We start from the raw sequence: 225,302 nt of genomic DNA on the forward strand, positions 1-225,302 counted from the left end.
GTAGTCGTACTCGACGACGGTCGAGATCTCGCCGCTGGTCATCGGCCCCTCGACGTTCCGACGGAAGTCCGCGCCGTGTTCGGCGATCTCCTCGTGGTACTCGATGACCGGATCCAGGTTCTCGAGGTCGCCGCCGTAGGCGCGGTTGACCGACAGCGCCGACGCCTGGCCGTTGGCCGTGTGCGGCGGGGTAAAGGCCAGGTCCTGGGCGATGTCGGGGTGTTTGAGGTCCTCCCAGGTTTCGGGCGGCTCGAGGCCGCGCTCCTCGTAGACGTCGGTCCGGTAGGTCACCGCGGTGGTCATCTGGCGCGTCGCGGTGACGTGGCCGTTGTCCGTCTTCAGGTCGTCGGGGACGACGTCCCAGTTTTCCGGTTTGTAGTCGGTCGTCAGGTCGTCGTTCATCGCCTCGAGGCCGAACGAGTAGCCGCCGTTGTACGCCGAGTGAGTCGGGTTCCCGGCGTTGGCGCGCATGTCGTCGAGCGCCTCGCCCGAGGAGCCCTGCGCGTCGTACAGCGAGACGCCGTACTCCTCCTCGAAGGCCTCCATCACGGCCCCCCAGTTCGACCAGCCGGTCTGGACGCAGTAGATCTGCAGTTCCTCGGGAAACGCCGACGAACTGACCTCCGTCTCGTACTCGCCGTGACCGACGGTGTAGGTTTCCCCGTCACCACCGCCGAAATCGCTCAGACAGCCAGCGGCCGCGAGCGTTCCCACGGTAGCCCCACTTGCAAGCACCGATCGCCGCGTTCGTCCGGATCCATCGGACATACGAGAGCCAATCCAGAAAACTACCTAATTCGTTGCTATGTTCAGGATATTGAACTATGTACGGATCCGTACCGGAACGGAACCGTCGGTATCGGGTTCGAAGAGCCGTCGATGGCAACGACGAAAAGCAGGAATCGGCGACTAGCCGGTTGGAGCGGTTCGAGGAGCAACTACGGCCAGTGGGAAAGCAATGTCGTCGGTCGACACCCGGCCTCGAGCGTACGCCCCGACGAAGCCACGGGTGATCGGTCCCCGATCAGCCGAGAAACAGGTCGATCATGTCGTTCGTCTTGCCGCCCTTGTACAGTTCCGAGTAGCCACAGTTCGTACAGGAGATGACGCGGAAGCGACGGTTCTGGATGTCGAACATCTTCGAGAGCCCGGTACCGGAGGTGGCGATGTCGTCGACTTCCGTCTCGGTGTGGCCACACTTCGGGCAGCCGCGTTCCCCGTGGCCGTCGTGCTGGTCGTGCATGCGTGATATTTCTGATAGTATAGTAACAAAAACTTTCTGGTGAGCGCCCTAACGTCGCCGTATGGTCATTGGAATCGCCCTCCTGATGGTCCTGTTCGTGCTCGCCCTCTACGCGCTGATCGACGCGGAAACCTCGAGTCCGACCGTCGTCGACCGTGAAACAGCCGAACGGGAGGCCCAGCGACGCGGCGGCCTTCGGGATCGGAAACGAGGGTCTGCTCGATCGAACGACGACTCCCGCGAGTCCGAGCACAGGAACGAGGACCTCGAGTACGGCCACTGGGACGACGACGAGGACGGCCTCGAGTACGGGTCGATCGCCGACGAGTCCGAGCGGGACGGACGGTGACGAGGCACGGCACCGACGCGTCGCCGACGAAAGACGGTGCCCGACCCCGGTCAGCCCTGCCCGACCATCCGGTCCTCGTCCTCCCACTCCTCCTGGCGGAGTTCGTACTTCTGGACCTTCCCCGTCGCCGTCGTCGGCAGGTCCTCGACGAACTCCACCTCGCGGACGGCCTTGTAACTCGCGAGGTTGTCCCGCGTGTAGTCGACGAGTTCGTCGGGCGTCACGCTCGGATGCTCCGGATCGGCGTTCCCTGGGACGACGAACGCTTTCGGCGTCTCGCCCCACTCGTCGCTCGGGGCCGGGATCACGGCCACGTCCGCGACCTCCGGGTGGTCGAACAGCGCGTCCTCGAGTTCGATCGACGAGATGTTCTCGCCGCCGGAGATGATGATGTCCTTCTTGCGGTCCTGGATCGCGATCGTGCCGTTCTCGTCGACGGTCGCGAGGTCTCCCGTGTGGTAGTAGCCCTCGACGCGGTCGGAAAAGGCCTCCTCCGTCTGTTCGGGCTTGTTCCAGTACTTCTCCATGACCTGGTTGCCCCGGACGACGACCTCGCCGATCGTCTCGTCGTCACGGGGGACGTCCTGGCCGTCCTCGTCGACGACCCGAATCTCGGTCCCCAGGTACGACAGTCCCTGGCGTTTCTTGATCGCGAAGCGGTCGTCGCTCTCGTCGTCGAAGTGCCGACGCGCGTCGGAGGTCGTGATCAGCGGCCCCGTCTCCGTCGCGCCGTAGACGTGTTTGAGGTACCAGCCGAACTCGTCCTCGACCGTCCGGATGGTGGCCTCCGGCGGTGCGCTTCCGGCGGTGGCGATGCGGACGTCGTTCTCGCCCGTCGTCTCCGGCTGGTGTTCGGTATAGTAGTCGATCAGCATGTTCAGCACCGTCGGCGCACCGCACATGTAGGAGACGTCCTCCGTCCGCACCGCCTCGAAGATGTCGCCGGCGTCGACCCCGCGCGTACAGACGTGTTTCGCGCCGATCCCCGTCACGGCGTAGATGTGCCCCCAGCCGTTGACGTGGAACATCGGCAGCGTCCAGAGGTAGACGTCGTCGTCGCGGATCTCCTGGTGGGCCGCGACCAGGTAGGCGTGGATCGTCTCCGCGCGGTGGGTCCGACAGACCCCCTTCGGATCGCCCGTCGTCCCCGAGGTGTAGTTGATCGTGACGATCTCGTCCTCGCTCATTGCGGGGCGGTCGTAGTCGGTGCCCGCCTCCTCGAGGACCTCGTCGAACGCCTCCCAGTCGCCTTCCACGGCATCCGTATCGTTCGTGATGAACGTCTCCACCGGCACCTCCTCGCGGATCGGCTCGATCTTGTCGGCGTAGTCGTAGTCCGCGTAGACGGCGTCGACCTCCGCGTCCTCGAGCATGTAGGAGAAATCGTCGGGCGTCAGCCGGTAGTTCAACGGCACGTGGACCGCGCCGGCCTGCATCGCCCCGTAGGCGGCCTCGAGGTGGTAGTGGGTGTTGGGATCCAGCACGGCGACGCGGTCGCCCTTCTCGATCCCCCGCTGCTGGAGCGCGGCCGAGAACCGGTCGGCCCGCTCGGCGAGTTCTCCGTACGTGTACCGCTCGCCCGTCGTCGCGACCACCGCTTCGTCGTCGGCGTAGTGCTTGCGCGCCCGGTCGAGGAAGTCGGTCACGAGCAGTGGGTTGTGCATACGTGGCATACCCCCACGACCGGCGGTAAGTCGGTTTCGGTGGGATCGACGGTGGATAAATGTGGGTGCGAGCGCCGCTGGCCGTCAGTCGGCGACCACGACCAGTTCCGCGTTCGGTTCGGCGTCCACGTACGGGCTGTCCGCCGGCGGTTGAATCTCGACCTCGAGCGTCCCGGTGGCCTGGTCGGGTGCGAGCGAGACGCGATCCTCGAGATCGAGCACCCCCTGGTGGTCCTCGAGATCGTACGACCCGTCGACCGGTCCGTCGGACGACGCGTCCGCGTCGCCGACCTCCACCGCCACGGACTCGTCCAGCGTCGACGTCCCTTCGGTGACGACCACCGTCGCGTCCGGGATCGGATCGCCGTCCTCGTCGCGGACCGAGACGACCACTTCCGCGTCCGCGCCGGTCGCGTCGACCGCGACGGTGGGCTCCGAGAACTCGACGTCGACTTCCATCTCGGGTTCCTCGAGTTCGGCGAGGACGTACCACTCGCCCTCGAGTTCGATCCAGTCCTCGCGTTCGTGGTCGGTGGTCGTCTCGCCGCCCCGATCGACCGTAATCCCGACCTCGAGCCCGACGATCTCCGAGACGGTCGCGTCGACCTGGTCCTCGACGGCCTCGATGTCGACGGTCGGCTCCGTACGCTCGCAGTCAGTCTCGAGCAGATCGAGGGTCGCGAGTTCGTCCTCGGTTGCCGTCCACTCCTCGAGCGCCTCCTCGCGGGTCAGATCGGTATACTCGAGGGGGTGATAGTCGACCGCCGTCTCGAACTCCCCAGCGAAGAGAGCCTCGTAGTAGTCCGTCGCGGCCGTACACGGCGACGCCTCGGCGTCTGCGCCGTCGCCCTCCTCCTCGTCCGTCGCGGCTGACTCGTTGCTCGAGGCGGCATCCGTATCGTCGGTCGAGCCGGCGGTCTCCCCCTCGGCCGGTTCCCCGTCGAGACAGCCGCCGACGGCGACGCTGGCCGAAAGGCCGAGCGTTCCGAGCAGTCGTCGTCGCGTGATATCGTAGTCCATACCCATTGTTTTAACCCAAACTCCTCGTAAACATTTCGGTGTGTTGACTCGTTTCTCCGAGACTGACGGCAGGCAGAGACGACCGGCGTGACGTGGGTGCCCTGGAATCGCCTCGAGAAGGGAGGTACGAGAGCCGGGCTACCGGTCCGGCCAGTCACCAAGCTGCAAGTACCCGTCGAGGAAAGCAGACCACGGCGACCCCTGACGGGTCGGAGACGTGGAGCGCTACCCGGAGGAACGGACGGTCGATGGGACGAACGAATCGGACGAATCGAACTGGCGACGGGGGCGACCTTGGACGAAGCAGCGACCTCGAAACCGAAAACGGCGAACGGCGAAGTCGATCAGTCGGCCTGAACGGCCTCGGCTTGCTCGTCCTCGCGGTAGTGTTCCTCGATGAGTTCCTCGTCGATGCGGTTGAGTTCCTCCTTCGGGAGCATCGAGAGTAGATCCCAGCCGACCTCGAGCGTCTCGTCGATCGAGCGGTTGGTGTCGTACCCCTGCTGGACGAACTCCTCTTCGAAGCGGTCGGCGAAGTCGAGGAACTTGTTGTCCCGCTCGGAGAGGGCTTCGCGACCGACGATGTTCACGAGGTCGCGCAGGTCCTCACCCTCGGCGTAGGCGGCGTACATCTGGTCGGAGACGTCGCCGTGGTCCGCGCGGGTGAGACCCTCGCCGATCCCGTCGTCCATCAGCCGCGACAGACTGGGTAGGACGTTGATCGGCGGCTCGATGCCCTGGCTGTTGAGGTCCCGGTCCATCACGATCTGCCCCTCGGTAATGTAGCCGGTCAGGTCCGGGATCGGATGGGTGTCGTCGTCGCCGGGCATCGTCAGGATCGGGATCTGGGTGACCGATCCTTCCGTGCCTTCGATGCGGCCCGCGCGCTCGTAGAGTTGGGCCAGGTCGGTGTACATGTAGCCGGGGTAGCCACGGCGACCCGGAACCTCCTCGCGTGCGGCACCGATCTCGCGCAGTGCCTCACAGTAGTTGGTCATGTCCGTCAGGATGACCAGGACGTGATACCCCTTCTCGAAGGCCAGGTACTCGGCCGTGGTGAGCGCGAGTCGCGGCGTGACCTGCCGTTCGACTGCGGGGTCGTCCGCGAGGTTCATGAAGACGACCGAGCGCTCGAGCGCGCCGGTGCGCTCGAAGTCGTCCATGAACTCGTTGGCCTCCTCCTGGGTGATCCCCATCGCGCCGAAGATGACGGCGAACTCGGAAGCCTCGCCCTCGCCCTCCTCTTCTTCGGGAACGGTCGCCTGACGGGCGATCTGCAGGGCGAGTTCGTTGTGGGGCAGGCCGGAGCCGGAGAAGATCGGCAGCTTCTGGCCCCGAACCAGCGTGTTCATGCCGTCGATGGCGGAGACGCCGGTCTGGATGAACTCCTCGGGGTACTCCCGGGAGTAGGGGTTGATCGCTTCGCCGACGATGTCCCGCCGTTCCTCGGGGACGATCTCGGGACCGTCGTCGATCGGGTTCCCGGAGCCGTCGAGCACCCGTCCGAGCAGGTCCTCGGTGACGGGCATCTTCATCGTCTCTCCCAGGAAGCGCACGGAGGCGTTGCGGTCGATGCCGCCCGTCCCCTCGAAGACCTGGATCGAGACGATGCCCTCGCTCGACTCCAGCACCTGTCCGCGCAGCGTCTCGCCCTGGGGCGTCTCGATCTCGACGATCTCGTCGTAGCCGACGGGTTCGTCGACCTCGGCGAACACCAGCGGACCGCTGATTTCCGTGATCGTTTGGTACTCTTTCATCGTTAGTAGAGCGCTCGCAGTTGTTCCGTGATGTCTGCTTCGAGTTCGTCGATGAACTCGTCCCACTCCTCGGTGGTGCCCATACGGTTGAGCCGTGGTGCGGCGTCGATGTCCTGGATCTCCTCGACCGGAACGCCGGCGTCGAGCGCGTCGAACGCCTCGTCGTTGAACGTCTTGATCGCCCCGAGCATGCGATAGGTCTTCTCGGGTTCGCAGTAGGTGTCGACGTCGTGCAAGGCGTTCTGCTGGAGCCAGGCCTCACGCAGGTAGCGCGCGACCTCGAGCGTCAGCTGCTGGTCCTCCGGCAGGGCGTCCTTCCCGACGAGCTGGACGATCTCCTGGAGTTCGTCCTCCTCGTCGAGGGTGTCGACGGCCCACTGGCGGATGTCCGACCAGTCGTCCGCGACGTTGTCCTCCCACCAGGGGTCGAGCTGGTCCTTGTACAGCGAGTAGGACTCGTTCCAGTTGATCGAGGGGAAGTGCCGACGCTCCGCGAGGTCGGCGTCCAGCGCCCAGAACGTCTTGACGATACGCAGCGTGTTCTGGGTGACCGGCTCGGAGAAGTCCCCGCCCGGCGGCGAGACCGCGCCGACGACCGAGATCGAGCCTTCGCCGCCGCCCAGCAGCTGGAACTTGCCGGCGCGCTCGTAGAACTCCGAGAGCGCAGCGGCCAGATACGCGGGGTACCCCTCCTCGCCGGGCATCTCCTCGAGTCGGGAGGAGATCTCGCGCATGGCCTCGGCCCACCGGGAGGTGGAGTCGGCCATCAGCGCGACGTCGTACCCCATGTCGCGGTAGTACTCCGCGATCGTGATGCCCGTGTAAATGCAGGATTCGCGGGCCGCGACGGGCATGTTCGACGTGTTGGCGATGAGGCAGGTCCGGGCCATCAGCGGGTTCCCGGTCTGGGGGTCGGGGAGTTCGGGGAAGTCGTCGATGACCTCGGTCATCTCGTTGCCGCGCTCGCCACAGCCGATGTAGACGACGATGTCGGCGTCGGACCACTTGGCGAGTTGCTGCTGGGTGACGGTCTTTCCGGAGCCGAAGGGGCCGGGAATCGCGGCCGTCCCGCCCTTCGCGAGCGGGAACAGGCCGTCCTGGACGCGCTGCCCCGTCACCAGCGGCTCGGTCGGCGTCTCCTTGTCACCGGCGGGGCGGGCCTCGCGGACCGGCCACTCCTGGTGCATCTGGATCTCCTCGCCGTTGTCGAGTTCGGCGACCGTCTCCTCGACGGTGAACTCGCCGCTCTCGATCGAGGTGACTTCGCCGCCCTCGTAGTCCGGCGGCACCATGACCTTGTGGTCGATAGTGACCGTCTCGGGGACGATCCCGACGACGTCACCGGGTTCGACCTCGTCACCCTCCTCGACTTCGGGGGTGAACTCCCAGGTCTCCTCGAGGTCGATCCCCGGCGCGTCGACCCCGCGGTCGAGAAACGCCGACCCCATCTTCTCCTCGAGTTCGTCCAGCGGGCGCTGGACGCCGTCGTAGATGGTGTCCAGCATACCCGGGCCGAGGTCGACGGAGAGGGGCTCGCCCGTGTTCTCGACGGGTTCGCCCGGGCCGACGCCCGAGGTCTCCTCGTAGACCTGAATGGTGGTCAGGTTCCCTTCGATCTCGATGACCTCGCCCATCAGCCCTTCGTCGCCGACGTAGACGACGTCGTTCATCCGGGCGTCGAGGTCCGTGGCGGTCACGACCGGACCGCTCACGCTTTCGATTACACCGTCCTCGTCGACGGTCTCGGTTTGCTCTGCCTGGCTCATAGTTTACTCTTGTTCGTCTTCGTCCATCAGGTCGATACCGATCGCGCGTTTGATCTGCTCGCGCAGGCCGCCGCCACCAGTGCCGCTCCCGATCGTGACGACGACGGGTTCGACGCTCGTCTCGACGTTCTGTCGAACGTTGCGCGACAGGTAGTCGAGGTCGTCGTCGTGCATGACGACGATACCGACGTCGTCGTCGTCCAGGACGTTGGTGACGGCGTCGTCTAAGTCTTCGTCTTTCGACTCGTCCGGAACGTTCTCGAATCGCCGGACGCCGGCGAGTCGAAAGCCGGTCGTGAACTCGGGACTGCCGACGACTGCGATTTCCTGGCTCATAGGATCACCAGCTCCTCCTCGATTTCGTTCTCCGAGAGGCCGACCTCGCGACCGCGCGCGATGGCGCGGATGTTCTCGACCTCCCGTTCCTTCGCGAGGATGTACGACAGCACGGCCGAGACCGACACCGGATAGATGCTCGAGAGCGTGTCCGCGTACTCGAGCAACGCAGCGTCTAGTGCGTGCTCGAACTGGATAAGACTGTCAGCGTCGCGCAGTCGATCGAGCGCTCCGGCGAGCCGGTCGCCGTAGCGCTTGTTCTCCGCGATGTGGTCGACGAGCTCGTCGTAATCCGTCACGAGCCGGTTCAGGTCGGACTCGTCGAACAGCACGCCGCCCTCGATGTAGTAGGTCGCGGGATCGAGATCGGCACCGCTGCGAGCGAGTCGCAGGGCGTTGCGGGCGTTCCGGAAGTCGATCTCCGCCTGCAGGAACTCGACGTACTTCGCCTCCGGCCCCTCCTGGGGGCGGCCGAGGTCGTCCAGCAGGTGCTCGTAGAACTCCCGGTCGAGGGCGTTCTCGAGCGGCACGAGCGTTCCGGTCTCCTCGAACTCCTCGAGGCCCGCCGAGAGGGGCTCGTAGTAGATCGTTCCGTCGAGGATCTCGACCGCGTCCTCGATCGAATCGACCTCGAGCAGCCGGTCGATCGTCCGATCGTCGAGTTCGCCGGCGCGGATCAGGTCGGTCCGGATCTCCTCCGCGGCCGTGTCGGTGTAGATCCCGCGAACGATCGTCTTCAGGTTCCAGACGTCGAACTTCCGGAGGTAGCGGGCGATGAGGTCGTAGAGGTCACCCTCCGCCCACTCGAGGAGATCCTGGAAGTGTTTCGCGAGATTGCGGTTCAGCGTGTACTCGATCAGATCGACTCCCGAAAAGCGTGCCCCGAGTTCGTTGATTTCGCGTTCGTACTCCGATTCTTCCATGAACCGGGCGATACCGCTTGGCCCCATGCGGACCAGCTTGCGGTAGTCCTCGTCGTCGAACAGCTTGGCTCGTCGTGACCGAACGCGAGCGTTGACGTACTCCGTGTTCGAGGCACCGAGACTCATTGTTCGAAGAGTCGGTTGCTGATCGACTGGAGGTTCTCTTCCCAGACGTCCTCGAGCACCGAGTCGAACGTGTTGTTGACTCGGACGCGAGAGCCCTCGCTCTCGACCACGACGCCGCCGAGACAGTCGTACTCGCCGGCGTAAGCGTAGCCGTCGTAGTCGGCGAGGATCGACTCGATCAGCTCCCGGTCGTCTTCACGACCGTAGACGCTGACGTCGTCGCCCTCGTCGAACTCCGTACTCGCGGCCTCGAGCAACTCGCGAGTCAGCTCCTCGCGGGTGTCACCCTCGAGGGCGGCGAGTTCTTCCTCGACGGCCTCGCGAACCTCGGCGAGGACGTCCCGGCGCGCCTCCAGGCGCTTCTGTTTCGCCTCCAGCTTCGCGCTGGAGAGACGCTGTTCGCGCAACTGCTCGATCTCGCGTTCGACCTCCCGCTCGGCCTCGGCGCGGATCTCCTCGGCGTCCTCCTCGGCCGCCGATTCGATCTCCTCGGCACGAGCCTCGGCCTCGGTACGGATTTCCTCCGCACGCGCGTGGGCCTCTTCTCTGATGTCTTCGACGACTGTGTCCAAACTCATTGGTGAAAGAAGGGGGTGTATTACGCGCCGACGATGAAGACGACGACCAGGGCCAGAATCACGAGCGTCTCGGGGAGGACGGTCATGATCAGGCCGGGTACGAACAGGTCGTCGTCCTCGGCGATCGCGCCGATCGCAGCGGCCCCGATACCGCGCTCGGCGTAGCCCGATGCGAGGGCGGCGAGACCGACCGCGAGGGCGGCCGCACCGGCGTCGGTCAGGAAGGGCGATTCTTCGACGGTTCCGTTCTGCAGTAGCGTGTTGACGAGTTCGAGTTCACTCATTGTTAGTAGGCCTCACTGTGGTTTCGATCGTATCCGAACGGTTCGTATTTCTCCCCACCGCCATCATAAAACTTGTTAAAGAATTCGACGTACTCGAGGCGCACAGCCTGTAAGCCGGCGCTTGTCACGCCAAGCGCTAGCACGACGATGTGTCCGATGACGAGAATGACGAGGCCGCCGAGCAACCCGGCGGTCCCCGTGTGCATGAGTCCGTCGAAGATTACGGTGGCACCTTCGCCGTAGTGTTCGGCGACGTAGCTCGGTTCGTGCGTTCGCAGGAAGTGGAACGCGCCGTCGGGGTCCTGGTACGCGCCGAAGAACAGCAGGTTGACCACGAACGCCATCCCGGCCTTCGCGAGCAACACTGCGCCCATTCGGGTGTACGAGAAGACGTTGACGACGACGTCGAGGAACTCCACGGCCTCGACGGGTTCGCTGACGATGAGCAGCACGAGACCGATCAAGAAGACGAGCAGCGGCACGGTGATCAGGGAGCCGCCAATCATCGGAATGACCTCCGGGATCGTGAACAGCCCCATCTCCGGGAAGCCGGCGAACCCGATCGGGAACGGGCCGTCGCTCGAGAACGTGTTGAACAGGAACTCGGGCTTCGTCCCTCGTCCGTGGACCGAGAAGATCCAGACCCAGATGCCGTTGAGCATCAGGAGCCACGGGCCGGTGTGCATGACGGCGTCTTTGACGCCGTGGCTGAGGTTCTCGTAGAAGTCCAGGATGTACCCGATGTTGAGGTGGACGATGCCGGCGAGCACGCTCACGACCATCCAGCCGAGCGCGAACTCGCCCGCAGCCGGCTCGAGACCCTTGTTCAGGGGTAGCAGCTCCACGTCCAGCAGGTCGTGGAACAGCACCTCGCCGAGGACGTGTAGTCCGAAGATCTCGCCGTAGATGATCCCGAACAGGATCGTGAAGACGCCGGCCCAGATGGCGACGCCGCCGAGGCTGGTGATGCCCTTGCTGTCGAACTGGGTGGCCATGTACGCGCCGATGGCGACGTACAGGATCCCGTAGCCGACGTCCCCGATCATGAAGCCGAAGAACGCGGGGAACGTCAGGAACAGGAAGATCGTCGGATCGAGTTCGCTGTACTTGGGACGGTTGACCGCCTGTACCAGGACTTCGAACGGCTTCGCGGCGCTCGGATTGTCCTGGATCGTCGGCGGTTCGTCGCCCATCGTGACCGCGGAGCCGCCGTCGGTGACGGCCTTCTGGGGCTCCTCGTCGGCCTCGGCGCTCGGCTCGTCTTCTTCCTCGGCCGCGGACGGGGCACCCTTCTGGATCTCCTCCGTATGAGAGTGGGCTCCGTGACGGTCGTAGTCGGCGCGCTCTAACTCCTCGATCTCGACGCTGTCACCGACCGCGTCGCGCAACGCGTTGACCAGCCGATCGTACTCCGCGGTCGGGATCCACCCCTCCGCGACGAACGCGCGGTCGGTCGTCGCGAACTGCAGCGGCGCTTCCGCCCGCTGGACCTCGACGGTCAACTCCTCCTCGAGAGCCAGCAGGAACGCACCGTGTTCGCGTTCGATCGACTCGAGTTCGGCGTCGATCTCGTCGATCTCGGACTCGAGCTCGGCCTTCCGCGACTCGAGTTCGTCGACGTACGCCGCCGGGCTCTTCTCGGTGTCGGGCACCTCGTAGCGGGTGAACTCGACGCCGACGAGCGCGTCGTCGATCGGGTTCTCGACGCCCTCGGCGGGTGCGGCGACGATCGCGATGACGTCGCCGCCCGTGAACGTGTCGAACGCACGAACGTCGTCGGACGCGGCTAACGCACCCTCGATCGCCTCGATCGGCCCGTCGCCGACGAGGACGTCGACCGTCTCGTAGCCCGACAGGAGATCGAGGTCGATCCCTAGCTCCGCGAAGGGAGCGACGCGGTCGATCCGATCGTCGATCTGCCGACGCTCGTCCTGCAGTTCGCTACGACGGTCGTCGAGGTCGTTGACGCGAGTGCGGACTTCTTCGAGCCGATCCTCCCAGTCGTCCTCGAGCCGGTCCGCCTGGGCCGTCCCCTCGGATAGTTCGAGCGTGCTCTCGAGGGCGCGGACGGTCACCAGCTTCTCGGAGGCGTCGTCGGCCCCCTCGATCGGGTTCCCGTTGTCGAACCCCTCCCAGGAGCCGTCGTAGTCCGAGAGGTGGACCAGGTTCAGCTCGTGGATCGTCTCGATGACCGTGGGCATGACGCCCTTGGAGCCGGTCACCGAGACTTTGCTCATGCGCTCAGGTCTGAGCATGGACGTCCTCCTGGAACAGTTCGACGACGTGGTCGGTCACTTCGTCGACCCGGTCCCGGGCGCGCTCGGCGAGTTCCTCGCGTTCGGCCTCGCCCTCCTCGAGGACGCGTTCACACTCCGCGTCGATTTCCTCGCGCGCCGCTTCGAGACGCTGTTCTTTGAGATCGGTGGCCTCCTGTTGCGCGTCCGTGCGGATCTCCTCGGCGCGTTCCCGTGCCTCGGCGATTCGCTCGTCGCGGTCCTGTTTGGCCTCTGCGACGATCTCGTCGGCCGCTTCCTCCGCCGACTGTATTCGTTCTAGAACCTCTGGCCTCGGCATACTCTAAGCACTCGAACGGTTGTGAAAGCGCGTATATGGTAGTTGCGAAAGTGATCCGGACGGGTCGGCGTCATCGCCCCGGTAGTGGCCGATTACGATCCCTCAGCGACGGACCGTATGCGAACGATCGGAACAGTAGACATATCTCTCTCGAGGCAACAGTTCCGCCAATGGGAATTCTCGAGAACAAGGCCCGCGCACGGCTGTTTTATAAGTACCTCTCGACGGTCTACGACCGGGTGAACCCCTTCGTCTGGACCGAGGAGATGCGCGCCGACGCCCTCGAGTTGCTCGACCTCGAGCCCGGGATGACCGTCCTCGACGTCGGCTGTGGCACCGGGTTCGCCACCGAGGGCCTGCTCGAGTACGTCGACGAGGTCTACGCCCTCGACCAGAGCGAACACCAGCTCGAGCAGGCGTACGCGAAGTTCGGCAAACGCGCTCCGCCGGTCCACTTCCACCGCGGCGACGCCGAGCGGCTCCCGTTCGCGACCGACAGCTTCGACGTCGTCTGGTCCTCCGGCTCGATCGAGTACTGGCCGAACCCGATTCTCGCGCTCCGGGAGTTTCGACGCGTCCTCAAACCGGGTGGACAGGTGCTGGTCGTCGGTCCGAACTACCCGGACAACGTGCTCGCGCAGTATCTGGCCGACTCGATAATGCTGTTTTACGACGAGTACGAGGCCGACCGGATGTTCAAACGGGCCGGCTTCGAGGACGTCAAACACGCCTTTATGGGGCCCGACTACGATCCCGACGTCGCGATCACGACGATCGGCCGCGCGCCACGATAACCGCCTAGCTGGCCGTGGTCTCGAGGGTGGCCACCGGCCGACCGTCGGAACTGAGTATCACCGTTACCGTATCGCCCGACTCGGGCACTGGATCGTTCGTTCTCGCGACCGTAAGGTGCACCCGTTCGCCGGGACGCCACTGTGGCGCAGCTTCGCCGTTGAACGCACCGCCTGGCGCGCCGTCGAAGCCGTCCGCGCCGACGAACGGGACCGGCGGTTGCGACGACAGCGCGGTCCCGTCCACCCTGATCGCCACCGACAGATCGCGCACGTCGACGGCATCGCCCGCGACGTGTTCGATCGTGATCTCCCCGGTGTCCCCGTCCGCTTCGAGTTCGAACGCCGCCGTCGGTGGTGTCGACCCGGGCGACATCGACGCTACCCCCATCGCGAGGACGCCCGCCAGACAGACGGTGATCGCGAGCAACGCCACGACGCCGATCACGGGACTGATGGCACGGTCCGGGGCGTGTTCGACGCTGCGTTCCGGGGGTCGCACACGCCACGCTGGCCGGGTGATCCGATATAAAGGTCAGCCCGAAGCCGAAACGGGGTCGTCAGCTACCGGCCGTGACGGTCGTGTTGATGCTCCCCGTGTCGGTTTCGACGGTCAGTTCGAACTCGTCGGACGGCGGGACGATCCAGAGCGTCCCGTCCTCGTCGGTCACCCCTCGTTCCGATCCATCGACGATGATCGTCGCCTCCACGGGGTCGTCCGTCTCCGCGTCGGTAACGTTCAGTTCGACCGGTCCGTTCACCGGCGTCGTACTCGTTTCGAGCACGAGGCCGTCTGCGATCATCTGGTGACGGTCCTGGATCGGCAACGTATCGATCGACAGCTCCTGTAGTTCACGGTAGACCTCTCCGGAGCCTCCGTCGAAGTACAGCCGGAGTTCGAAGTGATCGCCGGTGAACCCGACGTCGTAGATTTTCCCGGCGGCGCGGAAGTCGGTCGACCCCTCCTCGGCTCCCCACGGGTACAGTTCGCTGGCGTAGTCGTTCGCGGTCTGCCCGACCGAGCCGTCGAACTGGTCCGGTGCGTCGGGATCGCGGTTGTCGAACCGCGTCGTCTCCGAGAGATACGTCGAGCCGTCGATCGCCGAGAGGCGATAGCTCTCCTCGCTCGTCTGGATCAGGAACTCGAACGAGTCGGGCGTCTCGAACCGTTGGCTGGTCGCTGCGAGTTGTGACTGCAGCGGAGAGCGGTGAATCTCCAGCGCCCGTTTGTTCTCTCGGACTTGATCGCGACCGAGCGAGTAGCCGGGTACTTCGTCAGCACGCTCCTCGAGTCCGCTCATCACGTCGAGCAGGGCCGTCGCCTCGTGGTAGTTCCGCAACAGCGTCTGGGTCAGTTCGGTATCGGACCGGACACCGGTTGCGTGTTCGCGAACGGCCGTCCGCTCGCGTTCCCTGAGGTCGTCGATGGCCTCGATGAGGTGCTCGTGTGCCGTCTCGAGCATCGCTTCTCGTTCGTCGTCGCTCGCTCGTTCGAACTCGCTATCGACCAGGACGTACTGATCGTGGTCGACCCGGAGTTCGTCGTCGACCGACGCGAGCGTGATCCCGAGGTCGGGACCGTACTCCGAATACTCGCTTCCCGGCTCACCGGACAACGGCAATCGATTGGTCGTGTTCTCGGCGTGGACGGGCGTGTCCTGGGAGGTGGAACCGTCCTGGATGGAGGGGATCGCATCGTTCTCGACTCCGACGTCGGCCGCAACGAGCGCCGTTGCAGGCAACGAGAGGACGAGAAGCAACGCGAGGAGGGACGGCGTCGCGCTCTTCATCGTCGCTCCGTACGGCCTCCTGATATAAAAGCTGGTCGCACCAGTAGTACCGACCGCTCGAATCCCACAGTTCTGGGCCGAACGTGGCCGTCAACGGCGTTTTATTTCCGGATGGAAAGTGTTTTTTCCTCCCGGAATCCACCCGTGGGTAGGCATGCGGTTATCCACCGCCGTTACATTCGCCCTGATAGCCCTCCTCGTTGCGTCCCTCCCGGGGGTGGTGGCCGCCGCACCGTTAGCGACCCCCCTCGAGGCCGGGTCGGCGGCGACCGATCGCGCCCTCCCGACCCACGACGGCCACCAGTTCGCTCTCCAGTCCGACGCCGACGCGCCGGCGTCCCCGCTCGAGCAGACGGCGAACGACACGCTCGAGCCTGCGGATCCGAGACAGACGACCAGGCTCAACGTCACGGATACTGGCGACACCGAGTGGACGATAGAGATGCGGTTTCTCGTCACGAACGACGAGGACGAACGACGGTTTTACGAGTACGCCGAGGCGGTCGTCGCGGGCGATCGCGACATCGACCTCGACAGTCAGACGTTCGCACCGGTCGTCGAACTCGCTTCCGCGGCGACCGGTCGCGAGATGCGGATCGAACGTCCCGGCTGGGACGACCCCCATCTCGAAGCCCCCGACGAAGATGCGGAGCTGGCGGACGGAACGCGAATCGGCGTCGTCTCCTACACCTTTACCTGGACGAACTTCGCGACCGTCCAGGACGACGAAATCCACTTCGGCGACGCGTTTCAGACCCCCGAAGGCGAGGGGACGTGGTTCCAGACGCTCGAGTCCCACCACCGACTCGAGATCGACTCACCGGCGGGCTACGCACTCGCTCCGGAGACCCCCTCGCCGCTGTCGTGGGACGGCCCACACGAGTTCACCGCAGACGAGTTCCGGATCGTCTTCGTTCGCGGCGGGGGATCGACGACCTTCGGCTCCTGGTGGATCGTCGCCGGTATCACCGGGCTGATCCTCGGTGCCGGCGGCTACGTCTCCTACCGGTACATCCGCGAGGTGTACGGGTTCGGCCTCCCCATCGTGATCGGGACGGACGACGCGTCGACCACGGACGAAGCGACTGAACCGAACGATACCGGCGCGACGACGGCCCAGTCGTCTCCGGCTCCCGACCAGGAGGCCGCCGGCGACTCGGGAACCAGCGTCAGCTACGAGGAGGAAACGGAGGACGACATCGATCCGGAACTGTTGAGCGACGAAGAACGCGTGTTGCGCCTGCTCAGACGGAACGGCGGTCGGATGAAACAGGCGAACATCGTCTCCGAGACCGGCTGGTCGAACGCCAAGGTCTCACAACTGCTCTCGCAAATGGACGACGACGACGAGATCGAAAAACTCCGCATCGGCCGCGAGAACCTCATCACGCTCCCGGAAGTCGATCCGACGGAACTCGACTGACCGCCTCCGTTCGCTTCCGATCTCGAGATCGCGTCTCGGTTCCTATCGTTCCACCACCCGTCGGGCTGGGACGTCGGTTGCCACCCCAGTCAGTGCGAAGCAGGGTCGGGCGTTAAGTGGTTATCCGTGGCACCTCGAGGCATGTACGCGGTATCCGTCTCGCGTTCGTTCGTCGCCCAGCACTCGCTGACGGTGCCCGACGCCGGCCCCGACGGCACGGTCCACTCCCACCACTACACGGTCGAGGCGACGGTTCGCGGCCCCGAACTCGACGCGTACGGCTACCTCGTCGACGTCGGCGCGCTGACCGACGCGCTGGACACCGTCGTCGAGACCGTCCGCGACCGGACGCTCAACGAACTGCCCGCACTCGAGGGACAGAACCCGAGCCCCGAACGGTTCGCCCGGCTACTCGGCACGCGACTCTGCGAGGAACTGACACCCGAACCGGCGACCGAACTCGAGATCCGCTTGCAGGAGGACGACGCCGTCACCGTCGCTCACGAGCGAGCACTCTGAGTCCACTGGCGCGACGCGGAACGACAGACGGCGAGTCGCCAGCCACGAAACGACCGATCGACGAGCGGTGCCGAACCGCGCCGTCCCGACGGTTTCAGGACGCGAGTACCACCTACTTCGACAGGGCGCGCTCGACGGCCTCGGCGACGGATCTGGCCTTCGCTGCCAGTTCCTCGCTCACCAGGCCGTCTTCGACGGCGGCCTCGAGTTCGTCGGCGTCAACGACGTCGACGCTGCCGTCCGGCGTGCGGATCACGTCCACGTAGAGGTCGACGTACCGGACGGTATCGGGGAACAACTCGACGGGTGTACAGACGTTGACGTAGGTCCCCTTGCTCGAGCCGTCGGCGGCTCTGTAGGTCGTCGGATACCACCACCGGCCCTCGCGGAACTTCGTGACGGCGACGTCGCCCTCCGCCTTCGGCGTGCCGAGCGCGTCGTAGGTGCCGCCGCCGCCCATCGTGCGCTCGAGGGTGAGCGAGCCGTCGGCGTCCCAGTCGGTGACCTCGCCGTAGCCCAGCGAGAGCCGCCGGCCGTCGGGCTTGCCGTGACCGATCTCGAGGCGGTCGCCCTCGCTCGGGCCGAACTGCCGGCCGACGGCTGCGAACGGGAACTCCCCGCCCTCCGCGGGCGACTCGCAGACGGCCTCGACGAAGTCGACGGCACCGCTGGCGGCCCGGTCGGCGGCCTTGATCCGGTGGTGGCCGGCCATCGTCGTCTCGACGTCGCGACGGATCGCGTCGAGTTCGAACCGCGACTCGCGGCCGAACCAGAGCCAGTCCGTTCGTTGCGGCGCTGCAAGCACGCCGGGATCGGACGGCTCGTCCGGTTCGTCGGCGAGGGCCGCCTCGAGTGCCGCCGCACGCTCCGCTGCGCGCTCGAGGGCGGCCGTCATCGCCTCGAGGTCCGCGTCGGTCGCGGACCGGTGCCAGCGCAGTCCCCACCCCTCCGGACGGTCGGCCGACAGCAGGTCGGTCATCCCGACGAGTTCCTCCGCCGCCTCGCCGCTGGCGTCGGCGGAGACGCCGGTCCGGCCCCGCGAGAGCGTACAGAGGCCGTCGGCGACCTCGAGCGTCGGACGCACCCGCGGGCGATCGTCGTCCCACGGCGGCGTCGGCTCCTGTACCTGCACCCGGTAGCGGTTCCCCGCGTCGACGTAGCCGTCGACGTCGTCGTACTTGAGGTAGCCCCGGCGACCGTCGCCGAGGTCGACGACCGCACCGCCACCGCCGTCGGCCTCGAGCACCTCGGCGTCGAAGACGGCTCCGCGGGCGGCGTCACCGCGCCAGTGGAAGGTATCGATCGCGAGGTCGGCGAGGTCGCTCACGACCGTCTCGACCCCCTCGGGGTCGCCCGAGACCTCGAGCCCCTGCCTGTCGCGGGTCGTCCAGACGGCCACGTCGGCCGGCGTCGCCTCGAAGGCCCCGTCGAACCGCGCCCGGATCGGCTCCGAGGCCTGGACGACCTCGAGGCCGTGCTCGGTCAGCAGTTGCGTGACGGCCGTCGCGTAGATACCGCGAACGCGGACGGTCGTCATCGTCGCCCCTCCGTTCGCCGCTGTAGTTCCGCCTGCACGTTCATCACCGTAGCGTCTCGCGGTCGGGCGCGAACCGCACCCGGTCGTGGATCGTCGGTCCGAGCGTCAGTTCCACGTGATCGTCCTCGAGGATCCGGCCGTCCTCGACGTAGACGCCCCAGCTATCGAAGCGCAGCCAGCCCCGCATCTCGTCGGCGTGGGTCGTCAGGTCCAGGTAGTCGACCGTGTGTTCGGGGTAATCGGCGCTCGAGTGTGCCATGTCCATGTCGGAGTAGACCGTCTCGTGGGCGTCGAAAAACGCCTCGAGAGCCGCGGCGTCGGCCTCGACGGCCTCGACGACCGCCTCGGAGGCGGCCCGGAGGTCCTCGGTCTCGAGGCCGACCTCCCGCAGCGCCCGCTGCGTTCGCTGATCGAAGTGCATGTCCGGCCGTTCGGGTGGCCCACCTTTGAGAATTGTGAGTTTTCCCTGCCGGACTCGAGGGACGACCCGCCCTCGCGCCGGCCCCGAAGACTCGAGTACAGAATCAATATCATACTAGGAGAGCGGCCACGAACGCTTACCGGATCGGACGATGACGGGCCGGTATGCAGCGCAGGCGTGACCCGGTCGAGCGGGCCGACGACGAGTCTCGAGACCTCTACGAGGTGTCGACGTGGGAGCCGCGGACGGCGGTCGATCGGCTCTCGTACCTGATCTACGCCGCCATCAACTACGGGCTCCACGCGATCGTCCTCGCGGTCGCGCTGGGGATCACGCTGGTCATCCTCGTCCAACCGGCGGTCCTGTTGCTCGCGGAGCCGTGGCTCGGCGTCTTCTTCGCGCTGTCGGTCGTGCCGGCGGCGTTGCTCGCCGCGTTCATCTGGTATACGGACGTGACCTCGTCCGAACCGCTCGGGCTGGTCGTCGCGACGTTCGTCCTCGCGATCCTGTTCGCGACGTTCGCGGCGGTCGTCAACACTGCGATGCAGCCGTACCTCGAGGCGATTCCGCTGGTCGGCACCGTCCTCTTTTTCGTCCTGATCGTCGGCCCGATCGAGGAGTCGGTCAAACTACTGGCCGTTCGGATCTTCGCCTACCGGAGCGACACGTTCGACGCGGTGATCGACGGCGCGGTCTACGGCGCTATCGCGGGGCTGGGATTCGCCGCCTTCGAGAACGCGCTCTACATCACGAACCACGTCCTCCAGTCTCAGACCGGCCTCGTGACCGCCGCGACGGGGATCGCGACCGTTCGTGCGCTCGTCGGCCCGGGCCACGTCATCTTCTCGGCTATCGCGGGCTACTACCTCGGCCTCGCGAAGTTCAACGGCGAACACGCCGGTCCGCTCGTCGTCAAGGGGCTGTTGATCGCCGCGCTCGTCCACGCAACCTACAACTCGCTTGCCGGGTTCCTTCCCTCGCTCGTCGCGACGGTCTCGCCGGTCACGTTCGGGGTGGCACAGGTGAGCTACGTGGCCCTGTTCAACGTCGCCATCGGTGCCTTCCTCTACCGGAAACTCGACCGCTACCGTCGGACCTACCGGTCCGTTCGGGACGACGTCGCGGACACGAGCCGATCGGAACTGACCGAGTTCGAACCACCCCAGCGGTAATCGCCACCCACGACGGGGCATCGACGCAACTCGAGGACGGTCCCCGCTGGTGCAGGCATCACAAGCTTGCCACCCAGTGGCGCAGTGACGCCCATGTGTGCGACGTTCACCGAGGACGACCTCGAGAAGCGGGTCGAGACCACGACGGGGGACGAGATCGGCACGGTCGCGTCGATCGAGGGCGAGACCGCGGCGGTCGAACCCAGGGCCGGCGTCGTCGATTCGATCCGCGCGGCGCTTGGCTGGCGGTCCACGCAGGACACCGTCTCGGTCCACGAGGACGCCATCGTGGAGATCACGGCGGACGCGATCCGCCTCGAACCGGACGCGCTAGACGACGCAGCAGTCGACGATGCAGGGGTCGAGACGGAGCCGGACGCGAGCGAGTCGACGGTGCCCGGGGATCGTGAACCGGACGCTCCCGACGCGAGCCCCGACGAACTCGAGGCCGAACGGATGGACGCGCCGCGCTCTGGGTCCCCCACCGGCGTCGACGAGGCGACCAGGGACGACGAGGGCGTCGGTATCGCCGCCGACGAGATGGATCGGGGGATCGCCACGGACGACGACCAACGGGGCCTCGAAACCGACGAACCGTCGACGGGCATCGCGACCGACGAACCCGAGCGGGAGCCGGACGAATCGGCCACCGCCGACGAGTCGCCACCGGGGATGGACGATCGCTCGAACGCCGCGGAACGAGAGCCCTCGAGCGACCTCGAAACCGGCGAGCGTGAATCGGCGGACGACATCGGAGACGAGGCCGACGACCACGAGGCCGCCATGCGGGCCGACGAGCCGGCACACGAAGCGAACGCGGCCGAGCGGGATCCGGCCCTCGAAGAGAACGATACCGAGGGGACGGCGATCGATATTCGGAGTCCGGGCGGCGGTGCCGCGAGCGACGCCGACACCGCCACGACGGGGGAGACGGAGACCTCCGATCCCAAGCGATCGCCCGAGGACGTCGACGTCTCGGAGTCGGTCGACGAGCCGATGGACGTCGAGTCGTCCGACGAAGCCGGGGACGACGAGCTGACGACCGAGGACGACGCAACCGGTGCGTCGGAATCGGACGACGGCTCCCCCGATCCGGGCGAGGCGCTCGAGCCGGGAATCGACGACGAGAGCCTCGCCGAGGCCGCCGAGGCGGACGACGCTCGAGCGAGTGCGTCGACCGAGGACCCGGCGGACGAACTGGATCGAGGGATCGACGTCGAGTCGGCCGTCGAGGACCCGGCTCCGGACGCCTCGGGCGGGGTCGAGGGGACCGAGACGGAAACGATGGATCTGGCCGAGGAACTCCAGCGCGAGAGCGAACTCGAGGACGTCACCGAGTCGGACGCGGAATCGACGTCGGACGCGAGCGAAGACACGCCGGACGTGGCCGAAGAATCGGCGGACGCGACCGAAGCCCTCCCGGACGAGTCGGCGGTCGCACTCGGCACGGACGCGGCCTCGAGCGCCGCGGATCAGCGCCCGGAGACGGCGCTCGAGTCCGACGAGATGGCCGAACCGGAAACCCGGGAGCCGCCGGTGGGACCGGACGCGATGGCCGGGAGACAAACCGACGAGGAAGGGACTACGACCGACGAGCCAGGGACCGAGACCGAGGACAGCCTCGCGCGTCGAACGCCGGCGGAACGGGCGAAGTCGACGGACGCGCGGGGGTCGATGGACGAGATGCGGGGGGCGAGCGACCGCGACCGCCCCACGACGCCCGTGGCGGCCGCGGTCGCCACGCAACGGGCCGCCCTCGAGAACGCCCGGGCGACGATGGAACTCGGGCTGACTGCCCAGGGGGCGGCCGCACGGTCGCTGCTCGAGGGCTCGATGCTCGCCCAGCGGAGCGCGCTCGAGATGATGGACGCCGGCACGCGGGGAACGTTCGAAGCAATGACCCCGACGACCGGCCGCGAGCGGACGGACTCGAGTGAGCGAAACCGGATCGACGACTCGGGATCGACCGCGGGCGGGGGATCGCTCCCCGACGACCTCGAGGACGAACTCGAGAGCCATCGCGAGGAACTCAGGACGCTCCGGACGCAGTACGAGGACGGCGACGGCCCGGATCTCGAACGGCTCACCGCGGTGCTCGAGCGACAGACGACACTGCTCGAGCAGTGTCGGGAGCACCTCGAAAACCGGTAGGACGGGGTGAAAGGGCAGATTCCTGGGGTGCTACCCTCAGTCGAAGCGCGCCTCGAGCAGCCGTTCGACGTACTTCGCGAGGACGTCGACCTCGAGGTGGACCGGATCGCCCGGCGCTTTCTCCGAGAGCGTCGTCAGTTCGTACGTCGTCGGGATGATCGCGACGGTGACGGTCCTCGCGTCGGTATCGAGGTCGGCGACGGTAAGACTGATCCCGTCGAGCGTGATCGATCCCTTCTCGACGACGTAGCGGTCGTAGCCTTCGGGGAGGTCGAACTCGAAGAACCAGTCCTCGTCGACGGACTCGACGTTCCGTACCGTCGCCACGGCGTCGACGTGGCCCTGGACGACGTGGCCGTCGAACCGGCCCTCGGCGGGCATCGCCCGCTCGAGATTGACCGCGTCGCCGGGCTCGAGGTCGCCGAGGTAGGTCCGTTCGACGGTCTCGCTCGCGAGGAAGACTTCGAACCAGTCGCCGTCCTCGAATCGTTCGACCGTGAGACAGGCCCCGCTGACGCTGACGCTCTGGCCGTGCTCGAGTCCGGTCGCGACCTCGTCGGCCCCGATCCGGAGCCGGAGGCCGTCGTCGGTCCGCTCGCGGGCGACGATCTCGCCGGTCTCCTCCACGATCCCCGTGAACATACGCGAGGGTGGGCGGCGGCGAGGGAAAGCCGTTCCGACTCGGGAGCCACCTAGTCGCCGGGCGGAGTCGCCGGAACCCGGTCGACGGACTGCGTCTCCGTAACGGCCGAAAGCCGGTTGACGAGCGCACTACTGACGAGTTGCTGGACGACGTGGAAGACGGTGATGCTCGCGATGATCGCCCCGCCGCCGAACACCGTCCCGACCATCACGGAGACGCTCAGGTTCTTCATCGAACTCGAGAACAGGACGGTGACGCAGTCGTCGCTGCGGGTGCCGCGGGCGTACAGCGCGTACGCGATCCCCGCGCTGAGCCCCAGCGCCGCCACGGCGATGACGCCGACGAACGCGAGTTGCACCCCGTCGACGGCGAGGCTCGAGCCGCCGACGCCGACGTAGATGAGCGCGCCGAGGGCGAGCAGGGAGAACCGATCCTGCTGGCGGTCGGTGACGACGCCGTCCGGGACGAGAGCGGCGAGCAGTCCACCGCCAGCGACGACGACGGCGAGGTCGACGACCAGATCCGCGACGGCGACGTCGACCGCGGACCCCGCCAGCCGGGTGAGCAGCGTAGGCATCGCCAGCGGAGCCAGCAGCATCGAGACGAGGACGATCACCGTCGCCAGGACCGTGTTCCCGCCGCCCAGCCGCGTCCAGACGATCGAACTGCCGGCGGCCAGCGGCGCGGAGAGAACGATGAGCGCCCCGAGAAGAAGTTCGCCGGAGAGCACCGCCGCGGCGACCGGCGAGAGGGCGACTGGGACGAGCAGGTAGAGACAGACGATCGAGACGACGACCAGCATCGAGACGTCCCGCACGGCGAGGGTGGCGACGCTAAACCCGTAAAACGCCGTAAACAGCAGCCCGCCGACGAAGACGGGAACGAGCGGTTCCAGCGGCGCGGCCAGCGACGGCACCGCGACGCCGGCGACCGTGGCGACGACGACGATCAACAACGACGCCTGCGAGCGAAGACGGGTCCTGAAACGATCCATGTGTCGAGCGATATCGCGAAATTCGAAACGCGACACATAGGTCTTCTCAACCCGCCCTGGTCGAGTCCTGCCGATGATACGTTTCGACACGTCTGGCCGTGATCGCACCGGACGCGAGACAGGACACAGAGGTAGAGGCAGCCGTTAGCAGTGGGACGGAGAATCCGTCGGCGACCGCTTACTCCAGCAGCGCAGCGGGCTCGAGCGATCGGGACGGCGCGGAGAGCCACGCGACGCCGTCGTCCGCGACCGCGAGCAGATCGGCGATTCGGACCCAGCCGCCGTCGTCGACCTGTGCGGCCGCCTCGAGGCGGACGACGCTACCGGGACCGATCTCGGCGCTCGCCTCGCGTGGCGGATCGTGGGACTCGAGGCCGACGCCCGTCACGCTGCCCGCAGCGTCGTCGGGGTCCGGGAAGCCGAACGACCGGATCTCGGCCTCGAGGTCGGCCTCGACGGCAGTCACCGACTGCGCGTCGGCGGAGAGCATCGCCTCGCTCGAGCGGAAGGCGTGCGTGACCGCGACGTGGGCGCGTCGCTCCTGACCGCCCTCGGGGTCGACGACGAGCGTCCGTGCGAGGCCGCCGTAGTAGCCCCCGGGTTCGCGCGGCGCGACGCCGACGACGATCGGGTCGCCGGGGCGAAGCGTTCCGTCGTCGGCTCCCGGCTCGATCCGGGTGTTCCCGGCCGGGAGCGCGCCCGCGGCGACGATCGACTCGTCGATCGCGACTCGAAGCCGTTTCGGCGTCAGTTCGGCGTCGTCGACGACGAGCGAGCCGGTTCCGTCGTCCACGGTCGCCTCCGCCAGCACCGAGGCCGCGGTCCGAACGCCCTCGCCGGCCGCCGCCTGGGCGGTCTCGATCCGTTCTCGCTCGTCCGTCGTCTTCGTCGCTCGCGCCCGTTCCAGGGCGTCGCTCGAGGCCAGCGACCAGCCCGCCCCCTCGAGGTAGAGCGCCGCGTCGTGTGGCAGGCTGGCCGGCGTCAGGACCGGACCCGAGCGGTCGCGGTCGGCGAGGTCGGTCGCCAGCCGATCGGCGGGGCTGGGTACCTCCGCCGACGAACGGACGAGCCACCCCTCGTCGGGAACGTACGCGAGGGCGTATCGGGTGTGAGTGCCGGTTCCGACGCGATTCGATCCGGGTTTGGCGTCGATCGATTCCCGTAGAGCGGCCAGACAGTACTGCAGGTCGGGATCGCTGGCGGACCCGACGAGGACGAACGCCGCGGCGTCACGAGCGACGAGGTCGCTCTCGAGCGTCCTCTCGAGGTGGTCGCGAACCTCCGCGAACACGGCTCAGTGGGCCTCGGCCTCGGCTTCGACGTCCTCTCCCTCGAGGGGCTGCTGGGCCTCTTCGATCAGTTCCTCGAGCGGCGTGTCCGTCGGCTCGTCGTTGAGCAAGACGTCGATCGGCAGCGTCGGTGCGCCGTCGACCAGGTTCTCGAGCATGACGAGGCGCTCGCGGGCGCGGGACATGCCGACGTAGAAGACGCGCCGTTCGTTGTCCGTCAGGACGGGCACGGGCGAGGTGGCCTTGGTGAACTCCTCGACGCCGGGGGCGTCCTCCGGGTCGTCGACGGTGGCGACCATCTGTTCGACGACCTTCTCGGTGAGGTCCGTGCCGACGATGACGTGATCGGCCTCGCGACCCTTCGCGGAGTGGATCGTGCCGACGCGGACCCGATCGGTGTCCATTCCGGTGTACTCGCCGATCGCGAAGTACGAGCGGACGCTCTTCTTCTGGAAGTTGGTCACCTTCCGGACCATGTCGGCCGCCGAGGCCGGGCCGGGCATGAACGGCGCGTAGTCCTCGACGACCTCCGCGGGGATCATGAGTTCCTCGAGGTCGTCGATGCCGGTCTGCTCCTGGCGCTCGTCGATCTCGTCGAAGAGGTCGTCGCGTTCGTTCGTGCCGAACGCCGAGTCCTGGAGCATGTCGGCCAGCCGGCGGGCCTGCAGGCCGGTGACGTCCTCGCCCTCGTCGATGGCCTCGACGGCGCGGACGTAGTCGGTCAGGCGGTCGGTCCACATCCGCTGGTCGGTCAGCGAGGTGAAGGGCACGCCCTCGGTGATGAACTCGTCGATGAACTGGAACATCTGGTAGCGCGCCCGGAACAGCACCATGATCGTGCCGTCGTCCTCGACGAGCGCGCGCCGGACCATCCGGACGACGTCGAGCATCGAGGCGTTCCGTCGGGCCTCGACCGTCCCACCTTCCTTGCGTGGGTTGAGATCCTTGTCCTGCCGTTGTTCGATGTGGCGAATCTCCTTGTTGACCACGTTGAGCACGTTCGAGGGGAGGCGATAGGAGTTCGGCAGGATCACGTCCTCGTCGACGTCCTCCTCGAGCAGCAAGGCGGGGTCGGCACCCTGCCAGGAGTAGACGACCTGGTCGTCGTCGCCGGCGATCAGGACCTGCTCCATGTGGGGTTTCCACTCCTCGTAGACGTCGTACTGCAGCGTCGTGATGTCCTGGAACTCGTCGATCACCAGGTAGTCGACGCTGGGAAGCAGGGAGCGCTGTTTGACGCGCTCGAGCATGTCGGCGAAGCCGATCTTGCCCTGTTCGCCCTTGAAGGAGCGCCAGGCGCGGATCGCCTCGGGGACGTCGATCCGATCGTCGTCGCTGGGCCACGTCGGGGTGTACTTGTTGCCCTCCTGGGCGTTCGGGTCGATCTCGGGCGGCAGTCGGACCTCCTCCTCGTCCCACTGGAAGGGAACGTCGTACCAGTCGGCGACGTCGCGGCGGGTCCGCTGGAGCCACTGGCTCGTGGCGATGATCTTGTTGCCGATGGTCGTCGACCGCGCGGTCCGCCGACCGGCACCGGAGTACTCGTCCTCGAACTCGAGGCCGTACTCCTCGCAGAACTCCTCCTTGTCGGATTCGCCGATGACGTCGCTCCGGGAGAGATCCAGCAGGTCGTACGCCTTCGCGTGCATGGTACAGACGTTGCCCTGCAGCGCCCGGGGGCTCTCGCCGAGGCGGTCGGCCAGTCGCTCGCGAACCTCCTGGGCGGCAGCACGCGTGTACGAGACCACGAGAATGTCGCGAAACGTAACGTCGTCCTGCTCTAAGATCTCTTCGACGTGGTCGAGTAGCGCGGTCGTCTTCCCGCTACCCGGACCACCGAACAACCGGGTCACCGTCGTCTCCGTGGGAGCCATTGTACCTGTTCAGGGGCGCAATACCCATAAGTCACGTGGGTTTCTACCGAGGGGCCACGAGGCGGGTCGAATCAGGGGTTTCGCGGGGACCGGGCGGATCGCACGTCGGCACCGTCGCGGATCTTGTCCTCGCACTCGGGACAGACCCGGGGATCGTCGACGTCACGCGGGGTAAACACTCGCGCGTACGCCTCCGTCACGAACGAACCACAGTTCTGGCATTCCGGCATTGTCCTTCTCAGTGAACTGTTCTAAAACGGAACACTATAATTATGTCGTCTGTCGCGCCCGGAAAATAGTCGTCCCACATTGGCGATACCGAGTGCCGATGCTCACTGCCGGCGCTCGGAGATGCGAACGCGACGAAAAAGGGCGAATTCGAAACCGTTACCGGCGCGGACGGCTACGGCGCTGGTTCCCACCCACAGACGGTACAGGAACTCGCGGACGAGTCGTGGAGTCCCCCACACTCCGGACACTGTTTCTTGTTATACTCCTGTTCCCACCCGACTCGTTCTACCGTGTGACCGCGATCCGAGAGGAATTGGTCGAACACGTCGTCACCGGCACCGTTGGGTGAGGATGCCATATGTGTGTGAATGTACACCACAGTACAAAACCGTTTGGGTGAGCGAAAGCACTGCCTCGTTCTTGGGTGTCATTACCACGCGATGGTCGAGTAGGCCTCGAGCGGGGGGCTAACCACTACATTTACGGCCCCGTTGCGCGAATCGGCCCCCATGTACGCCATTTTGACGGACGACCGCGACCTCGCGCGGGCCGACGTCGGCGAGGTTACGCACTTCTTCGCCGAGTCCGTCGACGGGACGCGTCGCGAGCCCCTGGCCGGGACCGTCAACTCGGTCGCCTGCTGGGGGGATACGGCGGCGATACGGGAGACGCCGGACCGGGCCGCCGTCACAGCCGACGGCCGGCGGGCGACGCCCGAGACGGACGGCCACCACTGGGGGACGGTCTGTCCGACCGATCCCGACTACCGGGCGGGGCTGCTCGAGCGCCTCGAGCGGGTCGGTGCGGCCGGCGACGTTCGGTTGACGACGCTCGGGTTCCCCGGGTCGGCCTTCTGTCGTTGCGAGCGGTGCGAACGGACGTTCGCCGAAAGCGAGTACGACGATCGGAGCGCGTGGCGATCGGCCGTCGTCACCGAGTTCGTCGCCGACGCGAGCGACCGCGTCGCCGGTGACCTCCTGGCGACGCTGTACCCCGATCCCTACCCGGGCCACCTCCGCGAGCGCGCGGGGCTCGCTCCCGCCGCGCTCGCGCCACACGTCTCGGAGTTCGTCGTCCCGCTGTGTAGCCCCGGCTACGAGACGACCTACTGGGTCGAGACCCTGGCCCGGGGCTTCGCCGACGAACTCGCCGATCTCGATGCCGAGCTGACGATCCAGCTATCCGCCGGGAACGTCGACGCCGACCGCCTCGCCGGGTTGACGCGCCGGCTCGAGCCGTACGCCGAGACGATCGTCTACGGAACGCATCCCGGCGACGAGGACGTGGTTCGCGACGCGATCCGCCGCGTCCGCGAGGGCGAGGCGGTTGCGACCCCTGCGTGACGAGGGTCGCGACGGCACCTACAGAAACTCCCGAACCTCCGAGTACCACATGTCGTGGTAGTCGACGTGACCGATCCGGCGAGCGATGGCGACGGCGAGCGCGTGCCAGCACTGCTCGGTCGGGTCCTCGGGATCGAGATTGTACTCGCTGTCCTTGCAGGTACAGCCGCCGTCCTCGACGATGTACTCGTCCCGGTAGCCGACCACGATCGTGAAGTCCTTGTAGGTCTTGACCCGACCCTCGCCGACGGCCTCGATGGCCCGTACCCCGCGGTCGCCGTGAACCTGCGTGATCCGCTCGACGATCGCCGGCGTGAGTTCGCCCTCCTCCTCGAGGGCGGCCTGCCAGCGCTCGACGGGGTTCGGGTCCGACACGCCCAACCCTCTATCGCGAACCGTTAAAATCAGTTCGGGTGTCGGATTCGGCAGGTGTACGCGATTCAGCAACCGGGATGTGTAGACGATACCTCATATATGCGTATTGATCGGGATGGTCGTAGTGGATTGGTGTGGAACGAAGCGTCCTGCTATCGTGGACACGGGGAGTGGCCACGCCGCTCACGGCTCACTTCGTTCGCCGTTCGCCTTCTCGAGGAGTTCGCTTCGCTCACTCCTCGCCCTCCCCAGCCGACTCGCTCGCACGATATCGTCGGCCAGCCTCGCAGTCGCTCACGGGTCGCACTGCTCCCCGTTCGCGTTTCGAGGTGGTCCCGGAGGTCGCACTTCGCTTCGCTCGGCAGGTCGACAGCGCGCGCCACCGCAGAGAGATTGCTACGTACGAACCGGTAACTGAACGGCCTGGACTGATCGTTGGAGATGCTCCCCCCTCGAGCGGGAGACCGCACCGTTTTTCGCCGGCTACCCGCGAGTAGGGCGTATGCGCGTCACCGAGGGCACGGTCGAACTCGAGGTCCCCGGCGAGCAGACCGAGGGGGTCGAGGAGTCGGTCTTCTACAACCCGCGACAGGAACTGAACCGGGATCTGACGATCGCGACGCTGCGGGCATTTAGCGAGCGCGAGGAGCGCGCCGAGACCTACCTCGACGCGATGACCGCGAGCGGCGTCCGCGGCATCCGGGCCGCGGCGAACGGCTGGGACGTCACCTGTTGCGACCTCGAGAGCGAGGCCGTCTCTCTCGCCCGCGAGAACCTCGATCGGAACGACCTCGAGGCCCGCGTCGAACACCGAAACGTCAACGCGCTCATGCACGACGAGGCGTTCGACGTGATCGACCTCGATCCCTACGGCTCGCCGATGCCGTTCGCCGACGCCGCGTTCGCCCGGTGTCGCGACCTCGTCTGCGTGACGGCGACCGACACCGCGCCGCTGTGTGGAGCCCACTTCGACAGCGGTATCCGCTCGTACTCGGCGACGCCTCGTAACACCGACTACCACCCCGAGATGGGCGTCCGCATCCTGCTGTCGGCGCTGGCCCGCAGCGCGGCCCGCTTCGACGTCGGGGTCACGCCCCTGTTCACCCACGCGACCAGCCACTACGTCCGCACGTATCTCGAACTCGATCGAAAAGCCAGCGCGGCCGACGCCGCGGTCGACGAACTCGGCCACCTCTATCACTGCGAGGACTGTCTCTACCGGGAGAGCGACCCCGGTCTCGTGGCCGACCCACTGGAGCGGTGTCCGAACTGCGATGGGACCCGCCTGCTCACCGCGGGACCGGTCTGGCTCGGTCCCTACCGCGACCCCGAGTTCGTCGCCGCGGTCCGCGAGGAGATTCCGGACGCGTTCGGCACCGCCGACGAGGCCCGGGACCTCTGTGACGCGTTGTGCGCGGAACTCGACGAGCCCACCCACTACGACCAGCACAAACTCTGCAAGAACTGGGGGCTGCCCGCGAACGCGATGGACGAGTTCCTCGCGGACCTCCGGGAGGCGGGCCACGCGGCCTCGAGCGCCCACTACGGCGGGACGACGTTCAAGACCGACGCCAACGTGGGTGAGATCCGCGCAGCGACTGAAGCCACGCTCGAGTGACGGCGAGAGACGCGGTAGCCGGCCGAATCCGCGGCGACTCGCGGAACCCCGATCACTCGTCGTCGGCGTAGAGCCGAACGAGTCCGCACTCGGGACAGCAGACGCCCCGTAGCTTCGCGCTGTTCGTGATTCCGAGCGTTCCCAGCAGTCCCTCACGACTGCCGGTCGTGATCCGCAGTCCCATCCCCTCACTGTCGTGAACGGGTACCGATTTCATCGTGACGCCACAGTCGGGGCAGCGTCGCTGATCCATACCGACCGGTGGACGTGACAGCGAAAGAACGTACCGATTGCGGCGTCGATCGGTCGAACCCGGCGACCGCACCACCATGCCACAGCATGGCATATGCCACTGGCCCTCGTAGGGCGACGCGTGATCGACTACCGCCGCGGCGTCGCGTTCACGATGCGAGTGCTCGAGCTCGCACGGACCGAACAGCTCACGCTGCTGGCGGCCGGCGTCGCCTTCTACGGGTTCATCTCGCTCGTCCCGCTGTTGTTGCTCGGGCTGGGGATCGCCGCCTCGATCGGGGGCGAATCGCTCGCAGCCTGGCTCGTGGTAGCCGCCAGCGAAGTGCTGACGCCGGCCGCACAGGAACTGCTCGCCGATACCGTCCTCGATCCGGCCGGCCGACAGGGCGCGACCGTCGTCGGGGCTATCGGGCTACTGTGGGGCTCGAGTCGCGTCCTCCAGGCGCTGGATCGCGCGTTCTCGCTGATCTACGGGACCGCGGGCTCGAAGTCCCTGCTCGACGCCGCCTGGGACGCGACGATCGTCTTCCTGGTGATCTCGCTCGGACTCGCCATCGTGGGCAGCCTCGAGGTGGCGATCCGGTTTCTCCCCCTGATCGCGCTCGGACCGTTCGGACCGGCCTTCGTCGTCTTCGGGCTGACGGTCACGTTCCTCCCGCTGTACGTCGTCTTCCCCGACGCCGACGTCGGCGTTCGCGAGGCGCTTCCCGGCACGATCCTGGCTGCCGTCGGCTGGTTCGTGTTGAGTCGCGCGTTCTCCATCTACACCGCCCTCGCCACCGAAAACGCGGTCTACGGCGCACTCGGAGCGGTCTTTCTCGTCCTCGTCTGGCTCTACGTCGGCGCGGTCGTCCTCCTCGTGGGAGCGGTCTGTAACGCCGTCCTCGCCGGCACTGAACTGGATCGGCAGCTACAAAGTCCCGGCGCTCGACAGATCCGACCAGAAGCGATGACTGACGACGTCACGGGTGCCGACGACGGAGACGCGGACGACGGCACGGAGACGGACGCGGGCGGCGAGGCGCGCACGAGTGCGCGGACGCGGGACCGGGCCGACGACCCCGAGGCCCTGCGCGAGGAGATCGAACGCCTCCGTGACCGCGTCGACTCCTTCGAAGACTCCGTCGAGCGACGCACCGTCCGGAAAGAGTCCCTCGAGAGCGAACTCAAACGCTACGTTCGTCGCCGGATCCGTCGCGGTCACGCCCGCGGCTGGGGCCCGTACCTCGTCTTGCTGTACGGCACGGCGATGACCATCGCGGCGTTTTACTTCCTCAGCGGCGGGTGGGCGATTCTCGCGATGTTCACGATCTGGACCTCGACGCTCGGGGTGTACACGCTGATGGTGCTGTTCGGTGCCGGGATGACGTTGCTCGGTCTCCCCGGCCGGATCAGCGACTGGATCGGCGAACGACGCTCCTGAACGCCCAACCCGTCACGTCGTCGCATCGCAGTATCCCCCGCGTCGATCGGTCGTTTTTCGCCGCGGCGCTCGTCCGTCACACTGCTAGATCGCAGGAACGCTGTCGAACGTCCGAGACGAAACCGAACGGAGAGTCGAAGCGATCGGGAGCGGTCGAACAGCCAGCGCTCAGTAGGTCTCGAGGTAGCGGTCGAGTTCCCACTGAGAAACGTCGACGAGGTACTCTTCGAACTCCTGGCGCTTGGCCTCGACGAACTTGGGTGCGACGTGTTCACCCAGCGCATCGTAGACGACCTCGTCCTCCTCGAGGGCGTCGACGGCCTCGCCGAGGTTCGACGGCAGCGTGTCGATGCCGTACTCCTCGCGCTTCTGTTCGTCGAACTCGTAGATGTTCTCCCGGACCGGTTCGGGACAGTCGAGGCCGCTCTCGATGCCGTCGAGACCCGCGTGAATCATGACCGCGAGCGCGAGGTAGGGGTTACACGAGGGGTCCGGCGAGCGCAACTCGATGCGCGAGGCCGCGGGAACGCGGGCCGCGGGCTTGCGGATCAGCGCCGAGCGGTTGCGGTCGGACCAGGCGACGTAGACCGGTGCTTCGTAGCCCGGCACCAGCCGCTTGTAGCTGTTGACGGTGGGGTTGGCGACCGCCGTGATCGCCGGCGCGTGCTCGAGCACCCCTGCGAGGAACTGTTTGGCAGTCTCGCTCAGGTTGAACTCGTCCTCGTCGTCGTGGAAAGCGTTCTCGCCGTCCTCAGTGAACAGGGAGATGTGGGTGTGCATGCCCGACCCGTTGATCCGCGGGATCGGTTTCGGCATGAACGTCGCGTGGAGATCGTGCTGTGCGGCGATGGCACGGACGACCGTCCGGAACGTCGCGACGTTGTCCGCCGTCGAGAGCGCGTCGTCGTAGGTGAAGTTGATCTCGTGCTGACCTTCGGCGACCTCGTGGTGGGAGGCTTCGACGTCGAAGCCCATGTCCTCGAGGCCGTAGATGATGTCCCGGCGCACGTCCGAGGCGAGGTCCTTCGGCGCGACGTCGAAGTAGCCGCCGGCGTCGTTTGTCTTGGTCGTCGCCGACCCCTCCTCGTCCTCCTCGAAGAGGAAGAACTCGGGTTCCGGCGCGGCGTTGATCGTGTAGCCCAGTTCCTCGGCGCGCTCGAGGGCGTTCTTGAGGACCCGACGCGGATCGCCCTCGAACGGCTCGCCCGTCGAGGTGTCGTAGACGTCACAGATCAGTCGACCCGCCGCGTTGCCGTCCTTCTGCCGCCAGGGCAGGATGGCGAACGTCTCCGGATCGGGGACCAGACGCATGTCCGACTCCTGGATCCGGACGAAGCCCTCGATCGAAGAACCGTCGAAGTAGATCCCCTCGGTGAACGCCTTCTCGGCCTGTCGTGCCGGAATCGAGACGTTTTTTACTGTCCCGAGAATATCAGTAAATTGAAGGCGTAGAAAATCAACATTATTTTCGTTTATCTCGGCAATTACCTCCTCTTCAGACGCTGTGAGCTGTTCGGTTGTCATCTTTCTCGTCGTCGTTACCAAGCATCCGCCCTGCTAAAACAGTGCTGTTCCGAGCAAATCTTCTCCTCCGGACCGAAATTGTATATTCGTAAATTTCTAAAGGCTCCACTGAGAGGTTTCAGGTGATGACGTACGAAAATCTCGATGCAAAACTAGTGAATGCGCTTCTGGGTGACGGCCGTGCTAGCCTGCGGAGTCTCGCGGAAGAACTCGACGTCTCCGTTACGACCGTCTCGAACCACCTCTCGGATCTCGAGGACGAGGGCGTGATCGATGGCTACACGCCGCGTATCGACTACGACGCCGTCGGCTACGACGTGACCGCGGTCATCCAGTTACAGGTCGAGGGCAACGCCTTGCCCGACATCACGGAGACGCTGCGCGAGCACCGTCAGATGATCTCGGTCTACGAGGTCACCGGCGACTACGACGTGATCGCCATCGGCAAGTTCAAAGACACGGACGGGATGAACGACCAGATCAAGGCCCTGCTGACCGATCCGGACATCAAGGCCTCGAACACCAGCGTCGTACTGAACGCCGTCTCCGAGAACGAGCAGTTCGAGCTCGAGGTCGGCGACGACGCCTAATCGACCGCCCGTACGCTCCGTGCTGTGACCATCCGACGGGACGCAGCGACGACCCGTCGAATCGGGGATCCGGTTCGATCCGTGGGTGGGGCCTCGATCGATTCTCTTCGTCCTCACTGACCGCCGTCGGCGAGCGCGTCGAGCGCCTCGTCGACGGTGCCGGCCTGTGCGTTCCACAGCGTCGCGTACCGGCCGCCGTCGTCGAGTAACTCCTCGTGAGTCCCCCGTTCGACGACCCGTCCGTCCTCGAGGACGAGGATCTCGTCCGCGTTTTTGATCGTCGAGAGCCGGTGTGCGATCGCGAGCGTCGTCCGTCCCTCCGTCAGGCGATCGATCGACTCCTGGATCAGCGCCTCGGTCTTCGTGTCGACGGCGCTGGTCGCCTCGTCGAGCAGGAGGACGTCCGGATCCGCGAGGACGGCCCGCGCGATGGCGATCCGCTGGCGCTGTCCGCCGGAGAGTTTCACGCCGCGTTCGCCGACGCGGGTCTCGTAACCGTCGGGTAGCTCCGTGACGAACTCGTGGGCCTGGGCCGCTTTGGCGGCTTCGCGGACGGCCTCGTCGGAGGCGTCGAACTGCCCGTAGCGGACGTTGTCCGCGATCGTTCCGTCGAAGAGGAACGTGTCCTGACTGACGTAGCCGACCGACGAACGCAGCTCCGACAGCGAAACGTCACGGACGTCGTGTCCGTCGATCCGTACCGACCCTTCCTGTACGTCGTAGAGGCGCAACAGCAGTTTCACGAGCGTCGACTTCCCCGCGCCCGTCGGGCCGACGAGCGCGACCGTCTCCCCGGGTTCGGCCTCGAAGGAAACGTCCTCGATCACGGTCTCGTCGAACGCCGTCTCCGTCTCGTGGGCGGTCGCTCGCACCTCGCTGTCGGCGTAGCTGAACGTGACGTTCTCGTAGGCGACGTGCCCCTCGACGGGCTCGAGATCCGCGGGATCGTCGGGGTCGTCGACGTGGACCGGGATGTCCATCAGCCCGAAGATGCGCTCGCTCGAGGCCTTCGCGTTCTCGTACTGGTCGACGATGTTCGAGACCTCGGCGAGCGGGTCGACGATCCGCTGGGTCAACATCAGGAAGACGACGAAATCGCCCACCGACAGCGTCCCCGTCAGCGGCCCCGGCGCGGTGTCGGTCGTCAGCCACAACCCGCCTACGAGGAACGTCGCGGCGAACGCGATTCCGGCGAGCAACTCCATTCCGGGTCGGTAGAGGTAGCTCAGTTTCAACACGTCCATCGTCCGCCGAAACAGGTTCAGCGACGACTCCCGGACGCGGTCGAGTTCGTGGTCCTCGCTCGAAGTGGCCTTCGTCAGTCCCATGCCGGCGATGGCGTTCTCGAGGCGCGTGTTGAGCCGCGCCACCGCCGACCGCTGGCGGACGTACCGGGGTTCGGCGACGCGCATGAACCAGAGCGTAAACAGGACCATCGCCGGGACGGCGACCAGCGTCACGACCGCGAGTTGCCAGTTGAGGTAGCAGAGGACGGCCGCGATGCCCCCGACCATCACGACGAGTCGGGCGGAGTTCATGACCGCGTTGTCGAGGAATCGCTCTAAGTTCTGGGTGTCGTTGTTGAGGACGGCCATGACCTCGCCGGTCTGTTTCTCGTCGAAAAAGCTCATGTCGAGCCGTTGCATCTTCCGGAAGCTGTCGACGCGAACGGTGTGCATCACGTCGTGGGCGAAGAGGTTGGCAGCGACGCCGTAGATCCAGGTAAAGACCGCGACCAGCACGAAGGCGACGGCGATCGCGACGATCGTAAACCAGAACTGGTCCAGTTGCTCGGTCGGGAGCCAGGCGTCGGGAACCAGCGGGAGTTCGAACGCCGCCGAGTCGGGTTCGGTAAACAGCGCGTCGATGGCGACCCCGAGCAACAGCGGCGGGACGAGACTCGCCATCCGCGCGACGAAATTTGCGACCATCCCCACCGAAAACCAGCCCAGCCGCCCCGGCGCGTACTCGCGGAACAGCCGCCAGAGCGGCCGGTCGACGTCCTCACGATAGGCGTCAAACGGCGTTTCGTCGTCGGTCGTACTCACTGGCGGCGAGTTTCGGTTCGAAATATAAACGGTCTCCGATGGCGGCAGTTCGTGAGGATTCTCGTGGCGACGCGCGGTTCCGGCACCGGCCTACCGGACGTACAGCACCATGATGCCGACCGCGAGCAGCAACAGCCCCCACCACAGCGAGTCGCCGGGGAGCACCTTCAACACGAGCGTGACGACGCCCGAGGAGATCAGGGACCAGCCGAACGTGGTTCGATATGCCATGGGCGGCCTACCACGGCGGCGCAAAAAGGTTGTTGCCTTGCCACCTCGGCCGTCGTGAACGGCCCCTCTCGACCGGTTCCGACGGGCTCGAGTCGACGGCTGACGGGATCTCGAGTCCGAGGACGTACCGTAGTGGCGGAGCCGATTAGTGCAGAAATACGACGAAAACGCCGCTCGAGCGTCGGCGAGCGAGCGGTTCGAAGAACCCGAACGGTGCGCGGTTCGGAGCCGAAGGGCGAGAACCGCGGGATGGCGAACGGCAAACGAAGTGAGCCGTGAGCAACGCCGTTCACCGAGCGCGGCACGGTGTGGCGCGCTCGGGCCGACGAGCGACCAAGGCGCGGCGCTTCGCGCCGCGGGATAGCGAACGGCGCTAGCCGTGAGCCCGGGAGCGAGGAGTGCTTTTATACTAAATTTTGCCGAGGGCCGCCAAAGGCGGCCCGCAGAGGAAAATTTAGTTTCTCGCTCGCGGGTCGCGTCCGCTCCCCGCTCGCTTTCCGAGGTTCTCACTCGCTTCGCTCGCTCACGGCTTCGCCGTTCGCTGTCCGTGGTTCTCGCCCCTGCGGGGCTCCGAACCACGCGCTCGTTCCGAACCTCGCCTACATCATGCCGCCCATGCCGCCGCCCATGCCGCCCATGCCGCCGGCACCGCCGGGGGCACCGCCTTCTTCGTCGTCGCCCTTGTCGGTCGACAGGTCGCCGGCGGAGATGATGTCGTCGATCTTGAGCACGAGGTTGGCGGCTTCGGCAGCCGAGGAGACGGCCTGCTCCTTGGCGTGGGCGGGTTCGACGACGCCGGCGTCGAAGGTGTCCTCGACGTCGCCGGTGAAGACGTTCAGGCCGGCGCGGACGTCGCCGTCGTCGTGGGCCGCACGCAGGTCGACGAGCGTGTCGATGGAGTCGAGGCCGGCGTTCTCGGCGAGCACGCGCGGCACGAGCTCGAGCGAGTCGGCGAAGGCCTCGACGGCCAGCTGTTCGCGGCCGGAGACGGAGTCGGCGTAGTCGCGCAGGCGCGAGGCGAGTTCGACCTCGATAGCGCCGCCGCCCGCGAGGACGCGGCCGTCGGAGACGGTCTGGGCGACGACGTCGAGCGCGTCGTTGATGCCGCGCTCGAGCTCGTCGACGACGTGGTCCGTCGAGCCACGCAGCAGGAGGGTGACGCCGTGGGCGTCCTCGCCCTCGACGTAGAACAGCTCGTCGTCCTCGTCGCGGGTGACGTCACCGTAGCCGAGATCGTCCTCGGTCGCGCTCTCTAAGTCGGAGACGAGCGAGGCGTCGACGACCTCCTTCAGGAACTCGAGGTCGGACTTCTTGGCGCGGCGGACGGCGAGGATGCCCTCCTTGGCGAGGTAGTGCTGGGCGAGGTCGTCGATGCCCTTCTGACAGAAGACGACGTCGGCCCCGAGGTCGGCGATGTGGTCGACCTTCTCGCGGAGCTGCTGTTCCTCGCGGTCGAGGAACTTCTGGAGCTGGTCGGGGTCGGTGACGGAGACCTCGGTGTCGACGTCGGTCTCCTCGACCTCGATGGGGTCGTTCAGCAGCAGGATGTCCGCGTCGGTGGCCTCCGAGGGCATGTCGTCGTGGAGCGGGTCCTTGTCGAGGATGCCGCCCTCGAGGAGGTCGGACTCGCCAGCGCCACGGCCGGTCTGGGTCTCGATGTTGAGGAACTCGAGGTCGACGACGTTCTCGCCCTCCTCGTCCTCGACGGTGACCGCGCGGATCGCGTCGACGATCAGCTGGGAGAGGTGCTCCTTGTTGACCTCGGCACCCTTGCCGGTCATCGAGGTCTCGGCGACGGAGCGCAGCAGGTCCTCGTCCTCGGTGTCGACGTCCTCGGCGATGTCGTCGATCTCCTCGCGAGCCTGCTCGGCGGCGAGGTGGAAGCCCTTGATGATCGCCGTCGGGTGGATGTCCTGCTCGAGGAGGTCCTCGGCGTTCTTGAGGAGTTCGCCGGTGACCGCGACGGCCGTCGTGGTGCCGTCACCCGCCTCGTCCTCCTGGGTTTCGGCGACCTCGACGATCATCTCGGCCGTCGGGTTGTCGATGTCCATCTCCTGGAGGATGGTGACGCCGTCGTTGGTGACGGTTACCGACCCCATCGAGTCGACGAGCATCTTGTCCATCCCTTTCGGGCCCAGCGTCGAGCGAACGGCTTCAGCGACCGCGCGGGCGGCGCTGATGTTGTGATCCTGCGCGTCCTTGTCCTTGACGCGCTGGGCGTCCTCGCTCATGACGATCATCGGCTGTCCCTGCTGCATTCGCTGGCTCATAGTCGGTTGACTCGTTGTTTGTCCTTCTATATAAATATTTCTATCGTGGCGGGCTTTGGACGCGATACGGCCGACGGTCGAGGAATCGATAATCGACTGAATGAGGGCATTTCTACGTTCCGATCGGGGAAGTCGACGGGTCGAATCGTACGACAGGAATTCACTAGGAAAGCGGTACTATAAGTGTCAGCGTCGGAACCGCGGCCGACGGATCAGCGTCGGATCGCGTCCGCGGATCGCCGCCTCGAGTACGCACCGTACGTACCCCTGTAGCGCCGGTACGGGCCACAACATACCTCGAAATAGCAGAAATATAATTTTTCATATCAAATGCCGTCGATGAATACACCGATGTCTGAAGATTCCACAACCGCGGACGGCGACTCGAGCGCGAATCGACGCGGCTTTCTCGAGCGACTGGCAGCGACCGGCGTCGCTAGCGGGATCGCTGCGGCACTCTCCGGGCGGCCGATCGCGGAGCCTGTCGCAGCACGACCGGCCGCCACTGACGATCCCTTCGAGTTCGATCCATCGGCGGATCCCGACGGGACGTTCCCACAGTCGATCGCCAGCGGCGGGCCAACGGCCACCGGGGTGATCTGCTGGACGCGGATCGATCCCGACGCCTACCGGGACGACTGCCCGCTCGCGATCGAAGTCGCGACCGACGAGGCGTTCGACGACGTCCGCTACAGCGGCGTCGTCGACGCGGACGCCATCACGCCGGAACACGATTACACCGCCCGGGTGGACCTCGACGGGGAACTCGAGTCGGATCGTCGCTACTACTACCGGTTCGTCTACGACGGCGTCGCCTCGCGGACCGGACGCTGTCACACGTTGCCGACGAGTGACGACGAGCGCGAGTCGCTGTCGCTCGCCGTACTCACCTGTCAGGACTATCAGAACGGGTACTACGGGGCCTACGCCCACCTCGCGGAGGAAGACGTCGACTTCGTCGTCCACCTGGGCGATTTCATCTACGAGTCGGCCGACGGCCAGTACACCTCGCCGACGAACGACGTCTACGAGGGCCGCGACATCGACCTCCCCAGCGGGAACGGACTCGCGGAGACGCTCGAGGACTTCCGCCACCTGCACGCCACCTACCGCGGCGATCACCTGCTGCAACGCGGGCTGGAGCAACACACCCTGATCGCCGGGTGGGACGACCACGAGATCGGCAACAACTGGTGGTGGGACGAGGAACAGGAAGCGCCGCGCCTCCCCGAGAAGGACCGCGGCGACGATCCGGAGTTCGCCTTCGAGGTGGCGGCGAACGGGATCCAGTCGTGGATCGAGTACATGCCGGCCCGGATCGAGTACGATCCGGAATCCTCGGCCCTTCACGACCGACTTCGCCTGTGGCGGCGGATCGAGTTCGGTGATCTCGCTACGCTGGTCGTCACGGACGAACGCCTCTATCGGGACGGGCCGCCCTGCGGCGAGCAGCGACTCCTCTGTGGCGACGAGGACGATCCGGACCGAACGATGCTCGGGGACGAACAGCGCGAGTGGTTCCTCGAGACGGTCACGACCGACGACGCCCAGTGGACGGTGTGGGCGAACGAAGTGCTCACCATGCCGATCTCGGTCGGAAGCGGCTACCTCCAGGCCGAGATCATACACGATTCCTGGGACGGGTTCCAGGCCGAGCGGGAGACGCTGATGCAGGCGATCGCCGAGGACGGCCCGCGGAACTTCATCACGGTGACGGGTGATCTCCACTGTGCGATCGCCGGAGTTCAGGGGACCGAATACAACGAGTGGTGGTGGACCGAGTCCGAACCCGTCGGCGTCGAACTCATGACGCCGTCGGTCACGAGCGTCAACGCGGCCGACGTCATCGATTTCCCCGGCGACCTCGACGACGCGGCCGTCGCGGAACTCGTCCGCGCGAACAACCCACACATGGAGTTCGTGAACTGGCACGTACACGGCTACTCGGTCGTCGAGTTCACGGAAGACGACTGCACGTACACCGTCTACGAGGTCGACAAAACGGTCGACAGCGAGGACGCGACGAAACGAGCGGTTGCTTCGTATCGCGTCCCCGACGACGAGGTCGAACTCGAGGAACTCGAGGTGCACGAGGGCGCGAACTACCTCGCAGAGGAGTGATCGGAAACTGGCCTGTCAGGGACGACAACGTTAACACGCGGTCCGAGGACCATCCGGTATGACCGTATCCATCGGACGCGCGCTGGTGACGGGCGGCGCAGGCTTCGTCGGTACCCACCTCGTCCAGCGGTTGCTCGCGGACGGGACGGCCGTGACGGTCGTCGACGACTGCTCGAACGGTGACCGCGACCGGATTCCGGACGACGCGGAGTTCGTCGAAGCGGACCTGACCGAGTCGGACGCGCTGGCGGGCCACCTCGAGGGCGTCGACTTCGTCTTCCACCTCGCGGCGTCGAAACACGTCGACACGGATCGCCCGCACGGCCAGTTCGACGACAACACCCGGATGACTCGCACCCTCCTCGAGGCGATGGCCGACGCCGACGTGACCGATATCGCGTACACTTCCTCCTCGACGGTCTACGGCGAGGCTCCGCGACCGACGCCCGAGGATTACGCCCCGCTCGAGCCGATCAGCGCCTACGGCGCGAGCAAACTGGCCGACGAGGCGCTGCTCTCGGCGCGGGCACACAGCCACGACCTGACCGTCCGAACGTTCCGGTTCGCGAACGTCGTCGGACCGGGCTTGCGCGGGGCAGTGATCCCGGACTTCATCGAGAAACTGCAGGCCGATCCGGAGACGCTCACGATCCTCGGCGACGGCCGCCAGGAGAAGTCCTACCTCCACGTCGAGGACTGCATCGACGCGGTGCTGCACGTCGTCGCCCGAACCGGCGGCGACGGTGGCTCGATGCACACCTTCAACCTCGGTACGCGAACGACGACCTCCGTCGACCGGATCGCTACCATCGTCGCCGACGAGATGGGGCTCGATCCCGCGTTCGAACACACCGGCGGCGAACGGGGCTGGACCGGCGACGTCCCGAAGATGCGCCTCTCGATCGAGAAACTGTCGGCGCTGGGGTGGGAGCCGACGTGCTCGAGCGACGAGGCCGTCCGTCGGGCGACGCGGGAACTCCTCGCGGAACTCGACTGACTTGTTGATTCGCAGGAGAGTCACTCGAGAGACGACGAGCGGTCCGCTCGGTCCCGTTTTAGGTGAGCTTAAATATCTGGGCTAGCGAGTCCGGAGCATGAACGACGGCGGGGACCACACGGCACCGGAACCGACGGGGGATCGGTCGTCCCGCCGATTTGTCGGACGGCTGACTCGACGGCACGTGACGATCGCCGGAACGGTGCTGGTCGTCCTCGGCCTGCTCGTCGCGATCCGAGAGATCGACGGGGGTGCGGTCCTCGCGGACGTCACCGATGCCGACCGCCGATACCTCGTGGCTGCGGCGGTCGCCTACGCCCTCTCGTGGCCGCTTCGGGGCCGCCGGTACGGCGACGTGCTGTCGGCGATGGATCACCGCCTCGGGACGGCCTTCCTTACGGCCGCGGTCTTCGTCAGTCAGACGGCCAACCTCGCGATCCCGGCGCGGGCCGGCGACGCCGCACGCGCGTACGTCCTCAAAGAGCGGGACGTGCCCTACACCGCGGGCTTCGCCTCGCTGACCGTAGAACGGCTCTTCGACCTGGCAACGATCGCGGCGCTGGCCGGCCTCGCGACGGCCTGGCTCGCTGTCCAGGGTGACGCCGGCCCGCTCGCGAGCGCGGCGACCGACGGGGCGCGGACGGCCCTCCTCGCCGCTGGCGTCGTCAGCACGACCGCCGTCGGCGTCGGTGCCGTGGTCGTCACCGCGGCCAGATCGAACCGCGACCTCGCTGCGGAGCTTCGGACGCACGTCGGGGGATCGTCCCGACGCGACCGCGCGCTCGAGGCCGGACTCCGGTTCGCCGGCGACGTCGCGGTCGTCGCTCGCCGACCGCGTGCGTTAGTTACGATCGGGGCCGCCAGCCTGGCGGTGTGGGCGCTGGACGTCCTCACGGCGATACTCGTGCTCGCGGCGTTAGACAGCGGCCTCGCGCTCGGCCCCCTGGTCGCGGTCGGGACGCTGGCGGTCAGCGTCGGCAACCTGGCGAAGGTGTTGCCGCTCTCGCAGGGCGGCGTCGGTCTCTACGAGGCCGCGTTCACGGCGTTGATCGTCGCGCTCACGCCCGTCGGCGCGAGCACGGCCCTGGCCGCGGCGATCGTCGATCACGCGCTGAAAAACGCGATCACCCTCGTCGGCGGGGCGGCGTCGGTGGCGTCGCTTGGCGTCTCGCTGACGGCGGCGACCGACGAGCCAGGAGCCGACCGCGAGACCGGCAGTTTTTTAGGCCAGCCTAAAAGATAGCGGAGCAATGAGTCAGGACATCTGCGTCGTCGTTCCGACGATCCGGGAGTACGAGTGCATGCGCTCGTACTTCGAGAACGCCCGCGAACACGGCTTCGACCTCTCGCGACTCCACGTCGTCCTCGTCACCGAGGACTTCTGCGAGACCGACGCGATGGAACGGATGCTCGAGGAGGAAGGCGTCGCCGGCGAGGTCTTCGACGGCACCCGCCGGGAGGAGTGGTACGCCGAGCACGGCATCGAGGAGTACGGGCACGTCGTCCCCGCCGCGAGCCACGCCGAGACGAGTTTCGGCCTGCTGTACATGTGGGCCAACGACGAGTTCGAGTACGGCTTCTTCATCGACGACGACACCCTCCCTCATCCCGAGGAAGACTTCTTCGGGACGCACATGGAGAACCTCGCCTTCGAGGGCGAGATCGAGGAGATCTCCTCGGACGAGCAGTGGGTCAACGTCCTCTACCAGAACGCCGACGAACACGGTCTCTACCCGCGCGGGTATCCCTACTCGGCGATGGGAGAGACCGTCGAAACCGGGACGACCGAAATCGAGCGCGGCCAGGTCGTCGCCTCGCAGGGCCTGTGGACGAACGTCCCCGACCTCGACGCCGTCCGCATTCTGATGGACGGGGACCTCGAGGGACAGGCCCAGACGCGCACCTCCCGAGAGGACTTCGGCGACGACTTCGTCGCCGCTCGCGGGAACTACCTCACCGTCTGCTCGATGAACCTGGCGTTCCGCCGCGAAGTGATCCCCGCCTTCTACCAGTTGCCGATGGACGACAACGAGTGGGACGTGGGCCGCTTCGACGACATCTGGTCGGGCGTCTTCCTCAAGCGCGCCTGCGACGTGCTCGGCAAGCGCATCTACAACGGCGCGCCGCTCTGTGAGCACAACAAGGCCCCCCGCAGCACCTTCGACGACCTCAACAACGAGGTGCCGGGACTAGAACTCAACGAGCACCTCTGGCGAATAATCGACGACGTCGGTGCCGGCGCGGACTCCTACGGCGAGATCTTCGAGGCGATGGGCCGCGAACTCGCAGAGGGCGACTGGTCCGACTACAACAACGGAGCGTTCTTCAACTACGTCGGCGAACACATGCTCGACTGGCTCGAGGCCCTCGAGGCCCTCGAGCGGCCCGTCGCCGTTGCTGGGAATCGACGCCTATAAGTATATTTAGGCCGGCCTAAAAAATATGACTCGAAACCGCGTTTCGACCGATCGGCGGACGTTTCTCGCCGGTTCGGCCGCTCTCGGCGCGGCCGGTCTCGCCGGCTGTACCGGCCTCATCGGTGGTGAGGACGACGACCAGTTGATCGGTCAGATCGGCTCCGGTCGCGAGGGACGGCCGGAACCCGGCGGCACGCCGATGGCCGAACTGCCGGACCTCGAGGGGGAACTCACCGTCTACTCGGGCCGCGGTGAGTTCCTCGTCGGCGAACTGCTCGATCACATCGAGGGGCTCTACGACGACTTCGAGGCGAACATCGATCCCGGTGGCTCCTCGGATCTCGTCAACCAGATCCTGACCGAAGGGGAGGGTACCCACGCCGACGTCTTCTACACCGTCGACTCCGGCGCGCTCGGCACCCTCGCGGACGAGGGCCGCACCCAGTCGCTCTCGAGTGACACCCTCGACATGATCGACGAGGAGACGTTCTACACCGACGACTGGGTCGGTACGTCGGGTCGCGCCCGGACGATCCCCTACAACACGGACGCGCTCTCCGAGAGCGACATGCCCGACTCGATCGACGCCTACGCCGACTTCGACGGCCAGCTCGGCTGGGCACCCGAGTACGGCTCCTTCCAGGGGTTCGTCACCTCGATGCGCATCCTCGAGGGCGACGAGGCTACCCGCGAGTGGCTCGAGGGCATCATCGACTCCGGGGTCGCGTACTACGGCAACGAGATGGCCGTCGCCGAAGCGGTCAACGACGGCGAACTCGACGCCGGGTTCACGAACCACTACTACATCCAGCGGGTCATCGAGGGCTCCTCGGATCCGTCGATCGCCACCAACTTCACCGCGGGCGACGCCGGTGCGACGTTCGACGTCGCCGGCGCGACCGTGATCGATCAGGCCGACGATCCCGAACTCGCCGAGAACTTCATCAAGCACCTCCTCTCCAGCGAGGCCCAGGAGTTCTTCGCCGTGGAGACGTTCGAGTACCCCACCATCGAGGGCGTCGAGCCCGTCGGCGACCTGCCGACGCTCGAGGAACTCGACGTGCCGGACGTCGACCCGACCCAGCTATCGAACGTCGACGAGACGATCGAACTGATGCGCGAGGCCGGCGTCGACATCTGATCGGCCCCCACTCGTCTCCAGCACCGTCTCCGCGTTCTCGTGACTCGAGCCACCGACTACCGGCGTCGACTCGCCCGCTTTTCCCGCCGCCTGCGTCGGGGTGATCTTACCGGCGGTGACCGCTACCGGATCGCGGCGCTCGTCCTCTCGCTGTCGGCCGGACTCGCGGTCTTCGTCGTCGCCAGCCGGCTGTTTCCGTACCACTCGAGCAACGACGACGAGGCCGTCTACCTCCTCCAGGCCGCGATGTTGCTCGAGGGGCAACTCGAGCTCCACGCGGGCGAGCTGGCCGACGCCTTCAGGCCCTGGTTCTTCGTTGAAGACAGCGGTCGACTCTACCCGAAGTACACGCCGGTTCCGGCGGCGATGTTCGCCGGCGGGATGGCCATCTTCGGCGAGCCGCGGGTGACGCTCGCGGTCGTCGCGGCTGGCAACGCCGCGCTGGTGTACGTCCTCGGCTCGATGGTGTTCGACCGGACGGTCGGTCTCGTCGCCGCCGCCTGCTTCGCCGCCTCGCCGCTGGCCTTGCTCACCTCGTCGGTGTTCCTGCCCTACGCGCCGACGACCCTGTTGAACCTGCTGTTCGCGGTGTTGTACCTGCGGGGCGTCCGGGACGCCCACGCCCCGAGCGCCGCCGGTGCGGGCGTCGCTATCGGACTCGCCTTCTTCGCCCGCCCCTACACGGCGGTGCTGTTCGCGGCTCCGTTCGTCCTCCACGCGCTGTGGAGCGTCGTGCGGGTTTGCCGTCACGATGGGGTCGCCGCACTCCGGTGGCCCCTCCCCGATCCGATCCGTCGGAACGCCCTCACCGCCGGCTTCGGACTGGCGTTCGTCGGCCTCACGCTCGCGTACAACGCCCGCCTGACGGGGTCGCCGCTGGTGTTCCCCTACGAGGCGTTCGCGCCGCTGGACGGCCCGGGCTTCGGTTACCGCGAGATCGAGGGGCATTCGATGGAGTACACCCCGTCGCTGGCGCTCGAGGCGAACGGCTACGTGCTCCGGTACTTCGCCACCCGGTGGTTCACCGCGGGACTGATCGGCACCATCGCAGCGCTGGCCGGCTTGGCGCTCGCGCTCCGGCGCTGGCTCCCGACAGCCGACGGAGAAGGCGGTCACTTCGGCCGGATTGCCGGCCTCGTGCTGGCCGGCCTCCTGGTGACGGTTCCGCTGGGCAACGTCGCGTTCTGGGGGAACCGGAACATCCTCTCGACGATGGGCGACCCGACGAACGGCCTCATCTCGCAGTTCGGGCCGTTCTACCACTTCGACCTCCTCGTCCCGCTCTCGATCTTCGCTGGGTTCGCGGCCGTGGCGGGCTGGCGACGGCTCCGTAGCGGTCGCCTCCAGGACCGACTCGCCGCCCGCACCACCAGCGAGACGGCCCGCCGCATCGCACTCGCAGCCCTCGTCTCGAGCGTCCTGCTCGTCGGCGCGGCGAACGCGGCGATCCTCGCGCCGCCCGTCGAGCGGAACGACGCGTACACCGAGGGGTTCGAGGAGGCCTACGAACCCTTCGAGGAGCGAGACCTCGAAGAGGCGCTCGTCTTCCTCCCGACGCCCTATGGCGACTGGCTGGGCCACCCGTTCCAGCCGCTGCGGAACGATCCCGGCCTCGACGGCGAGGTCGTCTACGCGCTCGAGGGCGATCCCGAGCGCGATTTCGCCGTCATCGACGCCTACCCCGACCGCACCTACTACCGGTATGCCTACCACGGCGAGTGGACGGCCACGCCCGACGACCCCGTGACCGCCACGCTCGAGGAACGAACCGTCCGCGAGGCCGAGACGTTCGACGGGGAGATGGTCGTCGGCGTCCTCTCGACCGTCGACTACGCGACCGTCCGCCTCGAGGCCGACGTCGGCGGCTACGCGACCTACGATCTGAACGAACTTGGCGAGGACGTCACGGTCGACTGGACGCTCGAGGACGGGACTGCGTCGATCGACCGCGTCCACAGCGGTGACGCGAACCGGTCGCTCGAGAACGCCTCGGTCGACCTGGGGGCGACGGACGAACTCGCGCTCTCGGTGACGCTGCTCCAGTCCGACGGCTCGTCGCTCACCTACCGACAGGAGGCGACCGTCCGAACGACCGACGACGGACACGAGGTCGTCTGGCCGCCCGAGCGGACGGTCTGTACGCTCGTCACCCAGTGTGGCTCGGAAGGGACGTACATTCCCGACGAACCCGACCTGTACTTCGACGGCGTGTCGTTCGAGACGCGACTCGAGGCAAGCGACGCGGGACCGTGAGTTCGCGACCGCAGGAAAGCGGCGATCCCGAATTATCGCGACGGGTCGTGCGGCAGTTCGCGCAGCCGTTCCTCGAGACAGACCTTGACGATCGATTTTCCGATCTCGGCACCGCCCTTCAGGGGGTCGAGTTTCGTCTCCCCGGCGCGCTCGCGATACTCGATGGGGTGTTCGCGGACGTCGTAGCCCCGCATGAGCGGACGGATCAGCAGTTCGGCCGAGAGGCCGGTGTTCTCGCTCCACTCGATGTCCTCGATCACCTCGCGGCGATAGGCGCGCATCCCGGTCGTGGTGTCGTGGACGCGCGTTCCCATGAGGAGACTGGCAACGGCGGCGAAGACGTGGTTGCCGAAGCGGTTCAGCGTCGGCATCGCCTCCGCGCCGTGGTAGAGGCGGTCGCCGCTGACCACGTCGTAGCCCGCGTTGATCAGCTCGAGGAACTCCGGCAGCTGCTCCATCGGGTAGGTGTCGTCGCAGTCGGTCGTGACGACGATCGGCCGGTCGGCCGCCAGAAGCGCCTCGTGGACGGCGACGCCGTAGCCCTGTGGCTCCTGTTCGATCACCGTCGCGCCGTGCTCGCGGGCGATCTCGGGCGTCCGATCGGAGGAGCCGTCGACGCAGACGACCTCGGCCTCACCGTCGGTGACCGCCTCGATGTCCGACAGCACCGTGCCGATCGCCTCCTCCTCGTTGTACGTTCCCATGACGACGCTGACGTCCTCGAAGGTGTACGCCCCGGCGTCGTCGGCACCGCCCGTCAGCTCGGTCCCGTCCTCGCTACTCATTGGCGGTACTCTCTGTCCGCCGTATTTATATTTTAGGTTTGCCTAAAACGTCGGAGTAGCCGCCCCGAACGGCGAGACCGATCGACCGCCGGCGACGCGCTCCTCTCGGGGACGGCGGCTACGCGGCTCCGGCGTTCCGTCCGCCGTCGACCTGCTCACGGAGGAGGGTCTCGAGGTGAGCGATGCGCGTTTCAGTGCTGGGATGCGTCCGGAACGGTCCGCGCGACGCCGATGCGTCGCGTGGAAGAATATCCAGTACGCTGGCCGACTTCGCCCAGGTGCGCTTGTCCTCGGACGGACGCGAGCGCCGGTCCGAGAGCGTCTCGAGCGCGCTGACGAGGGTGCCCGGAGAGCCGGTCAGTTCCGCGGCCCCCCTGTCGGCCGCGAGTTCGCGACCGCGCGAGAGGGTCGCGATACCGAACTGACAGCACAGTCGCTGGACGGCCGTGACGGCAGTCAGGAGCGCCCACAGGCCGACGTGAGCCAGGTAGCCGAGCGGTTGGCGGACGAGCAGTTCTCGCGACGGGGGATCGTCCGACCCCACGCGTTCGGCGACGAGCATCGGGACGAGCACGAGGTTCGTGATGCGACTGTCGCCGTTCGCGAGGTGGCTGATCTCGTGGGCGAGGACGGCCTCGAGTTCGTCGCCCGAGAGCGCGCTCACGAGTCCGGTCGTGACGATGATCGTCCCGTTCGACCGCCCGCCGACGGCGTACGACTCCGCTCGCTGACGGTCGGCGACGTACGTATCCGGCTCCGGAATATCCGCCTGCTGGGCGAGCCGACGGGTCCGGTTCGCCAGTTCGGGATGCGTTTCGGTGGCCGGCGCACCCGCTTCGCCGAGTTCGGCCCGGAACGCCCGAATTTCGTCCCGGACCGGTCGGTAGTACAGGATCGGAAGCAGGGGGATCCCGGCTACCACTGCAACGCGAAGGGGAGACGTGAGGACGCTCCAGAACAATCCGTAAGAGCCCCCGGAAAACGGCAGCAACAGCGTCTCGAGCGCGTACACGACGGGGAGCAGCGCGAGCCAGGCGAGTAATCCGCCCGCGAGGATCGCCGTCGCCGCGACGACGAGCGAGACGACCGCGAGCACGGCCAGTGCGGCGAGCATCCGCCAGGCCAGCGACAACCGCATCCGACGACCGAGATTCATGACGGCGACTCCACACGAATCGATCCGATCGAGGGGCTGATCAATCTTCTGTGATACGTTCGCCGTCCCCGGCGGTCCCGACGACGGAACGCCCCGGTGCGGCGGCGACCGACGGGGGCACAGAACGGATCACGAGAGCGTCGCGAGCACGTCCTCGGCGGCCTTCAGCGCGAGCGCCGCGATCGTCAGCGTCGGGTTCATCGCGCCGCCGGTCGGGAAGACGCTGCTCGAGGCGATCCAGCAGTTCTCGAGGTCGTGGGTCCGCAGGTCGGGGCCGACGACGCTCTCGGCGGGGTCGTCGCCCATTCGGGTGGTTCCCATGTGGTGGAACGCCGGCCCCGTGTTCTCGGGACCGACGCGGCCGGTGATCTCCGCGCCGAGTTCCTCGAGAATCCGCTCCTGAACCTCGTTGGCCCGTTCGATCGTCCGCAACGCCCGGTCGCCGACATTCCAGTGGACGTCCGGGACGGGGTTGCCGTGGTCGTCGGTCGTCTCCGGGTCGAGAGCGACGTAGCTGTCCTCGCGGGGGAGTTGCTCGACCAGCGCCCCCATCCCGACGTGGGTGCCGTACTCGGAGCGGATCCGCTCGAGCAAGGAGTCGCCCCACTCGTTGCCGGAGAGGGCCATCCCCACGGGGGAGGGGCCAGCGTAGTTGAAGAACTCGAGTTTGAACGGGCCGACCTCCTCGTCAGCCTCGTCGTAGAACTGGTGGCACTCGCTGGTCATGAACCCGACGTGGTTCTGCCGGGTCGGCTCGTCCAGGACGCCGTCGACCCCGGCGAAGAGGTGGTCCATGAAGAACCGACCCACGAGGCCGCTCGAGTTCGCGAGGCCCTCGGGGTGCTCGGGCGACTCGGAGAGCAACAACAGCCGCGGCGTCTCGACCCCGCCGCAGGCGATCACGAAGGCGTCGGCCTCCTGGCGGTACTCCTCGCCGTCGGGAGTGGCGTAGACGGCCGCCTCGAGCGTTTCCCCGGCGGCGTCGTGTTCCAGCCGCTGGACCGGCGCGCGGTCGATCACCGTCGCGCCCTTCTCCTCGGCGCGCTCGACGTGAACCGTCGCGTCGTACTTCGCGCCGGAGGGGCAGACGGGTTCGCAGGTGCCGTAGCCGACGCAGGCGCTCCGGCCGTCGTAGCCCTCGGAGTTGCGGGCGTTCGGCACCGAGTGCATCGCGATCCCCAGCTCGTCGCAGGCCTCGGCGAACAGCGAGTCGCTGTAGGAGGGCGGAAACGGAGGCATCGGGTGGGGCTCCTCGCGGGGCGGCGCGAAGGGATTGTCGTCGGCCCCTGCAACGCCCAGTTCGCGCTCGGCCTGCGCGTAGTACGGCCGCAGGTCCTCGTACTCGATCGGCCAGTCGACGCCGACGCCGCGCGCAGACTGGGAGTTGAAGTCGTCCTCGTGCAGCCGCATCACCATCCCCTGCCAGTGGAGCGTCGTCCCGCCGACGCCTTTCACGCGGGTCTGGTTGAGCGGGTAGAACCACTCGCCGGACGCCGAGTGGGCGTCCCGTTCGGGGTCGCCGTCCCAGACGTCCGGGCGGTCGTAGGCCGGCCGGATCGCGCGCTCCTGGCGAGCCAGCCGATCCTCGGCGGAGAAGCGAGGGCCGGCCTCGAGGATCACCACCTCGTACCCCTCCCCGGCGAGGCGGTCGGCCACCAGGCCGCCGGCCGGCCCTGCTCCGACGACACAGACGTCGGCGTCCTCGACGGGCGTCCGGTCCGTGGCACCCTCGAGCGGCGCGGCCGCCTCGGCGGGCGGACGGGAACTCACGATTCGGGCCCCCGCTGGTAGGTCTCGAGGCCGCCGGCGTGGCCCTGCGGGTTCTCGATGCCGGCCAGTTCGCCCCCCGTCGGCGAGACGTACAGCCCCAGCAACAACTCGTTGACGACGTAGTAGCGGATCCGCTCCGGCGTCGTGCCGTCGGGCCGTTCCGGCACGCTCGCCACGCCCAGGGTGCGCAACAGCAGGTCGCGGTCGTCGACGGACAGGTCGGCGAACGGGACGCCCTGCCACCCCTCCGCCTCGTCGTCGAGGTCGGCGATGGTCGCCTCCAGTCCCGCCGCGTGGCCCGCCGCGTCGAGACGACCCTCGAGGAAGGTCTCGACGAATTCCTCGACGCCCTCGAGTTCGGAGGGATAGACGACCTCGGCGGCCGCGAGCATCGTCTCGATGGTGTGTTCTCGAGACGCCGATGAGCCGCCGGTTCGACTGCGGTGGAGGGCCGTGACCGCCGCGCCGCCGGCACCCAGCGCCGCGAGCGCGGCGACCGCGTCCCGCCTCGTCAACTCCATGCACAGGGATTAGGCAAACCTAAACCTTATAGCCGTTGAAACGAGACGCTTCGCGTACGTACCGCGTCGGGAGTGGCGACCGCATCGACGAGCGGGGGTTCGTCTCGGACGGTCGCCGTCGCACCCGACCCACGTTGATTCGACTTCGACCTCATGAAATCGCTCTTTCGACGCTACGGCCGGACGACGGACGACCTGCCGATCGGGCTGACCTTGCTCTCCGGGGCCATCGCCGCGACGATCCTCTTCCCGCTCACGTGGCTCGTCGTCGAGGCGGTGACCGTCGAACCGGGACGGGCGTGGGAGATGGTCGTCCGCCCGAAGACGCTCGAGGTCGTCCTCAACAGCCTCCTGATGACGACCGGCGTGACGGTGCTGTCGATCCTGATCGGCGTCCCGCTCGCGTGGCTCACCGTCCAGACGGACCTGCCGTTCCGGCGATTCTGGTCCGTCGTCGTCGCCCTCCCCCTCGTGATTCCCAGCTACATCGGCGCGTTCGCGTTTGTCTCGGCGTTCGGTCCCCGGGGCGAGTTCCAGTCCCTGCTCGAACCGCTGGGCATCGAGCAGATCCCCGAAATCTACGGCCTCCCCGGGACGGTCCTGGTCATCACGCTCTACACCTACCCCTACGTCTACCTGACCACCCGAGCCGCGTTGCTCTCGTTCGACACCACCCTCCTCGACGCCGCGCGGACGCTCAACCACGGCCGCTGGCGGGCGTTTCGCCGCGTCACCTTTCCGCAGATCCGCCCGGCGGTCGCCGCCGGCGCTCTCCTGGCCGCGCTGTACGCCATCTCCGACTTCGGGACGCCCGCGATCATGCGGTTTTCCGTCTTCACCCGGCAGATCTACCTCGAGATGAACACGTTCAACGTCGAGTACGCCGCGATGCTCTCGCTGCAGTTGCTCGGCCTCGTCCTCGTCGTGCTCGCGCTCGAGTCGGCCGTGCGATCGAACGAGTCAGTACAGAGCGACGCCGCCGGCGGGAGCGGGGCCTCCTCGGGGCCGGCCGTCACGCTGGGCGCGTGGCGCTGGCCGGCGACGCTGTTGCCCGCCGCCGTGACGACGCTTGCGCTCGTCGTCCCCATCTGGATCCTGGGGCTCTGGCTCGTCAACGCCGATCCCTCAGCCCGTCCGGAACTCGCGTTCGAACTCCACTACGCGACGAACTCGCTGAAGGTCGCCGGGGCCGCGGCGCTCGTCTCGGTACTGGCCGCACTGCCCGTCGCCTACTTCGCGGCCAGAAACGACTCGCCGCTGTCGGGGCTGTTCGAGCGCGCCACCTACGTCGGCTTCGCGGTTCCGGGCATCGTCCTCGCGCTCGCACTGGTGGCCTTCGCGACGTCGTACGACGGATTCGCCGGCGACTCGCCGCTGCTGCCGGCGATCTACAAGACGACGCCGCTGCTCGTCTTCGCCTACGTCGTCCGGTTCATGCCCCAGGCGGTCGGCTCGATCCGCTCGAGCACCCTGCAGGTTGATCCGATGCTCGTCGAGGCCGCGCGTACCCTCGGGACGCCGCCGCTGCGGGCGTTCCGGCGGATCACGCTCCCGCTCGTGACGCCCGGCATCGTCGCCGGGGCGGCGCTGGTCTTCCTGACCACCATGAAGGAACTGCCGGTGACGCTCATCCTCAAGCCCATCGGGTTCGAGACGCTGGTCACCCTCATCTGGGAGGCCCAGGAGCAGGCGTACTTCCAGTACGCCGTGATCCCCTCGATTCTGTTGCTCGTCATCTCCGGCCTCTCGATGGTGATCCTCCTCTCGGCCGGTAACCAGGAAGGGCTCTGAGGGGGGCGGCGAGAGCCCCACTCCGCGTTAGCCGTCGGCCGCCTCGAGCAGCGACGGGTCGTCGATCGACGGATCGTTGACCGCCGTCGAGACCGGATACGCGCGCATCTCGTCGGCCGGGTACGGCTCGAGCAGGTCCCGCGGGTCCTCGCCCGCGAGCCACCGACGCTCGTCCGCGGGGTCGAGGATCACCGCCATCCGGTGGTGGAGGTCGGCGACGAGGTCGTTCGGCTCCGTCGTCACGATTGTGAACGTCTCGAGCGGCTCGTCACCGTCCTCGTCGACGTCTGCACCGCCGCCGAACGCCTCGAGTCCCGCCTGCGTCGTCTCGGGCTCCCAGCGATCCCACAGCCCCGCCATCGCGAACGGCCGGTCGTCCTCGAAGGCGACCCTGTAGGGCCGTTTGCCGTCGTCCGTCTCGACCCACTCGTAGAAGCCGTCGGCCGGGACGAGACACCTGCGTCGCTCGAACGCCTCCCTGAAACTGGGCTTCTCGTCGACCGTCTTCGCCCGCGCGTTGATCAGACCGTCGCCGTCGTCCTCGGCCCACGAGGGCACCAGCCCCCACTCGAGCCGCCGGATGCGCTCCGGCGCGTCGTTCGTGATGACGGGCAGCTGCTGGCCCGGCGCGGCGTTGTACCGCGGCGCGAACGGGGCGTCGAACGCGGCGTCGAACCGCTCCTCTACGTCGTCGCGCTCGAGGGCGATGGTGTAGCGGCCACACATGTCCGTGGTGTCGGCAGGCCGGGACAAATCGTTGTTCCCTTGGAGCGGGGTCCAATCCGTGTGCGTGCCACCGGAACGGTCGTTGCACCGATAACGACGTACCGAAACGCCAGAACAGGGATATCAACTGTCGACCTGCTCGATTACGAGGTCGACTTGTCCGTAGACTCGTCCGCTGGCTCCCCTCCGTACGGGGAGAATCCAGTGTTCGGAGTCACCGTCCCGGACTTCAGGGCGTATTGACCGACGCCCCTCCGACGAGACGACTGTTGGCCTCGTCGGAGATAGGCCGCAGCGACGTTTTTCGACGCGATATAGTCGGCGTGACCAGTGCACCCACAAGACTGGCAATCGAACTTGTCGCGCGATACTCGATTGGCAGAGTCGGTAGATCCACACTCCGGACACCGCCGACTCGTGTTCGCGGGCGACGTCGTGTCGACGAACAACCCTTCAGCCTTCGCCTTGTACACCACGTACGAGCGAAGGGTATCGAACGCCCACTCGGAGTGCCAGTCCGCGTTCGGTAGCCGTTCGCGGATTCCGTTCAACTCTTCGAACACGATCCCGTCACAATCGTACTCGAGAGCTTCCTCGACGATACCGTTCGCTACCTCGTGGAGGACGTGCTTGACAAATTCTTCCTCCCGGCCGCTTACGTCCTCGAGCGTCCGGTACGCGCTTCGACTTCCCGACGACTGAATGTTGCTACGGATCCGCTCGAACTCACGCCGAACGTGGTTGAGTTCTCCAGCCGAAAAGAACCGTGCGGTACTGGTAACCGCAATCTCGGAGACGCCGAGGTCAACGCCGAGAACCGTTCCGTTCTCGGAGTCAGGATCGACATCGACCGGTTTTCGAACGCCGAGGTGAAGATACCAATCACCGTCCCGGTAGTGAAGCGTCGACTCAGTCGGCTCCCAGTCGTCGTTCCCGAGGTATTCGTACTGGTAGCCGTCATCGTCGTCCGGTAGCACTAGATCCGCACGGACTCGAGGGTGATCACCGCAGGTCGTGAGCGACACTTCCTCGCGCTCCGGGAACACGGTCATCGTTCGCGCGTCGAACGTCATAGAACGAGACGTAAACTCGGGACGAGTCGCGCGGTAGCCGGTTCGACGACGCTCGAGTCCCGACCGAATCGCCCGCGCGACGTGATGCGTTGCTAAAACGGAGTGTTGGCTTCCGAGGGCCGTCTCGTCCCGAATGCGATCGTACGTGAGTTGCTGTACGTCGATTGCGGTATCGGCCACACCCCAAGCCATCTCGGATGCGATGTTACAGCCCTCGAGCCAGTGATCTATCGTCCGCTCGAGTAGATTCGAGTCGGACTCGGCGACAGCTAGGCGTGTGATCACAGTTCGGCGATGGTACTCGTCTGTCGCCACAGTAAAATTACTTTACCGAAGTGTATGAATCTATTTCCCTTCCAGGGAATAGGTTGGGAGAACGGAGTTTATAGCGAACAGGGGGGCCTGTTCGAAATTTTTACTACGATAGTTAAAAACGAGCGCCAGGACTGGGATTTGAACCCAGAATCCCGAAAGGGAACACGCTTTCCAGGCGTGCGCCTTACCGTTCGGCCATCCTGGCTCACGTGTTGCTAACCGGGTCCGTCGTTTAACTCTTACTTTTACCGTCGCCGCGGTGTGCCTCGGTTTCGTTCGCCCCGGGATCGGCGTCGTCCGTCGCCCGGCGGGCGGCCCAGTCGGCGATCCGGTGCTCGAGCGCGTAGGCACACCCGGTCGTCACACAGCCGACGAGCGCGGCGACGGCCGCCGCCTGTCCGATCGAGAGGAGCGGCTCGACGAGCAACGCGTACCCCTGGACGAGCGCCAGGACGGCCACCACGCCGACCGCACCCCACAGCAGGGCGGATTTGGCACGGACGTTCATCGCGGGATGGAACGGTCGAGACGGTCGATCACGTCACTCGAGCGCGGCCACGGCCTCGATTTCGACGCCGACGCCCTTGGGGAGGGCGGCGACCTCGACGGCGCTGCGGGCGGGCGGTTCGTCGTCGAAGTAGTCGGCGTAGGTCTCGTTCATCGCGTCGAAGTCGTCGATGTCGTCGAGGAAGACGGTGACCTTGAGGACGTCTTCGGGGGCCGCGCCCTCTTCCTCGAGGATGGCGACGAGGTTGTCGAGCGCCCGTTCGGTCTGGACCGCGATCGGTTCGTCGTCCAGCAGGTCGCCGTCCGGTGTCAGCGGAATCTGTCCGGCGGTAAACAGCAGGTCGCCGTTCGTCGTCGCCTGGCTGTAGGCACCGACCGCTGCGGGTGCCTCGTCGGTGTCGATGATCCGTTTCATACCTCCGTGATCGACTCGCCGGCGCTTAAAAGGAGGCGAAACGGGATCGGTGTCCCGTCGGGGACCCCACGTGTAACGTCGCCAACTATTTATCGCGGCCGTTCGTACGTCGGGTCGCATGACAGTCCTTTCGACCGAAGACGAGGGGAAGTTCCTGATGGACGTTCGCGGCGAGCAGATCGGTATCGTGACGGAAGTCGATCCGATCGAGCAGGTGGCCTACGTCGATCCGGAACCGAGTCTCACCGAAGCGTGGATCCAGGGCCTCGGCCGCGGCGACGCCAACGAAGACGACCTCGAGATTCCGGCTGAAAACGTCGCGACGGTCACCGACTCGGAGGTGCGCGTCGACGCGGACCTGAGCAGCGACGCCGAAGAGTAGTCACACGAGTACGTCGACCTCGTAACCCGCCTCCCGCAGCGCCTCGAGGAACGCGTCGACGTGGTCGGGGCCGCGCATCTCGAGTTCGATCTCGACCTCGGTGTCGTTCATCTCGACGTCGCGGGACGTACGGTCGTGGTGGATCGCGTAGATGTTCGCCCGGTGTTCGGTGAAGATCTCGAGCAGTTTCTCGAGCGCCCCGGGTTCGTCGGTGAGGACGGTGCGGATCTTCAGATAGCGGCCGGTTTCGACGAGGCCCCGGACGACGACGTTCGTGAGGGTGTTGAGGTCGATGTTCCCGCCGGAGAGCAGCGGGACGATCGTCTCGTCCTCGTCGTAGTCGAACGTCTCGAAGAGCAAGGCGGCAAGCGGGACAGCGCCGGCACCCTCGACGACCGTCTTCGAGCGCTCGAGCAGATAGGTGATCGTCACGGCGATCTCGGGATCGGAGACGGTGACGACCTCGTCGACGTACTCCTCGATGTGATCGAAGGTGTGCTCACCGACGCTGCGGGTCGCGATGCCGTCAGCGATCGTATCGACGCCGTCGAGCGTGATGCGCTGGCCTTTCTCGAGCGATTTGGCCGCGCTCGAGGCACCGTCGGCCTGGACGCCGATCACGCGGACGTCGGGCCGTTGCTCCTTGATCGCGGTCGCGACGCCGCTGATGAGACCGCCGCCCCCGATGGGGACGACGACGGTTTCGACCTCGGGACAGTCCTCGAGGATCTCGAGGCCGAGCGTCCCCTGGCCGGCCATCACCATCTCGTCGTCGAAGGCGTGGACGTACGTCCGGCCCTCCTCGCGTTCGATCTCGTGGGCGCGTTCGGCCGCCTCGTTGTAGTCGGTACCCGAGAGGACGACCTCGGCCCCGTAGCTCCGGGTCGCTTTCACCTTCGCGATGGGGGCGTACTCGGGCATGACGATCTTCGCGTCGACGCCCGCGCGGGTGGCCGCCAGCGCAACGCCCTGTGCGTGGTTGCCCGCGCTGGCGGTGACGACGCCGGCCGCCTTTTGCTCCTCCGAGAGGGTCGCGATCCGGTTGGTCGCACCGCGGATCTTGAACGATCCCGTCCGCTGGAACGTCTCGAGTTTCAGGTGGACGTCGGCACCCGTCATCGAAGAGTACGTGTGCGAGTACTCGAGCGGCGTACGTCTGGAGGTGTCCCGTACTCGCTCGCGTGCGTCGAGAATATCCGAGCGTTCGAGCATAGTTCGGGGTTTCGTCTCGGTGCGTATAGTAGCCACTGCCACGGAAGAGCCGTGTGTACCGTTCCCAGGAACCGGAGCGGTAGTCTACTGGACGCCAGTTCCGGAGGGAGCGCCGTTCGGGTCGCGGTCCTACCGGTACATAGTCCGTCGGTGACAGGGGCGCGCTGTCCCGGCGGTCGCCCGGACAGCACGACAGGGAATACAGGATGCACGGCGTGTGACGTGCAACTGAAGACGGGGACGCGGGGCACATAAAACCCACCCCTCCGCGGTGAAAGTGAAATAGCAGGACAGAGAGGCGATAGACGGTCCGTCAGACGGTCGGCGGACGATCGTCATTCGTGAGGGCGTACCACGACGTCCGTCGACGCGAGGTACTGCCGGACCCCGGCCGGAAACGGTTCACAGGCGGGCCAGTCGATTCGCTCGGCGACGCCGAGTTCGGCCGGATCACCGACGTAGACGTGTGCGTGCGCCTCGTCGCGACGTCCCGGCTCTGGGTCGTCGTGACCCGCTCCCGACGCTGCGATCGGGACCCTCGTCCGGACGTAGCGGCCGTCTTCGACGCCCTCGTACGCGTCGAGCCGTTCGAGCGCGAGGCGCTCGACGGCCAGCACTCTGCCCTCGACGCTCCCGCCGGGTGCGAGCGTCGGATAGCGGCCGTCGACGCGGTGGAGGCCCTCGAGCGTCGCCGCCCCGTCGAACGCGAACCCGTCGGCCGCGAGGAGTTGCTCGACCTGTGCCCGGTCGGTCAGCGTGCCGTAGACGAAGACGAACTCGAGCGCGCGATCCGATCGTGACCGGTCGACCACGTTCGAGCGTGCACCGCGTTCGTACTTCCCAGTTGTGCTCGACGGGCTCTCGAGTCGCCTCCGGTCTCGGCGTACTCCGGAGTCGTTCGGAGCATCGCTATCTACCGCCTGACGGATTTGTTTCACTCCCAACAGTACAAAGCACTTATATGTATGTTCGGGAGAGGAGTCCATGAACCGCGAGTACGCCCTCGCGATTGCCGCCCTGTTGGTCGTCGTCGCCGCCGGCTCGACCCTGGTCCTCGGGGGTGCGATCGATACCCCCGCCGAACCCGAGACGGAGGCGTCCGTCGACGGCTACGCGTCGCTCGTGGAGGTGACCATCGCCGCCGAGGAGGCCTCGGGAGAGACCGTAACGCTCGCGGTCGATAGCTACCTCGAGGGCCGCGACGGCCCCGTCGAGAACGTCACCGTCGTCCATCGGGCGACCGATACCGACTCCAATCTCGTCGAAGAGACGACCGAACATGCGGTCGGGACGGTTGCGGCCGGTACCGAAACGGTCGCGGAGGGAACCGCCGACCACGCCTCGGCCGAACCGGACCTCGAGTCCACCGATACGGACGCCGGAGGAACGACGGGGAGTTCCAGCACCCGAGCCGCCGGCCCGGACCTTCCGGAAGACGTCCGGACCTACGTCGCGTGGGGTGGGCTGGCGATCTGTTCGCTGTTCGCGATCTTCGCCGTGAGTCAGCTCTACGGGAGCGTGACAGAAGCGATCCACATCTGGGTCGAGCCAAGACACCAGCCGCTGATCGAGGCGGCGTTCAACCTCGTCGTCCTGCTGGGGTCGCTGATCGGAATCTCCCTCGGCGTCCGAGAGCTGAGTTGACGCGGCGAGAAAACGAGTTGGTCGCCGACCGTTAGCGATCCTCGAGGGCCACGAACTCCTGATCTTCGGGACCCGTGTACCGACCGCGCGGGCGGATGAGCCGGTTGTCCTCCTGGTACTCGAGGGTGTGAGCGATCCAGCCGCCGGCGCGGCTCATCGCGAAGATGGGCGTGTACATGTCGATCGGGATGCCCAGCTGGTAGTAGACGGAGCCGGAGTAGAAGTCGACGTTCGGGGCGATGCCCTTCTCGACGAGGCCCTTCTCCTCGGTGAGGTACTCCTCGATGGTCGTGGTGATCTCGTACCACTTGTCGTCGCCGTTTTCGGCGAGTTCCTCGCTGCGGCGCTGGAGGATCTTCGCACGGGGGTCCTTGACGTTGTAGACGCGGTGACCGAAACCGGGAATGCGACGGCCCTCCTCGGTGGCCCCTTCGACCCACTCGAGCGGGTCCTTGCCGCTCTCGTCGATCTCGAACAGGACCTCCATCACGTCCTGGTTCGCACCGCCGTGCAGCGGGCCGGAGAGCGCGGCGATGCCGCCGGTGACGGCGCTGTAGATGTCGGCCATCGTCGAGCCGATCACCATCGAGGTGAACGTCGAGGCGTTCAGACCGTGGTCGGCGTGCAGGATCAGCGCCTGATCGAACGTCTCGGCGTGGACGTCGTCGGGCTCCTCGCCGGTCAGCATGTAGAGGAAGTTCGCGGCCAGCCCCAGGTCCGGATCGGGATCGATCGGCTCCTCGTCGAGGCGGTAGCGCTCGAACGCCGCGAGCGCGGTCGGGATCTTGGCGGTGATGCGCCGACCCTTGCGCAGCGACGCCTCGAGGTCGTCGGGCTCGGCGTCGTCCTCGGGTTCGGTCGCGGAGAACATCGAGACGGCCGTCCGGAGCGCGGCCATCGGCGCTTCGTCGGCCGCGGCGAGCCGTTCCATCGTCGCGAGCACGTCCTCGCTGACCTCGCGTTCATCGGTGAGAGCCGCGGAGAACTCCTCGAGTTCCGCGGTCGTCGGCAGATGACCGTGCCAGAGGAGATACAGGACCTCCTCGTAGGTCGCCTCCTCGGCCAGATCCTCGATGGAGTAGCCGCGGTAGACCAGTCGGCCGGCGTCGCCGTCGATCGAGCTGAGCTCGGACTCTGCAACTAAAACACCCTCCAGCCCTTTCTTGAGGTCGTCTGCCATACTGTTGGATTTCCGTCGCCGATGGAAAAGTATTGTCGTTTGGTCGCTGTTAGAACCGCCAGCGTGAGAGATCCGGATCGATTTTCGATTCCGTTTTAGGACAGTTCGTTTGACGGGTCGAACCGGACCGTCCGTTCCACATAATCGATCATACGAAACAGTCTCGGTGTCTCCGATGATCGATCGTTCGAAAGGGTGGTACACAGGAGTGTACCGGCGACCAGTACCCTCGGCGGGGAGCCGTCACGACCGCGGCCGCGACTGACGTCCCGTCAGCGTTCGACGATCGATTCCATGAGCTTCGTCTGTGCGGCCGCGAGGTGTTCGGTGAACGTCGAACGGGCGACGCCGAGTTCCTCGGCGACGTCGGTCGCGTTCGCCCCTTTGGGGTACTCGAAGTATCCCATCTCGTAGGCCGTCTCCAGAATCTCCTGCTGCCGGTCGGTGAGCACGTCCCGGTCGACGATGACCGGGTCACCAGAGGCTTCCTCGTGATCCTGCGTGAGGTCCTCGACGAGGACGCCGTCGAACCGATCGCGCAGTTGATCGACGATCTCGGCGATGTCCTCGAGTTCGAGGGTCCGGAACGACAGCAACAACGCGCCGTCCTGAGCGCGGACGGACGTCACCGGCGTTCCGGTCTCCTCGACGACCTCACACGCACAGTTCGAACTGGTCTCGCGTTCGAACCGGTAGACTGCTTCCCGTTCGTTTGACTGTACCGGGACCATCTCGTGGTCGTCAGAGACCACGCTGTCGTCGACGGTCGCGTCGGCCTCGACGCCGAACTCCTCGACGACCGTGCCGTTTTCCCCCGCCCGGGTACGACTCACCGAGTCGATCGGGTCGTCGGTGGTGGCCGAGATCTCCGCGACCGGACACGTCGCCGGCTCGTCGACCACGACTGTTGCACGAAAGCCTGACATACTCGAGTCTATCCGTGCCGGTACCATAACCGCCACAGGAATTCCCGCCCGGTGAAAATACCCACCGAACGCGGGGCGAACGTGTTCGACCCGCTATTCGTCCCCTCCCCAGTCGCGACTCGTCCGTACCCCGGTCGACCGCTGCAACGCGTCTCGGCCTCGCGTCGCTCGCCGAGGAGTTCCTGAATCTCCGTACAGCCGGCCTATCGAGGGCGTCCGAGCGGTGTTCGTCGTCGCGGTCGTCGCCGTCCTTCCGTCGGTCGCTTCGACCCTCGTCGTCGCTCCTGCCGTGGCACGGTCGAACTGGTGTACCCGCGCGGTTCAGCGGTTGGGGCTCCCGATTCGTGCCGTCGTACTCGCTGCGATCTTGCTCGTGCGTGATGCCGACCGACCCTCTGGGATCACGCTACGCCCGTGCTTCGGATCGAGCGTTCCGTCACCGAACGCAGTACGCCCTGGCTCTGCCAGGGGAGTTTTAATAAACCACATTCAGAAATAAGAATATTTATTAATACTGTGTTCGCCTCTATTAACTGTGGGAGACCTACCAGCACAGGTGGTACCTGATCAGCACGAGACGACGGAATGATCGTAACAACTAACAAGTGAGATTTAATTAACTAAATTGAGATTGATGGACGAGACGAACGGAGACCACACTAGACCAGCCCCCACGAGACGACGACTGCTCGCCGGTCTCGCCGGCGGAAGCGTCGTCGGAATCGCCGGGTGCGCGGACGGTGCGTCCGACCACACTGGCGAGAAAACCATTACGATCGTTCCGCCGTTGAACCCGGCCGACAGCACCGATCGATGGGACCGGTGGGGCGGCATGACCCCCTACTGGACCCGCGTCGTCGAACCCCTCGTCTGGGGAACCGAGGAGATGCAACCGAAGCCGTGGCTCGCCACCGACTGGGAACCGACCGGCGATACGACGTGGGTGTTCGAACTCCGCGAAGGCGTACGGTTCCACAACGGCGAAGAGCTGACCTCCGACGACGTCGTCCACTCCTACGAAAACGACATCCTCGAGCGCTACGGCGACTTCGTCTACGGCTGGCTCCACCTCGAGCCGGGAAGCGTCGAGAAGATCGACGAGTACACCGTCGAGTTTACGACCACCGACCCGTTTCCGGACTTCCCCGGAACGATCGGCCACAACATGCTCGATATTCACCCACCGTCGGCCGATCCGTGGAACGGCGACGTCGTCGGAACCGGCCCGTTCACGCTCGAGCAAGTCGAGAACGGGCAGTACGTCGAACTCGGGACGCACGACGAGTACTGGGGAGGCGACGTCGAACCAGACGGGCTCACGTTCCGTGCAGCCGAGGACGAAACCACGCGGACGAACCTGCTCGAGTCCGGCGACGCCGACGTGGTGTTCGAGCCGGCGAAACCGCGTCTGGGATCCCTGCGAGAACGCGACGAGTATACCGTCGCGACCCAGCAGTCGTCGGGATCGACGTTCGTCTCGTGCAACCTGTACAGGGAGCCGACCGACGACGCGGACCTCCGGCGAGCGCTCAACTACGCGGTGTCCCAGTCCGAGATCGTCGACGAGGTCCTGAACGGACTCGGAAAACCGGCGAGAGGTCCCATCTCCACGGTCATCGACTGGGCGGCGTACGACGACCTGCCGGCGTACGAGCGCGATCACGGGACGGCACGTGACCTCGTTGCCGACTCGTCGTACGACGGCGAGGAGCTGACGTGTCTCGTGCGAAACGACCGAGACGACGACGACCTCATCGCGCAGGTCCTCCAGTCGGAGTTCGCGGCGGTCGGCGTCGATCTCGACATCGACGTACTCGAGCGTGCCGCCTACCAGGACCGGACCGGCCGCGGCGAGTTCCACCTCGCGGTCGACGGGACCCAATCGAACAGCCCCGGGGCCGACTATCTCATGTGGGAGAACTTCCACTCCCGCGGAATCGACAACGTCGATCGGTACGAATCCGATGGGACGGGGCTGTTCAATCTCGGCGGCGAGGTCGACGACCGCATCGAGACCGGGTTCCAGTCGTACGATCCCGAGCAGCGACGCGAGGCCTACCTCGAGGCCCAGCGGCGGATCGTCGAGGAAGCCGTGGTCATTCCGATCGCCTATCGCGAGTACGCCGTCGCGATGGACGCGGACCTCGAGGGGATCGATCTGCACCCCATCGACAGGCTGCTCGAGTGGCGAACGCTCAGCCGATAACCCCAGGTCATGCGAGCGTACCTCACCTACCGGTTCGGAACGTCGGCCATCGTCATGGTCGGCGTTTCGCTCGTGACGTACGGAATGATCTTTCTGACCCCGGGGAACCCGGCCAGGGTCATCCTTTCCGAACGGCTGGGTCGCCCCCCATCACAGGCCGAAATCGAGGCCTTCGAAGCCGAGCACGGCCTCAACGATCCCTTCCTCGTCCAGTACGGCCGCTGGCTCGCGGACGTGCTTCGTGGTGATCTGGGCACCTCCTACTACGCGGATACCCAGGTATCGGCGATGATCGTCGACGCGTTGCCCGTGACGATCGAACTCGCAGTGGCGTCGACGATCGTCGCACTCGCGATCGCCGTCCCCACGGGGGTGATCAGTGCGGTCCACCGGGGAACCAAAGTAGACGTGGTCTGTCAGGTGGGCTCGCTGATCGGCGTCGCGATGCCGAACTTCTGGCTCGCGTATCTGCTCATCCTCGCGTTCCCGCTGACGCTTGGGATCCTCCCCGTCGCGGGTGCCGGACGGCCGAGCCAACTCGTCTTGCCCGCGGTAACGCTGGGAACCGGGATGGCGGCGGTGTTGACCCGGCTGATTCGCGCCTCGATGCTCGAGGTACTCGACGAGGCCTACGTCGACACCGCCCGATCGAAGGGGCTTCGCGGACGAATCGTCCGCTACAAACACGCCCTGCGAAACGCGCTCGTACCCGTGCTTACGATCATCGGACTCCAGTTCGGCTCGCTGCTCAACGGGGCAGTCGTCGTCGAGGTCGTCTTTCAACGCCCCGGTCTCGGTACGCTACTCGTCGACGCGGTTTTCAACCGTGATTATCCCGTCATCCAGGGAATCGCGCTGATTACGGCAGGGGTGTTCGTCGTGACGAACCTGCTCGTCGATCTCGGCTACCGCTATCTCGACCCGCGGGTCTCGCTGGGAGGTGAGACGGCGTGACCGGACCCGACGAATCGATCGGAACCGACCGTACACCTGGTCGGGTCCCGTCTCTCGTTCGGTCGCTCCGTACGTCACGCCGCGTTCGCACGTTGCTCTCGAGTCCGCTCACCCTGGCCGGGATGGCGATCGTCACCGCTCTCCTGGCCGTCGCAGCGATCGGCCCGACCGTCGTCCCGCACGATCCGACGACACAGGACCTGGCCAACAGCTTACAGCCACCGTCGACCGCCCACCCGTTAGGAACCGACGAACTTGGCCGTGACGTCCTCGCGCGACTCGTGTACGGCGCACGTATTTCGCTCGGGATCGCCGTCGCAGTGACCGCGGTCCGTCTGGTGCTGGGGACGACGATCGGACTGCTTGCCGGCTACGTCGGCGGCCGAGTCGACGAGGCGTTGATGCGATTGGTCGACGTCCAACTGGCGTTTCCCGGGCTCGTCCTCGCGCTCGTCATCGCAGGCATCCTCGGACCGAGCCTGCGAAACGTCCTGATCGCACTCGCGGTCGTCGGCTGGGGCTCGTACGCCCGTCTCGTCCGCGGGAGCGTCCTCTCGACGAAAGAACGGGAGTTCGTCCGCGCGGCGCGGTTGCTGGGAGCCTCGCGAACGCAGATCGTGACCAGACACCTGCTGCCAAACGTCGTCAGCCCCGTCGTCGTGCTGGCGACGCTGAATCTGGGAACCGTCGTCCTCGCGACGGCCGGACTCTCGTTCATCGGCCTGGGCGCACAGCCGCCCACGCCGGAGTGGGGAACGATGCTCTCCGACGGGCGACACTACCTCAGAGACGCCTGGTGGATCGCGAACGCCCCCGGGGTCGCGATCATGCTGACCGTCCTCGGGTTCAACCTGCTGGGCGACGGCCTCCGGGACGTGCTCGATCCGAACCACGAAACGACCCTCGAGAAACCGACCTGACCATGAGCGAGATACTAACCGTCGAGAACCTACACACGCAGTTCGACACGGCCGACGGTACCGTTCGTGCAGTCGACGGCGCGTCGTTTTCCGTCGAGAGGGGTGAGGTCGTCGGTATCGTCGGCGAGAGCGGCTCCGGCAAGTCCGTAACCGCCAGATCGATCGTCGGCCTCCACGACCCCGGCGAGATCGTCGCCGGATCGATCGTCGTCGACGGCGTCGACGTGACCGACGCGACCGACGCGCAACTCCGTCGACTCCGGGGGAACACCGTTTCGATGGCGTTTCAGGACCCCACCGAGACGCTCAATCCCGTCTTCGACGTCGGCGAGCAGATCGCCGAAGCGATCCGGGTCCACTGCGATACCAACTCGCAAGCGCTGCTCGATTACCTCCACGTGCCGCTTTTCAGCCGCCGATCGGCCTGGCGGGACGCACGCGAGCAGGCGATCGACCTCATGAAACGGGTGGGAATCGCTTCGCCCGAAGACCGCGTCGACGCCTACCCGCACGAACTCTCCGGCGGGATGCGTCAGCGTGCGATGCTCGCCATCGCGCTCGCCTCGCAACCGGACCTCCTGCTCGCCGACGAACCGACGACTGCCCTCGACGCGACGACCCAGGCCCAACTGCTCGAGTTGCTCCGGGAGTTGACCGACGAGCGCGACCTCGCCACCGTGTTGATCACCCACGATCTGGGCGTCGTCGCCGACGTCTGCGACCGCGTCGTCGTGATGTACGCCGGCGAGGTACTGGAGACTGGACCGACCGATCGCATCCTCGAGGACCCGCGTCATCCCTACACCCGAGCGCTGCTCGCGTGTCTCACCCAGCGTGCCGACCCGAAATCGCGGGTGCCTGCCATCGAGGGGCGACCGCCGGAACTACACGCCAAACCGGACGGCTGCCCGTTCGCTCCGCGGTGTTCACACGCTACCGATCGCTGTCGGACCGGCGACGTCCCCACCGTCGACCTCGAGAGCGGCACCGTCACGTGCGGCGAACCGATCGCCCTGGAGTCGGCCGACGCGCCGCCCCACTCGAGAGTAGCCGACGGCTCGAGAACGGCAACCTCGGGGACGGGATCGACCCCGTCGGAGACGACAGCCCCCGGTTCGCCGCTGGTCGACCTCTCGGGCGTCACCAAGCGATATACGCTCGACGACGGCCTGCTTGACGGGATTTTCGGCGAACGCCGGGAGCTGCCGGCGGTCGTCGACGTCGATCTCACGGTCCACGAGGGCGAAACCGTCGGTCTCGTCGGCGAGAGCGGCTCCGGCAAGTCCACCGTCGCCGACCTCGTCACCGGGCTCGAGGCTCCGACGGACGGTGAGGTCCGCTTCGACGGGACCCCGGTGGGGACGGCACGCGACCGCTCCGCGGACCAACTGGCCGACGTCGGCGTGGTCTTCCAGAATCCCCGGTCGAGTTTCAACCCGCGTCGGACGGTCGAGCGGGCGATCGCGGAGCCGTTGCGCCAGCAGGGGTGGTCGCGCGAGCGTCGCCGGGAGCGGGTCGCGGACCTGCTCGACCGCGTCGGCCTCTCGGAGACCCACGCGTCGCGGTATCCCCACGAACTCTCCGGCGGCCAGATACAGCGAGCCGCGATCGCTCGAGCGATCGCACCGAATCCGCGGCTGCTGGTCCTCGACGAACCGGTGTCGGCGCTCGACGCCTCCGTCACGGCCCGGATTCTCAACCTGCTGCTCGACCTGCAGGCGGACCTCGAGTTGACCTACCTGCTCATCTCTCACGACCTCGACGTCGTCGCCCACGTCGCCGACCGGATCGCCGTGATGTACCTCGGGACGGTGATGGAGGTCGGTCCAGCGGACCGGGTGCTCGACGACCCGACCCATCCCTACACGCAGGCGTTGCTCGAGGCGATTCCGTCCGTCGATCCGGACGACGACCCCGCCGTCCCGCTCGAGGGGGACCTCCCCCAGTCGGTCGAGCCGCCGGCCGGGTGTCCGTTCCACACCCGGTGTCCGATCGCCGAACCACGATGTCGGACCGAGACGCCGACGTTCACGTCGATCGACGCGACGCGATCGCGCTGTCATTTCGCCGACGAGTTCAGCCGCGACAGCGGTAACGAGCACGAGGAACGGGGGACCGACCGCCAAAACGAGCACGAGGACCGGAGGACCGACCGCCGAACCGACGAGGCGGTTCGCCCCGATCGCTCACGATCATCCTGACTCACACCGACCACGAACATGACGAACTCGGACACGACTGACGCCGATACCACGACGCGAGCAACGACTGACAGGACGACGGATTCCGCGCGGACCGACGCGTTCGACGTCGCCGTCGTCGGTGCCGGGCCGGCCGGCTGTGCCGCCGGCGTCTTCTGTGCTCGGGCCGGCCTCGAGACGGTCGTCCTTTCGAACGGTCGCTCGACGCTCACCAAGTGTGCGTACGTCGAAAACTACCTCGGCTTTCCGGCGGGTATCGAGCCGCGAACGCTGCTCGATCTCGCCAGGGAACACGCCCGCGAGGCCGGCTGTGAGCTTCGAGCCGGGACCGTCGACACCGGGCGACGAACGGACGACGGGTTCGACCTGGTCGTCGACGGCGAATCGATCCCCGCCGACTTCGTCCTCGCCACCTCGTGGGCCGACAGCGACTACCTGCAGGATCTGGGCGTCTCGACCGAACCCGAAGAACCGGGGCCGGTCGACGTCGTCCCGACCGACGCGGACGGCCGAACCGACGTCGGCGGCGTCTACGCCGCGGGCCGCATCACGAGCACCCACCACCAGGCTCTCGTCGCCGCGGGCGACGGTGCGCGCGTCGCACTGACGCTGATCAACGACGTCGTTCCGGACTTCTACAACGACTGGGTTGTACCCGAGGGGTACTACGAACAGTACGACCGCGAGGTCCCGGTCGGCGTCGAAGCGATCGGCCACGAGGAGCGACGTCGGCGGGCCGAACGCGGTCGTGAGCGACTGCGAGAGGTCCTCGATCGGGATCGGTCGTAAGAGCCTCGCACGAGGCGATCGAAGCCCGTGGTCGCAGAATCCGTCTGCGCCGGCCTCGAGAGCGCGCCACCGTCAGGACCGCACCGACCTCGAGCGAAACGGGTAACTAGAACGACTGGCCGAGTTTCTCCCGACTGACGCGGACGCCGGTCGGCGTGATGATCATCTGGTCGTCGCCTTTCCGGACGATGTCGCCGTCGACCTCCTGGGCGACCTGTCGGAGTTCGTCGACGATGTGTTCGACGGTGCTGTCCTCGGTTCGGAGACGCGTGATGTCGGCGATGACGATGTCACCGTCGTAGACTGCCTCCTTGATGTCGATCGCGTCGGCCTGACTGTCGACCTCGGCGATGTGTACCTGCATGGCCGCGTCGGCCGTCCCCGTCGATACGTCGTCGAGATCCAGTTCGACGTAATCATCGGCGGACCGGGACTGGTCCCCGCCGATGATTCTGCTCATGAGTCCCATCGCCCGTATCCACTTGCGGAGTCAGTATAGTTCTTACGTCAGACACGACGCAGGTCGCTCGAGACCGTCGGATCCCTCGATCCGTTCTGTCGGCCGGGTGTTATCGCCCGCATGCGACCGAGTACCGACGGAAAACGTGTTCGGGTAAAAAAAGGGGGCCGGGTTCGGAGCCAACCACGGCTCGAAAACCGGATAACGGGGCTTCAAGACGCCCTTGTAACGGTTCAAGGGGCCGAATCGGCCAGCAGATTTAGGAGGGATGGGGAACCATCGATGACCTGGCGGGGATGTGGGGGTTCTCGTCACTAGCCACACGCTGGCCCTGTATCCCACCGCCACACGGCCACACCACCTGACTGTACACCCATACGGTCACACCGGCTTCGCGCCGGTGTTCCGCTGGCGATCGTTCTCGAGCGTCGTCGCTCCACCAACGTTAAGGGACGAACACACCGAGAGGTACGTATACCGACGGTATTCGCGTCCCTGACGCTTCGGAGGATTCGATGACAGGCCCCGAAATCGGCGTCGACGTCGGCGGCACGTTCACGGACGTCTCGCTGTACGTCGACGACACGCTCGTCACGGCGAAAGTACCGACGACCGAACAGGACCAGAGCGTCGGCGTCCTCGAGGGCATCCGGAAGGCCTGCGAGCGCGCCGGCGTCGCGCCCGAACGCGTCGAGACGTTCGTCCACGCGATGACCGTCTCGGTCAACGCCCTCCTCGAGCGCGAGGGCGCGAAGACGGCGCTCGTGACGACTGCAGGCTTCCGGGACGTCCTCGAGATCGCCAGACAGGATCGGCCCGCGCTCTACGATCTCGAGGCCGAGAAACCGGCTCCGCTCGTGCCGCGACGGCGGCGGTTCGAACTCGCGGAACGGGCGACGAGCGAAGGAGTCGAGGACCCGGTCGACCCCGACGACGTGCGCGACCTCGCCGCCGAGATCCGCGACTGCGACGCCGAGAGCGTGGCCGTCTGTCTCCTTCACGCCTACGCACACCCGGAGAACGAACGCCGCGTCGCCGAAATTCTCCGCGAGGAACTCGACGTTCCCGTCTCGGCCTCCCACGAGGTGCTCCCCGAGTTCAGGGAGTACGAGCGGACGGCGACGACGGTCGTCGACGCCTACGTGACGCCGGTGATCGAGGGCTATCTCGGTCGGCTGACCGACCGAGCGACGAAGGAGGGCCTCCCCGAACCGCGAGTGATGCAGGCCAACGGCGGCCTCGCGACGGCCGACACCGTCCGCGATCGGGCGGTCGAGACCACCATGTCCGGCCCCGCGGCGGGCGTCGTCGGGGCCGCGGCGACCGTCGACGGCGACGTCGTCACCTTCGACATGGGCGGCACCTCGAGCGACGTCAGCGTGGTCCGCGACGGGGCCGTCGAACGAACCGCCGAGGCCGAGGTCGGCGACGTGCCGATCGGGACGCCGATGGTGGACGTGAACACGGTCGGCGCGGGCGGCGGGTCGATCGCCTGGACCGACGCCGGCGGGGCGCTTCGGGTCGGCCCCGAGTCGGCAGGTGCCGATCCCGGTCCCGCCTGTTACGGCAACGGCGGCCGGCGGCCGACGGTCACCGACGCGAACGTCGTCCTCGGCTACATCGGCCCCGAGACGGCGCTCGGCGGCGAGTTGACCATCGACGTCGACGCCGCTCGAGCGGCCCTGGATCGCCTCGCCGAGGAGGCGGGTCTCGAGGGACCCGAAGCCGCCGCGCGCGGCGTGTTCCGGGTCGCGAACGCGACGATGACCCGCGCCATCCGCTCGGTCACCGTCGAACGGGGGTACGACCCCCGCGAGTTCGGCCTGGTCGCCTTTGGCGGCGCAGGACCGATGCACGCCGCTGCACTGGCAGACGGACTGGATATCTCGCGGGTCGTCGTCCCCGCGCCGGCCGGCGTGCTCTCGGCCTACGGACTGCTCGCGGCCGACGAGACCCACGACGCCCTGCGGACGGTCAAGACGCCCCTCGCCGAGGCCGATCCCGACGCGCTGCGGTCGGTCTACGCCGACCTTGCCGACGAGGTCCGCGAGGACGCCTCCGATCCCGGCGCGCTCCGCCTCGAGCGGGCGGCCGACTGCCGCTATGCCGGGCAGAGCTTCGAGTTGACGGTCCCCGTCGACGACGTCGACCGCGAGGTGATCGAACGCCGGTTCCACGAGCGCCACGAGGAACGGTACGGCTACCGCCTCGAGGAGCCGGTCGAACTGGTCACGCTCCGCCTGACGGGGACCATCGACCGCTCGGCACCGACGCTGCACCACGAAGGTGGCGGGGCGGCGACGGTCGGGACGAGAGCGGCCCACTTCCCCGAACACGGCACGGTCACGGCGACAGTCTACGACCGGGCGGCGCTCGCACCCGGGGCGACCGTCGACGGGCCGGCCGTTCTCGAGCAGGCCGAGAGCACGACGGTCGTCCCGCCAGACTGGACGGGAACCGTTCGACGCGACGGTGCGCTCGTGCTCGAGCGCGACGCCGACGCGGAGGTGGACGAGGATGAGTGAGGAGGACGAGATCGACCCCGTGACCCTCGAGGTACTTCGGAACCAGCTCGAGAGCGCGGCCGAGGAGATGGGACAGGTGCTCATCCGGGGCGCGTACTCTCCCAATATCAAGGAGCGCCAGGACTGCTCGACCGCGCTGTTCGACCGCGAGGGACGGCTGGTCGCCCAGGCCGAACATATCCCCGTCCACCTCGGGGCGATGCCGGAGGCGGTCGCGGCCGTCCTCGAGCGCGATCCGCGGCCGGGCGACGTGTTCGTGCTGAACGATCCGTTCACCGGCGGCACCCACCTGCCGGACGTGACGCTCGTCTCGCCGCTCGCACCCGACGGGGAGATCGTCGGCTACGCCGTCTCGCGGGCCCACCACGCCGACGTCGGCGGGATGACACCCGGCAGCCTCCCCGCCGGTGCCCGCGAGATCTACCAGGAGGGGCTCCGGCTCCCGCCGACGCGGCTCGTCGAGGGCGGCGACCGCAACGAGGATCTCGAGTCAGTCCTGCTAGCCAACGTCCGCAACCCGGAGGAACGGCGGGCGGACCTCCGCGCCCAGCTGGCCGCCAACGAGCGGGCCGAAACCCGTCTCGCGTCGCTGTTCGACGAGCACGGTCGCGAGCAGGTCCTCGCGGGGTTCGACGCGGTGATCGACTACTCGCAAGAGCGGATGGAAGCCGCCATCGCGGAGTTGCCCGATGGCAGTTACGAGGCCGAAGACGTCCTCGAGGGCGACGGCGTGACCGACGACGACGTCGAGATCCGCGCGACGGTGACGATCGACGGGAGCGAGATCACCGTCGACTTCGCGGGGACGAGCCCCCAAGTCGCGGGCAACGTCAACGCGCCGCGGGCGGTCGCGACGAGCGCGGTCTACTTCGTCGTCCGGTGTCTGACCGACCCCGAGATCCCGCCGAACGAGGGCTGTTACGAGCCGGTGAACGTCGAGATCCCCGACGGTAGCCTCCTGAACCCCGACCCCCCCGCGGCCGTCGTCGGCGGCAACGTCGAGACCAGCCAGCGGGTGACCGATGTCGTCTTCCTCGCGCTGGGCCAGGCCGCGCCCGAGCGCGTCGCCGCCCAGGGTCAGGGAACGATGAACAACCTCACCGTCGGCGCGCGCGACGACTCGTTCACCTACTACGAGACGATCGGCGGCGGCTTCGGCGGCCGGCCCACCGCCGACGGCATGGACGGCGTCCAGGTCGGCATGACGAACACGCTCAACACGCCCGTCGAGTCCATCGAGACCGAGTACCCGCTGCGCGTCGAACGGTACGCCCTCCGTCCCGACACCGGCGGCGACGGCGAACACCGCGGCGGTCTCGGCCTCGAGCGACGGCTCCGCCTCGAGGTACCGGCGACTGTCTCGGTGCTGACCGACCGTCGCCGTCATCGACCGCAGGGGATCGACGGCGGCGAACCGGGTGCGACCGGCGAGAACCTGATCGACGGCGAGCCGATCGGCTCGAAGACGACCGTCGACGTCCCCGCCGGCACGACCGTCACCGTCCGCACGCCGGGCGGCGGCGGCCACGGCGATCCGGCCGAGCGCGACCCCGCCGCGCGGGAGCGGGATCGACGAGACGGCAAGGTCAACGAGGACTGACCGCGGATCACCCCGCCACGTCGCCGGTAACAGGACCCTTATTCCGCTGTACGGTCATCCCTCGAGCGATGACGTTCAGCATCTGCGTCCACGAGAGCTACGAGAACAACGCGGGCGAAGAGCACGATCGGTTCGGCGTCGCGGTGACGACACGACTGCCCGGCGTCGGGACGCTCTGTCCGTTCGTCAGCGAGAACGGCGCGGTCGCGACCCAGAGCCTGGTGAACGTTGACCTCGGGCGGAAGGGCATCGCGTACATCGACGACGGCCTCGCGGTCGACGACGCGCTCGAAGCGCTGCTCAACGCCGACGACGGCGCACCCCAGCGCCAGCTCCACGGCGTCGACGGCGAGTCGACGTTCGCCTTCTCCGGCGCGGAGTGTGGCGACTGGTTCGGCCACGAGGAACGCGACCACGTCACCGTCGCCGGCAACCTGCTCACCGGCGAGGACGTCCTCGAGGCCACGCTCGCGAACTACGAGGCCAACGCCGTCCACGAGACGACCGATTCCTGGACCGGCTCGGACAGCGTCGTGGACGACGCCGAGACCGATCCGCTCGCCAAACGGCTGATCGACGCCCTCGCGGCCGGTCACCTCGAGGGCGGGGACAAACGCGAGGAGCTGACCGTCCAGAGCGCGGCGGTTCGGGTCGAGACGACCGAGTCGTTCGCCTTCGAGCCCTCCTACAACGACCTCCGGGTCGACGCGACCGAGACGCCGATCGCCGACCTGCGGGAGACCTACGACCTCGCGATGGCCGGCTACGAGGATACGCTGGCCCTGTACGAGGAAGCCTACGAGGAGGATTCGATGGAGGAAATCGACGAATGAGATCCCCTGCTGTGACGAGTTACCAACACGAGCGCCGTCTCTAGTCGCAGTTCTACCAGCACTGACACACACCAAACCGGACAGTGACGTCAGATATCTCGTAGTCCGAGACTGTACTCGAGGGCCCGGTCGACGTCGTCCATCCGGTCGTCCGGAACCGATCCGACGACGTCGGGGATTCGGTGATCGATCGAGGCGGTTCGGATCTGGCTACAGAGCGCAACGGGGTCCTCACGTAGGGAACACTCGGCCGCAGGAAGCCGTACCTCGAACGGATACAGATCCTCGCCGAACGAGGGCGTCAGCGGAACGACGATAGTCGTCGGTGCGTTCTCGTTACCGACGTCGTTTTGGACGACGAGACACGGCCGCGTCCCGCGTCGTTCCGATCCACGCGTCGGATCCAGCTCCACGATCACGATGTCGCCACGGCGAACGTGCATCGGTACTCACTCCGCCCAGTCGGGAACGTCACCGAGTTGCGTATCGGCTTCGCGAGAGACGGCCCCCATCTCGTCGTCGAGTTCTCGGTGAAGATCAGCCCGTTTTCGGTATCCCTCGGCGAGTTCGTCGCGGGACGTCGGTTTCTCGATAACGATCTTGTCCCCTTCCTCACGGATCGTCACGCTGTCTCCGCCGCGAATGTCGAACGCCTCGCGGAGTCGTTTCGGTAACGTCAAACGAGTTTCGGGCGGCCGTCGGACCCTATCCGGAAAACTGGTAGAGGTCGTCGCCGACGTGGTGCAGCGAGTCGACGACCTTCCCCTCGTCGCCGACCATCTCGTCGGCGTCGACGCGGGCGCGACCGATCGCCAGCACTTTGCCGTGGGACTCCTCGGCGATCACGACCAGGTCGCCCGCCGAGATGTCGTCGGTGGCCTCCGTGATCCCGGGACGCATCACATCCGCACCGTCGCTGACGAACGAGATGGCACCCGCGTCGACGGTCACGACGCGCTTGTCCGGGTCGTAGGCGTTGGCACCCCGCACCGTCAGGAACGGTTCCTCGTCGAAGTAGGCGACCTGTGGCTCGCCGTCGATGAGGACGACCTCCCAGTCCATCTCCTCGAACTCGACGCGCTCGTAAGCGTCGCCCTCGGGCGTGACCCCGAGTCCGTCCGCGAGCGCGTCCTCGAGTTCCGAGACGGCGTCGCTTCGCAGATGATGGCGAGACTTGACCTGCATATCCGGAGTCACGGCGGGTCCGGGGATAAATGGCCCGTTCCACGGTTCGCGTCAGCCCGGGGATCCGTCGTCGCCCAGGCTACGACTTGCCGACGCATGCGCCCACCCCTAAGTAATTGCACGGCCTCGTTTGGTCCATGTGGCCCTCCCGGAACCGAACTGAGACGGTCACGTGTCTCGCCTGTGGTGACCAGGTCACGCGGTCGAAGGCCCGCGAATACGACAAACACGGCGACCGCTGGGACCGCGAGGACAAGGCGTTCGAACACCTCTGCAAGGAGTGTCACCGCGACCTCTGTCACCACCCGCGGAACGAACTCGAGGACCTGCTCGTCGATCTCGAGGCGGGGTCGGTCCCGACCGACCGCTTTCTGGCCGACTACCTCGCCGCCGTCGAGGACCGCTACGGCACGCTCGAGGAGCAGTAACCGAATCGGGCGCGGCGCGTGATGACCTACGACCGGGACGACGTCTCGCAGACACCCCACCCAGCCGACGGTAACGACAGTCGAGAAAACGAGGTCGCCCGGCGGGGCGTCACGGCTCCCGGTCGACCACCGTCACGCAGTCGGGGTCGATTTCGACGCGGTAACCGGCGTAATCGAAGCGAACGGTGACGGCGGGGTTCGACGCGAGAACGGCGGCCAGCGCCTCGGGGTCGACGGCCCTGTATAGCGGTGGTAGGTCCGTCCGGTCGCAGCCCTCACGGGCCGCGATGCGATCGAGTACCGTGACGAGTGCCGGGTGCACGATCACCGTCGGGGTGTTCGATCAGCGAGAGTTCGAACGCCGTCTCGCAATCGGGGCAGCGTGCTGGATCGTCCGGCGTCGTGATACGGACGGCTGTGCCACAGTCGCAGTGGATGGTGATACTCGAGACCATGTCTGAATCGGATCGCTGGCCCCGACGTAGCAGGAGTCGATCCAGCAGGTAAATCGGCGACAGTGGCGACTGGTCGGCGGACGTCGGCAGGTCTTTATTTCGCCAACGACAATGGTGGATTGCTCCCGCTACGCGGGGGCGACCGTTGAGCCGGAGTGTGAGCTTGGTCGTGAGGACTCCGGCTCAGCGCACTTTCGTGCGCGTCTGTGCGGTACGCAATCTATCCTAAAGAACGGTAGGATGCTGACTGGTTGGCCGTCTCGCCTGTGCGGTGACCCATCGCGAGCGTCACCGTCGACCGTGGACCGTCCGACCAGACGAAACTGAGCGGAACGAACCGGCCTGGACGCGTCCAGCCTATCACGGTGCCGGCATCCGTCTAGGTATCGGCGACGCTTCGACCACGGCCACCGATGCGGTCGAAACCGCCCGTCAACACGGCGATCCCGGAAGGTACTCGCCGCTCGAGATCGCCTCGAGTTGCATCCGATCACCGGTCGTCATCGCCGAGTAAATGACGAACCGAAACAGGCTGGTCGGCCGGCCGCCGTCACAGGTGACTTCCTGCGTCGCCTCGTACGTCTCGTCCTCGACCCGGACCGTCGCGAGGACGCGTTCGCCATCCGGTACTCGAGCGATGTCCGCGAGCGAGATCGTCTTCCGGTCGTCGACGGCGTTCGGTGCCGGAATATCGATCTCACCCTCGAACCGAGTGGCGTCGGAGTCGTCCATAACTCGTACCTCCGCACTGAACTGCTCCGGTCGGGCGTTGAGGATCGTCACGTTCACTGGAATTAGGTCAGCCCCACCCGACAGACATCCGGATACCGAAAGTACCCCGGTAGAGACCCCACTGGCGAGGAATCGGCGGCGACTAAAGACGGATTCACGACTCATGAAGACTCGTTTTCATTATATCGTAGTGTTTCTTTCGAAGAGACTATTCTAGGAACAAGGTGAGCCGACTTCGCTGCGCCGTTGGCCCGAGAAATCCGAACACCTCGCCGGATTCGACCCTCCTAAAGAATACTGACTGGTCGGAGCAGTTGGTAAAGCCCCAGATGAGGGAACCGCCGTCTGTAACCAGCGGCCACGACGTCCCCAGAGACACCGGTCAGTCTCGGTCGGAAGCGGTACTCTCCAATCGACGGGCCAGAGCATAGCTCCCGCCAGCTAGTGCCGTCAGTGCCCCGGCGAATCCGAATCCGGGAATCCCATCGTCCTCGTCCGATTGCGTCGAGCCGTCAGGAACCGTGCGAAGTTCCGGGTATCCTGGTGGATCGGTAACGACGCGCCACCGCTCCTCGAAGTCCAGCGTCGACATCGTCTGAGCGGCGGATTCGCCCTGCATCTGGTCGGTCTCTACTCCAGCAACGTCACCGCGGACCTCGATCGTTCCATCGGACTCGGAGGCGAAGCCAACCGGGTCCGTCTGCCCGGTGGCCTGCGTGTCCCAGTAGCTATCCCGCAGGATTGCATCCTCGTCAGCGTCGAGGAAGTAGACGCCGAGTTGCCCGACGAGACCACCGACGTCGTCCTCGCCGGAGACGTCGCCGCTAGCCCACGAGTTACTCACCTCACCTTCTACGTTCAGGCCGACGAGGCCCCCGACTTGTTCCTCACCGGTGACATCGACGCTGGCCGACGATCCCACCACCTCAGGGCCGTGGCCGTTGACTCCGACAAGACCGCCGACCTCCTCATCGCCAGTGACGTCACCACTGGCCGATGCCCCTCTCACCACGTCGTGGTTCGTCCCGATGAGACCCCCGACTTTTTCCTCACCGGTGACATCGACGCTGGCTATCGTCCGTTCTACCGTCCCGTGGTTTTGCCCGACGAGACCGCCGACCCACTCGCCGCCAGTGACAGTACTATCGACGAGCCTGACCGCGGAGATGGTTGCATCGTCGGTCAGAGCGAACAGTCCGACCTCGCGATCAGTCGGTCGATCGATAACGAGATCACGGATCCGGTTACCCCGTCCGTCGAACGTTCCACTGAACTCGCCAATCGGATCGAACCCACGACCGTCGTTGGCGTCTTCCCCGGCGATTTCCTCGTAGCCGTCCGTGTCCACGTCGAGATCGTTCACCAGCACGTAGTCGCCCTGGAGGTCGTCACGAACGGCGTCGAGATCGTGCCAGTCCTCGATCTCGATAGCACTCTCCTCCGAGTCGTCCTCGTCGGCGACTGCGAGGCTGACCGGCTCGCCGGTGAGAGAGACACAGAATGCAGTTCCAACTCCGATCGCTCCGGCCCGGGAAAGAACGCTTCGACGGTCGACGTGTGATGGAGCCGGATCAGTGGCGTCGTCGCTCATTAATTCCATTGTGTCCGATGAGAACAATCAAGGTTGCGATACTGTGAGTTAGAACGGAACGTCGCGAAGACTACCTACTCGAAAACGAACACGAGCGCGAACTGACAGTCTGCCTCTCGTTTCGGCCTTCCGTTCCGGTATTCTGACCCTACACTCGAGCCGATCGAGGCGGTCTCGAGGTTCCTGCGCGACCAGTACGTGACCGCGACAGCCGTAGCCAACTGCTACGTGTTCACGATGGCAGGTCACTTCGGAGTACCAGCCTATCGCGACGGCGGGCACGCCACTCTCGAGGGTCCATTCGCGACCCTCTCGCACCCACCGCCATCCCGACACGTCTTTCACCCGCTCGTCCGTAGGCGGAGGTATGAGCGACGACGCTGACGCACAGGCCGACGCCGGCACGGCCGAGGGGCAAGGCCCCGTCCAGATCTCCGAGGACCTCGCGCGCCACCTCGAGAACAAGCGCGAGGAACTCTTCGAGAAGTTCGAGATTCGCGACGAGTTTCCCGCCGAGGTGCTCGAGGAGGCCGAGGAGTTGACGGGCGACGTGCAGGCGGCGATCGACGCGGAGATCGACGAGCGCGAGGATCTCCGCGATCTGACCACGTGGACGACCGACCCGATCGACGCCCAGGACTTCGACGACGCCCTCTCGATCGAGGAACGCGAGGACGAGTACGTCCTCTGGGTACACATCGCCGACGTCACCCACTACGTCAACCCCGACACCGCGATGTGGGACGAGGCCGTCGAGCGCTGTAACACCGTCTACCTGCCGGGCTACACGATTCACATGCTGCCGCCGATCCTGGCGGAGTCGGTCTGCTCGCTCGTGCCCAACGAGGAGCGGTTCGCCCACACCGTCGAGATGCACCTCGACAAGGAGACGCTCTCCTACGAGACCATCGACATCTACAAGTCGGTCATCGAGTCCGACGAACGACTCACCTACACCCAGGCCGAGAACCGACTCGACGATCCCGAGGCACCGCTGCACGAGGAGAACGTCCTGGTCCACGACCTCGCCAACCGGATGCACGAACAGCGAAAGGAGGACGGCTCCCTCGTCCTCAACCCGGCCCGGGATCGCGCCCACACCATCATCGAGGAGTGCATGCTGAAGGCCAACAAGGCCGTCACGCACACGCTGATGTGGGACCGCGGCGTCGAGGCGATGTACCGCGTCCACCCCCAGCCCAGCCCCGACGAGTGGTCCGAGGCCCTCCGCGAGATTCAGGATCTGGACGGCGTCTCGATCCCCGGCGACACCTGGGACGATCCGCGAAAGGCCGTCAACGCGACGCTCGAGGAGGCCCCCGGCCGCCAGCTGGACAAGATCCAGTGGGCCGTGATGAAGGTGATGCCCCGCGCGAAGTACATGAACGATCCCTTCGGCGGCCACCACGCTCTCAATTTCGAGATCTACGGCCACTTCACCAGCCCCATCCGACGGCTCTCGGACCTGATCAACCACTGGATCGTCTACCAGAACGACGTCCCGGAGAACCTCGTCGAACTCTGTGACCGCGCCAGCGACAAGCAGAAAGACGCCGAACAGTGCGAGCGCGAGTACAAGCAGTTCCTCCAGGAGGTCGGCCTCGACCCGATGGCGGTCAACAACCGGGGGATCGAAATCGTGGACGACGACGTGGCCGAGAAGACGTTGTAAGCGCGGCTTCGACAACAGCGACGCCCCGCTAACACCTCGTCACTCCTTCCGAACCCCGACTTCGAGCGGAACCGATCGAACCGAGCAGCTCGCTGAAAGCGCGTCCGCGGGGAGGAAACCGACACACCGGCCGGCTGTGCCCCCGCTCGAGCCGGTGTGTCGGGTGGATCACGATCACAGGGCCCCGTGCCCGGAGTGTCGTCTCGTGACGGGGCCAGTGCCATCCTCCGCGAAAGAGGCCTATAACTGCGTACCGTGACATCGCCGGCCTAGCACCGTCGTGGTCCGGCCGGTGCTCGTCGCTGCCGGTGCCGTCGTCGAACCGATCACTGGCACTCGGCGAGGGATCGTCGAACCTGTTCGTTGTAGTGGGCGAACTGCAACCGAGACGAGAGCCCCTGTGGGCCCGTGTCACCGGTCCGAACCGGTGGCTCGAGGTGGAGTCGACGCGACCTGACTCGTCGTGAGTATGTCGATAAATGAGACGTTTTTCCGGGGGATCGTCGGTCGTATCGGCGGGGCGAGCAGTCGCCGCCGATGGAGCGCCGGCCCGGCATTTCGATGAGCCTACTGGGCGTCCGAACGGGGAGATACGACCGGCCGTCGGACGCGGACGAAGCGAGAGGATCGGGGCGACGACGTAGCGTCCCGCGCAGACCCGGTTCCCGCCGTCGGCCCGGCAGTTCCGTCACAATCACCTGTTTCCGATCCGATCGGATCGGCAGTCGTTTTCGGAGGGAACCACGTCTCAGACGGCCGTCGTGGCGTTAGCTCCGAATTGCCGGCCGGAAAGCACCGTAACGATCGAACTCACTTATGGAAAAACTCGGCCAAGAACTGTCACCCCCGAAAGGGGTGCGTGAGAGACATGACAGATGAACCCGACTCAAGCGGCGACAGCAGACGCTCGTTCATGAAGAAAGGTGCCCTCGCGACGACCGCAGTCGCACTCGGTGCCGGCGCGACGGCGGGGACTGCCGCGGCACAGGACGACGGTGATGGAAACGAAGTCGTGGTGTTCGGCGACGACTACATGCCGGGCGTCGACTTCACCGTTGCCTCGGGACTAGACGACGGCACGCGAGACGAACTGTTCCAGGAAGCCGAGTTGGAAGACGAGTTCGACTCGCCGGAGGACTGGGACGCGTACATCATCAGCTACGACCTCGGCGGCTCCGCCCCGAAGCTGGGTCACGTGCTGACCGAGCAAGCCGACCTCAGCGCCGGCGATAGCGAGACGATGGGCGAGGACGGCTCGTTCCGCGCCGCCGACCTGAACCTGATCGAGACCAGCCTCGGTGGTGGCGGTGGCGGCGACGACGACGAACCCGAGGACGAAGACGAGCCCGAAGACGACGGTCCAGATGCCGAAGACGAACCCGAAGATGACGGTCCGGGTGCCGAAGACGAACCGGACACCGACGACGGTCCAGGTGCCGAGGACGATGGCCCGGGTGCCGAAGACGAGGGTCCGGATAGCTAACCGGAGCGACTGACCGATCTTTTTCTCCCTTCTGTCCCTGCTGCGGCCCGTTCCTGCCGAGACGATCCCGGCCGAAGAACCGTCGGTGATCGATCCTCCGCGATGTGACTCCGAGCCACTCGAGCCGGTCGGTAGAAAGTCGACGTTTCGGCCGCGGTCGCCGATTTAACGTCCGATTCGGCACCGAAACCGACGGTGAAAACGAGGTTTCCGTGCCGGTAGCTGTCCGTTGGTGGTCCCCCAGCGTCACGTGGCAGCCGGTCGTCTGCAGGCGGACGCCGTCGTTTACACAGCCGCCTCATACGGGTTCCTGTCCGTCAGTTCCGGTGGATCCACGACCCGGGCCGGCGAGTGTGCCGGTACGTCGGTACAGCAAGCCCTCTCAGTCCGAGAGGCGTTTCTCGTAGACGAACTCCTCGAGTCCGTCCGCCAGATCCGTCTCGCGGGTGGTGACCCGATCGAACCCGCTGGATTCGTAGAACGACACGCCGATCTCGTTGTCGGCGAGGACGTCCAGCCGGAGGCGGTCGAATCGCTCGGGCAGATCGCTCTCGAGACGCTCGAGTAACGCGGTGCCGATTCCCTCGCCCCACCGGTCGGGGCGAACGTAGATCCGAACCAGATAGGCGACGGTCTCGTCCTCGGGCCAGGGAACGACGTGGGCGAAGCCGGCCGTTCCGGTGTCGTCGTCTCCTGGCACGACGAGAAACGCCGCATCCGTACGCTGGCTCGCGTCCTCGATCGACGACTCGAGGTCGCCCAGCGCGTACCAGTCGTCGACGACGTCGTCGACCCGCTCCGGGCCGAGGACGTCGTCGTAAGCGGCGTGCCAGCTTTGCCGGGCCGTTTCGTGGATCGCCCAGACGTCGTCGGTCGTCGCCTGCCGTACGTCCCCAGTCACGAACGGCCGTAGGCGAGCCACCGGCAAAAAGCGGTCGGAGGCCGAACGAAGTGCAGGAGCGGCGAAACGCGTCAGCGTCGGAGGCCCAAAGCCGTCGCGAGAGACAGCGCGACGAGCGGGACGAGCGGACCGAACCCGGGGATGCTGTCGTCGCCGGCGTCGGACCCGTCGTCGGTCTCGTCGCCGTCCCCGTCGGCGTCGGCTCCATCGCTGGATCCGTCCGTATCGGTCTCGTCGCCGGATTCGTCCGCGTCGGTTCCTTCTTCGGACTCGTCGGTTTCCTCGTCGGACTCTTCGGATGTCGAATCGTCGGTTTCGTCCGCCGTCGTGTCACTGTCGTCGCTCTCGATCGTCGCCGTTCGCTCCGAGAAGTGATTGAACGCGACGTACACCGTGGCTTCGCCCTGTGCCTCGGCGTGCTGGGCGACCTTGTAGGCCGAGCGGTCGCCGCCGAGCGCGCCCTCGAGTTCGCTCTCGGAGGACGCCTCGACGGCCGCCTCGCCGTCGACGGTCACCTCGAGGTCCTCGAGGCTCCCGACGGCTTCCTCGGAGACGGTCGTGATGACGACCGTCCCCTCGCCGTGAGTGCGTTCGACGGTCATCTCGACGCGGTTTTCGGCATCCGCGGAGACCTCGGCGGTCGTCTCCTCGCCGTAGGTGACCGCGCTCGAGGCGATGCCCTCGGTTCGGTCCTCGACGTGAACCTCCGCGGCCGCCTGGCCACCGGCGATCAGCGACTCCTCGTACTCGGCCGCGTCGTCGCGTTCGCCGTCCTCGTAGGAACGGAACGCGAGCGTCGCGTCGCCCTCGAGGTCGGCCACGACGTTACCCTCCTCGTTGACGGTCACCTCGCCCTCGCCGACGACGAGGAAGGTGCCGGTCTGGCCGTCCGTCTCGACGCGGACCGCGCCGTCGCCCTCGCGTTCGGCATCGGTGCCCGCGGCGAGTTCCGCTTCGACGTACTGGCCCTCGCCGCCGGCCTCGACGACGAGCGTCCCACGCTGGGTGTCGTGGGCCTCGAGCGTCGCGCCACTGTCGGCCCGGACCTGGGCGCTGGCTTCGGATTCGGCCGCCATCGACAGTCCAGCACCCTCGAGGCCGGCCACGGCGTCGAGTTCGAGGTCGACGCCGAGTCCCGCGCCGAGGTCGGCGTCGCTCCGGGACTGGACCGCCACCGACGAGAACGTTCGGTCGCCGTCGACGCGATAGTCGGTGATGGCGTCACCGTCGACCTCGAAGTCGACGTGTGCACCGGCGTACGCGTCGGCGCTCGATTGGGACCCCGATGCCGTCGTTGCCCCAGCGATAGCTGTCGCTCCGACGACACTTACGATCAACAGCAATGCCACGGACAGTGCAGTTCCACGTCTCATCGTATCCGGGAAACTGAAATGGCGTTCAAAATAGTTTGTGGAACGTCCCGTCAAATGACGGATAGCTGATCGGAACGGTCACCAGTCGCTAGGTAGCGGCTCGATCCGGCGAATCGATCTCCAGGATTAGCGGGAGAGCGTTTCGCTGCTGTTCCGGACGACGGCCTCGACTTCCTGTTCGGTGACGAGCGCGACGTCACCCGGGATCGTTCGTTTGAGCGCCGCGGTCGCGGCGGCGTACTCGAGGGCGATCGGAACGTCCTCGCCGTCGAGTCGGCTGGCGATGAACGCGCCGGTGAAGGCGTCGCCGGTGCCGATCTCGGAGACGGTGTCGGTCTCGTAGGCGTCCTGGACGTGGACGACGTTGTCGTGCCAGCCGATCGCGCCCTCCGATCCCCGGGTGACGACGACCGTTTCGAAGGAGTACTGCGACCCCAGACGGTGGGCGAGCTGGCGCGGATCGCCCTCGATACCCAGCACTTCGCGGGCGTCGCGGGCGGCGATCACGAGCACGTCGATACCCGGAAAGAGCGACGTCAGCGTCTCCTCGGCCTCGTCGGGCGACCAGAGCTTCCGGCGGTAGTTGACGTCGAAGGCGGTCGTCGTCCCGCCCTGTTTGGCCGCCTTGAGGAGGTTCATCGTCGTCTCCCGGACCGTCGCGGACAGCGCCGGGGTGATCCCCGAGGTGAAGAAGACGTCGGCGTCCTGTACCAGGTCGAGGTCGATCTGGCGCGTCTCCGTCGTCGTAAACGCGCTGTTCGCGCGGTCGTAGACGACGTTCGTTCCCCGGGGAGCGCCTGCCCGCTCGAGGTAGTAGGTGCCCTGTCGACCGCTGGGGCTCCAGACGACCTCGGTCTCGATGCCGTACTCGCGGAGTTCGTTGACGACGCGCCGGCCGGGTGGCGTCTCGGGGACCTTCGAGAGCCACGTCGCGTCCACGCCCAGTCGGCTGGCGGCGACGGCGACGTTGCTCTCCGCGCCGCCGGCGTGAACCTCGAGTTCCGAGGCGCGCTCGAGTCGTTCGTTGCCGGGCGGCGAGAGGCGCAGCATCGACTCGCCGAAGGTGACGAGTTCGCTCACGGTTCGGCCCCCCAGCGTCCCGTCCGCGTATCTGGCTCCGTCATGGATCTATCCACGTCCGGGAGTCTCAAAATTGTATCGTTACTGTCTCTTTCCTCAATCCCCTCTGACCGTGGATCATCGCTGCCGTCTCAGGGTCGATCGCCGCCTCACGGTCGGCCGGGATCGATCGCATCATCCGGCTCGACTGCGACGACCCGCTCCCTCTCGGTCGGCGGATCGACGGCGACGCCGAACGACTCGAGCAGGTCGCAACTGGCCGCGACGTGATCGGTAACGGCGGGAACGCGAACCTGCCCGCCGGCGAGCGCGAGGAAAACCAGCAGTTGATCGGCCATGTGTCGGTCGACGGGCGCGTCCCCCTCTAGGAAGCGATTCGCCGCGTCGGCCGCGTCCTCGCCGACGCGTTCGGCCGGCGTCCCCCGTTCGCCGAGGGCGTCGACGCCCGCGAGGCCGGTTCCGTGGTCCATCCGAAGGACGATCGCCACCCGGGGGACGGACTCTCGGCGGTCGTCCCCCGACGCTCGAGGACGCCGTCGAACTGGCCCGTCTCGAGGCGCTCGAGCGCACCTGTGGCCTGCCGGAAGGCGACGTCGCGGTCCGCGAGCGCCGCGGCCTCGGTCGAGTAGATGCGGACGCCCTCGAGCGGGCCGCGTTCGGCGAGCTCGATCCGCTCGAGCCGCGAGGGTGCGAGGGAAAGCGTCGCCCGCCCGCCGCCGTCGGGGTAGAAGCCTCGCCGGTCCACCTCGCAGGCCGCGGTGAGCCCGTACCGTCGCAGGAGTGGCAGTTTGACCTCCCGGAAGTAATCGAGCGGCGGCGACCACGCGACGTCCGTCCCGCCGGTGACGGTCAGCCGTAGCGGCTCCTCGAGGCGGCTTGCCAGCGGGAGGACGGCGTCGAACAGCAGGGTGATCGAGCCCGCCGTCCCGATAGTTGCCTCGTAGGTCCCGCCCGGAATCGACGCCGTCCCGGGATCGAACGTTACCGTCTCCGCGCCCAGTTCCGCGCCCGTAACGTCGGCGTCGGCGAGTTCGGCGAGCGTCTCGAGGACGGCCAGGTGCTGGTGTCGGAGGCCGGGCGTCGATCGGTTCCCGCGGACGTGCTCGACTCGGACCGGTTCGTTCCGAACCACAGCCAGGGACAGCGCCGTCCGCAGGAACTGCCCGCCCGCCTCGGAGCCGTCCAACGTCCGCATTGCGGTCATGCGGCGGAATACGACCTCGAACGGGATATGTTCTCAGGAGAGCGATCCGTCGGTATCGGCCGACGACACCGAGAGCGACTGGACGATCGTCCCGTCGTCTTCGCTGAACCCGCTGGACTCGTAGAACGACCGCGCCGGCCCGTCGCTGCTCGTGAGGAGGTAGACGCGACGGACCGACGCCTCGCGTAACCGCTCGAGCAGGTGCTCGAGTAGCCGGCGTCCGATCCCCTGTCCCTGAACGTCGGGATCGACGAACAGTTCACGGAGCGAGAACCGCCGACCCGCGTCCCACTGCTCGAGGTTCCCCACTGCGGCACCGACGAGATCCTCCTCGCTGAGCGCAGCGAAGCCCCGGAATCCCGGCGTCTCGAGGATCTCGGTGAGCCGCGTCCGGGCCGATTCGACGGTCACGTGGAACCCGTGTGAGGAAAGCGACAAAAGCGTTGTCGTCGGCTCCCCCCTCCCGGAGTCACCGGATCGGCTGCCACTGCCCGTAGGTGAGCACCCGCCAGAGCCACTCGAGCGGGCCGTAGCGGAAGTACCGCAGCCACAGTACCGACAGCGGCACCTGGATAGCCCAGATGGCGACGACGACGCCGAGCAACTCGACGCGCTCGAGGTGGCCGAACAGGCCGAGGCCGTGCCCGTAGAAGATCGACGTCGCCAGCAGGGTCTGCAGGATGTAGTTGCTGAAGGCAGTCCGCCCAACGGCCGCGAGCGCGTCGGTTACCAGTCCGGTCGGTCGCCACCGGCAGTACAGCATCACCAGGCCGACGTACGCCCCGGCCAGGACGATCGCTCCCCAGTAGTTGAACTGTCGCCAGAACAGCGCCACCTCGATCGCCCAGTCGTGGGCCTCGATGTAGGCGACACCGGCGAGGATCGTGCCGAGACCGACCACCGAACAGCCGGCGATCAGCCGACGGTAGAACGCGGGCGACCGCTCGTTCGAGAGGACGCCCCGCTTGTACAGCGCCATGCCGAGCAGCATGATGCCGGCGACGCGCCAGCCGGAGTAGCTGATCAGGCCGGCCGTCTGCCGCTGGAGGGCCGACGGCACGCGGTGTTCCAGCTGGGTGATCCAGTCGCCCCGGTAGCTGGCGACCTCCTGCTGGATGACCGACTCGGCCGGCCGCCACGTCCCCCGGATCGTCTCCGGGTCCGCAGTCACGCCGGACAGCGCCTCGAGCAGGGAGGGGACCGCGACGATGACGACGCCCAGGGTCGCGAGCGTCCGCGGCCGACGTCGGCGGAGGCCGACGACGAGCAAGCCACAGACGCCGTAGGCGACGAGGATGTCGCCGTACCACAGCAGGTAGGCGTGCAGGAGACCGAAGCCGACGAGCAACAGCGACCGGCGGACGAACACCGGCACCGCGGCCTCCCCCTTCGACTCGAGGTTGTGGGTGAAGAGGACGATGCCAGCGCCGTACAGCACCGTAAACAGCGTGATGAACGTGCCCTCGGCAAAGAGGTGACCGGCGAGCCAGGCCCAGTAGTTGCCGCCGGAGAAGTCGCCGTACGCCGTCGGATTGGCCAGCGTCACCTCCGGCATCGCGAAAACGCGGACGTTGATGACCAGGATGCCGAGCAACGCGACGCCGCGCAGGACGTCGAGGCTGACGATCCGTTCTGACGGGGGCGTGGGTCGGGCCGCCGCGTCGGGTTCCGCGTTCGCCGTCGACGAGTCCGCGTCTGCGTCCGACATCGGTCAACCACCGTGGCCGGGGTAGTCCCGTTCGAAGCGCGCCTCGAGTTCGTCCTGATCGAGGTGGACGATCACCGGCCGGCCGTGCGGGCAGGCGTAGGGGTTCTCGCAGTCGTCGAGGGCCTCGAGCAACTCCAGCACCGAGCCCTCGGTCAGCGAGGTGTTGCCCGTGATCGACGGATAGCACGCGAGGTCGCCGAGGAACTCGTCGGCCAGCGCGTCGACGGTCTCCGCGCCGGCCTCGCGGTCGCCCTCCACGACCGCGGTGAGGACGTCGCGCAACCGTTCGGGCTCGAGCGTCTCGTCGAGGACGGCAGGGACAGTGGTGACGGCGACGGTCCGGTCGTCCACCCTGTCGGCGTAGAAGCCGAGTCGCGCCAGCGCCTCCCGGTAGCCCTCGAACGTCTCGGCCTCGGCCGCGGTCAACTCGAGTTCGACGGGGTCGGCCAGCGCCTGCGCGGGCGGGTCATCCGCGAAGGCCGCCTGCAGGCGTTCGTAGTTGACCCGTTCGTCGGCGGCGTGCTGGTCGATCAACGCCAGCCCGTCGGGCGTCTCGCAGACGACGTAGGTGTCCGACAGCTGTCCCAGCACCCGCAGCGGCGGCAGCGAGTCGTACTCGGTTTCGGCCCCCGTCGCGGCCTCGCCCTCGAGGGTCCGCTGTTCGGTCGCGCCGGTAAACTTCCGATCCGAATCGACGCGTGGGACGGTCGAGGCCGCGTCAGCGGCCTCCTGCGACGGTTCCGTCTCGCCTCCGAATCCAGCCGACGCATTCGACGGGTCGTCGGTCGGTCCCGAGCCAGCCTCCGCGCTCGTCCGCGGGTCGCTCGAGTCCGTGGTTCCGTCGGGGTCGCCGAACGTAGCGGGCGAGTCTGCGGTCGATCCGGCCGAATCCTCGGTCGCCCGCGATCGACTGGACGAGGCGGACGTTCCTGCACCGGCAGCCGCTTCCGACCCGTCCGATTCGGTCGGAGCGTCGGATCGGGAGCCGTCAGCGTCCGTAACTGGGCGGTTCTCGACGGCCTCGTTGCTCGAGGCGTCGGGGGCGCTCGCCGATCCCTCGGCTTCGGCGTCGTCCATCTCGCTCGCGTCGTTCGTCGACTGATCGCTTCCCGCGGCTGCCGACTCGCTCTGGCGTTCGTACCGTTCGGCCGCTGCGGATCGGTCGGTTACGATACGGGCTTCGTCGGGAGCGGACCGGCCACGTGGCGCTCGCGAGCGGAGCAAGCCGTGCTCGAGCAGCGCCGACTCGACGGCGGCGTCGACCTGTCGGCGGACCGCATCGTCGTCGTCGAACCGGACCTCCCGTTTGCGCGGGTGGACGTTGACATCGACGGCGTCGCCGGGCACCTCGAGGAAGAGCACCACGAAGGGGTAGCGGTCGCTCCCCAGTTGCGTGCCGTAGGCCCCCATGACCCCCTCGCGGATCGCGTCGGCGGTCACGGCGCGGTCGTTGACGTAGGTCGCGAGGTACTCCCGGCTCGAGCGGTTGGTTTCGGGGTGGGAGACCAGCCCGGAGACGGACTCGAGCGGCCCCGGCGGTAACTCGTCGGCGTCGACCTCGACGGGGATCATCGAAGAGGCCACCTCGCGGCCGTAGACGGCCAGCACTGCGGCCTGGAGGTCGCCCTGACCTGTCGTAGCGAAAACTTCGCGGCCGTCGTGGGTCAGCGAGACGGCGACGTCCGGATTCGCGAGCGCGTACCGGGTGACGACGCGGTTGACGTGGGCGAACTCGGTGGCCGTCGTCTTCAGGAACTTCCGGCGTGCGGGCGTGTTGTAGAAGAGGTCCTCGACCTCGACGACGGTGCCCGCGGGACAGCCGGTCGGCTCGACGGAGACCACCTCACCGCCCTCGTAGACGAGTTCCGTTCCGACCGCGGCGTCGACGTCGCGGTGTTCCTCGTTCGGTCGGGACCGGATCGTCAGCCGGGAGACCGACCCGATGGTGTGCAGCGCCTCCCCGCGGAAGCCCAACGTTCCGACGCCGGACTCGAGGTCCTCGAGCCCCTCGATCTTGCTCGTCGTGTGCTCGCGGACGGCGGCGCGCAGGTCGGCCTCGGTCATCCCGTGGCCGTCGTCGGCCACGCGAATCAGTTCGGTGCCGCCCTCCTCGACGGTGACGTCGACGCGTGAGGCGTCGGCGTCGAGGCTGTTCTCGACGAGTTCCTTGACCGCGCTGGCGGGTCGTTCGACCACCTCGCCGGCGGCGATGCGGGCGACGGTGTCCTCGTCGAGACGGCGGATGGTCGTCCCCGCGTCCGACTCGCCGTCCTCGAGCGGTTGACCGTCGTCGCTCATGCCTGGAGTACCCTCTCGACGGCTGTTTCGATCGCGTCGCGGCCGTCGTCGGTCACCTCGCGGCCGCGCCGCCGTTCGTCGCGCGGCCGGCTGGGGAACTCGCCGGCCGTCCCGCACGGGATCGACGCCGGCGTCCCGCCCGGGAGGGGCGTCTCGAGGAGGGCCGCGAGGACGCCCTCGTCGACGTCGTTCACGTCGTCGAACGGCGTCGCGACCGGACGCGTCCTGCTCGCGAGAGGCTCCTGAATATCCATATCGGGTTGTGTCGCGGCGGTCGCAAAAACGTATTCACTCCGCGTCCCGTTCGGGGCCGGGACCGAAAGACGAGCGCCAGCCTGCACCCCAGTTCACTCGGCCGGCCTCAAAAGAGCATGGTGGGGCTTCCAAACGCCATGATGAGGGCAAGTACGCCGACGATCACGCCCATCACGCGCATCACGAGGAGGCGCGTCTCTCCCGGTTCGATCCGGGCGTCTCCGCCGGGGCCGCGCATCTGCCAGCGACTCATCTGCCGGGGGAAGGCGGCCTGTGCGAACGCAAAAACCGCAATCAGGATCGCAAACACCTGGAAGATCGCGGGGGCCATAGGTAGGGATCAGGGACGAGTTACGAAAGTCTTGTGATTTATCTAACTAATTTCGCTCGCGTCGATCACTCGTGTACCGTCCGAAGCAGGTGACGGCCGTGCTCCCGCGAAGCCGGCAACTCTCAGGCGTCGCCGGGCGCGGCCGTCGTCGGTTCGTCGGCCTCGCCGGTCGCCCGTTCGCGGTTCCCGTAGCTGAGCGCCAGCAACATCGCGAGGCCGACGACCCGCAGCGGGAAGGTGACCTGGAAGACGGTCAGCGCCGAGGGGACCCCGAACAGGCCAAGCAGGGCCTCGGTCATCAGCAACGGGATCTCCGGCACCATCAGGAAGATGGAGGACAGCGAGTAGAACACGCGCCGTATTCGGCCGACGCGGGTGTACTGGTAGCCGATGATCGTCACGCCCAGCGCGTAGACCCCGAGGAACATGCCGACGACCGGGATCACGACGTCGGGGACGAAAAACCCCAGTTCGCCGACGTCACCCCAGTCGATCAGCCCCCACTCGCCGTCGGTCTCCCGGAACAGCAGGATACCCGGCGAGAAGACGAACGCGAACGGCACGAGGACCTTGTTCAGCGAGAGCATGAAGGCCGTAACCGCCGTCTGCATCTCGTCGGCCTTCGCTACGCCCGCCCCCGCGAAGGCGGCGACGGCGACCGGCGGCGTGACGTCGGCCATCAGCCCCCAGTAGAGGACGTAGAGGTGCGCCGCGAGGACGAAGATACCAGCGGCCTGGAGCGGTGCCTCGAGCATCGCGATGAGGATGATATACATCGCCGTCGTCGGCATCCCCATCCCGAAGATGATCGAGGCGATACCGGTCAGCGTCAGCAACACGAGCATCGACTCGCCGCTGACCTGGCTGATGAGTGCGGCCAGGTTCGGCCCGAGGCCGGTGACGCTGATGACGCCCGGAACGACGCCCGCGGCGGCGACGGCGACGACGACAGTCGTCGCGGTCCGCGCGCCCGAGTCCATCGACCGCAGGACGAACGCGCCGAAGCGGTAGGCCCGGTTGCCCGCGAGCGACGGGCGACCGACGGCCTCGGCCGACCGCTGGGCGGCCTCCTCGACCGCCGGATCGAACTCGAGCAACGGCGCTTCGGCGCGGGGTCGCAGGAGGACGAAGACGACGCTGACGACGATCACGAGTTGCGCGAAATCGCCCACGACGGCCCACGCCGCCTCACCAGCTGATAGCCCTGCCCCCGCCGTCTCGAGGCCGGCGACGACCAACAGGACGTCGGCGAGGCCGCCGCCGACCGTCGCGTACGCCAGGCCCTGCAGCACCGAGAGACCGGCGATGGTCGCGAACAGCGGCACGCGGGTGCGCTCGTCGTAGGCGGCCACCACCGCGAGCAGCGCGACGACCGCGACGATGGTGAGCCAGCCAGCCCGGTTGATCGACAGGCGGGCGACGATCAGGTAGTACAGCAGGAGGACGATCGGGATCAGGTAGAACCAGCCCCGTTTCAGGGCCGCCGGCACGTTCGGCAGTTCCGACCGCGGCAGGCCGCCGATCCCCCCGCGGACGGCCTCGAAGTGGACCATCACCCACATGCCGAAGAAGAAGGCGATCGCCGGGAGCGTCGCGGCGATGATCACGTCGGCGTAGGGCGTCCCGGTGAACTCGACGATGAGAAACGCCGCCGCCCCCATCACTGGCGGGAGCATCTGTCCCCCCGAGGACGCCGAGGACTCCACCGCGCCCGCGAACTCCGGCGAGTAGCCCGACCGTTTCATCAGCGGAATCGTGAACGCGCCCGTCGTGACCGTGTTCGCGATCGACGACCCGCTCAACATCCCCATGAAGCCGCTCGAGACGACGCTGGCCTTCGCCGGGCCGCCGTCGCGGGTGCCGGTCGCCGAGTACGCGAGGTCGATGAACCACTTGCCCGCGCCGCTCATCTCGAGGAAGGCCCCGAAGAGGATGAAGATGTAGATGAAGCGGACGCTGACCGACACCGGCTGGCTGTGGACCCCCGCTTCGACCGTGTACCAGAGGTTGTAGACGATGTTGTCCCAGGTGTCGGGCTGGACCCAGAGCGCGCCGACGACCGAATCCCGCGGGATGTGGTACCCCCACCGAGCGTAGACGATAAAGAGGCCGACCAGCGTGGCAAGCATCAAGCCGAGCGCGCGACGGGTCGCCTCGAGCACCAGCAGCATGCCGAGCACGCCCAACCAGAAGGCGGCCGACACCTCGTCGAGCGGGACGCCGACCGATCCGAGGCCCGAAACGATGGCACCCGCGATATCGTACTCGACTCCGGTGAGCCACTCGAGGGGGTACTCGATCGGCGCGAAGATCGGCGGGATCACCTCGTCGATCGTCCGCGTGCCGTCGAACCGATGGACCGCGATCCTCGTAATCTCGTCGTAGTTGGTGGCGATGTAGTACGCGGGCAGCGTCGCCAGGATCGCAAGCAGCGCGTCGACCGGTGCGATCCGGTCCATGTCGGGATCGAGGAAGAACCACCGGAACGCGCCCGAGACGCTGGCGGTCGCCCGCGTGAGCGGGTGGTCGTCGCCGAACCGTCGTCTGGCCGCGGGTTCGATCCGACCCAGGTTGCGGGCGACGAACCCCGTTCCCCTGCTCGTCGGGAACAAGAGGAACGCGAGGACGAGCGCGAACGCGACGTGGATCGCGTTGACCTGGAGTTGCTGGAAGCCGATCAGGTCGATCTCGCCGACGACCGGGAGCGTCGTCCCGAACGTGTAGCCGCGGGCGGCGATCCACATCTGGAACGCCGAAAACGCGACCGCGATCAGCGCGACGAGAACCACCGCCGCGCCACGGTGGGTGCGGCGTCGCTGGACCTCCTCCATCAGCTCCTGCTGTTCCTCCTCGGAGAGTTCCTCGGCGTCGTCGGGATCGATGCTCATCGGTCAGTGTGAATCGGATCGGCGGTCCGAGTCGTCCCGTCGCTCGATTCGGAACGCGACGGCGGTAACACCGCGCCGGCGAGTCCCTCGAGAGCGGATCGGTCGGCCACGTACAGCACGACGGAGCCGTCTGCGACGTCGACGAGGTCGTAGCGCTCGTCACCGACGACGAGTTCGTGCCCCGCGACCTCACCGGGGGCGACGCGGAGTCGCGCGTAGGATCCCGATCCCTCGACGACGTAACCCTCGTCCGTCCGTTCGACGTCGGTGGGCAGTCCAGCGCCGAAGGAGTGAAACACCGATCGATCCGCCCGCAGTTCGTCGCCGTCGACCACGTAGACGTCCTCGACGGGCGTGCGTTCGACGCTGTGGGTGTACGCGAGCGTCACCTCCTGGCCCTGTTCGACGTCGATCTCGAGCAGGCGCTCCTCGGTCTCGGCGTCGGCGACGACCAGCGTGGTGCCGCGCAGGACCGACGGGGCAGTGATAGCGGTCGCTCCGCACAGCGCGAGGGCAGACGCACAGAGTCGCCGTCGGGTCAGTACGGCCACGGTACGTGAGCAGTGGTCGACGGTGGGAAGTCCGGTCGGCGGTGCGATCGCTCCGAACGAGTCTGACGGCTATCCGTCCTCGGATTCGTTACCGTCCTCGGATTCGTTACCGTCCGCCGGTTCGTCGCCGCCCCCGCCCTCGAGGTCGACGTCCGTCCCCTCGAAGTAGGCCTGCGCGCCGGGGTGGAGTTCGATGGGCATCGCCTCCTGGGAGGTCTCGAGGTCGATGAACTCCGACTGGGTGGTGAACTGATCGACGTTGTCGAACATCGCCGCGGTGACCTCCTCGACGACCGTCTCGTCCACCCCGTCGTGGGTCGCGAGCATCGCCTGGACGGAGATGGTCTCGACGTCGTCCTCGACGCCGTCGTAGGTGCCGCCGGGGATGGTGTCCTCGGCCAGCCACTCCGCGTCCTCGAGCAACTGATCCCTGACGTCGCCGTCGATCTGGACGAAGTTGATGTCCTGGGTGGTCGCCAGATCCTCGATCGCGCCCAGCGGATAGCCGCCGACGGTGATGGCGGCGTCGACGTCCCCGTCGGCGATCTGGTCGGCCGCCGTCCCGAAGTCGGTGTTCTGTTCGTCGAAGTCCTCGATGCCGGCCGACTCGAGGATCTGCAGGGCGTTGACCTGGGTCCCACTGCCCAGGTCGCCGGTGTTGATCGTCGCACCCTCGAGGTCCTCGACGGACTCGATCCCCGAGTCGGCCTGCGTGACGAGGTGGATCGTCTCCGGATAGAGCGAGGCGATGCCCCGGATGTTGTCCAGCGGTTCGCCCTCGAACTGGTCGAGTTCGACCCCGTTGTAGGCGAAGTAGGTGATGTCGTTCTGGACGAGCGCGAGTTCGGCGTCCTCGCGGCCGAGGCTCGCGGCGTTCTCGACGCTCGCGCCGGTCGACTGGACCTGAATGCCGTGTGAGGTGTGGTCCTCGACGATGGTCTTCATGTCCCCGGCCAGCGGGTAGTAGGTCCCCTCGGTCCCGCCGGCGTGTAAGGACAGCACCTCGCCCCCTTCCTCGGCCTGGGCCTCCTCGGGGTCCTCCCCGTCCCCGTCACCGTTTCCGTTACCGTTCCCCTCTCCATCTTCGGCGTCTTCACCGATACACCCCGCGAGTGCGGACGTTCCAGCAATCCCAGCCGCCGCGATCAGACGACGGCGCGTGACAGGTCGCACCATGTCAGAGTACGCCCCGCCGACGCAGAAATATCTAACTTATGATATTATATAAGACTCGAGAAGATATTCCCGATACCCGGACTCTCAGGAGACAGTGATCAGCTGACGACTACGGTCTCGAGGGCGGACGACACGTCGCCCGCCGCAGGGGTAGACGGTGTACCGAACGGCACCGACCGACCCGACGCGTGACGCTCGCTTCCCCTAGCAGAGACAGAAGGTAGAACCCTCGAGTCCCTCGTAGAGTCCATCAGAGAGGTACTTGAGACCGGTGTCGCAGGCGACGGTGACGACCGTCTCGTCGGGGTCGTGCTCGGCCGCGATCCGCCGTGCGGCAGCGACGTTCATGCCCGTGCTCGTGCCGACGAGCAGTCCTTCCTCGCTGGCCATCTGCTGAACGCAGTCGATCCCCTCCTCGGTCGGGATGGTGTAGACGCGGTCGTACGCCTCCGGATCGACCAGCGGCGGCGAGCCCACGATTGCCGTTCCCTGGACGGGGTGCTCGCCGGTCGTCCCGTCGGTGAGGACGGGCGACTCCGCGGGTTCGACGACCGAGAGGCGGACGTCCGCGTCGCGTTCGGACAGCGCCCGTGCGGTGCCCATCGCACAGCCGCCGGTGCCGACGATCATGGCGAACTCGTCGACGTCCGGCCGCTGTGAGAGAATCTCCCGGCCGAGTGCCTCGTAGCCCTCGAGCTGGTCGGAGTTCTCGAACTGGTTCGTGAAGTACGCGCCCGTCTCGTCGCGGACGCGTTCGGCTTCCGCTCGCAGGTCGTCGAACAGCCCGTCGTAGGGGCTCCCGTTCGGCGTCTCGAGCGTCTCGACCCGCGCACCGAGCGCGCGCATGGACGCGATCTTCTCCTCGGCGACGCAGTCGGCCGTCACGACGTGGAACGGGTGATCGAGTACCGCACAGACGAACGCGAGGCTCGAGCCGGTGCTCCCGCCCGTGAACTCCACGACGGGGTCGCCGGGCTCGAGGTCGCCTCGTTCTCGAGCGGTTTCGATCATCGCGAGGGCCATCCGGTCTTTCAGGCTCCCGGTCGGGTTCGCACCCTCCCACTTCACGTGGATCGACGCGCCGCCGTCGGGCCGAAGCGCCGGCAGTTCGACCATCGGCGTGTCGCCGATCGCCTCGAGCCCGTTCGCGTAGTCCGCTGGCATCCGTTTGGGCTGTGACCTTCTGTCGAATATACCTGCCGAACCGCAATCGATCTGTCGCCACCGTTACCACTCGAGCAGCGCGTCGACCCCCGTTTCGATCGCCTCTCGACCGTCCTCGGGGACTGCGACCAGCGGCGGGCGGACCGCGTCGGACTCGAGGACGTCGCGGTACGCGAGGGCCGCCTTGGTCGCCGGTGCGAAGCCGTACTCGTCGCAAGCGTCGAAGTAGGGTGCGATCGCGTCCTGAATCGCCGCGCCGCGGTCCTCGTCGGCGGTCTCGTACAGTTCGCGGTAGACCGCGGGCGCGACGTTCGACCCCGCGTTCAGTCCGCCATCGGCACCCATCCGGAGCGCCGGGACGAGCAAAGCGTCGTAGCCCTGCAGGACGACGAACGCCTCGGGCGTCTCCCGCAGGATCGACAGGAGAGAGGCGAGGTCGCCGCTCGAGTCCTTGATCCCGATCACGTTCTCGTGGCGCGCCAGCGCGGCGACCGTCTCGACGGCGATCGACCCGCCCGTACACGGCGGGATGTTGTAGAGGAGGACGGGCAGCGGTGACCGATCGGCGACCCGTTCGAAGAACTGCCGATTCCCGTCGGGATCGTTCGGCCCGTGGAAGTACGGCTCCGTGACGACCGCCACATCCGCCCCGATCGCGGCCCCGTGTTCGGCGTAGTCGACCGCCTCCCCGACGGTCGTCGCCGCACCGATCAGCACCGGCACCTCGCCGTCGACCCGGTCGACGACGACCTCGTGGACCCGCCGACGTTCCGCAGGTTCGAGGCTCGTGAACTCGCCCGTCGTCCCGCAGGGAAAGAGGCCGTCGATCCCGCCGTCGAGACAGTGGCCGACGACTGCCTCGAGTCCCGCCTCGTCGATCTCGTTCGTCCCTGGCTCGAAGGGGGTGACCAGCGGCGTCGTGATGCCCTCGAGGGCGTGCTGAAGCGACATACCGCGAGGTTGTCGCCGCGCGCGGAAAGTGTCACTGGTAGCGGAGAACGGCGACTGATTACGGAACCATCCGACGGTACGGGTTAGCTATTTGTCGATTCGCGACGTACGCAACGATATGCACTGGTCCCCCGATCGCCGCCTCCAGGTGCGGATGGTCCTCGCCCTCGCACTCACCCTGGTGGGCTACGGCGCGTTGCTCTGGATCGTCTTCGCGCTGTTGCCGACGCCGCTCGCGCTGGTGACCTGTGGGGTTCTGGCGCTCGTGATCCTGGTGGGCGTTACCCGGGCCGACGTCATCGCCTACTGGACGACCAACGCCGTCGCCATCGAACGGGAGCAGTATCCGCTGCTGTACGACACCGTCGAGCGACTGGCCCGCCAGGCCGACCTCCCGCGACCGCCGGTCGCCGTCGTCCCCTCGGACGAACCCAACGCCCTCTCGGCGGGCACCGGTAACCGGACCGTCGTCTGCGTGACGACCGGCCTCCTGAAGGCCCTCGACGAGGACGAACTCGAGGCCGTCCTCGCCCACGAACTCGCCCACCTCAAGAACGACGATTCGACGGTGATGACCGTGGCGGGATTCCCGACGGCCATCTCGGTGATCGCGCTGACGACGGCCAGTCGGACGTTCACGTTCACGGGGTTCCTGCTGGGGTTCCCGCTGTGGATCGGCATCTACCTGCTGTTCGTCGGCCTGCCGGTCTACCTCGCCAGCCTCCCCGGCACGCTCGTGCTCTCGCGCTATCGCGAGTACGCCGCCGATCGGGGCGCGGTCGCGATCACGGGCAAGCCCTACGCGCTGGCCAGCGCGCTCGCGACGCTCCACGGGGCGTCGTCCCCGCCCGAGACGGACCTCCGGCGCGTCGCCGGCTTCAACGCCTTCTGCATCGTCCCGACCGATTCGATGGTGCCGTTCGCGACCCACCCGCCGACGCACAAGCGGATCCGGCGGCTCCGCGAGGAGTTCGCCGACGACGGATAATCTCACTCGACTTCTCGAGAGTCATCGCGTACAGGGCGATAGCGTCCGCCGTACGGGAACGATCGATCTCGGGAGAACTCGGTCGACGTCAAGCTATTATGCAGATCACATATCGGTTACCGACCACACGATCGCCACGTCGATGCGGAATCGAAACACCGACCGCATTTTTGCCTCCGACGGCGATTTCGAGACGCTCGGGCTATCCGTCGTTCCACGATAATCGAATCGAAGATAGCAACAGAAGGTCTCGGTTCCCGTCGCCAATCCCACGCCCGACTGGTACTCACCGCTTGAGTTCGAGCACCCGCGTTCGCTCGACGGTCAGTTCGTCCACGCCCGGAACCCGCTCGCGGGGGTCGGGCAGCGAACACTCCGCGACGTCGAAGGTGACCGTGCCCTCGCCCTCCCGACAGCGGAGGTAGACCGGAACGATCGGCACCTCGGACGGAACGTTCTCGGCGAGCGCCAGCACCGGATAGACGAGTTTGTGCGCCGCAAGGGAGTCCCGCGGGCCGGTCTTCGCCTCGAGCACGAACAGCGTCCGCTCGCCGTCCCGTCGTTCGGCGAACACCGTGTCGATCTCGACCTGGCCGTTGCGATGGGTGAGTGCGTCCGGAGACGCCCGGTGGGGCCGGAACGCGAAGGTGAACGTCGAGCGCCCGGTCGCCGGCGGCGCGAGCGCGCCCGACGTATCGAGCGAGAGCGCCTCCGCGAGCACGCCGGAGGCCAGCGCGAGGTTGACCAGCGACGTCTCCGACCGCGACGGGAGGAGGTCGTAGCTCACCAGTCGCTCGTCCGCGACCGGACTCGCGAACCGCTCCGGTCGCCGTCCGCCGAAGATCGCCTCGTCACGCAGGAAGAACTCTTCGAGGCCGTCGGGGCCGTCGACGAGCAAAAAGCCGGTCCCCCGCCCGTCCGGGGCCGATCCGGCCCGCAACACCGTGACGCCGGCTTCGCGCAACTCCGGCTCGAGGTCGCCGATCGCGTCGACGGAGATGTACCGCGGCGTCCGCGGGCCGGCCTCGAGGTCGTGGCGCTCGACGTACTCACGGAAGGAGGTCGGCCCGTAGACCGACCGCTCGGACGCGGCCAACTCCTCGAGCGCGGGTTCGAAGACCATCGGTCGTCCGTGGAACGGTTTCGGTATTTCGTGGGCGTTACTCGAGGCCGAGGTCCTGCGACATCGAGTTGCCGGGACGGGGGACGCCCTTGACGGTCAGGGTCTCGCCGTTGACGAACGACGCCGCGGGGCTGGCGAGGAAGTGGACGACGTCGGCGATCTCCTCGACGTGGCCGATGCGGCGGTCGGTCTTCTCGCGGGGCGGCATGTCCTCGCTGTCGATTCCCAGGGTTTCGGCGACGCCGGGGGTCTGGATCAGTCCCGGCGCGACGCAGTTGACGCGGATACCGTCGGCGGCCCACTCGGTGGCCAGCGTCTCGGTGAGGCGGATGATCGCCGCCTTCGAGGCGCTGTAGTGGCTCTCGCCGGGCGCGGCGTGCTGGCCGTTGACCGACGAGAGGTTGACGATACAGCCGCCGTCGCCCTCGCGCATCACCTCGCCCGCGAGTTGGGTGCAGTGGACCGCGCTGTTGAGGTTGAGGTCGATGATGGTCTTCCAGCCGTTCTCGGAGATCTCCTCGAACGGGGCGACGAACTCGCCGCCGGCGTTGTTCACCAGCACGTCGATGTCGCCGAACTCCTCGACGGTGGCGTCGACGAGGTCCTGGACTTGATCGCGTTCGCGGACGTTGCACTCCACTGCGAGTGCCTCCCCGGTGCTCGCGGCGTCGCCGCTCGCGTTCCTCGAGGCGCGTTGCGCCTCGCCGTCCGCGTCGTTGATCTCGTCGGCGACGGGGCCGACCCGGTCGATCGAGCGGGAGCAGATCGCGACGTTCGCGCCGCTGGCCGCGAGCGTCTCCGCGATTCCCTTCCCGATGCCCTGGCTCGCACCCGTGACGACCGCGGTCTTGCCCGCGACGTCGTACGCTGGTTCGTGCATCGTCCTAGGGGCGGCCCTTTGATACGAAAATTCTACCGGAACCGACCCGATCAAAACGCCCGCCGAGTCAGCGGGCGTCGGCGCGCTCGAGCAGCGTCCGCACCGTTTCCCGATCCGCCGGTTGCCCGTACTCGACGGAGGCGACCGCACAGCAGTTTCCGAGCGCGAGCGTCGGGTCCCACTCCCAGCCGCGAGCGCGGGCGAAGGCGAGACCTGCGCTGAAACAGTCGCCCGCGCCGGTGCGTCGGCGCGGGTCCTCGACCGGGAGGTTCCGGACGGCCCGTTCGTCGTCGAGCGTCGCGACGGCCGCGCGTTCGGTGTCGTGGAGGACCGCGGCGTCGACGTCGGCTGCCGCTCGAACCGCCGACAGCGCCTCGAGATCCCCCCGTTCTCCCGAATCCTGCAGCGACGCGCCGTCGCCGCCGACCGCCTCGAGGGTGGCAGCGAGTTCCGTCCGGTTGACGCTGTAGACGACCTCGGTTCGCGTCGCGAGGTCGCCCAGAACCGACAGCAGGTCCTCGAGGTCGGCTGCCGATCGCCGCCGGACCGGCCCCGGATCGAGCACGAAGACGCCGCCCTCGAGCGGCCCGTCGGCGAGCGTCGCGAGCGCGTCGGTCAGCCCGTCGATCGACGCCCAGTTACCACAGCAGACGGCGTGGGCGGCCAGCGCCTCGCGACCGTCGGTCGCGGCCGCCCGCTCGAGGTCGGCCAGCGTCCAGGATCGGACGTCCGCGGACTGCTCGACGAGGAGGAGGTCGTCGTCCGCGAACGGGAACACCCGCACGCTGGCTGGCTCGCCCATCGAGTGCGTCTCGAACGGGAGGTCCGCGAAGACGGGATCCTCGAGGTGACCGTACAACGTCACGTCCGCGCCGAGGTGGTGGACCTGCCGGGCCATGTTGGGTGCCTGCCCGCCGGGTTCGCGGGAATCGCACTCGATCGGGACGGACGCGGATGCGCCGTGGGCGATGCGCTCGCCGAACGTCTCCCGAGTCTCGATGCGATCGCCGGACGACTCGAGCGCGCCGTAGTAGCTGTCGACGCTCCCGTCGGGCAGGCAGACGACGCGGGTCGGGGTGTCGTGGCTCGAGAGCCGGTCGGCGAGGTCGTCGTACGCCATACCGGTATCCCGTCGGGCGCACGGAAAAGCGGCGTCCCGGATGCGTCGGGTTGACGTCGATGGATGGGAATCGGATTTCGGGGTTCACTACAGCCAGTTCGGTAACTGGACGTGCGTATTGATCGCGGTGTTCGTTGCGAAGTTTGGTGAAACGAAGCGTTCTGCTATCGTGGACTCGAGGAGTAGCCACACCCTCCCCAGCCGATTCGCTCCGTTTCACTCCGCTCATCCCTCGCACGGTTTCGTCGTGTGGCCTCCCCATCGGTCGGCCACACGACAGCGCGCGCCACCGCACGCCAGTTGATCAAGTAGGGAATGATATCTAACAGCCAGTACTGAACACGGTGTTCAGGGCTCGACTGCTAACGACGACGCCGTCACTCGGCGTCCTCGAGTCGCTCCTTGAGTTCCTGCACTTTCGCCATGAGTTCGACCGGCGGCGTCTCGTTGACGTCGAGGGTCTCGAGGTCCTCCAGTACGGCCTTGGCCTCGGGCGGGACGGTCTCGCCGCCGCCGTCGGCGTTGGCCGGGCCGCGGAATTGGCCGCTCGAGAGGTCGAAGACGGTCTGGACGGGTTCGCTCGAGCCGCCGCCCTTGGCCTCGATGGCCTTCTCCTCGCGGAGGCGCTCGAGGACGTCCCGCGCGCGGTCGACGACGGGGTCGGGGACGCCCGCGAGGTCTGCGACGTGGATGCCGTAGGAGCGATCCGTCGGTCCCTCGCGGACGGTTCGGAGGAAGGTGACCTCGCCGTCGCGCTCGTCGGCGGCGACGTGGACGTTGGCGACGCGGGGGAGTTTCTCCGCCAGGCCGGTCAGTTCGTGGTAGTGGGTCGCGAAGAGGGTCTTGGCTTGGACCTCGTTGTGGAGGTACTCCGTCGCGGCCCAGGCGATCGAGATGCCGTCGTACGTGGCGGTTCCCCGGCCCACCTCGTCGAGGATGACCAGCGAATCCTCGGTGGCGGTGTGGAGGATGTTCGAGAGCTCGCTCATCTCGACCATGAACGTCGACCGACCCTGCGCGAGTTCGTCCAGCGCGCCGACGCGGGTGAAGATGCCGTCCACGAGACCGATCTCGGCGTCCTTGGCGGGGACGAAGCTGCCGATCTGGGCCAGCAGGACGATGCAGGCGACCTGGCGCATGTACGTCGACTTGCCCGACATGTTGGGTCCCGTGACGACCAGGAAGCCCCGGTCCTCGTCCATCGCGACGTCGTTCGGGACGAACTCCGTGGTCTGCTCGACGACCGGGTGCCGTCCCTGCTCGATCGCGAGGCGGTCGCCCCGGTGGAGGTCGGGTCGAACCCACCGGTTCTCGGCGGCGTGGGTCGCCAGACTCGCCAGCGCGTCGACGGTCGCCAGGGTTCGCCCGACGTCCTGTAACAGTTCGGCGCGGGCGGCGACCCGCTCGCGCAACTGTTCGAACAGGTCGTACTCAAGGTCGCCGCGGCGCTCCTCGAGTCGGAGAATCTCGCGTTCTTTCTCCTCGAGTTCCTCGGTCGTGAACCGCTTCGAGTTCTTGAGGGTCTTGATCTCCTCGTAGTGGTCCGGCACGTCGTCGGCCGCGGACTTCCCGACCTGGATGTAGTAGCCGTCGGTCTTGTTCCGGTCGACGGTGACGTGGCTCAACCCGTGCTGGCGTTTCTCCCGCTCGGCGAGCGTGTCGAGCCACTCCCGGACCTCCTCGTGGCGCTCGATCACCTCGTCGAGGTCGTCGTCGTAGCCCCGGCGGAACAGTTCGCCCTGGGTCACCGTCGACGGCGGCTCGTCGACGACGGCCGCCTCGAGGGTCTCGCGCAGGTCGGCCGCGGCCTCGCGATCCGGTCGGTCGACGATCGACGAGAGCGGCGACTCCGCGAGGTCGGGGTTCGACGACACGATACTCGCGATCGTCGGCAGGACCGCCAGCGTCTCCCGGACCGCGACGAGGTCCCGGGCGTCGGCGCTGCCGTGGCTCGCCTTCGACGCCAGTCGGGCGAGGTCGTAGGCCTCGCCGAGGGCGTCCTGGAGTTCGTCCCGGGCGAGCGCCGCCGACGAGAGCGCGGCGACCGACGCCTGTCGGCGCTCGAGCGTCTCGAGCGACCGTCGCGGCCGACAGAGCCACTCCTTCAGCAGCCGTCGGCCGGCGCTGGTCTCGGTGTGATCGATCGTCTGGAACAGCGACCCCTCGCTGTCGCCCTGCATCGTCTCGGTCAACTCGAGGTTGCGCTGGGTGGTCGCGTCGAGCGTGACGTGGTCGTCGCCGTGATGGGTCTGGACGCGCGTCATCGACGCGAGGACGCCGGTCCCGGTCTCCTCGACGTACGAGAGGATCGCGCCGGCGGCGGCGAGCGCCGAGTCGCCGACCGCCAGCCGATCGACCGTCTCGCCGCCGAACTGCTCGCGAACGGCGTGTGCGGCTCGTTTCGGGGCGAACGCCTCCGTCTCGTGGAGAGTGAGCGTCGCGTCGAAGCGCTCGCGAACGGCGGTCACCAGTTCGTCGTCGGTTCGGGCCTCGGGACCCGGCAGTACTTCGACGGGGTCGAACCGGTAGAGTTCCGTCAGCGCCTCGTCCTCGTCGTGGGCCTCGGCGACGAGAAAGCGGCCGGTCGTCACGTCGGCGAACGCGAGGCCGTAGGCGGCGTCGTCGCTCCCGCTCGCGCCCTCCCCCACGATGGCCGCGAGGTACTGGGCGTCGGCGTCGGTCGTCTCGAGCAACGTTCCGGGGGTGACGACGCGGACGATCTCGCGGGCGTGGCCGCCGTCGGTCTCGTACTGGTCGGCGACGGCGACCCGGTAGCCGCGCTCGACGAGCGCCTTGAGGTAGGGCGTCAGGTCGTCGAGCGGGACCCCCGCCATCGGGTACGACTGTCCCTGCGAGGACTTCGAGGTCACCTTCAGGTCGAGTTCCTCGCCGACGCGTTCGGCGTCGTCCCCGAAGAACTCGTAGAAGTCCCCGCACTGCATCGCCAGCAGATCGGCGTCGGTCTCCTCCTTCAGCGAGAGGAACTCCCCGACGATCCCCGTCGGTTCGGTCATGTTCGCTCGAGTGTGTTCCGAGGGGTAAAGTGCTACGCTCCGGTTCGCCCCCGGGACGTCACGGGGTGACCCGCAGCACGGAACCACTCGAGGGCAGGTTCGTCGTCCGTCTCAGACGACGTCCTCCACGTCGTCCATTCGATCGATCGTCTCGAGGAGGTCCATCGAAGTCGCTTCCGCCGCCTCGTTTACCTCCAGGAGGTCGTCGAGTTCGCTCGTCAGCGTCTCGGCGTTGTCCATCACCTCGTCGGCCATGCTGGCGAGTTCCTCCGTGCTCGCGGCCTGTTCGTCGGTCGCGGTCGCCACCTCGTCGACGCCCGAGGCCGCCTCGCTGACCGCGGTCTCGATCTCGCCGAGGTTGTCAACCGTCTCCTCGACCAGGTCGACGCCGTCGTCGATCTCGGCGTTGGCCTCCTCGAGGCTCTCGACCGTCTCCTGGGTGTCGTTCTGGATCTGGGTGACCATCCGCTCGATGGTGGCCGCCTCCTCCTGGGACTCCTCGGCGAGTGATTTGACCTCGTTCGCGACGACGGCGAAGCCGTCACCGGCCTCGCCGGCGGTCGCCGCCTCGATCGAGGCGTTCAACGCCAGCAGGTTCGTCTGGTCGGCGATGTCGTTGATCACGTCGACGATCTCGTCGATGCGCTGGACGCCCTCCCGGAGTTGTTCGACGTCCTCCGTGACCTCGCCGGCCGCCTCCTGGACGCCCTCCATCTTGTCGATGGCTTCCTCGGCGGTATCGGTCGTCTCGCCCGCGATCTCCTCCGCCCGCTCGGTGGTCGCGCTGACCTCCTCCGTGTTCGAGGCGATCTCCTCGACGGTAGCGCTGAGGGTCGACATCTCGCTCGCGATTTCGGCCGTCGAGGACGACTGTTCGGCCGCGACGTCGGCGATCTCGGCCGTCCCCTGCCCGATCCGTTTCCCCTGCTCCTGGAGGTCGGACGCGACCTCCTCGAGGTCCGTCCGGATCGACTGGCGCTGCTGGTGCATCGCGCCGAGTTCGGCCATGAACTCGTCGACTTTCGCCCCCATGACGAACTGCTGATCGAGCACCGCCAGCCGGAGGAACGAGAGGGTGCGCTCGACCGTTTCGTCTACCGCCTCCGCGACGGCGTCACCGTCCGCGTCGTCGCCGTACTCGGATTTGACGTCCGAGCCGATCTCGTCGACGATCCGATCGTAGTACTGCATGTACGACGCGACGAACTCGTTGAGCCCGGGTTCGACGAACGGGTCGGCGGGGGCGAACTCGATGCGCTCCTCGAAGAACGACCGGTCGTACTCGCCGCGACCCATCGCCTCGAGGTAGGCGCTGTGCTCCCGCTCGAACGTCTCCGGATCGAGTTCCGACTCGGCGATCGCGTCGGCCAGTTTCGGATCGCTCCGGACGTTCTCGGTGTACGCCGCCGCGAGGTCGTCGCTGACCCGCTCGAAGAGGTCCGCCTGTGACTCGAGTCGCCGTTCGTCCGCGGGTCCGAACCCGACGAGGTCCTTGGCCCGCTCGACGGTCGTTCGATCGAGGCTCGCTCCCTGGGTGGTTCCGTCGGGGCTTCCCGCTCCTCCGGGCGACCCGTCCTGACGAGACATATCCTTGCCACGGTAACTCACGTCCATAAGTATTCTTGCCAGATGTACGTCACCCACCCAACAGATAGCAGTTTGCAGCGATTTAGAAGCCACTTCACCACACTGATGAGCAGACAACTCGTTTACCGTTGAACGGGCGATCAGAAAGTCACGCGTCTCCCTCGGCGGGGTTCTTTTATGCCACACGTGGTAGGGGACGCCCAGCCAATGGCCGTCTCTCCCGACCACCGCGTCCTCGTCCCGGTCGACGTCCTCGGCGGCGAGAGCGTCCCGCAGCGCCTCGTCGACGTCCTCGCGTCCGTCCCAGTGGTGGTACTCGCGTACCGCGAGATCCCCGATCAGGTGGGGACCGATCAGGCCCGCGACCAGTACGCCGACCGCGCCCGGTCGAAACTCGCGGACCTCCGGACGGCGTTCGAGGACGCGGGCTGTCCCGACGTCTCGACGCGACTCGTCTTCACCCACGATCGGCTTCGGACCTTCGAGCGCATCGCGCTCGAGGAGGGCTGTACCGCGGTGGTGTTGCTCAACCCGGCCCCCGTCCTCGAGTCGGTGCTCGTCGCCGTCAGAGGGGACGTCCACCTCGAGCACATCGCCGCGTTGCTGAGCGCCGTGCTGGCCGGCACCGACCTCGCGGTGACGTTCTTCCACGTCGTCGACGAGGAAGGGGATCGCCAGCAGGGAGAGGCTATCCTCGAGGACGCCACCGAGGCGCTGGTCGCCGCCGGCGTCGACCGTGGCCGCATCGAGACGCGGGTGGCCGTCGACGGCTCGCCGTCCCAGGAGATCATCGCGGCCGCGGACGACCACGACCTGCTCGTCGTCGGCGAGAGTCGGCCCTCCGTCCGCCGGGTGATCTTCCGCGACCGGGCGAAGACGCTCGCCCGCGGAACCGTCGATCCCGTACTGGTGATCCGCGGCGAGTACCTCGAGCAGGACGAAGACGACGACTCGAACGACGGCGGTCCCGCCGAATCGTCGGACGACGAACCGACCTGACTCGAGAATCCGCGAGCGCCCCGCCGACGCGAACCGGAGCCCTCACTCGAGCGGACGAACAGGCGTCGCGCCCGTCAGGGGTGGTCTTCCTCGAGCCGTGGATCGGCCTCGTCGGTGCGGTTCTCCCGACCGTCTTGGCCCTCGCGGTGGCGAACGACGATTACCGGGCCAACCGTCTCGGTGGCCACGCGCTCGGCCGCCTCGCCGAAGAGGAGCGAGCGCAACGACGGGGCGCGTTCGCCCATCACGACGGCGTCGTGGTCGGCCGCGGCGTCGACGAGCCCCTTGAGCGGCGCGCCGTCGACGACGAGTTCCGACCGGGCGTCGATCCCGTCGTGCTCGAGGTCCGCCGCGGCGATCTCGAGGAGTTCGCGGCCGGCGGGGGCGTCCTCGGTCGCGAGAAAGAGCGTGACGCCGACGTCGCGCTCGTCGATCAGGGCCGCGACGAAGGCCCGGATGCGGTCGACGGCGACGTCGCCGGTCAGCGCCACGAGGAGTCGATCGACCGGTCCCGTCGCACCCGTGATGGCGTAGGCGTCCGCGGCCGTCTCGGCGGCGACGCGATCGATCGTCCGCTCGCGGTCGTGGGTGAACACGAGTCGGTGGTCGGCGTCCTCGAAGTCGGCGGCGAGGTCCTCGAGCGCGGCGGTCGCCCGCTCCTCGTACTGCAACCGGGCCTGATCGGGCGGCGTCTGTTCGGGGAGGACGTGGTAGCCCAGCAGGGTCACGGCCGTCGGCTCGAGCAACGTCGCGAGCCCGGCGGGTACCGTCTCGCCCTCGAGGATCGAAAGCGGGACGAGTACGCGGCGACGGTCGCGGGTAGGATCGTCGGTCGTCATCGGATTGCCCCCTTCAGCGTTACGTCCCGGGCGTAATAGGCGTACCAGCCCGCCGTCAGCACGACGATGGCCGCCCCGACGAGTTGCGACGCCGGTTGCATGAACCACACGAGGACGAAGCTCGCCACCGCGCCGAGTACCGGGACCACGGGATACCCAGGGACCCGAAAGTCGGGATCGTACCAGTCGGGGTCCTCGCGCCGTACGGCCAGCAGCGCAACGCAGATCAGCCCGTACATCACGAGGTGGAGCACGGAGGCGACCTCGGCGAGCAACTCGACGCGGCCGGTCGCCGTCAGCACGAGGATCGGTCCGCCGGCCAGCCCCAGCGCGACGTGTGGCGTGCCGTACCGGAGGTTGATCCGACTCGCCCGCCGCGGCAGCAGGGCGTCCCTCGAGACGGCGTAGATGGCCCGGGACGTGCTCAGCACCGAGGCGTTGGCGCTGGACATCGTCGCCAGCAGGCCGCCGAAGACGATCGCGAGCGCGCCAGCCGTTCCGAGGTAGTGGCGACCGACCTCGACCATCGCCGTCTCGCCGAGTCCGGCCAACTCGTCGCTGCCGAACGCGCTCGTGGCCACGAAGATGGTCGCGACGTAGAGCACGCCGACGACGAGCACCGAGCCGATCATCGACAGCGGCAGGTTCCGCCCCGGATTCCGCATCTCGCCGGCGACGGTCGCCACCTGCGCGAAGCCGAGGTACGAGGTGAACACGAGCGCCGCGGTCGTCAGGATCGGCACCGCCCCGTGGGGGGCGAAGCGCTCCGGCGCGCTCGGTTCGCCGATCAGCCCCACCGCGTCCAGTCCGCCGAAGCCGAGAAAACAGACGAGGATCGACAGCAGCAACGCGACGATCCCGTTCTGGAGTTTGGCGGCGTTCTCGGTTCCCGTCACGTTCAGGACCGTAAAGCCCGCACCGGCGAGCAGCGCTACCGGGACGACCAGCGTCTCGCCAACCGCGACGCCGATTTCCGCGAGCGCGTCGACGACGTAGTAGCCGAACCCGACCAGGTAGAATGCCGTCGCGAACACCAGCCCGAACCACAGCGAGAGACCGACGACGGCCCCCGCGAGCGCCCCCAGGCCGCGGGAGATGAAGTAGTAGCCGCCGCCGCTTCTGGGCATCGCGGTCGCGAGTTCCGACGTCGGCAACGCGACCAGCAGCGCGACGACGGCACCGATGGCGAACGAGACCGCGGCGGCGGGACCGGCCTCCCCCGCGGCGAGTCCGGGGAAGACGAAGATGCCGGCCCCGATCATCGTTCCGATCCCGATCGCCAGCCCGCCGGCGAGCCCGAGCGTTCGCTCGAGTTCGGCGTCGTCGGTGATCGTCGCCGCGTCCGTCTCGACCGCCGGCTCGATCCGGGGCGACTCGCCCTCGAGGTTCGCCCCCACGGTCGACGCCGAATCGTCGGCCATACCGACCGTACGGTTGCCGAACGTATACCCCTACTGTCGAGTGTCGGGACGGTCAGAAACTGACGACGGTGAACCTGCGAATAAATTAAAACAACAGCCCGCCAAGCGGCACGTCCTCGTCCGGCTCGACCAACACCGGATACCCCTCCTCGTCGGGGACGCCGACGGTCAGCGCCTCGGATTTGAACCCCGCGATCCGCACGGAACCGAGGTTCGTCGCACACAGTACCTGCCGTCCCTCCAGTTCCGCGGGGTCGTAGTGGTGGTCCAGCTGCGCCGCGGACTGGACCTCGCCGTGCTCCTCGCCGAGGTCGATCCACAGCTTCGTCATCTTCGGCTTGTTCGCTTCCTCGAACCGCTGCGCCTCGAGTACTTCGCCCACGCGAATATCGGCGTCGAAAGGCGTCTCGACCATGTGGTGTGAGAACACGAGGGACCGTAAATAGCCGACGAACGCGGCGACGTTCGATCCGTTCTCCCACTCGAGACCGGTCCCGGGTGACCGACTCCGTCGCTACCGGTCGACCGAGTGGTTGACCGCACCCGGTCCTCGCCCCACGTCGTAGTAGGAGGCGATGGCTCGAGCGAGGAAGTCCGTCGCACCCTCGACCGCCGACTCGAGGTCCTCACCCCGGGCCAGTCGGGCGGCGATGGCCGCCCCGAGCGAACAGCCCGAGCCGTGGGTGGCGTCGGTGTCGACGCGCTCGTGTTCGAACGTCGTCGTCCCCTCGGGCGTGACGAGGTGGTCCCGAACCGTGTCGCCGGGGACGTGGCCGCCCTTGACGAGCGCCGCGTCGGCACCCATCTCGAGCAGCGCGTCGCCCGCCTCCCGCGCGGTCCCGTCGTCCTCGACCGTGATGCCGGTCAGCACCTCGGCCTCGTCGGCGTTGGGCGTGACGACCCGCGCGTGGGCGATCAGGTCCTCGTAGGCCGCTTCGGCGGACTCGTCGAGCAACCGGTCGCCGGAGGTCGCGACCATCACGGGGTCGACGACCAGCGGGAAGTCAAAGTCGGCGGCACGCTCGGCCACGAGGTCGACGACCTCAGTCGTCGCGAGCATCCCCGTCTTCGCCGCGCCGACGTCGAAGTCGCCGACGACGGCGTCGATCTGGGCCGCAATTTCGTCGGTCGGGAGGACGGACGACGACTCCACACCGCGGGTGTGCTGGGCCGTCACGGCGGTGATCGCCGACGTACCGTAGACCTCGTGCGTCGCGAACGTCGCCAGATCGGCCTGGATGCCGGCCCCGCCGCCGGAGTCGCTGCCCGCGATCGTCAGCGCGACCGGTCGCCGTTCGGGCGTCGGTTGCTTCATAGGCGAGTCTATTCGCCGGTTATACAAATCGATGATGGTCCTCTCCGCACTTTTCTTTCGGGAACGGTAGAGAGCCAGTATCGGTAGAGACCTACGATTCGACTGCCATCCACCGGTGGTGCGCGCTGTCGGCCAGCCGAACGACTGTGAGGCTGGCCGACGAAGTCGCGCGAGGGATGAGCGAACGCAGTGAGCGAATCGGCTGGGGAGGGTGTGGCTACTCACCGTGTCCACGATAGCAGGACGCTTCGTTTTGACATCCCCCCTTCGAACGCACCATTCAGTCTTCGAGTCTACGATAGCAGGACGCTTCGTTCATAACAAGAACGGTCTCGGCGTACTTTCAAGGTGTCCTGGGAAGACGATACGGCCGTGACCGAACGCGATCCCGACCTCGAGCGCGTGCCCGGAACGGAGGACGGCTACCGCATCGACGGGCGGCTGTTCGGCCAGCCCGGTCGGGTCGCCGTCTACGTGCTCGATACGCCGAAGCCGGCCGTGATCGACACCGGGACGGCGGATACGACGCCCGACGTCGTCCGGGCCGCGCTCGAGGAACTCGATATCGCTCGCGACGAGGTGGCCCACCTGATTCCCACGCACGTCCACCTCGACCACGCCGGCGGAGCCGGTGAACTGGCGCGAGCGTGTCCGAACGCGACCGTCCACTGCCACGAACGGGGGATCGACTTCCTCACCGATCCCGAGTTGCTCGAGAAGCTGAAACGGAGCGTCGAGAGAGCCCTCGGCATGGAGGCACCCTACGGCGATCCCGACCTCGTCCCGGCCGAGCGCGCCCGGGCGATCCGCGACGGCGACACGATCGACCTCGGCGACCGGACGCTCGAGGCCATCGACGCGCCGGGGCACGCACCCCACCAGGCCTGCTTCTTCGACGGGACGACCGACACGATGTTCGTCGCCGACGCCGCCGGGATGCTGCTCGAGGGCGACCTCTCCCCGGCCACGCAGCCCCCGAACTTCGACCTCGAGGACGCCGTCTCGACGGTCCGCCGTCTCCAGACGTTCGACCCCGAGACCCTCTGTTATCCCCACTTCGGCGTCGCGACCGACGCGACGGCCCGCCTCGAGACCTACGAGGCGATGCTCCCCGAGTGGGTCGAGACGGTCGCCGCGGCGGCCGAGACGACCGACGACCCGCTCGAGATCGCGAACGACCTCCGCGAGGAGTGGGGGTCGATGGGCCTCGAGGGCGACGTCGCGGGAGTGTTGCAGTACCTCGAGGAAACCGGCGATACGCGACGGTCCGATACCGAGTGACCTGCCACACACCGCCTGTGGACCCACCATCCGGCTCGATCACGAGCCCTCTCTGGTTCCACCCGACTTATCACCACGGGAGAACAGCAGGGCGTATGCTCTTTCCCGAGCACCTCGAGACGGAGCGGCTCCGCCTCGAGCGGCTGTCCCCCGAGACGGTCGACGTCTTCGCGTACTACGAGCACTGCTCGCACCACGAGCCGGCGATCGACGAGATCACGGCGTATCTCCCGTGGCACCCCCACGAGACGGTGAAAGAGACGACGGAGTACCTCGAGGAGCTGGCCGCGAAGTGGGAGGCGGGAACCCGCGCGGAGTACGTGCTCCGACCGAAGGACGGCGAGGACGGCGCGGACGAGATCGCGGGGTCGGGCGGCCTGCTCGTCGACTGGGAGCGACGGACGGGAAAGCCGGCGATCTGGCTCCGCAAACGGTTCTGGGGCCGGGGCTACTCCGGCGAGCGGGCGGCCGCCGTGCTCGAGCTGGCTTTCGACCGGCTCGAGCTGGACCTCGTTGCCGTCCCCGTTCAGGACGGCAACGAGAACTCGCGGGCGGCCGTCGAGCGCTACGTCGAGGCCCACGGCGGCCAGTACGACGGCATCGTCCGGAACGCGACGGTCCGCCCCGACGGCGCGATCGTGGACCACCACCGGTACACGATCACCCGCGAGCAGTACCGCGGTGCGGTCGACGACTAGCCGCGACGTACGTTTCGGCCGGGGCGTAACCACCTTCGGCCTCACGAGCCGGTTTCGAAACGGGAACGGGTTACTCCAAAGCGTAACAAGGGACTCCGGCATAGCAGGGGTAGATGGCCCACTCGCTGCCGACGTCCCGTCGGTCGGACCTCGAGTTCTCCACGCGGGAGCTGACGGGTGCGCTAGGGGATTCGGTTACCGTCCTCCCCCTGCTGGTCGCGCTCGGGGCGACGACGAGCGTCTCCCTCCCCCACGTGCTGGTCGGCTTCGGCGTCTTCCAGATCGTCTGGGGACTCTACTACGGCCTGCCGCTGTCGGTCGAGCCGATGAAGGCGCTGGTCGGGCTGGCCATCGTCGGCTCGCTCTCGTACCCGGAACTGGCCGCCGCGGGGCTGCTCGCGGGCGGGGTCTTGCTCGTCGTCGGCCACCTCGGCTGGATCGGCGAGATTCAGCGCCTCGTCGGTGAACCCGTGATCCGGGGCATCCAGTTCGCCGTCGCCCTCCTGTTGCTCGAGGCCGCGGTCGACCTCTCGCTCGCGTCGCCGACGGTCGCCGCCGCGGGCGTCGCGGTCGTCGGCCTGGTCGCGCTCGCGGGGTACAGCCGCTCGAGCGTGCTGGTCGTCCTCGCTATCGGCGGCGCAGCGGCGGTCGCGACGGCTGGCGTCCCGACGCCTCACGTGCCGGACCCCGCGCTGTTTCCCGCCGGAACGCCGACGGTCTCGGCGGCGGCGCTCGAGGGAACCGTCGCACAACTGGGGATGACGATCGGGAACGCGGCCATCGCGACCGCGTTGCTCTGTGGCGACCTCTACGATCGGGACGTCTCGGCCGACGCGCTCTCGAGGAGCATGGGCGTCACCTGCCTCGCGGCGGTGCCGATCGGCGGCGTCCCGATGTGTCACGGCAGCGGCGGGCTCGCGGGCAAGTACGCCTTCGGCGCGCGAACGGCGGGCGCGAACGTCCTGCTGGGGCTCGGCTACGTCGCGCTGGCGCTGGTCGCGACCGGGACCCTGCTGGCGGCCTTCCCGATGGCCGTGCTCGGCGTCTTGCTCGTCGTCGTTGCGGTCGAACTCGGCCGGGCCGCGTTCGCTCCGGTCGAGGGAGTACCGGCGCTGGCGTTCGTCGTCGTCGTCGGTGCCGTCGGCCTCGCGATCAACGTCGGGGTCGCATTCGTGCTCGGGGCCGTCGGCTACTGGTGGTGGGAGAATCGGCCGGCCTAGCGGGCGATACTACTGCCACTTGACGCCGACGTCGTGCAGCTCGTCGTTGTACTTCGCGATGTTGATGACCAGCGGCGTGACGCTCTCGACCTCCGCGGCGTTCGCGAGCGGGCCGGCGTCTAACGCGCGCAGCCCCTCGATCTCGTTCGAGAGGTCGAGTACCGTCCGCTTCGCGTCGGCATCGTCGGCGACGACGAGCGTATCGAGGTCGAACGCGACCTCGAGGTCGGCGAGTTTGCCCGCCGCGAGGTTGTGGAAGGCACCGACGACGGGCACCTCGTCGGGCGCACGCTGGGCGACGAGTTCGGTGACGCTGCCGGCACCCGGCGGGTGGTAGTGCATCCCGTCCTCGTCGCCTTTCATGCCGACGGCGGGCGTCACGAGGATCGTGTCCGAGTCGAGGCGGTCCGCGACCGCCTCGACCGTGTCGCCGGCGTAGTAGGGAGGTACCGAGAGGACGACCACGTCGGCCCGGTCGGCGGCCATCTCGTTGGCGAACCCCTTGACGTCGGCGTCGACGCCGCGGTCCTCGAGGGCGGCCTCGTAGTCGGCGACCGCGTCGCGGGCCTTCTCCGGGTCGCGCGACCCGATCAGGACCTCGTGGTCCGTGTCGTGCGCGAACCGGAGCGCCAGTCCTTCGCCGATGTCGCCGGTGCCGCCGAGGAGTGCGATTCGCATACTCGCTTCTCCGGGCGGTACCCGAATAAAAGAACCGGAGAGCGGCCGATCTCGCCGCCAGTTCGGGTATTGGGGTTCGAGAGCGATACACAGCGTATCGGAAGTCGTTCATAGGAGTCGGTAGCGCTGTGAACTGAACGGTGAGTTCGATCGGCGACTATCGAAATGAAGCGTCCTGCTATCGTGGACACGGGGAGTTGCCACGCCCTCCCCAGCCGATTCGCTCCGTTTCACTCCGCTCATCCCTCGCACGGTTTCATCGTGCGGCCTCCCAATCGGTCGGCCGCACGACAGCGCGCGCCACCGCAGATCAATCGATCAGACACGAAACAATACCTACACAGCCTGAACTAATCGAGTTCGAAATCCACGCGACCCGATCTACGACGCTCCCGCACACGATCTACTGTACGTCACGGCCGGCCCACCCGAGACCGGACGACGGTCGCGGCGGTACGTCGGTACGGCAGTCCGCGTCAGGTATAGACCGAGACCTGCGTCTCGGCCTCGTCGTCCGGGCCGATCACGCGGGCCGGAAACGTCTGGTCGGTCGCGGCGGGGTAGGTCTCGAACTCGAGCGTCGCCGCACCGGACTCGCCGGGGCCGAGGGTGATCTCCTGGGTGTCGACCAGTTCCGGGTCGTGCCCGACGACGAGTTCGAGGTGCTGGGTGACCGCCGACGACCCCTCGTTCGCGACGTCGACGATCACCTCGAGCGTGTCCCCGGCCGGCAGCGGCGCGTTCGTCGAGCGGATCGAGACCGAGACGCCGTCGTCCGGGTCCTCGCCCTCGAGGAGTTGCCAGCCGTCGGCGACGGCGATCCGGCCGTCGGAACAGATCACCCACGGCAACACGGTACAGGTGTGACAGAACGCGTCCGTCGAGAGCGTCGCGGTGTCGCTCTCGCCCGCCAGGTCCTGGACCTCGAGCAGCACGTCGGCCTGGGTGAGCCACCAGACGACCCGATCCAGGCCGCCGCCGGGATCGGACGCCGAGAGGGAGACCTCGTACCGGTCGCCGCGGCCGACCGCGAGGGTATCGTCGGCCGGCGTCCTGTCCTCGACGGTGGGCGGTCCGTTCGCGTCGGGACCGACGTCGACGGTCCACGTGGCGGCGTACGACCCCCCGTCTTCGGGGAGGACCGCCGCAGCGACGTCGTGCGTGCCCGGCGACTCGAACTCGTGGCGGAAGTAGTCGGCGTCGGCTTCCCCGAAGTAGGCGTGCTGCCAGGGGCCGCCGACCCCGCCGGCCACTCGATCGCCGTCCACCCACCACACCGTCCGCTGGGAGCGGCCCGGGTCGACGGCACCGGCCTCGAAGAACACCTCGGTTCCCGTCCCGACCGCGAGTTCGCCGTCGGGGCTGGCCGCGGGCAGCGGTGACGCCCCCTCGACCGAGACCGTCGTCTCGGCCGTTCCGTAGTCCGTCTCGACGCGAACGGGGAACGCGTCGTCCCGCGGGACGGGGTAGGTGTAGAACCCCTGCCGAACGGTCTCCGTCTCGCCGGCGCGAACGGTCAACACGCGGCGTTCGATCCGCTCGGGATCCTCGCCGACGATCAGTTCGACCGCAGTCCGGACGTCCGACGTCCTGCGGTTCTCGAGCGCGGTCGTGACGCGGAGGTACTCGCCCGCGGGCACCGGCCCGTCGGTCTCCACGATCGACACCTCGAGGGGGCCGTCCTGTCCTCCCGCGGCGGCCCCGGCGTCGCGGGCACCGACGGCCTCGCCCAGCGTCCCGAGAACGAGCCCACCTGCTGAGATCCCTTCCAGGAGACGGCGTCGCAGTTCGTCCATGTCGGTCGCTACCCAAAAGGCCGACAAAAAGCGCCGCCACGGTTGCGACGGCAACGGCTCGTTACCGCTCGCGCCCGAATCCGGCTGTGGGCGGATGCGCCCGAGGACTCGCCGTAGGGGTCGCTTACCGGGCGCGTTGCAAAGCCGACTACGGTGCGTCTTCCTCGTCCGGGTTCATCGCCGCGCCGAGTTCGCTGTCGTAGGCGTCCCTGTTCTCGATCTCCCGAATGCGTTGATCGAGGCGATCCTCGAGTTCCTGACGGCGCTGCTCGTCCACGTCGGGATCGTTCCCCAGCGCCTCGAGGTCCGATCGGGCCGTCCGCAGCGTCGACAGCGCCTCCTCGGTCTCGAGATCGGTCGCGCGATCCAGGCTGCGTTCGACGTCCGCGAGGGTCGTGTCGGTCACGGGTTCTTTTCCACCCGAGCGGTGTTCAATTGCGGGCCGGGAATCGCCACGGACCGGCCGACGCCTCCCGTTCAGGTCGTCTCGGCCGGGAACTGACAGCGCAAGCCCGACACTTTCCGGCGGCTCCCCGTAACGACGGGTATGAGCAACGAAACGGCGACCCCGACCGGGTACGGCTTCGGCGGCAGCTTGAACTGGCTGCTCGGCGGTGCTGTCGGCGGCCTCGTCGGGTCGGCCATCTTCGGCGCGCTGCTGTGGCTCGTCGATCCGACCATCGTCACCGACGACATCCCGGCGATCTACGGGCTCGAGCCGGGGACGATCGGCTGGGGCTTTCACCTCCTGCACGGGCTCGTTCTCGGCTCGATCTTCGGCTTTCTCGTCACTCGAGGCCCGGTCTTCGGCACGCTCACGGCGGACGTCGAGACCGGTTTTCTCGCCCGGATGGGACTGGGGACGCGACTCGCGCTCGCCGGCTTCGTCTACGGGCTGGCGGTGTGGGCCGTCCTCCCGATGATCGCCCAGTCGCTGCTGCTGGTCCTCGGCGGCGCGGGTGAGCCAGCCTTCCCCGTCGCGGCCTTCGAGAGTCTCCTCGGGCACCTGCTGTACGGGCTCCTCCTCGGCGCGCTGTTCTCGCTGTTCGTCGACGTGTCCCGCGCCGAGGCCGAAGGGGGCGACGCGCCGTTCGAAGAGGAACACGAGTCGACGGGCGGTCGGTAGCGGAATCGAGCGACCGAGACGTAGCAGCCGGACCTCCGGACCGCGGGCGGGCGTCGGCGGCGGTCACCAGCTACTATAGTCGCGCGGTCGTCGCTCCGCTATGGAGCCTACCGCCGTCGCCCACCGCGGCTACGCCGGCGTCGCCCCCGAGAACACCGTCGGTGCGGCCGTCGCGGCCGCCGAACGGGACGAGACCGCGATGATCGAAATCGACGTCCAGCCGGCCGCCTGCGGGACCCCCGTCGTAATCCACGACGAGCGACTCGAGGGACAGCGAGCGGGACGGCCGCTCACCGACGCCGAGGGACCCGTCCGGGAGACGCCGCTCGAGACGCTCCAGTCGGCCAGGGTGCTGGGGACCGACGAGACGGTGCCGACGCTCGCCCGACTGCTCGAGGCGCTCCCGGAGACGGTCGGCCTCAACGTCGAACTGAAGAACCCGGGCGTCCCGGCGGCCGACCTCCGGACCGGCGAAGCGCTGTCCGACGCGGAACGGGAGCGTCGCCGCGAGGGCTGGCAGCCCTTCGTCGAACGCGTCGTTGCCGAGTGCGACGCCTTCGACGGGGAGGTACTGTTCTCGTCGTTCTGCGAGGGCGCGCTCGCCGCCCTTCGGGACGTCACGCCCGACTACCCCGCGGCTGCGCTCGTCTGGGACGACCTCGAGGCCGGCCTCGAGGTGGCCCGACGGTACGACTGCGAGGCGATCCACCCGCCGAAAACCGCCATCGCCGGGACCGACCTGGCGGGGACCGCGTACGCCGGGTTCCCGGGAGAGGAGCCGACGGTGGACGTACTCGAGGTCGCTCACGACGAGGGGATGGTGGTCAACGTCTGGACGGTCGAGACCTGGCTCGAGGCCGACCAACTGGCCGCGGCGGGCGTCGACGGCGTCATCGTCGACTACCCCGGTCTCGTCTCGAGCGGGTGATCAGGGGACCGTTTTCGTGAACCCGAACCAGCAGGCAGCCACCTGGACGAGGCCGGCCAGCGTTGCGGTGACGCGGTCCGTGGTCAGCCAGTCGAGATCGAACAGGACGAAGGCGGCGATCGGGAGCGCGCCCAGCGCGATGGCGTAGAGAGTCACCCGGATGAAGTCGTCCGGCTCGAGCCCGAGCCGTTCGAGCCCCCCGTAGAACGCCAGCCAGCCGGCGGCGACGGTCGCCGCGAGGGCGAACGCGGCGTTGAGGAGCATCGTCTCGGTCGTGAACGCCTCGAGAGCGACCCGCAGCGGGAGGAAGGCCAGCGGCAGGAAGACGATCGCGAGCCAGACGAAGGTCCAGACGCCGGAGGGATCGACGCCGAGACGATCGAATCCGTCTCCGACGAGCCACGTAGCCCCGATGGCGGCTACGACGAAGACGACGACCCAGAGCAACTCCCCCGGTATCGGACCGGCGGCCGGCGATCGGTCGGCCAGACCGGTACCCACCATCACGACGACAGTCGCGATCCAGACCAGCGCGATGAACGTACCGATCGATCGCGAGAGGTCCGTGACGGTCGTCTCGAGGGTCGCTCTGACAGACCCCGTCATCGACCGTCGATACGCCATCATGTCTGATAGTTGTTCCGTTCGTTCCTGTTCGCAGCGAAAGAACCGTCCCTGGGCGTCAACGCGGTCGTTCGACGGATTCCGATGCGCCCATCCGCGTCGTTACGTCGACTCGCCCGGCCGGTCGGGGTGGCGGGCGTCCAGGTCCTCGTTCGCCGGTCCCTCGAGCACCTCCCCGTCGGGCGAGAAACGGGAGCCGTGACAGGGGCAATCCCAACTGGCCTCGGCGTCGTTCCACTCGACGAGACAGCCCATGTGCGAACAGACGGCTGAGACCGCGTGGACCTCGCCGTCCTCGTCGCGAGCGACGGCGACGGGGTGGGAACCCTCCCGGACGACGAGCCCCTCGCCGCGATCGACGTGCTCGAGGTCGGGGGACAGCAGCGTGCGCGCCCAGTCGGTGACGAACTGGCTCGCCGCGTCGGCGTTCTCGGTGACCGTCTTCCCGAGGGACGCTTTCGGCGTGAACCGCAGCGGATCGAACAGGTCGGCTTCGGGCGGCCGATCGCCCGTGAGCAGGTCGGCCAGCAGTCGGCCGGCGGCGACGCCGTTGGTCATCCCCCAGCCGCGAAAGCCGGTCGCGACGTAGACGCTCTCGGTTCGGGGTTCGGCGCGGCCGACCAGCGGCACCTTGTCGGCCGAGACGTAGTCCTGGGTCGACCAGCGGTAGGCCACGTCCTCGACGGGGAATCGCTCGCGCGCCCAGTGCAGGAGTCGGCGGTAGCGCTCGATCGTCGATCCGCCCTGGCCGGTCTTGTGGTCCTCGCCGCCGACGAGCAGGAGGACGCCGTCCTCGTCGCGGTGGGTCCGGACCGACCTGTAGGAGTCGCCCGTCCGGTAGTACATCCCCTCCGGCGGCCGCCCGTCGATCCGCAACCCGAGCACGTAGGAGCGTTTCGGATGCACGCGCGCGAAGTACCCTGCCCGATCCCGGATCGGAAAGCCGGTCGCCACGACGATATCGGCGGCCCGGACGATCCCCTCCTCCGTGCGGACGCGGGCCGGCTCGCCGGGGTCGACGTCGGTGACCCGCGTCCCCTCGTAGATCGTCGCCTCGTCGTCGGCGTGTAGTTCGTCCGCAACTGCGAGCAGGTACTTCCGGGGGTGAAACCACGCCTGATCCTCGAACCGCATCGCCGCCTGGGCTCGCTCGAACGGCGGCACCGAGGTGACGTAACTGGCCTCGAGTCCCGCCACGCGGGCGGCGTCGGTCTCGCGTTCGATCGCGTCGGGTTCGTCGCCGTAGAGGTAGGAGGGGACGCGCTCGAACGCGGCGTCGATTCCCAGGTCGTCGATGCGGTCCTCGACCCTGTCGATCGCCTCCTCCTGGACCGCAGCGTACCGGCTCGCTGCCTGGCGACCGAACTCCCGCCGCAGGTGATCGTAGATCGCGCCGTGCTGGCTCGTCAGTTTCGCCGTCGATTTGCCCGTCACGCCCGTCGCTACCCGATCGCGCTCGAGGACGACGACCGATCGGCCCCGCTCGCGGAGTTCGATCGCCGTCGACAGGCCGACGATGCCGCCCCCGACGACGGCGACGTCGGCCGAATCGGTCCCCTCGAGTCGCGTTACATCCGCCTCCCGGGTCTCCTCGGACGTGCTCGCGAGCCAGGGGGAGGTCGGTTCGCCCGGCAGCGCGTGGGTGCGTGAAAAGTCGGCCATCGGAACGACCCTCACTACGGGAACCGGCGGCAAAAAACGCGGTCCCGTCGATAGCCACCATCGTCACTCGCGCCTCGGGAAACCACCGAAACCAGTACGGGAGTTCGTTGCAACTACGTTCGATCGAATTGCCCCTCAGTACAGGCCGTATCGCTATCGTGCGTTATGCGATGGCGTGCGCTGTCGATCGGCCGAGCGACTGAGAGGCCGATCGACGAAGTCGCGCGAGGGATGAGCGACCGGAGGGAGCGAATCGGCTGGGGAGGGCGTGGCCACTCCTCGAGTCCACGATAGCAGAACACTCCAGTTCGTCACACCAAACGCAGTACGCTCCGATTCGTCACCACCTAACGCGGCACGCTCCGATTCGTCATCGAGAGTAGGTCTCGAGCGCGACGATCCGACCGGCGTCGAGTTCGAAGAAGTCCGCGAACGCGAAGAGTACCCGGTCGCCGTCCAGCACGCGACCGCGTGCGGCCACCCGCCCGTCCTCGCCGATCACGGCCTCGAGTTCGTGGGTCGTGTCGGGATTGGGGCGCTCCTCGCGCATGAACCGGACGAACGCCTCGCGCCCCTCGAACGTCCGATCCGGCCGGCGCTGGCGGAACTCTGGGGCGAGGATCGACTCGAGCGCCGCGTAGTCGTGCTCGTCGAGCGCGTCGTAGTACCGACGGACGAGGGCGACCCGGTCCATACGCGGGTGGTTTCGGCTCGAGGGGCAAAAGCGTGGTACTCGTCCGACGGCCCAACCGGCGACTCAACTATCGGGAGGGTTACAGGAACTGAGTTCAGCGAACCCTTACACGATATCCCGTCGTGTGTGATCCCATGGCAACAGCCGACGACTTCCACGAAGTCGTTCCGCTCGCGGACCTCGAGGAGAGCGGCCGCGAACTGACGAGCGTCGACGGGGTGCCGATCGCCCTCTTCCACCACGAGGGAGAGGTCAGGGCGGTGAACAACCGCTGTCCCCACATGGGGTTCCCGCTGGTCGAGGGCACCGTCGACGACGGGATCCTCACCTGTCACTGGCACCACGCCCGGTTCGAACTCTCCTGTGGCGACACGTTCGACCCGTGGGCCGACGACGTCCAGACCTACCCCGTCGAGGTACGCGACGGGACCGTCTACGTGAACCCGACCCCGGCCCGGGAGCTGCCGCCGGCGGAGCACTGGGCCGACCGGCTCGGGACGGGGCTCGAGGAGAACCTGCGGCTGGTCGTCGCGAAGGCGACCATCGGACTGCTCGACGCCGGCGTCGACTACCGCGACCCGGTCGCCCGAACCCTGGCGTTCGGGACGCAGTACCGCGACGCCGGCTGGGGGCGCGGGCTCACCGTCCTCGGCTGTATGGCGAACATGATCGACGACCTCGAGGGGCGGGACCGGAAGCGGGCGCTGTACACCGGCGTCAGGTACGTCGCGAACGACTGCGCCGGCGAAACGCCGAACTTCGAGCAGCCGGCGCTGTCGACCGACGCCGTCGGATTCGACCGCCTCAAGACCTGGTTCCGCGACTGCGTCGAGTTGCGCGACGCCGACGGCGCAGAGCGCTGCTTGCGGACCGCCGTGGCGACGGGCCGCTCGGAGGCCGAACTCGCAGAACTGGTCTTCGCGGCCGCGACGGATCACCCCTATCTCTCGGCCGGCCACGTCCTCGACTTCGCGAACACGGCGTTCGAGACGCTCGATCACGTCGACGACGACCACACCGCTGACGCGCTCGCGAGCCTCGTCGAGCCGCTCGTCACCGCCGATCGCAGCGACGAGCAGTCGGCCTGGCGACAGCCCGTCGACCTGGTCGCGCTCCTCGAGGACGTCTACGGCGGCGACGTGACCGAGACGAGCGGCCTCGAGGCGCTGGCGAGCGAGGGCGACGGCGCGACGTGGTCGCCGCCGGCCGACTTCCAGGAGACGCTGCTGGGGGACGACCCCGACGCGATCGTCGACGCCCTGGCCGGCGCGGTCCGGGCGGGTGCGACGACCGAGGATCTGGCCGCGGCGGTCGCCCACGCCGCCGCGACCCGGGTCGCGCAGTTCGGCACGGCCAACGAGTTCGGCGACTGGGACACCGTCCACCACACGTTCACCTACGCCAACGCGGTGGAGGGAGCGACCCGCCGAACCGACGCGGTCGAACTCTACCGGGCCGTCTTCGACGCCGCTCTGAGCGTCTACCTCGATCGGTTCCTCAACACGCCGCCCGCGCGGGTCCCCGAACCTGGCGAGGACACCGGCCGCGATCCGGACGCGATCCGGGAGGAACTGCTCGAGACGTTCGACGCGGACGGCGAGGTCAACCGCGCGGGGCGGCTCGTCGGAGAGTTCTTCGACTGCGGCGGCGACCCGGCGGCGCTGAAGCGGACGCTCGGACACGGCCTCCTGCGCGAGGACGCCGACTTCCACACCCTCCAGAACGTCGAGGCGGCGTTCCGCCGGTTCGACCGCGTCGGGGAGCGTCGGTTCGAGGCCGAGGAAAGCGCCGACCTCGAGCAACGCCGCCGGGTTCCGCTGATCGCGACGGCCCGCTACATGGCCGCCCACTTCCCGACGCGCCGCGAGGCCGAGCAGACGTTTTCGATCGCGACGCGGCTCGGACGCGGGGAACGGCTTCACGAGTGACCCGACGGGGCGAGCGATCGAGTCTCGCGCTCGCCCATCGACTGGCTTTTTTCCGCTCCCGCCGTAGCTCCCGACGTGGAGTGTCACGTCTACTACGAGGGCGACGACGACCCCGAGAAGTGCACCGCGCGCCGCCTCGAGCGGTTCGACGAGGCGACCCTCTACCGCTCGATGGGGCAGGTGCCCTACGGGATCGTCCTCAACCCTCACGCCGAGCAGGCGCTCTCGCCGGCCGACGCCGACGAGGGGCTAGGGACCCTCGTGGCACTCGACTGCTCGTGGGAGTCGGCCGAGGCCGCCTCGTTCCGGATGAACGGCGTCCACCGGGCGCTCCCCTTCCTCGTCGCCGCGAACCCGGTCAACTTCGGGAAGCCGTTCCGCCTCACGACCGTCGAGGCGCTGGCTGGCGCGTGCTGTATCCTCGGTGCCCGGGAACGGGCCGAGGAGCTGCTCGAGCCGTTTCGCTGGGGCGAGACGTTCCTCGAGATGAACGCCGAGCCGCTGCGCCGGTACAGCGAGTGTACCGACTCGAGCGAGGTCGTCGCCGTCCAGGACGACTATCTCGCCGACGAGTGATAGCGAGCGAGAGGATACGCGTCGAGGGACCACAGCGGTTATATGCGCCACGGGCCAACGGAGCGATATGGCACGCTTCGACGCCGCAGAAGACCGGACGCTCGAGAAAATGATCTGCATGCGCTGTAACGCGCGCAACCCCGAACGCGCCGACACCTGCCGCAAGTGCGGCTACGGAAACCTCCGTCCCAAGGCCAAGGAACCGCGCGCAGCCTGATCGCGGCTCGAGCGGTCGGTTCTCCGACAGTTCGTTCGCTACGTCGCCGTCGGCTCGAGGCCGGAGTCGGGCGTCGGCTCCATCGGCGTCGCGCATCTCCCAGCTCGCCGACGCGAACTGGGGTCGTATTTTCATCAAATCAAAGATACTAATTACCCCGGTTCCAATAGCCGGGTATGAAGCAGTTAGTAACACTGACTGAACGGCACATCGAACTGTTCGCGTCGCTGGGAGGTGAGCGGTAATGGAGCCGACTGTGGGGCCGTCGTTTAGCGACCGGATCGCCGCTGTAATCGAGAACAGTCTCCTCACCGCCATCGACCTGATTCCGACGGTCATCGGCATGGTCCTGATCGCCTACGCGGGGCTGTTCCTGGGTCGAAAACTCCAGCCGACGATCACGAACGCCGGTCGTCAGATCGGACTCGACGAGAAGGTCCGCGAAACGCCGTTCGCGGCCGTCTTCCCGGACGGTGAGGACGGGGTCTCGCGGACCTTCGCGGGCCTGTTCAAGGCCTACCTCGTCGTCGTCGCCTTCCTCGTGGCCGTCGAGTGGTTCATGTACAGCGCCGCCGGCACCTCGCTGGTCTACGTGACGAACATCGGTCAGGACCTCCTGAGCTACGTTCCGGGCCTCGTCCTCGGCCTGTTCGTCCTCTTCATCGGCTTCTTCGTGGCGAACTGGGCCGCCGAACAGGTCCGCGAATCCGACGTCGCCAACCAGTTCACCCCCGCGCTGAGCGGTGCGACGAAGGCGATCCTCTACTTCGTCGTCATCGTCATCGGCCTCGACACGATCGACGGGATCAACGCCGGCGTCCTCCACACGTTCGCCGAAGCCTTCGCCTACGCCGCCGGCCTTGCCGCCGCCATCGCTATCGGCGTCGCCTTCGGCTGGGGTGGCAAGGACTACGTCGCCGAAAACATCGACGACTGGTTCGAGGACACCTCCGACGTCGCCAAAGACGCGGCCGCCCCCGGCGACGACTGAACGCGCTCGCATCCGGCGCTTTTCGACGCGTTTTTTCGCTCCGGATACCAGCGGTTGCTCCGATAGCCGTTAACGAAGGGGTCGTGTCGCTCGCGGACTACTCGTCCGGATACTTCGGCTCCCGTTTTGCCGCCCGCTCGAGCGCCGTCTCAGACCCACCTTTTTCCGCTCGGGTTCGCTCCCAGCGGTCGCTCACCCCTCGCGCAAAAATCTGGACCAAAAAGCCGCTCACTCCCGACGGTCGTTCGCGGTCACTCGTCCGGATACTTCGGTTCCCGCTTCGCTGCCCGCTCGAGGGCCGTCTCCACGACGTCCCGCACGTCGCCGTGGAAGACGCCGCCGTGACCCGAGTACATGTGCTCGACGCCCTCGGGCATGCGCTCGAGGAGGTCCCGGATGCTCTGGATGAGGCGGTCGCGGGACTGGCCGACCATGTCGGTCCGTCCGAAACTGCCGTAGTCGAACGCGCCGTCGTCGTGGACGACCACGTCGCCCGAAAACAGCGAGTTCTCGGAGACGAACGAGACGTGATCGTCGGCGTGGCCCGGCGTGTAGACCACGTCGAACGCCTCGTCGCCGATCGTGACGGTGTCACCGTCCTCGAGCGCCCGCGTTCTGGCCGGGTGGTCGTCGTAGGCGTACACCTCGGGATCGAAGGCGTCGACGACGGCCTCGAGTTGGGCGACGTGATCGCCGTGCTGGTGGGTCAGCACCACGGCGTCGACGTCGTCCGCGTGCGATCGAATCTCCTCGACGACGCCGTCCCAGGCCCCGGCGTCGACGAGCGTCGTCCGTTCCCCCTCGGCGAGGAAGGCGTTACAGGTGAACGTCTCCGCAGGTTCGGTGACGTGGGTAACCTCCATAACCGGCTACTCGGCCGCCGCCCCCAAAAACGGTGCCGTCGGCTGTCGAGGTCCCGCCATAGGCGAGCGTATTTCCCGGATATGATGGTTATAATGACATTCGTGTTGTGAAAACTGAAATAAACTCACGACCAAGGAATTTTTGAACCACTGGGGCATAGTACCACTTGCATGGGCTTCGGGAGCTACGACGAATCCGAGCAACAGGAAGTAGACGCTGATTTTGACGACGACGACGCTGTGAAATCCGGACAGAACAGCCACGAAGGAACCATCGAGTTCGAAAACGGAGCTTCCAGCGACGAGTTGCTCGATCGATTGCAGGAGATCAAAGACGACGACTCCTGATGAAGACGGGGGCGCGGGCGCTGGGCATCGCCGAGTCGTATCGGGGGCGCTCCGACCGGAGCACGCTCGCCGGGGCCGTCGTCCGTGGCGACGGCATCCTCGACGGGCTTGGGTACGACTCGTGTACCGTCGGCGGCACCGACGCGACCGACGCGGTCGTCTCGCTGGTCGACGATCTCGCCCGCCCCGACGTTCATGCGCTCTTGCTCGGCGCTGTCGCGCCCGCCTGGTACAACGTTCTCGACCTCGCGCGAATCCACGCCGTAGCCGAGCGACCGACCCTCGCCGTGACGTTCGAGGACAGTCCCGGCCTCGAGGACGCCCTTCGCGAGCAGTTTTCGGGCGACGCCCTCGAGCGACGACTCGAGACGTATCGCTCGCTGCCCGAGCGTCACGCCGTGTCGGTCGGCGACGAGACCGTCTACGTCCGTTACCTGGGCTGTGACCGCGAGGAAGCGGTCGAGGTCGTCCGCTCGGTTACCCTCGAGGGCGGCCGGCCGGAGCCGATTCGCGTCGCGAGCGTGGCGGCGGGTGCGGGGGACGGGTACCGCGAGTCGCTCGAGTGAGTCGACCGCTCGCGCGTAGCCGACCCGAAAGACGTAGTACCGGTCCCCCGCACGGAATCGGTATGAGCGAGATGGAGGACCTCCACGTCTCCGACTGCGAGCGGTGCCCGGCGCTCGTCGAGTCCCGCAGTCGGATCGTCAACGGGACCGGCCCCGCGGATGCCGACCTGTTGTTCGTCGGCGAGGGGCCGGGCGCGAACGAGGACGAGCAGGGCGAACCGTTCGTCGGCCGCAGCGGCACAGTGCTCGACGACGGGCTTCGGGACGTCGGCCTCGCTCGCGAGGACGTCCGGATCACCAACTGCGTCCGCTGTCGGCCGCCCGAGAACCGCGATCCGACCGACGAGGAACTCGCACACTGTCGGGGCTACCTCGAGACCGAGATCACCCGCCTCGATCCCGAGGTGATCGTCACGCTCGGCAAGGTTCCCAGCGAACACCTCCTCGAGCGTTCCGTTGCGGTGACGAAGGAAGCCGGCAGTCTCGAGGACGTCCGCATCGGCAGCGAGCCACGGCGGGTGCTGATCTGCGTCCACCCCGCGGCGACGCTGTACGACCGCAGCCAGGCGGAGACGTTCGAGGCGGCCCTCGAGCGGGCGGCTGAACTCGCCGGTGTGGACGGCTCGAGCGGGCAGACGCGACTCGACGGGTTCTGAGCGGTCCGACGGACCTCGGCCCGAACCGTGGCCTTATTCCCTCGGCGTTCGAACCCGCCGGTAATGGACGGCGAAATCTCACCCGACGAGGTCAAAGACCTCCTCGAGTCGGACGCGGACGTCCGGATCGTCGACATCCGCGACGAGGCGGCCTACGAGCACAGTCACATCCCCGGCAGCGAGAACGTTCCGTTCCACGAACTCACCCAGCGCGTCGAAGAATTCGAGGGCGAGGACCACATCGTGACGGTCTGTCCCCACGGGAAGGCGAGCGTCCAGGCGGCCCAGCTGATCGGCTCCTACGAGGGGACCGCCGACGCCACCGTCGAGAGCATGGCAGGCGGCCTCGAGAAGTACGGCCTGAAGTTCGGTCTCGTCCGCGAGGACGACGGCGACAGCGACGACGAAGCCGACGTCGAATCGCCGTTCTAATTCGCGGAGACGCGGGGACTACGGGCTCGTTCGCCGGCCTCGGAACTGAATGAGGATCAGTTGATCCATTTCGCGCAACTGCTTACGATCGGGTAGCTGAAAAGGAGTTGGTAACAGACCAGAGCGTTCTGCTATCGTGGACACGAGGAGTGGCCACGCCGCTCACGGGTCACTGGCTCACGGGTCACTGGCTCACGGGTCACTGGCTCACGGGTCACTGGCTCACGGGTCACTGGCTCACGGGTCACTGGCTCACGGGTCACTGCGTTCCCCGTTCGCTTTCCGAGGGATTCGCTCTGCTCATCCCTCGCGTTCGTTCCCCGTTCGCTTTCCGAGGGATCCGCTACGCTCATCCCTCGCTTCCCTCGACCGGACGGCAGCGCGCGCCACTGCAGTAAGGTCACCTATGGGACGATAGGTTCGCGACCGATCCGGACACGGAACCCGTCGTTTCAGCTACTGCTATTCGACGGTCGTGCTGGGCCTCGAAAACGACGGAAACCGCGATACAACCGCCCCGACCCGACTCGAGCGCGACTACCGGCTCACCACCGCTCGTGGAGCGTCTCGACGTCGTCCAGGACCGTGTTGGGGGCCGGTGGATCCTTCGTGTAGGCCCGTTCGACGTAGCCATCGGCGTTCGCCAGCAGGACGACGTTGTTGTGCATCCAGGCCATGTTCTCCATCTCGCGTTCCTCCTCGGGGTTGTACTGGGAGACGACGCCGAACTCCTCGGTGACGTCCTCGGCCCGCTCCCGGCTCTCGGGGCGGAGGAACCACCAGTTCCCCGCGTCGAAGTCGACGCCGCGCTCCTCGCCGTAGTCGGCGAGGCGTTCGGGCGTGTCGTACTCGGGATCGAACGTCGTCGCCAGGAAGGCGAACTCGTCGGCGAACCCCTCCTGAATCGATTTCGTTTGCGCGTGCACGAGGGGTTCGATCAGCATCGGACAGACCTCCGAACAACGCGTGAAGACGAACGTCAGCATGACGTGGCGATCGCCGACGAACTCCCGGACCGACACCTCGCGGTCCTGGAGCGGGGCCGGCACCGTCGCCTCGGGCAGTTCCTCGCCGTGAATCGGATGCGGGAGGTCCCGTTCGGCGTTTCGGTCGTAGTCCGCGGGCGTCTCGAGGACGACGTGTTCGTTCGCGCCGGTCGATCCGAACGGCAGGGAGTCGATACAGCCGGCCAGCGTTCCGCTGAGCATCGCCGCGCCGGCGCTTCGCAGCACGGTCCGGCGGTCGGGAGTCGAGTCGGAGGCCATCTCGAGCGAACCTACTCACAGCCGACCCTAAACCGAATCGGTACGATTCTCGAAGCCGGCGACCGTCCGGGGCTGGCCGCTAGGTCGACTACCGGAACGGGCGTGACGAGGCACCCGCTGTCACCACCGAGCGGACGCTACAGTCCCGGCTCCGGAGCGAAAAGCGGTAGTGAATAGGCGATTCGCGAGACGGCCGTGGCGTTCGGAAGTCGTCTCAGATCATCGGCGGGCTGAGATCACGCGACGTTGAAGCCGCGGTCCCGAAGGAAATCTTCGACGCGGCCGGTGTGGTTGCCCTGGAGTTCGATCTGGCCGTCCTCGACGGTGCCGCCACAGGCGAACTTGGACTTGAGATCCGACGACAGACTGTCCAGGTCGACGTCCTTCGGATCGAATCCTTCGATGATCGTTACCTCCTTACCGTATCTGCGCTCGTCAATGCGGATGTTGAGTTGCTGTTGGCCCTTGGCCACGTCCTCGCAGACGCAGAGTTCCTCGGGCAGCCCGCACGTCGAGCAGACTTCCGACATTACGTTCCTTGCTACGAAATGGCCATATTAAACACTATCGGGACCCACACGCCGTCGTGCGGTTCTTTTTGACCCATCGATCGGTCAGGATCGGTCTTCGCCGACGAACGGGAGCCGTTCGCGGGCCAGTTCGTCGACCGCAGCGATGGCCGCGTCGGCCTCGCCACGGTCGACGCCCCCGCCGTAGACCGCGCGCTCGTAACACGCCTGCACGGTTTGTACCCGATCGTCGGTCGCGAGCCCGTCGCTCGACGGCTCCGCGTCGGCCTCGCGCTCGAGCGCCCGCAGGTAGGCACGGGGGGATTCGCCGGGACGGCGCGGCCGGTACTCGCGGGCGAGCAGGCCCTCGAGGCGGCGGAACGCGCGTTCGGCGTCAGCGTTGGGGTCGTGGCGACGACCGTGCCAGTAGAGAGCGAGCATCTCCCGGGCGCGGGCCGTCACGCCGGTCCGTCGCACGCCGGCGGCAAAGCCGGCGATGACGACGGCCGCGAGCGCGAGCGTCTCCCGGGAAACCGACACGGGGAGACTCAGTCCGTCGCCCTCGTCCGGTTGAGAGACCACGGCCGACTCGTTCGACTCGCCCTCGACCGGGTCGTCGGTCTGGACCGGCGGATCGTCGACCTCGGGCGGATCGGTCTCGGACCCGTTCTCCTCGAACGGGCGGTCCTCGTCCCCTGTCGACGCCTCGCGGTCCGGGTCGGGGTCCTCCGACGGCGTCTCCGCGGGCATCTCGAGGTCGTCGACGGACGGATCGTCGAGCGGTTCCTGGTGGACGGCGTCGCGGTCCGACGGCGGGGTCGGCTCGAAGGGGACCCAGCCGTACTCCGGGAAGTAGACCTCGACCCAGGCGTGGGCGTCGAGGCCGCGGACGAGGTAGGTATCGTCGCCGATCGGTTCGCCGCTGGTGTAGCCGGTCACGTAGCGGGCCGGCACGCCCTCCGCGCGGAGCATCTGGGTCATCGTCGTCGCGTAGTAGACGCAGTAGCCTTCCTGCATCTCGAGCAGGAACGCCTCGGCGACGTTCCCGTCGGGCCGCTCGACGTCGAGGGAGTAGGACTTCGCCGAGCGGAGGTAGCTCTCGATGGCGACGGCCTTCTCGTAGGGCGTCTCGGCGTCGCCCGTGATCGTCGCGGTCCGTTCGTCGAACGCGCTCGAAGTGGCTTCGGGTCGCTGGAGGTAGTGGCTCTCGATCTCGTCGGGGTAGTCGGTGCCGGCACGCTGGAGTCGCTCGGGATCGCGCTCGAGCACCGCGCTCTCGACGGTGTAGGTCTCACCCTCGCGGAGCACCGAGTCGGTGTGGATCTGGCCGTGCGTCGAGACCGTCGCATCCCGGGCCGCCGGGCCGTCGACCGAGACGGGGTGGGGGGCGACGGGCATGACGCCCAGGTCCGTCTCCGCCCGGATGGCCTGTTCGACCCGCTCGTGCTCGCCCGCCGGCACCGGAAGCCGGCCGAGATCGGTCTCCTGGCCGGATCGGAGCCACTCGTCGCCGGTGAAGCGGTCGTAGACGCCCGTCCGCCAGTAGGACGGCCTGTCGGTCCGGACGGTGAACCGGGGTTCCGGCGAGAGGTCGACCGATCCCGCGATGCCGGATCGATCAGGCGAGTGGTCCATCGCCCCCTCGAGCGTGTCCGGTCCCGTGCCGGCCGTCGCCGGCCCGCTCGACCCGCCGGGAACGACCGTCACCCCGACCCCCAGCGAGAGGACGATGACGACCGCGAACAGCAGGGCGATCAGATCCACCTGGGCGATCGACCCGTCCCGCCGTGCGAGGTCGCCGAAGCCGACGGTCGCGAGCGCCGCGAGCGTTCCGACCAGGGTGACCGTCGTCCCCGCATCGCCGGTCAACACGAGGAAACACAGTGCCATCCCACCCGGGATCACGCTCGAGACGTACCGCCCGCGCAGGGCGAGGTACCACGACAGGAACACGGGTGTGGGGACGAACGCCATCGTCCAGGTTCCCGCCTCGATCATCTGGAGCAGCGGGAGGCCGGTCGCGAGCGTCAGCGTGTCCGCGACGACCTCGTCGAGCGCGGAGACGACCACGTCCGCGCCGACGCCGGCGATCTCGAGGTAGTAGGCGAAGCCGCCGACGCCGGCGACGATCGCCAGCGGTGCGGCCGTCCGCGGACGGATCGTCCGGGCCAGTATCGTGGCCGCGAGCAGCGACGCGCCCACGATGGCGAACAGCGTCCCCGTGCCGCCGACGACGCGGGTCACCTCGCGCAACACGCTGACGTACGAGGCCGTCAGCACCAGCACGCTTCCGATCGCCAGCAGTCGGTAGGTGCCCCCGCCGCGGTCGAACTCGAGCGATCCGAACCACTCGCGCGGACGGGTTCCGGTTCCGGTACTCATACGCTCACCTCCGGTGTAGCGGCCGTCTCCGACGACGGACGCGGCTCCAGGCCCGCGAGCCGACTCGCCCGCGTGGCGTCGGCGGCTCCCCGAAGCGTCTCGAACGCCACGTCGGTGTTCCCGATCGTGATCGTCGTGCCGCTCTCGTCGGTTCGAACGAAGACGTCGCCGGCGGTTCGCTCCCGGGCCTCGAGGTCGCTGCCGTCGGTCGTCGCGAGCGACTCGAGGATCGCCCGGTAGTGGTCCTGGCCGGTCGCCGGCGGCCGGCGTTCACCCTCGAGGACGAGCCCGACGGCCACGTTCTGCTCGAGCAGACAGGTCACGAGCGTCGCGACGGCGGTGGCGAACTCGTCGGCGCTGGCGGCCGCCCCCTCGGCAGCGACGGTCACCGAGCCGGCCTCCTCGTCGGCGACGTGTTCGGCGACGACGAGGTCCTCGTCCGCCCGTTTCGCGCTGGCTTTCCAGTGGACGTCGCGCATGGGATCGCCGCGACGGTACGCCCGCAGGTGGTCGAACTCGTCGCGCTGGTCCCGGAACGCCGTCTCGACCCGAGATCGAAGTTGGCGGGCGGCCGCGCCGTCGGCCTCGTAGACGCGGGGGTAGACGACGACCGGCGACGTCTCCTCGTAGACGAACCGTCGCGAGACGAGCCCGAAGACGTCGGTGACGGTGATCGACAGCGGGCCGATCGCCCGTCGCCCGCGCCCCTCGAGGCGGACGTCGTACTCGAGGCGCGTCTGCCCCTCGAGGGTCGTCTCGAATCGGGCCGGGCCGTCGACCGGCGTGAGGACGGGACCGACGCCGTCGCGGACGGTGGCGGCGATCGCTCGATCGGTTTCGACGGTGACCGCGACGGTCCGGCGGTCGCCGGGAAAGCCGTCGTCGACGGGGTAGCGCCGCACGGTGGGCCTGTCCGCGATCGCGACGATCGCGACGGCGGCGACGCTTACGACGAGCAGCGGCGCGACGAGGGCGTTGAGCGATCGAGGGCCGTGTTGCCACCCCGTCGCCAGCGCGGCGACGACGACGGCGACGACGGCCCAGCCTCTGGCAGTGGGTCGCATCGGTATTCAGGCGTCGGGATCGACGGGAACCTGCTCGAGGGCATCGGCGACGACCGTCTCACCGTCGCGCCCGCGGTCGGCCGTGTGGATCCGGTGTGCGAGAACGGCCGGGGCCTCGGCCTGCACGTCGTCGGGCACGACGTAATCGCGACCGTCGGCGGCGGCCCGCGCCTGTGCCACCCGCAGGAGGGAGATCGATCCGCGGGGGCTGACCCCGACCTCCGCGCGTTCGCGGGTGTAGCCCGCGAGTCGGGTCACGTAGTCCCGGACCGGAGTTTCGACGCGGACGCTCGCGACCGTCCGGCGGGCGCGGACGAGCGTCTCGCGGTCGGTCACCGGCTCGAGTGACTCGATCGGGTGATCCCCGACGGTCCGCCCGAGCAGGTCCGACTCCTCCTCGGGATCGGGATAGCCGAGGTGGAGTTTCTTCGTGAACCGGTCGAGTTCCGCGAACGGGAGTTCGTAGGTTCGGTTGGGTTCGACCGCGTTCTGGGTCGCGATGACGACGAACGGCTGGGGGAGGGAACGCGTCTCGCCGTCGACGGTGACCTGTCCCTCTTCCATCGCCTCGAGCAGCGCCGACTGGGTCTTCGGCGGGGCGCGGTTGATCTCGTCGCCCAGAACGACGTTGCCGAAGACGGGACCGGGCTGGAACTCGAACTCCCGGCGCTGCTCGTTGAAGACGTTGACGCCGGTGACGTCCGTCGGCAGCAGGTCGGGCGTGAACTGGATGCGACTGAACTCACAGTCGATCGACCTGGCGATCGATCGGGCCAGCATCGTCTTGCCGACGCCGGGGACATCCTCGAGCAGGACGTGGCCGCGGCCGAGGAGGGCGGTGAGCACGTGTTCGACGACCTCGCCGTGGCCGACGATCACGCGCGAGACGTTCGTCTGGATCTCCGAAGTGAGGTCGGCGACCGCCGAGACCGACAGCGGGTCCTCCTCACCCATCGACAGTTCCGTCGGCGGGGTTTGATCGACGTCGCTCATCGCTGATGCGGGGTTGCGGGGGGAGTGGCGACCGGATGGCTGTACGTACCCGTCAGAAGGCGGCTCATAATAACGAATCGTCGGTACCGAAATATATGCGTTGTGCCGACCATGCTCGAGCGTCGGCCATCGGAGCCGTCGCTCCCCGTCGTTCGACGACGCTCCAAGAAGCATAGACCACCGACGGAATCGGAGAGCCGTCGCTGGTCACGTAACGATCTGAAAACGATACCCCTTCTGAATCGGCTTACAGGCGCTCGAGGTTCGACGCGCGCGGGCCTTTCTCGGCCTGCTCGATGTCGAATTCGACTTCCTGCCCCTCCTCGAGGTCAGGACCGCCGACGTCCTCCATGTGGAAGAACACGTCCTCGTCCGCGTCCTCAGTCTCGATGAAACCGTAGCCGCCAGTGTCGTTGAAGAATGCGACCGTACCTTTCGCCATTGCACCTCAACAGAATCACGTCTCGGATATAAATGTTCGGGAGGCGTCTCCCTGCATCGGGGCGATATCGGTCGGTACGCAGTCGGTTGCCGGCCACCATCGGCGGCTACCACTCCTTGCACGTTGGACAGACGACCGCGCCGTCGTCCGTCCAGGCGCGCTCGGTCGATTCCCCGCAGCGCTCGCAGTCGTACTCCCCCCAGGCGTAGGTCCGAGTCGGCTCTCCAGCATCGGCATCGTCCTCGAATCCGGCGTCGACGTCGTCTTCGAACGTCCCGTCTGCCCCCGATTTCGCGTCCGTCTCCGTTTTCGTCCCGTCCGTCTCGAGGGCGTCGTCCGCGTTTGCGGTCTCCCCCTCGAGGTTCGCGGTCGCTGCGGCGGATTCGGCCCCGTCGGTGTCGCCGTCGACGCCCGCCTCGGTACCGTCCTCGTCGGTTCCATCGCCCTCGTCCGCCGCGTCCGCGCTCTCGGCTGACGCCGACTCGAGGAACTCGGTGAGCGTCGCGTCTTCGGTCACACGCGAGCGTACGAACGGGGTTCGCATAGTGATACCGACTCCGGACGCCGACCGGGATCGGCCACCGCACACGTCGACGCGGGCCACACCGCGGACGCCGTGTGCCGAACGAATCGGCCGGCAGCACCTGCGGGAGACCGGCACGGCCAAGTAGTACCGGTCGAAAGGGTCGCATATGGAATCCGCCGCAGTGCTGAACGTACTCGTGGACAACATCGTGGAAGCGACCAGCCTCTTCGGCGACATCGCGGCCGGCGAGGGACTCGCACCGTTGCTCGTGCTGGCGGGGACGCTCCTGATCGTCTTCTCGATGGCCGTCTTCGGCGTCCTCACGCTGGGTGCCATCGGCAGCCTCTTTACCTCGAGTTAACGCGGCCACCCGTTCGAATCGTCCGGCGGAGTTACGATACCTGCGCGAGCGCCTCGCTCGCGCGCTCGATCGCGTCCTCGAGGTCCGGCCCCAGGGGCGAGCCGACCACGATCCCGTCGACGTGCTCGAGCGCCGCGGCGAACCGCTCGGCGACGGTCTCGGTCGTTCCGGCGATACAGAAGGCGTCGATCATGGCCGGCGTCACGTGGCCGAACGCCTCGTTCAACTCCCCACGCTCCAGGGCGTCGCTGACGTTCGCCGCCGCCTCGCGGTCGACGTCGTGGCGCTCGAGGACCGGGTCGGCCGCGCCGCCGACGATGAACGCCACCGGCGGCCGGGCTGCCTCGCGAGCCGCCTCGGCCGTCGCTGCCACGCTGACGCTCGCGAACGCTAGCGACTCGAACGACCCGTACTCGTCGGGTCGGTCCTCGAGCCCCTGCTCGAGTTGTGCGGCCGACCACTCGAGGTCGCGGGGATGGGCGGCGTTGATCAACACGCCGTCGGCGTGTTTCGCGCTCATCCGGAGCATGTGTGGCCCCTGCGCGCCGACGTAAACCGGAATCCCGTCGTCGGGCTCGAGGTTCAACGACGCGTCCGTCGCGGTGAAGGTCCCCTCGTGGGAAACCGTCTCGCCCGCCCAGAGGTCGCGGGCGACGTCGAACGTCTCGAGGACGCGCCGGAGCGGTCGGTCGCGCTGGATCCCGAGGGTCGAAAGCGAGGAGCGATCCCCCGCACCGACGCCGAAGACGGCGCGTCCGTCGCTGACTTCGTCGATCGTCGCCGTCTGGGCGGCGAGTTTCACAGGGTGGGTCTCGTAGGGGTTGACGACCCCCGGTCCCAGGCGGACGTCGGCGGTCGCCTCGGCCATCCGCGAGAGGGTCACGAACGGGTCGCGGTTGAAGTAGTGGCTGCTCGCGAACGCGAGGTCGAAGCCGGCCGCCTCGGCGTCCGCGGCCAGGGAGGCGATCCGATCCGGCGGGTGTTCCGGCGTGAGTTCGATCCCCCACGTCGGATCCCTGGCCGCGCTCGAGCGGTCGGCAGTCATCCGTCGTCCCTCCACGCCTTCGTTCGGTCGGTGCTCGCGGCGACCGTCTCGCCGCGCTCGTCCGCGGCACGCTCGAGTGGTCCTCCTACTGGCTCGAGGGGTCGAGGGGCGCGGCCGGTGCGGATCGCGACGCGATCCGGTAGCTCGTGGCGATGCATACGACCAGCCTCGGCCAGCGCGGTAAAAAGCGCTCCGTCACCGGAGATGGGTGCCGTCGACGGCGGTCGACCGGCGCTCCCTGTTGGCCCGTCGACGGCCGATTTCAGCGGTCGAGCAACCGCTCGAGCAAACTGTCTTCCTCGTGCTTCTTCGAGGCCCACCACGTACCCAGGACGGGGATCGAAAACACGACTACCGCCGCGACGACGATCAGCAGTAGCACGAGCGTTTCGACCATGGATTCCCGTATCGGCCGTACGATATCAGTGTACGGACGCGAAGCGCACGGCATCCGAGTTGCCGTCGACGACCGCCGACCCGGTTGGCTGCTACGCCGCGCGCGCCTCGACGAACAGCGCGGCTCCGCGGCGGTCGAACGACGCGTCGGCGAACCCGGCCGCTCGAAGCCGGTCGTGGAGGTCCGCAACCGTGAACGGCTCGGCGTCGAGCACCTCGCGGGCGACCGCCCGGACCGGCGCGAGGTCGAGGACGTACGCCTCGGCGAGCGTCGCGGCGACGAACCGCCCGCCGGGGCGGAGCACGCGGTGGCTCTCCTCGAGCGCCGCCGCGACGTCGGGAAAGAGGTGCAACGCCCAGCTACAGACGACCCGATCGACCGCGTCGGTCTCGAGCCACAGATCGTCCGCGCTCATGCGGGCAAACGCCACGTTCTCGATCCCCGCCCGCGACGCAGTTCGCTGCGCGCGCTCGAGCATCCGCCCCGAAACGTCGACGCCGAGGACCGACGCGACCGCGGGCGCGAGCCGTCGCGTGAGCCGTCCAGTTCCGCAGGCGACGTCGAGGACTGCCTCCCCGCCCTCGAGGTCGAGCAGCGACGCGATCCGTTCGCGGTCGTCCAGCGGGGCGGCCGGGCCGCCGACGAAGCGGTAGAGCGGCCAGAACCAGAGCGGACTCTCGTAGAGAGGTGCCAGCCGGTCGAAAATCGAGGCCGGCGACGCGGCACCGGACGGGACGGGAAAGCGGGGAACCCCCTCGACGACGGGGATCCGCAGGCCGCAGTCGGGGCAGCGAACGGCCGCCCCGTCCGTCACGTCGGTCCGGAGTTCCCGACCGCACTGCCGGCAGACGTATCCGGGATCGAACGTCGTCGCCATCGCTCGCCTCTACGACGGCCGCCGACGTAAGGTCAGCCCTCGAACCTCCACCCGCGAAGCGCCTGGCGAATCAGGTCGTCCTCGACGCTGCGGAACAGTTCGTCGCTTCCCTCGAGGTCGCCGAACTCCCAGTCGCGCACTGCGACGGCGGGGACGCCGTCGGCCCCCTCGCCGGTGACCAGGTTCGCGGCGGCGGCGAGTTCGTCGACGACCGCCTCGACCGTGACGCCGAGTTCACGGCCGTCGCGGTCGGGTTCGCCACGCCAGTCGCGGCTCGCGGGGATCCCCGCCCAGCCGATCGCGACGCCGCGCTGGCCGTGTCGGAACGGGCGGCCGCAGGTGTCCGTGACGATCACCGCGACGTCCTCGATGCCCCGTTCTGCCAGCCCGGATCGGATGCGCTCGGCGCTCTCGGTGGGCCGCTCGGGCAACAGCAGCAAGTCGTGATCGGGCACGTTCGACCGGTCGATCCCCGCGTTGACGCAGATGTGACCGAATCGCGTCTCGGTCAGCATGAACGGACACTCGATCAGCAACTCGGTGCTCTCCTCCAGGACCGCCTGGGCGAACCGCGGGTCCTTCTCCTCGCCCGCGACCGCACCGATCCGGTCGGCCAGTTCCTGCGCCCGCCCGCTGACGGGGTAGTCCGCCAGGTCCGCCGTCCGCCCCTCGGCCTTCGAGACGACCGTGCTCGCGACCGTGAGCACGTCGCCCGGCTCGAGGGTGGCCCGATCGGCGATCATCGCGGCGAGGTCGTCGCCGGGACGGATCTCGGGCAGATCCGTCACTGGCTCGAGTTCCATACCGGAGCGTGGGCGAGCGGCGTCAAAAACACACCGACCCCGTAGCTCGAGCGCGCCCGGGGATCGATCAGCGCGTCCGTTGCTCGACGGTCACCTCCCCCTCCTCGACGGTGGCGACGAGCATCGTCTCGTGAGTGGCCGGGCTCGCGGCCGTCGCGCTGCCGGGGTTGAGCACGCGAACGCCGTCGACGACCGTGTCCACGACCTCGTGGGTGTGGCCGGCGACCGCCACGGCGTCCGAACCCGCCTCGCTCCGGGCCGCGTCGGCCACGCGCTCGTGCCAGGTCCGCGGCGATCCGGTCCCGTGAGTGACGACGAACGTAACCTCCTCGAGGGTGGCCGTCGCCACTGCCGGGAGATCGAGGCCCGCAGGATCCATGTTGCCGCGCGCGCAGGTCAACTCGCCGTCCGCCAGCCGTTCGACGCGTTCGTAGGTCTCCACGGAGTCGAAATCGCCGGCGTGGATCGTGTGGTCGGCGGCCGCGATCTCCTCGGCGACCCAGTCCGGAATCGCGGTCGCTCGAGAGGGGACGTGCGTGTCGCTGACGATCGCTGCCCTCGTGGTCATACCCTTCCGTAGGGCGTCCAGTCCCGAAAGCGATTCCCTCCGGGCGGCCCTCGAGTCGGGTATGAACGAGTCACGGGAGACGGACGGGGGCGAAGACGCGGGTCCGACCCACGTCGTCACCGCCTGCCTCCGGAATCGCGGCGAGGTGTTGCTGTTGCGCCGGAGCGACGCCGTCGGCACCTACCGGGGCCAGTGGGGCGGCGTCTCCGGCTTCGCCGAGGGCGACCCCGACGAACAGGTCCGGGTCGAGATCCGCGAGGAAACCGGCCTCGCCGACGAGAGAGTCTCGCTCGTCCGGTCGGGCCGGCCGATCACCTTTGCCGACGACGACCTCGAGCGCGAGTGGACGGTCCACCCGTACCTCTTCGACGTCGCGAACCGCGAGGTCGACCCGAGCGAGGAACACGACGCCCTCGAGTGGGTCCAGCCGACCGCGATCCTCGCGGCCGAGCGCGAGGCGTGGGACGATCACGCCGACTGCCACGAGGACTGGCTCGAGCGCGAGACGGTTCCCGAACTGTGGCCGGCCTACGAACGCGTCGCCCCGACAGTTCGTTCGATCGCGGCCGACGACGAGCACGGTGCGGCCACGCTCTCGGTCCGCGCGCTCGAGGTCCTGCGGGACCGCGCCGGGTTGCTCGTCGCGGAGCGCGAGGAGTTCGGCGTCGATCCCGAGGGCGAGCGTGCCGAACTCGCCGAACTCGCCGAGCGACTGCTCGAGGCCCGCCCCTCGATGGCGGTCCTCCGGAATCGGGTGAACCGGGCGATGAGTGGCGCGTTCGACGACGCCGCAGCGGAACGCGATGCTGGCGGCGCGCCCGCCGTCCTCGAGTCGGCCGTCGCGGGGATCGAACGCGCCGTCGACGCCGACGCCGAGGCCGCCGCGAACGCGGGCGAGCGCATCGAGGGGCGGGTGCTGACCCTCTCGCGGTCGGGGACCGTCCGCGAGGCGCTCGCCCGGGGCGACCCGTCGCGGGTGTTCGTGGCCGAATCCAGACCCGCCTGCGAGGGGACGACCGTCGCCGAGGAACTGGCCGACGACGTCGTCGACTGTCCCGTCACCCTCCACACGGACGCGGCCGTCGCCCACGTCCTCGAGCGCGAGGACGTCGATCGGGTCGTCGTCGGCGCGGACACCGTGTTACCCGACGGGGCGGTGGTGAACAAGACCGGCACGCGCGCGGCGGCTATCGCCGCCGCCCGCGAGGGAATTCCGGTCACGGTCGTCGCCGCCAGCGACAAGGTCTCGACGCGCGAGGAGGTGAACCTCGAGTCCGGCGCTCGCGACGCGGTCTACGACGGCGACGCTGTCGACGTGCTGAACCCGACCTTCGACGTGACGCCGGCCGACTGCGTGACGGCGATCGTCACCGAGCGCGGCCCGCTCGAGCCCGACGGGGTCGCCGACGTGGCCGCGGAACTGCGGGACCTCGAGGGGTGGCGTGACGAGGAGTAACCGACCGCTCGAGCTGGGGAAGCGACAGACGGAAAGCGCTCGAGCGCCTCGCAACGGACGGCGGCAGTGACGACGCGTTACCCCCTCCGAGCCCCGTGTGACGAGGACTTTTCCCCGAGCCGCCGTTCGGAGGTGCCACAGAGTCGTTCGTATACCGCCAAAACGATCCGACGAGTGGTACGTCTCAGCTGAGACGACCCCGTATACCCGGTATCCATCTCGTTTGCGGTGGCGCGCGCTGTCGTCCGATCGAGTGACAACGAGATCGGACGACTGAGCCGCGCGAGGTCTTCGCGAACGAAGTGAGCGGAGGCTTGTCAGAGCGTGCTCTGACAGTGGATGAGCGACCGAAGGGAGCGAATCGGCTGGGGAGGGTGTGGCCACTCCTCGAGTCCACGATAGCAGATCGCTCAGATTCGCTCTCCTCACTTCCGTAGCAGAACGATCCGATTCGCTCTCGTCTCATTCGTAGGCCGTTTACTACGAGTAGCCCCGAGCGATCGACGCCGGGCAAACCTTCAACGCCGGTACGCTCGTAGACGAACCCATGCGACGCGAACTCGAGCGTGTGGGCATCCACGAGTCCGTCTCGCAGGTGTTTCCGCCCGACGAACTCGAGGCGTTTCTCGCCGACCTCCCCGTCGACGTGGCGGTGATCGACGACGACGGAATCGGCGACTGCGACGCGGTGGTGACCCTCGAGCACCGCGAGGCGTTTCTCGACCTGGCGTGGGTCCACTCGATCCAGGCGGGGGTCGACCGCTTCCCGTTCGACGCCTTCGAGGCCAACGACGTGGCGCTGACCAACAGTACGGGAATCCACGACCGGACCGTCGGCGAGACGGTCGCGGGCTACCTGCTTTCCTTCGCGCGACGGTTACACGATCACGTCGCCGACCAGGGGGACAGCCGCTGGGAGCGGCCGGCGTGGGACGAGGCCTTCACCCTCCCCGGGACGACGGCCTGCGTCGTCGGCACCGGCACGCTCGGCCGCGGCGTCGCGGAGGTCGCCGGCGCGCTCGGCGTCAGGATGGTCGGGGTTCGCCGCTCCGGGGAGCCACACCCCGCCTTCGACGAGATGTACGCGAGCGACGCGTTGCTCGAGGCCGTCGCCGACGTCGAGTTCGTGGTCGTGACGGTGCCGCTGACCGACGAGACGCACCACCTCGTCGACGCGACGGTCTTCGACGCCATGCGCGACGACGCCTACGTCGTCAACGTCGCCCGCGGCGCGGTCGTCGACGAGGCCGCGCTGATCGACGCCCTCGAGGACGACGCCATCGCCGGGGCGGCGCTCGACGTCTTCGAGGAAGAGCCCCTGCCCGAGGAGTCGCCGCTGTGGGGGATGGACGAGGTGATCGTCACGCCCCACTGCGCGGCGTACACGGAGGACTATTACCGCGACGTCGGCGAGATCGTCCGCGAGAACGTCGACCGCATCGAATCGGGCGACGACCTGTACAACCGCGTCGTCTGATGGCCGAGCCACGCATTCGAATTCGCGAGGCGCGAGCGAGCGACGACGCGTCGATCGCCGACGTGCACGCGGCGGCGATCCGCGAACGAGGGCCCGACGCCTACGACGACGAGCAGGTGCGGGCCTGGCTCGCCAACGTCCATCCCGAGCGCTATCCCACCGACTCCGGGGCCGGCCTCCGCGTGATCGTCGCCGAACGCGAGTCGGACCCCGGCGACGTCGTCGGCTTCGGCTGGCTCGACTGCGCGCCCAGCGACCGCGACGACGGCACCGGCGAACTCGTCGCCGTCTACGTCCACCCCGACTGCACCCGCCAGGGGATCGGCCGAGCGCTGCTCGAGCGCCTCGAGGGCGTCGCCCGAGAGTGGGGTCTCGAGGAGGTGGTGCTGGTGGCCTCCCGCAACGCCGTCGGCTTCTACCGCCGCCAGGGGTACGAGCCGAACGCGACGGTCGAACTCGAACTGGGTGCCGACGTGGCGCTCGAGGCACGACGGATGCGAAAGCGACTGTAACCGGCGACGGACGACCAGTTCCACCCCGGATGGCGACGATTCAAGGACCCCGCCGCCCTCCCGCCGGTATGGAAACGACGCGTCACTTCACGGCGACCGTCTACGTCGTCAACGACGGCGCAACTGCCCTCCACGAACACGACCGTCTCGGGATCAGGATTCCGCCCGGCGGCCACGTCGACCGCGACGAACTCCCCCACGAGGCCGGGCGTCGCGAGGTCCGCGAGGAGACCGGCCTCGAGCCGACCCTGCTCGACGAACCCGAGTCGGTCGACGCGCCGGATGGCAGACCACTGCCGGAGCCCCGACACCACATGCTCTACGACATCAACGTCCACGACGGCCAGGTCGGCCACCAGCACATCGACCTGATCTACTACGCGACGGTCCCCCATCGCGATATCTCGCCTGCCGAGGGCGAAGTCGGCGTCGACGCCTGGGAGTGGTACACCCCGGTCGACCTGCGCGACGCCGACCTCCAGGCGAACGTCGTCAGGTTCGGGACCGAGGCGATTCGGGCCGCCGCGGACGCCGAGTGAACCACCCCTCGAGGACCACGCGACGGGGAGTCGACCCGGGGTCGATCAGGAGAACGACGTCGGACGATTCCGGTCGATGCGACGGCCGGCGGGCGTTCGGCGTGCGGTCGTCCGAGTCCCTACCACTGATCAACCCGGTACCACCCGCTCGAGTACGGCGAACAGTACGTATCCACCGATGGCACCTCCATACGCAATCGGTACGACCTCCACCACGACCGATACTGGTCGCCATGGGACGTACAGGAGGGTCACGAAGACGCCGTAGATGAGCCACGGAACGGCCACGAAACGGAGCCGCTGTCGACGGGATCGCGACGATTGCTCGCTCCGCCCGCGGAGTCGCTCCTGAACGGCAATCTGGACGCCGAGCAAGAGCAGCGGCGCAACCACGATTCCGATCCCCAGGACCACCAGACCACCGAACGAGTCGGACGCCATCGGGGGTATCGCAGCGAGCACCGCATACAGCGCGATCGCGAAGTGTCGGTAGGTGGCCATCGATCCGATCGTCTTAGCGGTAAAAAGTAAGCAGTCCGATCCACGCTCGAGACGGCGGTCTCAGGGTTCCGATTCGGATCGTGCGGCGCGGTCGCGTAACCACCGGATACGGGTTTCGGTCGCGGGATGGGTGCTGAACTGACCGGTGATCGACGCGGCCTCGTCGGGTGGAAGGATGTCCATCGCAGCCGTACGCCGCTCCCACGATCTGAGATCCGTCTCGGGCGTCCCACGGGCGTCGTCGAGCGTCTCGAGCGCAGCGGCGAGCGCTGCGGGTTCACCACAGAGCGCTACGGCCCCGTGGTCGGCAGCCCGTTCCCGGCCGACGGCGAAGACGGCGACCGCGAACTGGGCACAGAACCGGAACGGCGACAGCGCCACCGCGCAGAACCAGTCCGTCAGCGGCGTGTCCGAATCGTCCTCGGACCGGGTGAGATCGGTGACGAACACCAGCGGGAGCAACAGCGTCTCCATGATGCGCAGGTCGTCGTTGGTGAGATGGGCGAGTTCGTGTGCCAGCACGGCCGTCACTTCACGCTCCTCGAGTCGCTCGAGGAGGCCGGTCGAGACGACGAGGATCGGGTCGGTGGACGGTCCGAGCGTGTACGATTCCGGCCGCTCCCGGTCGATTACGGCGACGGTCGGCGGCTGGACGTCCGCCTGCATCGCGAGCCGTCTGACGGTCGACTCGAGTTCGGGACGCGCGTCGGGGTCGACGCGTTCGGCGAGGACGGCGTCCCGGAGATTCCCGATGGCCTTCCGGAGGACCCACCGCCAGAACCGGATGACGGCGTAGGCACCGACCGGGAGACCAACCAGCACGAGATACAGGAGTAGCGGATTGCCGGTCGACAGGACGGCCACTGTCTCGAGGACGACGACCGCCCCGGCAACGGCGGCCCCACCGAAGTACAGCAGCCGCACCCCTATCCGGTCACCGTCACGGCCGACGAGCAACCCGACGAAACAGGCGACCGCGAGGACGGCCACCGAGAACACGATCGCCGGGGACACCCCCGCGAGCGCGGACGGAGTCGGGAGGTCGATGGCCGGACTGGCCTCGTAGAGGAACATCACGGCCGACAGCACGTGGAACTGCTCGAGGAGGAGCAGCGGCAGCATCGCGAACAGGACCGTAAACAGGGCCCAGAGCAACACCGCCACCGGTAACAGGACGCCGATCGAAGCGATCGTTCTGACGAGCAACGCGAGACGAGTCCGGAAACGCATTCGAGTGAGGAGGCGTTTCTCCTCGGAGGTTATATACTTCCCTTCTTATAGGTCAGAAGCCGATACCGACGAGCGAGACGTCCGGAGACGCCGCTGTAACCGTAGCCGTTGCTGGTCGTGACAAATCGAACGCAGGGACACGCGGGACGACCGACAGGCTCGGCCGGAACGGCGGCGGTCAGGCCTCGAGTTCCCCCTCGGTCTCGGCCAGCCGTTCGACGTCCGCGGTCAGCGTCTCGAGCAACTCCTCGGCTTGCTGGTCGTCGTAGTCGGTGTGGTACTCCTTCGGGACCCCCTCCGCCGCGAGCATGTAGTGGCGGTCCGGTTCGACGTCGTGGTCGGCGAGACAGGCCTTGGCGCACTCGAGCGGACAGCCGTCGATGACGACGATCGGTCGGTCCTCTTTCGCCGTCTCGACGAGCGGGCCGACGTCGCCGCCGACGCCGGCGATACAGGACATCTCGGCGGTCTTGTTGCGGTCCAGCGAGACGGCCAGATCGTTCGCCATCTGAGCCGCGCTCGAGCAGCCCGAACAGGAGTAAACCAGCGGTAAATCCTCGTAGTCGTCGGTCATGTAGGTGGGCACTGTCAGCCGACCTCGATATTCCTGCCCCCGAACATGTGACCGACGAGTGACGGCGTCGAACGGCCGGACCATACGTCGAACGGCCGGGCGCACGGCTCGAGTACGACGAGAGTCGTGCGCCCCGGGGAAGGGCAGGCCATCGCACCGGTACCGACCGCGAGCGAACGAAAGCGCGGCGCGAAGCGCCGCGGAGAGACGAACGGCGAAGCCGTGAGTCAGTGAGCGAGCGGGCCGACGACCGATGTGACGGCCCGAAGGGCCGGAACGGAGGGAGGAGGCTTTTCATCAAAGTTTTGCCGAGTTTGGTCGCAAAGCGACCGCACGCAGCGCAAAAGTTTGTTAGAAGAACTTGAAGAGGTCGTCGCGCTCCTGCTCGTGGAGGTGGTGGCGGACGGCCTCGTTCAGGGGTTCGATGCGGCCCTGTTTCGCGGTGATGGGGGCGATGGTCTCGGTCCACTGCTTCCACGGGGGATAGAGGCCGAGGCGGTCGCAGAGGTCGTTCAGGCGCTCGTCCCTGTCGTCGACCTTGTCCATCTTGTTGACGGCGACGACGGTCGGAATTCCGACGTCCTGGAGGAAGTGAAACATCTCCACGTCGTAGGGAATCTCGTCGGGGCCGGAGTGACGGTCGATGATCTCGACGGCGCTGTTCCCGTCGACGACGAGGATTCCGACGAGGATGTTATCGGCGTACTCCTCGATGTAGCGGACGATGTTCGTCTTGATCTGCTCGCGGCGATCCTCGTCGACGCCGCTCATGAAGCCGAAGCCGGGGAGGTCGGTGACGACGAAGTCCTCGGAAGCCCAGTCGTAGTGGTTGGGCTGGCGGGTGACGCCCGGTTTGCCGCCGGTGTCGAACGAGTGGCCGGTCACCTCGCGCATCAGCGTCGACTTCCCCACGTTGGAGCGACCGACCAGCACGACCTCGGCGTCGCGGTCGGGACGCGTCTCGAACATACCACCGGGTTGGGCGCTGGCGAGGATATACCTGCTGTTCCGGCGCGCTCGCGACCCGTCGTTCCGGGGCCGTCGTACATGGTCGGTATTATGTCCCCGGACTGTGTCAGCCCCGGACGTGCGACTGGTACAGCTGACGGTCCCGACGGGCAAGCGGGAGACGGTCCTCGAGACGCTCGACGAGCGGGGGATCGACTACGTCGTGACCGACGAGGACAGCAACCGGGAGTACACGGCGGTCGTCTACTTCCCGTTGCCCTCGCCGGCGGTCGAACCCGTCCTCGACGAACTCGGGGACGTGGGGGTCGACGAGGACGCCTACACCGTCGTCGTCGACGCCGAGACGGTGGTCTCGAGGCGGTTCGAGGCGCTCAGGGAGGAGTACGAGAAAGGCGACGTCGAGTCGGATCGGATCTCGCGCCAGGAACTCGAGACCGAGGCCGAGGAGTTGACGCCGACGTTCGCGGTCTACGCGATCATGACGATCGTCAGCGCCGTCGTCGCGACTGCCGGACTCTTCCTCGACTCGCCGGCGGTCGTCGTCGGGTCGATGGTGATCGCCCCGCTGATCGGGCCGGCGCTGGGCGCGAGCGTCGGGACCGTCCTCGACAACGAGGAGCTGTTCGGGCAGAGCCTCCGGTATCAGGTGGTGGGGGTCGTCCTCGCCATCGTCGCCGCGGCGGTGTTCGCGTTCGTGGTCCGGACGACCAACATCGTCCCGCCGAGTCTGAACATCAGCGGCGTGGCCGAAATCGCCGAACGGCTCGCGCCCGACCTGCTGTCGCTGGCCATCGCGCTCGGGGCCGGCGTCGCGGGGATCATCAGCATCGCGACGGGCACCGGCGTCGCGCTGGTCGGCGTGATGATCGCCGCGGCGCTGATTCCGCCCGCCGCGGCCGCTGGAATCGCCATCGCCTGGGGACAACCCCAGGCCGCGGTCGGGGCGACCGCGCTCGTACTGGTCAACGTCCTCTCGGTGAACCTCGCCGGGCTGGTGACGCTGTGGTACGCCGGCTACCGGCCGGACAATCTGTTCTCGGTCGGCGAAGCCGAACAGCGGCTCCGACAGCGCGTCGTCGGCCTGATCGTGATCGTCGGCGTCTTCGCGCTCTTCCTGGGAATGATCACCTACTCCTCGTACGCCGCCACGTCGTTCGAAGAGAGCGCCCGCGAGGAGGTCGAGATGCTCCTCGAGGACGAGGAGTTCGCCCAGTACCAGCTGCTCGAGTTCGAGGTGATCATGGACGACGATTATCCGTTCACCTCGCCCGAGCGCGTGATCGTCACGATCGGGGGGCCGCCGGGCGAACCGCAGCCCCGCTTCGCGGAACGGTTACACGAGCGGATCAACGATCACAGCGACGGCCAGGTCAGCGTCGAGTTGCGCTACGTCAGCATCGTCGAACGCTGATCGGTCGCGATCGGCGACGTCCCGATCCCGTACCTCGTCGAGTCCAGTCGCTCGAGGAACGACGTGCGGCGACGTCCCACTCGGGTGGGAGTACTACCGACGCAAGCGCTCGAGCAGCGACCACTTGCCGTCCCCCGACTCGTCGTCCCTCTCCGTCTCGTCGGCATCCCCCCGGCCGAGCCGGCGGCGGATCCAGGCTCGCGGTCCGCCGATCCGATTCACGAGGTAGGTCGGGAAGTACAGCGCGAACGCACCGAGCCCGAGAAAGACAGCGCCGCGGACCGGCCGTCCGGTTCGCAGGAGTTCGAACCCCACCACGAACATCGGTCCGGCCATCGAGATGCCGGCGGCGAGTTGTAGCATGTCGAGGAGTCCGAGCCGTCTGATCATCGGTAGGAACTCGTCGTACAGCCTAGGGTTACTCCTCGAATGGGAGTTCCGGCTCGTAGTCGACCGCCTCGACGGCGGCCTCGAGTACCGTCTCGACGTTCTCGCCGGTTTCGACGCTCATGGTGTAGTCGGCGTCCATCTCCGCGGCGAGGTCGTCCCAGACCTCCCGTCGGTCGCTCTTGTTCGCGACCGTCAACACGGGCACCTCGGCGAAGCGATCGGCGACGTCGTCACGGAGCTCGAGCTGGGACGCGAGCGGGTAGCCGCACTCGCCGCTCGGGTCGAGGACGACGAGCATGCAGTCGCCGAGGTGTTCGATCGCCGAGATCGCCTGCGTCTCGATCTCGTTGCGCTCCGCCGGCGGCCGATCGAGCAGTCCCGGCGTGTCGACGATCTGGTAGCGGATGTGGTTCCGCATCGCGGACCGTTCGGTCCGCTCTGATTCGGCGGACAAGTCCGCCCCTTCGAAGTGACCCACGCCGATCCCCTTCGTCGTGAAGGGGTAAGAGGCGGTCTCGCCGCGGGCGCTGGTGACCTCGTTGACGAACGACGACTTGCCGACGTTCGGGTAGCCGGCGACGACGATGGTCGGCTCCTCGGGGTCGATGTCGGGGAGATCGCGCAGGGCGTTGCGCGCCTCGTTGACGAACAGCAGGTCGGCCTCGATCTGTTCGACGACGTCGGCGAGCCGTGCGAACGCCTGTTTGCGGTGTTTGCGTGCGGTGTCGACGTCGGTCTTCCGGAGCCGAGGCTGGTACTCCTCGTGGATCTCGCGGGCCTTCCGGCTGGCCCACATCACCTCGGAGAGGCTCTGTCGGAGCGCGTCGACGCCCGTCGTCTCCCGGTTCGCGCCAGCCGTCGACTCGAGGATCGCGTCCGCGAGTTCGTAGTAGAACGGGTGGACCTCGTCCTCGTACGCGAAGTCGGGCCACGCCGTCACGACGTTCTCGAGGTTGTCCGAGATGATGTTCGCGGCCGTCTGGAGCATCGACTGCTGGGCCTCGAGGCCGCCCTTGGCCTTGCCGGCCCGCGCCGCCCGCGAGAACGCCTTGTCGATCAACTCTTCCGACGTGGGCGTCGTCGGAAGGTCTTCGAAAATCATGCCCGTACGTAGTCGGCGCTCTCATAAAAGGTCGTTCGTTACGGCCCGCATCGGGACCGCTCGAACGGGTGCGACGCCACCGCACGGTAGCGGAGTCGATTCGACCCCCTGCGATGCCGGATTCGGAACGTTTGAGAGGACCTATCGGAAACGGTGACCGTGAGCCGGAGTCGACTCTTCGCATCTCTCTGTGGGCTCGTCTTCCTCGTCAACCTCGCCAGACTGGTCTTCGCGCCGCTCGTGGACGTCCTCATCGGCGAGTTCGGGATCGGCGAGGCGACCGTCGGGCTGGTCGTCACGCTCGCGTGGGTCGGCAGCGCCGCCCCGCGATTGCCCACCGGCATCGTGCTTACCCGGGTGCCGCGACAGTACGTCGTCATCGCCGCCGGGTCGATCCTCGCGGTGGCGTCCGGCTTCGCCGCGACGGCGACCTCCATCGCACACCTCATGGTCGGCGCGTTCCTCATGGGCATCGCCTCGGGCGTCTACTTCGTCTCGGCGAACCCCTTTCTCAGCGAGCTGTTCCCCGGACGCGTCGGCCGGGTGATGGGAATCCACGGTGCCTCGAGTCAGATCGCCGCGGTGATCGCGGCCCCGCTGGTAGCGGTGACGGTCGTCGTCGACTGGCGGCTCTCGCTGTGGCTCATCGCCGCCGGCGCGGCGCTGGTGACGGCGTACACGTGGGTCGTCGCCCGTCGGACCGACCTGCCCGAAGCCGGAGCCGAGGACCGGCAGTTCGTCGCCGGCGCGCTCTCGGAGTGGAAACTCATCGTCACGGCGCTCGCGATCGTCGGCGCGACGTCGTTCGTCTGGCAGGGCGTGTTCAACTTCTACGAACTCTACATGCAGTGGAAAGGCGTCTCCCCGCGGCGCTCGGGGCTGTTGCTCACGATCGTCTTCGCGGCCGGCATCCCCGCGTTCTACGTCGGCGGCGACCTCGCCGACCGGCTCCCGCGGGTCCCGTACCTGCTGTCCGTCGTCGGCGCGTTCGCCGCGACGCTGTTCGGACTCACGGTCACGGAGGGATTCGCCGGACTGCTCGTCCTCTCGGCGGTCATCGGCCTCGTCATCCACGCGCTGTTCCCGGCGATCGACACCTACCTGCTCGATACGCTCCCCGACTCGACGCGGGGCAGCGCCTACGCCGTGTTCAGTTCGACGTGGATGCTCGTGCAGGCGCTCGGTTCGTACGTCCTCGGGCTCTTCATCGAGGGCGGCCACAGTTACGACGAGGTGTTCCAGGTCGCCGCCGTCTTCCTCGCCGCGACCGTCGTCGTCCTCTTCGCCATCGATCGCGCGGGTCGCCTGCCCGGGTAAGCGGACAGACGCTGCATGCAGCGGGCGTATCACCCCTCGAGCCCTACCCCGACCATGACCGATTGGCGGGCGGTAGTCGTCGGCTTCCTCGTCGGGACGGTGCTCGGCGTGTTCGGACTCGCGATTCCGGGTGTGGGCCAGCTCGTTCCCGGCCTCGTCGGCGGCTTCGTCGCCGGCTACATGGCGGGCGGCGGGTTCGGTCGCGGCTTCTGGCACGGCCTGCTCGCGGGAGCGATCGGCGGCGTCCTCGTCGGGGTCGTGATCGGCCTCCTCGTCGCGCTCGCGGGCTGGGTCGCCGGTCCGGCCGGCGGCATCGCCACCGGCGTGATCGGCCTCGGCATCGCCGGGGCCAGCATCTTCGTCGCGTTGCTGTTCGCGCTCGAGAGCGCGGTGGCCGGTGCCCTCGGCGGCGCGATGAAGGGATGACCGCTCGATGCGCCCCGTGCGGATCATCGAGCGTGCACGAATTTCGAAACCGGCCGGTTCAGGTTGTGTAGATATCGTTCCGTATTCCTGCTGTCAGTCTGTGGTGGCGCGTGCTGTCGATCGACCGAGTGATTACGAGGTCGATCGACGAAATCGCGCGAGGTCTTCGTGAGCTGCGCGGGACCGCCAGGTCCCGCGAACTGATCGCGCGGCGCAGCCGCGCGACACGAAGCGAACGAAGGCTTGTCAGAGCGTGCTCTGACAGTGGATGAGCGACCGGAGGGAGCGTTAGCGCGGAACCGGAGGTTCCGCGAACCATGCGAATAGTGCGGGACCGCTGGTCCCGCATACCGTGCGAGCGGGCCAGTGGCCCGCGAGCAGACGGCGGCAACGCCGCCGTGAGCAGAAATCGGCTGGGGAGAGCGAGGTGCGAACGAACGTGAGCACCTCGGAACAGCGAACGGCGAACGGAGTGAGCCGTGAGCGGCGTGGCCACTCCCCGTGTCCACGATAGCAGGACGCTCCGGTTCACCGAGCCTTCCAACGAACCCACCGAACAAAACACGCCTCTACTCATCGCTCATCGCCGAGAACGAGCAGCCGACGCGCTGTACACCGCAGCGATTACGCGAGCCCGAACCGCTCCTCGAGGTCGTCGTAGTCCGGGAAGTCGGGCCACTCGCTGGCGACCCAGGCGTCGGCGACGGTCATGTCCGACTCGAGGGCGAAGAAAGCGGGCCGGGGTTCCGCGACGCCCTCCATCCCGTCGAGGTCGTGGACGACGTCGTAGGCCGCGGCGACGTCGTTGCTCGGATCGCTGAAGATCGGGAACGGACACTCCTCCTCCTCGAGGAACCGCTTGATCGCGTACGGCGTCGAAATCGTGACGCCGACGACCTGCGCGTCGGCCTCGTCCCAGCCGCGGTCGGCGAGTTCGCCCCAGACGTAGGTGCCGACGAACGAGCCGATCATGGGGGTGAACACGAGGATCGTTCGACCGTCGGCCTCGCTCACCAGCGAAGAGAGCGTCCGGTCCTCCCAGAACTCGTCGTTGACCAGCGGCCGGGTGAAGTCGGGCGCTTCGTCGCCGGCCGCGGGGTGGTCGGTCGCGGGTAGTTCGACGACGTCGAAATCGGGCATCAGTCCGCACCTCCGTCGTGAGCGCCCGCGGACGCGCTCGAGGGGCGACCGCCGTCAGTCGCGACCTCGTCGCCGTAGGTCGCCTCGAGGTAGTCGACGATGTTGGCGCTCTCGGCCATCGTGACGCCGGTGTTGGCGTCGACGATCACGGGCACTGAGCGGACGCCCGCGACGCGTTTCACGACGTCCCGTTTGGAGTGCAGCGGTTCGACGAACCGCGACTGGTACTCGAGCTCCAGTTCCTGCAGCGTCCGGGCGACGCGTTCGCAGTACGGACACGCCTGTAGCCGGTAGAACGTGATCGGCGGATCGTCGTCGCTCATACCCGACCGTTGGGGAAGCGGCCGGATAATCGTGTCGTCGCCGGTGGAACCGACCGGAACCGCGGGCCGGGTCGAACGCGACGCCCGAGGTCGGTGACGAGTGCGCTCCCCGGTCGCGAAATCGGCTTCCCGTCGGGTTCGAGCGCCGGAAAATGGTAAACGGTTAACCGATCCGGCCGTAATGGTCGCCATTGATGGCGTTCTCGCTTCCGTTCGAGATCGTGCTCGCCACCCACGAGGTGCCGGTCGTCGGCCTCGAGATCCAGGAGTCGACGGTGACTATCGTCGGCGTCCTCGCCGTAGCTCTGCTCATCGCACTCTCCGGCTTCTTCTCCTCCTCCGAGATCGCGATGTTCAACCTCCCGAAACACCGCATCGAAGGGATGGTGGAGGACGAGGTCGACGGCGCGTCACTGGTCAAAGAACTCAAGGACGATCCCCACCGGCTGCTCGTGACGATTCTGGTCGGGAACAACATCGTCAACATCGCGATGTCCTCGATCGCGACGGCGATCCTCTCGATCCACTTCGGGGGCCTCGTCGGCGTCCTGCTGGCGACGTTCGGCATCACGGCGCTCGTCCTCCTGTTCGGGGAGAGCGTCCCCAAATCCTACGCGGTCGAGAACACCGAGTCGTGGGCGATCCGGATATCGAGGCCGCTGAAGGCCACCGAGTACCTGCTCTTCCCGCTGATCGTCCTCTTCGACTACCTCACCCGGCAGGTCAACCGGCTCATCGGCTCGACGGGCGCGATCGAGTCGCCGTACGTTACCCGCGACGAGATCCAGGAGATGATCGAGTCCGGCGAGCGCGAGGGCGTCCTCGAGGAAGAAGAACACGAGATGCTCCAGCGCATCTTCCGCTTCAACAACACCATCGTCAAGGAGGTGATGACCCCCCGCCTGGACATGACCGCCGTCCCCAAGGACGCCGACATCGACGAGGCGATCCAGACCTGTATCCAGAGCGGCCACGCCCGCGTGCCCGTCTACGAGGGCAGCCTCGACAACGTGCTCGGCGTCGTCCACATCCGCGACCTCGTGCGCGACCTCAACTACGGGGAGACCGACGGCGACGACCTCGAGTTGGACGACCTGATCCAGCCGACGCTGCACGTCCCCGAGTCGAAGAACGTCGACGAACTGCTGACGGAGATGCGCGAAAACCGGATGCACATGGCGATCGTCATCGACGAGTTCGGCACCACCGAGGGGCTGGTCACCGTCGAGGACATGATCGAGGAGATCGTCGGCGAGATCCTGGAAGGTGGCGAGGACCTCCCGATCGAGGAACTCGACGACCGGACGGTGATGGTCCGGGGCGAAGTCAACATCGAGGACGTCAACGAGGCCCTGGCGATCGAACTCCCCGAGGGCGAGGAGTTCGAGACCATCGCCGGCTTCATCTTCAACCGCGCCGGCCGCCTCGTCGAAGAAGGCGAGGAGATCACCTACGACGGCGTCCGCATCACCGTCGAGACCGTCGAGAACACCCGGATCATGAAAGCCCGGCTGCACAAACTCGAGGAGCCACCCGAGGACGAGGACGGCGAGGGCGACGCCGAGCTGACGGACGTCGACGAACCGCTCGAGTGAGGGGCTGTTCTGCCGCCCGATTCGTTCCGCTCGAGCCGTTTCAGACGGTGCCGCGGACGGTCTGCGCGAGTTCGTCGGCGACCGCGGGCGGCACGACGATCCGTCGCGGCCCGGGGACGTACTGGCCGTCCGGCTGGGCGTACGTGAGTGTGACGACGGCGGCGTCGCCCAGCTCGCGGATCGAGACGTCGACGATCACGTCGAGGTCGATCGCGTGGTCGGGATCTCTGAGATAGAGGACACCCTCGTCACGGTCGAGGACGCCGCTCGAGCGGAGGAACGACGAGAGCACGAACGCGACGAGCGCGACCGGCAACAGGAGGGCGGCCAGGCCGGTGAACGGCCCCGGACCGATCCGCGAGAGGGGCTCGACCTCGAGCGCGAGCCGTCCCAGTCCCATCAGCCCGCCGATGACGACCCCCATCGCGAGCGTCGCGACCGCGGCGTCGATCGCGCGCTCGAGGCCCCGTTCGGAGGGGGCGGACAGCGAGAGTCGCGTCGCGAGCGACTGGAGTCGGCGTTCGGCGCGCGGATCGACGGCGAGGGAGAGGATCGTGACGGCGATCGCGGCCACGGTGGCGACGACGACCGGTTCGAAGCCGCCCTGCAGGGCGAGTTCGTACAGCCGCCAGGCGACCACGATGGCGATCATCGCGAAGAACGTCCCGACGCCGAACGACCACAGAAGACGGACGCTCCGCGACGTCGTCGCGTCGCGGTGCCACTGGATCGTCTCGGGATCGTCGGGATCGACGGGCGCGTCCTCGTCCATGGTCGAACTCGCGACCGATCGGGTAAAGGCCGTTCGATGTCGCTCGCGGCTACAGGAACAGGAACTCGAAGGCCGTGTAACCGGTGAAGGCCACGAACAACGATCCGGCGAGCGAGAGGACCCACGCGAGCACCGTATAGCCCATCTTCCGGGCGCTGACGCCGCCGCCAGCGCCGGAGGCCGCGTAGCCGCTCCCGATGATCGAACTGACGACGATCTCGTTGAACGAGACGGGGATACCGAAGAGGACGGCCGCCTGTGCGATCGCGAAGGAAGGGATGAGCGCGGCGATCGACCGCCGGGGACCCAGCGAGGAGTAGTCCTGCGAGATCGCCTTGATCATCCGCGGCGCACCGGTCCAGGAGCCGATGAGGAGTCCGACGCCGCCGCCGACCAGCAACGCCAAAAGCGGCAGGCCGAGGTCGCCGGACAGCGGCAGCAACGGGCCGATGGCGAGACCAACCTGGCTCCCGCCAGCCGAGAAGGCGACGAGGCCGCCCATAACGAGCAAGAACCGGCGTTGGGCCCTGGCGGGATCGTTCCGAACGCCCATCGCGGTCGGCACCACCCAGAGCAGGATCATCCCCAGCGTTCCGACGGCGACGCCGACCGATCGGGACGCCGGCACCATCCCGCCGACCGACTGTGCGATCGAGGCTCCGCCGTCGGGCGGTCCGAGGACGGCGAACTCGATGTTCGCGACGAGGAGGCCGACGACGCCGGCGAGACCGATCAACACGTATCGCTCCGGCACCGGCTCCTCGCGCAGGGAACGGGCGATCACGTAACCGAAGAAGCTCCCGACGAACGGCGTCAGTATCCACATGGTCGCGATCTCGCCGTAGGTCGCCCACGCCGGATCGCCGCCCATCGCCAGGCCGACGCCGATGACGGCCCCGGTCGAGGTAAACGCCGTGGCGATCGGATAGCCGGCGAAGACGCCGGTCGCGACCAGCGTGGCCGCGATGACGAGCGCGAGCGTCGCCGCCGCCGGCGACAGCACGACGCCGCCGATCAGGTCCCCGCCCATCGTCTCCGAGACGTTCGCACCCTGCAACACCGCGCCGGCGAATCCCAGAATGCCGACGAAGAAGCCGGCCCGCATCACCGAGATCGCGTTCGCACCGACCGCCGGGGCGAACGGGGTCGACCCGCTCGAGCCCGCGCCGATCGACCAGGCCATGAAGAAGCTGGCGACCGCGGCGACAAGAAACGTCGCGAGCGTCGCGATATCGACCATCTATCCCGGCCTTACCAGCGGCCCCTACAAGTGTGTGCCGACCTGTGCTCGTCGCCGACGACGCGATCCGGTTGAACTATTGGTTATCTAACCGGAATGTCGGGTTCGATCTTAACATATAAGCCGGTTCCAGGACAGTATCAGGTAAACAATGGGAGATCAGCGTAAACAGTTCGACAGAAGAGCGTACCTACAGCTCGCCGGGAGCGTAGGCGTCGCCACGGCCGGCCTCGCCGGCTGTCTCGAGGACGCCAACGGGAACGGTGAGGGTAACGGCGACGACGGCAACGGCGACGACGGCAACGGTGAGGGTAACGGCGACGCCGAAGACGAGGGCAACGGCGACGGCGGTTCCGACATGGAGATCGTCGCCGGGACGGCCCCCGGGTTCGAGCCGTTCGAAATGGTCGAGGACGGCGAACTCGTCGGGTTCGACATCGACCTGCTCGAGGCGGTGGTCGAGGAAACCGAGTACGAACTCACCGGCTGGCAGGAGATCGAGTTCGACGGCCTGATCCCGTCGCTCGAGGACGGCAACATCGACGTCATCGCCGCGGCGATGACCATCACCGAGGACCGTCAGGAGACGATCGCGTTCACCGACCCCTACTACAGCGCCGACCAGTCGGTGCTCGTCCAGACCGGCGGCGACGTGCAGCCGGCGGAACTCGAGGACCTCGAGGGGCTCAACGTGGGTGCCCAGTCGGGAACGACCGGCGAGGGCATCGTCGAGGAGGACCTGATCGCCGAGGGGCTGATCGACGAGAGCGACTACGACTCCTACGGTAACTACGTCCTCGCAGTCCAGGAACTCGAGCGGGGGACGCTCGACGCGATCATCATCGACGAACCGGTCGCCCAGTCGTTCGCGGCCGACCGCGACGTCGAAATCGCGTTTACCTTCGAACGAGACGAGGAGTACGGTTTCGGCGTTCGCCAGGACGACGACGACCTCCAGCAGGCGCTCAGCGAGGGCATCGAGGCCGTCCAGGAGTCCAACCAGTACCAGGAGATCACCCAGGAGTGGTTCGACGAGTAACCTGACCGGGCATGGTAGGTGAGTTCGTCGTACCGTCCGTCGCCGCCCTGCCGGCGGCCGCGATCGATCCGTCGCTGCTCTCGCCCGTAGCCGCGGTGCTCGAGGCCGGACCGATCGAGGAAGCGGTCGCGGATGTACTCGGCGAGGACTGGGGGTTCGTCGTCCGCAACGCCGACTACCTGCTGTGGGGCGCGGCGATTACGGTCGCGCTGACGTTCACGAGCATCTTCCTGGGCTTCCTCGCGGGCTTCCCGGCGGGGGCGATCGAGGTCTACGGCTCGGGGTACTCGCGTGCGTTCGTCAGGAAGACCGGCGTCTTGCTGCGGGGGACGCCGATCATCGTCATCATGATCTACATGTTCTACGTCCTGCCGATCGAACCCCTCCTCGGGGCGGTCGGCTGGACGCTCACCTGGATCGACACCGTCCTCGGGCCGACGCCGTTTACCGTTCCGACGAACGTGCCCGAACCCTTCGTCGCGGCGACGCTCGCGCTCGGCCTGCGAAGCGCCGCCTACCAGTCCCAGATCTTCCGCGGTGCGCTCCAGAGTATCGACGAGGGTCAGATGGAAGCTGCGCGCTCGATCGGAATGAGCCGACTCCAGGCGATCCGGCACGTGATCGTCCCGCAGGCGCTGCGCCGGAGCGTCCCCGGCTTCCAGAACGAGTTCACCATCGTTCTCAAGGACACGTCGATCGCGTTCGCGATCGGTCTCGCGGAACTGCTCAAACGCAGCCGGGACCTGTTCATCAACGAGACGACCGCCGTACTGGAGGTAATTCTCTTCATGAGTCTGATCTACTTCGTGCTGACGTTCGGTACGAACCGACTGCTCGACTACCTGAGCAACACCTTCGCGATTCCGGGTGAGACATCGTGACCGACACCGAACCGACGACGCCAGCAGACCCCGAGACGGAGCATCGAACCGAGCCGCTGTTGCGGATCGAACACGTCGTCAAGTCCTACGGCGACGAACGGGTCCTCGAGGGCGTCTCCCTCGAGATCGATCGCGGCGACGTCGAGGTGCTCGTCGGACCCAGCGGGAGCGGGAAGTCGACGCTGCTGCGGTGTCTCAACCGCCTGACGGAGGTCGACAGCGGCCGTATCTTCCTGGGCGACCTCGAGGTGACCGGCGACACCGACCCGAACGAGATCCGCCAGCAGATCGGGATGGTGTTCCAGGACATCAACCTCTTCGCTCACCTCACCGCCCGGGAGAACGTGACGCTCGGGCTGAAGCAGGTCCGCGGGATGAGCGAGGCCGAGGCGCGTGAACGCGCCGACGCCGAACTCGCGCGGGTGGGCCTGGCGGACCAAGCCGACTCCTACCCGGCCCAGCTCTCGGGGGGACAGAAACAGCGCGTCGGCATCGCCCGCGCGCTCGCGATGGATCCCGAAGTGATGTTGTTCGACGAACCGACGAGCGCGCTCGACCCCGAACTCAGCAACGAGGTGCTCGCGGTGATGCGCGAACTCGTCGAGGAGGGGATGACGATGGTCGTCGTCACCCACGAGATGCGCTTTGCCCGCGGTGCCGCCTCACGGATCTCGTTCCTCGAGGACGGCGAGATCGTCGAGCGCGGGCCGCCGGACCGGATGTTCGACGACCCGACGCACGAACGGACGAAACAGTTCTTCGAGAGCATCCGCCATGACTGACGCCCGCCTCTCGACGGTCGAGACGGAGGTGGCCCTCGACCGATGAGCGTCTCGAAGGGCCTCGGCCTCGACCGACTGCGGGGCGCGAACGCCGACCTCGAGCGGCGACTGCTGTTCGGGGCGCTCGCGCTCTTCTGGGCGTGGCTGGCCGGTCGCTGGGGTTACGACTACGTGCTCGCCCGCACGGGCGTCGGCCCCGGTGCGGGCGAGAGCTTCCTCTCGCCGGCCCCGTTCGAGAACCTCGCCGAGACGCTCGAGGGATCGGTCCTCGCCTTCGGACCCGTCAGACTGCCGGTCGACTGGCTCGCCTCGCTCGTCGACGGGATCGCCCTCGCGATCGAGATCGGCCCCGCGCTGGCGACCGGCGCGTGGTACACGGTCGTCCTGACGAGCGTGAGCATCGTCCTCGGCTTCGTCATCGCCGTCCCGTTGGCGGTGCTTCGCGTCTACGGCGGGCCGTTCCGCTGGCTCTCGCTCGTCTACACGGAACTGATCCGCGGGACGCCGCTGCTCGCCCAGCTGTTCGTCCTCTACTACACGCCGTATCTGGCGGTACCCCTGAACGACGTGGGGATCGTCGGGCAGGGGTTCGTCCCCGACTACGCCTTCTGGATCGCCATCGTCGGCTTCACGATCAACGGCTCGGCCTACCAGGCCGAGTACATCCGCGGCGCTTTGGAGAGCGTCGACGAGGGGCAACTGACGGCCGCCCGCGCGATCGGCCTCTCGAAACTCGAGGGGATCCGCCACGTCGTGCTCCCGCAGACGCTGCGGTACGCGATTCCGGCGTGGACGAACGAACTCGTCTACCTGATCAAATACTCCTCGCTGGCGGGCTTCATCACGGTGCCCGAACTCTACTACCGCGCCGACCGGATCGCCTCGTCGACGTTCGAATACACGCCGATCTTCACGCTGCTCGCGCTGGTGTACCTCGGGATCGTGCTCTCGGCGACGAACCTGATGGACCGGGTCGAACGGCGGGTCGCCGTCCCCGGAATCGGCGGTGCGAGCGGACGACAGCAGGGGACGACGGAGTAATCAGTTCGTCGTCGACTTCGAATTCTCGTCGGGTTCCGGCGGCGGTTCGGCACCCTCGATGGCTTCCGCCGCGTCGGTGTCCTTCTCGACGTCGACGTGCCAGCGGTCGACCTCGTCCTCGTACTCGGCGAGCAGCTCCGAGACGTCGTCTTTCAGCACGTCGTCGTTGACGTTGACCTCGAAGACGAACTGCTCGCCGTCCTCCACGCCGCGGGTCGACTGCTGGATGTTCGCACTGACCAGTTCGTTGTCGAAGTAGTAGGGCGCGAGCTGGGTCATCACGTTCTGGTAGACGGTGTCCTCGACCCGTCGCAGCGCCTTGCGTCCGGCGGAGTCGGCCGCCCGCGCGACGTAGTCGATCGACTCCTTCCAGTTGTCCATCGCGGCCTCGGCGTCGTCCTCCTCGAGTTGCTCGTAGGACTCCGAGAGTTTCTCGCCGGCGGTCTTGATGTCCTCGTCGGGTCCCTTGCCGGCCTGTTCGCCCTTGCCCTCCTGGACGCTCGCCTGATCGGCGGTCTTCTCGCTGACGTCCGACTCGAGGGTCTCGTGGGCCTTGGGTCGCCACTCCTCCCACTCCTCGAACGCGCGGGCGAAGCGGGCCCCGTAGGCCTGGTCGGGGTCGTGGACGCCGGCGTCACGCAGCGCGCGCGTGATGCGTTCGCCGTGTTCGACGACGTCGCCCCAGTCGCCGCGAACTTTGAATCCCGAGATGCTCTCTTCCATTCGGCTGGCGCGGTCCTAAGCGTCGGAGCGGTATAAACTTCGTTGCCGGCGCGAAACCGGCCACGACTCGAACGGGGTCGCGAGTCGGCCCGGTCCCGGGACTGGTCCGTTCAGCGCCCGGACATACCGCCGTAGCCGCCGGTCGGCTGGCCGCTCATTCCCTGGCCGTACTGGCCCTGTTCGGGCATTCCCTGCATGCCCCGGCCGCCCGACTGACCCTGCATCCTCATCTCCTGCTGGCCGCCCTGGGACCCCATCCGGCCCCGTGACTGCATCTGTCCCTGTCCACTCGTCCCCATCGCGGAGCCGCCGACCTGCTCGAGCAGCGTCTCGCAGGCGTTCATCGTGCGCTCGATCGTCGCGATCGTCTCCGTGATGTGGCCGTGTCGACCCTCGAACCGCCGGAGTTCCGGGAGCGCCTCGTTGGCGATCCGGACGAACGTATCCGCCACCTCGGGACCGAACATCGAGTCGCGGGCGATCAGCATCTCGTTGAGCGCGGCGATTTCGGCGACGTCCTGGCAGATCCGGGCGCAGATCCCGAGTTCGGGCGCACCCGTCGCACACTCCGTCGCACACCAGGCCGCGACGTGGGAGAGTTCGCTGAAGTCCTCGAGCGCGATCCACAGTTCGTCGGTCATGTGGTCCTCGAAGGTTTGCATGCCCATGCCTGCCGACTGCCCCCCCATGGGCTGCTGGCCCTGCGACGGCATCCCGGACTGGTGGGTCTGCGCTTGCATTTCCTGGCCGTACTGTGACGGCTGCATTCCCTGACTGGATTGGATCGACTGCATTCCCTGGCCGGACTGTGGCGATTGCATCCCTTGACCGGACTGCGGTGTCTGCATCCCCTGGCTGGACTGGGACGACTGCATCCCCCGGCTGGACTGGGTACCCTGACCGGATGGGGACGTTCCGTACTGCTGCTGGCCCCGGGATCCCGTTCCGGATCGCATGGACTGGGATTCGTGCATGGGCTGTGAGCCCATCGCCGACCCCTGCTCGGGCCGTCCCATCCCGGACTGCTGGCTCTGCGACTGCATCGCCATCTCGGCCTGCCGGCGGCCGGAGCCCTGGGACGTCGTCTCACTCCCCGATCCCTGTCGCGCCCCCGACTCGCGCTGTCGGCCTCGAGGATCCATCTCGCCCGTCGGTCGGTTCGGTTCCGTCGGCTGGTTCGGTCGGTTAGCGCCGGTTCCCCGCTCGCTCGAGTGCTGCCCGCGGTGCTGGTCGTTCGTCATGGGACACCGCCCAGTAGCCCGATCGCGCGAGTAAATCGGCTCCACCGTTTCGGACGTTTCCACGCTCAACGCCGGCTTGTGCGGGATCGAATCGTCGCGGTACAGGGAGCCTGCGTCGTGCTGGCATCGTACGAACGAGTAATGGTGGCTTGAGCCGTGCGAGAGACGCTCCCGCGGGGTTCCGACGGCAGACCGATACCATGAACTATCCGGCGAGCACACTGCCGGTATGCCGATCGAAGACCGGGACAACGCCTATCTCATCACCCACGCACTGGCCAAGGACACGCTCTCGCGGATCCGTGACGTCGAAACCGAACAGGTCAGCTTCCGCAAGGGGCTGGTCAAACTCGGCCGCATCTGTGGCTACGAGATCATCGACGGCCGCATGGAAACGGAGTACGTCGAGATCGAGACGCCCCTCGAGGGGACGATGGGCGAGCGCGTCCGCGGGCTCGACGACGTCGTCATCATCAACGTTCTGCGGGCGGCGACGCCGTTCGTCGAGGGGCTGCTGAAGGCGTTCCCCCGCGCCCGCCAGGGCGTCATCAGTGCGAGTCGAGACGAGGAGGCGGGCCGGGACGAGGACGGCTCGTTCCCCATCTCCGTCGACTACGTGAAACTCCCCGAGATCACCGAGGAGGACACGGTGATCATCGCCGATCCGATGCTCGCGACCGGCTCGACGATGTGTACCGTCCTCGAGCACGTCACCGAGAACTCGCCGACCCCGGAGAACCTGATCGTCCTCTCGGCGGTCTCCGCGCCCGAGGGGCTGTTGCGCGTCGGCGAGCAGTTCCCCGAGGCCGACCTGCTGACGGTCTCGATCGACGACCACCTGGACGACGACGGCTTCATCGTGCCCGGCCTCGGTGACGCCGGCGACCGGGCCTTCCGAACGACCTGAATCGACCGCACGCGCATAGAGAAGTCCGACGACCTCGCCGCGTTCGCCGGTCGCGAAGTCGTCTTCCGATCCGGCGAACCGGTGTGGGCGATGACCTACTACGGCGACCCGACGACGCCGGCGGCCGACCGGGCGGAGACCTACGCGTTCCTCCGGGCGGCCCTCGAGCGAGCCACGGCCGAGCGACCGTATCGTGGGCCGACGCGGTTCGAACGCGGCGACCGTGCGTACCTGAGTTCGATCGACGGGACGCTCGATCGGTTCTCCGGCGAGGAACGGATCACGGACGGCGACGAGACGGTCTATCGGGGTGAGTTCGTCGGCGGCCGCCTCGAGTGACCCCCCGGCCCGGGACACCGACGTTTTGCCCGGCGGACGTACGCGCCGTTTTCCTCCCGCGCCGCTGTAGTCGATCCCTCTGCCTTCACAGCAACCCCGGAAGGAAGGAGAACGCAACGCCGGCGACGACGGCCGCGCCACCGCCGATCAACAGTGTTCGGCCGCGGAACCGCAACGTCTCCGTCGCCTCATCTAGCGGTTCGGCTACTACGAAGCACCTGTCTCCGCCGTCGCCGATTTCAGTCTCCAGGTAGCCTTCAGGCCCTGCCGTCCCCGAGGCGTGGCCGACCACCGTCACTTCGTCCCCGGGTTTGAGTGTCGCCTCGCGGACGACGGTGGTCTCGCCGATCGTTCCGTTCTTCGGATCCGTAACGGTGGGTCGTTCGTCCAACTCGTCAGCTAATCGCTGGTCGATGTCGTCACCCCGCGAGAACGTTTCGACGTTCTTGAACCTGAAAGAGTGGTGCGACTCCGACCCCGTCACGTCGCCGGTCGTCCGCCGCTCCAACAGTACCCACGCGCCCTCCGGATTCACCAACACCTCACCGGTGGGCCCGGAGACGTAGAACCGACGTCGCTCCACCCATCGATCACGGAATAGCCACCGGCGCTTCAGTCCGCTCTTCTCGGAAACCTCGGCCACGTAGCACACCGCTTCGTGTCCGGACAGCGGTGCTTCGACCGTTCCATCGGCGACCGTAACTGTCCCGGAAACCACGATTCCGTCGTCCGTCGTACTCCTCGAGCCGACGCCCTCGCCGTCGTCGATCATCGTCCATCGGTCCCGGTTCGACAGCCCGACCGCAATACCGACGCCTCCCGCACCGATTGCGGCGAGACTGATCGTACCCACCACGAGATGTCGTGAGTCCGGTGCGTACGACGAGCCAACCACCCACAGGGCGACGACCACGACGGCTATTCCGGCAACTCCGTACGGGTACTGCACCCCGAGGAACCGGTTGACGCTCTCCAGATGCGGTCCGAGGTGCGTCTTCGTATGGCCGAAATACAGGATAGCGGCGAGAAGGGCCAACAGTCCGAGGTCGAGGACAGCATCACCGTACACAGGAGCGGGGAATCTCCCCATCGTCTAATTGATTTTGGTTTGACATTCCCCGTCACTGGAAGGACGGGTAGCCGCTGGATCGTTCCGACGGAGACTCCGACGGAAGTCGGCGGCTCGAGCGATGCCTGCGACTGCGACGCTGTTCAGTACCCTCCGTCAGTCCCTGGGGCTGGCCAGAAGGGTCGGTGTCGCCGTCCTCGAAAGCCGGGTCCGCAGTCTCGAGGGGACCGACACCGTTCGAGATGAGGTTCCCGAGCAGCTGTTGGACGTGATCGGCAGCGGCGGGATGCCGCTCGACATGTCCGTCCAACGGGCGCTCGAGGAGCGGATGGACGCCGATTTCTCGAACGTCCGGATTCACACGGGGGCGAAAGCCGCCGAGGCCGCTGATGCGATCGACGCGAAGTCGTTCACCTGCGGCAACACGACATCGTCTTCGACACCGGCGAGTTCGATCGTACGAGTCGGATCGAGGCCGGTGTTGGCGAGAGTCGGGCGGTATCGGTGAGAAGCGAACGATCCGATTACCTGCCGCCGCAGGTGTCGATGCCGAACAGCGCGTTCATCGGACACCACTGGATCACCGCGGTCGCGAAGACGTCGCTGCCGGCGACGAATGCGAGCGTTCCGATCGTTCGGTCGCGGTTTCGATAGCCGAACAGTAGCAGTGTCGCGCCCACCAGCATGCGCAGGGTGCGGTCGAACCCGCCGACGTTCTTGTCCATACGCGATCGTCGACCGCCGGCTACGTAGTGGTGCCCCCTGCACTGGAACCGGTCCGGACGTCGCTTCGCCAGGCCTCCCGACGCCGCAACCGACTGCCCCACTACGTTCCCGTCGAGTCGTCCGCGTCGGGTGTCTCGCTTCCGGCCACTCCCTCGTCCGATCCGTACGGATGGCTCGAGAGACCGGCACCGCGCTCGCGCTCGAGCGCAGGGGCGGCGTCGTGGTGCTCGGAGTAGCCGTCGAACCAGCGGGCGATCCGCTCGAGGCGGTCGACGACGTGGGCGGGTTCGCCCGACCGGGAGAGTTCGTGACCCTCCCTGGGGTACCTGACCATCCGCGTCTCGACGCCGTGTTTCTTCAGGCCGAGGTAGAACAGCTCGGCCGTGTTGGCGGGCGTCCGGAAGTCCCGATCGGAGTGGAGCACGAGCGTCGGCGTGTCGACGTCGGGGACGTGGGCGACGGGCGATCGTTCCCAGAGGAATTCGGGTTCCTCCCAGGGCGTCGTGTCGAAGTCGCCCTCGAGGAGCTGAAACGCGTCCGTCGAGCCGTAGAAGCCGGTGAGGTCGTAGACGCCCCGCTGGGAGACGGCCGCCGTGAAGCGGTCGCTGTTGCCGACCGCCCAGGCGGTCATGAAGCCGCCGAAACTGCCGCCGGTGACGAACACCTCCTCGTCGTCGACGTACTCGCGCTCACAGACCGTCTCGACGCCCGCGAGCACGTCGGTGAGGGTGACCTCGCCCCAGTCGCGTTCGATGGCCATGGCGTGGTCCTCGCCGTAGCCCGTCGAGCCGCGGGGGTTACACCAGAAGACGACGTAGCCGCGGGCCGCCAGCGTCTGGAACTCGTGCCACATCGTCCCCGCCGTGGTCCACATCGAGTGGGGGCCGCCGTGGATCTCGACGACGAGCGGGTACGACTCCGAACCAGCGGCGTCGGCGTCGTACGATGGCGGCGTGAGGAGCCAGCCCTGGATCTCGGTCGGCTCCTCGCCGTCGTCCGCCGCGTCCTCGAGTTCGAACCACACCTCCTCGGGCTGGCGAACCGCCCACTCGGCGAGGGAGTCGTCGTTGACGCGGGTCAGCCGGTGGAGTTCGTTCCCCTCGCGGGTCGTCAGGAAGACGTCCCCGGGGTGGTCCCACTCGCTCTGGACGTACGCGACCGCGTCCGCACCGACCGAGAACGCCTCGACGGTGACGCCGTCGCCGTAGATCCGCCGCGGGTCCTCGCTCGCGTCGCCCGGCACCGCCCAGCAGACGCGCGATCCCTCGTCGGGCGTCGTGAAGTACAGTTGTTCTTCCGCGGGGTCCCACTCGTACTGCGACCGCGGTCCGACCGTCCGATCGAGGGGGGCAGTCGGCGTCACCGTCTCGTCGCGCTCGCGGTCGTACACCTCGAGGTCGGTCTGGCGCAGCGAGGCCTGCTCCTCGGGCGTGAAGGGGTAGGCGATCCGGCCGTCGGTCGTGCCGGCCAGCGAGTCGGGACCGAGCCAGCCGACCGTCTCGGTCACCGTCTCGACCGTCTCGGACGCGAGGTCGTGGGCCAGGATCTCGTAGCGCAGCGAGTCGTCGGGGTCCTCGCCGACCTTGGTCGCGTAGTAGACCGTTCCGTCGTCGCCCCACGTCGGCGACACGTAGTCGGCGTCGCCGTCGGTCAGCCGGGTGAGCGGGTGGGCGTCGCGGTCGAGGTCGGCGTCCTCGTCGTCGGCTTCCGGGTCCGGACCCCCGGGTCCGTCCTCGAGCGCCGCCGCGACGTCGAGGACGTAGACGTGGCTCCGGCGGCCGTCGAAGTACTCCGTCGCGGCCCGGTAGATGGTGCGGTCGACGACCCGCGGATCGGGCTGGTCGGGTTCGTACTCCGGATCGACGAGGTAGTCGCGGCCGGCCTCGCGGTCGTCGGCGCTGGCCCGCTGGGAGAACAGCAGCCGCGAGCCGTCGGGGCTCCACTCGAGGCTCTGAACGCCGCCGACGATTTGGGTGACGCGACGAGCCTCGCCGCCGTCGGTGGGGAGGAGCCACAGTTGCTGGCGGTCGCCCTCGCCGCGCGTGCTGGTGAACGCGAGGTACTGGCCGTCGGGGTGCCACCGGGGCTGGCCGTCGACGCCGTCTTCGGCCGTGAACTGCCTGGCCTCGCCGCCCCCGACGGGGACGACGTGAACCGTCGCGGCGTAGGACTCGTCGTCGTCCGGTTCGCGCCGGACGAACGCGACGCGCTCGCCGTCCGGCGACAGCCGGGGTTCCTCGGCGTGGACGAGGTCGTGATAATCCGCAGCCTGGATCTCGTTCATACGTTCCCGAAGCAGCGACGACGTGAAGAAAGTTCACTTCGGCGAACCTCCCCTCCCTCGGCGACTTTCGCACGCAACGTACGTGACAATGACAAAGCACTCGTGGGTGCCGCGAGAGGTCGACCCATGAGCGAGACGTTGCCCGAAGAACGGTCCCCCGAACCGATCACGGTGGAGTCGATCGCGAGCGACCTCCGGGACCTCGGCCTCGAGGCCGGCGACACGGTGCTCGTTCACGGCTCGCTCTCGTCGCTGGGCTGGGTCTGTGGCGGCGCGCCGGCGGTCGTCGACGCCCTCCAGCGCGTCGTGACGGCGGACGGAACGATCGTGATGCCGACCCACTCGCCCGGGAACATGGACCCCGCGGACATGGGGAATCCGCCGGTCCCCGAGTCCTGGTACGACACCATCCGCGAGCAGATGCCGGCCTACCGGCCCGACGTGACGCCGACCCAGGGGATGGGTGCCATCGCCGAGTGTTTCCGATCCTCTCCCGGCGTTCGGCGGAGCGATCACCCCCAGCACTCGTTCGCCGCGTGGGGTGCCGACGCCGCGTTCGTCACCACCGACCACTCGCTCGAACACTCCCTGGGGGAGGGGTCCCCGCTGGCCCGCGTCTACGACCTCGCGGGCGACGTCCTCTTCCTCGGAACCACCCACGCGACGAACACCTCGTTACACCTCGCGGAGTACCGCGCCGACCTCGAGATCGGAACCGAGACCCAGGCCGGCGCGGCCCTCGTCGACGGCGAGCGCGAGTGGCTCGAGTGGGAGGACGTCGCGTTCACCGACGAGGACTTCCAGGCCTGTGGCGACGCGTTCGAACGCGACCACCCCGATCGATTCGAAGCGGGAACCGTCGGCGTCGCCGACGCGAAACGCATCCCGCAGCGCCCCCTCGTGGACTTCGCCGTGGAGTGGCTCGAGGCCAATCGGGACGAGGGCGTATGACGGCCCCTATCGGCGGACGAGGACGCCCGGCGGCCGAATATCGAAGGAGATCCAGCCGTCGTCCTCGGCGTCGTCCGGGTAGTAGTGGACGTGATCCTGATCGGTCAGCGTCGAGTTGTCCTCGTACAGCCTGTACCTGAGAACGTACGGTCGGGACTCGGCGATCGCGTCCCGCTCGAGTTCCCCGTCCGGATCCACGTCGAGTTCGCTGGAGAACACTCGCGCCTCGCTTCGGGTCGCTTCCGCGTTGGCCCGAAAGAGCCACAGTGCGATCGTGTACGGCTCGTCGGTCTGATTGTACACCGCGAGGTCGAGCATCGGGGACTCGTTTGACAGCGCCGAACAGCACGCGAGCGAAGGGACGAGCGCGGCCGACCCGAGGAGCAGTCGTCGTTCCATATATTACGTCCGCTTTCCCGATAAACTCACCGCAGTGTTGAATAGATTATCCTTCGACCGGCGGCCACTCCCAGGCGTCCGCCTCGGCGATGCCCCGGAGTTGTCGCCGGCGATCGGCCAGCTCCGACAGCGAATCGTCGAACTCCGTCTCGTCCACGGTCGGGATGCCCTCCTCGCGCAGGCGCTCTAAGTCCGGCGGGGGCGGGGTCTCGTCGGCCGGTTCGATGAACGCGGTGTCGAGCGTCTGGAGGTAGCTGTCGACGCTCGAGCGGGCGTCCTCGACCAGCGTCGGGTTCGGTTCGACCGACTCGTCGACGCCGTGGCGATACAGCGTCAGCGCGTCGTCGAGGATCGGTACGGCCACGGCGGAGGCGCGGTCGCTCGTCTCGCTGTGGTAGTAGTGGAGGATGGGGTAGGACTTGTGCTGGTCGGCCAGCAGGGAGAGGTCGTCGGCGATCGAGTGCAGCGGGAGTTCGACGCCGCGGAACTCGTCGTCGGTCCACGACGCGCGAACGAACGCCTCGGGGCGCTCGCCGAGGCCGGTGACGTCGCTGGCGAACGACCGCTTCTCCGACACCGCGCCCAGCACCGCCAGCACGTACGACACCGCGAGGGTGACGAAGGCCATCCCCGTCGCGGTCGTGAACGAACTCGCGATCTCCCAGCCGTCGCTGGTCGGCGTGTAGTCGCCGTTGCCGTTCGTGAACATCGTATACGCGACGTAGTAGAACCGACCGGGCCAGTCGGCGGGCGTGCCCGTGTGGGTGCTGACGAGCGCCCACGTGTCGCTGGCGAACAGCAGCGTCCAGCCCAGCCAGAGCAGGCCGATCCACAGCGCCAGCGTCGCCGCGAGGATCAGCGGTCCCGCCAGGCTCAACGCCCGGGACCGATTCCCGGTCGTTCGCCGCAGCCCGCGCCACAGCCCCGTCGTCAGCCGACTCGAGAGCGGCCCGGAGCCGCCGTCGACCCACAGCGTCGTCCAGAGGATGTCCAGGGTCACGGCCAGCAGGAGGACCAGACCGGCCGCGAAAAGGAGCGGTTGCATGTCCCGGCGGCTTCACCGCCCAGCCCCGTCAACGACCGGCCGGCGAATCGGTCGACGCCTCGCCGACGGTGACAGTCCCGGAGGGAAACAGACTGAAAGCGGGGTCGAGTCGTCAGGGTACGCAGGGAGTCAAACGCCCCAGAAATACGCGATGCCGAGGACCGTGACGACTGACAGGAGCAACTGCAGGGGCGCGCCGACGCGGAAGTAGTCGGCGAACCGGTAGCCGCCGGGACCGTAGACGAAGAGGTTCGTCTGGTAGCCGATCGGACCGAGGAAGGCCGTACTCGCGGCGAAGGTCACCGCGAGGACGAACGGATAGGGGTTCGCGCCGATCCCTGCCGCCGCGGCCGCGGCGACGGGGACGAGCAGGACGACGCTGGCGTTGTTGCTGATCACCTCGGTGATCAGCCCGGTGACGATGTAGAACAGCCACAGAACGACGATGGTCGGCAACACGCCCCCGGTCGAGACGACCAGCGAGGCGAGGTAGGCCGCCGCACCCGACCCCTCGAGTGCGATCCCGAGCGGGATCACCCCGGCCAGCAGGAAGATGACGTCCCACTCGACGGCGTCGTACAGTTCGTTCGGGCGGAGGACGCCGGTGACGACCATCGCGACGACGCCGGCCAGCGCGGAGACGAGGATGGGATAGAGTTCGAGGGTGGCGACGGCGACGACGCCGATCATGATCGCGACGGCGATCGGCGCTTTCTCCGTGCGATACTCACGGCGCGGCCGCTCTCGAGCGACGATCACGTCGTCACCCCGGGAGAGGCGCTCGAGGGTGTCCGGCGGGGCCTGCACCAGGAGGGTGTCGCCGACGTCCAGCCGCCGCCCGACGATCCGGTCGCCGACGGTTGCACCCCGTTGGCGGAGTCCGAGGACGGCCGCGCCGAACTCCTCGCGGAACCCCTCGAGGTCGAGTCGGGTGCCGACCAGTTGCGAGTCCAGCGAGACGACCAGTTCCGTGACGACGCCCGACTCCGCCTCCGCGGCGCGGTGGGCAGCCGTCTCGGATCGGCCGACGAGTTCGACGCCGGGAGCGTCCTCGAGCGTGTGGAGCGCCTCGCGATCCGTCCGGACGACGAGGACGTCCCCCTCCGAGAGCGACGTCTCCCGCCGCGGGGCGATCGACCGGGCACCGTCGCGGACGATCTGCACCACGTCGACCGCCGCGCCGAGGGAGTCGGTCGCCTCGCCGACGGTGCCGCCGGCGAACGGCGAGCCGGGAACCACCGAGACGTCCGCGACGTACTCCTCGACGTCGTACTCCTCGAGGTAGTCGGCCCGCGGCGGGACTCGCTCGGGTAGCAGGTAGTGGCTGACGAACACGAGGTAGAGCCCCCCGACGACGACCACGACGACGCCGAGTTTCGTGAACTCGAACATCGAGAAGGGACCGAGTTCGGGGTAGCGCGCGCCCAGCCTGGCGCTGACGTCGCTCGCGAGGAGGTTCGTCGACGTGCCGATGAGGGTGAGCATCCCCCCGACCTGCGAGGCGTACGACAGCGGGATCAACAGCTTCGAGGGCGAGGTGTTGCCGCGATTGGCGACGTCGGTGACGACCGGCACCAGCAACGCGACGACGGGCGTGTTGTTGAGGAAGCCGGAGACGGGACTCGTCGCCGCGACGGTCGCGAACAACTGCTTCCGGACGCTCGTCCCCGCGAAGTCGGCGATTCGCCGTCCGAGTTCCTGGACGATCCCCGTGCGGCTGATGCCGCCGCTGAGGATCAACATGGCGAGTACGGTGATCGTCGCCTCGTTCGCGAACCCCGAGATGCCCGTCGCGGGGTCGATCCCGGTCCAGGGCTCGAGGACGACGAGCACGACGATAAGCAGGATCGCGGTGACGTCGATGGGCAATCGCTCGGTGACGAACAGGGCCAGCGCGAGCACGACGACGCCGAGGACGACGAGGGCGTCGGTCGTGAGCGTCGGTTGGGTCGCGACGTCCTGCGTCGCCGCCACGGCCGCCATGTCCGGCTAGCCACCGGGGAGCCGGGTAAGCGTACTCTACGGGAGAGAGACTGTCAGAAGGCGATGATCGTCAGTGCCCGATCGACGCCCGCGGCGTCCGGCGGGCGTCGGAACCGGGGTCCCGTCGTCGATCCGACGGTCGGTTCGGACGCGGCGTCGTCTCCGGCGTCGCGAGCGGGGACGGAGAGAGCGCGTTACTCGAGCAGCCCCAGATCCTCGAGGCGAGAGACGATCTTGTCGACGGCGTGTTCGGCGTCTTCGGGCTTCTTGCCGCCCGTGATGACCAGCTTCCCGGAGCCGAACAGCAGGGCGACGACCTCGGGTTCGTCGAGGCGGTAGACGAGGCCGGGGAACTGTTCGGGCTCGTACTCGATGTTCTCGAGGCCCAGCCCGATCGCGATCGCGTTCAGGTTGAGGTTGCGACCGAGGTCGGCCGAGGTGACGATGTTCTGGACGACGATCTCGGGGTCCTCGTTGACCTGGATCTGGAGCTCGCGCAGTTTGTCGAAGACGATGCGCAGGCTCTCGTGGACGTCGTCGGTGCTCTTGGCCCCGGTGCAGACGATCTTCCCCGAGCGGAAGATCAACGCCGCGGACTTGGGATTCTGGGTGCGGTAGACGAGACCGGGGAACTGTTCGGGGTCGTAGTCGGCCCCCTCGAGGTCCATCGCGACGCTCTGGAGGTCGAGTTCCTGTCCGATACCGGTCGACGCCACCACGTTTTCGATGTTGATGGTGTCCTTCGGATCCGTCATAAGCCGCTTAAAAAGACGTATTTAAGGTTTATAAAGGTTGGTACCGCCACCCGAGATGTCCGCTTTATCTGACGGACACGACGCCTGAACGGTTCCGTTCTCGGGACAGTCAGAGCGTGTCGGACCGAAGGCGGGCGTCGAAGAACGGACGCCCGCCGTCGGATGAGGGAGTCAGCGGAACCGGTCGACCACGGTCCGGAACCGCTCCTCGTGAACCGGGCGAAACGTCTCGTCCGTGGCGTCGAACGCGGACGGCGTCCAGAACCGGGCTGCCTGCGCGTCGCTGCCTGCTCGTGGCTCGCCGTCGGTCTCGTCGCGGTCGACCGCGTAGAGAATCGACAGCACGTGTTTGCCGTCCCGCGGCGGGAGCGTCGTGGCGTCGACGATCGAGAGCACGCCGGGATCGACCGCGACGCCGGTCTCCTCCTCGAGTTCGCGCGCCGCGGCGACCGCGGGCTCTTCGCCGGCTTCGACGTGGCCGCCGGGAATCGTCCACTCGCCGACGCCCGGGGGTAGCCCGCGTTCGACGCAGAGGACGGCCGGATCGTCGCCCGCGTCGACGACCGCGACCCCGGCACACGGGACCGGATTGTGCCAGACGACCTCCTCACAGGTCGGACACCGCGTTCGTTCACGCCCCTCGAGCGTGATCGACTCGAGTGCCGTGCCACAGTACGGACAGAACTCCGCCGGTCGGCTCACCATCTACGGGCGACTCCGACCTCGAGGGCCATACGGATTGTCGTAGCGGTAGCTCGTCGAGCGCATCGGGACCAACCCGATCAGAGCGTCTTCAGCCCGCTGCCGGTCAGCGGGACGACGACGTCGTCGCTCGCGGAGAGCGTGCCTTGTTCGCGGTACTGCTCGAGCGCCGCGGGCGCGACCGCGCTCGTCGGTTCGACGTAGAAGCCGCTGCGGTGGAGCCGATCCAGCGTGGCCTCGATCGGGTCGCCGCCGAGGGCGATGGCGTCGCCGTCGGTCGCCTCGATCGCCTCGTAAAGCTCGTCCTCGCGGGCGGGTGCTGCGATCTCGATGCCGTCGGCGACGTCGGTCGACTCGTCGGCCCCGCCGAGAGGGTCGCCGCCGACCGACTCGACGATCGGTGCGGTGCCGGCGGCCTGCGCGCCGAGCAGTCGGGGCACGTCGTCGACGATGCCGGCCTCCTCGAGCAGGGAAAAGCCCCGATAAGCGCCGAGAAAGAGCGTTCCGTGGCCGATCGGGAGTACGACGGCGTCGGGGACGGTCCAGTCCCGCTGAGCCGCAACCTCGAACGCGAAGGTCATCGTCCCCGCGTAGAAGGCCGGGTTCCAGGCGTGGCTGGCGTACCAGCCCTCGCCGGTCTGGAAGGGCGCGTCGTCGCCGTCGGCGGTCTCGCCCTCGACAGTCCCGATACAGGCGTCGGTCACGTCCTGACGGCTGCCCTCGATTCGAACCGGCCGCGCGCCCGCCCGCTGGATCGCCATCAGCTTCGACTGTTTGACGTCCGCGGGGACGTAGACGTCGGCCTCGAGCCCCGCACGGGCTGCGTAGGTAGCGATGGCAGCGCCGGCGTTGCCCGAGGAGTCCTCGACGACCTTCTCGACGCCGAGTTCGACCGCCCGCGAGAGCGTCGTCGTCGCGCCGCGGTCCTTGAACGATCCCGTCGGGAAGACGTACTCGAGTTTGAACGCCGCGTCCCACGCCGGCGCGTCGACCAGCGGCGTAAAGCCCTCGTGGAACGTGACGTGGGGTTCGATCGGCAGGAACTCGAAGAACGTCCAGAGCCCGTCGCTCGTATCCAGCCGCGAGAGCGGCAACGGTTCGCCCTCGGGGTAGGGGCGGTCGGCGAACTCGAGGGCGCGGCCACAGGCACACCGCCACGGTTCCGCCGGGCCGGCATCGTAGGTCCGCTCGCAGTCGGGGCAGTAGAGATCAGCGGGCATGTTAGTAGGTATCGACGTCGGTACCGACCGAGCAGACGTACTCGCCGGTCGCGACCTGCGGAAGTCGCCGCGTCCGCCAGAGAATACCGCTGCTGTCGGCAGTGACGGTCGCCTTCGGTTCGCCGAACGGGGAGGTCACTTCGAAGAGCGTCTGCCCGCGACTGACCTCTTCACCGAGGTCCGCCTGGAAGTCGACGAGACCGCCGACCGGCGAGCCGTACTGTTCGAAGCCGCCGGCCCGGGTCTGGCGCTCGGGCGTTCGCTCGCCCTCGAGGAAGTCGTAGTACCGGAGCACGTTGAACACGCCCCGGACGCCCTTCTCGATGCTCCGTTCGTCCCAGCCGACGGCACCGCCGAGTTCGGGATCGACGGTCGGAATCCCCTCGTCCGGGGCGACCCGGGCGAGTTGACCGTCCGGCCCCTTCTGGTCGAGGACGTAGCCACAGCCGAAGGCCTTCGCGAGTTCGAGACACTCCTCGTACATGCGATGGCGGCGGCCACAGCGGACCCGTACTTCGTCGATCATCCGGCTGGTCGAGCCCTGATGGAGGTCGAGAATGAGATCGGCCCGCGTCGCCGCCTCGAACGTCGCCGCCGAGATGCGCTCGCTCGAGGTGCCGTTCTCGTCACCCGGGTAGGTCCGGTTCATCTTCGTGTCGTCGATCGGATTCCGGTGCTGGGCCACCTGGAACCCGTGGTAGTTGACGATCCCGGTCAGCAGGATCGTCCCGGAGAGCTCAGACGGATCGAGCTGTGGAACGACGCGCTGGATGACGCCGATCCCGTTCAACTCGTCGCCGTCGCTGGCCGCCTGCACGTACAGCGTCTTCCCGGACTCCGCGCCGTTGACCACGGCCACAGGTAGCCCGAAGGGGCTTCCGTCCCGGGTTTCGCCCACCTCGAGCCGGCCCGTATCGATCTCGCCGGGTCCGGCGCTCGCCGTTCCGAGCGTCGTCGTCATGTCCGTGACGATGGACCGATCAACCATTATACTGTCCTTTGCCCGTGACGTCCGCCGGATTCGAACCGATCGGTTCGCCGACAGTACGGGAACCGCAGAAGGAATCCGACGTGTTAGCGCTCCCGCCGCAGCCGATCGACGACGAACTCGCGATCGACTTTCGCGAGGAACGGGCCGAGTTTCGGTCCCTGGTCCTCGTCGAAGAAGAGCCGGTAGCCAGCGCCGAAGAAGTCGCCGATGTCGACGTCGTGTCGCTTCGCCGTCTCGTAGATCTCGCCCTGTAATTCGTCGGGGTCGACGTCGTCGCCCGACGCGACGAAATCGGCGAGGTCCTCGAGCGCGGCTTCGGTGGCCGCGTCGAACTCGTGGTCGGGGATCTCGGAGCGTTTGAGTTCGTAATCGAACTCGTTGCCGGTCCGGCGCGCCCAGTTGCGGGCCTTCTCGACCCGCGCGAGGGCGTCCTCGACGGCCCACTCGGGCGCGTCGTCGGGGATGTGCCCCTCCTTGCGGGCGACTTCCTCGCGCAGGTCGGGGTCGTCGAACATTCCGAGGACGGCGGCGAAGGTGTAGGGAAGCCGGATCCGCTCCTCGCGCGGTTCGTCCACGACGAACGGATAGACGCGTTCGGCGAACGCCTGCTCGTCCTCGTCGGCGTCGACCTCGCCGAAGTAGATCCGCTCGAGGCGGTCGAACTCGTCGACCAGCTGGTCGAGCCGTTCGATGCTGAAGTCCCTGGCCTTGGCCGGATCTTTCGCGAAGAAGTAGCGCAGGACCTCCGGCTCGAGCAACTCGAGGACGTCCGAGACCAGAATGACGTTGCCCTCCGAGGAGGAGAACGGCTCGCCCTCGAGGGTGAACCACTCGTAGACCATCGGGACGGGCGGTTCGATCTCGAGGACGTTGCGCGCGACGTCCTGCCCGCTGGGCCAGGAGCCCTCGGCGTGGTCCTTGCCGAAGGGTTCGAAGTCGACGCCGAGGGTCTGCCACTGGCCGGGCCACTCGAAGCGCCAGGGCATCTTGCCCTCGCGGATCGAGACGGTGCCCTCGTGGCCACAGCCCTCGATGGTCTGATCACCGGCCTCGATGTCGGTACACTCGTAATCGACGGTGCCGACCTCGCCAGCGTCTACGTCGACGCTCGTGACGGTCTCCGTGATCTTGCCACACTCCTCGCAGATGGGGTTGAACGGAACGTAGTCGCCGTCGGCGTCGACCTTGTCCTGGTACTGCGAGAGGACCTCGCGAGCGCGGTCCCGGTGCTCGAGGACGTGCCGAACGACGTCGTCGAACGAACCGTCCTCGTAGAGGTCCGTCGTCGAGACGAAGTCGATCGGCACGTCGACGGCGTCGGCGCTGTCCTGGATGATCGCCGCAAAGTGGTCGCCGTAGGAGTCACAGCAGCCGAAGGGGTCGGGGATGTCCGTGTACGGCGAGCCGAGGTTGCGCCCGAGCGCGCCCGCGTCGACCTCCCCGAGGTCGACGAGGTTCCCCTCGAGGTCACAGAGGGTTCGGGGCAGTTTCCGGAGCGGGTCCCGATCGTCGGCGGTGAAGACCTGCCGGACCTCGTAGCCGCGTTCGCGCAGGACTTCGGCGACGAAGTAGCCCCGCATGATCTCGTTGACGTTGCCCAGGTGGGGGACGCCCGACGGCGAGATGCCGCCCTTGACGACGATCGGTTCCTCGGGATCGCGCTCGAGAACGCGATCTGCGACCGTATCGGCCCAGAACGCGTGTCGGGCGTCCTCGTCGTCCCGCTGGAGTGTGTAGGGGCTGTACTCGTCCGGAACGGTGGGTTCGGAATCGTCGCTCATTCCTCGCTCGCCCAGTAGGTCGGTTCCGCGCCGACGCCCTCCGGGACGACGTCGGTGCCGTCGTGTTCGCCGAACCGGACCGCCCGCGCGATCCGGTCGGGATCGGTGCCGTCCAGGACGATCGTCCGCATGCCCGACCGCTGGATGATCTTCGCCGCCAGCAGGTCGACCGGGGCCGAGGCACCGGCGTTCATCTCGAGGCCGGCGATGGCGTCGACGAGTTCGGTCGCGGTGAGTTCGTCGTACTTCGTCGCGTCGTCGTCCTCGTTCGGGTCGGCGCTGTAGACGCCGGGGACGCTCGTCGCGTAGACGAGCAGGTCGGCGTCGACGTACTCCGCGAGCGCGGCCCCGACGGCGTCGGTCGTCTGTGCGGGCGCGACCCCACCCATGACCGAGATACCGCCGCGTCGCAGGGCTTCGCCGGCTTCCTCGTAGTTCTCCGCCGGCGCGGTGACCGCGTCCTCGCCGAGTGCGGCGATCAGCAACCGCGCGTTGAGCCGGGTAACGTCGATCCCCAGCTGGTCGAGTTCGATCTCGTTCGCTCCCAGGTCACGTGCAGCAGCGATGTACTCGCGGGCGACGCCGCCGCCCCCCACGACCGCACCGACGCGACAGCCGTCCGCCACGAGGTCTTCGACGACGGCCGCGTGCTCCGCAACCCGATCCCCGCCCGGTTCGGGCACGAGCACGCTCCCGCCGATAGAGACGACCACTTTCATACTACCGCGGTCTTACCGGGTCGGAATCTTAAGGGTTGCCAACCGGGCCGCTCGCGGCCCCAGATCCTGAGAATCCGCAACACGACGAGGATCCCCACGCACTCGTGGTCCGCGGACCGAGGCTACCACTCCGTCGCGGGCTACTGCGGCCCCGGTCCATCCGCGACCATCCGTTGCTCGAGGTCCTCGCGGATCGACTCGGCGCGGTCGCGTTCCGCGGCCGCGGCCGCGTCCTCGCCGAGTTCCTCGAGCGCGCGGGCGCGCTCCTCGTGGACGGTGACCGTCCGGTAGCCGAGTCGGACGGCGTTGTCGAGACACTCGCGGGCGAGTTCGGGTCGGCCCCGCTCGAGTTCCATGAAGCCGATGTTGTACCACGCCTGTCCGAGTCGCGGGTTCGCGCGGACGGCGTCCTCGGCGTGCTGGAACGCCCGCTCGTCCTCGCCGCGTTCCCAGAGCGCGTACGCGAGATTCGTGTGAGCCTCCGCCGCGAAGGGGCCGTCCTCGAGGACGGACAGCGCCTCACGGTGGGCCCCAGCCGCGGCGTCCCACTCCTCGAGTTCCGCGTGGGCGATCCCCTTGTTCACCCAGGCCTCCTGCTCGCGTTCGGGATCGTCGGCGAAGCGGGCCGCCCGCTCGAAGGCGTCGGCGGCCTGTTCGTGGCGGTTGATCCCGACGTACTCGAGGCCGACGTCGATCAGGGCGTCGGCGTCGACCTGCTCGGTCGGCACGTGCGCCTCGTCGAGCAGGTCCGGCAGTACGCGGGTGTCGACCGGATCGATCTCGTCGGGCGAGAGCGAGAGCATCGGCCGTCGCGCCTCGGGATCGCCCGTCCCGTCCTCGGGCAGTTCGAACTCGAGGTCGAACCCCTCGTACGGATCCTCGAACCCCTGACCGCTGGAGTACTGATGGCTCTCCCGTTCTGCCATACGTCGGTCGTTCGTTCCGACTCGTCGGTCAGAGAAGTTTCGATTTCGACGCGTCCGGACGCTCCACTTCGGTGCGGCGGGTTCAGTCGAGCGGGAGGACGAGCGCCTCACCGTCGCGGCCGAACGTCGTGCCGTACGGTTCGGAGCGGTCGCGCATTCGTCGACGGGACCACTCGGCGGCCTCGGAACCCGCCTCGTGGACCGCACAGTCGCCGATCTCGATCGGCTCGAGGCGAAGCGTCTCGAGAGCGCCGTCGGCGTCCGTCTCGAGGACGAAGAGGAAGCCCCGGTCGTTTCGCAACTCGGGATCGACGCGGTAATCGTCGACGAAGTCGCCGGCATCGTACATAATCGGACTCCCCTCGTGGACCTCGATGCCCTGGAAGACGTGGGCGCTGTGGCCGTGGATGACGTCGACCCCCTCCTCGACGAGCCAGCGGCCGAACGCGCGGAACGCGTCGGGCGGCTCCGTGACCATGTTCGGCCCCCAGTGCAGCGAGGCGACGAGCAGGTCGGGATCCGTCGCTCGGGCGCGATCGAGGGCCGTTCGAACCCGCTGGCGCGTCCGGGCGTCCTGGTCGTTCCACCGCTGCCCGCCAGGGGTACGACGCGTCTCGTCGATCGGAATCCACGCCGTCCCCGGCGAGTCCTCGTCGGCCGCGTACTCCGGCGTGTTGTCCGTGAACGAGACGACCGCCAGATCGAGGTCGGCGATCGATCGGGTCGCCGGCTCGAGCGCCGCGTCGATCGTCTCCCCCGCCCCCGCGTGGGCGATCCCCGCCTCGTCGAGGTGCGCGAGCGTATCCCGCAGGGCGACTTCCTCGTAGTCGAGGACGTGGTTGTTCGCGAGCGCACAGACGTCCACTCCCGCGCGCTCGAGCGCGGGCACCGCCCGGTCGGGATCCGCGCGGAAGTGAAACGGCCGGTGCGTCCGCTGCCACTCGCTCCCGCGGTTCGAGAGGACGCACTCGAGGTTGATGACGAGGCCGTCGAGGTCCCGGAGGCGGTCGCCGACGTCGCCCCAGACGGCGTCGACCGAGCGGCGTCGCTGGCGGTCGTCGACCACCCGACCGAGCATGACATCGCCCGTGAACCCGATCTCGAGGGTCATACGCGATCGGTCGACGTGCACGTGCAAAATCCCCTTCCAGCCGCGCCACCCGCCGCGGGTCCGAACGCCACCTGCGATAGCTACAAACCGCGAGGGCGGCATACCTGAACTATGTACGTACTCGGAGTTCTCGACCGCGGGGCGAGCCGGGAGACCCTCGAGACGGTGGTCGATCGGGTGGTCGACCGACTCTCCCGCGAGGGCCGCGTCGGCGTCGTCCGGTACGACGCCACGATCGCCGACGGCACCGCCGCGAGCGAGTCGCTCACGTTCGGCGGCGACGTCACCTACGACCTGGGAGCCGACGGCGACTGGGAAGCCTGCGGGACCGGGATGACGGTCGCGGACGCACTCGATCGGTTGACCCCGACCTGCGACTACGCCGTCGTGGTCGGCGTCCCGGACCTCCGGTACCCGACGATTCAGGTCGGGCCGGAGGCGCAAGCGAACGAGGAAGACGACGTTCTCGCGTCGGTCGAGACCGCGGGCGACCTCGAGGAGACGACCCTGCTCGAGGCGCTCGAGGCGACCGAGCCCCACCAGACGCTCGAGTCGCTGGTCGCGCGCGTCAAACGATCGCCGGACGCCGATCTGGCGGGGGCCATCGCCACGTTCACCGGCCGCGTGCGGACGAAAGACGACGCCGCGGACGCACCGACGGAGTACCTCGAGTTCGAGAAGTACGAGGGCGTCGCCGACGAGCGGATGACCGCGCTCGAGGCCGACCTCGAAGAGCGCGACGGGGTCCACGCGGTCGAACTCTACCACCGAACCGGCGTCGTCGAGAGCGGCGAGGACATCGTCTTCGTCGTCGTGCTCGCGGGTCACCGCGAGGAAGCGTTTCGCACGGTCGAAGACGGAATCGACCGCCTCAAAGACGAGGTCCCCCTCTTCAAGAAGGAGGTCACCGTCGAGGACGAGTTCTGGGTCCACGAGCGCACCGAGTAATTCTATCCAACCCACGACGCGTAGAAACGAAGTGGATTCAGTCTCGAGTGAGTGTCCATTCTCCATGAGAACCCAGACAGAGATAATGGATTAGAATCGGTTCTAAAACGTCTCGGGCGTTCTGAGACCGTCGTAAAAAGTCAAGATCGCGTGAATAAAAGATTCATTATCCGCGATACGCCTGAACGCAGTCGAAATCTCCCGAAGTAACCAGCCTTTATAACAGGTATCCGGAACAAGCGGGAGATGTCGATGAGCACGACAGCCCAACCCTCCACGGAAAGCAAGGAACGCCGCCTCAAACGCTACCTTCGCGAACGCGCCGAAGACGGAGAGCTGTACTTCAAAGGCAAGTTCATCGCCGACGACGTCGGCATGTCGCCGAAAGAGATCGGCGCGCTGATGGTCAAACTCTCCGACTCGGTCGAGGACCTGGAGATCGAGAAGTGGTCGTACACGAGCGCGACCACGTGGCGCGTCGCCCCCGCGTAACTGTCGTGCACGGACGTACGACACCCCTCCCGCTGCCTCGGTCACTCCACCGCTGACGGATTCCCCCTGATCCGTCGTCCCCGCTTGCTGTTTCGCCGGCGTGCGACGGTGCACCCGGCACGCTCCGTTCTCGCCCGCCAGTGACGACGTCGGTGAGCCGTCCGGCGACGACAGGCGATTTATACGATCGGCCCGATACCTCGGGTAATGGACGACCGTGACGCGTTCGGGACCGGCCCGTCCCGGGTTCGGCCGCCCGCGGACGGACCGCCGCTCGAGCGGATCGAATCCGTCTTCTCCGTCTACGAGACCGACGAAGAAGGCGAGCGACTCGTCTACTACGGCGAGCCGCTGGTCGCCCCCGACCGGGTGATCGAAGAGCTGTGGCCGGTCTTTCGCGACCGGGGGTACGAAGTTCGGCTCGGGACGCGCCACAGCGAGTACGTACTCGTCGCCGAACCGAAATCCGACGGCGTCGACGGCATCCCCTGGACGAACCTGGTACTGTTCGGACTGACGGTCCTCTCGACGCTGTTCGCCGGGTCGATGTGGTACCACATCGATCCGGTCGCGAATCCGACCGAGATGTGGCAGGCCTGGCCGTTCACGGTAGCAATCCTGGGCGTGCTGGGCGTCCACGAGATGGGCCACTACGTCCTGAGCCGGTACCACGACGTCGACGCCACGCTGCCCTACTTCATCCCGGTCCCGACACTGATCGGGACGATGGGCGCGGTCATCAAGATGAACGGGCGGATGCCCGACCGGAAGGCGCTGTTCGACATCGGCGTCGCCGGGCCACTCGCCGGGCTGGTCGCGACGGTCGTCGTCAGCGTGATCGGACTCCACCTGCCGCCCGTCACCGCCCCCGAGTCGGTCGTGCAAAGCGCCGACGCGATACGGATCCAGCTGGGGTATCCGCCGCTGCTCGAGGGGCTGGCGTGGCTCTTCGACCAGCCGCTGTACCGTGGCGACCCGACGGCGGCGGTGAACCCGGTCGTCATCGGGGGCTGGGTCGGGCTGTTCGTTACGTTCCTGAACCTGCTCCCCGTCGGTCAACTCGACGGCGGCCACATCCTGCGAGCGATGGCTGGCGAGTACCAGCAGACCATCGCGGCCATCGTGCCGGGCGTGCTGTTCGCGCTGGCCGGCTACCTCTACTACGTGACCGACGTCAGCGGGAACGCGGTCGCCATCTGGGCCGTCTGGGGCGTGTTCACCGCCGTCCTCGCCTCGGTCGGCCCGGCTCGGCCGGTGCGGGACGACTCGCTGGGTCGCAAGCGGTTCGTCCTCGGCGTCGTCACCTTCGTCCTCGGGATCCTCTGTTTCACCCCGGTTCCGATCCAGATCATCGGCTGAAGCGCTATCCGTGCGTGTAGCCCCGGTCGGCGAGCGCCTCGCCGTCGAGGGTGATCCCCGCAGCCCGGTCGACGACGGTGCCGATCCGCGTCACCGGGACGTCGCAATCGGACCGGACGGCCGCGAGGTCGTCCTCGGGAACCGTCGCGACGAGTTCGAAGTCCTCGCCGAACGTGATCGCTCGCTCGAGCACCGGCTCCGCGCAGACCTCGCGAAGCCGGTCGTCGATCGGCACGCGGTCGCTCTCGACGGCGAAGCCGCAGTCACTGGCCTCGCCGAGTTGATGGAGCGAGCGCGCGAGACCGTCGCTCGAGTCCATCATCGACGTGGCGTACGGAGCCAGCGCGCGACCGGGGCCCACCCGCGGTTCGAACCGGAAGAGATCGTTCGCGCGCTCGTAGAGGGGGTCCGCGTCGGCTCCGGAAGCGTCGGCCGCCCGCTGGAATAGCTCGAGAGCGGCCGCCGTCCGGCCAAGTGTGCCGGTGACGACGACCGCGTCCCCGGGATTCGCGCCGCCCCGCCCCACCGGATCGTCCGTGCGACCGACGGCGGTCGTCGTCACGGTGAACTCCTGGTGATCGTCGAGGTCGCCGCCGACGTAGTCGGCCCCGACGCGCTCGCAGACGTCCCGCGCGCCGCGGACGTACGCGAGGAGTTCCTCCTCGTCGAATGTGGGGGCCGCGTAGGCGGCGACGGCCGCGGTCGCCTCGGCACCCATCGCGGCGACGTCGGAGAGCGACGCGCCGACGGATCGCCAGCCGGCGGTGTACCGGGTCGTCCCCTCGGGAAAGTCCGTCCGGTCGTGGAGCATGTCCGTCGTGATCACGAGGTCGTCGACGACCGCGGCGTCGTCGCCGACGGCCTCGAGTTCCCCCTCCAGCAGCGCCAGCGCGGCGCGTTCGTCCATACCCGCCGTTTCACCTCGAGGGCGAAAAACGGTCCGGGATAGCGCCGCGGTAGCGTCGAACCGCGGCGTTGGTGGCCCACGAACGGATACGATGGTCTTAAATGCCGCGGACGGAAACTGGACGGCAATGGCTACGATGTACGACGTTCCGGCGGACGACCTCATCGAGGCGCTCGCCGAGGACCTCGACGACCGACTCGAGGAACCGGAGTGGAGTCAGTTCGCGACGGCAGGCGTCGACCGCGAACTGCCCCCCGAACAGGAGGACTTCTGGGCGACGCGGGCCGCGAGCCTGCTGCGCAAGGTCGCCGACCGCGGTCCCATCGGCGTCGAGCGACTCTCGACGGAGTACGGCGGTGCCAAGCCCGGCACCACCCGCTACCGCGTCGCGCCCAACCGGCGCGCCGACGGCTCCAAGAACGTGATCCGGACGATCCTCCAGCAGCTCGAGGAGGAAGGGCTCGTCGAGACCGCCGAAGGCGAGGGCCGACGCGTCACCGCCGAGGGACAGAGCCTGCTCGACGACACCGCCGGCAACGTCCTCGAGGAACTCGACCGACCGGAACTCGAGCGCTACGCCTGATCCCGTCACGAGCGAGTAGTTTTCCGGCCGAACACCCCCTCGAAAGCCGTCAGTACCGTCGGTAGTCCGTAATCATTTTCCCCGGCGCGAAACAACACGGAGATAGCTATGAGCGGCGCACCCGACGACGAGAAACTCGAGGAGTTACGGCAACAGAAGATGGAGCAACTCCAGGAGCGAGCCGAAGCCCAGCAGGAAGGCGGCGAGCAGGAGGCCGCAAAGCAGCAGGCCGAGGCCCAGAAACAGGCCCTGCTGCGCCAGCACCTGACCGACGAGGCGCGCAAGCGGCTCAACACGGTCAAGATGAGCAAACCCCAGTTCGGCGAACAGGTCGAACGTCAGGTCGTCGCGCTGGCCCGCAGCGGGCGCATCCAGGGCAAGATCGACGACGACAAGATGAAACAGCTGCTCAAGGAGCTCAAACCCGACTCGAAGAGCTTCGACATCAAACGACGGTAGCCGAACGACGCGATGGACCTGGGATTGCTCTACAGCGGGGGGAAAGACTCGACGCTCGCCGCCTTGCTCCTCGAGGAGTTCTACGACGTCACGCTCGTGACCGGGCACTTCGGGATCACCGACGACTGGAAACACGCCCGCGAGACGGCCGGCGACCTCGGGTTCGCGTTCGAGCGACTGGAACTCGACCCCGACGTCGCCCACGAGGCCGCCGACCGGATCCGCGAGGACGGCTTTCCGCGAAACGGGATCCAGCAGGTCCACCAGCACGCCCTCGAGCGGTTGGCCGCGGCGGAGTTCGACGCCATCGCGGACGGCACCCGGCGCGACGACCGCGTGCCGACCGTCTCGCGCGCCCAGGCCCAGAGCCTCGAGGATCGCCACGGCGTCGACTACGTCGCGCCGCTGTCGGGGTTCGGCCGGGCGGCGGTCGACCGACTCGTCGACGCGACCCTCGAGGTGACCGTCGGTCCCAGCGAGGAGATCCGGCGGGCCGACTACGAAGCGGAACTGCGCGCGATCATCGCCGACGAGGCCGGCCCGGAGGCGATCGGCGACTGTTTCCCGGACCACGACCAGACGTACGTGACCGGCGTCCGGGACGAGTAGCCACCGTTCGGTGTTCGATCCTCGAGCGTCCGATAGTTCTACGTCGCAACCGGTCGATGTCCGTGACGTGACGACATCCGTGTACTTCGATCTCGACGGAACGCTCCTCGAGTACACGCGGCCGTTCGACGAGATCTTCGCCGACGTGATGCCCGCCGGCGTCGACGTCACCGAGTCGATGGCGGCAGCCTACTCCGAACGAGTACTCGCCGGACTCGACGATCTCGAGGACGATCCCTACGAGCAAGCGTTTGCGGCGATCTGCCGCGAGTACGACGTCTCCGCGGACCCCGCAGCCCTCGCGGCTGAACGCGTTCGAACGGAGGTCGCCGCGACGCGCGTCCCCGAGTCGGTCCGTCGCCTCGTCGAACTCGTCGCGCGAGATCACGACGTGGGGATTCTGACGAACGGCGACGGGCGGATGCAACGGCGGAAACTCGAGGTTCACGGCCTCGACGACCTCGTGGATACGATCGTCGTCTCCAACGAGTTCGGTGCTCGAAAGCCCGCTCCGGAACTCTTCGAGCACGCGAAGTCGGAACTGCCGGCCGAGACGTTCGTCTACGTCGGCGACTCGCTCGAGGAGGACGTCTTGCCGGCGCGAGAGCACGGGTTCGAGACGGTGTACGTCGGCAACGAGCACCCACCGGAGACGACGCTGACAGTCTCTACTGTCGAGGATCTGGCGACAGTGCTGGGGCCGCTTCTGGACTGAAACCGTCGCGGCGCTGGCTCGAAGACTGTGCGGAAACGAAAGGATAGAAGTCCGCGGTCGGCCAATCCATTCCCATGTACGACCGGATCAAGGGCTTTCGCGACTTCTATCCCGGCGAGATGGCCGCCCGGCGGGAGACGATCGACACCGTCGAGGACACCGCCCGCCGCTACGGCTTCCGCGAGATCGGCACGCCCGCGGTCGAGCGCGCCGAGATGTGGACCGACAAGAGCGGCGACGAGATCGTCGAGGAACTGTACGCCTTCGAGGACCAGGGCGGCCGTCACGTCACCCTGACGCCCGAACTGACGCCGACGGTCGCGCGGATGGTCGTCGCCAAGCAACAGGAACTCTCGAAGCCGATCAAGTGGTTCTCGACGCGGCCGTTCTGGCGCTACGAACAGGTCCAGCAGGGCCGCCAGCGTGAGTTCTACCAGACCAACGTCGACATCTTCGGCTCGTCGGAACCGGAGGCCGACGCCGAGATCCTCGCGTGGGCGGCCGACGCGCTCACCAACCTCGGACTGACGGGCGAGCACTTCGAGTTCCGGGTCTCCCACCGGGACATCCTCGGCGGCGTCCTCGAGACCTACGACGCCGACGTCGATATCGACGAGGCGATCCGGGCGGTCGACAAATCGGAGAAGATCTCCACCGCGGAGTACCACGACCTGCTGGTCGAGGCCGGCCTGGACTACGACCAGGCCGCCGAGTTCGACGACCTCATCGCGGCGGGCGACCTCGAGGCGGTCGAGGAGTTCGCGAACACCGAACGCGTCACCGACGCCGTCGAGAACCTCCAGCACGTCCTCGACGCGGCCGAGGACTTCGGCGCGCGCGAGTACTGTACGATCTCGCTCGAGACGGCCCGCGGACTCGACTACTACACCGGCGTCGTCTTCGAGTGTTTCGACTCCGCGGGCGAGGTCTCGCGGTCGATCTTCGGCGGCGGCCGCTACGACGACCTCATCGAGAGCTTCGGCGGCCAGCCCACGCCCGCGGTCGGCGTCGCGCCCGGCCACGCGACGCTGTCGCTGCTGTGTCAGCGGGCCGGCGTCTGGCCCGAAGAAGCGGTGACGACCGACTACTACGTCCTCCAGATCGGCGACACCCGCTCGGAGGCGGCCCGGATCTGCCGGGAGCTCCGCGAGCGCGGCCACGTCGTCGAGACCGACGTCGCCGGACGCTCGTTCGGCTCGCAACTCGACTACGCCGACTCGATCAACGCCGAGACGGTCGTCATCGTCGGCGAACAGGACCTCGCGAACGACGAGGTGACGATCAAGGACATGGAGTCGGGCGACCAGACCCAGGTCGCCGTCGACGAGTTCCCCGGCGATCTCGAACGACCGACGTACGACGACGTCGCCTGAGGCGGCGGTTGCTACTCGACGTGTGACAGCGGTTCCGTCGATACCTTTGTCGCCCGAATACTCGTTTTCGCGATCTCGACGCTGTTCGATCGGACGCTGGACGGTCTCGAAGTAGTGATTCGTGCTGTGAGGTCGAAACGCAGACTCGTGTGCCGCTATCGCCGGCGTTCACGCGCGACCAGCGTCGCGGCGAGCAGGGAACCGAGCGCGGCCGAAATGCCGAACCCGGGGATGCCGTCGTCCGAGTCGTCGGATTCCGCGTCGCGTTCGGTCGCGGTCGACTCGTCTTCGGCATCGGTCGACGATTCGTCGGCATCGGCCGTTTCGTCGGCGGATTCGTCGTCCGCGTTCGCCTCGGCCGCGGCGGCTTCGTCGACGACCGCTTCGACGGAGAGTTCGTCCGGACGCTCCTCGTGGAGGAGCCAGGTCGCCGCGTTGTCGCCGTCCACGCTGGCCGTCGCGGCGACGACCTCGCGGGGGAGGTCGTCCTCGTGGAGGTGCCACTCCTCCGGACCGGTCTCGTCAGCGTTGGTCTCGGAGACCTCCGCCGGCATGACGACGTTGTAGACGAACTCGTCGAGGTCCGCCGGGTCGGCCGGGTTCACGACGACCGAACCATCGTAGCTGACGATCCCGTTTTCGACCTCGACGCTGACGTCGTCGACCTCGTCCGCGATGCCGTCGACGGCGGTGGTCGTGATGAACACGAGGTAGCCGTCCTCGGTCTCGAGGTCTTCGCCCGCGGCGTACTGGATGCCGTTGTCAGCCAGTTCCATGTCGCCCGCGAAGTTCTCGCCGAGCGTGGGACGCGGAGCGTCGCCGACTTCCCGCTCCGTGTACAACTGATCGTACGTCTCCTCGTCCAGCTGCCAGGCGATGTCGATGGAGACGATCTCTCCGTCTTCGGTCACCGTCGTCTCGATCTCCATCGCCTGTTCGTCCTCGGCCGCGACGGACGCCGTCATGGCAGTGAGCACGATCGACAGGAGGACGATCGTGAGCGGTGCTCCCCCGAATCGCCCGCTTGCTATCTCTGTCACGACCCGTGCCTTTCGAACCCGCCCCTATGAAACTATTCATTCGTCTGAAGTGTTCGGATCTTCCCGTGCCGGTGCCAGCATTAACTATCCGGTCGATGTACGACGGCCGATGGCCGAGACCCGCCCGAACGTCCTGTTCGTCCTCACCGACCAGGAGCGGTACGACTACAGCGCGCCTGACGGCCCGTCGGTCGAGACCCCGGCGATGGATCGGCTCTCGAGCGAGGGACTGCGCTTCGCCCGGGCGTTCACGCCGATCAGCATCTGCTCGAGCGCGCGGGCGTCGCTGCTGACCGGACGATTTCCGCACGGCCACGGCATGCTCAACAACTGCCACGAGGACGACGCCCTCCAGCCGAACCTCCCGCCGGACATCGAGACGTTCTCGGAGGCCCTCGACGCGGCGGGCTACGACTGCACCTACACCGGCAAGTGGCACGTCGGTCGCGACCAGACGCCCGAGGACTTCGGCTTCGCCTACCTCGGCGGCAGCGACAAACACCACGACGACATCGACGAGGCGTTTCGCGAGTACCGCGAGCGGCGGGGCACCCCCCTCGGCGAGGTCGACCTCGAGGCGGAACTCTACACCGGCGAGGACCCCCGAGACCCGAGCGAAGGGACGTTCGTCGCCGCGACGACGCCCGTCGACGTCGAGGACACGCGGGCGTACTTCCTCGCCGAACGGACGATCGACGCGCTCGAGGCCCACGCCGACGGGTTCGATACCGGCGACGGACCGTTCTTCCACCGGGCCGACTTCTACGGTCCGCACCACCCCTACGTCGTGCCGGAACCCTACGCCTCGATGTACGATCCCGACGAGATCGAGCGGCCCGACAGCTACGCCGAGACCTACGACGGCAAACCGCGGGTTCACGAGAACTACCTGCACTACCGCGGCGTCGCCGACTTCGACTGGGACCTGTGGACCGAGGCCGTCGCGAAGTACCGGGGGTTCGTCTCCCTGATCGACGATCAACTCGAGCGCGTGCTCGCGGCCCTCGAGGAGTACGGCCTCGCCGAGGAGACGGTCGTCGTCCACGCCTCGGATCACGGCGACTTCGTCGGCGGCCACCGCCAGTTCAACAAGGGACCGCTGATGTACGACGACACCTACCGCATCCCGTTGCAGGTACGCTGGCCCGGCGTCGTCGACCCCGGATCGACCTGCGACGCCCCCGTCCACCTCCACGACCTGGCTGCGACCTTCCTCGAGATCGCCGACCTCGAGGTCCCCGACGCGTTCGACGCGCGCAGCCTCCTGCCGGTACTCGAGGCCGGCGGCGATCCGGACGCCGCGGCAGGGGAGTGGCCCGACTCGGTCTTCGCCCAGTACCACGGCGACGAGTTCGGTCTCTACAGCCAGCGGATGGTCCGGACGGCGCGGTACAAGTACGTCTACAATGGGCCGGACGTCGACGAACTGTACGACCTCGAGGCGGACCCCGCGGAACTGCACAACCTGATCGACCACCCCGGCTACGGCGACGCCCGACGCGAGATGCGCGATCGGCTAATTGCGTGGATGGACCGAACCGACGATCCGAACCGGGGCTGGGTGCCGGCCGTCCTCGAGCGGGCGTCGTAGTCCCGCTCGCTCGAGCCGTGGGGAATCCGGGTTTCACTCGTTCGATCCAGCGGACTCGGCGCGTTCGACGCCTGCAGCGACCGCGTGCTCGAGGCCGCGAAACGCGCCGAGGGCGGTAACGAACAGCCCCAGGAGGAGCGCGAACGCGGAGAAAAGAAACGGCACGACCTCCCCGTTCCACGACAGTTTTGCGACAACGTACCCGGCGTACGCGAGGACGATTCCGAAGACGACGAGGGCCGCCGACCGCGCGTATTCCATGTCGCGAACGCATCAACGAGCTACGATAAGCGGTTCGGTTACCGGGGCTCGAGAGAAGCGTACGTTTACGGCCACCAAGCGGTAAGGGCCGGCTATGTGCCAGCCGACCGTCGAACGGAGGGATCGCTGATGGCGTGGGACGACGCCGGCGAGGACCCCGAATCGCTTCGCGAAGACGCCGAACGGTACGAGGAGATCGTCGCCGGTCTCGAGGACCTGGTCGCGGAACTCCGAGAGGAGTCGGTCAAGGGGTCGCGACTCGAGGAACTGTACGACCAGGTGACGACGGCCAACCCGAACCTCTGGAACATCGCGACGGCGTTCATCGACGTCGAAGACGGCGAGGCGACCGTCTCGGACGTTTCGAAACTGGCCCAGGGGAAGTGGGCCCCGGAGATAGTCGAGGACTGCGACGCGATGGTCACTCTCGAGATCCAGCGGGGGCTCATGCCCGACGACTTCACATACCTCGTGAGCCGGGAACTCGAGGACGAGATCGACGCCTTCCGCGAGGAGGCGGCGAGCGCCAGACAGCGGGCCGCGGAACTGGAAGCCGACGAGGAGTGATCGATCGCGGCGCTCGATGGAACGAGCGCGCGGTATACGAACTGCTGTACGTCAGTTCCGGCATGACCGCGTCACGTCGCGGTTGAACCGGTACAGCACTCCGTGTGCGTGCCATAGAACACGTTCGAAAGCGATCAGTTCAGGCTGTGTTGTATCACTCCGCAGGCGTTCGTCAGGCATGCGGTGGCGCGCGCTGTCGAGCGGCCGAGGGAAGCGAGGGATGAGCGTAGCGAATCCCTCGAAAAGCGAACGGGGAACGAAGTGACCCGTAAGCACCTGCGAGGCCGCTCGACGATATCGTGCGAGGGATGAGTGAGGGAGCGTAGCGACCGAACGAATCGGCTGGGGAGGGCGTGGCAACTCCCCGTGTCCACGATAGCAGGACGCTTCATTTCAACAGCCGTCGATCGAACTCACCGACCAATTCACGCTCTACCGATCGGCAAAACCGATCCTACGACACGCTGCTCCGTATCACTCGACGACGAGTCGTTCGCGCTCGAAGCCGCCGCTCTTCCCCGACTCCTCGGAATCGACGGCGGACGATCCGCACGATCCGTCTGTAGAACGTTCGCTCGAGCGCCACCGCCACGAGCCGATCGTCTCGGGCTCGAGCGAAACGATCAGGTACGAGCGATCCGGCCACGTCGCCGCCGCGACGTCGGTCTCGCTCGGTCGTGGCGGTCCCCGGGGATGGGAGTGGTAGAAGCCGACGACCTCCTCGCCGCGGTCCTCGAAGCGCTCGAAGACGGCGAGCTGTTCCTCCGGATCGATCAGATAGCGCGTGTGGGGGTTCTCGGCGACGTTTTCGGCGGGGTACTGCGAACGAACGTGACTCCGATCGGGTCCGAACGCGCCGCCGAAGACGCCACAGATCTCCCGCGGGCGACCGTCGCGAGCGCGCTCGAGGACGGCGTCGCGGATCTCGGACGGCACGTGCAGCGTCGGGCGATCGTCGGTGTCGGCATCGGGTCCCGTCACGGCCTCAGAGCGTCGCGTCGGAGCGTGCTCGCGTCTCGAGCAGCCGATCGAGTTCGTCGAACGGGACCGCGATCTCGTCGAACGACGGCGTCGGCGTCTCGAACCCGTCGAAGACGTCGTCCTCGGGAAGCGGTTCCTCGCGGAGTTCGGGCCGGAGGATGCGCGCCAGCGCCTCGAGGGACTCGACCAGTCGCGGCCCCGGGCGGTTGAGATAGTGGTGGCCGTCCATCGCCCAGACGCGGCCCTCGCGAACGGCAGTCAGGTCGTCCCAGCCCTCGCGCTCGGTGAGATCGCTGCGGTTGGCGGCGGTCTGCTCGAGTCCGAAGCCACAGGGGGCGACGATCACGACCTGGGGGTCGTAGGCCAGGATCTCGTCCCACTCGCGGGGCCGCGAGGGATCGCCGACGTCCGCCAGGCCGTAGTCGCCGCCGGCCCACGAGACGAGGTCGGCCGTCCAGTGGCCGGCGGTCATGACGGGGTCGGTCCAGTCGAAGATCGCCACGCGCGGGCGCTCCCCCGACGCGAGGGCGGCGGTTCGCTCCCGGACGCGGTCGATCCGTGCCTCGAGGCGCTCCCGGACCTCGCTCGCTCGGGCCTCCCGGCCGACGGCCCGGCCGATTCGCTCGACGTCCTCGAGTACGTCGGCGACGCTGTGCGGATCGGTCGTCAACAGGTCGGGATCGGCGTCGATCTCGTCGATCGCCCGCTCGACGACGACGTCGTCGACCGCACAGACGTCGCACATCCCCTGGGTGACGATCAGTTCGGGGTCGAGCGCGTCCAGCGTTTCGACCGCGACGTCGTAGACGCCCCCTTCCTCCTCGGCGGCGAGCACCTGCTCGTCGATCTCGCCGCTCGAGGCGTCCGTCTCGATCCGCGAGCGGGTAACCGACGGCACCTCCTCGACCGCGGGCGGGAAGTCACACTCGTGGGAGACGCCGACCGGCTCCAGGCCCAGCGCGGCGAGGGTCTCGGTGGCGGCGGGGAGCGTCGTGACGGTTCGCATGGCCGGTCCTACGGACCGGACCGACAAAAGGCCGATCCCGGGCGGAACGAAACTACTTGGATTCCCGTCACGTAGGCGGCAGTATGTTCCCGGAGACGATCGAGCGGGAGGCGATCACCCTCCGGCGGTTCGACGACGAGCGGGTCGACCCCTTCGAACTCTACGCCCTCTTCGCTGCGAACCGCGAGGAGGCCGCGGAGGTGTTCGCGTACGTTCCCCAGGAGCCGTACGAGACGGTGAAAGACGCCGTCGATCGGCTCGAGTCCGCGGCGTCGGCGTGGGACGACGGCGAGGAGGCACAGTACGCCGTGTACACGCACGACGATGCTCTGGCGGGGTACACCGGCCTGATTCCCGAGTGGGACCGCCGAATGGGTCGGATCGGGTTCATCCTCGGCAAGCCGTACTGGGGGAACGGATACGCCGAAGACTGCGCCCGGGCGCTGCTCGAGGTCGCCTTCGAACGACTCGATCTCGAGGTCGTCGCGTTCGACCACGCGGAGGGGAACGAGCGCTCGAAGCGCGTGCTCGAGCGGATCGTCGACGCCGCCGGCGGCCAGTACGACGGCGTCTTGCGGAACTGGCTCCCGGTCGGCGAGGAAGTGCCCGACCACCACCGCTACACCGTCACGCAGGAGCAGTACCGCAGTTCGAGAGACGGGGCGTAGCCGTCGGCGTCGACGGACGGAGCGTAATCGTCGCCGCTCGGCGTCGGGCCGCAGGGCAGGTCACTCGAGGTCGACGCGGCCGCTGGTCGCGCTACGGAGCCGATCCCGGAGTGCCTCGGCCTCGGCAAGGGGAACGCGGACGTCGAACGAGACGTCGGCCTCGTAGCTGGCGTCGAACTCGTAGCCCTCGCTCTCGAGGATCGAGCGGACGGTGCCGGAATCGTCGTAGTCGACGGTGACGGCGATCCGTTCGTGTGGGCGCTCCTCGACGACCCCGGCCGTCTCGACGGCCTCCTTGACGGCCCGGGAGTAGGCCCGGACGAGGCCGCCGACGCCGAGGTTCGTCCCGCCGTAGTAGCGGGTGACGACCGTCGCGCAGTTCTCGAGGTCCTGCTGGGCGAGCACGTTCAGCGCCGGTTTCCCCGCCGACCCCGAGGGTTCGCCGTCGTCGCTCGAGTACTCCCGGAGGAAGTCGCCGTCGGCGTCGGCGCGGACTCGGTAGGCCGGGACGTTGTGCGTCGCGTCGGCGTACTCCTCGCGAACGGCGTCGACGAAGGATTCGGCAGCCGCGACGGACTCGACGGGACGGACGTGGCCGACGAACTCCGACCCCTGGACGACGAACTCCGCGGTGGCGGGATCGGCGAGCGTGCGATACGTTCGACTCACGGTCGACCACCGACGCCGCCCGGCCGCGTCCCGTCGAACATACGCAGTCCTACGCAGACGCCCGAAAAGAGCCCATCGGTCGGCGCTGGTCGAGACGGCCCGTTGCCACGTCCCGTAGGCTAATACCGGTCGGTGTGGTATGGCCGCGCATGGACGGCGACGCAATCGAACAGGAGCTCGTGGACGAACTGCTGTCGGCCTGTCGAACGACCGTCGGGGACGAACTCCGGAGTATCACCTACTTCACCGAGGACGACGTCGAACAGCTGTACTTGCGGTCGGATCTGGATCGGACCGCGGACCTCGTCGGGTTCGCGGAGCACGAACGCCTGGGCTTTCGATCGCAGTCGGCCTACCGGAACACCCAACTGGGCGAGTACGGAGCGACGATCCGGATGTTCGAGAACGGCTACCTCTCGCGGGTGATCCGCGGGGACCACGGCGTCTGGGTGACGACCGACGACATGTCGATGGAGCGGTTCGAGGAACTGACGAGCACGCTCGAGTCGATCCTCGAGGATCACGAGCCCCTGGACATGAGCGAGGCGTGACCGCGGCGGCACGGGTTAGCGGCTACGCTCGCCGGGGTCGCGGCGGGTAACCTGCGGTCGAAGTCGCTACTGCAGTTCGATCTTCCGGACGAACTCGAGGTCGCGCAGTTCGGTGATCACCTCGCCCGGGAGGTCGTGATCGGTGATCAGGTAGAGTTTCGGCTCGTCGGTGAACTCGGGGTCCTCGCTGATCGTCTGGCGGATCGAGATGTCGTGGTCGGCGAGCGTCCCCGTGACCTGGGAGACGATCCCCTTCTGTTCGGCGTTGTGAACGGAGATCGTCAGCACTGTCAGATCGAGGACGGGGGCCAGATCCATCAGGCTCGGCACCTGCGAGATGTTCTGGAAGATGCGCCGGAGTTCGGGATCCTCGAGGATGACGTCGGTCGTCGAGTCGACGACCCGGCGATCGACGTCGATCTCGCGGGCGATGCCCGTGTTCGGGATCTCGATCCCGCCCGAGACTACCCGGCCGTCGTCGTTGACCGAGAAGCCTCGCTCGAGCAGCAGTCGGATCACCGCCTGCTGACTCGGCGATCCCTCGAACTTCTCCATGATCTCGTCGAACATTCGATGCGGAATATACGCGGTCGAACGTATAAGAACCGGTGATTGCCGTCCAGATTCGACGAAACCGGCGGCGAGAGCGTCGGAGACGGACGACCGTCCGTCTGACGGACCGTTTTTACGCCGGGGCGCGTTACGGCTACGTATGCGTCCACTCCGGACCTGCGACTTCTGTGACGAGACGGCCGCCGGGACGTTCGCGGTCGTCCCGCCGGAACTCGAACCCACCGAAGCCGAACAGCGCCGGGTCGTCCTCTGTGACGACTGTCGAGACAGACTCGAGACGCTGCTCGAGCCCCTGCTGGAGCGGGCCGGCGCGAGTACCGACGACACGGGCGGCGATCGGGAACTCCAGACCGGATCGGCCGAATCAGTCGCCCGGAGCGACGACGGCGGAGGAGACGACGGCGACGGATCGGTCGTCGCGACGGCCGATCGATCGACCGCGACGGAGTCACGCACCCGCAGTCCGAACGCGGCCGTCTCCGACGCCGAGACGAGCGACGGCGACGCTATCGACGAGGCCGGAATCACGTTCGAAACGGATGCCGGTGGCTCGAGCGACGAAACCGGCGACGCCGAGAGCCCTGCCAGCGACAGTACCGGGGCGGTCGACGCCGGACTCGAGACCGAGCGGGCGGCGGCCGACGACTCCGCTTCCGAGGCGTCCGGGGACGAGACGACCGAAACCGACGCCGAGGCGAGTGCGAACCGGTCCAGTCCGCCGCGCGCCTACGGCAAGGTCGTCAGACTGCTGCGCAACCGGGAGTTGCCGATGAAGCGAGCCGACGTCGAGGAGTTGGCCGCCGGTGCGTACGACCTCGAGGCCCACGAGGCCGAAGCGATCGTCGACTACGCGGTCGAATCCGGTGAGTTCGAGGAGCGACGCGGGAAACTCTACCGGAGCTAAGGATTAGCCGTCGAGCGTCCCCTTCGTACTGGGAGCGCCCTCGCGGCGCTCGTCGATCCGCGTCGCGTCGTCGAGCGACCGTGCGAGCGCCTTGAAGACGGCCTCGACCTCGTGGTGGGCGTTCTCGCCCGCGACCGCGAGGTGCAGCGTGAGTCCGGCGTTCATCGCGAGCGACTCGGCGAAGTGTCTGGCCATGTCGCTCGTGAACTCGCCGACCGCGGCCTGCGAGAACGCGCCGTCGAAATAGAAGCGCGGCCGGCCGCTGACGTCGACGACGACGCTCGCGACGGCCTCGTCGAGCGGTACCCGTCGGTCGGCGTACCGGACGATCCCCGAGCGGTCGCCGAGCGCCTCGTCGATGGCCGTCCCGAGAACGATCGCGACGTCCTCGACCGTGTGGTGGTCGTCGACCGCGAGATCCCCCTCACAGGACAGCTCGAGGTCGAACAGCCCGTGGCTGGCGAACGACGTCAGCATGTGGTCGAAGAAGCCGATCCCGGTGTCGACGTCGGCGGTCCCGCTGCCGTCGACGTCGACCGTACACTCGATGGCCGTCTCGGCGGTCTCGCGCGTGATGGTCGCCGTTCGCTCGCTCATGTCGCCCCGGTCGCACTACGCGTACAAGGGGATTGCGCTCCCGGCGGATCCAGTGGGACCGCTCGAGCGCTAGATGGATCACGACCTACACGAGGCGACAAGATCGGGATAGTGAATTAGCTCCTGTTTTAAAATATCTAACGAGATCTAAGGACGTTTCGAAAAGTCAGTAGTACTGACCTATCGGAGTGAAACGGCCCGAAACAGCGCCAATATTCAGTCCATTATATGATCCACTGGGTGAATGTCTCTGGTACGAAGAGGTGACACGAGTCCGATGTCGAACCACTCCCCGCTCCCGAACGAATCGCTCGGTCCGTCCGGCCCTGAGACGGATCACCAACCTGACAGGCGATCGATCGTCCGATCGCTGAAAGGCCCCGCCCAGTTTCTCGCGTTCTGGATCGCGATCGCTCTCCCGTTCGTGCACTTCCCCCTCCTGGTGCAGGGACTGGGCGATCCGAGCGTGACTCTCACGTTCCTCGCGCTGCTGGCGCTGAACGTCCTCGCGCTCTATCTCGGCCACGGCTACAACCAGGACTAGCCCGCTCCGCGCCCGACGGCGGCGTACGGGTCGGTTCGCGTTCGGCCCTCCCACTCGAGCGCCGTCGACGCCCCGATCGGACGCGTGATCGTTCCGACTCCGAATCGGTTATAGGCTCCCCGGACGCACGTTCTGTCACTCGATGGGGATCCGCGTCGACTGGCGCTCGAGTTGTAGCCTCACCGGAACGGTCCTCAAGTGGCTGGCCGTCCCGCTGGCGCTTCCGCTGGGACTCGCGATTCTCGACGGCGACGATCCGGTCCCGTTCGTGGCCGCGATCGTCGTGACGGTCGTTCTCGGCGTCGCGCTCGAGCGCGTCACGGACGACCGGGAACTCGGCCAGCGCGAGTCGTTCCTGATGGTCGCGTTGACCTGGTTCAGCGTCGCGGCGATCGGCGCGATCCCGTTTTTCGTCGTCGGCCTCGGGAACGGCGGGGAGTCGACCTTCGCCGGCGGGATCGACGGCCCGATCAACGCCATGTTCGAGAGCACCAGCGGGCTGACGACGACCGGCGCGACGGTCTTCAGCGGCTGGGACTTCGCCAACCAGCCTCGATCGATCCTGCTCTGGCGACAGCTCCTCCAGTGGCTCGGGGGGCTGGGGATCCTGATCGTCGCGATCGGGCTCCTCTCGAACCTGATGGTCGGCGGCGCGCAGCTGATGGAAACCGAGACCCAGACGCAGAACGTCCAGAAGTTGCGCCCGCGCATCTCCGAGACGGCGCGGCTGATCTGGGGGCTGTACGTCGGCCTCACGCTGCTCGCGGTCGGCGTCCTCTACGGGCTGGGGCTGGCCCAACTCGCACCCGAGATGGACCTGTTCAACGCCGTCTCACACGCGCTGACGACGGTCTCGACCGCCGGCTTCTCGCCCGAAGCCGACAGCGTCGGCGCGTTCGCACCGATCGTCCAGTGGGCGATCATCCCCTTCATGATCGTCGGGTCGACCAACTTCGTCCTCCTGTACTACGTCACGCAGGGCGACTTCGAACGACCCTTCGCCTCGGAGGAGTTCCGGTTTTACATCGGCACGCTGGCCTTCTTCGGCGCGGTCGTCGTCGCCATCCTCACGTTCGATCCCGGCATCGACCTCGGCCTCGAGGAGACGGTCCGTCACGGCCTGTTCAACGTGACCTCGCTCATCACGACGACGGGGTACGCGTCGATCGACTTCGACCTCTGGACCGCCGGCGCGAAACACGCGCTGTTCCTGTGTATGTTCCTCGGCGGGATGGCCGGTTCGACGACCTGTTCGATCAAGTCGCTGCGCTGGCTGCTCGTCCTCAAGGCGTTCCGACGGAACCTCTTCCGGTCGGTCCACCCCCAGGCCGTCCGCCCGATCCGCCTGGGCGACGGCGTCGTCGACGAGGACACCGTCAACGACGTCTTCTCGTACGTCATGCTCGCCATCGTCATCTTCTTCCTGCTGACCGTCGTCCTCGTCGTCGACAGCGCTCGAGCGGGCGCGTTCGCCTCCGAGTTCGAGGCGCTCAGCGCGGCCGCGTCGATCTTCCTGAACATCGGCCCCGCGTTCGAACGCGCCGGGCCGATGAACAGCTACGCCTGGTTCCCCGCCAGTTCCCGCCTCGTCATGATCGTCATGATGTGGATCGGCCGCATCGAGATCATCCCCGTTCTCGTCCTGCTGACGCCCGCGTTCTGGAAGTCGTGAGGGAGTGGCGTCCCCGACAGCGATCGATTTCGGGTGTGGATTTATCATACTCCCACCGAGACACGAATGCGACTTTTCGAATTCAGCGCGCTCGGTTTCTACGCAGCAAACACCTCGAAAGCCCTCGCCGCTGTCGCGGTCGCTCAGCGACATATCCGCGCAAGCGCGGATAGGGGTCGCTGAGGCGACTCCATAAACGCGACAGCGGCTCGCCCTTTCAGTCCGCCAGGAAAACAGCCTGCCCTTCCCCGGGTCGCCCGGCTCCGCGCCTGTCGCGCGGAGCCGCGCTCCCGGCCATGTGGCGCGCTTGCGAACCGTCCGAGCAAAGCGAGGTGCGACCAACGGGAGCACCTCGGAACGCGAACGGCGAACGGAGTGAGCCGTGAGCAGATGCGAAGGACGGTTCGTCGACACGCGAGGGGCGAGCGAACGGAGTGAGCGTTAGCGCGGAACCGAAGGTTCCGCGAACCATGCGAACGGGTGCTGCGCACCCGTGAGCAGAAGCCGGCTGGGGAGGGCGAGGCTCTGGGCGGGACTGAAAGGGGCCGGGGGCTTTCAGCGCGTTCTCGATCCAGTCGTCGACAACCGTTCCGCCGCCATCATGCTTTTATCGATGATCAATCCACACCCGGGATCGTACACGAGCGATTCTGCGCACCCGATCCGAGTCACTCGACCGCGGCCTGTGCCTCCGCGAGCGTGAACGCGCCCTCGTAGAGCGCGCTGCCGACGACGACGGCCGCCGCGCCGGCCGCTTTCAGGGCGCGCACGTCCTCGAGCGAAGCAACACCGCCGCTGGCGATCACTGGGACGTCGGTGGCCTCGACCAGTTCGCGAACCGGTTCCGTCGCCACGCCCTCGAGTTTCCCCTCGACGTCGACGTTGGTGAAGAGGATCGCGGTGGCCCCCAGTTTTTCGTAGCGTTCGGCGGCCTCGACCGGGGAGATGCCGGCCCCTTCGGTCCAGCCCTCGACGACGACCTCGCCGTCTTTCGCGTCGAGGCTGACGACCACGCTGTCGGGGTGGGTCTCGCTGATCTCGGCGACGATCTCGGGGTTCTCCACGGCGGCCGTACCGAGGATGACGCGGTCGACGCCCCGCTCGAGGAGCGTCTCGGCGTCCGCGGCGGTCCGGATGCCTCCGCCCAGTTGGACCGGAACGTCGACGGTCTCGAGGACGGCGTCGATGGCCGCGGCGTTCTTGCGCTCGCCCTCGAACGCGCCGTCAAGGTCGACCAGGTGCAGCGACGCCGCGCCCGCGTCGATCCAGCGCTCGGCGGCCTCGACGGGGTCGCCGTACGTTTTCTCGGTGCCCCGTTCGCCCTGGACCAGCTGGACGACCTCCCCGTCCTGTAGGTCGACGGCGGGGATCACCTCGAACGTGGGAAAGTGGCTCATACCCGAGGGGACGGGTGACGGACGCCTAAAGCCAGCGTTTCGGCTCGCGATCCGATCGTTCGCTCGAGCGCGCGGACTGGATCAGCCGCCGTCGCTCGAGTCCGTGCCACGCTCGTCCAATGATCCGGCCAATTTTGCCGGCGCGGAGCGACAACGGAAGGGTTTACCTACTCGACCCGATTGTCTCGCGCATGAAGGTACTCGTCACGGACCCGGTCGCGGACGCGGGTCTGGACGTCCTGCGAGAGGCCGGCTACGAGGTCGAAACGGGGTACGAACTCGAGGGCGACGACCTCCTCGAGGCGGTCGCCGACGCACAGGGACTGATCGTTCGCTCGGGCACCGAGGTCACCGAGGAGGTACTCGAGGCCGCCGACGAACTGGTGATCGTCGGCCGCGCCGGCATCGGCGTCGACAACATCGACATCGACGCGGCAACCGACCACGGCGTCATCGTCGCCAACGCGCCCGAGGGCAACGTCCGGGCGGCGGCCGAACACACGGTTGCGATGGCGTTCGCGATCGCCCGCTCGATCCCGCAGGCGCACATCCGCCTCAAGGACGGCGAGTGGGCCAAAAGCGACTACCTCGGCACCGAACTCAACGGCAAGACCCTCGGCGTCGTCGGCCTCGGCCGGGTCGGCCAGGAGGTCGCCAAGAAACTCGACGCGCTGGGGATGGACGTCGTCGCGTTCGACCCCTACATCTCCGAGGAACGCGCCGAGCGCATCGGTGCCGAACTCGTCGACCTCGAGCCGTGTCTCGAGCGCGCGGACTTCCTCTCGATCCACACGCCCCTGACCCCCGAAACGGAGGGGATGATCGGCCCCGAGGAACTGGACCTGCTCGAGGGCGGCTACCTGATCAACGTCGGGCGCGGCGGCATCGTCCAGGAGGACGCCCTCGCGGCGAAAGTCGAGGACGGGACCCTCGAGGGGGCCGCCCTCGACGTCTTCGCCGAGGAACCGCTGCCCGCCGACTCGCCGCTGCTGGACCACGACGACGTCATCGTGACGCCCCACCTCGGCGCGTCGACCGAGGCCGCCCAGGAGAACGTCGCGACCTCGACGGCCGAGCAGATCGTCGCCGCGCTCGAGGGCGAACCCGTCGCGAACGCGCTTAACGCGCCCTCGATCGACGAGAGCGCCTTCCCTCGCGTCGAACCGTACGTCGACATCGCCGAGACCGCCGGCAAGGTCGCCGCCCAGTTGCTCGACGGCCGCATCGAGGAAGTCGAGGTCACCTACGAAGGCGACATCGCCGACGAGGACGTCGAGTTCGTCACCGCCTCGGCGCTGAAGGGGGTCTTCGAACCGCTCGAGTGGCAGGTCAACGCCGTCAACGCGCCCCAGATCGCCGAGGACCGGGGCGTCGACGTCACCGAGTCCAAGACCCGACAGGCCGAGGACTTCCAGAGCCTCGTCTCGGTGACGGTGACCAACGGCGACGACTCCGTGACCGTCGAGGGGACGCTGTTCGCCGGCGACGACCCCCGCATCGTCCGCGTCGACGGCTACCGCGTCGACGCCATCCCCCACGGGAAGATGGTCGTCACCCGCAACACCGACGAACCCGGCGTCATCGGCCTCATCGGCTCCGTGATGGGCAAACACGGCGTCAACATCGCCGGTATGTTCAACGCCCGCGAGACCATCGGCGGCGAGGCGCTGACGGTGTACAACGTCGACAGCGAGGTCCCCGACGCGGCCAAGGCGGAACTGAACGAAGACGAGCGGATCATCGACGTCGACTACATCACGCTCAACGGCCAGTCCTGACCAGTCTCCGTCCTCCGACCCCGTTTCTCGCTGCCGTCGTCCGGATCAGTCCTCACCAGCCGCGCCCGTGAGTTCGTCCGGCATCTCGGGCGGTGCGCCGACGACCGTCGCCGTCCGCCCGTTCATCGACGACTCGAGGACGTCGCTCGAGATGGCCTCGAGTTCCGACAGCGTCTCCTCGGTCAGATCCGCCTCGCGCTCCAGGACGAACACCCACGTCAGCTCGTCGGACGAGGGTGTCTCGCTCGAGACGCCCCAGAGGTAGATCGACTCGAGGTTCACGGTCCCGTCGGCCGGCGGCCCGTACTCACCGGTGACGGTCGTGTCGTGAGGGAGATGCCGGAAGAGGTGCGTAAACTCCGGATCGACCTCCTCGAGGCGCTCGCCGGTTCCGCGATGGGCGTCGATCCGGGCCTCGTAGTCCGGCCCCACGACGATGGCGTCGTCGCCGACCGCGAGCGTTCGATCCTCGCCGGTCGGAAGGGTCTCGGCGACGACGGTGTACCCCCCGTACTCGTCGACGACCTCGGCATCGGCGGCGTCCTCGGCCGTCGCGGCGAGCGCGTCCGCGTCGAACGACCCGAAGAACACCTGCGTGTACGTCTGGATGAGGTGGCCGTCGACGTCCTCGATCGTCAACTCGTCGAACGTCGGCAGGACGGTCTCGAGGTCGACGTCGTCCGGGAAGGTTTCGGTGTAGTCGAACCGGCGGTTGCCCCCCGGAGCCACGTCGCTGTCGATCAGCCAGGTGCGAAAGTCGGCGGCCGCGTCCCAGTTCGGCTCGACGTCCCGCTCGGGGACGTCACGGCCGTTGCCGTCCCCGTCGTCGGGTTCCTCGGCGTTGCCGGAAGCGTCCGTCTCGGTCGGCGTCGACGCGCCGTTGCCGTCTCCGCTTCCCGTACAGCCGGCCAGCGCGACGGCACCGAGCGCGAGCGCGCCGCGGCGCGTGAGACTCGAGCGTGTCATCTACGACGGACGACCACGAACGCAGCCATAACTGCTCGTGACTGTCCGCTCGGTGAGAACGTCCGAAACCCTCACGGGCGTCTCGAGCCCACCGGTCCGGGCTCGAGTCCGGCAGTTCGGCCTCGAGGAGATCGAGTCACGGAAAACGAGACGCGAACACCACACGCCGCCGGGGCAGTTCTCGCGCTACTGGATGTGTCCTTCCTCGCGGAGCTGATCGGCCTCGCTCTTCTCGTAGCGCCAGGTGATGTCGGCCTTCTCGTCCTGCCAGTCCCACGGCTCGACGAGGACGACGTCGTCCTCCCGGATCCAGATGCGTTTCTGCATCTTGCCGGGAATGCGCGCCGTGCGCTCTTTCCCGTCCGCACAGCGTACTTTGACGCGATTCGCCCCGAGCATGTCCGTGACGGTCGCGAACACCTCGTCGTCGTCGGGCATCCGGAGGTTCTTGCGACCGCCGTCGCCGTCGTCGCTCATGCCCGAGGGTTGGCCATCGAGGGGTTTACCCTTTATCGTTTCTCGCGGGCGTCGCCGCCGGTCGCGTCGCTCGTCGGGGTCGCTACCGGCCGTCTCGAGACGACACGACGAATCGGGTCGTTTATTTCACTCGGCTGGACAAGCCTGCGTATGCTGCAGAACCTGGGTCCACTCGGTATCGTCGGGATCGTCCTGGTGCTGGCCGGCATCGGCGTCATCGCGTACGCGAGCCCCGTGATCGCCGGCGGGTTCGCGCTCGTCCTCGTCGGCCTCGCGCTTACGGTTCGCTCCGTGGTCAGCGGGGTGCTCAAACAGTTCGGCATGTTCTGATCGCCCCGTCAGGGACGACGAAGACCCGCGAACGCCGACTGTAGCGGCCAGGCGGGTTCGCACCCAAGCGTTTTGACGGCACACAGCCTACTGAGCGTATGGGATATACGCTTCACTACTACGATATCGTCCTGCTCTGTATCGCCGCGAGCCTCGGGCTCGGTGCGCTGATCGGGTACGCGACGGCGGTGCCGATCGAGGCCTCGATCGTCGGCCTCGGCCTCGTCGCGATCGCCTTCATCGGACACGCCCTGTTCGTCAACGGACCGGTGGACCAGCCCGAGGACCTGACCGAAGAAGTGCCCGCCGAAGACGTGCCACAGGTGCTCTCGCCGGTCGACTCGCCGGAGTAACTCCGGCCCCGTTCTACACTTCGTTGTCGCCGGCCCGGTGTTCACTGATGAGTTGATCGACCATCGCGGCTTTCCTGTCTAACTGACGCTCGCGGGCCCGTTCGTGCCAGTCGTCGACGACGGCCTCGACGTCGTCCTCGCGAGCGACCGCGAGTTCGTCGACCTCCTGCATCGCGACGTCGTCGGCCGGCCCGACGGGAATCTCCTCGTCGAAGAGGATCTCGTCGGCGATATCGGAGAGCCCGCCCTCCTTCAGGATCACGCGCGGCTCGAAGCCGGCGAGCAGTTCGGCCGTCGAGCGGCCCGCGCCGCTGGCGTCCCGGAGGTAGACGACGTCGCCGGGGGCGATGCCGTACTGGTCGTCGGCCTCCCGAATCGCCCCTTTGGTGAACTTCTCGACGACCTTGACCGGAACGAGCCCCTCCTTCTCGGCCGAGACGTCGCTGAAGTTCGAGTGATCCAGCTTCCAGAGGGCCTTCATGCGCTCGACTTTCGTCTCGAGTTCCTCGACCTGCTCGCGGGCCTCGTCGCGCTCGTACTCGAGGCGTTCGGCCTTGCGCCGGTACCGGGTCACCTCGCGGTCCCGGCGAACCTCCTTGCGTTCCTCCCGACGGGCGGCCTCGAGTTCGGACTCGAGTTCGTCGATCCGGTCGTCTTTCTCCTCGAGGCGGCCCTCCAGGGTCTCGACGTGTGACTGGAGGCGCTCGACCTGGCGCTCGAGGGAGTTGATGCGCTTTTCCTCCTCGGTGAGTTCCCGCGGCTGGTGTTCGGTCGACTCGGCCTCGTCCTCGTCGTCGTCCTCGAGGTCGGCGAGGACGGCCTCGACGCTCTCCCCGCCGGCGACGACCCGGGCCGTCACCTCGCCGCGGTCGATCCCCGGCGGGAGTTTCCGGGCGATGCGCTCGAACTGGTCCTCGTGGGCGTCGACGGCGTACAGCGCCGCGGCGAGCGCGTCGCGCTGGTGGTCGTTCTCGTAGCCGTGCTCACGGGTGCGGTGTTGTTTCTCGTCGATGGGGAGGTCGCTCTCGGGGGTCCAGCCGGCGGCGTCGAAGCTCCGGCGGAACTTCTCGACCGTCTCGGGCATCGGCGTCACGTCGGCGGCGACGACGATCGGTCGGCCGCGCTCGACGATCCACTCGATCACGTCGGCGGTGTCGCTGGTGCGGGAACTCCAGACGTCGTACACCTCGCCCTCGAGGCCGACGATGGCGACCGCGGTCGTCGTCCCGGGATCGATGCCGACGACGACGTGGTCCCGTCGCTTGGCGAGCGGGCGAAACTCGATGCCGTCCCGGCGTTCGCGTTCGATCTCGACGCGGACGTCGCCCGAGCGGTTGCGCGACACCGGGATGTCCTGGGGTCTGGCCTCGACGGTGAAGACGGCGTTGGCGTAGCCGCCGTAGGCCTCGCGAACTTCGCGCTCGTACTCGAGGTTGGCGTCCTCGAGTTCGGACTCGACCTCGCGGGCGCGTTTCTTGACCGAACCGTGGATGCGGCGGGTGAAGCGGTCCTCGCTCCAGCCCCCGCTGCCCGTCGAGCGGCCCCGCGAGACCTTGACGGTCGTCGTATCGGTAAACGCCGAAACCTCGTGGCCGACGTTGTGAGCGGCCAGTCGGGCGGCGGCCTCGGCTTCCTGCATCGGCTCCTTGCCGTAGGGGATCCCGTGGCGTTTCGCGACCCGGGAGAGCGGTTCCGGCTGTTCCGCGCCGGTCACCTGGACCAGCATCGTTCCCGAGGGCAACGAGCCCAGAAAGTGGACGAGTTGGTCCTTGTCGGCGGCCAACTCGTACATGTTGTCGGTCGCGACGATCGCCGGCTCCTCGTCGTCGATCAGTCGCCGGAGTTTGCGGTGGGAGACGACGTCCCGGCTGACGTCCTCGCCGTCGTACCGAACCAGGGCGTAGGAGGGTGCGTCGCCCCGCACGTCGCCGCTTTGCACGTCGACTCCGAAGACGACTGCATCGAGCGCACTCGTTCGCGTACTCACAGGGGGCCATAGGAAGGAGTCGCGTATAAATCCGACGCGGGTTCGCGCTCAGCGATCGTGGCTCGGTACCCACTCGAGCCGGCCGGCGAATGTCATACGGTCCGCTGTAAGTCATGTCCGGCACACCTGCCGCCCGGGTCGCGGGTGGACCGGAACGTCGGTACAGCAACCCGTCTCAGTCAGCGGAATCGGCGGAGGGGCCGGCCGAACCGTTTATACGGCCGCCATCTGATCGTTCCTATCAGACCGGGAGAACCTCGAGGGTTCGACCGAGTTCGGAGTCACCCACGTATGGCATCTGGACACGTGGTCGCAGGAGGGATCACGCTCGCTACCTGCCTCCCGCTCGCGGCCATGCTCTGGCTGTCCTCACGGCACAGCCACACGCCCGGAGCGCGTGGACTGCGACTCACGCTCGCCGGCTTCCTGTGCTGGAACGCCGTCTCGGGCGTCATGATCCTGCGGCCGGCCGAGAGCGTCTTCTGGAGCGTCTGGGGCATCCACCTGTTCGCGGCGAACCTCACGGCGATCGGCTGGGCCGTCATGGTTCTCGAGTACACCCGTCGCCAGCGACTCGAGATCGGCTACCGGGGGTGGACGGTGCTGTTCGCGGTGCCGATCCTCACCCAGGTGTTGTACGCCACCAACGCCTGGCACTCCCTCGTGGTTCAGCCGACGACGCCGTTGACGGAAAGCGGGGCGCTGGCCGTCGACCACGGACGGTGGTTCTACGTCCACGCGACGTACAACTACGGCATCCTCACGCTCGGCGGGACGGCACTGGTGGTGCGAGACCTCGTTCGCTCGTCGGGCATCCACCGCCGACAGACGCTGATCCTGCTCGCCGGCGTCGTCGTGGCGGCGCTCGCGTCGGTCGGATTCCTCGTCGAACTGCCGGTTCCCGACTACGTCGACCCCGGCCCGTTCGGCTTCCTGCTTACCGCGTCGCTGTGGACCGCCGCCGTCTTTCGCCACCGGCTATTTACGCTCGTCCCCGTCGCCAGGCGGAGAGCCGTCGAGACGATTCCGGACGCGATGGTCGTCGTGGACACGAACGGGATCGTCGTCGACGCCAACGAGGCTGCGACCGACCTGTTCGACGCCTCCGACGGCGTCCTCGGGACGCCGGTCGAGGAACTGTTCGACGAGTATCAAATGCTGCTCGAGTGCTTCGAGGGCCGTCGCGAGTACGAAACCGAGATCACCGTCGTCACCGACGGGGAGGTGAGACACTTCGCGTTGACGATGACGCCGGTCTCGCGGGGTCCGACCGACATCGGGACGATCGTCATGCTCCGGGACGTCACCTCGTTGAAAACGAGACAGGAGGAGTTCGCCGTCCTTCAGCGACTGCTCTCGCGCGTGCTCCGGCATAACCTGCGTAACAGCCTCCAGTACATCCGGGGCTGTGCGGAGGAGATCGCCGAGGACGACGACGCGAGCGACCGGACGAGGGAGTTCGCCCGAAACATCGTCGAACAGGCCGACGACCTCGAGCAGACCAGCCAGAAGGCCCGCCGGATCGAGGACGTGATCGGGACCGATCACGATCGAACGATCCACGACCTGGGCGGGATCCTCACCGCAACGACCGCCGGCCTGACCGCCTCCTATCCGAACGTCGAGATGCGGCGATCCGTTCCGGACGAGATCTGGGTCGAAGCCCACCCCGAGTTACGAAGCGCCGTCAGGAACCTCCTCGAGAACGCGATCGTTCACGCCGAGACGGAGGATCCGCAGGTCGACGTGATCGTCACCGACGCAGGCGAGCGGGTCGAACTCACGGTCGCCGACAACGGCCCCGGCATTCCCCCGGACGAACTCGAGGCGCTGCGCAACCGCTCGGAGACGGCCCTCGAGCACGGCAGCGGCGCGGGACTGTGGCTGACCGACTGGGTAGTCGAGAAATCCGGCGGCGAACTGACGTTCGAGGTTACCGAGACCGGAACCGTCGCTTCGGTCGTCCTCCCGAAAGCCGACGCGATGCCCGACTGAGACGGATTGCTGTACCGATCTACCGGCACACCCGCGACCCGGGCGGCAGGTGCGCCGGACACGGCATACAGGAAACCGTATGAGAGCGTCTCCAGCAACTCCGGAGACGAGCGTCCCCGAAAATTGAGTCGATTATTCAGTTCTGTATGAATATTACTTTATCTATGAGTTCATAACATTGTACTATCTAGATAAAAAATTTCATTACAACACTGCTAAAATAAGGTCTCAAGGGAGCCGATCCCTTCGTACTCCGTGATCGGGTACCCCCCGTCCGCGGCGTACGCTCGAGAGACCATGAGCGAACACACGACCCCATCCGACCGAGAGGCAGCGAACGGCGGCGACGAGACGACGGTCTCGACGTCGCGACGAACGATCATGAAAGCGGCCGGGACGGCCGTCGTGGCCGGCGGCCTCGGGAGCGTTACCGGCAGCGTCACGGCACAGGAGGCCGACCTGCCGCCGCTGGCCCGCGACGGGAACAAGATCGTCGACCCCAGCGGTAACGAGGTCATCCTTCGTGGCGTCAACATCGCCGATCCGGGCGAACAAAGCCGCACGTGGCGCGGGCAAACCGCCCCGGAGACGTTCAAGCTCGCGACCGACGAAAGCGAGGGCTGGTACACGAACGTCGTCCGCGTGCCGGTTATGCCGGCGTTTCTCGCGTCCCAGACGACCGATCCGTATCCGGACGATATGCCCCACGGCGACGACTGGGGACCGGCACTGCCGGGACAGTTCGACGCGAGCGACGTCGAGTGGTACTGTAACACGTACCTCGACGAACTCGTCGAGTTGGGTGCCCAGCGTGGCGCGTACGTGATGATCGACTACCACCGACACTACCCGGTCTTCCATCAGGAGGATCACAAGAACCACGGCGTCCCCGGCAACGTCTGGCAGTGTTCGTCCGACGGCGGCGAGGACTGGCGCTATCCGGAGGTCTGTGGCGAACGCGGGGTCCTCTGGCACGGCGAGGACCAGATCGACGAGATCTGGGATCTGATCTACGAACAGAACATCCTCGAGGCGTTCGACCTCGACGAGGACGACATCTACCTCGAGCCACCGGAGGTCTGTAACGCGCTCGACGAGGAACTGCACACGTTCTGGGAAGTCGTCGCCGACCGGTACGCGGGCGACGATCACGTCATCTTCGACGTGTACAACGAACCGACCGGACCGTACGGCGGCGACTGGGGCGGTCCACAGCGACAGGCCGGCGACCTCTCCGACCCGGCGGTCGCACCCGGCGACGCCGACGGCGACTACGACGTCGCCGTCGACGAGATGAAAGCCTGGTACGACCTGTGGGTCGAACGGGCCCAGCCGTGGGTCGACACGGTCGAGGAGAACGCCCCCGGTCACCTGATTACGATCGGGTCGCCCCGCTGGAGCCAGTACACCTACTGGGCACCGTACAACGAGTTCGACGCCGAGAACATGTGCTACACCGCCCACGTCTACACGCAGGACGACCTGCGGCCGCTCGATACGTACTTCGGCGAACCGTCGGAGTACGTCCCGGTCTTCTTCAGCGAGTTCGGCTGGATCGAAGGCGGCGGTATGCACGTCGACACACCGTGGATGGACTGTTCCGGCGAACACGACGGGGACTGTGGTCCGTACATCGAGGGCTACGAGCAGTTCATCGACGAGTACGACGTCCATCCCCTCGCCTGGTCGTTCGACCATACCTACGAGCCGAACATGTTCGAACACGGCACCCCTGGGGCGAACGACGGCGCGAAGGGTGCCGACGACTGGATGGAGTATCTCAACGACGAGACGCCCGGCGTCTGGTGGCACGAACTCAACCAGCAACTGGTGGACGAGCGGTACGAACCCGCGCCGGGTGACGAACCGTACCCGGACGCCGACAACGGCAAGAACCCGATTCACGTCGGCCCCGGTCCGATCGACGACGGGACGATCGAGGTCGGCGAGTACGAACCGCAGGATCCCGACGGTGACGGCCTCTACGACGACATCACCGGCGACGGGCAGACCAACCACGAGGACGTCGAGGCCTTCTACGAGCACATCGACGCCGACGGCGTCCAGTCGAATCCCGACGCCTTCGACTTCGATCAGGACGGGAACGTCAGCTTCGCCGACATTCTGGACCTGCTCGGGCGGCTCTGATCGACTCCCCGAGACGAGCAACCGGCCGGTCGTTGACGGGCCGGCCGGAAGCCAGCGGGACGACCCGTCGTGCCGGCACCAACAGCTGTACGTGCCGTATTTTTCTCTACTTTAGTAGATAAAAAATCTTAATACAGATTGGAATTAAAACAACCGCGTGTCCCTTACGCCGATGACTGGCACGCAAAAAACGGTCCGAGCGTGCCCAGGGGGGACAACAGACAGCACCGTGGAGGACGGTACTCATGACGAACGATAACACCCACTCCGATCCGGAAGGACAGTCTACCGAGAACCGATCGACACCCACGTCACGTCGGTCGTTCATGAAAGCGACGGGCGTGAGCGCTGGCGTGCTCGCGTTCGGAACGTCGATGGCGGCAGCGCAGTCGGACCTGCCGACCGTATCGACCGAACTCGCCGACGACGTGATCGACGTCGGCGAGACGACGACCGCCACCATCGTGCTCGAGAACACGCCGGAAGACGAGATCGGCTCCGTCGTCGAGATCGACGTCGATACCGACGTCGCCAAACTCACCGACATCGAGGTCGGCGAGTACGTCCCGAACCAGCTCGAGGACAATTACCTCGAGGAGATCGAGGAAACCGGCGGGGCATCCGTCCGCGTCCAGTCGTGGGAACCGGGTGAACCGATCGCCGACGCCGACTACGAGATGATGACGGTCACCCTCGAAGGAGAGGCAGAGGGGGCCACCGAGATCGAACTCGTCGACTTCCTGCTGACGGACTCGGAGGGAGAGATCAACGAGGCCAACTACGAGGCACCGACGCTGACCGTCGGCGACGACGACACCGGCGGCGAGCCACCCGCGATGCCGACGGGCCTCGAGGTCGTCTCCGAGAACGAGACCTCGATCGAACTGGCGTGGAGCCCGGTCTCCGACGCCGTCGAGTACGCCGTCTCCGTCGACGGCGAGCAGGAGAAGACGACGACGGCGACCGCCACGACGGTCCACGGCCTCGAGTCGGAGACCACCTACGAGATCGGCGTGAGTGCCGTCGACGAGGACGGCAACGCCTCGGACCCGGCGACCGTCGAGGCCATGACCGTCCCCGGCTCCGAACCGGAAACGCCGACGGTCACCGTCGAACTCGCCGACGCGGCGATCGATCCGAACGAGACGACGACCGTCGAACTCGGGCTGACCGAAGCGCCCAACGGGCTGGCCGGCTTCAACTTCAACACCTCCGTCGACACGGACGTCGCCACGATCGTGGACGCCGAACTCGGCGAGACGTTCTCCGACGCCCTGTTCACCACTGTCGAGGTCTCCGACGAGACCGCGGTCATCGAAGCGGTGAAAGAGATCGAACCCGACTCCCCCGAGGCCACCGACCTCGACCTCGGGACCGTCGAAATCGAGGGCGTCGACGACGGCGAGACCGTCATCGACGTCACCGAACCCGAGGCCGAAACGCGCAGGACGGTCGACATCGACGGCACCCCCGTCGCACCCGACATCGAGTCGGCCACGCTAACCGTCGGCGATGGGGAACCCGAACCCCAACCGCCGAGCGTTCCCGAGGACCTCACGGTCGTCGAGGTCGACGAGACGTCCGTCGAAGTCGCCTGGAGTACGGACCCCAACGCCGTGGAGTACGTCGTCTACCGCGACGGCCAGCACGAGACCACGACGACGGCGACCAGCGCGACGATCACCGGCCTCGAGCCGGACACCGCCTACGTGATCGGCGTCAGCGCCGTCGGCGAGACCGACGAGGAGACGGACACGGTGACGGTCGACGTGACGACCGACGAGGACGACGAAACCGATCCCGAACCCGATCCGGATCCGGAATACCCCGAGTGGGATCCCGACGAACTCTACCAGGAAGGCGACCGCGTCTCCTGGGACGGCGAGAACTGGGAAGCCAACTGGACGAACCAGGGCGAAGAACCCGAGTACGACGAGTGGGGTGCCTGGGAGCCGGTCGACGGCGAGATTCCGCTCGAGCCGGGCGAAATCCACGCCGAGATCGATCCCTCGACGACGAGCGCCGAAGTCGGCGAACGGATCGAGTTCACCGCCGTCGACACCACGAGTCAGGGCAACTGGATCGAGAGCCTCGAGTGGGACTTTGACGACGGGACGACCGCCAGCGGCTGGTGGAACGCTCACAGTTACGACTCCAGCGGCGAGTACACCGTAACGCTCACCGCGGCAGACCAGCGCGGGCGGGAGACCACCCACGAGGTCACCATCTCGGTCTCGTAACGACGCGCTCGCGACGGACCGCCGACCGGTCCTCGCATCACGATCCAGCGATCGTCACCACACCACGCTCCGTCCCGGGTCGTCGGTCACGCTCCGACCGACCCTCGAGACCTGTCCACCGACTCACCTCACCGGGACGGCTCGCCCGTAGTCGTCACGGAGACGCAACCACCTCCCGAACCGGGGGTGTTCGAGAACGATTGTCCTGACGTTTCGGACGCCGATCACCACCCGCCCATACGACCATGACAGACGATACCACGACACCCGATACGAACGACGCCGAATCGGCAGCACCGACGGACGAGGCGACCGACGACGGTCACGTACCCACGGTCGACCGCCGAACGTATCTGCAGGCCATCGCTGCCGCCGGCGCGCTGGGGACGCTCGGCGTCGAATCCGTCGCCACGGCCGGCGCGCAGACCGACGACTGGGAACGGGCGGCCGACGATCGCATCGCGACCCACCGGACCGGTGACCTCGAGGTCGTCGTTCGGGACCCGGCAGGACGAGCGATCCCGGATGCGACCGTCGAACTCGAGATGCAGGACCACGCGTACGGGTTCGGGACGGCCGTGAACGCGGAACTGCTCGTCGAGGGTGCTACCGACGACGAGTCGGTCGACGACGCCGATGTCGAGACGTATCGAGAACAGGTGGCGGACCTGTTCAACACGGCCGTGCTCGAGAACTACCACAAGTGGCGGTTCTGGGAGGAAAACCGGGACGTCGCCGACGCCGCGACCGAGTGGCTCCTCGAGCAGGGACTCGACGTTCGCGGCCACACCTGCGTCTGGGGATCGTCGGACGCGTACGCGATTCCGCCGGACGTCCAGACGGCCATCGAGCAACGGGACGCAGAGACGATCCGCGAGCGAAGCCTCGAACACGTCGAGACGATCATCCGCCACTACGGCGACGACGTCGAGGAGTGGGACGTCGTCAACGAGGCGCTCCACGCCCACGATCTCCAGATCGGCGTCTACGACGATGCGATCGACGAGGACCAACCCTGGACCGGCGAGGTCGTCCCCTGGCGGTCGGCGTTGCTGGCCGACTGGTGCGAACGCGCACGGGAGGTCGCGGACGAGGAAGGCGTCGACGTCGCGGTCAACGACTTCAACACCCTCGTCGGCCCCGAGGAGTACGCTCGAGACTGGTACACCGAGCAGATCGAGTTCCTCCGCGAGGAAGGGATCGACCTCGACGGGATCGGCTTCCAGTCACACGTCAGCGCCGACCAGCGGCTCTCGCCCGCGGAACTCGTCGCGGGACTGGACCAGTACGCTGACTACGGGGCCGACCTCACCGTCACCGAGTTCGACATGTTCCAGGGCGACTGGGAGAGTCGCGAGCAGCAAGCGGCGTTCTTCCACGAGTTCCTGAAGACGTTCTTCAGCCATCCCGCGACGAGCGGCTTCCTCATGTGGGGGTTCTGGGACGGCGACCACTGGGCACCAGACTACGACGGCTCCGAGCCCGACGCGCCGCTGTACGAGGAAGACTGGACGCCCAAACCCGCCTACGACGTCTACGTCGATCTCGTGTTCGACGAGTGGTGGACCGAGACGTCGGGTGCGACCGACGCCGACGGGCGTTTCGAGACGGCGGCGTTCCTCGGCACACACGACGTCACCGTCCACGTCGACGGCGCGTCGACGCGGAATCGAGTCGTCGTGGCCGACGCCGACGAGACCACCGAGGTCGTCGTCACCGTCGACGGCCCCGGTACGATCGACATCGGCGAGTACCAGGCCCGGGACCCCGACGGCGACGGCCGCTACGACGATCTCACCGGCGACGGGCGGACCAACCACACGGACGTCGAGGCCTTCTACGAGCACCTCGACGCCGACGGGATCCAGGACAACCCCGAGGCCTTCGACTTCGACGGCGACGGCCACGTCAGCTACGCCGACGTTCTCGAGTTGCTCGAGGAGTTGTAACGACGGCCCACGCGGGTCCCTCGATTGGATCGACCACGCCGCCCGTGATTTATTTCTTGTATACTAAAAATAAAATCAAATATTTAATAAATAGATTTAATACTCGAAACTTAGTAAGAATAACTACTGCTCCGGCACCATCGCGGACCGCCGGAGCGAGACGGAGACCAACACTAATTGACGGGGCGACAATGCACGACAACGACACACCACGGCAATCGACCGAATCGACAGCGACGAACGAGAACACGCGCCGCCGCGTACTGAACGAGGTCGACGACTCGGCCTCACCCATCGAACTCAGTCGTCGCGGGATGATGCGAACGGCCGCCGGGGCCGGCCTCGCCAGCCTCGCGCTCGGGGCCGGACTCAGCGGTACGGCCGCGGCCGACGGCATCGAGAACTTCCAGAACCTGACGGTCAGCAGCGACAACCGGATCGTCAACGAGGACGGTGAGACGTTCAAGATGCGGGGGATCAACATCCCCGATCCGAAGCGGGTCCACCGGACGCGGTACCTGCGCGGCAAGACGCCCACCCAGATCGTCGACATGCTGACCGACGAGGACGCCGGCTGGTATCCGCGCGTCATCCGCGTCCCGGCACAGCCACAGGACATCGGCGAGCATCCGATGGGCCACACCGGGCCGACCTACGAGTTCGGCGAACTCGAGTCCCCACAGGCCGTCGACGACGACCGGCGGAAGATGCGCCCGCCACAGCCCGTCGCGTTCACCGAGGAACAACTCGAGGACTACCTCGAGACCTACTACGATCCGGTCGTCGAGCGCTGTAAGGAACAGGGCGTCTACTGCATCGTCGATTACCACCGCCACTGGCACGAACAGCCGCCGGGTATCGAGGAGCCGTCCTACGCCGAGAACCACCTGCCCTACGACAGCGAGTACACGAACTACTGGGCGTACAACAGCCACGAGATGTTCGGCCCGGAGGAGCCGGGGTCGTGGGGATACGTCGACCAGGTGTTCATCAACAACACGCCCGGGGACGGTTACGTCGAGGGGCTCAACAGCGAGAGCGACCTCCCCGGAACGCCGTACGCCTACGAGAACTGGACGGTCAACCAGGAACTGCTGGATGAGGTGCTCCTGTTCTGGGACGTCGTGGCGGAGCGGTACGCCGACGAGCCTCACGTGCTCTTCGAGCCGTACAACGAGCCGACCGCGCCGGGCATCTGGGGTCCCGTCGAGGGCTGTTCGGCGTTCAAGCAAAAGCCCCTCTGGGACACGTTCGTCGACGAGTTCATGGGGCCGATCATCGAGAAGATCCGCGAGTACCAGTCCGATCGCGTGCTGCTGGTCGGCGTCCCCGGCTGGTGTCAGTCGGTCCAGGCACTCCACTGGCGGGACTTCAACGACGCGGGCTACGACGACATCGCCGTCACGTGGCACAACTACGCGGGCCACGACGTCAGCCAGATGAACAACTGGTTCAACGATACGAGCTACCAGTCACCGGAAGCCGTCGAAGCCGAAACCGGGGAAGCCCTCGAGGAGCCGTACCTGCCGGTCGACGATCACCCCGACCACATGACGGACTGCTACGGCTGGGAGGCCTACGAGGCGGCGGGACTCCAGAACGCGATGGACCACCACCCGATCGCCGTCACGGAGTTCGGCTGGATCAACGATCCCGACGTCTCCCACTGGCTGCGCGGAACGACCACCGGGCAGGGGACCCTGCCCGAGTACGGGGTGCCGTTCCTCGACCAGATCGAGCAGGACGACCGGATCAGCTGGGTCGCCTGGTGTGCCGACGTCCGCTGGCTACCGAAGATGTTCGAGTATCCGGCCGCGCCGGAGGAAGGCGACCTCGACCTCGTCAACGACAACTTCTACGACACGCCGATGGAGGACATCCCCGCACCTTGCGAAGACCTGCCCTGCGAGTGGGACCTCATCGGCGGCGAGAACAGCGGCGTCTACCTCAAACAGCAACTCGAGGCCCACAAGGACGACGACGTGCCGTTCGAGACCGGCCCGATCGACGACACGATCGAGGTCGGCGAGTACGAACCCGAGGACCCGACCGGGGACGGCCTCTACGACGACGTCACCGGCGACGGGCAGACCAACCACGAGGACGTCCAGGCCTTCTACGAGCACATCGACGACGAGGGCGTCCAGGAGAACCCCGACGCCTTCGACTTCGATCAGGACGGGAGCGTCAGCTTCGCCGACGTCCTCGAGTTGCTCAATCGACTCTGATACTCTCGGCTGACCACCGGCACGGACGCACACCCCGGACCAGTCCCAATTCCCCACTCCTATTCTAGAAAATTTACTATATTCTAGGTAAAATTTATTGCTTCTGGAGGACATTCCCCGGTGAGATCGCAGGCTGCGGTCTCCGGAGCCACCATGCCAGGATCAACGAACGGTTCGAACGGAGAATCGACGACAGCGGATCGAAACCGAGGGCGGAACGCCGGTCGCGAGCGGTCGAGGCGGCGCTTCCTGCAGTCGACGGCGGTCGCGGGTGCGGCCGTCGCCGGGTTCGGAACGCTCTCCGGGACGGCGGCGGCGGAGTTCGTCGTCGACGACCGACCGGTTCGCGTCGATCAGGTCGGATATCTCCCCGATGCGGCCAAGATGGCCGTCGTCCTCGAGGACACCGAGACGTTCGAGGTGAAAGACGCCACTACGGGCGAGGTCGTCTACGAGGGCTCGGTATCGGCACCGATGGACGACCCGGCGTCGGGCCAGACGGTTCGCCACGCGACGTTTTCCGACGTGACGACGCCCGGCGAGTACGTCGTCGCCGTCGACGGCGGCACGTCGTATCCGTTCCGGATCGCCGAGGACGTCTACGACGAAGCGCTGGCGACGATGGGGCGGTTGTTCACCCTCAAACGGGCGGGAACCCGGATCGAAGATCCGATCACCGGCGTCGAGATCGGCCCGGGGCACACGCAGGACGCGAACGCGGCGATGGCTGCACCCGACGACGCGTTCTACGACGAGGGCGAACCCCTCGACGTCTCCGGCGGCTGGTACGACGCCGGCGATTACGGCAAGTACGTGACCCCAACCGCGATTTCGGTCGGCTGTCTGTTGTTCGCCTACGAGCGCAACCCCGAGGCGTTCTCGGTGGGACAGTTCGACGTGCCGGACAGCGTCGATGACCCCCACGTCGGCACCATGCCGGACGTCCTCGTGGAGTGTCGAACCGCACTCGAGTGGCTCGAGGCGATGCAACGACCCGACGGCGGACTCTACTACACCGTCGCCGGACTCGAGTTCCCCGAGATGGAGACGAGACCCGCGGAGGACGGGATGGACCGGTACGTCTTCGGCCTCTCCTCGGCCGGCACCGCGATGGCCGCGGCGGCGTTCGCCCGGGCGGCACGGCTCTATGCGGACCACCAGCCGGCGTTCGCCGACCGGATGCTCGCGAACGCCGAAGACGCGTTCGACTTCCTCGAGGCCAACCCCGACGTCGTCTGGCGCGAAGATCCGGGACAAAACGAGGGGTCGGGAGCGTATACCAGATCCGAGGACGAAGAGGACCGGTTCTGGGCCGCGGCGGAGTTGCTCAAGACGACCGGCGAGGACCAGTACGCCGAGTACATCGAGTCGGAACTGTCGCACCTGTTTTCCGAAGGGCCGGTAACGTACGACTGGACCTCCGGGTTCACGATCGGACTGTGGGCCTACCGCACCGCCGACGCGAGTGATCCGAGCCGGACCGCCCAGATCGAAGACGAAATCGTCGGCTGGGCCTACTACATCCTCGAGGAGTCGATCCAGGGCGACGGCTACAACAACGCGTTGGACAGCTACTACTGGGGCTGTCTCAAAAACGGCGTCGGGCGAGGCCACGTGCTGTTGCTCGCCAACGAGATCCAGCCCAACGACGCGTTCGTCGAGGCCGCGATGGACCAGTTGCACCACCTCTTCGGCCGGAGCGCGACGGGCTTCAGCTACGTCACCGGGATCGGAACCCTGACGCCGGAGAACCCCCACGATCGGATCGTCGAGAGCACCGGAACCGTGCTTCCCGGCATGGTCGTCGGCGGGCCCAACGAGAGCGCCCCCCAGGAAGGTGACGACTCCGGCGACTACATCGACCCGGACACCCCGCCGGCGCTGTCGTACGTCGACGTCACGGGCTCGTACGCGACGAACGAGTGGGCGATCAACTACTCCGCACCGGTGGTGTTGCTGGTCTCGGAGTTCGTCGACCTCGAGGACGGCGACGATGGGCCGATTCAGGTCGGCGACTACGAGGCACAGGACCCCGACGGCGACGGCCTGTACGACGACGTCACCGGCGACGGACGGACCAACCACGAGGACGTCCAGGCCTTCTACGAGCACATCGACGCCGAGGGCGTCCAGAACAACCCCACCGCTTTCGACTTCGACGAAGACGGCCGCGTCGGCTTCGCCGACGTCCTCGAACTGCTCGAGGAACTGTAAGCCCCACAGACACCGTTATTACAATTAAAAATATTTGAAAATATGGTAGAACGACGTGATTCGACGCCGTCACGGCGACCCGGACGGCCCGAAACGGTACAGTCGACGCGACGGACGTTCGTGAAAGCGACCGGCGTCGGCGTCGCCGGCCTCGGATTCGGTCCCCTCACGGGGACGGCCGCCGCGGTCGACAATCCGACGCCGCGACTGCACACCGACGGCAAGTGGATCGTCACCGAGGACGGGCAACGAGTCAAACTCCGCGGGTTCGCGACGGCGTCGCTGGATTACATGCAGGAGTGGTACTTCCCCAAAACCCAGACGGAGGTCCTCGAGCAGGCGACCGACGGCGAGACGTGGCACCCGAACACGATCCGGCTACCGGTCGGGGAAGACGCGGTCCACGAGCAGGGTATGGAGTACGTCGTCGACGAACTGCTGCGGCCCGCGGTCGACCTGCTGGGCGACCGCGGCGTGTACGCGCTGATCGACTTCCACCTCATCCGGCCCTACATCGACACGCTGAATCAGGCCGAAGAGATGGTCGAAGACGGGTGGGCGAACAGTCTCGACGGGCTCGGGTTCAACCCGTGGGTCGACACCGACGACCTGCTCGAGGAGTTCTGGTCGACGGTCGCACCTGCCTTCGCCGACGACGATCACGTCCTCTTCGAGTTGTTCAACGAACCGACCCTGCCGGTCACGTGGTCGGAGTACGGCGAGTACGGGGACGACGTCGAGACCGAGGAAGACGAGTGGCTGTACTGGCGCGACGCCGCCCAGCCGTGGGTCGACCTGATTCGCGAGGAGGCCCCGGAGACGCCGGTCGTCATCGGCTCGCCGGACTGGACCTCCCGGACCAGGTTCGCCGCCGAGTATCCGTTCGAGGGCGAGAACCTCGTCTACGCCTCCCACATCTACCCGCCGGACGGGCTGCCCCACGACACGCGGGAGGTCGCCGACGGTACCGGCGGTACCTACGAGGCCGGCCCCTTCGATCCGGAGTACGGCGCACCCGCCGAGGAGGTGCCGGTCATCTGTACCGAGTTCGGGTGGGATCCCGACCTCGAGGAGGACGACGAGGGTTACGGTCACACCTCGTCGTGGGGCGAGCCGGTCCGCGAGTGGCTGGAGTCGTACGAGAACATGGGCTGGATCGCGTGGTGTTTCGACGACACCTGGGCACCGACGTTCTTCGAGTCACCGACCGACGGAGCCGACGAACCGTGGGAACTGAAAGACGATTCCGAGCAGATGGGCTGGTTCGTCCGGGACTGGCTCGAGGAGACGCGCGACGACACGTTCCGTGACCCGAACGAGCCGATCCCGGTCGGCGACTACGAGGCCCACGATCCCGACGGCGACGGCCTGTACGACGACGTCACCGGCGACGGACGGACCAACCACGAGGACGTCGAAGCATTCTACGAGCACCTCGACGCCGACGGGGTCCAGAAAAATCCCGACGCCTTCGACTTCGACGAGGACGATAACGTCAGCTACGCCGACGTCCTCGAGTTGCTCGAGCGACTCTGACGGGACCGGGGTCACTACCTCCCCGACAGTTATTTTTATACTACTTCGAGTTAATTATACTGGTGAAGATATGAATACGTCCGACACACGTGGACGCTCCACCACGAACGCCACCCTCCCGTCGATTCAGCAATCGACCGACGGCCCGGTCGTCATCGAGGACTTCTCGTCGTGGCCCGGGGAGAACCGACTCGGCGAGTACTCGAACGCGGGCGCGTTCGCGAACGGCGACGGCGAACTGGTCGAGGACGCCTTGCGACTCGAGTTCGACGACGGCGGCTGGTTCCTCAGCAACGTTCGAGCGGACCTCTCGGGGTACACCCACCTCGAGCTGGACGTCCGTGGCGACGACGGCGGCGAGGAGTCTGCCGTCTTCCTCGAGATCGACAGCGTTGCAGGTCCGCTCGGCTCGCTGACCGACGAGTCGATCGAGACCGAGTTCACGACCGTCGGCGTCGACCTCGAGGCCGTCGGCGTCGATCCGTCGTCGGTACAGGACGTGTGGCTGACCTGCTGGAACGCCGGCAGCGGTGCGATCGAGATCGACGAACTCCGGTTCGTCGACCGGGACGGCGATACGATCACGGTCGGCGACCACGACGCCCGCGATCCCGACGGGGATGGCCGCTACGACGACGTCACCGGCGACGGCCTGACCAACCACGAGGACGTCGAGGCCTTCTACGAACACCTCGACGCCGACGGCGTCCAGGAGAACCCCGACGCCTTCGACTTCGACGAGGACGGTCACGTCAGCTACGCCGACGTCCTCGAACTCCTGGACGACCTCTAGCTCGCCGCAGTCGCGTATTTTCCATAATCTAGTACTAGAAAATATTTATTATTCGGAAGTCGAATTAATATGTATGGCCAAACGGAGAGCCGTCCTGAAGAACGGTATCGCCGTCGGAACAGCCGCGCTGGTCGGCCTGAGCGCCGGCGGAACGGGGACGACGGCTGCGACGCAGCAGGACAGCGAGACCGGGACGTCCGGGCTCGTCGTCAACGACTTCGAAGCGGGCGCGTACCCGGGGACGAACGAACTCGAGGAGTGGGCCGACCACGTCGCGTTCGATGGCGAGGACCTCGACGACGGCGTGTTGCGACTCGAGTACGACGACGGCGGGTTCTTCGCGACCAATCTCTTCGCCGATCTCTCGGCCTACGATCGGCTCGAACTGGTCGTCCGCGGTGACGACGGCGGCGAGGAAACCGACGTCGACCTCAGGATCGGAAACGTTCGCGATCGGCTGGCGAACCTGACCGACGACGCGATCGGAACCGAGTTCACGACCGTCGACGTCGACCTCGAGGACGCCGGCGTCGACCGATCGGCCGTCAGACAGCTTCGGCTCGCGTTCTGGCACGGTGCCAGCGGGGCCATCGAACTCGAGGAGATCGCGTTCGTCGACGAGGGCTCGAGCGGCGGTGGGGAGCTGACTCCCGACACGACGCTGGCCGAGTTCTACCCCGAGTACGACGAGGAGACCTACATCGAACAGGTCTGGACACAGTATCTCCCCGGCGACACCGACGCCGACGGCCACGGCGACTACGGCGACGTCGACTGGCCCGACGAGCAGAAGGCGGCCGAGTTCGACGTCGACCTGGACGCGATTCAGGAGACGGTCGGCGACGGGACGCTCACGTTCGGGGAGATGGGCACGCAGGCGCTCGAACACGTCAAGCAGTACGAGGCCGAAGGGGTCCCGCGGCGGGCCAGCGTGAAGCTCCTGCCGCGACTGAGCCTGCTTCCCGACGAGACCGAGGAGCCGTCCTACCACAACGAGCCGATGGACTTCTGGGACGAGACCGCGGGACCGATCCCCGCGACGAACGATCCGGACCAACTCGTGCAGGAGCCGTGGCCGACCGACGCGGCGACCTACGACCCCGAGGAGGTCGCCGAGCGTGACCGGGCTCACGACCAGCCGGAACACGAGGACGGCGAGGGCTGGACCCGCGCCGACCGCCTCCCCGACGAGCGCTACTACGACGACGAGAACCCGATCCACGACATCGCCGACGGAATCCACCCCGCGACGGGCGACCCGCTCGGCGGCGACGGCTTCACCGCGAACGCGCCGATGGAGGTCGAGGCGAAGATCCACGAGCAAAACGGCGGTTTCTGGTATCAGGTTCTGCAGTTCAAGAACACGAGCGCGGTCCCGTACCACCTGAACGCCGCGGTGATCATGTGGATCGGCCCGTCGGGCGCGAACGGGCAGTTGCGAGCCGGCCACTACAACAACGAACAGCGCCCGGACCCGGGCTACGGCCACCCCCAGCGCGACGTCATCGAGGTCGTCCACGACGAGGAGCGTGCGCTGTCGGCCTACGCCGTCCGCCTCGCGTTCCACGACGAGCCGTACAACATGCGGACGGCCTACCCGAACCAGTACTGGAGCCTCGAGCAGGGCATGACCCCGCCCGAGGGCCACTTCGAGACGCCCGAGGAACGCCAGGAACTGGTCGACATCATGGCCGAAACCTGTCACGTCGAGATCGAGACCGACATGGACCGCAACGACGCGCTGCTCGATGCGGTCGACCTGCGCAACCGGATGACGAACTAATCTCGAGCGGAACCGGCCCCCGGCCCGTCGACTGCGGCGCTGCCGGCCGGAGAACGGACCACGAGACCCGACCAAATCATGACACGACACCAGTCGACTGAAACCGACGAGACGATCGATCGAACGGTACGGACGACCCGACGCGGATTCGTGAAAGCCGTCGGTACGGGCGCGGCGCTCACCGTCGGACTCGGCAGCGCGTCGCCGGCGACCGCGGCGGTCGACGCGCCGATGGACGCGTTCGTCCGGACCGACGGCACCGAGTTCGTCGTCGACGGCGAACCGGTCTACTTCACCGGTGCGAACAACTTCTGGATCACCCACGAGTACGAGGGCACGAAAGAACGGATCGACGACGTCCTCGACCTCTACGCGGACCTGGGGATCGACCTCGTCCGGTTCTGGGCGCACGGGGAGGGGAAAGACGGCCCCCTCGCGCTCCAGCCCGAACCGGGCGAGTACAACGAGGACGCCCTCGAGAACCTCGATTACCTGATCGAAGCGGCCAGGGAGCGTGGCATCAGGCTCGTCGCGGCGCTGGTCGACAACTGGGACCACGAGGGCGGCATGCTCCAGTACGCCGAGTGGGCCGGCGGCGAGTCGCGCTACGAGTTCTACACGATGGACGAGACCCGCGAGATGTATCGCGACCACGTCGAGACCATCCTGACGCGCGAGAACACCTACAGCGGACTCGAGTGGCGTGAGGACCCGACGATCGCGATGTGGGAGCTGGCCAACGAGCCCCGCCTCGAGCAGGACGACGTCCCCGAGGGGATGGACGACCTCGAACCGCCCGAGCACAAGGAGATCCTCGGCGACTGGATCCAGGAGATGTCGGCGTACCTCACGGACCTCGACGACGACCACCTCGTCTCGACGGGGTCGGAAGGCCACTACTACGGCGACTGGGACGACGACTACCCCGACGACGACTGGGACGGCCAATCGTACCTCGACCACCACGCGTTCGAGACGATCGACGCCTGCTCGTTCCACCTGTACCCCGACCACTGGGACATCCCGCTGGAGGACGGCGCGGAGTACGTCCAGAGCCGGATCGTCGACGCCCACGAGGAACTCGGCAAGCCGGCCTACCTCGGCGAGTTCAACGTCAACGCGTACGAACACGACCTCGAGACGAAAAACGAGTATCTCGAGGCGTGGTACGACGTCGCCGACGAGTACGACTGCAACGCCGTCATCCCCTGGCAGGTCGTCCTCGAGGAGACGCAGGATCACGACGGGTTCCAGATCTACGCGAGCGAATCGGGTCACCTCATCGAATCCTAC

215 protein-coding genes, 1 tRNA gene and 3 pseudogenes (1 of these 219 running past the window's edge) are annotated in these 225,302 nt (G+C 67.3%); 90 read left to right on the forward strand and 129 right to left on the reverse strand.

Features of this window, described 5'->3' with window-relative positions:
* Together TX79_RS19890 and TX79_RS13270 are read right to left on the reverse strand one after the other, a co-directional pair.
* On the reverse strand, positions 1–768 hold a 768-nt coding region (locus tag TX79_RS19890; protein ID WP_230198578.1), incomplete at its 3' end, for an extracellular solute-binding protein.
* A 256-nt stretch (positions 769–1,024) separates the two neighbouring features.
* Complete coding sequence (locus TX79_RS13270; RefSeq protein WP_049927916.1) at positions 1,025–1,243, reverse strand: zinc ribbon domain-containing protein; 219 nt, start codon at positions 1,241–1,243, stop codon at positions 1,025–1,027.
* A gap of 61 nt (positions 1,244–1,304) precedes the next feature.
* Between TX79_RS13270 and TX79_RS13275 the strand changes: the two genes are divergently transcribed.
* Positions 1,305–1,592 carry a hypothetical protein gene (locus TX79_RS13275; protein WP_049927917.1) on the forward strand — a complete coding sequence of 96 codons (288 nt, stop codon included), beginning with the start codon at positions 1,305–1,307 and terminating at the stop codon, positions 1,590–1,592.
* Positions 1,593–1,642: 50 nt separating this feature from the next.
* Here the strand turns inward: TX79_RS13275 and TX79_RS13280 are convergent, their stop codons facing one another.
* The 10 genes from TX79_RS13280 to ahaH form a co-directional block, all read right to left on the reverse strand.
* A complete protein-coding gene (locus tag TX79_RS13280) occupies positions 1,643–3,256 on the reverse strand; it encodes a long-chain-fatty-acid--CoA ligase (protein WP_049927918.1) in 1,614 nt (537 codons plus the stop codon).
* A gap of 84 nt (positions 3,257–3,340) precedes the next feature.
* Complete coding sequence (locus TX79_RS13285; protein ID WP_049927919.1) at positions 3,341–4,276, reverse strand: hypothetical protein; 936 nt, start codon at positions 4,274–4,276, stop codon at positions 3,341–3,343.
* Between the two features lie 344 nt (positions 4,277–4,620).
* Entirely contained in the window at positions 4,621–6,033 is a 1,413-nt protein-coding gene (locus TX79_RS13290; RefSeq protein ID WP_049927920.1) for an ATP synthase subunit B, read from the reverse strand.
* A 2-nt stretch (positions 6,034–6,035) separates the two neighbouring features.
* On the reverse strand, positions 6,036–7,799 hold the full coding sequence (locus TX79_RS13295) for an ATP synthase subunit A (protein ID WP_049927921.1): 1,764 nt from the start codon (positions 7,797–7,799) through the stop codon (positions 6,036–6,038).
* Between the two features lie 3 nt (positions 7,800–7,802).
* Entirely contained in the window at positions 7,803–8,135 is a 333-nt protein-coding gene (locus TX79_RS13300; protein WP_049927922.1) for a V-type ATP synthase subunit F, read from the reverse strand.
* Positions 8,132–9,184, reverse strand: coding sequence for a V-type ATP synthase subunit C (locus tag TX79_RS13305; RefSeq protein WP_049927923.1), 1,053 nt, complete (start codon positions 9,182–9,184; stop codon positions 8,132–8,134). Before TX79_RS13305 ends, TX79_RS13300 begins: the two co-directional genes overlap by 4 nt.
* A complete protein-coding gene (locus TX79_RS13310) occupies positions 9,181–9,762 on the reverse strand; it encodes a V-type ATP synthase subunit E (protein ID WP_049927924.1) in 582 nt (193 codons plus the stop codon). The genes TX79_RS13305 and TX79_RS13310 overlap by 4 nt, the downstream gene beginning before the upstream one ends.
* A gap of 20 nt (positions 9,763–9,782) precedes the next feature.
* A complete protein-coding gene (locus tag TX79_RS13315; RefSeq protein ID WP_049927925.1) occupies positions 9,783–10,046 on the reverse strand; it encodes an ATP synthase subunit K in 264 nt (87 codons plus the stop codon).
* Between the two features lie 2 nt (positions 10,047–10,048).
* Entirely contained in the window at positions 10,049–12,301 is a 2,253-nt protein-coding gene (locus tag TX79_RS13320) for a V-type ATP synthase subunit I (protein WP_049927926.1), read from the reverse strand.
* Positions 12,288–12,620, reverse strand: a complete 333-nt coding sequence (ahaH, locus tag TX79_RS13325; RefSeq protein WP_049927927.1) for an ATP synthase archaeal subunit H — start codon at positions 12,618–12,620, stop codon at positions 12,288–12,290. Before ahaH ends, TX79_RS13320 begins: the two co-directional genes overlap by 14 nt.
* Positions 12,621–12,790: 170 nt before the next feature.
* On the opposite strand from ahaH, the gene TX79_RS13330 reads away from it, so the two are divergent.
* Entirely contained in the window at positions 12,791–13,414 is a 624-nt protein-coding gene (locus TX79_RS13330) for a methyltransferase domain-containing protein (protein ID WP_049927928.1), read from the forward strand.
* Positions 13,415–13,418: 4 nt separating this feature from the next.
* On the opposite strand, the gene TX79_RS13335 is transcribed toward TX79_RS13330, so the two are convergent.
* Together TX79_RS13335 and TX79_RS13340 are read right to left on the reverse strand one after the other, a co-directional pair.
* On the reverse strand, positions 13,419–13,913 hold the full coding sequence (locus TX79_RS13335; protein WP_049927929.1) for a type IV pilin: 495 nt from the start codon (positions 13,911–13,913) through the stop codon (positions 13,419–13,421).
* A gap of 58 nt (positions 13,914–13,971) precedes the next feature.
* On the reverse strand, positions 13,972–15,201 hold the full coding sequence (locus TX79_RS13340; RefSeq protein ID WP_049927930.1) for a DUF7096 domain-containing protein: 1,230 nt from the start codon (positions 15,199–15,201) through the stop codon (positions 13,972–13,974).
* A 154-nt stretch (positions 15,202–15,355) separates the two neighbouring features.
* On the opposite strand from TX79_RS13340, the gene TX79_RS13345 reads away from it, so the two are divergent.
* Both TX79_RS13345 and TX79_RS13350 read left to right on the forward strand, forming a co-directional pair.
* A complete protein-coding gene (locus TX79_RS13345) occupies positions 15,356–16,624 on the forward strand; it encodes a helix-turn-helix transcriptional regulator (RefSeq protein ID WP_081655566.1) in 1,269 nt (422 codons plus the stop codon).
* Positions 16,625–16,765: 141 nt separating this feature from the next.
* Positions 16,766–17,143, forward strand: a complete 378-nt coding sequence (locus tag TX79_RS13350) for a 6-pyruvoyl trahydropterin synthase family protein (protein WP_049927932.1) — start codon at positions 16,766–16,768, stop codon at positions 17,141–17,143.
* A 112-nt stretch (positions 17,144–17,255) separates the two neighbouring features.
* Here the strand turns inward: TX79_RS13350 and TX79_RS13355 are convergent, their stop codons facing one another.
* On the reverse strand, positions 17,256–18,680 hold the full coding sequence (locus tag TX79_RS13355; RefSeq protein ID WP_049927933.1) for a DUF402 domain-containing protein: 1,425 nt from the start codon (positions 18,678–18,680) through the stop codon (positions 17,256–17,258).
* A gap of 43 nt (positions 18,681–18,723) precedes the next feature.
* On the reverse strand, positions 18,724–19,101 hold the full coding sequence (locus TX79_RS13360) for a DUF7532 family protein (RefSeq protein WP_049927934.1): 378 nt from the start codon (positions 19,099–19,101) through the stop codon (positions 18,724–18,726).
* 164 nt (positions 19,102–19,265) lie between these two features.
* Between TX79_RS13360 and TX79_RS13365 the strand changes: the two genes are divergently transcribed.
* Positions 19,266–20,273, forward strand: a complete 1,008-nt coding sequence (locus TX79_RS13365; RefSeq protein ID WP_049927935.1) for a PrsW family intramembrane metalloprotease — start codon at positions 19,266–19,268, stop codon at positions 20,271–20,273.
* A 93-nt stretch (positions 20,274–20,366) separates the two neighbouring features.
* Positions 20,367–22,424 carry a hypothetical protein gene (locus TX79_RS13370; protein ID WP_049927936.1) on the forward strand — a complete coding sequence of 686 codons (2,058 nt, stop codon included), beginning with the start codon at positions 20,367–20,369 and terminating at the stop codon, positions 22,422–22,424.
* A gap of 36 nt (positions 22,425–22,460) precedes the next feature.
* Here the strand turns inward: TX79_RS13370 and TX79_RS13375 are convergent, their stop codons facing one another.
* From TX79_RS13375 to TX79_RS13395, 6 genes are all read right to left on the reverse strand, one after another.
* Positions 22,461–23,066 (reverse strand): riboflavin synthase, encoded by a 606-nt coding sequence (locus TX79_RS13375; protein ID WP_049927937.1) that lies wholly within the window; start codon positions 23,064–23,066, stop codon positions 22,461–22,463.
* A gap of 50 nt (positions 23,067–23,116) precedes the next feature.
* Complete coding sequence (locus TX79_RS13380) at positions 23,117–24,061, reverse strand: bile acid:sodium symporter (protein ID WP_049927938.1); 945 nt, start codon at positions 24,059–24,061, stop codon at positions 23,117–23,119.
* 178 nt (positions 24,062–24,239) lie between these two features.
* A complete protein-coding gene (locus TX79_RS13385; protein ID WP_049927939.1) occupies positions 24,240–25,352 on the reverse strand; it encodes a M24 family metallopeptidase in 1,113 nt (370 codons plus the stop codon).
* A gap of 3 nt (positions 25,353–25,355) precedes the next feature.
* Positions 25,356–27,224, reverse strand: a complete 1,869-nt coding sequence (locus TX79_RS13390) for a UvrD-helicase domain-containing protein (protein ID WP_049927940.1) — start codon at positions 27,222–27,224, stop codon at positions 25,356–25,358.
* 71 nt (positions 27,225–27,295) lie between these two features.
* Positions 27,296–27,454: a DUF7563 family protein gene (locus tag TX79_RS20145; RefSeq protein WP_449271622.1), complete on the reverse strand. Its 159-nt coding sequence runs from the start codon at positions 27,452–27,454 to the stop codon at positions 27,296–27,298.
* Positions 27,455–27,627: 173 nt separating this feature from the next.
* Positions 27,628–27,813, reverse strand: coding sequence for an HVO_0416 family zinc finger protein (locus tag TX79_RS13395; RefSeq protein ID WP_049927941.1), 186 nt, complete (start codon positions 27,811–27,813; stop codon positions 27,628–27,630).
* A 151-nt stretch (positions 27,814–27,964) separates the two neighbouring features.
* Between TX79_RS13395 and TX79_RS13400 the strand changes: the two genes are divergently transcribed.
* Positions 27,965–28,798: a hypothetical protein gene (locus tag TX79_RS13400; RefSeq protein ID WP_049927942.1), complete on the forward strand. Its 834-nt coding sequence runs from the start codon at positions 27,965–27,967 to the stop codon at positions 28,796–28,798.
* A gap of 18 nt (positions 28,799–28,816) precedes the next feature.
* Here TX79_RS13400 and TX79_RS13405 read toward each other — a convergent pair whose 3' ends face one another.
* Positions 28,817–29,173 (reverse strand): hypothetical protein, encoded by a 357-nt coding sequence (locus TX79_RS13405; RefSeq protein WP_049927943.1) that lies wholly within the window; start codon positions 29,171–29,173, stop codon positions 28,817–28,819.
* Between the two features lie 502 nt (positions 29,174–29,675).
* On the opposite strand from TX79_RS13405, the gene TX79_RS13410 reads away from it, so the two are divergent.
* Positions 29,676–30,791, forward strand: coding sequence for a tRNA (guanine(26)-N(2))-dimethyltransferase (locus TX79_RS13410; RefSeq protein ID WP_049927944.1), 1,116 nt, complete (start codon positions 29,676–29,678; stop codon positions 30,789–30,791).
* Between the two features lie 52 nt (positions 30,792–30,843).
* On the opposite strand, the gene TX79_RS13415 is transcribed toward TX79_RS13410, so the two are convergent.
* A complete protein-coding gene (locus TX79_RS13415) occupies positions 30,844–31,044 on the reverse strand; it encodes a hypothetical protein (protein ID WP_049927945.1) in 201 nt (66 codons plus the stop codon).
* Positions 31,045–31,164: 120 nt separating this feature from the next.
* Between TX79_RS13415 and TX79_RS13420 the strand changes: the two genes are divergently transcribed.
* A complete protein-coding gene (locus TX79_RS13420) occupies positions 31,165–32,466 on the forward strand; it encodes a YihY/virulence factor BrkB family protein (protein ID WP_049927946.1) in 1,302 nt (433 codons plus the stop codon).
* Positions 32,467–32,634: 168 nt separating this feature from the next.
* On the opposite strand, the gene glnA is transcribed toward TX79_RS13420, so the two are convergent.
* Entirely contained in the window at positions 32,635–33,990 is a 1,356-nt protein-coding gene (gene glnA, locus TX79_RS13425) for a type I glutamate--ammonia ligase (RefSeq protein WP_049927947.1), read from the reverse strand.
* A 125-nt stretch (positions 33,991–34,115) separates the two neighbouring features.
* On the opposite strand from glnA, the gene lrp reads away from it, so the two are divergent.
* On the forward strand, positions 34,116–34,580 hold the full coding sequence (lrp, locus tag TX79_RS13430; RefSeq protein ID WP_049927948.1) for an HTH-type transcriptional regulator Lrp: 465 nt from the start codon (positions 34,116–34,118) through the stop codon (positions 34,578–34,580).
* A gap of 113 nt (positions 34,581–34,693) precedes the next feature.
* Here lrp and TX79_RS13435 read toward each other — a convergent pair whose 3' ends face one another.
* The 3 genes from TX79_RS13435 to thsB form a co-directional block, all read right to left on the reverse strand.
* Positions 34,694–36,628 (reverse strand): ABC transporter ATP-binding protein, encoded by a 1,935-nt coding sequence (locus TX79_RS13435; RefSeq protein WP_049927949.1) that lies wholly within the window; start codon positions 36,626–36,628, stop codon positions 34,694–34,696.
* A gap of 90 nt (positions 36,629–36,718) precedes the next feature.
* A complete protein-coding gene (locus TX79_RS19710) occupies positions 36,719–36,859 on the reverse strand; it encodes a hypothetical protein (RefSeq protein WP_195892502.1) in 141 nt (46 codons plus the stop codon).
* 599 nt (positions 36,860–37,458) lie between these two features.
* Positions 37,459–39,129 carry a thermosome subunit beta gene (gene thsB, locus TX79_RS13440; protein ID WP_081655567.1) on the reverse strand — a complete coding sequence of 557 codons (1,671 nt, stop codon included), beginning with the start codon at positions 39,127–39,129 and terminating at the stop codon, positions 37,459–37,461.
* 351 nt (positions 39,130–39,480) lie between these two features.
* Between thsB and TX79_RS13445 the strand changes: the two genes are divergently transcribed.
* The 6 genes from TX79_RS13445 to TX79_RS13470 all read left to right on the forward strand — a co-directional run bounded on the left by TX79_RS13445 (position 39,481) and on the right by TX79_RS13470 (position 48,058).
* Positions 39,481–41,250, forward strand: coding sequence for an alkaline phosphatase D family protein (locus tag TX79_RS13445; protein WP_049927951.1), 1,770 nt, complete (start codon positions 39,481–39,483; stop codon positions 41,248–41,250).
* Positions 41,251–41,308: 58 nt separating this feature from the next.
* Positions 41,309–42,247 carry an NAD-dependent epimerase/dehydratase family protein gene (locus tag TX79_RS13450; RefSeq protein ID WP_049927952.1) on the forward strand — a complete coding sequence of 313 codons (939 nt, stop codon included), beginning with the start codon at positions 41,309–41,311 and terminating at the stop codon, positions 42,245–42,247.
* Between the two features lie 97 nt (positions 42,248–42,344).
* Entirely contained in the window at positions 42,345–43,490 is a 1,146-nt protein-coding gene (locus TX79_RS13455; RefSeq protein ID WP_049927953.1) for a lysylphosphatidylglycerol synthase transmembrane domain-containing protein, read from the forward strand.
* A 7-nt stretch (positions 43,491–43,497) separates the two neighbouring features.
* On the forward strand, positions 43,498–44,664 hold the full coding sequence (locus TX79_RS13460) for an alpha-1 4-glucan-protein synthase (RefSeq protein ID WP_049927954.1): 1,167 nt from the start codon (positions 43,498–43,500) through the stop codon (positions 44,662–44,664).
* Between the two features lie 25 nt (positions 44,665–44,689).
* On the forward strand, positions 44,690–45,805 hold the full coding sequence (locus TX79_RS13465; protein WP_049927955.1) for an extracellular solute-binding protein: 1,116 nt from the start codon (positions 44,690–44,692) through the stop codon (positions 45,803–45,805).
* A 39-nt stretch (positions 45,806–45,844) separates the two neighbouring features.
* Positions 45,845–48,058, forward strand: a complete 2,214-nt coding sequence (locus TX79_RS13470) for a DUF7846 domain-containing protein (protein ID WP_326544638.1) — start codon at positions 45,845–45,847, stop codon at positions 48,056–48,058.
* A 32-nt stretch (positions 48,059–48,090) separates the two neighbouring features.
* Here TX79_RS13470 and TX79_RS13475 read toward each other — a convergent pair whose 3' ends face one another.
* The 4 genes from TX79_RS13475 to TX79_RS13490 all read right to left on the reverse strand — a co-directional run bounded on the left by TX79_RS13475 (position 48,091) and on the right by TX79_RS13490 (position 52,290).
* A complete protein-coding gene (locus TX79_RS13475) occupies positions 48,091–48,843 on the reverse strand; it encodes a dolichyl-phosphate hexose transferase (RefSeq protein WP_049927956.1) in 753 nt (250 codons plus the stop codon).
* Positions 48,844–48,961: 118 nt separating this feature from the next.
* A complete protein-coding gene (locus TX79_RS13480) occupies positions 48,962–49,999 on the reverse strand; it encodes a M48 family metallopeptidase (protein ID WP_049927957.1) in 1,038 nt (345 codons plus the stop codon).
* A 129-nt stretch (positions 50,000–50,128) separates the two neighbouring features.
* Complete coding sequence (locus TX79_RS13485; RefSeq protein WP_154660552.1) at positions 50,129–51,772, reverse strand: GMC family oxidoreductase; 1,644 nt, start codon at positions 51,770–51,772, stop codon at positions 50,129–50,131.
* Positions 51,766–52,290, reverse strand: coding sequence for a gluconate 2-dehydrogenase subunit 3 family protein (locus TX79_RS13490; RefSeq protein ID WP_049927959.1), 525 nt, complete (start codon positions 52,288–52,290; stop codon positions 51,766–51,768). The genes TX79_RS13485 and TX79_RS13490 overlap by 7 nt, the downstream gene beginning before the upstream one ends.
* Before the next feature lie 153 nt (positions 52,291–52,443).
* On the opposite strand from TX79_RS13490, the gene TX79_RS13495 reads away from it, so the two are divergent.
* Positions 52,444–54,081 (forward strand): ABC transporter permease, encoded by a 1,638-nt coding sequence (locus TX79_RS13495; protein ID WP_049927960.1) that lies wholly within the window; start codon positions 52,444–52,446, stop codon positions 54,079–54,081.
* Positions 54,082–54,108: 27 nt separating this feature from the next.
* Here TX79_RS13495 and TX79_RS13500 read toward each other — a convergent pair whose 3' ends face one another.
* The 5 genes from TX79_RS13500 to TX79_RS13520 all read right to left on the reverse strand — a co-directional run bounded on the left by TX79_RS13500 (position 54,109) and on the right by TX79_RS13520 (position 57,117).
* Positions 54,109–54,807 (reverse strand): SOS response-associated peptidase, encoded by a 699-nt coding sequence (locus tag TX79_RS13500; RefSeq protein WP_049927961.1) that lies wholly within the window; start codon positions 54,805–54,807, stop codon positions 54,109–54,111.
* Positions 54,808–54,950: 143 nt separating this feature from the next.
* Entirely contained in the window at positions 54,951–56,195 is a 1,245-nt protein-coding gene (locus tag TX79_RS13505) for an RNA-guided endonuclease InsQ/TnpB family protein (protein WP_049927962.1), read from the reverse strand.
* Positions 56,196–56,318: 123 nt separating this feature from the next.
* A tRNA-Ser gene (locus TX79_RS13510) sits at positions 56,319–56,400 on the reverse strand.
* Positions 56,401–56,427: 27 nt separating this feature from the next.
* Positions 56,428–56,703, reverse strand: a complete 276-nt coding sequence (locus TX79_RS13515; protein WP_049927963.1) for a hypothetical protein — start codon at positions 56,701–56,703, stop codon at positions 56,428–56,430.
* A 33-nt stretch (positions 56,704–56,736) separates the two neighbouring features.
* Positions 56,737–57,117: a Rid family detoxifying hydrolase gene (locus TX79_RS13520; RefSeq protein WP_049927964.1), complete on the reverse strand. Its 381-nt coding sequence runs from the start codon at positions 57,115–57,117 to the stop codon at positions 56,737–56,739.
* Positions 57,118–57,235: 118 nt separating this feature from the next.
* On the opposite strand from TX79_RS13520, the gene TX79_RS13525 reads away from it, so the two are divergent.
* Positions 57,236–57,499 carry a hypothetical protein gene (locus TX79_RS13525; RefSeq protein WP_049927965.1) on the forward strand — a complete coding sequence of 88 codons (264 nt, stop codon included), beginning with the start codon at positions 57,236–57,238 and terminating at the stop codon, positions 57,497–57,499.
* Here the strand turns inward: TX79_RS13525 and ilvA are convergent, their stop codons facing one another.
* Together ilvA and TX79_RS13535 are read right to left on the reverse strand one after the other, a co-directional pair.
* Positions 57,500–58,711, reverse strand: a complete 1,212-nt coding sequence (gene ilvA, locus TX79_RS13530; protein WP_049927966.1) for a threonine ammonia-lyase — start codon at positions 58,709–58,711, stop codon at positions 57,500–57,502.
* A gap of 335 nt (positions 58,712–59,046) precedes the next feature.
* Positions 59,047–59,523, reverse strand: coding sequence for a gamma-glutamylcyclotransferase family protein (locus TX79_RS13535; protein WP_049927967.1), 477 nt, complete (start codon positions 59,521–59,523; stop codon positions 59,047–59,049).
* A gap of 172 nt (positions 59,524–59,695) precedes the next feature.
* On the opposite strand from TX79_RS13535, the gene TX79_RS19715 reads away from it, so the two are divergent.
* Positions 59,696–60,355 (forward strand): DUF7490 domain-containing protein, encoded by a 660-nt coding sequence (locus TX79_RS19715; RefSeq protein WP_049927968.1) that lies wholly within the window; start codon positions 59,696–59,698, stop codon positions 60,353–60,355.
* A 31-nt stretch (positions 60,356–60,386) separates the two neighbouring features.
* On the opposite strand, the gene citZ is transcribed toward TX79_RS19715, so the two are convergent.
* Together citZ and TX79_RS13550 are read right to left on the reverse strand one after the other, a co-directional pair.
* Positions 60,387–61,535: a citrate synthase gene (gene citZ, locus TX79_RS13545; protein WP_049927969.1), complete on the reverse strand. Its 1,149-nt coding sequence runs from the start codon at positions 61,533–61,535 to the stop codon at positions 60,387–60,389.
* A gap of 272 nt (positions 61,536–61,807) precedes the next feature.
* Positions 61,808–62,461 carry a helix-turn-helix domain-containing protein gene (locus TX79_RS13550; RefSeq protein WP_049927970.1) on the reverse strand — a complete coding sequence of 218 codons (654 nt, stop codon included), beginning with the start codon at positions 62,459–62,461 and terminating at the stop codon, positions 61,808–61,810.
* Positions 62,462–63,095: 634 nt separating this feature from the next.
* Between TX79_RS13550 and TX79_RS13555 the strand changes: the two genes are divergently transcribed.
* The 5 genes from TX79_RS13555 to TX79_RS13575 are packed head-to-tail and all read left to right on the forward strand — an operon-like array spanning position 63,096 to position 69,531.
* The gene (locus TX79_RS13555; protein ID WP_049927971.1) at positions 63,096–64,667 is read left to right on the forward strand and encodes an ABC transporter substrate-binding protein; all 1,572 of its coding nucleotides are present in this window, start codon (positions 63,096–63,098) and stop codon (positions 64,665–64,667) included.
* Positions 64,668–64,676: 9 nt separating this feature from the next.
* On the forward strand, positions 64,677–65,621 hold the full coding sequence (nikB, locus tag TX79_RS13560; RefSeq protein WP_049927972.1) for a nickel ABC transporter permease: 945 nt from the start codon (positions 64,677–64,679) through the stop codon (positions 65,619–65,621).
* Positions 65,622–65,638: 17 nt separating this feature from the next.
* Positions 65,639–66,541 carry a nickel transporter permease gene (gene nikC / locus TX79_RS13565; RefSeq protein ID WP_049928401.1) on the forward strand — a complete coding sequence of 301 codons (903 nt, stop codon included), beginning with the start codon at positions 65,639–65,641 and terminating at the stop codon, positions 66,539–66,541.
* Positions 66,542–66,543: 2 nt separating this feature from the next.
* Positions 66,544–68,742 (forward strand): dipeptide ABC transporter ATP-binding protein, encoded by a 2,199-nt coding sequence (locus TX79_RS13570; protein WP_081655570.1) that lies wholly within the window; start codon positions 66,544–66,546, stop codon positions 68,740–68,742.
* 18 nt (positions 68,743–68,760) lie between these two features.
* Positions 68,761–69,531 carry an FAD-binding protein gene (locus TX79_RS13575; protein ID WP_049927973.1) on the forward strand — a complete coding sequence of 257 codons (771 nt, stop codon included), beginning with the start codon at positions 68,761–68,763 and terminating at the stop codon, positions 69,529–69,531.
* 106 nt (positions 69,532–69,637) lie between these two features.
* On the opposite strand, the gene TX79_RS13580 is transcribed toward TX79_RS13575, so the two are convergent.
* A complete protein-coding gene (locus TX79_RS13580) occupies positions 69,638–70,000 on the reverse strand; it encodes a cell division protein SepF (protein ID WP_049927974.1) in 363 nt (120 codons plus the stop codon).
* Between the two features lie 506 nt (positions 70,001–70,506).
* Here TX79_RS13580 and TX79_RS13585 point away from each other — a divergent pair.
* From TX79_RS13585 to TX79_RS13595, 3 genes are all read left to right on the forward strand, one after another.
* Complete coding sequence (locus TX79_RS13585) at positions 70,507–72,516, forward strand: hydantoinase/oxoprolinase family protein (protein ID WP_081655571.1); 2,010 nt, start codon at positions 70,507–70,509, stop codon at positions 72,514–72,516.
* Positions 72,509–74,116, forward strand: a complete 1,608-nt coding sequence (locus tag TX79_RS13590) for a hydantoinase B/oxoprolinase family protein (RefSeq protein WP_049927976.1) — start codon at positions 72,509–72,511, stop codon at positions 74,114–74,116. The genes TX79_RS13585 and TX79_RS13590 overlap by 8 nt, the downstream gene beginning before the upstream one ends.
* 68 nt (positions 74,117–74,184) lie before the next feature.
* Positions 74,185–74,949: a DUF1028 domain-containing protein gene (locus tag TX79_RS13595; RefSeq protein WP_049927977.1), complete on the forward strand. Its 765-nt coding sequence runs from the start codon at positions 74,185–74,187 to the stop codon at positions 74,947–74,949.
* Between the two features lie 89 nt (positions 74,950–75,038).
* On the opposite strand, the gene TX79_RS13600 is transcribed toward TX79_RS13595, so the two are convergent.
* Genes TX79_RS13600 through TX79_RS13610 form a run of 3 tightly spaced genes read right to left on the reverse strand, consistent with a single transcriptional unit; the run spans position 75,039 to position 76,134 of the window.
* A complete protein-coding gene (locus TX79_RS13600) occupies positions 75,039–75,392 on the reverse strand; it encodes a type II toxin-antitoxin system PemK/MazF family toxin (protein ID WP_049927978.1) in 354 nt (117 codons plus the stop codon).
* A gap of 6 nt (positions 75,393–75,398) precedes the next feature.
* A complete protein-coding gene (locus TX79_RS13605) occupies positions 75,399–75,629 on the reverse strand; it encodes an AbrB/MazE/SpoVT family DNA-binding domain-containing protein (protein WP_049927979.1) in 231 nt (76 codons plus the stop codon).
* A gap of 25 nt (positions 75,630–75,654) precedes the next feature.
* A complete protein-coding gene (locus TX79_RS13610) occupies positions 75,655–76,134 on the reverse strand; it encodes an RNA-binding protein (RefSeq protein ID WP_049927980.1) in 480 nt (159 codons plus the stop codon).
* A 137-nt stretch (positions 76,135–76,271) separates the two neighbouring features.
* On the opposite strand from TX79_RS13610, the gene TX79_RS13615 reads away from it, so the two are divergent.
* Positions 76,272–76,562, forward strand: a complete 291-nt coding sequence (locus tag TX79_RS13615; protein ID WP_049927981.1) for a DUF7562 family protein — start codon at positions 76,272–76,274, stop codon at positions 76,560–76,562.
* A 109-nt stretch (positions 76,563–76,671) separates the two neighbouring features.
* On the opposite strand, the gene TX79_RS13620 is transcribed toward TX79_RS13615, so the two are convergent.
* The 3 genes from TX79_RS13620 to TX79_RS13630 form a co-directional block, all read right to left on the reverse strand.
* Positions 76,672–76,884 (reverse strand): HalOD1 output domain-containing protein, encoded by a 213-nt coding sequence (locus TX79_RS13620; protein ID WP_049928402.1) that lies wholly within the window; start codon positions 76,882–76,884, stop codon positions 76,672–76,674.
* A 565-nt stretch (positions 76,885–77,449) separates the two neighbouring features.
* Positions 77,450–77,749 carry a hypothetical protein gene (locus TX79_RS13625; RefSeq protein WP_154660522.1) on the reverse strand — a complete coding sequence of 100 codons (300 nt, stop codon included), beginning with the start codon at positions 77,747–77,749 and terminating at the stop codon, positions 77,450–77,452.
* Between the two features lie 382 nt (positions 77,750–78,131).
* Positions 78,132–79,112 (reverse strand): GLUG motif-containing protein, encoded by a 981-nt coding sequence (locus TX79_RS13630; protein WP_154660523.1) that lies wholly within the window; start codon positions 79,110–79,112, stop codon positions 78,132–78,134.
* 595 nt (positions 79,113–79,707) lie between these two features.
* On the opposite strand from TX79_RS13630, the gene TX79_RS13635 reads away from it, so the two are divergent.
* Positions 79,708–81,012, forward strand: coding sequence for a ribonuclease catalytic domain-containing protein (locus tag TX79_RS13635; RefSeq protein WP_049927984.1), 1,305 nt, complete (start codon positions 79,708–79,710; stop codon positions 81,010–81,012).
* An 868-nt stretch (positions 81,013–81,880) separates the two neighbouring features.
* Complete coding sequence (locus tag TX79_RS13640) at positions 81,881–82,495, forward strand: hypothetical protein (RefSeq protein ID WP_049927985.1); 615 nt, start codon at positions 81,881–81,883, stop codon at positions 82,493–82,495.
* Positions 82,496–82,877: 382 nt separating this feature from the next.
* Here the strand turns inward: TX79_RS13640 and TX79_RS13645 are convergent, their stop codons facing one another.
* From TX79_RS13645 to TX79_RS13710, 14 genes and pseudogenes are all read right to left on the reverse strand, one after another.
* Positions 82,878–83,396 (reverse strand): GNAT family N-acetyltransferase, encoded by a 519-nt coding sequence (locus TX79_RS13645; protein WP_049927986.1) that lies wholly within the window; start codon positions 83,394–83,396, stop codon positions 82,878–82,880.
* A 71-nt stretch (positions 83,397–83,467) separates the two neighbouring features.
* Positions 83,468–84,769, reverse strand: a complete 1,302-nt coding sequence (locus TX79_RS13650; RefSeq protein ID WP_049927987.1) for a hypothetical protein — start codon at positions 84,767–84,769, stop codon at positions 83,468–83,470.
* 126 nt (positions 84,770–84,895) lie between these two features.
* Entirely contained in the window at positions 84,896–85,849 is a 954-nt protein-coding gene (gene kdgK1 / locus TX79_RS13655; RefSeq protein ID WP_049927988.1) for a bifunctional 2-dehydro-3-deoxygluconokinase/2-dehydro-3-deoxygalactonokinase, read from the reverse strand.
* A 149-nt stretch (positions 85,850–85,998) separates the two neighbouring features.
* Positions 85,999–87,053: pseudogene (gene rtcA, locus TX79_RS20110) on the reverse strand (RNA 3'-terminal phosphate cyclase).
* A 33-nt stretch (positions 87,054–87,086) separates the two neighbouring features.
* Positions 87,087–87,464 (reverse strand): GNAT family N-acetyltransferase, encoded by a 378-nt coding sequence (locus TX79_RS13665; RefSeq protein WP_049927989.1) that lies wholly within the window; start codon positions 87,462–87,464, stop codon positions 87,087–87,089.
* A 58-nt stretch (positions 87,465–87,522) separates the two neighbouring features.
* Positions 87,523–88,761: a DUF418 domain-containing protein gene (locus TX79_RS13670; RefSeq protein ID WP_049927990.1), complete on the reverse strand. Its 1,239-nt coding sequence runs from the start codon at positions 88,759–88,761 to the stop codon at positions 87,523–87,525.
* Positions 88,762–88,764: 3 nt separating this feature from the next.
* Complete coding sequence (gene mutL, locus TX79_RS13675) at positions 88,765–91,059, reverse strand: DNA mismatch repair endonuclease MutL (RefSeq protein WP_049927991.1); 2,295 nt, start codon at positions 91,057–91,059, stop codon at positions 88,765–88,767.
* Positions 91,056–91,313, reverse strand: coding sequence for a hypothetical protein (locus TX79_RS13680; protein WP_049927992.1), 258 nt, complete (start codon positions 91,311–91,313; stop codon positions 91,056–91,058). Before TX79_RS13680 ends, mutL begins: the two co-directional genes overlap by 4 nt.
* Positions 91,314–91,420: 107 nt before the next feature.
* Complete coding sequence (locus tag TX79_RS13685; RefSeq protein WP_049927993.1) at positions 91,421–91,645, reverse strand: hypothetical protein; 225 nt, start codon at positions 91,643–91,645, stop codon at positions 91,421–91,423.
* A 122-nt stretch (positions 91,646–91,767) separates the two neighbouring features.
* Complete coding sequence (locus TX79_RS13690) at positions 91,768–94,533, reverse strand: TRAP transporter permease (RefSeq protein ID WP_049927994.1); 2,766 nt, start codon at positions 94,531–94,533, stop codon at positions 91,768–91,770.
* A complete protein-coding gene (locus TX79_RS13695; protein ID WP_049927995.1) occupies positions 94,530–95,084 on the reverse strand; it encodes a DUF1850 domain-containing protein in 555 nt (184 codons plus the stop codon). Before TX79_RS13695 ends, TX79_RS13690 begins: the two co-directional genes overlap by 4 nt.
* A 69-nt stretch (positions 95,085–95,153) precedes the next feature.
* Positions 95,154–96,260, reverse strand: coding sequence for a TAXI family TRAP transporter solute-binding subunit (locus tag TX79_RS13700; protein ID WP_049927996.1), 1,107 nt, complete (start codon positions 96,258–96,260; stop codon positions 95,154–95,156).
* 204 nt (positions 96,261–96,464) lie between these two features.
* Positions 96,465–97,424, reverse strand: a complete 960-nt coding sequence (locus tag TX79_RS13705; protein ID WP_049927997.1) for a PLP-dependent cysteine synthase family protein — start codon at positions 97,422–97,424, stop codon at positions 96,465–96,467.
* A 63-nt stretch (positions 97,425–97,487) separates the two neighbouring features.
* A complete protein-coding gene (locus TX79_RS13710; protein ID WP_049927998.1) occupies positions 97,488–98,375 on the reverse strand; it encodes a dihydrodipicolinate synthase family protein in 888 nt (295 codons plus the stop codon).
* A gap of 118 nt (positions 98,376–98,493) precedes the next feature.
* On the opposite strand from TX79_RS13710, the gene TX79_RS13715 reads away from it, so the two are divergent.
* Positions 98,494–99,363 (forward strand): M48 family metalloprotease, encoded by an 870-nt coding sequence (locus tag TX79_RS13715; RefSeq protein WP_049927999.1) that lies wholly within the window; start codon positions 98,494–98,496, stop codon positions 99,361–99,363.
* 286 nt (positions 99,364–99,649) lie between these two features.
* Here TX79_RS13715 and TX79_RS13720 read toward each other — a convergent pair whose 3' ends face one another.
* From TX79_RS13720 to TX79_RS13740, 5 genes are all read right to left on the reverse strand, one after another.
* Positions 99,650–100,486 (reverse strand): DUF6997 domain-containing protein, encoded by an 837-nt coding sequence (locus TX79_RS13720; RefSeq protein ID WP_049928000.1) that lies wholly within the window; start codon positions 100,484–100,486, stop codon positions 99,650–99,652.
* A gap of 37 nt (positions 100,487–100,523) precedes the next feature.
* A complete protein-coding gene (locus TX79_RS13725; RefSeq protein ID WP_049928001.1) occupies positions 100,524–101,366 on the reverse strand; it encodes an SDR family NAD(P)-dependent oxidoreductase in 843 nt (280 codons plus the stop codon).
* Positions 101,367–101,433: 67 nt separating this feature from the next.
* Entirely contained in the window at positions 101,434–102,486 is a 1,053-nt protein-coding gene (locus TX79_RS13730; RefSeq protein WP_049928002.1) for a PfkB family carbohydrate kinase, read from the reverse strand.
* Positions 102,487–102,863: 377 nt separating this feature from the next.
* Entirely contained in the window at positions 102,864–105,500 is a 2,637-nt protein-coding gene (mutS, locus tag TX79_RS13735) for a DNA mismatch repair protein MutS (RefSeq protein ID WP_049928003.1), read from the reverse strand.
* Positions 105,501–105,611: 111 nt separating this feature from the next.
* The gene (locus TX79_RS13740; RefSeq protein ID WP_049928403.1) at positions 105,612–107,087 is read right to left on the reverse strand and encodes a globin-coupled sensor protein; all 1,476 of its coding nucleotides are present in this window, start codon (positions 107,085–107,087) and stop codon (positions 105,612–105,614) included.
* A gap of 207 nt (positions 107,088–107,294) precedes the next feature.
* Here TX79_RS13740 and TX79_RS13745 point away from each other — a divergent pair, with 207 nt between their 5' ends.
* A complete protein-coding gene (locus TX79_RS13745; protein ID WP_049928004.1) occupies positions 107,295–108,086 on the forward strand; it encodes a universal stress protein in 792 nt (263 codons plus the stop codon).
* A gap of 74 nt (positions 108,087–108,160) precedes the next feature.
* Here the strand turns inward: TX79_RS13745 and TX79_RS13750 are convergent, their stop codons facing one another.
* From TX79_RS13750 to thiD, 4 genes and pseudogenes are all read right to left on the reverse strand, one after another.
* Positions 108,161–108,925: a universal stress protein gene (locus TX79_RS13750; protein WP_049928005.1), complete on the reverse strand. Its 765-nt coding sequence runs from the start codon at positions 108,923–108,925 to the stop codon at positions 108,161–108,163.
* Positions 108,922–110,346: an APC family permease gene (locus TX79_RS13755; protein ID WP_049928006.1), complete on the reverse strand. Its 1,425-nt coding sequence runs from the start codon at positions 110,344–110,346 to the stop codon at positions 108,922–108,924. The genes TX79_RS13750 and TX79_RS13755 overlap by 4 nt, the downstream gene beginning before the upstream one ends.
* 85 nt (positions 110,347–110,431) lie before the next feature.
* Positions 110,432–110,761 (reverse strand): tRNA-binding protein, encoded by a 330-nt coding sequence (locus TX79_RS13760; protein WP_049928007.1) that lies wholly within the window; start codon positions 110,759–110,761, stop codon positions 110,432–110,434.
* 105 nt (positions 110,762–110,866) lie between these two features.
* A pseudogene (thiD, locus tag TX79_RS13765) lies at positions 110,867–111,661 on the reverse strand (bifunctional hydroxymethylpyrimidine kinase/phosphomethylpyrimidine kinase); the annotation flags it as partial.
* A gap of 372 nt (positions 111,662–112,033) precedes the next feature.
* On the opposite strand from thiD, the gene TX79_RS13770 reads away from it, so the two are divergent.
* From TX79_RS13770 to TX79_RS13780, 3 genes are all read left to right on the forward strand, one after another.
* The gene (locus TX79_RS13770; protein WP_195892503.1) at positions 112,034–112,942 is read left to right on the forward strand and encodes an MBL fold metallo-hydrolase; all 909 of its coding nucleotides are present in this window, start codon (positions 112,034–112,036) and stop codon (positions 112,940–112,942) included.
* Positions 112,943–113,037: 95 nt separating this feature from the next.
* Positions 113,038–113,640, forward strand: a complete 603-nt coding sequence (locus tag TX79_RS13775; RefSeq protein ID WP_049928010.1) for a GNAT family N-acetyltransferase — start codon at positions 113,038–113,040, stop codon at positions 113,638–113,640.
* Between the two features lie 113 nt (positions 113,641–113,753).
* A complete protein-coding gene (locus tag TX79_RS13780; RefSeq protein WP_049928011.1) occupies positions 113,754–114,860 on the forward strand; it encodes a putative sulfate/molybdate transporter in 1,107 nt (368 codons plus the stop codon).
* Between the two features lie 9 nt (positions 114,861–114,869).
* Here the strand turns inward: TX79_RS13780 and npdG are convergent, their stop codons facing one another.
* From npdG to TX79_RS13795, 3 genes are all read right to left on the reverse strand, one after another.
* On the reverse strand, positions 114,870–115,538 hold the full coding sequence (gene npdG / locus TX79_RS13785) for an NADPH-dependent F420 reductase (RefSeq protein WP_049928012.1): 669 nt from the start codon (positions 115,536–115,538) through the stop codon (positions 114,870–114,872).
* Between the two features lie 476 nt (positions 115,539–116,014).
* Positions 116,015–117,334: a hypothetical protein gene (locus TX79_RS13790; protein ID WP_049928013.1), complete on the reverse strand. Its 1,320-nt coding sequence runs from the start codon at positions 117,332–117,334 to the stop codon at positions 116,015–116,017.
* A 148-nt stretch (positions 117,335–117,482) separates the two neighbouring features.
* Positions 117,483–117,740: a hypothetical protein gene (locus TX79_RS13795; RefSeq protein ID WP_049928014.1), complete on the reverse strand. Its 258-nt coding sequence runs from the start codon at positions 117,738–117,740 to the stop codon at positions 117,483–117,485.
* Between the two features lie 141 nt (positions 117,741–117,881).
* Here TX79_RS13795 and TX79_RS13800 point away from each other — a divergent pair, with 141 nt between their 5' ends.
* Both TX79_RS13800 and TX79_RS13805 read left to right on the forward strand, forming a co-directional pair.
* The gene (locus tag TX79_RS13800; RefSeq protein WP_049928015.1) at positions 117,882–118,460 is read left to right on the forward strand and encodes a hypothetical protein; all 579 of its coding nucleotides are present in this window, start codon (positions 117,882–117,884) and stop codon (positions 118,458–118,460) included.
* Positions 118,461–118,560: 100 nt separating this feature from the next.
* The gene (locus TX79_RS13805; protein WP_049928016.1) at positions 118,561–119,388 is read left to right on the forward strand and encodes a glycerophosphodiester phosphodiesterase; all 828 of its coding nucleotides are present in this window, start codon (positions 118,561–118,563) and stop codon (positions 119,386–119,388) included.
* Here the strand turns inward: TX79_RS13805 and TX79_RS13810 are convergent, their stop codons facing one another.
* From TX79_RS13810 to TX79_RS13820, 3 genes are all read right to left on the reverse strand, one after another.
* A complete protein-coding gene (locus TX79_RS13810) occupies positions 119,389–119,994 on the reverse strand; it encodes a hypothetical protein (RefSeq protein ID WP_049928404.1) in 606 nt (201 codons plus the stop codon).
* Between the two features lie 120 nt (positions 119,995–120,114).
* Positions 120,115–121,674: an FAD-dependent oxidoreductase gene (locus tag TX79_RS13815; RefSeq protein ID WP_049928017.1), complete on the reverse strand. Its 1,560-nt coding sequence runs from the start codon at positions 121,672–121,674 to the stop codon at positions 120,115–120,117.
* A 370-nt stretch (positions 121,675–122,044) separates the two neighbouring features.
* Positions 122,045–122,368, reverse strand: coding sequence for a nuclear transport factor 2 family protein (locus TX79_RS13820; protein ID WP_049928018.1), 324 nt, complete (start codon positions 122,366–122,368; stop codon positions 122,045–122,047).
* A gap of 134 nt (positions 122,369–122,502) precedes the next feature.
* Between TX79_RS13820 and TX79_RS13825 the strand changes: the two genes are divergently transcribed.
* From TX79_RS13825 to TX79_RS13840, 4 genes are all read left to right on the forward strand, one after another.
* The gene (locus TX79_RS13825; RefSeq protein ID WP_049928019.1) at positions 122,503–124,296 is read left to right on the forward strand and encodes a Rieske (2Fe-2S) protein; all 1,794 of its coding nucleotides are present in this window, start codon (positions 122,503–122,505) and stop codon (positions 124,294–124,296) included.
* 75 nt (positions 124,297–124,371) lie between these two features.
* Complete coding sequence (locus TX79_RS13830; protein WP_049928020.1) at positions 124,372–124,872, forward strand: DUF367 family protein; 501 nt, start codon at positions 124,372–124,374, stop codon at positions 124,870–124,872.
* Between the two features lie 67 nt (positions 124,873–124,939).
* Positions 124,940–125,089 (forward strand): 50S ribosomal protein L40e, encoded by a 150-nt coding sequence (locus TX79_RS13835; protein WP_049928021.1) that lies wholly within the window; start codon positions 124,940–124,942, stop codon positions 125,087–125,089.
* A gap of 244 nt (positions 125,090–125,333) precedes the next feature.
* The gene (locus TX79_RS13840) at positions 125,334–126,080 is read left to right on the forward strand and encodes a mechanosensitive ion channel family protein (RefSeq protein ID WP_049928022.1); all 747 of its coding nucleotides are present in this window, start codon (positions 125,334–125,336) and stop codon (positions 126,078–126,080) included.
* A gap of 251 nt (positions 126,081–126,331) precedes the next feature.
* Here the strand turns inward: TX79_RS13840 and TX79_RS13845 are convergent, their stop codons facing one another.
* Entirely contained in the window at positions 126,332–126,943 is a 612-nt protein-coding gene (locus TX79_RS13845) for an MBL fold metallo-hydrolase (RefSeq protein ID WP_049928023.1), read from the reverse strand.
* A 171-nt stretch (positions 126,944–127,114) separates the two neighbouring features.
* Between TX79_RS13845 and TX79_RS13850 the strand changes: the two genes are divergently transcribed.
* The 4 genes from TX79_RS13850 (at position 127,115) to TX79_RS13865 (ending at position 128,945) form a co-directional block, all read left to right on the forward strand.
* Positions 127,115–127,291: a DUF5786 family protein gene (locus TX79_RS13850; RefSeq protein WP_049928024.1), complete on the forward strand. Its 177-nt coding sequence runs from the start codon at positions 127,115–127,117 to the stop codon at positions 127,289–127,291.
* The gene (locus TX79_RS13855; protein ID WP_049928025.1) at positions 127,291–127,857 is read left to right on the forward strand and encodes an endonuclease dU; all 567 of its coding nucleotides are present in this window, start codon (positions 127,291–127,293) and stop codon (positions 127,855–127,857) included. Before TX79_RS13850 ends, TX79_RS13855 begins: the two co-directional genes overlap by 1 nt.
* A gap of 62 nt (positions 127,858–127,919) precedes the next feature.
* The gene (locus TX79_RS13860; RefSeq protein ID WP_049928026.1) at positions 127,920–128,513 is read left to right on the forward strand and encodes a uracil-DNA glycosylase; all 594 of its coding nucleotides are present in this window, start codon (positions 127,920–127,922) and stop codon (positions 128,511–128,513) included.
* Between the two features lie 63 nt (positions 128,514–128,576).
* Positions 128,577–128,945 carry a rhodanese-like domain-containing protein gene (locus TX79_RS13865; RefSeq protein WP_049928027.1) on the forward strand — a complete coding sequence of 123 codons (369 nt, stop codon included), beginning with the start codon at positions 128,577–128,579 and terminating at the stop codon, positions 128,943–128,945.
* Between the two features lie 545 nt (positions 128,946–129,490).
* Here the strand turns inward: TX79_RS13865 and TX79_RS13870 are convergent.
* From TX79_RS13870 to TX79_RS13900, 7 genes are all read right to left on the reverse strand, one after another.
* Positions 129,491–130,210, reverse strand: a complete 720-nt coding sequence (locus TX79_RS13870) for an SCO family protein (protein WP_081655574.1) — start codon at positions 130,208–130,210, stop codon at positions 129,491–129,493.
* Between the two features lie 236 nt (positions 130,211–130,446).
* A complete protein-coding gene (yciH, locus tag TX79_RS13875; protein WP_049928028.1) occupies positions 130,447–130,740 on the reverse strand; it encodes a stress response translation initiation inhibitor YciH in 294 nt (97 codons plus the stop codon).
* 84 nt (positions 130,741–130,824) lie between these two features.
* Positions 130,825–133,101: a transglutaminase TgpA family protein gene (locus TX79_RS13880; protein WP_049928029.1), complete on the reverse strand. Its 2,277-nt coding sequence runs from the start codon at positions 133,099–133,101 to the stop codon at positions 130,825–130,827.
* Positions 133,098–134,165: a DUF58 domain-containing protein gene (locus tag TX79_RS13885; protein WP_049928030.1), complete on the reverse strand. Its 1,068-nt coding sequence runs from the start codon at positions 134,163–134,165 to the stop codon at positions 133,098–133,100. The genes TX79_RS13880 and TX79_RS13885 overlap by 4 nt, the downstream gene beginning before the upstream one ends.
* 6 nt (positions 134,166–134,171) lie before the next feature.
* Positions 134,172–135,158 carry an AAA family ATPase gene (locus TX79_RS13890; protein ID WP_049928031.1) on the reverse strand — a complete coding sequence of 329 codons (987 nt, stop codon included), beginning with the start codon at positions 135,156–135,158 and terminating at the stop codon, positions 134,172–134,174.
* A gap of 247 nt (positions 135,159–135,405) precedes the next feature.
* Positions 135,406–135,600: a cold-shock protein gene (locus tag TX79_RS13895; protein WP_049928033.1), complete on the reverse strand. Its 195-nt coding sequence runs from the start codon at positions 135,598–135,600 to the stop codon at positions 135,406–135,408.
* Positions 135,601–135,706: 106 nt separating this feature from the next.
* Positions 135,707–136,117 carry a DUF7573 domain-containing protein gene (locus TX79_RS13900; RefSeq protein WP_049928034.1) on the reverse strand — a complete coding sequence of 137 codons (411 nt, stop codon included), beginning with the start codon at positions 136,115–136,117 and terminating at the stop codon, positions 135,707–135,709.
* Between the two features lie 175 nt (positions 136,118–136,292).
* On the opposite strand from TX79_RS13900, the gene TX79_RS13905 reads away from it, so the two are divergent.
* Positions 136,293–136,487 (forward strand): hypothetical protein, encoded by a 195-nt coding sequence (locus tag TX79_RS13905; protein ID WP_049928035.1) that lies wholly within the window; start codon positions 136,293–136,295, stop codon positions 136,485–136,487.
* Positions 136,488–136,518: 31 nt separating this feature from the next.
* On the opposite strand, the gene TX79_RS13910 is transcribed toward TX79_RS13905, so the two are convergent.
* The 6 genes from TX79_RS13910 to TX79_RS13925 form a co-directional block, all read right to left on the reverse strand.
* Positions 136,519–137,532, reverse strand: coding sequence for a 5,10-methylenetetrahydromethanopterin reductase (locus tag TX79_RS13910; RefSeq protein WP_049928036.1), 1,014 nt, complete (start codon positions 137,530–137,532; stop codon positions 136,519–136,521).
* Positions 137,529–137,690 (reverse strand): hypothetical protein, encoded by a 162-nt coding sequence (locus TX79_RS19375; RefSeq protein ID WP_154660524.1) that lies wholly within the window; start codon positions 137,688–137,690, stop codon positions 137,529–137,531. Before TX79_RS19375 ends, TX79_RS13910 begins: the two co-directional genes overlap by 4 nt.
* A 104-nt stretch (positions 137,691–137,794) precedes the next feature.
* Positions 137,795–137,929 carry a hypothetical protein gene (locus TX79_RS20025; RefSeq protein ID WP_268257989.1) on the reverse strand — a complete coding sequence of 45 codons (135 nt, stop codon included), beginning with the start codon at positions 137,927–137,929 and terminating at the stop codon, positions 137,795–137,797.
* A 91-nt stretch (positions 137,930–138,020) separates the two neighbouring features.
* Positions 138,021–138,806, reverse strand: coding sequence for a methyltransferase domain-containing protein (locus TX79_RS13915; protein WP_049928037.1), 786 nt, complete (start codon positions 138,804–138,806; stop codon positions 138,021–138,023).
* A gap of 32 nt (positions 138,807–138,838) precedes the next feature.
* Positions 138,839–139,609 (reverse strand): coenzyme F420-0:L-glutamate ligase, encoded by a 771-nt coding sequence (locus TX79_RS13920; RefSeq protein ID WP_049928038.1) that lies wholly within the window; start codon positions 139,607–139,609, stop codon positions 138,839–138,841.
* Between the two features lie 67 nt (positions 139,610–139,676).
* The gene (locus tag TX79_RS13925) at positions 139,677–140,177 is read right to left on the reverse strand and encodes a metallophosphoesterase family protein (RefSeq protein ID WP_049928039.1); all 501 of its coding nucleotides are present in this window, start codon (positions 140,175–140,177) and stop codon (positions 139,677–139,679) included.
* Between the two features lie 61 nt (positions 140,178–140,238).
* Between TX79_RS13925 and TX79_RS13930 the strand changes: the two genes are divergently transcribed.
* The 4 genes from TX79_RS13930 to TX79_RS13945 all read left to right on the forward strand — a co-directional run bounded on the left by TX79_RS13930 (position 140,239) and on the right by TX79_RS13945 (position 144,161).
* Positions 140,239–141,633, forward strand: a complete 1,395-nt coding sequence (locus tag TX79_RS13930) for an NUDIX domain-containing protein (protein WP_049928040.1) — start codon at positions 140,239–140,241, stop codon at positions 141,631–141,633.
* A gap of 547 nt (positions 141,634–142,180) precedes the next feature.
* Positions 142,181–143,110, forward strand: a complete 930-nt coding sequence (gene ddh / locus TX79_RS13935; RefSeq protein WP_049928041.1) for a D-2-hydroxyacid dehydrogenase — start codon at positions 142,181–142,183, stop codon at positions 143,108–143,110.
* Positions 143,110–143,622, forward strand: a complete 513-nt coding sequence (locus tag TX79_RS13940; protein WP_049928042.1) for a GNAT family N-acetyltransferase — start codon at positions 143,110–143,112, stop codon at positions 143,620–143,622. The genes ddh and TX79_RS13940 overlap by 1 nt, the downstream gene beginning before the upstream one ends.
* A 68-nt stretch (positions 143,623–143,690) precedes the next feature.
* Entirely contained in the window at positions 143,691–144,161 is a 471-nt protein-coding gene (locus tag TX79_RS13945; RefSeq protein ID WP_049928043.1) for an NUDIX hydrolase, read from the forward strand.
* 129 nt (positions 144,162–144,290) lie between these two features.
* Here the strand turns inward: TX79_RS13945 and TX79_RS13950 are convergent, their stop codons facing one another.
* The 4 genes from TX79_RS13950 to engB all read right to left on the reverse strand — a co-directional run bounded on the left by TX79_RS13950 (position 144,291) and on the right by engB (position 147,435).
* Complete coding sequence (locus tag TX79_RS13950) at positions 144,291–144,662, reverse strand: hypothetical protein (protein ID WP_049928044.1); 372 nt, start codon at positions 144,660–144,662, stop codon at positions 144,291–144,293.
* Positions 144,663–144,722: 60 nt separating this feature from the next.
* Positions 144,723–145,892 carry a M48 family metallopeptidase gene (locus tag TX79_RS13955; protein ID WP_049928045.1) on the reverse strand — a complete coding sequence of 390 codons (1,170 nt, stop codon included), beginning with the start codon at positions 145,890–145,892 and terminating at the stop codon, positions 144,723–144,725.
* A gap of 178 nt (positions 145,893–146,070) precedes the next feature.
* Positions 146,071–146,466 (reverse strand): putative zinc-binding protein, encoded by a 396-nt coding sequence (locus tag TX79_RS13960; RefSeq protein ID WP_049928046.1) that lies wholly within the window; start codon positions 146,464–146,466, stop codon positions 146,071–146,073.
* A gap of 351 nt (positions 146,467–146,817) precedes the next feature.
* The gene (gene engB, locus TX79_RS13965; protein ID WP_049928047.1) at positions 146,818–147,435 is read right to left on the reverse strand and encodes a GTP-binding protein EngB; all 618 of its coding nucleotides are present in this window, start codon (positions 147,433–147,435) and stop codon (positions 146,818–146,820) included.
* 118 nt (positions 147,436–147,553) lie between these two features.
* Here engB and TX79_RS13970 point away from each other — a divergent pair, with 118 nt between their 5' ends.
* Entirely contained in the window at positions 147,554–148,846 is a 1,293-nt protein-coding gene (locus tag TX79_RS13970; RefSeq protein ID WP_049928048.1) for a TIGR00341 family protein, read from the forward strand.
* 93 nt (positions 148,847–148,939) lie between these two features.
* Here TX79_RS13970 and TX79_RS13975 read toward each other — a convergent pair whose 3' ends face one another.
* Both TX79_RS13975 and TX79_RS13980 read right to left on the reverse strand, forming a co-directional pair.
* Positions 148,940–149,233 (reverse strand): DUF7533 family protein, encoded by a 294-nt coding sequence (locus TX79_RS13975; RefSeq protein WP_049928407.1) that lies wholly within the window; start codon positions 149,231–149,233, stop codon positions 148,940–148,942.
* A 31-nt stretch (positions 149,234–149,264) separates the two neighbouring features.
* Positions 149,265–150,338: an NOG1 family protein gene (locus TX79_RS13980; protein WP_049928049.1), complete on the reverse strand. Its 1,074-nt coding sequence runs from the start codon at positions 150,336–150,338 to the stop codon at positions 149,265–149,267.
* 153 nt (positions 150,339–150,491) lie between these two features.
* Between TX79_RS13980 and TX79_RS13985 the strand changes: the two genes are divergently transcribed.
* Both TX79_RS13985 and TX79_RS13990 read left to right on the forward strand, forming a co-directional pair.
* Positions 150,492–151,655, forward strand: coding sequence for an MFS transporter (locus TX79_RS13985; protein WP_049928050.1), 1,164 nt, complete (start codon positions 150,492–150,494; stop codon positions 151,653–151,655).
* Positions 151,656–151,709: 54 nt separating this feature from the next.
* Positions 151,710–152,081: a DUF5518 domain-containing protein gene (locus TX79_RS13990; protein ID WP_049928051.1), complete on the forward strand. Its 372-nt coding sequence runs from the start codon at positions 151,710–151,712 to the stop codon at positions 152,079–152,081.
* Positions 152,082–152,705: 624 nt separating this feature from the next.
* Here TX79_RS13990 and TX79_RS13995 read toward each other — a convergent pair.
* Both TX79_RS13995 and TX79_RS14000 read right to left on the reverse strand, forming a co-directional pair.
* A complete protein-coding gene (locus tag TX79_RS13995) occupies positions 152,706–153,221 on the reverse strand; it encodes a redoxin domain-containing protein (protein ID WP_049928052.1) in 516 nt (171 codons plus the stop codon).
* Positions 153,221–153,544, reverse strand: coding sequence for a glutathione S-transferase N-terminal domain-containing protein (locus TX79_RS14000; RefSeq protein WP_049928053.1), 324 nt, complete (start codon positions 153,542–153,544; stop codon positions 153,221–153,223). Before TX79_RS14000 ends, TX79_RS13995 begins: the two co-directional genes overlap by 1 nt.
* A gap of 194 nt (positions 153,545–153,738) precedes the next feature.
* Here TX79_RS14000 and TX79_RS14005 point away from each other — a divergent pair, with 194 nt between their 5' ends.
* Entirely contained in the window at positions 153,739–155,139 is a 1,401-nt protein-coding gene (locus TX79_RS14005; RefSeq protein ID WP_049928054.1) for a hemolysin family protein, read from the forward strand.
* 40 nt (positions 155,140–155,179) lie between these two features.
* Here TX79_RS14005 and TX79_RS14010 read toward each other — a convergent pair whose 3' ends face one another.
* Positions 155,180–155,911, reverse strand: coding sequence for a hypothetical protein (locus TX79_RS14010; RefSeq protein WP_049928055.1), 732 nt, complete (start codon positions 155,909–155,911; stop codon positions 155,180–155,182).
* A 49-nt stretch (positions 155,912–155,960) separates the two neighbouring features.
* On the reverse strand, positions 155,961–157,151 hold the full coding sequence (locus TX79_RS14015) for an inorganic phosphate transporter (protein WP_049928056.1): 1,191 nt from the start codon (positions 157,149–157,151) through the stop codon (positions 155,961–155,963).
* Positions 157,152–157,302: 151 nt separating this feature from the next.
* Here TX79_RS14015 and TX79_RS14020 point away from each other — a divergent pair, with 151 nt between their 5' ends.
* From TX79_RS14020 to TX79_RS14035, 4 genes are read left to right on the forward strand one after another with little or no spacing between them, the layout of a single operon-like run.
* Positions 157,303–158,190: a basic amino acid ABC transporter substrate-binding protein gene (locus tag TX79_RS14020; RefSeq protein ID WP_049928057.1), complete on the forward strand. Its 888-nt coding sequence runs from the start codon at positions 157,303–157,305 to the stop codon at positions 158,188–158,190.
* A gap of 11 nt (positions 158,191–158,201) precedes the next feature.
* Complete coding sequence (locus TX79_RS14025; RefSeq protein WP_154660525.1) at positions 158,202–159,071, forward strand: amino acid ABC transporter permease; 870 nt, start codon at positions 158,202–158,204, stop codon at positions 159,069–159,071.
* Positions 159,068–159,853, forward strand: coding sequence for an amino acid ABC transporter ATP-binding protein (locus TX79_RS14030; RefSeq protein ID WP_049928058.1), 786 nt, complete (start codon positions 159,068–159,070; stop codon positions 159,851–159,853). Before TX79_RS14025 ends, TX79_RS14030 begins: the two co-directional genes overlap by 4 nt.
* A 42-nt stretch (positions 159,854–159,895) precedes the next feature.
* Positions 159,896–160,894, forward strand: a complete 999-nt coding sequence (locus tag TX79_RS14035; protein WP_049928059.1) for an amino acid ABC transporter permease — start codon at positions 159,896–159,898, stop codon at positions 160,892–160,894.
* Here the strand turns inward: TX79_RS14035 and TX79_RS14040 are convergent, their stop codons facing one another.
* Positions 160,895–161,617: a DUF5828 family protein gene (locus TX79_RS14040; protein ID WP_049928060.1), complete on the reverse strand. Its 723-nt coding sequence runs from the start codon at positions 161,615–161,617 to the stop codon at positions 160,895–160,897. It abuts the gene before it with no gap.
* 110 nt (positions 161,618–161,727) lie between these two features.
* Entirely contained in the window at positions 161,728–162,858 is a 1,131-nt protein-coding gene (locus TX79_RS19905) for a hypothetical protein (RefSeq protein ID WP_230198580.1), read from the reverse strand.
* 229 nt (positions 162,859–163,087) lie between these two features.
* On the opposite strand from TX79_RS19905, the gene upp reads away from it, so the two are divergent.
* Complete coding sequence (upp, locus tag TX79_RS14050; protein ID WP_049928061.1) at positions 163,088–163,765, forward strand: uracil phosphoribosyltransferase; 678 nt, start codon at positions 163,088–163,090, stop codon at positions 163,763–163,765.
* A gap of 15 nt (positions 163,766–163,780) precedes the next feature.
* Complete coding sequence (locus tag TX79_RS14055) at positions 163,781–164,104, forward strand: DUF5680 domain-containing protein (RefSeq protein ID WP_268257992.1); 324 nt, start codon at positions 163,781–163,783, stop codon at positions 164,102–164,104.
* 85 nt (positions 164,105–164,189) lie between these two features.
* Here TX79_RS14055 and TX79_RS14060 read toward each other — a convergent pair whose 3' ends face one another.
* Complete coding sequence (locus tag TX79_RS14060) at positions 164,190–165,194, reverse strand: hypothetical protein (RefSeq protein WP_154660526.1); 1,005 nt, start codon at positions 165,192–165,194, stop codon at positions 164,190–164,192.
* Between the two features lie 142 nt (positions 165,195–165,336).
* Here TX79_RS14060 and TX79_RS14065 point away from each other — a divergent pair.
* Positions 165,337–165,638: pseudogene (locus TX79_RS14065) on the forward strand (eCIS core domain-containing protein); the annotation flags it as partial.
* Positions 165,639–165,697: 59 nt separating this feature from the next.
* On the opposite strand, the gene TX79_RS14070 reads toward TX79_RS14065, so the two are convergent.
* Together TX79_RS14070 and TX79_RS14075 are read right to left on the reverse strand one after the other, a co-directional pair.
* Entirely contained in the window at positions 165,698–165,898 is a 201-nt protein-coding gene (locus tag TX79_RS14070; RefSeq protein ID WP_049928065.1) for a YgaP family membrane protein, read from the reverse strand.
* A gap of 101 nt (positions 165,899–165,999) precedes the next feature.
* The gene (locus TX79_RS14075) at positions 166,000–168,183 is read right to left on the reverse strand and encodes a S9 family peptidase (RefSeq protein ID WP_049928067.1); all 2,184 of its coding nucleotides are present in this window, start codon (positions 168,181–168,183) and stop codon (positions 166,000–166,002) included.
* A gap of 126 nt (positions 168,184–168,309) precedes the next feature.
* Here TX79_RS14075 and TX79_RS14080 point away from each other — a divergent pair, with 126 nt between their 5' ends.
* Entirely contained in the window at positions 168,310–169,134 is an 825-nt protein-coding gene (locus TX79_RS14080) for an aminoglycoside N(3)-acetyltransferase (RefSeq protein ID WP_049928068.1), read from the forward strand.
* Positions 169,135–169,140: 6 nt separating this feature from the next.
* On the opposite strand, the gene TX79_RS14085 is transcribed toward TX79_RS14080, so the two are convergent.
* The 11 genes from TX79_RS14085 to TX79_RS14135 form a co-directional block, all read right to left on the reverse strand.
* Positions 169,141–169,533 carry a hypothetical protein gene (locus TX79_RS14085; protein WP_049928069.1) on the reverse strand — a complete coding sequence of 131 codons (393 nt, stop codon included), beginning with the start codon at positions 169,531–169,533 and terminating at the stop codon, positions 169,141–169,143.
* 46 nt (positions 169,534–169,579) lie between these two features.
* Positions 169,580–170,578: a potassium channel family protein gene (locus TX79_RS14090; RefSeq protein WP_049928070.1), complete on the reverse strand. Its 999-nt coding sequence runs from the start codon at positions 170,576–170,578 to the stop codon at positions 169,580–169,582.
* A gap of 129 nt (positions 170,579–170,707) precedes the next feature.
* Positions 170,708–172,561 (reverse strand): SLC13 family permease, encoded by a 1,854-nt coding sequence (locus TX79_RS14095; protein WP_049928071.1) that lies wholly within the window; start codon positions 172,559–172,561, stop codon positions 170,708–170,710.
* Positions 172,562–172,755: 194 nt separating this feature from the next.
* Positions 172,756–173,316, reverse strand: a complete 561-nt coding sequence (locus TX79_RS14100) for a TATA-box-binding protein (RefSeq protein WP_006671604.1) — start codon at positions 173,314–173,316, stop codon at positions 172,756–172,758.
* Between the two features lie 171 nt (positions 173,317–173,487).
* A complete protein-coding gene (locus TX79_RS14105; protein WP_049928072.1) occupies positions 173,488–174,021 on the reverse strand; it encodes an NUDIX domain-containing protein in 534 nt (177 codons plus the stop codon).
* 77 nt (positions 174,022–174,098) lie between these two features.
* The gene (locus TX79_RS14110; RefSeq protein ID WP_049928073.1) at positions 174,099–175,238 is read right to left on the reverse strand and encodes a pyridoxal-phosphate dependent enzyme; all 1,140 of its coding nucleotides are present in this window, start codon (positions 175,236–175,238) and stop codon (positions 174,099–174,101) included.
* A gap of 1 nt (position 175,239) precedes the next feature.
* The gene (locus TX79_RS14115; protein ID WP_049928410.1) at positions 175,240–176,199 is read right to left on the reverse strand and encodes a succinylglutamate desuccinylase/aspartoacylase family protein; all 960 of its coding nucleotides are present in this window, start codon (positions 176,197–176,199) and stop codon (positions 175,240–175,242) included.
* A 113-nt stretch (positions 176,200–176,312) separates the two neighbouring features.
* Positions 176,313–178,010 (reverse strand): lysine--tRNA ligase, encoded by a 1,698-nt coding sequence (gene lysS, locus TX79_RS14120; protein ID WP_049928074.1) that lies wholly within the window; start codon positions 178,008–178,010, stop codon positions 176,313–176,315.
* A complete protein-coding gene (gene pyrH, locus TX79_RS14125) occupies positions 178,007–178,729 on the reverse strand; it encodes a UMP kinase (protein WP_049928075.1) in 723 nt (240 codons plus the stop codon). Before pyrH ends, lysS begins: the two co-directional genes overlap by 4 nt.
* Before the next feature lie 140 nt (positions 178,730–178,869).
* The gene (locus TX79_RS14130) at positions 178,870–179,655 is read right to left on the reverse strand and encodes a tetratricopeptide repeat protein (protein WP_049928076.1); all 786 of its coding nucleotides are present in this window, start codon (positions 179,653–179,655) and stop codon (positions 178,870–178,872) included.
* An 82-nt stretch (positions 179,656–179,737) separates the two neighbouring features.
* Complete coding sequence (locus TX79_RS14135) at positions 179,738–180,766, reverse strand: CapA family protein (RefSeq protein ID WP_049928077.1); 1,029 nt, start codon at positions 180,764–180,766, stop codon at positions 179,738–179,740.
* A gap of 111 nt (positions 180,767–180,877) precedes the next feature.
* On the opposite strand from TX79_RS14135, the gene TX79_RS14140 reads away from it, so the two are divergent.
* The 3 genes from TX79_RS14140 (at position 180,878) to TX79_RS14150 (ending at position 183,565) form a co-directional block, all read left to right on the forward strand.
* On the forward strand, positions 180,878–181,714 hold the full coding sequence (locus tag TX79_RS14140; protein WP_049928078.1) for a molybdopterin synthase: 837 nt from the start codon (positions 180,878–180,880) through the stop codon (positions 181,712–181,714).
* A 246-nt stretch (positions 181,715–181,960) separates the two neighbouring features.
* Positions 181,961–182,206, forward strand: coding sequence for a DUF7123 family protein (locus TX79_RS14145; RefSeq protein ID WP_049928079.1), 246 nt, complete (start codon positions 181,961–181,963; stop codon positions 182,204–182,206).
* Positions 182,207–182,413: 207 nt separating this feature from the next.
* The gene (locus tag TX79_RS14150) at positions 182,414–183,565 is read left to right on the forward strand and encodes a site-2 protease family protein (RefSeq protein WP_049928080.1); all 1,152 of its coding nucleotides are present in this window, start codon (positions 182,414–182,416) and stop codon (positions 183,563–183,565) included.
* 4 nt (positions 183,566–183,569) lie between these two features.
* On the opposite strand, the gene thiL is transcribed toward TX79_RS14150, so the two are convergent.
* Complete coding sequence (gene thiL / locus TX79_RS14155; protein WP_049928081.1) at positions 183,570–184,472, reverse strand: thiamine-phosphate kinase; 903 nt, start codon at positions 184,470–184,472, stop codon at positions 183,570–183,572.
* A 127-nt stretch (positions 184,473–184,599) separates the two neighbouring features.
* On the opposite strand from thiL, the gene TX79_RS14160 reads away from it, so the two are divergent.
* From TX79_RS14160 to hisS, 5 genes are all read left to right on the forward strand, one after another.
* Positions 184,600–185,055: a 30S ribosomal protein S19e gene (locus tag TX79_RS14160; RefSeq protein WP_049928082.1), complete on the forward strand. Its 456-nt coding sequence runs from the start codon at positions 184,600–184,602 to the stop codon at positions 185,053–185,055.
* Between the two features lie 108 nt (positions 185,056–185,163).
* The gene (locus TX79_RS14165) at positions 185,164–185,514 is read left to right on the forward strand and encodes a DNA-binding protein (protein WP_049928083.1); all 351 of its coding nucleotides are present in this window, start codon (positions 185,164–185,166) and stop codon (positions 185,512–185,514) included.
* Between the two features lie 12 nt (positions 185,515–185,526).
* Positions 185,527–186,123, forward strand: coding sequence for a DUF7411 family protein (locus tag TX79_RS14170; protein WP_049928084.1), 597 nt, complete (start codon positions 185,527–185,529; stop codon positions 186,121–186,123).
* A gap of 67 nt (positions 186,124–186,190) precedes the next feature.
* Positions 186,191–186,838: an HAD family hydrolase gene (locus TX79_RS14175; protein ID WP_230198581.1), complete on the forward strand. Its 648-nt coding sequence runs from the start codon at positions 186,191–186,193 to the stop codon at positions 186,836–186,838.
* A 74-nt stretch (positions 186,839–186,912) separates the two neighbouring features.
* Complete coding sequence (gene hisS / locus TX79_RS14180; protein ID WP_049928087.1) at positions 186,913–188,211, forward strand: histidine--tRNA ligase; 1,299 nt, start codon at positions 186,913–186,915, stop codon at positions 188,209–188,211.
* 155 nt (positions 188,212–188,366) lie between these two features.
* On the opposite strand, the gene TX79_RS14185 is transcribed toward hisS, so the two are convergent.
* A complete protein-coding gene (locus tag TX79_RS14185; protein ID WP_154660527.1) occupies positions 188,367–189,251 on the reverse strand; it encodes a hypothetical protein in 885 nt (294 codons plus the stop codon).
* A 109-nt stretch (positions 189,252–189,360) separates the two neighbouring features.
* Between TX79_RS14185 and TX79_RS14190 the strand changes: the two genes are divergently transcribed.
* Positions 189,361–190,842 carry a sulfatase-like hydrolase/transferase gene (locus TX79_RS14190; protein WP_049928089.1) on the forward strand — a complete coding sequence of 494 codons (1,482 nt, stop codon included), beginning with the start codon at positions 189,361–189,363 and terminating at the stop codon, positions 190,840–190,842.
* A 33-nt stretch (positions 190,843–190,875) separates the two neighbouring features.
* On the opposite strand, the gene TX79_RS14195 is transcribed toward TX79_RS14190, so the two are convergent.
* Positions 190,876–191,103, reverse strand: a complete 228-nt coding sequence (locus TX79_RS14195) for a hypothetical protein (protein WP_049928090.1) — start codon at positions 191,101–191,103, stop codon at positions 190,876–190,878.
* 129 nt (positions 191,104–191,232) lie between these two features.
* Between TX79_RS14195 and TX79_RS14200 the strand changes: the two genes are divergently transcribed.
* Positions 191,233–191,670 (forward strand): hypothetical protein, encoded by a 438-nt coding sequence (locus tag TX79_RS14200; RefSeq protein WP_049928091.1) that lies wholly within the window; start codon positions 191,233–191,235, stop codon positions 191,668–191,670.
* Positions 191,671–192,144: 474 nt separating this feature from the next.
* On the opposite strand, the gene TX79_RS14205 is transcribed toward TX79_RS14200, so the two are convergent.
* Together TX79_RS14205 and TX79_RS14210 are read right to left on the reverse strand one after the other, a co-directional pair.
* Positions 192,145–192,651: a desampylase gene (locus tag TX79_RS14205; protein WP_049928092.1), complete on the reverse strand. Its 507-nt coding sequence runs from the start codon at positions 192,649–192,651 to the stop codon at positions 192,145–192,147.
* A gap of 4 nt (positions 192,652–192,655) precedes the next feature.
* Complete coding sequence (locus TX79_RS14210; protein WP_049928093.1) at positions 192,656–193,657, reverse strand: ABC transporter substrate-binding protein; 1,002 nt, start codon at positions 193,655–193,657, stop codon at positions 192,656–192,658.
* Positions 193,658–193,740: 83 nt separating this feature from the next.
* On the opposite strand from TX79_RS14210, the gene TX79_RS14215 reads away from it, so the two are divergent.
* Positions 193,741–194,325, forward strand: a complete 585-nt coding sequence (locus TX79_RS14215; RefSeq protein WP_049928094.1) for a GNAT family N-acetyltransferase — start codon at positions 193,741–193,743, stop codon at positions 194,323–194,325.
* A 60-nt stretch (positions 194,326–194,385) separates the two neighbouring features.
* On the opposite strand, the gene TX79_RS14220 is transcribed toward TX79_RS14215, so the two are convergent.
* A complete protein-coding gene (locus TX79_RS14220; protein WP_049928095.1) occupies positions 194,386–194,994 on the reverse strand; it encodes an IMPACT family protein in 609 nt (202 codons plus the stop codon).
* Between the two features lie 149 nt (positions 194,995–195,143).
* On the opposite strand from TX79_RS14220, the gene TX79_RS14225 reads away from it, so the two are divergent.
* Positions 195,144–195,545 carry a DUF7522 family protein gene (locus TX79_RS14225; protein WP_049928096.1) on the forward strand — a complete coding sequence of 134 codons (402 nt, stop codon included), beginning with the start codon at positions 195,144–195,146 and terminating at the stop codon, positions 195,543–195,545.
* A gap of 66 nt (positions 195,546–195,611) precedes the next feature.
* Here the strand turns inward: TX79_RS14225 and TX79_RS14230 are convergent, their stop codons facing one another.
* Entirely contained in the window at positions 195,612–196,115 is a 504-nt protein-coding gene (locus TX79_RS14230; RefSeq protein WP_049928097.1) for an amino acid-binding protein, read from the reverse strand.
* 142 nt (positions 196,116–196,257) lie between these two features.
* Here TX79_RS14230 and TX79_RS14235 point away from each other — a divergent pair, with 142 nt between their 5' ends.
* A complete protein-coding gene (locus TX79_RS14235; protein WP_049928098.1) occupies positions 196,258–197,022 on the forward strand; it encodes a hypothetical protein in 765 nt (254 codons plus the stop codon).
* 3 nt (positions 197,023–197,025) lie between these two features.
* On the opposite strand, the gene hisB is transcribed toward TX79_RS14235, so the two are convergent.
* Entirely contained in the window at positions 197,026–197,619 is a 594-nt protein-coding gene (gene hisB / locus TX79_RS14240; RefSeq protein ID WP_049928100.1) for an imidazoleglycerol-phosphate dehydratase HisB, read from the reverse strand.
* 277 nt (positions 197,620–197,896) lie between these two features.
* Here hisB and TX79_RS14245 point away from each other — a divergent pair, with 277 nt between their 5' ends.
* Together TX79_RS14245 and TX79_RS14250 are read left to right on the forward strand one after the other, a co-directional pair.
* The gene (locus tag TX79_RS14245; RefSeq protein ID WP_049928101.1) at positions 197,897–198,163 is read left to right on the forward strand and encodes a hypothetical protein; all 267 of its coding nucleotides are present in this window, start codon (positions 197,897–197,899) and stop codon (positions 198,161–198,163) included.
* A 142-nt stretch (positions 198,164–198,305) separates the two neighbouring features.
* Positions 198,306–199,835, forward strand: a complete 1,530-nt coding sequence (locus TX79_RS14250) for a TrkH family potassium uptake protein (protein WP_049928103.1) — start codon at positions 198,306–198,308, stop codon at positions 199,833–199,835.
* Between the two features lie 668 nt (positions 199,836–200,503).
* Here TX79_RS14250 and hisA read toward each other — a convergent pair.
* Entirely contained in the window at positions 200,504–201,232 is a 729-nt protein-coding gene (gene hisA, locus TX79_RS14255; protein WP_049928104.1) for a 1-(5-phosphoribosyl)-5-[(5-phosphoribosylamino)methylideneamino]imidazole-4-carboxamide isomerase, read from the reverse strand.
* 191 nt (positions 201,233–201,423) lie between these two features.
* On the opposite strand from hisA, the gene serA reads away from it, so the two are divergent.
* Positions 201,424–203,010 (forward strand): phosphoglycerate dehydrogenase, encoded by a 1,587-nt coding sequence (gene serA / locus TX79_RS14260; protein ID WP_049928105.1) that lies wholly within the window; start codon positions 201,424–201,426, stop codon positions 203,008–203,010.
* A gap of 45 nt (positions 203,011–203,055) precedes the next feature.
* On the opposite strand, the gene TX79_RS14265 is transcribed toward serA, so the two are convergent.
* Together TX79_RS14265 and eif1A are read right to left on the reverse strand one after the other, a co-directional pair.
* Entirely contained in the window at positions 203,056–203,976 is a 921-nt protein-coding gene (locus TX79_RS14265; protein ID WP_049928106.1) for a hypothetical protein, read from the reverse strand.
* Positions 203,977–204,162: 186 nt separating this feature from the next.
* Positions 204,163–204,453, reverse strand: coding sequence for a translation initiation factor eIF-1A (gene eif1A, locus TX79_RS14270; protein ID WP_049928107.1), 291 nt, complete (start codon positions 204,451–204,453; stop codon positions 204,163–204,165).
* Between the two features lie 150 nt (positions 204,454–204,603).
* Between eif1A and TX79_RS14275 the strand changes: the two genes are divergently transcribed.
* Together TX79_RS14275 and TX79_RS14280 are read left to right on the forward strand one after the other, a co-directional pair.
* Positions 204,604–204,783 (forward strand): DUF7470 family protein, encoded by a 180-nt coding sequence (locus TX79_RS14275; protein ID WP_049928108.1) that lies wholly within the window; start codon positions 204,604–204,606, stop codon positions 204,781–204,783.
* A 98-nt stretch (positions 204,784–204,881) separates the two neighbouring features.
* The gene (locus TX79_RS14280; RefSeq protein WP_049928109.1) at positions 204,882–205,136 is read left to right on the forward strand and encodes a hypothetical protein; all 255 of its coding nucleotides are present in this window, start codon (positions 204,882–204,884) and stop codon (positions 205,134–205,136) included.
* Positions 205,137–205,149: 13 nt separating this feature from the next.
* On the opposite strand, the gene TX79_RS14285 is transcribed toward TX79_RS14280, so the two are convergent.
* On the reverse strand, positions 205,150–207,123 hold the full coding sequence (locus tag TX79_RS14285) for a DUF460 domain-containing protein (RefSeq protein WP_049928110.1): 1,974 nt from the start codon (positions 207,121–207,123) through the stop codon (positions 205,150–205,152).
* Positions 207,124–207,414: 291 nt separating this feature from the next.
* On the opposite strand from TX79_RS14285, the gene TX79_RS14290 reads away from it, so the two are divergent.
* The 10 genes from TX79_RS14290 to TX79_RS14335 form a co-directional block, all read left to right on the forward strand.
* On the forward strand, positions 207,415–209,118 hold the full coding sequence (locus tag TX79_RS14290) for a histidine kinase N-terminal 7TM domain-containing protein (RefSeq protein ID WP_081655576.1): 1,704 nt from the start codon (positions 207,415–207,417) through the stop codon (positions 209,116–209,118).
* A gap of 297 nt (positions 209,119–209,415) precedes the next feature.
* Positions 209,416–211,266, forward strand: a complete 1,851-nt coding sequence (locus TX79_RS14295) for a cellulase family glycosylhydrolase (RefSeq protein ID WP_049928112.1) — start codon at positions 209,416–209,418, stop codon at positions 211,264–211,266.
* Between the two features lie 245 nt (positions 211,267–211,511).
* Complete coding sequence (locus tag TX79_RS14300; protein WP_049928113.1) at positions 211,512–213,506, forward strand: fibronectin type III domain-containing protein; 1,995 nt, start codon at positions 211,512–211,514, stop codon at positions 213,504–213,506.
* A gap of 245 nt (positions 213,507–213,751) precedes the next feature.
* Complete coding sequence (locus TX79_RS14305; RefSeq protein ID WP_049928114.1) at positions 213,752–215,455, forward strand: endo-1,4-beta-xylanase; 1,704 nt, start codon at positions 213,752–213,754, stop codon at positions 215,453–215,455.
* A 191-nt stretch (positions 215,456–215,646) separates the two neighbouring features.
* Positions 215,647–217,683 (forward strand): cellulase family glycosylhydrolase, encoded by a 2,037-nt coding sequence (locus tag TX79_RS19720; protein ID WP_049928115.1) that lies wholly within the window; start codon positions 215,647–215,649, stop codon positions 217,681–217,683.
* 153 nt (positions 217,684–217,836) lie between these two features.
* A complete protein-coding gene (locus tag TX79_RS14315) occupies positions 217,837–219,897 on the forward strand; it encodes a glycoside hydrolase family 9 protein (RefSeq protein WP_049928116.1) in 2,061 nt (686 codons plus the stop codon).
* A gap of 42 nt (positions 219,898–219,939) precedes the next feature.
* Complete coding sequence (locus TX79_RS14320; protein WP_049928117.1) at positions 219,940–221,433, forward strand: cellulase family glycosylhydrolase; 1,494 nt, start codon at positions 219,940–219,942, stop codon at positions 221,431–221,433.
* A 70-nt stretch (positions 221,434–221,503) separates the two neighbouring features.
* Complete coding sequence (locus TX79_RS14325) at positions 221,504–222,226, forward strand: dockerin type I domain-containing protein (protein ID WP_049928118.1); 723 nt, start codon at positions 221,504–221,506, stop codon at positions 222,224–222,226.
* Between the two features lie 73 nt (positions 222,227–222,299).
* Entirely contained in the window at positions 222,300–224,009 is a 1,710-nt protein-coding gene (locus TX79_RS14330) for a hypothetical protein (RefSeq protein ID WP_049928120.1), read from the forward strand.
* Between the two features lie 78 nt (positions 224,010–224,087).
* A protein-coding gene (locus tag TX79_RS14335) for a cellulase family glycosylhydrolase (RefSeq protein WP_049928121.1) crosses the window boundary here: on the forward strand, positions 224,088–225,302 show its 5' portion. Its footprint extends 255 nt past the window's final position; the window shows 1,215 of its 1,470 coding nt (coding positions 1–1,215); its start codon is at positions 224,088–224,090; the stop codon falls past the right edge of the window.

The sequence above is a fragment of the Halopiger goleimassiliensis genome (assembly GCF_000455345.1).
Taxonomy (GTDB): Archaea; Halobacteriota; Halobacteria; order Halobacteriales; family Natrialbaceae; genus Halopiger_A; species Halopiger_A goleimassiliensis.

Excerpts from the sequence above, each read along its gene's own strand:
- TX79_RS13450 (WP_049927952.1), top strand. The coding sequence starts at position 41,309 with ATGACCGTATCCATCGGACGCGCGCTGGTGACGGGCGGCGCAGGCTTC.
- TX79_RS13285 (WP_049927919.1), bottom strand. The coding sequence starts at position 4,276 with ATGGACTACGATATCACGCGACGACGACTGCTCGGAACGCTCGGCCTT.
- yciH (WP_049928028.1), bottom strand. The coding sequence starts at position 130,740 with ATGTCGGAAGTCTGCTCGACGTGCGGGCTGCCCGAGGAACTCTGCGTC.
- TX79_RS14060 (WP_154660526.1), bottom strand. The coding sequence starts at position 165,194 with ATGGGGAGATTCCCCGCTCCTGTGTACGGTGATGCTGTCCTCGACCTC.
- TX79_RS14145 (WP_049928079.1), top strand. The coding sequence starts at position 181,961 with ATGTCGATGAGCACGACAGCCCAACCCTCCACGGAAAGCAAGGAACGC.
- TX79_RS13495 (WP_049927960.1), top strand. The coding sequence starts at position 52,444 with ATGAAATCGCTCTTTCGACGCTACGGCCGGACGACGGACGACCTGCCG.
- TX79_RS13375 (WP_049927937.1), bottom strand. The coding sequence starts at position 23,066 with ATGTTCACGGGGATCGTGGAGGAGACCGGCGAGATCGTCGCCCGCGAG.
- TX79_RS13845 (WP_049928023.1), bottom strand. The coding sequence starts at position 126,943 with ATGGAGGTTACCCACGTCACCGAACCTGCGGAGACGTTCACCTGTAAC.
- TX79_RS13360 (WP_049927934.1), bottom strand. The coding sequence starts at position 19,101 with ATGCACTTCGATCAGCGAACGCAGCGGGCGCTGCGGGAGGTCGGCCTC.
- TX79_RS13750 (WP_049928005.1), bottom strand. The coding sequence starts at position 108,925 with ATGACGACCGACGATCCTACCCGCGACCGTCGCCGCGTACTCGTCCCG.
- TX79_RS13300 (WP_049927922.1), bottom strand. The coding sequence starts at position 8,135 with ATGAGCCAGGAAATCGCAGTCGTCGGCAGTCCCGAGTTCACGACCGGC.
- TX79_RS13815 (WP_049928017.1), bottom strand. The coding sequence starts at position 121,674 with ATGGCCGACTTTTCACGCACCCACGCGCTGCCGGGCGAACCGACCTCC.
- TX79_RS13500 (WP_049927961.1), bottom strand. The coding sequence starts at position 54,807 with ATGTGTGGCCGCTACACCATCGCCCTCGAGCGCGACGACGTAGAGGAG.
- TX79_RS13760 (WP_049928007.1), bottom strand. The coding sequence starts at position 110,761 with ATGGTCGAGACGCCTTTCGACGCCGATATTCGCGTGGGCGAAGTACTC.
- mutS (WP_049928003.1), bottom strand. The coding sequence starts at position 105,500 with ATGACCGAACCGACGGGGATCGTCGGGGAGTTCCTCTCGCTGAAGGAG.
- TX79_RS13650 (WP_049927987.1), bottom strand. The coding sequence starts at position 84,769 with ATGAGACGTGGAACTGCACTGTCCGTGGCATTGCTGTTGATCGTAAGT.
- serA (WP_049928105.1), top strand. The coding sequence starts at position 201,424 with ATGAAGGTACTCGTCACGGACCCGGTCGCGGACGCGGGTCTGGACGTC.
- TX79_RS14265 (WP_049928106.1), bottom strand. The coding sequence starts at position 203,976 with ATGACACGCTCGAGTCTCACGCGCCGCGGCGCGCTCGCGCTCGGTGCC.
- TX79_RS14140 (WP_049928078.1), top strand. The coding sequence starts at position 180,878 with ATGTACGTACTCGGAGTTCTCGACCGCGGGGCGAGCCGGGAGACCCTC.
- TX79_RS14085 (WP_049928069.1), bottom strand. The coding sequence starts at position 169,533 with ATGGAACGACGACTGCTCCTCGGGTCGGCCGCGCTCGTCCCTTCGCTC.
- TX79_RS13575 (WP_049927973.1), top strand. The coding sequence starts at position 68,761 with ATGACGAACTCGGACACGACTGACGCCGATACCACGACGCGAGCAACG.
- TX79_RS13640 (WP_049927985.1), top strand. The coding sequence starts at position 81,881 with ATGACAGATGAACCCGACTCAAGCGGCGACAGCAGACGCTCGTTCATG.
- TX79_RS13345 (WP_081655566.1), top strand. The coding sequence starts at position 15,356 with ATGCGGTTATCCACCGCCGTTACATTCGCCCTGATAGCCCTCCTCGTT.
- TX79_RS13920 (WP_049928038.1), bottom strand. The coding sequence starts at position 139,609 with ATGGAACTCGAGCCAGTGACGGATCTGCCCGAGATCCGTCCCGGCGAC.
- TX79_RS13465 (WP_049927955.1), top strand. The coding sequence starts at position 44,690 with ATGACTCGAAACCGCGTTTCGACCGATCGGCGGACGTTTCTCGCCGGT.
- TX79_RS13730 (WP_049928002.1), bottom strand. The coding sequence starts at position 102,486 with ATGGCGTACGACGACCTCGCCGACCGGCTCTCGAGCCACGACACCCCG.
- nikB (WP_049927972.1), top strand. The coding sequence starts at position 64,677 with ATGCGAGCGTACCTCACCTACCGGTTCGGAACGTCGGCCATCGTCATG.
- TX79_RS14195 (WP_049928090.1), bottom strand. The coding sequence starts at position 191,103 with ATGGAATACGCGCGGTCGGCGGCCCTCGTCGTCTTCGGAATCGTCCTC.
- TX79_RS14040 (WP_049928060.1), bottom strand. The coding sequence starts at position 161,617 with ATGGAAGAGAGCATCTCGGGATTCAAAGTTCGCGGCGACTGGGGCGAC.
- TX79_RS13280 (WP_049927918.1), bottom strand. The coding sequence starts at position 3,256 with ATGCACAACCCACTGCTCGTGACCGACTTCCTCGACCGGGCGCGCAAG.
- TX79_RS13825 (WP_049928019.1), top strand. The coding sequence starts at position 122,503 with ATGGCAACAGCCGACGACTTCCACGAAGTCGTTCCGCTCGCGGACCTC.
- TX79_RS13775 (WP_049928010.1), top strand. The coding sequence starts at position 113,038 with ATGCTCTTTCCCGAGCACCTCGAGACGGAGCGGCTCCGCCTCGAGCGG.
- TX79_RS13680 (WP_049927992.1), bottom strand. The coding sequence starts at position 91,313 with ATGGATATTCAGGAGCCTCTCGCGAGCAGGACGCGTCCGGTCGCGACG.
- TX79_RS13950 (WP_049928044.1), bottom strand. The coding sequence starts at position 144,662 with ATGGCCACCTACCGACACTTCGCGATCGCGCTGTATGCGGTGCTCGCT.
- TX79_RS14160 (WP_049928082.1), top strand. The coding sequence starts at position 184,600 with ATGGCTACGATGTACGACGTTCCGGCGGACGACCTCATCGAGGCGCTC.
- TX79_RS14015 (WP_049928056.1), bottom strand. The coding sequence starts at position 157,151 with ATGGTCGATATCGCGACGCTCGCGACGTTTCTTGTCGCCGCGGTCGCC.
- TX79_RS13755 (WP_049928006.1), bottom strand. The coding sequence starts at position 110,346 with ATGGCCGACGATTCGGCGTCGACCGTGGGGGCGAACCTCGAGGGCGAG.
- TX79_RS14110 (WP_049928073.1), bottom strand. The coding sequence starts at position 175,238 with ATGCCCGCTGATCTCTACTGCCCCGACTGCGAGCGGACCTACGATGCC.
- hisS (WP_049928087.1), top strand. The coding sequence starts at position 186,913 with ATGTACGACCGGATCAAGGGCTTTCGCGACTTCTATCCCGGCGAGATG.
- TX79_RS13800 (WP_049928015.1), top strand. The coding sequence starts at position 117,882 with ATGAGCAACGAAACGGCGACCCCGACCGGGTACGGCTTCGGCGGCAGC.
- TX79_RS14225 (WP_049928096.1), top strand. The coding sequence starts at position 195,144 with ATGGACGGCGACGCAATCGAACAGGAGCTCGTGGACGAACTGCTGTCG.
- TX79_RS13480 (WP_049927957.1), bottom strand. The coding sequence starts at position 49,999 with ATGAATCTCGGTCGTCGGATGCGGTTGTCGCTGGCCTGGCGGATGCTC.
- TX79_RS14005 (WP_049928054.1), top strand. The coding sequence starts at position 153,739 with ATGGCGTTCTCGCTTCCGTTCGAGATCGTGCTCGCCACCCACGAGGTG.
- TX79_RS13340 (WP_049927930.1), bottom strand. The coding sequence starts at position 15,201 with ATGAAGAGCGCGACGCCGTCCCTCCTCGCGTTGCTTCTCGTCCTCTCG.
- hisA (WP_049928104.1), bottom strand. The coding sequence starts at position 201,232 with ATGAGCCACTTTCCCACGTTCGAGGTGATCCCCGCCGTCGACCTACAG.
- TX79_RS13705 (WP_049927997.1), bottom strand. The coding sequence starts at position 97,424 with ATGCCAGCGGACTACGCGAACGGGCTCGAGGCGATCGGCGACACGCCG.
- TX79_RS13595 (WP_049927977.1), top strand. The coding sequence starts at position 74,185 with ATGACGTTCAGCATCTGCGTCCACGAGAGCTACGAGAACAACGCGGGC.
- TX79_RS19375 (WP_154660524.1), bottom strand. The coding sequence starts at position 137,690 with ATGCATCGCCACGAGCTACCGGATCGCGTCGCGATCCGCACCGGCCGC.
- TX79_RS14300 (WP_049928113.1), top strand. The coding sequence starts at position 211,512 with ATGACGAACGATAACACCCACTCCGATCCGGAAGGACAGTCTACCGAG.
- TX79_RS13555 (WP_049927971.1), top strand. The coding sequence starts at position 63,096 with ATGGACGAGACGAACGGAGACCACACTAGACCAGCCCCCACGAGACGA.
- TX79_RS13355 (WP_049927933.1), bottom strand. The coding sequence starts at position 18,680 with ATGACGACCGTCCGCGTTCGCGGTATCTACGCGACGGCCGTCACGCAA.
- TX79_RS13460 (WP_049927954.1), top strand. The coding sequence starts at position 43,498 with ATGAGTCAGGACATCTGCGTCGTCGTTCCGACGATCCGGGAGTACGAG.
- TX79_RS14210 (WP_049928093.1), bottom strand. The coding sequence starts at position 193,657 with ATGCGAACCGTCACGACGCTCCCCGCCGCCACCGAGACCCTCGCCGCG.
- TX79_RS14280 (WP_049928109.1), top strand. The coding sequence starts at position 204,882 with ATGGGATATACGCTTCACTACTACGATATCGTCCTGCTCTGTATCGCC.
- TX79_RS14070 (WP_049928065.1), bottom strand. The coding sequence starts at position 165,898 with ATGGACAAGAACGTCGGCGGGTTCGACCGCACCCTGCGCATGCTGGTG.
- TX79_RS13700 (WP_049927996.1), bottom strand. The coding sequence starts at position 96,260 with ATGGTGCGACCTGTCACGCGCCGTCGTCTGATCGCGGCGGCTGGGATT.
- TX79_RS13740 (WP_049928403.1), bottom strand. The coding sequence starts at position 107,087 with ATGTCTCGTCAGGACGGGTCGCCCGGAGGAGCGGGAAGCCCCGACGGA.
- TX79_RS14320 (WP_049928117.1), top strand. The coding sequence starts at position 219,940 with ATGGTAGAACGACGTGATTCGACGCCGTCACGGCGACCCGGACGGCCC.
- TX79_RS13930 (WP_049928040.1), top strand. The coding sequence starts at position 140,239 with ATGAACGAGTCACGGGAGACGGACGGGGGCGAAGACGCGGGTCCGACC.
- TX79_RS13840 (WP_049928022.1), top strand. The coding sequence starts at position 125,334 with ATGGAGCCGACTGTGGGGCCGTCGTTTAGCGACCGGATCGCCGCTGTA.
- TX79_RS14290 (WP_081655576.1), top strand. The coding sequence starts at position 207,415 with ATGGCATCTGGACACGTGGTCGCAGGAGGGATCACGCTCGCTACCTGC.
- TX79_RS14100 (WP_006671604.1), bottom strand. The coding sequence starts at position 173,316 with ATGACGGATCCGAAGGACACCATCAACATCGAAAACGTGGTGGCGTCG.
- TX79_RS14230 (WP_049928097.1), bottom strand. The coding sequence starts at position 196,115 with ATGTTCGACGAGATCATGGAGAAGTTCGAGGGATCGCCGAGTCAGCAG.
- engB (WP_049928047.1), bottom strand. The coding sequence starts at position 147,435 with ATGTTCGAGACGCGTCCCGACCGCGACGCCGAGGTCGTGCTGGTCGGT.
- TX79_RS14035 (WP_049928059.1), top strand. The coding sequence starts at position 159,896 with ATGAGCGTCTCGAAGGGCCTCGGCCTCGACCGACTGCGGGGCGCGAAC.
- TX79_RS13990 (WP_049928051.1), top strand. The coding sequence starts at position 151,710 with ATGACCGATTGGCGGGCGGTAGTCGTCGGCTTCCTCGTCGGGACGGTG.
- TX79_RS13400 (WP_049927942.1), top strand. The coding sequence starts at position 27,965 with ATGTACGCCATTTTGACGGACGACCGCGACCTCGCGCGGGCCGACGTC.
- TX79_RS13940 (WP_049928042.1), top strand. The coding sequence starts at position 143,110 with ATGGCCGAGCCACGCATTCGAATTCGCGAGGCGCGAGCGAGCGACGAC.
- TX79_RS13805 (WP_049928016.1), top strand. The coding sequence starts at position 118,561 with ATGGAGCCTACCGCCGTCGCCCACCGCGGCTACGCCGGCGTCGCCCCC.
- TX79_RS13315 (WP_049927925.1), bottom strand. The coding sequence starts at position 10,046 with ATGAGTGAACTCGAACTCGTCAACACGCTACTGCAGAACGGAACCGTC.
- TX79_RS13745 (WP_049928004.1), top strand. The coding sequence starts at position 107,295 with ATGGCCGTCTCTCCCGACCACCGCGTCCTCGTCCCGGTCGACGTCCTC.
- eif1A (WP_049928107.1), bottom strand. The coding sequence starts at position 204,453 with ATGAGCGACGACGGCGACGGCGGTCGCAAGAACCTCCGGATGCCCGAC.
- TX79_RS13635 (WP_049927984.1), top strand. The coding sequence starts at position 79,708 with ATGAGCGACGACGCTGACGCACAGGCCGACGCCGGCACGGCCGAGGGG.
- TX79_RS13625 (WP_154660522.1), bottom strand. The coding sequence starts at position 77,749 with ATGGACGACTCCGACGCCACTCGGTTCGAGGGTGAGATCGATATTCCG.
- TX79_RS13685 (WP_049927993.1), bottom strand. The coding sequence starts at position 91,645 with ATGGCCCCCGCGATCTTCCAGGTGTTTGCGATCCTGATTGCGGTTTTT.
- TX79_RS14105 (WP_049928072.1), bottom strand. The coding sequence starts at position 174,021 with ATGGTGAGCCGACCGGCGGAGTTCTGTCCGTACTGTGGCACGGCACTC.
- TX79_RS19905 (WP_230198580.1), bottom strand. The coding sequence starts at position 162,858 with ATGACGAACGACCAGCACCGCGGGCAGCACTCGAGCGAGCGGGGAACC.
- upp (WP_049928061.1), top strand. The coding sequence starts at position 163,088 with ATGCCGATCGAAGACCGGGACAACGCCTATCTCATCACCCACGCACTG.
- TX79_RS14080 (WP_049928068.1), top strand. The coding sequence starts at position 168,310 with ATGAGCGAGACGTTGCCCGAAGAACGGTCCCCCGAACCGATCACGGTG.
- TX79_RS14130 (WP_049928076.1), bottom strand. The coding sequence starts at position 179,655 with ATGGCAGAACGGGAGAGCCATCAGTACTCCAGCGGTCAGGGGTTCGAG.
- TX79_RS13790 (WP_049928013.1), bottom strand. The coding sequence starts at position 117,334 with ATGGACGAACTGCGACGCCGTCTCCTGGAAGGGATCTCAGCAGGTGGG.
- thiL (WP_049928081.1), bottom strand. The coding sequence starts at position 184,472 with ATGGACGAACGCGCCGCGCTGGCGCTGCTGGAGGGGGAACTCGAGGCC.
- TX79_RS20145 (WP_449271622.1), bottom strand. The coding sequence starts at position 27,454 with ATGCCGGAATGCCAGAACTGTGGTTCGTTCGTGACGGAGGCGTACGCG.
- TX79_RS13585 (WP_081655571.1), top strand. The coding sequence starts at position 70,507 with ATGACAGGCCCCGAAATCGGCGTCGACGTCGGCGGCACGTTCACGGAC.
- TX79_RS14245 (WP_049928101.1), top strand. The coding sequence starts at position 197,897 with ATGTCGAACCACTCCCCGCTCCCGAACGAATCGCTCGGTCCGTCCGGC.
- TX79_RS13835 (WP_049928021.1), top strand. The coding sequence starts at position 124,940 with ATGGCACGCTTCGACGCCGCAGAAGACCGGACGCTCGAGAAAATGATC.
- TX79_RS13615 (WP_049927981.1), top strand. The coding sequence starts at position 76,272 with ATGTGGCCCTCCCGGAACCGAACTGAGACGGTCACGTGTCTCGCCTGT.
- citZ (WP_049927969.1), bottom strand. The coding sequence starts at position 61,535 with ATGGCAGACGACCTCAAGAAAGGGCTGGAGGGTGTTTTAGTTGCAGAG.
- ahaH (WP_049927927.1), bottom strand. The coding sequence starts at position 12,620 with ATGCCGAGGCCAGAGGTTCTAGAACGAATACAGTCGGCGGAGGAAGCG.
- TX79_RS13910 (WP_049928036.1), bottom strand. The coding sequence starts at position 137,532 with ATGACTGCCGACCGCTCGAGCGCGGCCAGGGATCCGACGTGGGGGATC.
- TX79_RS13955 (WP_049928045.1), bottom strand. The coding sequence starts at position 145,892 with ATGCGTTTCCGGACTCGTCTCGCGTTGCTCGTCAGAACGATCGCTTCG.
- TX79_RS13320 (WP_049927926.1), bottom strand. The coding sequence starts at position 12,301 with ATGCTCAGACCTGAGCGCATGAGCAAAGTCTCGGTGACCGGCTCCAAG.
- TX79_RS19710 (WP_195892502.1), bottom strand. The coding sequence starts at position 36,859 with ATGGCATATCGAACCACGTTCGGCTGGTCCCTGATCTCCTCGGGCGTC.
- TX79_RS14235 (WP_049928098.1), top strand. The coding sequence starts at position 196,258 with ATGCGTCCACTCCGGACCTGCGACTTCTGTGACGAGACGGCCGCCGGG.
- TX79_RS14020 (WP_049928057.1), top strand. The coding sequence starts at position 157,303 with ATGGGAGATCAGCGTAAACAGTTCGACAGAAGAGCGTACCTACAGCTC.
- TX79_RS13455 (WP_049927953.1), top strand. The coding sequence starts at position 42,345 with ATGAACGACGGCGGGGACCACACGGCACCGGAACCGACGGGGGATCGG.
- TX79_RS14330 (WP_049928120.1), top strand. The coding sequence starts at position 222,300 with ATGGCCAAACGGAGAGCCGTCCTGAAGAACGGTATCGCCGTCGGAACA.
- TX79_RS13820 (WP_049928018.1), bottom strand. The coding sequence starts at position 122,368 with ATGGACCGGGTCGCCCTCGTCCGTCGGTACTACGACGCGCTCGACGAG.
- lrp (WP_049927948.1), top strand. The coding sequence starts at position 34,116 with ATGACGTACGAAAATCTCGATGCAAAACTAGTGAATGCGCTTCTGGGT.
- TX79_RS13390 (WP_049927940.1), bottom strand. The coding sequence starts at position 27,224 with ATGGCTCCCACGGAGACGACGGTGACCCGGTTGTTCGGTGGTCCGGGT.
- TX79_RS14315 (WP_049928116.1), top strand. The coding sequence starts at position 217,837 with ATGCCAGGATCAACGAACGGTTCGAACGGAGAATCGACGACAGCGGAT.
- TX79_RS13590 (WP_049927976.1), top strand. The coding sequence starts at position 72,509 with ATGAGTGAGGAGGACGAGATCGACCCCGTGACCCTCGAGGTACTTCGG.
- TX79_RS13275 (WP_049927917.1), top strand. The coding sequence starts at position 1,305 with ATGGTCATTGGAATCGCCCTCCTGATGGTCCTGTTCGTGCTCGCCCTC.
- TX79_RS13330 (WP_049927928.1), top strand. The coding sequence starts at position 12,791 with ATGGGAATTCTCGAGAACAAGGCCCGCGCACGGCTGTTTTATAAGTAC.
- TX79_RS20025 (WP_268257989.1), bottom strand. The coding sequence starts at position 137,929 with ATGGTCGAAACGCTCGTGCTACTGCTGATCGTCGTCGCGGCGGTAGTC.
- TX79_RS13305 (WP_049927923.1), bottom strand. The coding sequence starts at position 9,184 with ATGAGTCTCGGTGCCTCGAACACGGAGTACGTCAACGCTCGCGTTCGG.
- TX79_RS14075 (WP_049928067.1), bottom strand. The coding sequence starts at position 168,183 with ATGAACGAGATCCAGGCTGCGGATTATCACGACCTCGTCCACGCCGAG.
- TX79_RS13475 (WP_049927956.1), bottom strand. The coding sequence starts at position 48,843 with ATGAGTAGCGAGGACGGGACCGAGCTGACGGGCGGTGCCGACGACGCC.
- TX79_RS14325 (WP_049928118.1), top strand. The coding sequence starts at position 221,504 with ATGAATACGTCCGACACACGTGGACGCTCCACCACGAACGCCACCCTC.
- TX79_RS13880 (WP_049928029.1), bottom strand. The coding sequence starts at position 133,101 with ATGAGTACCGGAACCGGAACCCGTCCGCGCGAGTGGTTCGGATCGCTC.
- TX79_RS13415 (WP_049927945.1), bottom strand. The coding sequence starts at position 31,044 with ATGGATCAGCGACGCTGCCCCGACTGTGGCGTCACGATGAAATCGGTA.
- pyrH (WP_049928075.1), bottom strand. The coding sequence starts at position 178,729 with ATGAAAGTGGTCGTCTCTATCGGCGGGAGCGTGCTCGTGCCCGAACCG.
- TX79_RS14010 (WP_049928055.1), bottom strand. The coding sequence starts at position 155,911 with ATGGACGAGGACGCGCCCGTCGATCCCGACGATCCCGAGACGATCCAG.
- TX79_RS13365 (WP_049927935.1), top strand. The coding sequence starts at position 19,266 with ATGCAGCGCAGGCGTGACCCGGTCGAGCGGGCCGACGACGAGTCTCGA.
- hisB (WP_049928100.1), bottom strand. The coding sequence starts at position 197,619 with ATGAGCGAGCGAACGGCGACCATCACGCGCGAGACCGCCGAGACGGCC.
- TX79_RS13310 (WP_049927924.1), bottom strand. The coding sequence starts at position 9,762 with ATGAGTTTGGACACAGTCGTCGAAGACATCAGAGAAGAGGCCCACGCG.
- TX79_RS13905 (WP_049928035.1), top strand. The coding sequence starts at position 136,293 with ATGGAATCCGCCGCAGTGCTGAACGTACTCGTGGACAACATCGTGGAA.
- mutL (WP_049927991.1), bottom strand. The coding sequence starts at position 91,059 with ATGAGCGACGACGGTCAACCGCTCGAGGACGGCGAGTCGGACGCGGGG.
- TX79_RS14275 (WP_049928108.1), top strand. The coding sequence starts at position 204,604 with ATGCTGCAGAACCTGGGTCCACTCGGTATCGTCGGGATCGTCCTGGTG.
- TX79_RS13270 (WP_049927916.1), bottom strand. The coding sequence starts at position 1,243 with ATGCACGACCAGCACGACGGCCACGGGGAACGCGGCTGCCCGAAGTGT.
- TX79_RS13520 (WP_049927964.1), bottom strand. The coding sequence starts at position 57,117 with ATGAAACGGATCATCGACACCGACGAGGCACCCGCAGCGGTCGGTGCC.
- TX79_RS14095 (WP_049928071.1), bottom strand. The coding sequence starts at position 172,561 with ATGGCGGCCGTGGCGGCGACGCAGGACGTCGCGACCCAACCGACGCTC.
- ddh (WP_049928041.1), top strand. The coding sequence starts at position 142,181 with ATGCGACGCGAACTCGAGCGTGTGGGCATCCACGAGTCCGTCTCGCAG.
- TX79_RS13515 (WP_049927963.1), bottom strand. The coding sequence starts at position 56,703 with ATGAACGTCCGTGCCAAATCCGCCCTGCTGTGGGGTGCGGTCGGCGTG.
- TX79_RS13810 (WP_049928404.1), bottom strand. The coding sequence starts at position 119,994 with ATGACGGGGTCTGTCAGAGCGACCCTCGAGACGACCGTCACGGACCTC.
- TX79_RS13445 (WP_049927951.1), top strand. The coding sequence starts at position 39,481 with ATGTCTGAAGATTCCACAACCGCGGACGGCGACTCGAGCGCGAATCGA.
- TX79_RS14190 (WP_049928089.1), top strand. The coding sequence starts at position 189,361 with ATGGCCGAGACCCGCCCGAACGTCCTGTTCGTCCTCACCGACCAGGAG.
- TX79_RS13850 (WP_049928024.1), top strand. The coding sequence starts at position 127,115 with ATGGGCTTCGGGAGCTACGACGAATCCGAGCAACAGGAAGTAGACGCT.
- TX79_RS13870 (WP_081655574.1), bottom strand. The coding sequence starts at position 130,210 with ATGGCCTCCGACTCGACTCCCGACCGCCGGACCGTGCTGCGAAGCGCC.
- TX79_RS13410 (WP_049927944.1), top strand. The coding sequence starts at position 29,676 with ATGCGCGTCACCGAGGGCACGGTCGAACTCGAGGTCCCCGGCGAGCAG.
- TX79_RS13490 (WP_049927959.1), bottom strand. The coding sequence starts at position 52,290 with ATGGAGTTGACGAGGCGGGACGCGGTCGCCGCGCTCGCGGCGCTGGGT.
- TX79_RS13865 (WP_049928027.1), top strand. The coding sequence starts at position 128,577 with ATGGACGGCGAAATCTCACCCGACGAGGTCAAAGACCTCCTCGAGTCG.
- TX79_RS14295 (WP_049928112.1), top strand. The coding sequence starts at position 209,416 with ATGAGCGAACACACGACCCCATCCGACCGAGAGGCAGCGAACGGCGGC.
- TX79_RS13690 (WP_049927994.1), bottom strand. The coding sequence starts at position 94,533 with ATGAGCATCGATCCCGACGACGCCGAGGAACTCTCCGAGGAGGAACAG.
- TX79_RS13570 (WP_081655570.1), top strand. The coding sequence starts at position 66,544 with ATGAGCGAGATACTAACCGTCGAGAACCTACACACGCAGTTCGACACG.
- TX79_RS13725 (WP_049928001.1), bottom strand. The coding sequence starts at position 101,366 with ATGCACGAACCAGCGTACGACGTCGCGGGCAAGACCGCGGTCGTCACG.
- TX79_RS14305 (WP_049928114.1), top strand. The coding sequence starts at position 213,752 with ATGACAGACGATACCACGACACCCGATACGAACGACGCCGAATCGGCA.
- TX79_RS19720 (WP_049928115.1), top strand. The coding sequence starts at position 215,647 with ATGCACGACAACGACACACCACGGCAATCGACCGAATCGACAGCGACG.
- TX79_RS13780 (WP_049928011.1), top strand. The coding sequence starts at position 113,754 with ATGGCCCACTCGCTGCCGACGTCCCGTCGGTCGGACCTCGAGTTCTCC.
- TX79_RS13960 (WP_049928046.1), bottom strand. The coding sequence starts at position 146,466 with ATGACCGACGACTACGAGGATTTACCGCTGGTTTACTCCTGTTCGGGC.
- TX79_RS19715 (WP_049927968.1), top strand. The coding sequence starts at position 59,696 with ATGAACCGCGAGTACGCCCTCGCGATTGCCGCCCTGTTGGTCGTCGTC.
- ilvA (WP_049927966.1), bottom strand. The coding sequence starts at position 58,711 with ATGCTCGAACGCTCGGATATTCTCGACGCACGCGAGCGAGTACGGGAC.
- glnA (WP_049927947.1), bottom strand. The coding sequence starts at position 33,990 with ATGACAACCGAACAGCTCACAGCGTCTGAAGAGGAGGTAATTGCCGAG.
- TX79_RS13550 (WP_049927970.1), bottom strand. The coding sequence starts at position 62,461 with ATGTCAGGCTTTCGTGCAACAGTCGTGGTCGACGAGCCGGCGACGTGT.
- TX79_RS13580 (WP_049927974.1), bottom strand. The coding sequence starts at position 70,000 with ATGGGACTCATGAGCAGAATCATCGGCGGGGACCAGTCCCGGTCCGCC.
- TX79_RS13995 (WP_049928052.1), bottom strand. The coding sequence starts at position 153,221 with ATGCCCGATTTCGACGTCGTCGAACTACCCGCGACCGACCACCCCGCG.
- TX79_RS14025 (WP_154660525.1), top strand. The coding sequence starts at position 158,202 with ATGGTAGGTGAGTTCGTCGTACCGTCCGTCGCCGCCCTGCCGGCGGCC.
- TX79_RS14170 (WP_049928084.1), top strand. The coding sequence starts at position 185,527 with ATGGACCTGGGATTGCTCTACAGCGGGGGGAAAGACTCGACGCTCGCC.
- TX79_RS13610 (WP_049927980.1), bottom strand. The coding sequence starts at position 76,134 with ATGCAGGTCAAGTCTCGCCATCATCTGCGAAGCGACGCCGTCTCGGAA.
- TX79_RS13925 (WP_049928039.1), bottom strand. The coding sequence starts at position 140,177 with ATGACCACGAGGGCAGCGATCGTCAGCGACACGCACGTCCCCTCTCGA.
- TX79_RS14150 (WP_049928080.1), top strand. The coding sequence starts at position 182,414 with ATGGACGACCGTGACGCGTTCGGGACCGGCCCGTCCCGGGTTCGGCCG.
- TX79_RS13710 (WP_049927998.1), bottom strand. The coding sequence starts at position 98,375 with ATGTCGCTTCAGCACGCCCTCGAGGGCATCACGACGCCGCTGGTCACC.
- TX79_RS13395 (WP_049927941.1), bottom strand. The coding sequence starts at position 27,813 with ATGGCATCCTCACCCAACGGTGCCGGTGACGACGTGTTCGACCAATTC.
- TX79_RS13380 (WP_049927938.1), bottom strand. The coding sequence starts at position 24,061 with ATGGATCGTTTCAGGACCCGTCTTCGCTCGCAGGCGTCGTTGTTGATC.
- TX79_RS13895 (WP_049928033.1), bottom strand. The coding sequence starts at position 135,600 with ATGGCGAAAGGTACGGTCGCATTCTTCAACGACACTGGCGGCTACGGT.
- TX79_RS14090 (WP_049928070.1), bottom strand. The coding sequence starts at position 170,578 with ATGCAACCGCTCCTTTTCGCGGCCGGTCTGGTCCTCCTGCTGGCCGTG.
- TX79_RS13525 (WP_049927965.1), top strand. The coding sequence starts at position 57,236 with ATGACAGTCCTTTCGACCGAAGACGAGGGGAAGTTCCTGATGGACGTT.
- TX79_RS13290 (WP_049927920.1), bottom strand. The coding sequence starts at position 6,033 with ATGAAAGAGTACCAAACGATCACGGAAATCAGCGGTCCGCTGGTGTTC.
- TX79_RS13295 (WP_049927921.1), bottom strand. The coding sequence starts at position 7,799 with ATGAGCCAGGCAGAGCAAACCGAGACCGTCGACGAGGACGGTGTAATC.
- TX79_RS13885 (WP_049928030.1), bottom strand. The coding sequence starts at position 134,165 with ATGCGACCCACTGCCAGAGGCTGGGCCGTCGTCGCCGTCGTCGTCGCC.
- npdG (WP_049928012.1), bottom strand. The coding sequence starts at position 115,538 with ATGCGAATCGCACTCCTCGGCGGCACCGGCGACATCGGCGAAGGACTG.
- thsB (WP_081655567.1), bottom strand. The coding sequence starts at position 39,129 with ATGAGCCAGCGAATGCAGCAGGGACAGCCGATGATCGTCATGAGCGAG.
- TX79_RS13350 (WP_049927932.1), top strand. The coding sequence starts at position 16,766 with ATGTACGCGGTATCCGTCTCGCGTTCGTTCGTCGCCCAGCACTCGCTG.
- TX79_RS14115 (WP_049928410.1), bottom strand. The coding sequence starts at position 176,199 with ATGACGACGACGCTCGGAACGGCGAGCGCCGGACCCGGCGAGATCGAT.
- TX79_RS13860 (WP_049928026.1), top strand. The coding sequence starts at position 127,920 with ATGAGCGAGATGGAGGACCTCCACGTCTCCGACTGCGAGCGGTGCCCG.
- TX79_RS13600 (WP_049927978.1), bottom strand. The coding sequence starts at position 75,392 with ATGCACGTTCGCCGTGGCGACATCGTGATCGTGGAGCTGGATCCGACG.
- TX79_RS13890 (WP_049928031.1), bottom strand. The coding sequence starts at position 135,158 with ATGAGCGACGTCGATCAAACCCCGCCGACGGAACTGTCGATGGGTGAG.
- TX79_RS13980 (WP_049928049.1), bottom strand. The coding sequence starts at position 150,338 with ATGATTTTCGAAGACCTTCCGACGACGCCCACGTCGGAAGAGTTGATC.
- TX79_RS13855 (WP_049928025.1), top strand. The coding sequence starts at position 127,291 with ATGAAGACGGGGGCGCGGGCGCTGGGCATCGCCGAGTCGTATCGGGGG.
- TX79_RS14215 (WP_049928094.1), top strand. The coding sequence starts at position 193,741 with ATGTTCCCGGAGACGATCGAGCGGGAGGCGATCACCCTCCGGCGGTTC.
- TX79_RS13670 (WP_049927990.1), bottom strand. The coding sequence starts at position 88,761 with ATGTCGGACGCAGACGCGGACTCGTCGACGGCGAACGCGGAACCCGAC.
- TX79_RS13715 (WP_049927999.1), top strand. The coding sequence starts at position 98,494 with ATGCACTGGTCCCCCGATCGCCGCCTCCAGGTGCGGATGGTCCTCGCC.
- TX79_RS13370 (WP_049927936.1), top strand. The coding sequence starts at position 20,367 with ATGTGTGCGACGTTCACCGAGGACGACCTCGAGAAGCGGGTCGAGACC.
- lysS (WP_049928074.1), bottom strand. The coding sequence starts at position 178,010 with ATGAGCGACGATTCCGAACCCACCGTTCCGGACGAGTACAGCCCCTAC.
- TX79_RS13720 (WP_049928000.1), bottom strand. The coding sequence starts at position 100,486 with ATGGTCTTCGAACCCGCGCTCGAGGAGTTGGCCGCGTCCGAGCGGTCG.
- TX79_RS14165 (WP_049928083.1), top strand. The coding sequence starts at position 185,164 with ATGAGCGGCGCACCCGACGACGAGAAACTCGAGGAGTTACGGCAACAG.
- TX79_RS14000 (WP_049928053.1), bottom strand. The coding sequence starts at position 153,544 with ATGAGCGACGACGATCCGCCGATCACGTTCTACCGGCTACAGGCGTGT.
- TX79_RS14200 (WP_049928091.1), top strand. The coding sequence starts at position 191,233 with ATGGCGTGGGACGACGCCGGCGAGGACCCCGAATCGCTTCGCGAAGAC.
- TX79_RS13945 (WP_049928043.1), top strand. The coding sequence starts at position 143,691 with ATGGAAACGACGCGTCACTTCACGGCGACCGTCTACGTCGTCAACGAC.
- TX79_RS14250 (WP_049928103.1), top strand. The coding sequence starts at position 198,306 with ATGGGGATCCGCGTCGACTGGCGCTCGAGTTGTAGCCTCACCGGAACG.
- TX79_RS13915 (WP_049928037.1), bottom strand. The coding sequence starts at position 138,806 with ATGGCGACGACGTTCGATCCCGGATACGTCTGCCGGCAGTGCGGTCGG.
- TX79_RS14135 (WP_049928077.1), bottom strand. The coding sequence starts at position 180,766 with ATGACCCTCGAGATCGGGTTCACGGGCGATGTCATGCTCGGTCGGGTG.